This window comes from Lachnoclostridium sp. Marseille-P6806 (genome assembly GCF_964238185.1).
Classification (GTDB): domain Bacteria; phylum Bacillota; class Clostridia; order Lachnospirales; family Lachnospiraceae; genus Brotaphodocola.
Genome location: NZ_CAXSLG010000006.1, coordinates 1 through 230,686 on the forward strand (window position 1 = coordinate 1; position 230,686 = coordinate 230,686).

At 46.9% G+C, this 230,686-nt stretch carries 212 protein-coding genes, 2 tRNA genes, 5 pseudogenes and 1 riboswitch (1 of these 220 cut by a window edge); of the genes and pseudogenes, 22 read left to right on the plus strand and 197 right to left on the minus strand.

Annotated features, from left to right (window positions below; all coding sequences use genetic code 11):
* Window positions 1–1,168: hypothetical protein (locus tag ACESON_RS08830; RefSeq protein WP_373109322.1), on the minus strand; the 1,168-nt coding region annotated here is incomplete at its 3' end.
* A 721-nt stretch (window positions 1,169–1,889) separates the two neighbouring features.
* Between ACESON_RS08830 and ACESON_RS08835 the strand changes: the two genes are divergently transcribed.
* Entirely contained in the window at window positions 1,890–4,934 is a 3,045-nt protein-coding gene (locus tag ACESON_RS08835; RefSeq protein ID WP_373109324.1) for an N-acetylmuramoyl-L-alanine amidase family protein, read from the plus strand.
* 104 nt (window positions 4,935–5,038) lie between these two features.
* Here ACESON_RS08835 and ACESON_RS08840 read toward each other — a convergent pair whose 3' ends face one another.
* The 4 genes from ACESON_RS08840 to ACESON_RS08855 all read right to left on the minus strand — a co-directional run bounded on the left by ACESON_RS08840 (window position 5,039) and on the right by ACESON_RS08855 (window position 9,111).
* Window positions 5,039–6,013, minus strand: coding sequence for a tyrosine-type recombinase/integrase (locus ACESON_RS08840; RefSeq protein WP_373109326.1), 975 nt, complete (start codon window positions 6,011–6,013; stop codon window positions 5,039–5,041).
* Window positions 6,014–6,198: 185 nt separating this feature from the next.
* A complete protein-coding gene (locus ACESON_RS08845) occupies window positions 6,199–6,996 on the minus strand; it encodes an ATP-binding cassette domain-containing protein (protein WP_177958823.1) in 798 nt (265 codons plus the stop codon).
* 6 nt (window positions 6,997–7,002) lie between these two features.
* A complete protein-coding gene (locus ACESON_RS08850) occupies window positions 7,003–7,908 on the minus strand; it encodes an ABC transporter permease (RefSeq protein WP_373109328.1) in 906 nt (301 codons plus the stop codon).
* Window positions 7,909–8,052: 144 nt separating this feature from the next.
* Window positions 8,053–9,111 (minus strand): ABC transporter substrate-binding protein, encoded by a 1,059-nt coding sequence (locus ACESON_RS08855; protein WP_177958821.1) that lies wholly within the window; start codon window positions 9,109–9,111, stop codon window positions 8,053–8,055.
* A 397-nt stretch (window positions 9,112–9,508) separates the two neighbouring features.
* On the opposite strand from ACESON_RS08855, the gene citG reads away from it, so the two are divergent.
* Window positions 9,509–10,906 (plus strand): triphosphoribosyl-dephospho-CoA synthase CitG, encoded by a 1,398-nt coding sequence (gene citG, locus ACESON_RS08860; protein WP_177958820.1) that lies wholly within the window; start codon window positions 9,509–9,511, stop codon window positions 10,904–10,906.
* Between the two features lie 20 nt (window positions 10,907–10,926).
* On the opposite strand, the gene ACESON_RS08865 is transcribed toward citG, so the two are convergent.
* The 13 genes from ACESON_RS08865 to tig all read right to left on the minus strand — a co-directional run bounded on the left by ACESON_RS08865 (window position 10,927) and on the right by tig (window position 26,493).
* A complete protein-coding gene (locus tag ACESON_RS08865) occupies window positions 10,927–11,820 on the minus strand; it encodes a hypothetical protein (protein WP_177958819.1) in 894 nt (297 codons plus the stop codon).
* A gap of 76 nt (window positions 11,821–11,896) precedes the next feature.
* Window positions 11,897–12,898, minus strand: a complete 1,002-nt coding sequence (locus ACESON_RS08870) for a membrane dipeptidase (RefSeq protein ID WP_177958818.1) — start codon at window positions 12,896–12,898, stop codon at window positions 11,897–11,899.
* A gap of 141 nt (window positions 12,899–13,039) precedes the next feature.
* Entirely contained in the window at window positions 13,040–14,215 is a 1,176-nt protein-coding gene (locus ACESON_RS08875; protein WP_373109331.1) for an ABC transporter permease, read from the minus strand.
* On the minus strand, window positions 14,169–14,906 hold the full coding sequence (locus ACESON_RS08880; protein WP_177958816.1) for an ATP-binding cassette domain-containing protein: 738 nt from the start codon (window positions 14,904–14,906) through the stop codon (window positions 14,169–14,171). Before ACESON_RS08880 ends, ACESON_RS08875 begins: the two co-directional genes overlap by 47 nt.
* An 84-nt stretch (window positions 14,907–14,990) precedes the next feature.
* Window positions 14,991–16,772 carry an HlyD family efflux transporter periplasmic adaptor subunit gene (locus ACESON_RS08885; protein ID WP_373109333.1) on the minus strand — a complete coding sequence of 594 codons (1,782 nt, stop codon included), beginning with the start codon at window positions 16,770–16,772 and terminating at the stop codon, window positions 14,991–14,993.
* Window positions 16,773–16,800: 28 nt separating this feature from the next.
* Window positions 16,801–17,916: an S-layer homology domain-containing protein gene (locus tag ACESON_RS08890; RefSeq protein ID WP_373109335.1), complete on the minus strand. Its 1,116-nt coding sequence runs from the start codon at window positions 17,914–17,916 to the stop codon at window positions 16,801–16,803.
* Window positions 17,917–18,227: 311 nt separating this feature from the next.
* The gene (locus ACESON_RS08895) at window positions 18,228–19,358 is read right to left on the minus strand and encodes a M20/M25/M40 family metallo-hydrolase (RefSeq protein WP_373109337.1); all 1,131 of its coding nucleotides are present in this window, start codon (window positions 19,356–19,358) and stop codon (window positions 18,228–18,230) included.
* A 38-nt stretch (window positions 19,359–19,396) separates the two neighbouring features.
* A complete protein-coding gene (locus ACESON_RS08900) occupies window positions 19,397–19,867 on the minus strand; it encodes a methylglyoxal synthase (protein WP_177958276.1) in 471 nt (156 codons plus the stop codon).
* 117 nt (window positions 19,868–19,984) lie between these two features.
* On the minus strand, window positions 19,985–20,590 hold the full coding sequence (gene yihA / locus ACESON_RS08905) for a ribosome biogenesis GTP-binding protein YihA/YsxC (RefSeq protein ID WP_177958277.1): 606 nt from the start codon (window positions 20,588–20,590) through the stop codon (window positions 19,985–19,987).
* 16 nt (window positions 20,591–20,606) lie between these two features.
* A complete protein-coding gene (gene lon / locus ACESON_RS08910) occupies window positions 20,607–22,931 on the minus strand; it encodes an endopeptidase La (RefSeq protein ID WP_373109339.1) in 2,325 nt (774 codons plus the stop codon).
* A 197-nt stretch (window positions 22,932–23,128) separates the two neighbouring features.
* Window positions 23,129–24,424: an ATP-dependent Clp protease ATP-binding subunit ClpX gene (clpX, locus tag ACESON_RS08915; RefSeq protein ID WP_373109341.1), complete on the minus strand. Its 1,296-nt coding sequence runs from the start codon at window positions 24,422–24,424 to the stop codon at window positions 23,129–23,131.
* Window positions 24,425–24,446: 22 nt separating this feature from the next.
* Entirely contained in the window at window positions 24,447–25,061 is a 615-nt protein-coding gene (clpP, locus tag ACESON_RS08920; RefSeq protein WP_373109594.1) for an ATP-dependent Clp endopeptidase proteolytic subunit ClpP, read from the minus strand.
* Window positions 25,062–25,206: 145 nt separating this feature from the next.
* The gene (gene tig, locus ACESON_RS08925) at window positions 25,207–26,493 is read right to left on the minus strand and encodes a trigger factor (RefSeq protein WP_373109343.1); all 1,287 of its coding nucleotides are present in this window, start codon (window positions 26,491–26,493) and stop codon (window positions 25,207–25,209) included.
* A gap of 227 nt (window positions 26,494–26,720) precedes the next feature.
* Here tig and ACESON_RS08930 point away from each other — a divergent pair, with 227 nt between their 5' ends.
* Window positions 26,721–27,182, plus strand: coding sequence for a CYTH domain-containing protein (locus tag ACESON_RS08930; protein WP_373109346.1), 462 nt, complete (start codon window positions 26,721–26,723; stop codon window positions 27,180–27,182).
* Between the two features lie 16 nt (window positions 27,183–27,198).
* On the opposite strand, the gene ACESON_RS08935 is transcribed toward ACESON_RS08930, so the two are convergent.
* The 36 genes and pseudogenes from ACESON_RS08935 to ACESON_RS09110 form a co-directional block, all read right to left on the minus strand.
* Window positions 27,199–27,414, minus strand: coding sequence for a hypothetical protein (locus tag ACESON_RS08935; protein ID WP_373109348.1), 216 nt, complete (start codon window positions 27,412–27,414; stop codon window positions 27,199–27,201).
* Between the two features lie 21 nt (window positions 27,415–27,435).
* Window positions 27,436–28,422 (minus strand): galactose/methyl galactoside ABC transporter permease MglC, encoded by a 987-nt coding sequence (locus ACESON_RS08940; protein WP_373109596.1) that lies wholly within the window; start codon window positions 28,420–28,422, stop codon window positions 27,436–27,438.
* 12 nt (window positions 28,423–28,434) lie between these two features.
* Entirely contained in the window at window positions 28,435–29,943 is a 1,509-nt protein-coding gene (locus tag ACESON_RS08945; RefSeq protein WP_373109351.1) for a sugar ABC transporter ATP-binding protein, read from the minus strand.
* A 166-nt stretch (window positions 29,944–30,109) separates the two neighbouring features.
* Complete coding sequence (locus ACESON_RS08950; protein ID WP_373109353.1) at window positions 30,110–31,198, minus strand: galactose ABC transporter substrate-binding protein; 1,089 nt, start codon at window positions 31,196–31,198, stop codon at window positions 30,110–30,112.
* A gap of 151 nt (window positions 31,199–31,349) precedes the next feature.
* On the minus strand, window positions 31,350–32,372 hold the full coding sequence (locus ACESON_RS08955) for a galactose ABC transporter substrate-binding protein (RefSeq protein ID WP_373109356.1): 1,023 nt from the start codon (window positions 32,370–32,372) through the stop codon (window positions 31,350–31,352).
* A 23-nt stretch (window positions 32,373–32,395) separates the two neighbouring features.
* Complete coding sequence (locus tag ACESON_RS08960) at window positions 32,396–33,373, minus strand: substrate-binding domain-containing protein (RefSeq protein WP_373109358.1); 978 nt, start codon at window positions 33,371–33,373, stop codon at window positions 32,396–32,398.
* A complete protein-coding gene (locus ACESON_RS08965) occupies window positions 33,370–35,166 on the minus strand; it encodes a sensor histidine kinase (RefSeq protein ID WP_373109360.1) in 1,797 nt (598 codons plus the stop codon). Before ACESON_RS08965 ends, ACESON_RS08960 begins: the two co-directional genes overlap by 4 nt.
* Window positions 35,167–35,208: 42 nt before the next feature.
* Window positions 35,209–36,825: a response regulator gene (locus ACESON_RS08970; RefSeq protein WP_373109362.1), complete on the minus strand. Its 1,617-nt coding sequence runs from the start codon at window positions 36,823–36,825 to the stop codon at window positions 35,209–35,211.
* A gap of 26 nt (window positions 36,826–36,851) precedes the next feature.
* Window positions 36,852–37,991 carry a histidinol-phosphate transaminase gene (locus ACESON_RS08975; RefSeq protein WP_373109364.1) on the minus strand — a complete coding sequence of 380 codons (1,140 nt, stop codon included), beginning with the start codon at window positions 37,989–37,991 and terminating at the stop codon, window positions 36,852–36,854.
* Between the two features lie 88 nt (window positions 37,992–38,079).
* Entirely contained in the window at window positions 38,080–39,045 is a 966-nt protein-coding gene (cbiB, locus tag ACESON_RS08980; RefSeq protein ID WP_373109365.1) for an adenosylcobinamide-phosphate synthase CbiB, read from the minus strand.
* A 16-nt stretch (window positions 39,046–39,061) separates the two neighbouring features.
* Complete coding sequence (locus tag ACESON_RS08985; RefSeq protein WP_373109367.1) at window positions 39,062–39,457, minus strand: bifunctional adenosylcobinamide kinase/adenosylcobinamide-phosphate guanylyltransferase; 396 nt, start codon at window positions 39,455–39,457, stop codon at window positions 39,062–39,064.
* Window positions 39,458–39,482: 25 nt separating this feature from the next.
* Complete coding sequence (locus tag ACESON_RS08990) at window positions 39,483–40,298, minus strand: adenosylcobinamide-GDP ribazoletransferase (protein WP_373109369.1); 816 nt, start codon at window positions 40,296–40,298, stop codon at window positions 39,483–39,485.
* On the minus strand, window positions 40,282–40,842 hold the full coding sequence (locus ACESON_RS08995) for a bifunctional adenosylcobinamide kinase/adenosylcobinamide-phosphate guanylyltransferase (protein WP_373109371.1): 561 nt from the start codon (window positions 40,840–40,842) through the stop codon (window positions 40,282–40,284). Before ACESON_RS08995 ends, ACESON_RS08990 begins: the two co-directional genes overlap by 17 nt.
* Window positions 40,839–42,809 carry a cobyrinate a,c-diamide synthase gene (locus ACESON_RS09000; RefSeq protein ID WP_373109373.1) on the minus strand — a complete coding sequence of 657 codons (1,971 nt, stop codon included), beginning with the start codon at window positions 42,807–42,809 and terminating at the stop codon, window positions 40,839–40,841. Before ACESON_RS09000 ends, ACESON_RS08995 begins: the two co-directional genes overlap by 4 nt.
* A complete protein-coding gene (gene cobK, locus ACESON_RS09005) occupies window positions 42,799–44,304 on the minus strand; it encodes a precorrin-6A reductase (RefSeq protein ID WP_373109376.1) in 1,506 nt (501 codons plus the stop codon). Before cobK ends, ACESON_RS09000 begins: the two co-directional genes overlap by 11 nt.
* A complete protein-coding gene (locus tag ACESON_RS09010) occupies window positions 44,292–45,389 on the minus strand; it encodes a cobalt-precorrin 5A hydrolase (RefSeq protein ID WP_373109378.1) in 1,098 nt (365 codons plus the stop codon). The genes cobK and ACESON_RS09010 overlap by 13 nt, the downstream gene beginning before the upstream one ends.
* The gene (cbiD, locus tag ACESON_RS09015; RefSeq protein ID WP_373109379.1) at window positions 45,386–46,663 is read right to left on the minus strand and encodes a cobalt-precorrin-5B (C(1))-methyltransferase CbiD; all 1,278 of its coding nucleotides are present in this window, start codon (window positions 46,661–46,663) and stop codon (window positions 45,386–45,388) included. The genes ACESON_RS09010 and cbiD overlap by 4 nt, the downstream gene beginning before the upstream one ends.
* A gap of 118 nt (window positions 46,664–46,781) precedes the next feature.
* Window positions 46,782–47,024 (minus strand): small, acid-soluble spore protein, alpha/beta type, encoded by a 243-nt coding sequence (locus ACESON_RS09020; protein ID WP_373109380.1) that lies wholly within the window; start codon window positions 47,022–47,024, stop codon window positions 46,782–46,784.
* Window positions 47,025–47,136: 112 nt separating this feature from the next.
* Window positions 47,137–47,331, minus strand: coding sequence for a PspC domain-containing protein (locus ACESON_RS09025; RefSeq protein ID WP_373109598.1), 195 nt, complete (start codon window positions 47,329–47,331; stop codon window positions 47,137–47,139).
* A 98-nt stretch (window positions 47,332–47,429) separates the two neighbouring features.
* Window positions 47,430–48,392, minus strand: a complete 963-nt coding sequence (locus ACESON_RS09030; protein WP_373109381.1) for a DUF4097 family beta strand repeat-containing protein — start codon at window positions 48,390–48,392, stop codon at window positions 47,430–47,432.
* Between the two features lie 23 nt (window positions 48,393–48,415).
* Entirely contained in the window at window positions 48,416–49,207 is a 792-nt protein-coding gene (locus tag ACESON_RS09035) for a DUF1700 domain-containing protein (protein WP_373109382.1), read from the minus strand.
* Window positions 49,204–49,524 (minus strand): PadR family transcriptional regulator, encoded by a 321-nt coding sequence (locus ACESON_RS09040; protein ID WP_373109384.1) that lies wholly within the window; start codon window positions 49,522–49,524, stop codon window positions 49,204–49,206. Before ACESON_RS09040 ends, ACESON_RS09035 begins: the two co-directional genes overlap by 4 nt.
* Before the next feature lie 186 nt (window positions 49,525–49,710).
* Window positions 49,711–50,295, minus strand: a pseudogene (locus ACESON_RS09045) (L-serine ammonia-lyase, iron-sulfur-dependent, subunit alpha); the annotation flags it as partial.
* Between the two features lie 166 nt (window positions 50,296–50,461).
* Window positions 50,462–51,571, minus strand: a complete 1,110-nt coding sequence (gene rpsA, locus ACESON_RS09050) for a 30S ribosomal protein S1 (RefSeq protein ID WP_373109385.1) — start codon at window positions 51,569–51,571, stop codon at window positions 50,462–50,464.
* Window positions 51,552–52,403, minus strand: a complete 852-nt coding sequence (gene ispH, locus ACESON_RS09055; protein WP_373109387.1) for a 4-hydroxy-3-methylbut-2-enyl diphosphate reductase — start codon at window positions 52,401–52,403, stop codon at window positions 51,552–51,554. The genes rpsA and ispH overlap by 20 nt, the downstream gene beginning before the upstream one ends.
* On the minus strand, window positions 52,403–53,146 hold the full coding sequence (gene cmk, locus ACESON_RS09060) for a (d)CMP kinase (protein WP_373109389.1): 744 nt from the start codon (window positions 53,144–53,146) through the stop codon (window positions 52,403–52,405). Before cmk ends, ispH begins: the two co-directional genes overlap by 1 nt.
* Before the next feature lie 111 nt (window positions 53,147–53,257).
* A complete protein-coding gene (locus ACESON_RS09065; RefSeq protein WP_373109390.1) occupies window positions 53,258–54,490 on the minus strand; it encodes an NAD(P)/FAD-dependent oxidoreductase in 1,233 nt (410 codons plus the stop codon).
* Between the two features lie 86 nt (window positions 54,491–54,576).
* The gene (pap, locus tag ACESON_RS09070; RefSeq protein WP_373109391.1) at window positions 54,577–56,115 is read right to left on the minus strand and encodes a polyphosphate:AMP phosphotransferase; all 1,539 of its coding nucleotides are present in this window, start codon (window positions 56,113–56,115) and stop codon (window positions 54,577–54,579) included.
* Entirely contained in the window at window positions 56,099–58,276 is a 2,178-nt protein-coding gene (locus ACESON_RS09075) for a M28 family peptidase (RefSeq protein WP_373109392.1), read from the minus strand. The genes pap and ACESON_RS09075 overlap by 17 nt, the downstream gene beginning before the upstream one ends.
* Window positions 58,277–58,351: 75 nt before the next feature.
* On the minus strand, window positions 58,352–59,671 hold the full coding sequence (locus ACESON_RS09080) for an aspartate kinase (protein ID WP_373109395.1): 1,320 nt from the start codon (window positions 59,669–59,671) through the stop codon (window positions 58,352–58,354).
* A gap of 102 nt (window positions 59,672–59,773) precedes the next feature.
* Window positions 59,774–60,283, minus strand: coding sequence for a GNAT family N-acetyltransferase (locus tag ACESON_RS09085; protein WP_373109396.1), 510 nt, complete (start codon window positions 60,281–60,283; stop codon window positions 59,774–59,776).
* A 29-nt stretch (window positions 60,284–60,312) separates the two neighbouring features.
* The gene (locus ACESON_RS09090; protein ID WP_373109398.1) at window positions 60,313–62,070 is read right to left on the minus strand and encodes a DUF5722 domain-containing protein; all 1,758 of its coding nucleotides are present in this window, start codon (window positions 62,068–62,070) and stop codon (window positions 60,313–60,315) included.
* Window positions 62,071–62,370: 300 nt separating this feature from the next.
* On the minus strand, window positions 62,371–66,138 hold the full coding sequence (locus tag ACESON_RS09095; RefSeq protein ID WP_373109399.1) for a phosphoribosylformylglycinamidine synthase: 3,768 nt from the start codon (window positions 66,136–66,138) through the stop codon (window positions 62,371–62,373).
* Window positions 66,139–66,292: 154 nt separating this feature from the next.
* On the minus strand, window positions 66,293–66,850 hold the full coding sequence (locus ACESON_RS09100; protein WP_177959439.1) for a sigma-70 domain-containing protein: 558 nt from the start codon (window positions 66,848–66,850) through the stop codon (window positions 66,293–66,295).
* Between the two features lie 105 nt (window positions 66,851–66,955).
* Entirely contained in the window at window positions 66,956–67,696 is a 741-nt protein-coding gene (locus tag ACESON_RS09105) for a hypothetical protein (RefSeq protein ID WP_373109401.1), read from the minus strand.
* Between the two features lie 457 nt (window positions 67,697–68,153).
* Window positions 68,154–68,226: transfer RNA gene (locus tag ACESON_RS09110), tRNA-Ala, on the minus strand.
* A gap of 149 nt (window positions 68,227–68,375) precedes the next feature.
* Here ACESON_RS09110 and ACESON_RS09115 point away from each other — a divergent pair.
* The gene (locus ACESON_RS09115) at window positions 68,376–68,855 is read left to right on the plus strand and encodes an S-ribosylhomocysteine lyase (protein WP_177959437.1); all 480 of its coding nucleotides are present in this window, start codon (window positions 68,376–68,378) and stop codon (window positions 68,853–68,855) included.
* An 18-nt stretch (window positions 68,856–68,873) separates the two neighbouring features.
* Here ACESON_RS09115 and ACESON_RS09120 read toward each other — a convergent pair whose 3' ends face one another.
* Together ACESON_RS09120 and ACESON_RS09125 are read right to left on the minus strand one after the other, a co-directional pair.
* Window positions 68,874–69,353 (minus strand): MATE family efflux transporter, encoded by a 480-nt coding sequence (locus ACESON_RS09120; RefSeq protein WP_373109404.1) that lies wholly within the window; start codon window positions 69,351–69,353, stop codon window positions 68,874–68,876.
* A 161-nt stretch (window positions 69,354–69,514) separates the two neighbouring features.
* Window positions 69,515–70,381 (minus strand): annotated as a pseudogene (locus tag ACESON_RS09125) (phosphoribosylaminoimidazolesuccinocarboxamide synthase); the annotation flags it as partial.
* A gap of 179 nt (window positions 70,382–70,560) precedes the next feature.
* On the opposite strand from ACESON_RS09125, the gene ACESON_RS09130 reads away from it, so the two are divergent.
* The gene (locus tag ACESON_RS09130) at window positions 70,561–71,436 is read left to right on the plus strand and encodes a LysR substrate-binding domain-containing protein (protein ID WP_177959440.1); all 876 of its coding nucleotides are present in this window, start codon (window positions 70,561–70,563) and stop codon (window positions 71,434–71,436) included.
* Here the strand turns inward: ACESON_RS09130 and ACESON_RS09135 are convergent.
* The 58 genes and pseudogenes from ACESON_RS09135 to rlmD form a co-directional block, all read right to left on the minus strand.
* Window positions 71,420–73,795, minus strand: coding sequence for an ATP-dependent DNA helicase (locus ACESON_RS09135; RefSeq protein WP_373109599.1), 2,376 nt, complete (start codon window positions 73,793–73,795; stop codon window positions 71,420–71,422). The two genes, ACESON_RS09130 and ACESON_RS09135, sit on opposite strands and share 17 nt — an antisense overlap.
* Before the next feature lie 168 nt (window positions 73,796–73,963).
* Window positions 73,964–74,206 (minus strand): HPr family phosphocarrier protein, encoded by a 243-nt coding sequence (locus ACESON_RS09140; protein WP_177959434.1) that lies wholly within the window; start codon window positions 74,204–74,206, stop codon window positions 73,964–73,966.
* A 264-nt stretch (window positions 74,207–74,470) separates the two neighbouring features.
* On the minus strand, window positions 74,471–74,821 hold the full coding sequence (locus ACESON_RS09145; RefSeq protein ID WP_373109406.1) for a response regulator: 351 nt from the start codon (window positions 74,819–74,821) through the stop codon (window positions 74,471–74,473).
* A gap of 205 nt (window positions 74,822–75,026) precedes the next feature.
* On the minus strand, window positions 75,027–76,616 hold the full coding sequence (locus tag ACESON_RS09150; RefSeq protein WP_373109408.1) for a hypothetical protein: 1,590 nt from the start codon (window positions 76,614–76,616) through the stop codon (window positions 75,027–75,029).
* A gap of 232 nt (window positions 76,617–76,848) precedes the next feature.
* The gene (locus tag ACESON_RS09155) at window positions 76,849–77,253 is read right to left on the minus strand and encodes a hypothetical protein (protein WP_373109409.1); all 405 of its coding nucleotides are present in this window, start codon (window positions 77,251–77,253) and stop codon (window positions 76,849–76,851) included.
* Between the two features lie 25 nt (window positions 77,254–77,278).
* A complete protein-coding gene (locus ACESON_RS09160) occupies window positions 77,279–78,142 on the minus strand; it encodes a CbrC family protein (protein ID WP_373109411.1) in 864 nt (287 codons plus the stop codon).
* Window positions 78,143–78,157: 15 nt separating this feature from the next.
* Window positions 78,158–80,818, minus strand: a pseudogene (locus ACESON_RS09165) (DUF4253 domain-containing protein); the annotation flags it as partial.
* 88 nt (window positions 80,819–80,906) lie between these two features.
* Window positions 80,907–81,866 carry an NTF2 fold immunity protein gene (locus tag ACESON_RS09170; protein WP_373109412.1) on the minus strand — a complete coding sequence of 320 codons (960 nt, stop codon included), beginning with the start codon at window positions 81,864–81,866 and terminating at the stop codon, window positions 80,907–80,909.
* A gap of 10 nt (window positions 81,867–81,876) precedes the next feature.
* Window positions 81,877–82,629 (minus strand): DUF4241 domain-containing protein, encoded by a 753-nt coding sequence (locus tag ACESON_RS09175; RefSeq protein ID WP_373109415.1) that lies wholly within the window; start codon window positions 82,627–82,629, stop codon window positions 81,877–81,879.
* Between the two features lie 166 nt (window positions 82,630–82,795).
* On the minus strand, window positions 82,796–83,911 hold the full coding sequence (locus tag ACESON_RS09180; protein WP_373109417.1) for a hypothetical protein: 1,116 nt from the start codon (window positions 83,909–83,911) through the stop codon (window positions 82,796–82,798).
* 567 nt (window positions 83,912–84,478) lie between these two features.
* Window positions 84,479–84,988, minus strand: a complete 510-nt coding sequence (locus ACESON_RS09185) for a hypothetical protein (RefSeq protein ID WP_373109419.1) — start codon at window positions 84,986–84,988, stop codon at window positions 84,479–84,481.
* 248 nt (window positions 84,989–85,236) lie between these two features.
* Complete coding sequence (locus ACESON_RS09190; protein ID WP_373109420.1) at window positions 85,237–85,476, minus strand: hypothetical protein; 240 nt, start codon at window positions 85,474–85,476, stop codon at window positions 85,237–85,239.
* Complete coding sequence (locus ACESON_RS09195) at window positions 85,467–85,817, minus strand: hypothetical protein (RefSeq protein WP_177959693.1); 351 nt, start codon at window positions 85,815–85,817, stop codon at window positions 85,467–85,469. Before ACESON_RS09195 ends, ACESON_RS09190 begins: the two co-directional genes overlap by 10 nt.
* A 51-nt stretch (window positions 85,818–85,868) precedes the next feature.
* Window positions 85,869–86,228 carry a hypothetical protein gene (locus tag ACESON_RS09200; protein ID WP_177959694.1) on the minus strand — a complete coding sequence of 120 codons (360 nt, stop codon included), beginning with the start codon at window positions 86,226–86,228 and terminating at the stop codon, window positions 85,869–85,871.
* An 18-nt stretch (window positions 86,229–86,246) separates the two neighbouring features.
* A complete protein-coding gene (locus ACESON_RS09205) occupies window positions 86,247–86,762 on the minus strand; it encodes a hypothetical protein (protein WP_373109423.1) in 516 nt (171 codons plus the stop codon).
* Window positions 86,763–86,829: 67 nt separating this feature from the next.
* Entirely contained in the window at window positions 86,830–87,180 is a 351-nt protein-coding gene (locus ACESON_RS09210; RefSeq protein ID WP_177959696.1) for a hypothetical protein, read from the minus strand.
* Between the two features lie 73 nt (window positions 87,181–87,253).
* On the minus strand, window positions 87,254–88,003 hold the full coding sequence (locus tag ACESON_RS09215; RefSeq protein WP_373109424.1) for an SMI1/KNR4 family protein: 750 nt from the start codon (window positions 88,001–88,003) through the stop codon (window positions 87,254–87,256).
* A 98-nt stretch (window positions 88,004–88,101) separates the two neighbouring features.
* Window positions 88,102–88,491 carry a hypothetical protein gene (locus tag ACESON_RS09220; RefSeq protein WP_373109426.1) on the minus strand — a complete coding sequence of 130 codons (390 nt, stop codon included), beginning with the start codon at window positions 88,489–88,491 and terminating at the stop codon, window positions 88,102–88,104.
* A 34-nt stretch (window positions 88,492–88,525) separates the two neighbouring features.
* Window positions 88,526–88,960: a hypothetical protein gene (locus tag ACESON_RS09225; RefSeq protein WP_373109427.1), complete on the minus strand. Its 435-nt coding sequence runs from the start codon at window positions 88,958–88,960 to the stop codon at window positions 88,526–88,528.
* A gap of 16 nt (window positions 88,961–88,976) precedes the next feature.
* Window positions 88,977–90,089 (minus strand): hypothetical protein, encoded by a 1,113-nt coding sequence (locus tag ACESON_RS09230; protein ID WP_373109429.1) that lies wholly within the window; start codon window positions 90,087–90,089, stop codon window positions 88,977–88,979.
* On the minus strand, window positions 90,086–92,521 hold the full coding sequence (locus tag ACESON_RS09235) for a DUF2185 domain-containing protein (RefSeq protein ID WP_373109430.1): 2,436 nt from the start codon (window positions 92,519–92,521) through the stop codon (window positions 90,086–90,088). Before ACESON_RS09235 ends, ACESON_RS09230 begins: the two co-directional genes overlap by 4 nt.
* Window positions 92,522–92,536: 15 nt before the next feature.
* Complete coding sequence (locus ACESON_RS09240) at window positions 92,537–92,713, minus strand: DUF6547 family protein (protein ID WP_373109601.1); 177 nt, start codon at window positions 92,711–92,713, stop codon at window positions 92,537–92,539.
* A gap of 36 nt (window positions 92,714–92,749) precedes the next feature.
* Window positions 92,750–93,724 carry a hypothetical protein gene (locus ACESON_RS09245; RefSeq protein ID WP_373109432.1) on the minus strand — a complete coding sequence of 325 codons (975 nt, stop codon included), beginning with the start codon at window positions 93,722–93,724 and terminating at the stop codon, window positions 92,750–92,752.
* On the minus strand, window positions 93,721–94,386 hold the full coding sequence (locus ACESON_RS09250) for a hypothetical protein (protein WP_373109435.1): 666 nt from the start codon (window positions 94,384–94,386) through the stop codon (window positions 93,721–93,723). The genes ACESON_RS09245 and ACESON_RS09250 overlap by 4 nt, the downstream gene beginning before the upstream one ends.
* Window positions 94,387–94,398: 12 nt before the next feature.
* A complete protein-coding gene (locus tag ACESON_RS09255) occupies window positions 94,399–95,085 on the minus strand; it encodes a hypothetical protein (RefSeq protein WP_373109436.1) in 687 nt (228 codons plus the stop codon).
* Between the two features lie 2 nt (window positions 95,086–95,087).
* Complete coding sequence (locus tag ACESON_RS09260) at window positions 95,088–96,038, minus strand: hypothetical protein (protein ID WP_373109438.1); 951 nt, start codon at window positions 96,036–96,038, stop codon at window positions 95,088–95,090.
* Between the two features lie 15 nt (window positions 96,039–96,053).
* Window positions 96,054–96,353, minus strand: coding sequence for a hypothetical protein (locus ACESON_RS09265; RefSeq protein ID WP_373109602.1), 300 nt, complete (start codon window positions 96,351–96,353; stop codon window positions 96,054–96,056).
* A 15-nt stretch (window positions 96,354–96,368) separates the two neighbouring features.
* Window positions 96,369–96,803, minus strand: a pseudogene (locus tag ACESON_RS09270) (Imm51 family immunity protein); the annotation flags it as partial.
* Window positions 96,767–97,081 (minus strand): hypothetical protein, encoded by a 315-nt coding sequence (locus ACESON_RS09275; protein WP_373109440.1) that lies wholly within the window; start codon window positions 97,079–97,081, stop codon window positions 96,767–96,769. The gene ACESON_RS09275 and the pseudogene ACESON_RS09270, both read right to left, overlap by 37 nt.
* The gene (locus tag ACESON_RS09280) at window positions 97,069–97,938 is read right to left on the minus strand and encodes an NADAR family protein (protein WP_373109442.1); all 870 of its coding nucleotides are present in this window, start codon (window positions 97,936–97,938) and stop codon (window positions 97,069–97,071) included. The genes ACESON_RS09275 and ACESON_RS09280 overlap by 13 nt, the downstream gene beginning before the upstream one ends.
* Before the next feature lie 25 nt (window positions 97,939–97,963).
* Window positions 97,964–98,200, minus strand: a complete 237-nt coding sequence (locus ACESON_RS09285) for a hypothetical protein (protein WP_373109445.1) — start codon at window positions 98,198–98,200, stop codon at window positions 97,964–97,966.
* A 2-nt stretch (window positions 98,201–98,202) separates the two neighbouring features.
* Window positions 98,203–98,802 (minus strand): hypothetical protein, encoded by a 600-nt coding sequence (locus ACESON_RS09290; RefSeq protein ID WP_373109447.1) that lies wholly within the window; start codon window positions 98,800–98,802, stop codon window positions 98,203–98,205.
* 20 nt (window positions 98,803–98,822) lie between these two features.
* Window positions 98,823–99,434: a hypothetical protein gene (locus ACESON_RS09295; protein ID WP_373109448.1), complete on the minus strand. Its 612-nt coding sequence runs from the start codon at window positions 99,432–99,434 to the stop codon at window positions 98,823–98,825.
* Between the two features lie 13 nt (window positions 99,435–99,447).
* A complete protein-coding gene (locus tag ACESON_RS09300; protein WP_373109450.1) occupies window positions 99,448–100,929 on the minus strand; it encodes a hypothetical protein in 1,482 nt (493 codons plus the stop codon).
* Window positions 100,930–100,947: 18 nt separating this feature from the next.
* On the minus strand, window positions 100,948–101,181 hold the full coding sequence (locus ACESON_RS09305) for a hypothetical protein (protein ID WP_177959680.1): 234 nt from the start codon (window positions 101,179–101,181) through the stop codon (window positions 100,948–100,950).
* 4 nt (window positions 101,182–101,185) lie between these two features.
* A complete protein-coding gene (locus ACESON_RS09310) occupies window positions 101,186–101,392 on the minus strand; it encodes a hypothetical protein (RefSeq protein ID WP_373109452.1) in 207 nt (68 codons plus the stop codon).
* Between the two features lie 5 nt (window positions 101,393–101,397).
* Window positions 101,398–101,724, minus strand: a complete 327-nt coding sequence (locus tag ACESON_RS09315) for a DUF5713 family protein (protein ID WP_373109454.1) — start codon at window positions 101,722–101,724, stop codon at window positions 101,398–101,400.
* A gap of 16 nt (window positions 101,725–101,740) precedes the next feature.
* A complete protein-coding gene (locus ACESON_RS09320) occupies window positions 101,741–102,286 on the minus strand; it encodes a hypothetical protein (protein ID WP_177959678.1) in 546 nt (181 codons plus the stop codon).
* Window positions 102,287–102,302: 16 nt separating this feature from the next.
* On the minus strand, window positions 102,303–103,232 hold the full coding sequence (locus ACESON_RS09325) for a DKNYY domain-containing protein (RefSeq protein WP_373109457.1): 930 nt from the start codon (window positions 103,230–103,232) through the stop codon (window positions 102,303–102,305).
* Between the two features lie 79 nt (window positions 103,233–103,311).
* On the minus strand, window positions 103,312–104,151 hold the full coding sequence (locus tag ACESON_RS09330; RefSeq protein WP_177959676.1) for a DUF1963 domain-containing protein: 840 nt from the start codon (window positions 104,149–104,151) through the stop codon (window positions 103,312–103,314).
* Window positions 104,152–104,174: 23 nt separating this feature from the next.
* On the minus strand, window positions 104,175–104,729 hold the full coding sequence (locus ACESON_RS09335; protein ID WP_177959675.1) for an SUKH-3 domain-containing protein: 555 nt from the start codon (window positions 104,727–104,729) through the stop codon (window positions 104,175–104,177).
* Window positions 104,730–104,740: 11 nt separating this feature from the next.
* Entirely contained in the window at window positions 104,741–105,244 is a 504-nt protein-coding gene (locus tag ACESON_RS09340; protein WP_177959674.1) for a DUF2004 domain-containing protein, read from the minus strand.
* Between the two features lie 12 nt (window positions 105,245–105,256).
* Window positions 105,257–105,619 (minus strand): hypothetical protein, encoded by a 363-nt coding sequence (locus ACESON_RS09345; protein ID WP_373109459.1) that lies wholly within the window; start codon window positions 105,617–105,619, stop codon window positions 105,257–105,259.
* A gap of 10 nt (window positions 105,620–105,629) precedes the next feature.
* Entirely contained in the window at window positions 105,630–106,469 is an 840-nt protein-coding gene (locus ACESON_RS09350) for a DUF2262 domain-containing protein (RefSeq protein WP_177959672.1), read from the minus strand.
* A gap of 13 nt (window positions 106,470–106,482) precedes the next feature.
* Entirely contained in the window at window positions 106,483–107,073 is a 591-nt protein-coding gene (locus ACESON_RS09355; RefSeq protein ID WP_177959671.1) for a hypothetical protein, read from the minus strand.
* A 12-nt stretch (window positions 107,074–107,085) separates the two neighbouring features.
* Window positions 107,086–107,706 (minus strand): hypothetical protein, encoded by a 621-nt coding sequence (locus ACESON_RS09360; protein ID WP_373109461.1) that lies wholly within the window; start codon window positions 107,704–107,706, stop codon window positions 107,086–107,088.
* Window positions 107,707–107,717: 11 nt separating this feature from the next.
* Window positions 107,718–108,797, minus strand: coding sequence for an ankyrin repeat domain-containing protein (locus ACESON_RS09365; protein ID WP_177959669.1), 1,080 nt, complete (start codon window positions 108,795–108,797; stop codon window positions 107,718–107,720).
* Between the two features lie 7 nt (window positions 108,798–108,804).
* On the minus strand, window positions 108,805–109,146 hold the full coding sequence (locus tag ACESON_RS09370; RefSeq protein ID WP_177959668.1) for a hypothetical protein: 342 nt from the start codon (window positions 109,144–109,146) through the stop codon (window positions 108,805–108,807).
* A 12-nt stretch (window positions 109,147–109,158) separates the two neighbouring features.
* Window positions 109,159–109,782: a hypothetical protein gene (locus ACESON_RS09375; RefSeq protein ID WP_373109463.1), complete on the minus strand. Its 624-nt coding sequence runs from the start codon at window positions 109,780–109,782 to the stop codon at window positions 109,159–109,161.
* Complete coding sequence (locus tag ACESON_RS09380) at window positions 109,737–109,949, minus strand: hypothetical protein (RefSeq protein WP_373109466.1); 213 nt, start codon at window positions 109,947–109,949, stop codon at window positions 109,737–109,739. Before ACESON_RS09380 ends, ACESON_RS09375 begins: the two co-directional genes overlap by 46 nt.
* An 82-nt stretch (window positions 109,950–110,031) precedes the next feature.
* On the minus strand, window positions 110,032–110,571 hold the full coding sequence (locus tag ACESON_RS09385) for a hypothetical protein (protein WP_373109603.1): 540 nt from the start codon (window positions 110,569–110,571) through the stop codon (window positions 110,032–110,034).
* A gap of 16 nt (window positions 110,572–110,587) precedes the next feature.
* Window positions 110,588–110,821, minus strand: coding sequence for an immunity 17 family protein (locus tag ACESON_RS09390; protein WP_177959664.1), 234 nt, complete (start codon window positions 110,819–110,821; stop codon window positions 110,588–110,590).
* On the minus strand, window positions 110,818–111,327 hold the full coding sequence (locus ACESON_RS09395) for a hypothetical protein (protein ID WP_373109467.1): 510 nt from the start codon (window positions 111,325–111,327) through the stop codon (window positions 110,818–110,820). Before ACESON_RS09395 ends, ACESON_RS09390 begins: the two co-directional genes overlap by 4 nt.
* A 21-nt stretch (window positions 111,328–111,348) precedes the next feature.
* A complete protein-coding gene (locus ACESON_RS09400) occupies window positions 111,349–112,191 on the minus strand; it encodes a DUF2262 domain-containing protein (RefSeq protein WP_177959662.1) in 843 nt (280 codons plus the stop codon).
* A gap of 19 nt (window positions 112,192–112,210) precedes the next feature.
* Window positions 112,211–112,381 carry a hypothetical protein gene (locus ACESON_RS09405; RefSeq protein WP_373109469.1) on the minus strand — a complete coding sequence of 57 codons (171 nt, stop codon included), beginning with the start codon at window positions 112,379–112,381 and terminating at the stop codon, window positions 112,211–112,213.
* Window positions 112,382–112,584: 203 nt separating this feature from the next.
* Window positions 112,585–113,184, minus strand: coding sequence for an alpha/beta hydrolase (locus ACESON_RS09410; RefSeq protein WP_373109470.1), 600 nt, complete (start codon window positions 113,182–113,184; stop codon window positions 112,585–112,587).
* Between the two features lie 24 nt (window positions 113,185–113,208).
* Window positions 113,209–113,529: a TfoX/Sxy family protein gene (locus tag ACESON_RS09415; RefSeq protein WP_373109473.1), complete on the minus strand. Its 321-nt coding sequence runs from the start codon at window positions 113,527–113,529 to the stop codon at window positions 113,209–113,211.
* Between the two features lie 51 nt (window positions 113,530–113,580).
* The gene (gene rlmD, locus ACESON_RS09420) at window positions 113,581–114,942 is read right to left on the minus strand and encodes a 23S rRNA (uracil(1939)-C(5))-methyltransferase RlmD (protein ID WP_373109474.1); all 1,362 of its coding nucleotides are present in this window, start codon (window positions 114,940–114,942) and stop codon (window positions 113,581–113,583) included.
* A 190-nt stretch (window positions 114,943–115,132) separates the two neighbouring features.
* Between rlmD and ACESON_RS09425 the strand changes: the two genes are divergently transcribed.
* Window positions 115,133–115,720, plus strand: a complete 588-nt coding sequence (locus tag ACESON_RS09425) for a prolyl-tRNA synthetase associated domain-containing protein (protein WP_373109476.1) — start codon at window positions 115,133–115,135, stop codon at window positions 115,718–115,720.
* A gap of 50 nt (window positions 115,721–115,770) precedes the next feature.
* On the opposite strand, the gene ACESON_RS09430 is transcribed toward ACESON_RS09425, so the two are convergent.
* The 3 genes from ACESON_RS09430 to ACESON_RS09440 are packed head-to-tail and all read right to left on the minus strand — an operon-like array spanning window position 115,771 to window position 119,885.
* Window positions 115,771–117,567 (minus strand): aminopeptidase P family protein, encoded by a 1,797-nt coding sequence (locus ACESON_RS09430; protein WP_373109478.1) that lies wholly within the window; start codon window positions 117,565–117,567, stop codon window positions 115,771–115,773.
* Between the two features lie 56 nt (window positions 117,568–117,623).
* Window positions 117,624–119,036, minus strand: a complete 1,413-nt coding sequence (gene lpdA, locus ACESON_RS09435; protein ID WP_373109480.1) for a dihydrolipoyl dehydrogenase — start codon at window positions 119,034–119,036, stop codon at window positions 117,624–117,626.
* A 36-nt stretch (window positions 119,037–119,072) separates the two neighbouring features.
* Window positions 119,073–119,885 (minus strand): Cof-type HAD-IIB family hydrolase, encoded by an 813-nt coding sequence (locus ACESON_RS09440; RefSeq protein WP_177959328.1) that lies wholly within the window; start codon window positions 119,883–119,885, stop codon window positions 119,073–119,075.
* Between the two features lie 223 nt (window positions 119,886–120,108).
* Between ACESON_RS09440 and ACESON_RS09445 the strand changes: the two genes are divergently transcribed.
* Window positions 120,109–120,182 (plus strand) — tRNA-Pro (locus tag ACESON_RS09445).
* 894 nt (window positions 120,183–121,076) lie between these two features.
* Here ACESON_RS09445 and purB read toward each other — a convergent pair.
* The 9 genes from purB to ACESON_RS09490 form a co-directional block, all read right to left on the minus strand.
* The gene (gene purB / locus ACESON_RS09450) at window positions 121,077–122,507 is read right to left on the minus strand and encodes an adenylosuccinate lyase (RefSeq protein WP_177959327.1); all 1,431 of its coding nucleotides are present in this window, start codon (window positions 122,505–122,507) and stop codon (window positions 121,077–121,079) included.
* 222 nt (window positions 122,508–122,729) lie between these two features.
* Window positions 122,730–122,999, minus strand: a complete 270-nt coding sequence (locus ACESON_RS09455) for a hypothetical protein (RefSeq protein WP_177959326.1) — start codon at window positions 122,997–122,999, stop codon at window positions 122,730–122,732.
* A gap of 83 nt (window positions 123,000–123,082) precedes the next feature.
* A complete protein-coding gene (locus ACESON_RS09460; RefSeq protein WP_177959335.1) occupies window positions 123,083–123,763 on the minus strand; it encodes a GNAT family N-acetyltransferase in 681 nt (226 codons plus the stop codon).
* A gap of 314 nt (window positions 123,764–124,077) precedes the next feature.
* Window positions 124,078–124,452, minus strand: a complete 375-nt coding sequence (locus tag ACESON_RS09465) for a hypothetical protein (RefSeq protein ID WP_177959325.1) — start codon at window positions 124,450–124,452, stop codon at window positions 124,078–124,080.
* An 86-nt stretch (window positions 124,453–124,538) separates the two neighbouring features.
* Window positions 124,539–125,303 carry a 4-hydroxy-tetrahydrodipicolinate reductase gene (gene dapB / locus ACESON_RS09470; protein WP_177959324.1) on the minus strand — a complete coding sequence of 255 codons (765 nt, stop codon included), beginning with the start codon at window positions 125,301–125,303 and terminating at the stop codon, window positions 124,539–124,541.
* A gap of 112 nt (window positions 125,304–125,415) precedes the next feature.
* Window positions 125,416–126,303: a 4-hydroxy-tetrahydrodipicolinate synthase gene (dapA, locus tag ACESON_RS09475; protein ID WP_373109482.1), complete on the minus strand. Its 888-nt coding sequence runs from the start codon at window positions 126,301–126,303 to the stop codon at window positions 125,416–125,418.
* Window positions 126,304–126,428: 125 nt separating this feature from the next.
* Window positions 126,429–126,603, minus strand: a riboswitch (Lysine riboswitch).
* Window positions 126,604–126,704: 101 nt separating this feature from the next.
* Complete coding sequence (locus ACESON_RS09480) at window positions 126,705–128,054, minus strand: FtsX-like permease family protein (protein ID WP_177959321.1); 1,350 nt, start codon at window positions 128,052–128,054, stop codon at window positions 126,705–126,707.
* A 181-nt stretch (window positions 128,055–128,235) separates the two neighbouring features.
* Entirely contained in the window at window positions 128,236–130,038 is a 1,803-nt protein-coding gene (locus tag ACESON_RS09485) for a COG1361 S-layer family protein (RefSeq protein ID WP_373109483.1), read from the minus strand.
* Window positions 130,039–130,092: 54 nt separating this feature from the next.
* Window positions 130,093–130,929, minus strand: a complete 837-nt coding sequence (locus ACESON_RS09490; RefSeq protein WP_177959267.1) for an ATP-binding cassette domain-containing protein — start codon at window positions 130,927–130,929, stop codon at window positions 130,093–130,095.
* Between the two features lie 228 nt (window positions 130,930–131,157).
* Between ACESON_RS09490 and pyrB the strand changes: the two genes are divergently transcribed.
* A complete protein-coding gene (gene pyrB, locus ACESON_RS09495; protein WP_373109485.1) occupies window positions 131,158–132,081 on the plus strand; it encodes an aspartate carbamoyltransferase in 924 nt (307 codons plus the stop codon).
* Window positions 132,075–132,509 (plus strand): aspartate carbamoyltransferase regulatory subunit, encoded by a 435-nt coding sequence (locus tag ACESON_RS09500; RefSeq protein WP_373109487.1) that lies wholly within the window; start codon window positions 132,075–132,077, stop codon window positions 132,507–132,509. The genes pyrB and ACESON_RS09500 overlap by 7 nt, the downstream gene beginning before the upstream one ends.
* Before the next feature lie 73 nt (window positions 132,510–132,582).
* On the opposite strand, the gene ACESON_RS09505 is transcribed toward ACESON_RS09500, so the two are convergent.
* Window positions 132,583–133,251, minus strand: a complete 669-nt coding sequence (locus tag ACESON_RS09505; RefSeq protein WP_373109489.1) for an HAD family hydrolase — start codon at window positions 133,249–133,251, stop codon at window positions 132,583–132,585.
* Window positions 133,252–133,394: 143 nt separating this feature from the next.
* Window positions 133,395–135,092 (minus strand): phosphoenolpyruvate carboxykinase (ATP), encoded by a 1,698-nt coding sequence (locus ACESON_RS09510; RefSeq protein ID WP_177959263.1) that lies wholly within the window; start codon window positions 135,090–135,092, stop codon window positions 133,395–133,397.
* A 266-nt stretch (window positions 135,093–135,358) separates the two neighbouring features.
* On the opposite strand from ACESON_RS09510, the gene ACESON_RS09515 reads away from it, so the two are divergent.
* Complete coding sequence (locus ACESON_RS09515) at window positions 135,359–136,417, plus strand: pectinesterase family protein (protein ID WP_373109491.1); 1,059 nt, start codon at window positions 135,359–135,361, stop codon at window positions 136,415–136,417.
* Between the two features lie 103 nt (window positions 136,418–136,520).
* On the opposite strand, the gene ACESON_RS09520 is transcribed toward ACESON_RS09515, so the two are convergent.
* The 6 genes from ACESON_RS09520 to leuD all read right to left on the minus strand — a co-directional run bounded on the left by ACESON_RS09520 (window position 136,521) and on the right by leuD (window position 141,892).
* Window positions 136,521–137,372 (minus strand): cell wall hydrolase, encoded by an 852-nt coding sequence (locus ACESON_RS09520; RefSeq protein ID WP_373109493.1) that lies wholly within the window; start codon window positions 137,370–137,372, stop codon window positions 136,521–136,523.
* 461 nt (window positions 137,373–137,833) lie between these two features.
* Entirely contained in the window at window positions 137,834–138,331 is a 498-nt protein-coding gene (ybaK, locus tag ACESON_RS09525; protein ID WP_373109494.1) for a Cys-tRNA(Pro) deacylase, read from the minus strand.
* Window positions 138,332–138,340: 9 nt separating this feature from the next.
* A complete protein-coding gene (locus tag ACESON_RS09530) occupies window positions 138,341–139,609 on the minus strand; it encodes an aconitase/3-isopropylmalate dehydratase large subunit family protein (RefSeq protein WP_177959259.1) in 1,269 nt (422 codons plus the stop codon).
* 16 nt (window positions 139,610–139,625) lie between these two features.
* A complete protein-coding gene (locus ACESON_RS09535; RefSeq protein WP_177959258.1) occupies window positions 139,626–140,117 on the minus strand; it encodes a 3-isopropylmalate dehydratase in 492 nt (163 codons plus the stop codon).
* Window positions 140,118–140,155: 38 nt separating this feature from the next.
* On the minus strand, window positions 140,156–141,406 hold the full coding sequence (locus ACESON_RS09540; RefSeq protein WP_373109497.1) for an aconitase/3-isopropylmalate dehydratase large subunit family protein: 1,251 nt from the start codon (window positions 141,404–141,406) through the stop codon (window positions 140,156–140,158).
* Between the two features lie 3 nt (window positions 141,407–141,409).
* Window positions 141,410–141,892: a 3-isopropylmalate dehydratase small subunit gene (leuD, locus tag ACESON_RS09545; RefSeq protein WP_373109499.1), complete on the minus strand. Its 483-nt coding sequence runs from the start codon at window positions 141,890–141,892 to the stop codon at window positions 141,410–141,412.
* A gap of 142 nt (window positions 141,893–142,034) precedes the next feature.
* Here leuD and ACESON_RS09550 point away from each other — a divergent pair, with 142 nt between their 5' ends.
* The gene (locus ACESON_RS09550) at window positions 142,035–142,928 is read left to right on the plus strand and encodes a LysR substrate-binding domain-containing protein (protein WP_177959255.1); all 894 of its coding nucleotides are present in this window, start codon (window positions 142,035–142,037) and stop codon (window positions 142,926–142,928) included.
* A gap of 107 nt (window positions 142,929–143,035) precedes the next feature.
* On the opposite strand, the gene ilvC is transcribed toward ACESON_RS09550, so the two are convergent.
* The 8 genes from ilvC to ACESON_RS09590 form a co-directional block, all read right to left on the minus strand.
* Window positions 143,036–144,091 carry a ketol-acid reductoisomerase gene (ilvC, locus tag ACESON_RS09555; RefSeq protein WP_373109607.1) on the minus strand — a complete coding sequence of 352 codons (1,056 nt, stop codon included), beginning with the start codon at window positions 144,089–144,091 and terminating at the stop codon, window positions 143,036–143,038.
* A 13-nt stretch (window positions 144,092–144,104) separates the two neighbouring features.
* On the minus strand, window positions 144,105–144,605 hold the full coding sequence (gene ilvN, locus ACESON_RS09560; RefSeq protein WP_177959253.1) for an acetolactate synthase small subunit: 501 nt from the start codon (window positions 144,603–144,605) through the stop codon (window positions 144,105–144,107).
* 92 nt (window positions 144,606–144,697) lie between these two features.
* A complete protein-coding gene (locus tag ACESON_RS09565; protein ID WP_373109501.1) occupies window positions 144,698–145,717 on the minus strand; it encodes an alpha-hydroxy-acid oxidizing protein in 1,020 nt (339 codons plus the stop codon).
* A gap of 31 nt (window positions 145,718–145,748) precedes the next feature.
* Complete coding sequence (locus tag ACESON_RS09570) at window positions 145,749–146,504, minus strand: ZIP family metal transporter (protein ID WP_177959251.1); 756 nt, start codon at window positions 146,502–146,504, stop codon at window positions 145,749–145,751.
* A 125-nt stretch (window positions 146,505–146,629) separates the two neighbouring features.
* Window positions 146,630–146,899: an acylphosphatase gene (locus ACESON_RS09575; protein WP_177959250.1), complete on the minus strand. Its 270-nt coding sequence runs from the start codon at window positions 146,897–146,899 to the stop codon at window positions 146,630–146,632.
* Window positions 146,896–148,269, minus strand: coding sequence for an MATE family efflux transporter (locus tag ACESON_RS09580; RefSeq protein WP_373109504.1), 1,374 nt, complete (start codon window positions 148,267–148,269; stop codon window positions 146,896–146,898). Before ACESON_RS09580 ends, ACESON_RS09575 begins: the two co-directional genes overlap by 4 nt.
* A complete protein-coding gene (locus ACESON_RS09585) occupies window positions 148,253–149,047 on the minus strand; it encodes an EFR1 family ferrodoxin (RefSeq protein WP_373109506.1) in 795 nt (264 codons plus the stop codon). The genes ACESON_RS09580 and ACESON_RS09585 overlap by 17 nt, the downstream gene beginning before the upstream one ends.
* A gap of 27 nt (window positions 149,048–149,074) precedes the next feature.
* Window positions 149,075–149,392, minus strand: coding sequence for a hypothetical protein (locus ACESON_RS09590; RefSeq protein ID WP_177959247.1), 318 nt, complete (start codon window positions 149,390–149,392; stop codon window positions 149,075–149,077).
* Window positions 149,393–149,679: 287 nt separating this feature from the next.
* Here ACESON_RS09590 and ACESON_RS09595 point away from each other — a divergent pair.
* A pseudogene (locus ACESON_RS09595) lies at window positions 149,680–149,964 on the plus strand (FAD-dependent oxidoreductase); the annotation flags it as partial.
* A 95-nt stretch (window positions 149,965–150,059) separates the two neighbouring features.
* Here the strand turns inward: ACESON_RS09595 and ACESON_RS09600 are convergent.
* From ACESON_RS09600 to ACESON_RS09625, 6 genes are all read right to left on the minus strand, one after another.
* Entirely contained in the window at window positions 150,060–156,887 is a 6,828-nt protein-coding gene (locus tag ACESON_RS09600) for a LamG-like jellyroll fold domain-containing protein (protein ID WP_373109508.1), read from the minus strand.
* 241 nt (window positions 156,888–157,128) lie between these two features.
* Window positions 157,129–158,556, minus strand: coding sequence for a helix-turn-helix transcriptional regulator (locus ACESON_RS09605; protein WP_373109510.1), 1,428 nt, complete (start codon window positions 158,554–158,556; stop codon window positions 157,129–157,131).
* A 92-nt stretch (window positions 158,557–158,648) separates the two neighbouring features.
* Complete coding sequence (locus ACESON_RS09610; RefSeq protein ID WP_177959244.1) at window positions 158,649–159,950, minus strand: TRAP transporter large permease subunit; 1,302 nt, start codon at window positions 159,948–159,950, stop codon at window positions 158,649–158,651.
* A 3-nt stretch (window positions 159,951–159,953) separates the two neighbouring features.
* Window positions 159,954–160,472 (minus strand): TRAP transporter small permease subunit, encoded by a 519-nt coding sequence (locus ACESON_RS09615; RefSeq protein ID WP_177959243.1) that lies wholly within the window; start codon window positions 160,470–160,472, stop codon window positions 159,954–159,956.
* A gap of 9 nt (window positions 160,473–160,481) precedes the next feature.
* A complete protein-coding gene (locus ACESON_RS09620) occupies window positions 160,482–161,507 on the minus strand; it encodes a DctP family TRAP transporter solute-binding subunit (protein ID WP_177959242.1) in 1,026 nt (341 codons plus the stop codon).
* 169 nt (window positions 161,508–161,676) lie between these two features.
* Window positions 161,677–162,564: a LysR family transcriptional regulator gene (locus ACESON_RS09625; RefSeq protein WP_373109513.1), complete on the minus strand. Its 888-nt coding sequence runs from the start codon at window positions 162,562–162,564 to the stop codon at window positions 161,677–161,679.
* A gap of 236 nt (window positions 162,565–162,800) precedes the next feature.
* On the opposite strand from ACESON_RS09625, the gene ACESON_RS09630 reads away from it, so the two are divergent.
* Window positions 162,801–164,198 (plus strand): alanine/glycine:cation symporter family protein, encoded by a 1,398-nt coding sequence (locus ACESON_RS09630; protein ID WP_373109515.1) that lies wholly within the window; start codon window positions 162,801–162,803, stop codon window positions 164,196–164,198.
* A 194-nt stretch (window positions 164,199–164,392) separates the two neighbouring features.
* Here ACESON_RS09630 and ACESON_RS09635 read toward each other — a convergent pair whose 3' ends face one another.
* The 6 genes from ACESON_RS09635 to ACESON_RS09660 all read right to left on the minus strand — a co-directional run bounded on the left by ACESON_RS09635 (window position 164,393) and on the right by ACESON_RS09660 (window position 171,099).
* Window positions 164,393–165,640: a D-alanyl-D-alanine carboxypeptidase family protein gene (locus ACESON_RS09635; protein WP_373109517.1), complete on the minus strand. Its 1,248-nt coding sequence runs from the start codon at window positions 165,638–165,640 to the stop codon at window positions 164,393–164,395.
* A gap of 138 nt (window positions 165,641–165,778) precedes the next feature.
* On the minus strand, window positions 165,779–166,300 hold the full coding sequence (locus ACESON_RS09640; protein WP_177959238.1) for a nitroreductase family protein: 522 nt from the start codon (window positions 166,298–166,300) through the stop codon (window positions 165,779–165,781).
* Window positions 166,301–166,363: 63 nt separating this feature from the next.
* A complete protein-coding gene (locus ACESON_RS09645) occupies window positions 166,364–166,942 on the minus strand; it encodes an NUDIX hydrolase (RefSeq protein WP_373109520.1) in 579 nt (192 codons plus the stop codon).
* Window positions 166,932–167,426 carry a GNAT family N-acetyltransferase gene (locus ACESON_RS09650; protein WP_373109522.1) on the minus strand — a complete coding sequence of 165 codons (495 nt, stop codon included), beginning with the start codon at window positions 167,424–167,426 and terminating at the stop codon, window positions 166,932–166,934. Before ACESON_RS09650 ends, ACESON_RS09645 begins: the two co-directional genes overlap by 11 nt.
* A gap of 223 nt (window positions 167,427–167,649) precedes the next feature.
* Complete coding sequence (locus ACESON_RS09655; protein WP_177959235.1) at window positions 167,650–169,080, minus strand: amino acid permease; 1,431 nt, start codon at window positions 169,078–169,080, stop codon at window positions 167,650–167,652.
* Window positions 169,081–169,212: 132 nt separating this feature from the next.
* Entirely contained in the window at window positions 169,213–171,099 is a 1,887-nt protein-coding gene (locus ACESON_RS09660) for a heavy metal translocating P-type ATPase (protein WP_373109523.1), read from the minus strand.
* 225 nt (window positions 171,100–171,324) lie between these two features.
* Here ACESON_RS09660 and ACESON_RS09665 point away from each other — a divergent pair, with 225 nt between their 5' ends.
* Together ACESON_RS09665 and ACESON_RS09670 are read left to right on the plus strand one after the other, a co-directional pair.
* A complete protein-coding gene (locus ACESON_RS09665) occupies window positions 171,325–171,690 on the plus strand; it encodes a metalloregulator ArsR/SmtB family transcription factor (protein WP_177959233.1) in 366 nt (121 codons plus the stop codon).
* An 18-nt stretch (window positions 171,691–171,708) separates the two neighbouring features.
* Window positions 171,709–172,689 carry a helix-turn-helix domain-containing protein gene (locus tag ACESON_RS09670; RefSeq protein WP_177959232.1) on the plus strand — a complete coding sequence of 327 codons (981 nt, stop codon included), beginning with the start codon at window positions 171,709–171,711 and terminating at the stop codon, window positions 172,687–172,689.
* A 5-nt stretch (window positions 172,690–172,694) separates the two neighbouring features.
* Here the strand turns inward: ACESON_RS09670 and ACESON_RS09675 are convergent, their stop codons facing one another.
* The 8 genes from ACESON_RS09675 to ACESON_RS09710 form a co-directional block, all read right to left on the minus strand.
* The gene (locus ACESON_RS09675; protein ID WP_177959231.1) at window positions 172,695–173,513 is read right to left on the minus strand and encodes a sirohydrochlorin cobaltochelatase; all 819 of its coding nucleotides are present in this window, start codon (window positions 173,511–173,513) and stop codon (window positions 172,695–172,697) included.
* Window positions 173,514–173,556: 43 nt separating this feature from the next.
* Window positions 173,557–173,697 (minus strand): FeoB-associated Cys-rich membrane protein, encoded by a 141-nt coding sequence (locus tag ACESON_RS09680; RefSeq protein WP_373109525.1) that lies wholly within the window; start codon window positions 173,695–173,697, stop codon window positions 173,557–173,559.
* A 223-nt stretch (window positions 173,698–173,920) separates the two neighbouring features.
* Entirely contained in the window at window positions 173,921–174,472 is a 552-nt protein-coding gene (locus ACESON_RS09685; protein ID WP_177959230.1) for a DUF3793 family protein, read from the minus strand.
* A 301-nt stretch (window positions 174,473–174,773) separates the two neighbouring features.
* The gene (locus tag ACESON_RS09690) at window positions 174,774–175,970 is read right to left on the minus strand and encodes an acetyl-CoA carboxylase biotin carboxylase subunit family protein (protein ID WP_373109528.1); all 1,197 of its coding nucleotides are present in this window, start codon (window positions 175,968–175,970) and stop codon (window positions 174,774–174,776) included.
* A gap of 52 nt (window positions 175,971–176,022) precedes the next feature.
* Entirely contained in the window at window positions 176,023–176,775 is a 753-nt protein-coding gene (locus ACESON_RS09695; protein WP_373109531.1) for an esterase family protein, read from the minus strand.
* A gap of 17 nt (window positions 176,776–176,792) precedes the next feature.
* The gene (locus tag ACESON_RS09700) at window positions 176,793–177,560 is read right to left on the minus strand and encodes an alpha/beta hydrolase (RefSeq protein ID WP_373109532.1); all 768 of its coding nucleotides are present in this window, start codon (window positions 177,558–177,560) and stop codon (window positions 176,793–176,795) included.
* A gap of 87 nt (window positions 177,561–177,647) precedes the next feature.
* Entirely contained in the window at window positions 177,648–178,454 is an 807-nt protein-coding gene (locus ACESON_RS09705; RefSeq protein ID WP_373109533.1) for a DNA-3-methyladenine glycosylase, read from the minus strand.
* 50 nt (window positions 178,455–178,504) lie between these two features.
* Window positions 178,505–179,464: an N-acetylglucosamine kinase gene (locus ACESON_RS09710; protein ID WP_373109534.1), complete on the minus strand. Its 960-nt coding sequence runs from the start codon at window positions 179,462–179,464 to the stop codon at window positions 178,505–178,507.
* 136 nt (window positions 179,465–179,600) lie between these two features.
* Between ACESON_RS09710 and ACESON_RS09715 the strand changes: the two genes are divergently transcribed.
* Together ACESON_RS09715 and ACESON_RS09720 are read left to right on the plus strand one after the other, a co-directional pair.
* The gene (locus ACESON_RS09715) at window positions 179,601–181,388 is read left to right on the plus strand and encodes a sensor histidine kinase (RefSeq protein ID WP_373109536.1); all 1,788 of its coding nucleotides are present in this window, start codon (window positions 179,601–179,603) and stop codon (window positions 181,386–181,388) included.
* The gene (locus ACESON_RS09720) at window positions 181,385–182,929 is read left to right on the plus strand and encodes a response regulator (protein ID WP_373109538.1); all 1,545 of its coding nucleotides are present in this window, start codon (window positions 181,385–181,387) and stop codon (window positions 182,927–182,929) included. Before ACESON_RS09715 ends, ACESON_RS09720 begins: the two co-directional genes overlap by 4 nt.
* Here the strand turns inward: ACESON_RS09720 and ACESON_RS09725 are convergent, their stop codons facing one another.
* The 3 genes from ACESON_RS09725 to ACESON_RS09735 form a co-directional block, all read right to left on the minus strand.
* Window positions 182,930–183,760: an ABC transporter permease subunit gene (locus ACESON_RS09725; RefSeq protein ID WP_177959222.1), complete on the minus strand. Its 831-nt coding sequence runs from the start codon at window positions 183,758–183,760 to the stop codon at window positions 182,930–182,932.
* Between the two features lie 14 nt (window positions 183,761–183,774).
* Entirely contained in the window at window positions 183,775–184,656 is an 882-nt protein-coding gene (locus ACESON_RS09730; protein WP_177959221.1) for an ABC transporter permease subunit, read from the minus strand.
* 100 nt (window positions 184,657–184,756) lie between these two features.
* Window positions 184,757–186,097 carry an extracellular solute-binding protein gene (locus ACESON_RS09735; protein ID WP_177959220.1) on the minus strand — a complete coding sequence of 447 codons (1,341 nt, stop codon included), beginning with the start codon at window positions 186,095–186,097 and terminating at the stop codon, window positions 184,757–184,759.
* Window positions 186,098–186,383: 286 nt separating this feature from the next.
* Here ACESON_RS09735 and ACESON_RS09740 point away from each other — a divergent pair, with 286 nt between their 5' ends.
* Together ACESON_RS09740 and ACESON_RS09745 are read left to right on the plus strand one after the other, a co-directional pair.
* On the plus strand, window positions 186,384–187,526 hold the full coding sequence (locus ACESON_RS09740; RefSeq protein WP_373109541.1) for a glycoside hydrolase family 88 protein: 1,143 nt from the start codon (window positions 186,384–186,386) through the stop codon (window positions 187,524–187,526).
* 25 nt (window positions 187,527–187,551) lie between these two features.
* Complete coding sequence (locus ACESON_RS09745; protein ID WP_373109543.1) at window positions 187,552–189,240, plus strand: DUF2264 domain-containing protein; 1,689 nt, start codon at window positions 187,552–187,554, stop codon at window positions 189,238–189,240.
* Window positions 189,241–189,255: 15 nt separating this feature from the next.
* Here the strand turns inward: ACESON_RS09745 and ACESON_RS09750 are convergent, their stop codons facing one another.
* From ACESON_RS09750 to ACESON_RS09800, 11 genes are all read right to left on the minus strand, one after another.
* On the minus strand, window positions 189,256–190,743 hold the full coding sequence (locus tag ACESON_RS09750) for a glutamate synthase subunit beta (RefSeq protein ID WP_373109544.1): 1,488 nt from the start codon (window positions 190,741–190,743) through the stop codon (window positions 189,256–189,258).
* 10 nt (window positions 190,744–190,753) lie between these two features.
* Window positions 190,754–195,340 carry a glutamate synthase large subunit gene (gene gltB / locus ACESON_RS09755; protein ID WP_177959216.1) on the minus strand — a complete coding sequence of 1,529 codons (4,587 nt, stop codon included), beginning with the start codon at window positions 195,338–195,340 and terminating at the stop codon, window positions 190,754–190,756.
* A 320-nt stretch (window positions 195,341–195,660) separates the two neighbouring features.
* The gene (locus tag ACESON_RS09760) at window positions 195,661–196,695 is read right to left on the minus strand and encodes a Gfo/Idh/MocA family protein (protein ID WP_373109546.1); all 1,035 of its coding nucleotides are present in this window, start codon (window positions 196,693–196,695) and stop codon (window positions 195,661–195,663) included.
* 58 nt (window positions 196,696–196,753) lie between these two features.
* Entirely contained in the window at window positions 196,754–197,623 is an 870-nt protein-coding gene (locus ACESON_RS09765; protein ID WP_373109547.1) for a sugar phosphate isomerase/epimerase family protein, read from the minus strand.
* A 41-nt stretch (window positions 197,624–197,664) separates the two neighbouring features.
* Complete coding sequence (locus tag ACESON_RS09770) at window positions 197,665–198,762, minus strand: Gfo/Idh/MocA family protein (protein WP_373109549.1); 1,098 nt, start codon at window positions 198,760–198,762, stop codon at window positions 197,665–197,667.
* An 18-nt stretch (window positions 198,763–198,780) separates the two neighbouring features.
* Window positions 198,781–199,695 (minus strand): sugar phosphate isomerase/epimerase family protein, encoded by a 915-nt coding sequence (locus tag ACESON_RS09775; RefSeq protein ID WP_373109551.1) that lies wholly within the window; start codon window positions 199,693–199,695, stop codon window positions 198,781–198,783.
* A gap of 159 nt (window positions 199,696–199,854) precedes the next feature.
* Window positions 199,855–201,087: an ROK family protein gene (locus ACESON_RS09780; protein WP_373109553.1), complete on the minus strand. Its 1,233-nt coding sequence runs from the start codon at window positions 201,085–201,087 to the stop codon at window positions 199,855–199,857.
* A 60-nt stretch (window positions 201,088–201,147) separates the two neighbouring features.
* The gene (locus ACESON_RS09785; protein ID WP_373109555.1) at window positions 201,148–202,392 is read right to left on the minus strand and encodes an ROK family protein; all 1,245 of its coding nucleotides are present in this window, start codon (window positions 202,390–202,392) and stop codon (window positions 201,148–201,150) included.
* A 20-nt stretch (window positions 202,393–202,412) separates the two neighbouring features.
* Window positions 202,413–203,915: an ABC transporter substrate-binding protein gene (locus tag ACESON_RS09790; RefSeq protein ID WP_373109557.1), complete on the minus strand. Its 1,503-nt coding sequence runs from the start codon at window positions 203,913–203,915 to the stop codon at window positions 202,413–202,415.
* A 70-nt stretch (window positions 203,916–203,985) separates the two neighbouring features.
* On the minus strand, window positions 203,986–204,828 hold the full coding sequence (locus ACESON_RS09795; RefSeq protein ID WP_373109558.1) for a carbohydrate ABC transporter permease: 843 nt from the start codon (window positions 204,826–204,828) through the stop codon (window positions 203,986–203,988).
* Between the two features lie 18 nt (window positions 204,829–204,846).
* Window positions 204,847–205,803 carry a carbohydrate ABC transporter permease gene (locus ACESON_RS09800; protein WP_373109560.1) on the minus strand — a complete coding sequence of 319 codons (957 nt, stop codon included), beginning with the start codon at window positions 205,801–205,803 and terminating at the stop codon, window positions 204,847–204,849.
* Between the two features lie 245 nt (window positions 205,804–206,048).
* Here ACESON_RS09800 and ACESON_RS09805 point away from each other — a divergent pair, with 245 nt between their 5' ends.
* Window positions 206,049–207,962 carry a DUF4838 domain-containing protein gene (locus ACESON_RS09805; RefSeq protein ID WP_373109562.1) on the plus strand — a complete coding sequence of 638 codons (1,914 nt, stop codon included), beginning with the start codon at window positions 206,049–206,051 and terminating at the stop codon, window positions 207,960–207,962.
* A gap of 94 nt (window positions 207,963–208,056) precedes the next feature.
* Here the strand turns inward: ACESON_RS09805 and ACESON_RS09810 are convergent, their stop codons facing one another.
* The 13 genes from ACESON_RS09810 to ACESON_RS09870 all read right to left on the minus strand — a co-directional run bounded on the left by ACESON_RS09810 (window position 208,057) and on the right by ACESON_RS09870 (window position 220,576).
* Window positions 208,057–209,319, minus strand: coding sequence for a glucose-6-phosphate isomerase (locus ACESON_RS09810; protein WP_373109564.1), 1,263 nt, complete (start codon window positions 209,317–209,319; stop codon window positions 208,057–208,059).
* A 231-nt stretch (window positions 209,320–209,550) separates the two neighbouring features.
* Complete coding sequence (locus tag ACESON_RS09815; RefSeq protein WP_177959991.1) at window positions 209,551–209,817, minus strand: HPr family phosphocarrier protein; 267 nt, start codon at window positions 209,815–209,817, stop codon at window positions 209,551–209,553.
* A 134-nt stretch (window positions 209,818–209,951) separates the two neighbouring features.
* Entirely contained in the window at window positions 209,952–210,602 is a 651-nt protein-coding gene (locus tag ACESON_RS09820; RefSeq protein ID WP_373109565.1) for an epoxyqueuosine reductase QueH, read from the minus strand.
* Window positions 210,603–210,616: 14 nt separating this feature from the next.
* Complete coding sequence (gene rpoD, locus ACESON_RS09825) at window positions 210,617–211,747, minus strand: RNA polymerase sigma factor RpoD (protein WP_177959993.1); 1,131 nt, start codon at window positions 211,745–211,747, stop codon at window positions 210,617–210,619.
* 97 nt (window positions 211,748–211,844) lie between these two features.
* The gene (locus tag ACESON_RS09830; RefSeq protein ID WP_373109567.1) at window positions 211,845–212,747 is read right to left on the minus strand and encodes a diacylglycerol kinase family protein; all 903 of its coding nucleotides are present in this window, start codon (window positions 212,745–212,747) and stop codon (window positions 211,845–211,847) included.
* Window positions 212,748–212,777: 30 nt separating this feature from the next.
* Window positions 212,778–213,893: an A/G-specific adenine glycosylase gene (gene mutY, locus ACESON_RS09835; protein WP_177959995.1), complete on the minus strand. Its 1,116-nt coding sequence runs from the start codon at window positions 213,891–213,893 to the stop codon at window positions 212,778–212,780.
* A complete protein-coding gene (locus ACESON_RS09840) occupies window positions 213,880–214,860 on the minus strand; it encodes a biotin--[acetyl-CoA-carboxylase] ligase (protein WP_373109570.1) in 981 nt (326 codons plus the stop codon). The genes mutY and ACESON_RS09840 overlap by 14 nt, the downstream gene beginning before the upstream one ends.
* Before the next feature lie 4 nt (window positions 214,861–214,864).
* The gene (locus ACESON_RS09845) at window positions 214,865–215,170 is read right to left on the minus strand and encodes a DUF6637 family protein (RefSeq protein ID WP_373109572.1); all 306 of its coding nucleotides are present in this window, start codon (window positions 215,168–215,170) and stop codon (window positions 214,865–214,867) included.
* Between the two features lie 3 nt (window positions 215,171–215,173).
* A complete protein-coding gene (argF, locus tag ACESON_RS09850; RefSeq protein WP_373109574.1) occupies window positions 215,174–216,163 on the minus strand; it encodes an ornithine carbamoyltransferase in 990 nt (329 codons plus the stop codon).
* Window positions 216,164–216,329: 166 nt separating this feature from the next.
* Window positions 216,330–217,208, minus strand: a complete 879-nt coding sequence (locus tag ACESON_RS09855; protein WP_373109609.1) for an SPFH domain-containing protein — start codon at window positions 217,206–217,208, stop codon at window positions 216,330–216,332.
* Between the two features lie 62 nt (window positions 217,209–217,270).
* Complete coding sequence (locus ACESON_RS09860; RefSeq protein ID WP_177960000.1) at window positions 217,271–217,714, minus strand: NfeD family protein; 444 nt, start codon at window positions 217,712–217,714, stop codon at window positions 217,271–217,273.
* 117 nt (window positions 217,715–217,831) lie between these two features.
* The gene (locus ACESON_RS09865; RefSeq protein WP_373109576.1) at window positions 217,832–218,620 is read right to left on the minus strand and encodes a TrmH family RNA methyltransferase; all 789 of its coding nucleotides are present in this window, start codon (window positions 218,618–218,620) and stop codon (window positions 217,832–217,834) included.
* Window positions 218,621–218,641: 21 nt separating this feature from the next.
* Window positions 218,642–220,576, minus strand: a complete 1,935-nt coding sequence (locus ACESON_RS09870) for an NAD(+) synthase (protein WP_373109578.1) — start codon at window positions 220,574–220,576, stop codon at window positions 218,642–218,644.
* A gap of 329 nt (window positions 220,577–220,905) precedes the next feature.
* Here ACESON_RS09870 and ACESON_RS09875 point away from each other — a divergent pair, with 329 nt between their 5' ends.
* Both ACESON_RS09875 and ACESON_RS09880 read left to right on the plus strand, forming a co-directional pair.
* Window positions 220,906–221,337, plus strand: coding sequence for an Rrf2 family transcriptional regulator (locus tag ACESON_RS09875; protein WP_177959881.1), 432 nt, complete (start codon window positions 220,906–220,908; stop codon window positions 221,335–221,337).
* 13 nt (window positions 221,338–221,350) lie between these two features.
* Complete coding sequence (locus ACESON_RS09880; RefSeq protein WP_373109580.1) at window positions 221,351–222,097, plus strand: ThiF family adenylyltransferase; 747 nt, start codon at window positions 221,351–221,353, stop codon at window positions 222,095–222,097.
* Here the strand turns inward: ACESON_RS09880 and ACESON_RS09885 are convergent.
* The 8 genes from ACESON_RS09885 to glmS all read right to left on the minus strand — a co-directional run.
* Window positions 222,088–223,296: an ABC transporter permease gene (locus ACESON_RS09885; RefSeq protein WP_373109582.1), complete on the minus strand. Its 1,209-nt coding sequence runs from the start codon at window positions 223,294–223,296 to the stop codon at window positions 222,088–222,090. The genes ACESON_RS09880 and ACESON_RS09885 overlap by 10 nt on opposite strands.
* Window positions 223,290–224,075, minus strand: coding sequence for an ABC transporter ATP-binding protein (locus tag ACESON_RS09890; protein ID WP_373109584.1), 786 nt, complete (start codon window positions 224,073–224,075; stop codon window positions 223,290–223,292). Before ACESON_RS09890 ends, ACESON_RS09885 begins: the two co-directional genes overlap by 7 nt.
* Before the next feature lie 12 nt (window positions 224,076–224,087).
* On the minus strand, window positions 224,088–225,419 hold the full coding sequence (locus ACESON_RS09895) for an efflux RND transporter periplasmic adaptor subunit (RefSeq protein WP_373109586.1): 1,332 nt from the start codon (window positions 225,417–225,419) through the stop codon (window positions 224,088–224,090).
* 113 nt (window positions 225,420–225,532) lie between these two features.
* Window positions 225,533–227,674 (minus strand): DUF6449 domain-containing protein, encoded by a 2,142-nt coding sequence (locus ACESON_RS09900; RefSeq protein ID WP_373109587.1) that lies wholly within the window; start codon window positions 227,672–227,674, stop codon window positions 225,533–225,535.
* Window positions 227,649–228,548, minus strand: a complete 900-nt coding sequence (locus tag ACESON_RS09905) for an ATP-binding cassette domain-containing protein (protein ID WP_177958323.1) — start codon at window positions 228,546–228,548, stop codon at window positions 227,649–227,651. The genes ACESON_RS09900 and ACESON_RS09905 overlap by 26 nt, the downstream gene beginning before the upstream one ends.
* Complete coding sequence (locus tag ACESON_RS09910; protein WP_177958324.1) at window positions 228,545–228,940, minus strand: GntR family transcriptional regulator; 396 nt, start codon at window positions 228,938–228,940, stop codon at window positions 228,545–228,547. Before ACESON_RS09910 ends, ACESON_RS09905 begins: the two co-directional genes overlap by 4 nt.
* Window positions 228,941–229,149: 209 nt before the next feature.
* On the minus strand, window positions 229,150–229,533 hold the full coding sequence (locus ACESON_RS09915) for a VOC family protein (protein WP_177958326.1): 384 nt from the start codon (window positions 229,531–229,533) through the stop codon (window positions 229,150–229,152).
* 171 nt (window positions 229,534–229,704) lie between these two features.
* Window positions 229,705–230,686 carry the 3' portion of a glutamine--fructose-6-phosphate transaminase (isomerizing) gene (gene glmS, locus ACESON_RS09920; protein ID WP_373109589.1) on the minus strand. 857 nt of this gene lie beyond the right edge of the window, so 982 of the gene's 1,839 nt are visible here — the last part of the coding sequence; its start codon lies off the right edge, out of view — the gene reads right to left on this strand; its stop codon occupies window positions 229,705–229,707.

Here is a 230,686-nt window from a genome sequence, read left to right on the forward strand (position 1 = left end):
GGAATGTTGTATCTTTTGCACCAATCTCAATTTTCTGTGGTGCCCCTACTGCTGTCTTATCATCTGCATCAATAAGGCTTACATATACTTCTCTGGTTTCTTCTGTTGAGGCTTTCTTTCTCACCTCTACATTTACAGAAGTCCCTTCGCCAACATAAACATCCCCATCACCATATGCAAACTCATACTCTTCTGGTAATGTAAGTTTGCTTGTAGGGAATGTTGTATCTTTTGCACCAATCTCAATTTTCTGTGGTGCCCCTACTGCTGTCTTATCATCTGCATCAATAAGGCTTACATATACTTCTCTGGTTTCTTCTGTTGAGGCTTTCTTTCTCACCTCTACATTTACAGAAGTCCCTTCGCCAACATAAACATCCCCATCACCATATGCAAACTCATACTCTTCTGGTAATGTAAGTTTGCTTGTAGGGAATGTTGTATCTTTTGCACCAATCTCAATTTTCTGTGGTGCCCCTACTGCTGTCTTATCATCTGCATCAATAAGGCTTACATATACTTCTCTGGTTTCTTCTGTTGAGGCTTTCTTTCTCACCTCTACATTTACAGAAGTCCCTTCGCCAACATAAACATCTCCATCACCATATGCAAACTCATACTCTTCTGGTAATTCAAGTTTGCTTGTAGGGAATGTTGTATCTTTTATACCAATGTCAATTTTCTGTGGTGCTCCTACTGCTGTCTTATCATCTGCATCAATAAGGCTTACATATACTTCTCTGGTTTCTGCTGCAACATCAGCCAGCAATCTCTCGGAAGTCTCAGCAACCGCAGGTGTCTCTACAGCCTCTAACTCAACTTCCTCAAAATCATTTTCCAGTTCTTCTTCATCAGCTTCTGCCTCAGTAGTTTCTTCAACCACCTCTTCGGTTTCTGCCTCAGTAGTTTCCTCAACTACCTCTTCGGTCTCTGCCTCAGTAGTTTCTTCAACTACTTCTTCAGTTTCTGCCTCAGTAGTTTCTTCAACTACCTCCTCAGCTTCTGTGACTTCCTCTTCCGGAGCCTCTGTTGTTTCTTCATCTGCTGTATGCTCTTTAATAATAGAAGAAACTTCTTCTGCAGCCATAGCAACAGATGCATTGCTGCATAAGAGGGAACCAACGGTAATTGCGGTAACCACTCTCACGCCCAACTTTTTCTTGTACATAAATACGCCTCCTCGCTTTTTTCTTGTTGGTGGAATAATTTATTGAATACTACCACCTTTAAAACAGCCTTATAATCTAATAACTTATTCCGCCGTACCTCTCTTTCTTTCATTACTCAGAACTGGATAAAATAATCCCTTAAAACCAGTCCCTGTTTTATCACATAATATTCCTTATGTTATTTTCAGAAAATTCGCTTTTTATGATAGAAATTATATTGTGGAAATTATTTTAGAAATATCGGAATTAAATTAAAAAATAATAGAAAATATAAAGAATAATTCTTATTTCATAATATTCCTTATGTATATTTTAAAATAAAAAAACTTTGATTTAAATATTATTTAAAGTTCGAATTATATCAATAATTAAGAATATAACAGAAAATATCAGATTTTAAAAAACAAATTACAGAAAATTAACTTTGATTCCGCTTGCAAAAGATTGGTGCAGGTGTTATAATTTAGTAAAAATAAGGAAAATTTGTTATATTTTTTCTTATTTATTCTTTAAGTATGAACGAGCATTTTATTTCTTACTACATAAGGAATATTATGTAATATAAAGAAAATTGCTGTTTTCGATCAATAAAACAACAATTTTTCAAACAAATCTTACAGTAAACAGGGGGTGGCGGAATAAGTTATTCATGATGTAATTTTGAGTGGTGGCAAAATTTAATAAGTTATTCCATCATAATAAAAGCGAGGAGGCGTATTTATGTACAAAAAAAAATTAGGGGTAAGGGTAGTGACTGCAATTACTGTCGGTTCACTCTTATGTAGCAATGCTTCTGTTGCCATGGCGGCAGAGGAAGTTTCTTCTATTATTAAAGAACACTCTGACGAAAGCAATCAGAACAGTAATAGCACTGAGGTTACGGTTCGCATCAACTACTACGATAAAGCTTCTGGTGAAAAAATTGGCGAAGGTTATGAACATGTTACCGTAACGGAAGGTGAAGACCCTGTCGTTCTTAACGCGGCTGATCTGGAAAACCTTACTGTTGATGGGGTTGAATATCAGGTTGCTGATACAGCCGAAGATTGTACCGTTGAATATCGCGAGAATGTAAGCGAAGTTCGCTGGGCCGTTGCTATGGACAAAATCGAAGAGCCTGAGATTAACTCCAAAGATGTTACCGTTCGCATCAACTACTACGATAAAGCTTCTGGTAAGAAAATTGGCGAAGACTTCGAGCATGTTACCGTAACGGAAGGTGAAGATCCTGTTGTCCTGAAGGCTGCCGATCTGGGCACCTTTACTGTTGATGGAGTTGAATATCAGGTTGCTGATGATGCCGTTGACTGTACCGTTGAATATCGTGAGAATGTAAGCGAAGTTTACTGGGCTGTTTCTATGAACAAGATTGAAAAGCCTGAGGTTAACTCCAAAGATGTTACCGTTCGCATCAACTACTACGATAAAGCATCTGGTAAAAAAATTGGCGAAGACTTTGAACATGTTACTGTAGCGGAAGGCGAAGATCCTGTTGTCCTGAAGGCTGCTGATCTGGGCACCTTTACTGTTGATGGGGTCGAGTATCAGGTTGCTGATGATGCCGTTGACTGTACCGTTGAATATCGTGAGAATGTAAGCGAAGTTTACTGGGCTGTTTCTATGAACAAGATTGAAAAGCCTGAGGTTAACTCCAAAGATGTTACCGTTCGCATCAACTACTACGATAAAGCTTCTGGTGAAAAAATTGGTGAAGCCTTTGAACATGTTACTGTAGCGGAAGGCGAAGATCCTGTTGTCCTGAAGGCTTCCGATCTGGGCACCTTTACTGTTGATGGGGTCGAGTATCAGGTTGCTGATGATGCCGTTGACTGTACCGTTGAATATCGTGAGAATGTAAGCGAAGTTTACTGGGCTGTTTCTATGAACAAGATTGAAAAGCCTGAGGTTAACTCCAAAGATGTTACCGTTCGCATCAACTACTACGATAAAGCTTCTGGTGAAAAAATTGGTGAAGCCTTTGAACATGTTACTGTAGCGGAAGGCGAAGATCCTGTTGTCCTGAAGGCTTCCGATCTGGGCACCTTTACTGTTGATGGGGTCGAGTATCAGGTTGCTGATGATGCCGTTGACTGTACCGTTGAATATCGTGAGAATGTAAGCGAAGTTTACTGGGCTGTTTCTATGGATAAGATTGAACAGCCTGAAGCTAACACCAAGGATGTCACTGTTCGCATCTGGTATTATAACAGAGCTACCGGCCTTTCCATTGGTGAAGGATTTAAACATGTTACTGTGACTGAAGGTGCAGACCCTGTTATTCTGAAAGCAATTGATCTGGAAAACCTTACTGTTGATGGTGTTGAATACAAAGCCTCTTCTACTACTGTTGACTGTACTGTTGAATATCATGAGAATGTAGATGAAGTTCGCTGGGCTGTTGCCATGGATGAAGTAGAAACTCACAGAAACTTAATGGTTAACTACATCATTGACATGGATACTCCCGTTTTATCTGAAACCATTCGGGTTGAAAAGGATCAGGAATTCCTGAAGCTTGATTCTCTGAACATTCCGGCTGGTTATGTTCTGGGCGACAATGGCGGCGACAGCATTTACATTGCAGATCTTGATTCTGTATTTGTTTATGTAAAAGAAAAATCAGTGGTTGATCCAGAAGTCAACTCCAAGGATGTCACCATTCATATTCAGTATTACTTACATGGCACTGGTGCCACTCTGAAGAAAGAAGATAAGGTAGTGACCGTAAAAGAAGGCGAGGAGCCGACTTTACTAAAAGCTGCTGATCTTGGTACTATCACAGTTGACGGCAAGGAATATCGCGTTCACGCCAGCGCTGAGAATCTTCCTGTAGAGTATAATGAAAATATCAATGAGTACCAGTGGGCAGTCGCTATGGAGGAAACTGCTACTGAGCCAGAAGAAACCTACGCTGACGCCACCCTCACTGTTGTTTATGTTGACGGCAAGGAAACCGTTGGAACTCAGGTTCTGAAAGTCAATGGTCTGGTAGGCAAAGAGCATACCTTCACCAGCAAGGATCTGGCTGTTCCGGAAAACTATGAGTTTGTCAAGGCATTTGCAGGTCATCCTGTAGCTTATGGAGCTGAAGACACTGTTACCGTTGAGGTAAGAAAGATTGAACTCCCGACCCCGGATGAAAAGGCTGATGCTACCCTGCATGTTTCCTATATCTTTAATTATAAAGAAATTGCTTCTGAGGATATTACGGTAAGAGGTAAGAAGGGCGAGTCCTATACCTTTACCGCTGATAACCTGAATATTCCGAGCAGCTATAAGCTGAAGAAGGCTATGGAGCCGACCGAAGTTCAGTTCGGTGAGACCTATGCTATCACTCTGGAGCTTGCCAGAAGAAGCTCTGGCGGCGGCAGCGGTTCCAGCGGCGGTGGAAGCGGCTCTGGCGGCGGCAGAAGCGTATCTACTGCTAAGAAGCTGACCAATGGCCAGTGGATCCTGGATTCTACCGGCTGGTGGTATCCATTCAGCGACAACACCTATGCTAAGGGTGGCTGGTATTATCTGGAGTGGCAGAACAAGATGGATTGGTACTATTTCGACAACAACGGCTATCTGGTATCCGGATGGTTCGAGGAAAACGGCAATAAGTACTATCTGCACGATGTTCATGACGGTACCTTTGGAAGAATGTACCTTGGATGGAACAAGATTGGCAATCAGTGGTATTACTTCAATGATACCACAACTGGTACCTTCGGTGCTCTGAATCCCAATGCACAGGTTCCGGCTGAGCTGCTGAATCAGTAATTAAAATTGAACGCTGCTTCTGCAGCATTCTGTAAGGCGGAGACCGTCTGGTAACTTTTACCAGGCGGTCTCCCTTTTTAATATACCAAAGCACTTACTTTCTCCTATTCCAGAAGCCTCTCCTCTTCTGCGCTTTGCTTCTTCCTTCTTTTTAACAGTTTTCGTTTCAGCTGCTTCCATTTTTCCCTTCTTCTTTTTCTGTTTCCCTGTAAAAAGAAAAGGTCTGAATCCGTTTCCACCAATCCCAGCTGTTCCATGATTCGTTCGTGCTCCTGTCCGCTTTCCATGATATAAATTCTAGTGGTTTCGATGTGGGAATGCCCCAGAACGTCTGCCAGCTTTGCCAGATCCTTTCCTGCGCTGTAAAAGGTTTTCGCAAATAAATGACGCAGGTTATGAGGAAATACCTTTCTGCATTCTACTCCTGCAGTCTGTGAAAGCTTTTTCATTGCTCTCCAGATATTGCTGCGGTTCAAAACAGTCCCTGTTCTCGTCAGAAAAACAGCTCCTTCGGTAATGTTTTTCCTCTTCATATATTCTTTTAAAATACGCTGAAGCTTTGAAGGAATAAAGATAACTCGTTTCTTATTTTTACAATTTACAACAGCGCGTCCGGCCCGAACCGCTTCTGCAGTAATAAAAGGAAGCTCCGAAACGCGAATTCCTGTAGCGCAAATCGTTTCCATTACCAGCTTCAGGCGCTCATCTCCCTGCTTCTTTGCCTCCTCTAGAAGCTGAATATACTCTTTTCTTGACAGATCTCTTTCCGGATCTCGGTACAGCTGCTTCTGTTGACGAAAAGGCTTTACCCTCAGCTCCGGCCATCCCTGAAAACTCAGGAATCCATTCAGTGCCGCCAGCATAGAATTCGCAGAGCTGACTGCATATTCCCGGGCAAGGTGATTTTTCCATTCAAGGATCCTTGTTCTGACAATAACCTCCCCCTGATTCCACCGGCAGAAAGAGCGAACATCCCGCAGATACTTTTCTATGGTTGCCAGACTTTTTTCATTTTCCATCATATTATGCTTATATGCCTCTAAATTCTGCTCTGTGATTTCGTACTGAATATATTCCATGATTTTCTCCTCTTCATTTTCTACGCTTATCGTTTTCACGGCAGCAGCTCATCCATACCCTCAACGCCTTTTGTTCCCTGTACGAGGAAAACGGATACGTTTTCCCTAAGGAAGAAACAAAGCAAAAATCCGGGTGTTCCTGTTACAAATCATAACATGGAATCACCCGGATTCTCGGAATCTGACTATTTTGTCAGCATCATTCGGTCATTAGCAAATTCTTCACCACTGGCCTCTTCAAACTTGTGGAGCAGATCCTCCACAGTCAGATTTTTCTTTTTTTCACCTGCTACATCGTAAATTACATTTCCCTCGTGCATCATAATCAGACGGTTGCCCAGCTGGATTGCGTCCTTCATATTGTGCGTAATCATCAGCGTTGTCAAATGCTGCTCTTCCACAATCTCTGCCGTCAGATCCAGCACCTTCTTCGCGGTCTTGGGATCCAGAGCCGCTGTATGCTCATCTAAAAGCAGAAGCTTCGGACGCTGAAGAGTTGCCATCAGAAGGGTCAGAGCCTGACGCTGTCCGCCGGAAAGAAGTCCAACCTTTGATGTCAGACGATCCTCCAGCCCCAGGCCCAGACGCTTTAACCAATCCCGGTACAGCTCTCTCTCGCTGTTTCTAATTCCAATCCGCAAAGTTCTTCTGGCACCCCGGCGAAGAGCAAGGGCCAGGTTTTCCTCGATCCCCATAGTTGCTGCTGTTCCATTCATAGGATCCTGGAATACACGTCCCAAAAACGCAGCACGGCGATATTCGGGAAGCTTTGTTACGTCCTTTCCATCAATAATAATATGTCCCTCATCGACCGGCCATACTCCGGAAATTGCATTCAGAAGAGTCGATTTTCCAGCTCCGTTTCCGCCGATTACTGTCACAAAATCTCCGTCATTTAAGGTCAGGCTCAGTCCTCTTAAAGCCTTTTTTTCATTGACCGTTCCTGCATTAAAGGTCTTGGAAATACTTTTAATCTCTAACATGGCTCCTTATCCTCTCTTTCCCACTTTTGAAAAATACCGGGTCTTCCAGGTCGGAACGGCCAGGAATACTGCAACAACTGCTGCCGACAGCAGCTTCAGCAGATCCGTATCAATTCCCATCCAGATAACCACCTGCAGTACCAGATAATAAATAATGGAGCCCAGGGCCACGCCCAGAAGGCGGAAGCCGAAATTGTGGAATATTTTACCAAATACTGCCTCACCGATAATCACAGCTGCCAGACCGATAACAATGGCTCCGCGGCCCATCTGAATATCTGCAAAGCCCTGATACTGACACAGAAGAGCTCCGGATAAGGCGACCAAACCATTGGACAGCATCAGGCCGAGAACACGGCAGAAATCCGTATTAATACCCTGAGCCCGGGCCATTTTATCATTGCATCCGGTTGCCCGCATGGAGCATCCCAGCTCTGTGCCGAAAAACCAGTACAGAACCAGAATTAAAAGAATAATTCCGACTGCCACAACAAAAATCGTATTTTTGTAAAAGGCTACTTTACGGATAAAACGAAGGGATACCAGCAAATCAAATTTGTCTACATTAATCGCCTGATTTGCCTTGCCCATAATTTTCAAATTCACAGAATACAAACTCAGCTGTGTAAGGATACCGGAAAGAATTGCCGGAATTCCCATAAACGTATGTAAAATACCAGTAACCAGACCTGCCAGCATACCGGCAATCACAGCCCCTGCCAGAGATACCCATACATTATGTCCTGTCAGCATCAGCATAATGCAGACTGCACCTCCGGTTCCCAGAGATCCGTCTACTGTCAGATCTGCAATATCCAGTATCCGATAGGTCAGATAAACTCCGATTGCCATAATTCCCCAGATGAGGCCCTGTGCAACTGCTCCTGGCAGGGCATTGATTAAACTTGCCATAACTCTCTTCTCCTTAAAAACCAGTATAAGCCCATTGCAGGATTATTTTCTGCATGGGCAATGTTCACCGCCTTACCGCCAGTCAGGCATGGAAAGGTTCCTTTGTCAGGATCCTTTTCATGCCTGGCTTTGCGCTAGATTCTATTATTCTGCGATTGCCTCATAGCCCTCCGGCACGGTAATACCAAGAGCCTCGCAGGCAGCCGGATTATATTTCTTGGTAAACTGAGGTGCATATTCAATCGGCATCTCAGATACATTGGATTCTCCGGTCAAGATTTTCACTGCCATCTTACCAGTTGCAACTCCCAGATCATAGTAGCTGATAGACAGGGTCGCAACGCCGCAGCCCTTGCAGATACCTTCCTCGCCTGCGACAATGGGAACTCCTGCCGGCTGACAGATATTATTGATAATTTCTGTATTGGAAGCTGCCGTGTTGTCCGTAGGAACGTAAATAACATCGCAGGCTCCAGCTGCATTGGTTACAATAGTAGAAAGGTCGTTAGAATCAGAAAATGCATAGTACTCGCAGGTATATCCAAGCTCCTCCAGAGCTGCCTTTACGGTATCTACCTGATACTGAGAGTTGGCCTCTGCAGAGCAGTAAAGAAGTCCTACATTCTTCGCATCCGGGAAAAGCTCGTGCAGCATGGCTGCCTGCTCGTCCAGGGGAGCCAGATCAGAGGTACCGGAAATATTGCTGCCCACAGTACCGGTAAAATCATCAATTCCCAGTGCAACTCCATATTCTGTAACAGAGGTTCCCAAAACCGGAATATCGCTGGTTCCTGCCTGAGCGGCCTGCAGCGCTGCAGTTGCATTGGCCAGAATCAGATCCACATCGTTGGAAACAAAGCTGTTGATAATGGTGGAACAGGTATTGGAATCGCCCTGTGCATTCTGCTCGTCAAAGGTCACGGCATCTGCCCCCAGCGCCTCAGTAATCGCATCCTTAAAGCCTTCTGTCGCTGCATCCAGAGCGTCATGCTGTACCAGCTGACAGATTCCCACAGTATAGGCTTCTCCATCTGCTTTCTCCTCCTGGGCTGCCTGAGTATCAGTGCTGTCCTTTGCCTCTGATGCTGCTTCTGTGGTATCCTTCGCTGCTGTGGTTCCTACATCACTGCCGCCGCAGGCTGCCAGGGAAAGAACCATGATACCGCTCATTGCTGCAGACATGATTTTCATTGATTTTTTCATAATCGTCTCCCTCTCTTTTACATATATTCTGCATTCATTCTTTTCTGCATTCTGCTCAGATTTCTGAACTGTTCCTATCATACTACGAAAATTCATCGCTGTCAATTTATATCGCTTTAATTTTTAAAAATTCAACGCGGTAAAGCAATGATAAGAAAGGCTTTATAGGGGATATAACCGATTATATATTTGATTTTTTGTTACTTTCCTACTATAATAAAGGGGTAAAACACCTATGTGTACTCTATTTTCAATAAAGCTTCCCTTTTTTGGGGAATCCTTAAATCCGATTTACTGCCAATGGATCGTATGCATCAACCTTTTCTCGAAAAGGCGGCGAAGCTTTATTGGAATCTGAGGTTCTTTTTGCTCAAATAAATCCGGGAGGAATCATCCGATGAATGATAAATTAAAAGAAGTAAGTCTGACAGAGATGCTGGACGCCAGAGAAGCGCGGGCCTTTGCCCAAAAGCAGCTTTTAAACCGTTATCAAAAGCCTCTGATCTGTCTGACTCTCAATATTCCAGGGCCCGTGAAGGTTCTTCCCGGCGTTCCACAGGCATTTGAAGAGGCCTGCAGACGGATTGAAACCATATTAAAGGTTTATCAGACACCTGTTTTATACAATGTGAGTATTCGGGAAAAAACCGGATACGAGGCAATTTATTGTGTCGATGACAGTCCAGAAGCCATCAAAAGCCGCATGACCAGTCTGGAAGACGCAGACAGACTGGGACGTCTTTTTGATATTGATGTACTGCGCACAGACGGAACCAAGGTTTCCAGAGAGGAACTGGGACATGCCGCCCGCACCTGCCTGCTCTGCGGAGAACCAGCTCATGTATGCAGCCGCAGCAGAAGACATACTGTAGACGAGCTTACAGAAGAGATTACCGGCATTTTAAGTGATTTTACCAGTCATACCTCTGCTGCTCCGGTATTTTCCTACGAAAATCTCTGCCGTCAGGCCTTAATGGCCGAAGTATCTGCCACACCAAAGCCGGGGCTGGTAGATCGTCATGACAACGGCGCCCATAACGACATGAATTTTCAGACCTTTGCCGTCAGCACAGAGGCCATTGTCCCCTATCTGAATGCGATGTACCAGGCTGGAGAAGGCTGGACAGAGCCCAAAGGAAAAGGGCTGTTTCTCTCTATCCGCCCCATAGGCGTAGAGGCAGAAAAATCCATGTTCCAGGCTACCAATGAAGTAAACACCCATAAGGGTATGATTTTTTCTATGGGAATTATCTCTGCTGCCGCCGGACTTTATCAGAAATTCCGCAATCCAAAAACTCCGTTTCTTGCAGAGGATATTCTGAAGCTGGCAGGGCAGATATGCAGAGATGAAATTGAGAAAGATTTTGATCAAATCCGGAAACGGAGTCCCCGGACTCATGGAGAAATGCTTTTTAAGCGTTACAATATGAAGGGCATCCGCGGAGAAGCCCAAAAAGGTTTTCCCTCTATCGCCTCCATCAGTCTTCCCGCTTACCGGAAATACAAATCCGAAGGCATTGATGACAATGTTGCTGCTATTAATACTCTGCTGGCTCTGATGAACAAGGTGAACGACACCAATGTTCTTATCCGGACAAATCACAATCTGCTCTCCTATGAAAAAATGGAGGCAGGCCGAATCCTTGCCCTGGGCGGTGCAGGAACTGCCGAAGGTCTTGTGGAGCTTCGGAAGCTGAACCGGGAATTTATCCGCCTGAACATCAGTCCCGGTGGCTGTGCCGATTTGCTGGCTGTTACCATTCTTTTATGGAATCTGGAAAAGGCTTTTTCTTAGAAGCCTTTTCCAGATTTCTGTCAGTTTTTTCCCGTTCTCAGTCCGTCAGAAGCCAGTGTATATCCATCTATTACCGTATCATGGGCCATAGTTCCGTCCTCCTGAAGATAATAATACTCTCCCGGCTTATCCATCACCCATCCTGTAACCATTTTTCCCGTGTCATCTGCATAATACCAGTTATTTTCAAAGACAAACCACCCCGAAGCCATCCGCCCGTCCTCTCCCAGATAATAGCGGGCGCCGTCTACATTCTGCCAGCCGCAAAGGCGGTATCCGTTTTCATCCAGCAGATACCAGTCTCCCTCTATCAGCTGCCAGCCTTCCGTCAGATAGGCTCCGTCCTCTGTCTGGTAACGGCTACCCTCCAGATAATTGCGCCACCTCCCCCCGGTAGTTCCCATCACCTGTTTTTCACGGAAATCCACATCCGGAGATCCTACCCAGCCGCCAGCCTGTACATAGGCCTGTTCCTTTACCTGCGGCACAGCCCGAACTGCTGCAAAATAGGTATGAAGATCATCCAGGTACTGGGAAAAATCATAGCTGGTGCCGGAAGTGCGGATCACCGCCGCTGTCTCCAGCCCTTCATCCTCAAAATCCACTGCCTTCCAGTTTTCTTCATCCCGATCGGCATTGTCAGCAATAAAAAGCTTTACCTGATACTCCCGGGCATTTTTCACAGAAGACCATTTTACAACTGTGTCTGTCTCCCACCACACATGCTCCGGCTCTCCCAGAACAATGGTTTCTACTGCATAATCCGAGGCAAGGGAAGAAAACGAAACGGCTGACACAGCCAGAAAAACAGAAGCGGCTGTGAGCGCTGCCCATTTCATATGACGGATTTTTCCTGTTCTCCTCCTGTTTTCTCGTTTATCTGCAAATATCTGATTTCCTAATCCAAGGTTCATAGCCTCTGTCCTTTCTTTCCAGAAGAAGCAGCTCTGCCGCTCCGGGCGGGGAAGGAAACGCCCGGAGTTTTCCTGCTTAGAGGATTTCCTTATAGACTCTCAGCACGTTTTTAGAAAATACAGCTTCAATTTCACTGCCTGTAAAGCGCTGCTTTTCCATTTCCTCTGCCAGCATCTGCATTCCAGAGCAATCCTTCATCTCCACAATGCTTCCAATGCCGTCAAAATCCGTTCCCAGTCCGATGCAGCCGATTCCTCCTATCTTTTTCATATGCTTCATGTGCGCCACCATATCCCGGCAGTAACTGTGGGTAGGCTCCTGTCCTGTTTCATCCCGTTCCCGAAGGAAGGCAGCGCAGAAATTGATTCCTGCCACACCGCCCCGTTCTGCCAGAGCACGGATCATATCATCCGTCAGATTTCTCGGGTGAGAGGCCAGAGCCCGGGCATTGGAATGGCTTGCCACAAAGGGCCTTTTTGTATAACGGAATACGTCCCAGATTCCTGCATCATTCAAATGAGAAATATCGATAATCATACCCAGACGTTCCATTTCCTGAACGAATTCAATTCCCTTTTCCGTCAGACCATGCTCTGTATCCGGCAAAAAGCGGGGATAACTCTCTCCCTCATGCAGCTCCATCCGGTTGGGATATCCCAGCTGATTCTGAAAATTCCAGGTCAGAGTCATCATTCTTGCGCCCAGGCGGTAAAAATCACGCAGCAGCGCAGTTTCCCCCAGGCACATACCGCCTTCCTCCAGCGTCAGCATGGCGGACATTCTGCCTTCTGCTATATTTTTTTCCAGATCGCCCCAGGTTTTTACAATACCAATCTGATCCTTGTGCGCCTCCAGCTCCGTGTAGAACGTATCAACCAGCTTCATAGCGTATTCAAAAGGATTCGCATGGGATTCCAGATGAACAAACAGACCGAAATTCTGCAGCAGATAATCTCCTTTTTTCATTTTCTGCAAATCAATATGAAGAGAATTTTCCAGAATAGACATATTCCCTCCATTTTGATGATCCTTTAAAATTTCTCCAATGGTATCGCAATGCATATCAACTACTTTCATATCCTGCCTCCGCTTTTCCTGTCATATCATTATGCAGTACACTCAGCCGCTTCCCTTCGAAAAACTGCTGCTTCCTTCTGCATATATTTTCTGCATTATACAGCAGTTTTCAAACAGGTGTCAAGGCAAAACACCCTCTATTTAATCTCCGCGCAGGGCATCAATCGGATTCAGCCCTGCTGCCCGGTTGGCCGGCATATAGCCAAACAGCAATCCAATTCCTACCGATACTCCAAATGATACCAGTACCGCTGCCGGAGTTGGAGTAGCAGACAATTCAGCAAGCTTTCCAACTGCAGATGTTACAACGCTTCCCAGAATGATTCCAATAATTCCTCCCAGTGAACTTGTCACTGCTGCTTCTATAACAAACTGCTGCATAATCACGCTTTTTCTGGCTCCCAGAGCTTTTCTGATTCCAATTTCTCTCGTCCTCTCAGTTACGGAAACCAACATAATATTCATTACGCCAACTCCGGCTACTAACAGGGAGATCCCGGCAATTCCTCCCAGTCCTGCTGACACCATGGCAATCATGGAATTTAACTCATCCAGCATTTCGCTCATTGCAGTTACTGTATACAAATCCTCATCTTTAAATCGTTCATAGAGAAAGCTTTCTATCTGGCTTTTGGCTGCCGTTGCCTGGGATAAATCAGAAACAGTAAAAACGTAATTATTAATATTGGAGTTTCTTGCCATTTTTACAGCTCTGGTATAAGGCATCCATACAAAATCATCGGTTCCTCCCTCCTCCATCTCATCCTCCTGCTGGGCCGCCACACCTACAATGGTAAACGCATATCCATTGATTTTCAGTGTTTCTCCATAAGCATTCTCAGCACTGCCATAAAGCTCATCTGCTACATAAGTGCCGATTACACAGACCTTGTGGCGTCCTGTCATATCCCCATACTGAAGATTTCTTCCATACTGAAGCTCCCAGCCCTTGATAGACAGATAGGCTTCGCTGACGCCTGTAATAGAGGTTGATGTCATAGAATCATTTCCATGCTTAATTGCGCCGCTAATGCTTACCATCGGTGAAATTTCATCAAATACCTCTCCCTGCTCGCTATAAAACTCATACATTTCCTCGTCTGAAACAGAGCGGGAAGATAAATTTATCATATTCACTGTGATCTGGTTGGTTCCCATGCTGGAAAAGCTGTCTGTCATGTAAGACATATAGGCATTCACCAGACTGACCAGTATAATGACCGATGCCACACCGATAATGATACCCAGCATAGTCAGAAAGGAGCGCATTTTATTGCTCCAGATGCTTTTCATTGCCAGCTTGAATGATTGCAGCATAATCCTTTACATCTCCGTCAAAATTAATTTTTCCATCGTGAACCCTGACCACATGCTTTGCTTCCAACGCTATGGAATTGTCATGGGTAATCATCACAATGGTATTTCCTTCTTCGTTCAGCTCCTTTAAAAAATTCAGTACCTCGCGGCTGGTTCGTGAATCCAGTGCGCCCGTTGGCTCATCTGCCAGAATCAGGGAGGGATCGCCAGCCAGAGCGCGGGCAATCGACACCCGCTGCTGCTGGCCTCCGGAAAGCTGATTGGGAAGATTTTTCCATTTGTCCGCCAGTCCCACTCTCTCCAGGGCCTTCATAGCCCGCTCCCTTCGTTCTTCCCTGTCCTTTTTTGCATACAAAAGCGGAAGCTCTACGTTCTCCAGAAGATTCGATTTGGGAAGCAGGTTATACTGCTGAAAAATAAATCCAATCTGCCGGTTACGGATATCTGCCAGCTGATCGTCACTCATTTGATCCACATCCTCCCCCCCCAGCAGATACCTGCCGGAGGTAGGCACATCCAAAGCACCAATAATATTCATCAATGTAGATTTTCCGCTTCCTGATTTTCCAATAATCGCCACAAACTCGCCTTTATCCACATTCAGAGAAATTCCGTCGTTTGCCCTCACCTCTTCTGTACCCATATGATATATTTTATAAATATCCCGTAATTCGATTAATGGCTCTGTCATATCAATCTCCATTCCGCCGCCATTCCATTGGCGGCACGGTTTTTCTTTGTCTGTTCCAAACTGCAAGCTTCTTTCCGGATTTTATCAGCGCATTCCGCCTCCAGGGCCGCCTCCGGGATTACCTCCGGGACCGCCTCCAGGGCCACCGCCCATTCCGCCTCCAGGACCGCCCATCATAAATGCATCCGTACTTTTCGATGACTCACTCACATAGACCTCTTCTCCTTCGAAAAGTCCGCTTACAATCTCCACATAATCATCATTGGTCAGTCCGGTTTCTACCTCCACTGCTCGAAATCCTGCAGGAACACTGCCCTGAGCCTCCTTCACAGTATCGTCCTTCACATAAACACGATTGCCCCGCATCAAAGAATCAATAGGAATCATCAAGGCATCCTCTGTCTCATCGAGCAAAATAACACCATCCACATTCATTCCAGGAAGCAGATCACCGGTTTCATCCATAGTCACCGTCACCGGGTAATTGGTAACACCATTAGACTGTACGCTTTCCAGGCTTACATTGGTAACTGTTCCTGTAAAGGTCTGTCCCTCCAGGGCGTCTGCTGTAACCGAAACCTTCTGCCCCACCTGGACACTGTGCACATCCAGCTCGTCCACAGACATCTCAAAGGTCAGGGAAGACAGATCATAAATGACCGCCAGAGTCGTGTCGCTGCTGCCGGAATTCCGGCTGATGGTATCGCCCTCCTTTACGCTTTTTGTAATCACCTGTCCGGAAATCGGCGCAGTAATCGTGTAATTGTCATAGCTTTCCTTTGTGGAATCCACCTTGCTCTGAGCGCTTTCTAATGATACCTCCGCCTGGGTCATGGCATCCTGATAGGTATCTATCAAATCCTCTGCATCCTCTGCAGCGATTCGAAAAATAGGAGTTCCTTCTGTTACATAGTCTCCCTCATTCACCAGCAGCGCCTCAACCTCAACACTGGAAGGAAGGTCTGCTTTCATCACCAGATCGGTGGCTGCCTCAAAATTTCCTTCTGCAGTACAGACCACCCCGTTTATTTCCACTGTGGCGCTGTGGCTCGCCGTCAGACCTCCGGGATTTGCTGCCTCAACGGTTACATAACGGACAATTCTTCCTCCGTCCAGCACCTCATCCATATTGCTGACAGCCGTTACCACACCGCTAAGCTGCTCTTCTGTATCGGTAAGAGTCAGTACAGCCTGATTTCCAGCTCCAATCGCTGCTGCCTCTGATGCAAGGAAGGGGACGCGGATTTTCATAAGCTGATCATTATAAATCGATGCAAGCTCTGTATTCTGGCCTACCTGATCCCCTGCCTGGATATTCAATTCCCGAATAAAACCAGTCCGCGTGGATTTATAGGTATTTCCGCTGTAATCAGACAATGCCTCATTGTAATCCTCCTGGGCATTCTGATACTGCTTCTGTGCCCGTTCCAGAGAAGTATTGGCTGATTTCAGCTCTGATTCCATGGAGGATACATCAATCTGATACAGAACCTGTCCCTCTGTTACCTGATCTCCCTCTTCAAAATTAGCAGAAATCACTTCTCCTTCTACCAGTGAGGTAAGACTGTAAGTATCCTTTGGTGAAATCACGCCAGAGGAAGAAAGCTCCGAGGTAATGGTTCCTTTCGTCACAGTTGCAGTTCTCTGCCCTTCTGTCCCACTTGCAGCCGCCTGCTCACTGCGGCTTTTCAGCTGCCACAGACCAAAAACAGCTGCCAACGCTGCTGCCCCAATTATCAGGGGCAAGCGTCCTTTCTTTTTTGGGTTTTTCTTCTTCTCTCTTCTCTTTTCCAGCAGCTTCTGCAGTTTCGTCTGCTGGTCTTTATTCTGTTCTTCTGTTATCTCTTTTCCTTTTTTCCTATTCATCCACATCTGTTTTCCAACTCTCCCCCTGTTATTCTTCTACATAATCTACAACTGTATAGGAGACATCTCCATCGGCATTTTCTGTTTTTTCACAAACCAGGGTTACAGTATCTCCCACACGCAGAGAGCCATAGATAGAAAAGGCAAACTGCATATCAGAGCTGGCCAGCTTATATTCATCCGACTCTCCTTCCAGGGTAATGGAGGTTGGTGTCATCACATCACTGGAGCTGTAATAGATGTTTTCCACCGTTCCGCGAACGACGCAGCGGCCAGACTGTACATCCTCATCCGCCACATAGGCCCAGATGGTTTTCGCCTTCTGATTGTAATAAATCACCACATAATTGCTGGAAATGCAGCTTTTCAGTGATTCATAGCTAGAGGCCTCTCCATTGACATAAATACTGGCCTCCTGAACATTAAAGGGAACATAATCGCCCAGCTGCCGGCCCTTGGGAATCAGCTTTGGCCCTGTTAGATTGGTATCTGCCAGTCCCATCGGATTGATCTCACCATCTGCATTTACCGTACAGCCAAGACTGAGACCATACACCTGTCCTGTAGATTTACTTTCTGTTTTCAAAAGATTATAAAACAGATTGATGCAGTCGGTTTTATTGAGAATTTCCTCCGGCTGCCGATCCACCTCCTCATTTAACTCCAGGGTATAGTACTGTGCCATTCTGGAATTGGCTGCGTCCCCCGTAAAATCCGAGCTGGTATAGCCTAACAGAGCCAGAATTCCCCGTACCGCCTCCCTCAGGGTTATGGGCTGATCCGGTCTAAACGTGCCGCCCAAGTACCCTGTCATCCAGTTTTCCTCTGCCGCAATCCGAATACTGGATGCATAGGAATACTCCTTCGGTACATCTGCATACACAGACACCTTGCTGAAAGAAGGGAGGTAATCCCGATAACCGGATGCCTGAACCAGCATGTGGGCAAACTGCGCTCTGGTAACCGGCGCCTCAAGCTCCGTACTCACATTCTGAATAATTCCCGCAATTCCTATCACCTTCCTGCGATAGTCCTGGCTATTATCTGCTGCCTGCGCTGTCAGGCTTATCTGCGAAGCAACTGCCGTACCAGCTGTCACTGCCGAAATCCCCCATGCCCATGTCCTCCACAGCTTTTTCTTCATATATAAAAACTCCTCTCAATATTGACCTGTATCGTTCATAGATAGAAAATACCAGCGGTTTGTGTCCATTTTGTGTTCAAAATTTGAGAAAATCAGCAAAGATTTTAAAGCCTCCTCAGAAGAAAAAATACCCGGATGCCTCTTTTTTTCTAACAGATCAGAAAAAGCAGAACTGCCTCCCCGTTTTCGGGGAAACCTTCCTGCTTCCAAAAATCCATATTCTGTTGTATTCATTTAAGATAAAGTGTAACCGTTCAGCCATGCCCTCAACGCTTTTTTTGTCTGAATCTTCGCATGGACGAACTGTTACACTAAAAATAGTGAAGCACGATCTCCAGCGCTGCCTGATATCCGGGAATCAGGGAGTCTTCATAAACAAATTCCTCCCTTGTGTGAAAGCCCTTTCCCCGGCACGCTCCGAAGCATACCGCCGGAATCCCCAGAGACAGGGGAATGTTGCAGTCTGTTGAGCTGGAGCCAGTTCCCGGTTTTATTCCACAGGCGTGAAAAATCGCTTCCTCCACATAATCAAACATCTTCTGCCTGGCAGCGGCATCTACCTGGCCTTCGCAGGGGCGAATCCCTATCACCTCTGCTTCAATGGAAACTCCCTTGTTTTGATACTCCTCGATCAGGTTATAAAATCTGGTCTCCATTTCCTCCAGACTTTCCCTACAGTCTGATCGGAATTCACAGGTTATCTCTGCCTGCTGAGCAATGGTATTGACTGAGGTGCCTCCCTGAATGGTTCCCACATTGTAGGTTGTGCGTCCCTCGCGCGGCACCTGAATCTGGTACATGCTGCCGATAAACTCTGCCAGTCTGGCAATGGCATTTTCCTTTCCAAAATCAAGGTAGGAATGACCTCCCTCTGCAGTCACCTTTACCCGGTACCGGCAGGATCCCACAGAACGGGTCACATATCGATCCAGATACAGATCCAGAGTATAAAAGGCCTGAATCCGTTTTCCATAGGTATCGCAAATCTTTCGGGAGCCCTTCAGATTGCCAAGTCCCTCCTCGCAGGAATTACAGACAAAAACCACTCCTCCATGCTCCGGCAAAAGCCCCTGCTCTGTCACATAACCGGCAGCCATCAAAAGAGCTACCAGATTAGCCGTGTCATCTCCGATGCCAGGGCAGAAGAGCTTCCCATCCTTCACAGTCAGAGGCAATTCTTCTGTGTCAGGAAAAACCACATCCATGTGGGCCATAAAGACCGTCACAGGATTATCCTCTGTTACTCCAATCGGATAAACCACATTCAAAGCATCATCAATCACCACATTTTTAGCTCCGTGGGCTTCCAGCCAGTGCTTACAAAACTGTGCCCGTTTCTCTTCGTGGTGGGAAGGAGCAGGAATCCTCGCCAGAGTAAGTAAAAGCTGTCTGGCCTCCTGCGCATGTTCCTCGATATATGTCAATTCCTTCTCTGTCAGCATACGTTACCCCCCTGCTTTTTCATTTGTATTTATCCCAATTACAGGGTTTCTGCCCGTTCTTCCACCTGTCTTCGGAAATTAATTACATCATGCTGATAATCCGAATTCATTAATTCTGAGGTAATCAGAAAATCGGCTGTAGCCTTATTGACGGCCATGGGAATATCATAGACCTGAGCAATTCTCATCAAAGCCTTAACATCTGGGTCGTGCGGCTGAGCCGTCAGCGGATCCGAAAAGAACACAACAAAATCAATAACTCCTTCTACAATCTTGGCTCCAATCTGCTGATCTCCGCCCAGAGGGCCGCTGTTGTAGCCCTTTACTGTCAGGCCCGTCTGATCGGTGATCATTCTGGCCGTTGTTCCAGTTCCGTAAAGATTGTGGTGCTTCAGCTCTGCATAATGTTCTCTGCACCACGCAATCAGCTTCGGCTTCTCATTGTCATGTGCAATCAGTGCAATATCCTTCTTTGGTCCAATGGTAAATGTAATATATTCTTTCGCCATAATGATACTCCTTTCCGGTTCTTTCATACGGCTACACATTACCACAGTCTCCGCACTTGTGCAAATAAAATTTCTGTAAAATTCCAGAACAAATGCAAAAGAATCATGGAAGCTTTCTTACAGTTCCCGCGGCTCTTCTGTTCTGCACATGCCTTCAATCAGATCCCAGATCTCATCTCTTCCCTGCTTCGTTTCTGCTGAAAAGGGAATCAGAATGTCATCTTTTTCCATGCCTAGCCCCTGACGCAGCACCTTAATCTGCTTTGCCACCTGGCTTCTCTTCAGCTTATCCAGCTTTGTTGCAATAATCACCGGATGATATCCGTTAGCCACAATCCAGTCATACATCATCCGATCATTATCAGACGGCTCATGGCGAATATCAATCAAAAGAAACACGCATCTGAGAACAGGCGATTTTCTCAGATACCGCTCAATCATCTTTCCCCATTTTGCTTTTACTTCCACAGATACCTTGGCATAGCCATAGCCGGGAAGATCAACAAAATACAGTTCGTCGTTGATGTTGTAAAAATTAATGGTCTGGGTTTTTCCCGGCTGGGAAGAGGTTCTCGCCAGAGACTTCCTGTTTAAAAGCCCATTAATCAGAGAAGATTTGCCCACATTGGACTTGCCTGCAAATGCAAACTCCGGGCAGGTATTTTCCGGAAGACGGCTGGTAATACCGCAGACGGTTTCCAGTTCTGCTTTTCTGATAATCATTTCCTGTCCTTTCTGTTCATGCCGATTCTGCCTCTGCAAAAGCTTCCTTCAGCACATCCTCCATATTTTTCACATAAACAATCGTCAATCCCTTGGTAATTTCCTTTGACAGCTCCGCGATATCCGGCCTGTTCTTATCCGGTACCAGAACCGTTTTCATATGTGCCATTTTGGCTGCCAGGATCTTCTCTTTCAGGCCGCCAATGGGGAGGACACGCCCCCGCAGGGTAATCTCTCCTGTCATGGCAACCTTGGCCTTTACCTTTCTGTTAATCACTGCAGAAAGCATTGCCGTTGCCATTGTAATTCCGGCAGAGGGACCGTCCTTGGGAACAGCTCCCTCAGGAATGTGGATATGAAGATCATGTTTTTCAAAATAATCATCTGCCACCTGATACTGAGGGCAGACAGAACGCACATAGGTCAGGGCTGTCTGGGCAGACTCCTTCATCACATCTCCCATCTGACCTGTCAGCTTCAGATTGCCCTGTCCAGGCATCACATTAACTTCTATCTGAAGTGTGTCGCCGCCTACGCTGGTCCATGCCAGTCCGCGGACAATTCCTACCTCATCCTCTTCATTGGCATCCTCAAAGGTTACCCGCTCCTTGCCCAGATATTTTTCCAGACCGGATTCCGTTACGCGGATCACCTTCTTTTTGTCCTCCAGAAATTCTCTTGCAGCCTTTCTGCAGATGTCTCCAATCCGGCGCTCCAGGTTTCGAACACCGGCCTCTCTGGTGTAATTGTGAATGATCTTCTTTAAGGCGCCGTCGGTCAGAATCAGCTGCTCCTTTGTCAGTCCGTTTCTCTCCAGCTGTTTTCCTACCAGATAATTTCTGGCAATATGAAATTTCTCATTTTCTGTATAGCTGTTGATTTCAATAACCTCCATACGGTCTAGCAGCGGCCGCGGAATGGTCTGTGTTGTGTTGGCTGTTGCAATAAAGAGAACATTGGACAGATCAATAGGAACCTCTACATAATGATCCCGGAATTTTACATTCTGCTCTCCGTCCAGCACCTCCAGGAGCGCGGAAAAGGTATCTCCCTTATAGTCGCTGCTGACCTTGTCAATCTCATCCAGAAGCATCAGCGGATTAGCCACTCCGGCATGACGCAGTCCGTCTACCATGCGGCCAGGCATAGCGCCTACATAGGTTTTCCGATGGCCACGGATTTCTGCCTCATCCCGAACTCCGCCCAGGCTGATGCGGACATACTTTTTGCCCAGAGCCCGCGCTACAGACCGGGCAATGGAAGTTTTTCCCGTTCCAGGCGGTCCTACCAGACAGATGATGGGGCTGGTTCCCTTCTTCGTAAGAATCCGCACAGCCAGGTATTCCAGAACTCTTTCCTTTACCTTTTCCAGGCCATAGTGATCCTCTTCGAGAATTTCCTCTGCATGTTTTAAATTATTATTATCCCGGGACATTTTATTCCAGGGCAGTTCCAGAAGTGTCTCTATGTAGGTGCGCAGCACGTTGGCCTCCTGGCTTCCCCCCGGCATTCCCTTAAACCGTTCGATTTCCTTCTGAAGCTTTTCCTTTACTTCTTTATCTGCCTTCAGATTCTGAAGCTGCTTCTCATACTCATCCGCATCGGAAAGCGAATCCTCTCCCAGCTCTTCCCGAATAACCTTCATCTGCTCCCGCAGAATGTATTCCTTCTGATTCTGATCAATGCTCTGCTTTACCTTTTCCTGGAATTCCCGCCGAATCCGGGAAATCTCCACCTCATTTACCAGGCTGGCAACAATCACCTCATACTGTTCCTCTTCGCTGGAGGCCTCTAAATACTGCTGTCGGATCCGGTAGTCCCAAGGCATTTCACTTGCCATCTGCATCATCAGAGGAGAGAGCCTCTCACAGCGCAGAAGGTTTGGCAAAACCTCTTTTTCAAATTTCGGATGCTGTTTTCCATACTCCTCTGCCTTATCCTTCAGCACTCGAATCATGGCCTCTGAGGTTACATAGTCCTCCTCGCCTTCCAGAACCGGAGCCTCTAATATCTCACCAACCAGAGACGGCTCCTCGCTGTCCAGCTCCAGAAGCTCTGCCCTTACCAGTCCTTCTACCATGACTCTGATAATTCCTCCGGGCATTTTTACCAGCTGCTTGACCCGCACAATGGTTCCAATATGATAAAGCTGTTCCAGAGAAGGATCGGTATCTTCCGGATTCTTCTGTGCAAAAAGGCCGACCTTCTGATCACTGACCATAGCCTTTTCTACTGCCGCCACAGACTTGGCACGGCTGATATCAAAGCTGACTGTCATACCAGGCAGCACGGTAAGGCCGCGCAGGGCAATCACCGGCATCGTCACGATTATCTGCTGCATATAATTTCTGTTTTCCTTTCTATGTTATAAAAAAGAAGCTCGCTTGTGAGCTTCTCCGCCTGCGGCGGGTCGCTTCTGCGACAAAATTCTCTTCCGCCGCATGGCGATCCTCGCGGAGCGTTGTTATGTCACAGGGCGCAATTTCCTGTGACATAACACAAAATGGGAGCATTACGCCCCCATTTCTCCATTGTTTCTCAGGCAATCTCGCCTGTCTTATCCTTTTTCAGTCTCTGGGAGAGTGTCTTATGCGGCACAGCCGTATCACGGTATACCAGCTCCGGCTCTCCAGTTCCATCGACCACCTGACGGGTAATGGTACAAATACCAATATTGTTATTGGACGGAACCTCATACATCAGTTCCATCATCACAGACTCCAGAATGGAGCGAAGGCCTCTGGCTCCGGTCTTTCTGGCAACCGCCTGCTTTGCAACCTCTGCCAGGGCGTCCCGGGTAAATTCCAGCTTTACGTCGTCTAACTCAAACAGCTTCTGATACTGCTTGGTCAGAGCATTCTTCGGCTCAGACAAAATCTGCACCAAAGCATCCTCATCCAGCAGCTCCAGAGAAACCACTACCGGAACACGACCGATAAATTCCGGAATCAGACCAAATTTTACCAAATCCTGCGGTTCAGCCTGCTTTAAAAGCTCGTCAATATCTGCCTTATTTTTATCTACCACTTCTGCGTTGAAGCCAATAGAGCCTGCACTGAGCCGGCTTTCTACGATCTTTTCCAGTCCGTCAAAGGCGCCTCCGCAAATAAAGAGAATATTGGTAGTATCAATCTGCAAAAGCTCCTGATGGGGATGCTTTCTACCTCCCTGGGGCGGAACGCTGGCAACAGTTCCCTCCAGAATCTTTAAAAGAGCCTGCTGTACGCCTTCTCCGGATACGTCTCTTGTAATGGATACATTTTCGGATTTTTTCGTAATCTTATCAATCTCGTCAATATAAATAATCCCGTACTCCGCACGGTGAATATCCCCGTCCGCTGCCTGAATCAGCTTCAGAAGAATATTTTCCACGTCCTCGCCTACATATCCAGCCTCTGTCAGGGCCGTAGCATCTGCAATGGCAAAAGGAACATTGAGAACCTTTGCCAGAGTCTGTGCCAGGTAGGTTTTTCCGGAACCAGTGGGTCCTAACAGCAGGATATTGCTCTTTTGGATATCCACTTCCATGTCTCTTGCGGAAGTAATCCGCTTGTAGTGATTGTAAACAGCTACAGAAAGGGCTTTCTTCGCCGCATCCTGGCCAATTACGTATTCATCAAGAAAGGCTTTGATCTCCTTGGGCTTGAGAAGGTTGATATCCCCCAGATCCACCTCATCATTTTCATCCATTTCCTCTTCCAGAATCTCTGCACAAAGGTCAATGCACTCATCGCAGATAAATACATTGTTGTTCCCTGCAATCAGCTTTTTTACCTGTTCCTGAGATTTTCCGCAAAAAGAACATCTGACTCTGTCCTCAGGTCTGTTCGGCATATTGGCACACCTCTATCCTTTCCTAGTGTTTTTCAATCACCCGGTCAATCAAACCATACTTCATGGCCTCCTCGGCAGTCATGTAGTTGTCCCGCTCTGTGTCGCGGCAGATTACCTCGTAGGGCTGACCGGTGTTGGCAGCCAGAATCTCATTTAATTTTTTTCTGGTCTGCAGGATTTTTTCAGCTACAATCTGAATCTCTGTAGCCTGACCCTGTGCGCCGCCGGACGGCTGGTGAATCATCACCTCTGCATTGGGGAGAGCAAAACGCTTGCCCTTTGCACCGCCTGCCAGAAGGAATGCTCCCATACTGGCAGCCATGCCGATGCAGACCGTAGACACATCGCACTTAATGTAGTTCATGGTATCGTAAATCGCCATGCCGGCTGTTACAGAACCGCCGGGGCTGTTAATATATAAGTTAATATCCTTGCCTGGATCCTCAGACTCCAGGAACAGAAGCTGTGCAACTACCAGGCTGGCAGAAACATCATTGACTTCTTCTCCAAGGAAAATAATTCTCTCTTTTAATAAACGGGAATAAATATCGTAAGAACGTTCTCCTCTGCTGGTTGACTCAATCACATAAGGTACTAATGCCATGGTCAAATCCTCCTGTTCTTTCTTTCTGCAAATTCCGTGAAAAAGAATATGCTTCGGCGCATCCTCGCGGAGCGTCCCTGCTTCATAGGAACGTGCGTCCTATGATACAAAAATCCTGATACAGATACAGGTTCCCGGCTGTACCGGAAACCCGCCTCTGTCTTTTGAAATATCTTAATTAAATCAGATTAGCCTCTGCTACCAGGAAGTCTACTGCCTCCTGAACAGCCATATCCTCTTTCATCTGAGCGATACCGGCTTCGCCCATAATGCTTCTTACCTTGTCAGCTTCCATCTTGTAGGTCTCTGCCATCTTAGCGATCTCAGCGTCTACAGCCTCATCAGATACCTGAATGTTCTCAGCTGCAACAACAGCCTCCAGAACCAGACGGGTACGGATTCTCTTTTCAGCCTGCGGACGGGACTGCTCCTGCAGCTTCTCGATGGTCATGCCGGTGAACTGCATATACTGCTCCAGAGAAATACCCTGGCTCTGCATTCTGCGTGCATAGTCATTGATCATCTCGCGAACCTGCTCGTCGATCATTGCATCCGGAATCTCCATAGAAGCATTCTCAACAACCTTCTCTACTACGTTGTTCTCGTTCTCAGTAGTAGCCTGCTGCTGCTTTGTCTCTGCAAGCTTTGCCCGGATATCGGATTTATATTCATCCATGGTCTCAAACTCAGAAACCTCACCTGCGAACTCATCGTTCAGCTCCGGCAGCTCCTTAGTCTTGATCTCGTGGATCTTTACCTTAAATACAGCCGGCTTTCCTGCCAGCTCTGCTGCATGATACTCAGCCGGGAAGGTTACGTTCACTTCTACTTCATCACCGATATTCTTGCCAATCAGCTGCTCTTCAAAGGTATCAATGAAGGAGTGAGAGCCGATTACCAGCGGATAAGCCTCAGACTTGCCGCCTTCGAAAGGCTGTCCGTCTACAAAGCCCTCAAAGTCAATCACAGTATGGTCTCCGTTCTCAACTGCACGATCCTCAACGTTTACCATTCTGGAGTTCTGATCCTGAACCTTCTTTAACTCAGCCTCAACGTCAGCATCGGTTACTTCCGGTTTTGCCTTTTCCACTTCAACACCCTTGTACTCGCCCAGAGTTACTTCCGGCTTTACTGCTACCAGTGCTGTGTAAATGAAGGTCTTGCCTTTCTCAATCTGCTCAATGCCGATCTCCGGTCTGGAAACGATCTCCAGTCCGCTCTCCTTGACAGCGTCTGCGTAGGTGGAATCTAACAGTGTATCAATTGCGTCATCGTAAAGAACACCGACACCATACATCTTCTCAACCATTGCCTGGGGAGCTTTTCCCTTACGGAAGCCAGGAATGCTGAACTTGTTCTTATTCTTCTGGAAAGAAGTTTTAAGAGCTGCCTCGAACTGCTCTGCCGGTACTTCTACGGTCAATTTCGCCATGTTCTTTTCTAACTTTTCTACTTGTAAACTCATTTCAAGTTTCCTCCTTACATCTATGTATGGTCGTCACGGCAGGGCGCCACACTTCAAGATAGCATTATATCATAGTCTTTTCTTAATTACCAGTCCTATTTTTCGTATAATTCCAGTATTTTTCCTGACTTTTGACCGAAAAAATACATTTTAGCCTCCAATCCCTTTCTTTTTTGCCTTATTTCCGCTATAATCTGGTATCATCAAAGCAAATGGAGGGATTATTTTTGGAAATTGAACGGAAATACCTGGTATCTGCACCTCCAGAGGATTATCTGTCCTGGGACTGCCGCTCCATCGAGCAGGCTTATCTCTGCACGGATCCTGTGGTACGGGTGCGAAGAGACGGCGATAAATACTATATGACCTACAAATCCAAAGGACTTCTTGCCCGGGAGGAGTACAACCTTCCCCTGAATGAAGCAGCCTATCATCACCTGATTTCTAAGGCCGACGGCATCATTCTGACGAAAAAACGCTACAAAAGGCAGCTGGAAGGAAGCGCACTGCAGGTTGAACTGGATGTGTTCTCTGGCACATATGAGGGACTTATGCTGGCTGAGGTGGAATTTTCCTCTGTGGAGGAGGCCGAAGCCTTTATCCCGCCCTCATGGTTTGGCCGCGATGTCACCTTTTCCGGAGAATACCAGAACAGCAGGTTAAGCAAAGAAAACCCCCGGAAGCGCTGAACGTCCGGGGGGTTTCTTAGTTCACTGCCTGAAAAATACCAATCACCACAACCAAAATCAGAAGAACGATACATCCGGCAATAAAACTATCCAGATAGTTCAAGGGTATATGGCGAAAATTCTCATACAATTTGTTTACTTGCCGAGGTGGTTCTTCCAGGACAGCTTCTTTATCAGAGACCGTATCTGCCTGAGATATAGTCTCTATTTTTTTCTGTAAATTTTCTTCCATTCTGTCAATCACACCAGTCTATTATTTCTTTGCGAGATATTTACGCAGATCGAGTGCAACTGCAATGATGATTACAAGACCCTGCGCAATATAGGTATATGCCGGATCCACACCCAAAAACTGGAGACAGATCTTCAGGATTTCAAATACCAGTACGCCGACCAGAATACCGCCGACACTACCAACACCACCGTTTGCAGATACGCCGCCGATGGTACATGCAGCAATTGCCTCCAGCTCATAGCCCATACCTGTTGCAGTAGAAGCGCCTCCGGCCTTTGCACCTACCAGGAAGCCTGCCAGAGCATACATACATCCAGCCAGAACGTAAATACGAATCAGGGAAGCCGTTACGTTTACACCTGCTACCTGCGCAGCGCTTTCGTTGCCGCCGATTGCGTACATATATTTACCATGACGGGTCTTATTATATAAGAACCAGAAAAAAGCACCTATTACAATAGCGAAAATCAGCAGATAAGGAATCGGTCCTACTGAGCCGCTTGCAACCTTCAGGTAGCTCTTCTTGTATCCGCCCATCGGCTGGTTATCGGTAACCAGGGAGCAGAGACCGTAAATAATTGTCTGCATACCCAGAGTAGTGATAAACGGAGGAACCTTCAGCATAGCGATAACAACACCGTTGATGGCACCAAATCCACCCATGATTGCCATAACAACAATAAGGGCAACCGGCCACGGAATGTCAGGCATCCACGGGAACATACGTGCCGCATAATCCATGCTCTGCAGCATCATAGCAGAAATACATGCTGCCAGACCCACTGCACGGCCCGCTGACAGGTCGGTACCCTTGGTAATCAGACATCCGGATACGCCGCAGGCAATGATAAAACGCGGGGATACGTTTACAACCAGGTTCTTAAAGTTGTTTACCGTAAAAAAGTTTTTTGTAACTGCTCCGGTAAAAACTGCCAGAATACAGATCAGAATAATGATCGCATTATTTGACAGAAATTTTTTTATATCAAATGATTTTTGCATAATAATGTCTCCTTCTTATTCAAACTTGGTAGCCAGCGCCATGATATTTTCCTGATTTGCCTTATCACCGTCAATAAATCCGGTTACCCGACCGTCGCACATTACCATAACCCGGTCAGACATACCAATCAGTTCAGACATTTCAGAAGAAATCATAATAATGCTCTTACCCTGTTTTGCCATCTCAGCAATAATACAGTAAATCTCATACTTGGCACCTACGTCGATACCGCGCGTCGGCTCATCCATGATAAACACATCCGGATCATTTGCCAGCCAGCGGCTGATCAGCACCTTCTGCTGGTTACCGCCGGAAAGAGACTGAATCTGAGTCTTAGATGACGGTGTTTTAATGGAAAGCTTTGCCACATTATCCTGAACCAGCTTTTCAATTTTTGCATCATCCAGCATCACTCCGCCAATCAGATACTGATTCAGAGATGAAATGGAAACATTATCCGCTATCGAAAGAACTCCGAGAATACCGGTTGCCCGGCGATCCTCCGTCAGCATGGCGATACCGTTATTGATGGCATCCTTCGGCTGATTAATCACAAGCTCTTTTCCCTTATATGTAATTTTACCAGTGGTATGGCTGCGAAGACCAAAGAGTCCTTCCATCAGCTCTGTACGCTGGGCTCCTACCAGACCGGCTACACCAAGAATCTCGCCTTTACGCAGCTCAAAGCTGGCATGACGGAAACTCTTGGGATTAATGGATGTAAAGTCTTCCACCTTGAAAACAACCTCACCCGGTGTATTGGAACGGGTCGGATACAGGTCGGAAAGCTCACGTCCTACCATTTTCGTTATAATAAAATCTGTTGTTAAATCTTTCGCTTCCCAAGTTCCGATATACTGACCATCTCGCATGATAGTAACATCGTCGCTGATTCGCAGGATCTCGTCCATTTTATGGCTAATATAAACCATGCTGACGCCCTTGTCGCGAAGCTCATTGATAATTGTAAACAGCGCCTCTACCTCTGCCGCAGTCAGGGAAGAGGTCGGCTCGTCTAATATAAGTACTTTACAATCTGCAGAAACTGCCTTGGCAATTTCTACCAGCTGCATCTGAGATACAGAAAGACTTCCAAGTTTTGCTCTGGGATCAAAGTTCAGATGAACCTCCTCCAGCACCTTTGCTGCATCTGCATACATTTTTTCATGATCCACCACAGTAATCGGACCAATCTTTTTGGTAGGATACCGTCCTACGAAAATATTTTCTCCGATACTTCTTTCCGGAATCGGCTGAAGCTCCTGATGAACCATAGCGATTCCGCGGTTAAGAGCATCCAGCGGCCCTTTAATCTGTACCTTTTTTCCCTCGTAAATGACTTCCCCTTCGTCCATGTGGTAGATACCAAACATGCACTTCATCAGGGTGGACTTTCCGGCACCATTTTCTCCCATCAGAGCATGTACCGTTCCCGGACGCAGCTGAAGCTGTGCACCATCCAACGCCTTTACGCCTGGAAATGTCTTTACGACATTATGCATTTCCAAACGATAATCTGACACTTTTCTGACCCCCTTTGTTTATTCTGTTTCCTGCTGCCTCCATCCTGTCCGGCAAAGGAAACTTTACAGCAAAGTACCATTCCCAACTGCAAATTCTGCTATTTTCTTAAAAAGGGTGCGTGCGCCATACGCACACACACCCTGTATCATATCTTTTTTACATAACTTACTGGAAATCAGCTACGTTCTCCGGAGTAACCTTTACGTAGTCTACGTAAATGGACTGCTCGCCAGATGCATAGGTCTTTCCGCCCAGAAGAGCTTCCATAGCCTCTACAGCGCCCTCAGCCTGACCGTTTGCATCATTTAAAACAGTACCGGTCATGTTGCCTGCTGCAACCTCGTTCAGAGCTGCGTCCAGAGCGTCAACACCTACCAGGTAGATATCTTTGTTTACAGTTCTGCCTGCTGCCTGAATTGCCTGCAGTGCACCGATAGCCATATCGTCGTTGTTACAGAAAACAACTTCAATCTCATCTCCGAATTTAGCAAGGTCATTCTGTGCGATTTCCTGGCCCTTGTTACGATCCCAGTCACCACGCTGCAGGTCAAGCTGCTCAACTTCCATACCTGCGTCCGTCAGAGCCTTTACAGAGAATTCGGTACGATACTGAGCATCTACGTTCTCCGGGTCACCCTGAATCATAATGTAAGAAATCTTGCCGTCGCCGTTGATATCGCCCTTGGTCTCGGTCTCCAGAATCAGTTCGCCCTGCATGGTACCGGACTGACGTGCGTCACATCCAACATAAACCAGTTTCTCATAAGCAGACATCTGCTCAGCGGTCGGCTCACGATTAATCAGAACAGTCGGGATATCTGCATCCTTAACGGTAGCGATAATCTGATCTGCTGCTGAGGTCATAACCGGATTAATAATCAGAGCGTCAACACCCTGTGCAATAAAGTTATTGATCTGGTTGTTCTGCTCAGCCTGGTCATTCTTACCATCCATGAAAGTTACAGTATAACCCTTACCTTCCAGAATCTCCTGCAGAGCATTCCGGTATGTAGTCATGAAAGCGTCATCAAATTTGTAAATGCAGACACCAATGTTTCCACCGGCTGCAACACTCTCCTCTGCTGCAGCTGCAGTAGTCTCGGCTTCTTTTGCTGCCTCAGTTGCTGCTGCAGTCGTCTCAGCTGCTGCCGGTGCTGCAGTCGTCTCAGCTGCCTTGCCGCCGCCGCATGCGGTCAGGGACACTGCCATTGTAGACGCCATTGCCAATGCCATAACTTTTCTTGTTAATCTCATTGTAATTACCTCCCTTTACATTCGCGTGATTTGTTTCGCGTAATCTGTCGGCTTTCGTCATTTTGTCTCACCGACATATGTATTATAACTCTTTTTTGTAATATTTTCTATAATTTTTCTTCGCAGTATTATAAATTTTTTTCGTTTTTTTCTAATTTTCATATCTATTTTCGATAATTTTCTGGGGACATCGATAATATTTTCCCTGTTCCAGCTTTAATTCCTCCCGCACAGACTGCCCCATCGCCTTATCTGCCGCAATAGAAAACATCGCCCAGGCAAATCGTTCTTTGTCGCTGGAAACCGTTCCCAGCATTTTCCCATTTTCTACTGCCTCAATTCCTGGAACCGTACCGTCAATTCCTACCACCTGAATATTTTCAGCTCCAATCCGCTCCATGGCATCAATCGCCCCCAGAGCCATATCATCGTTATTGCTGATTACCAGTTCAATCTGCTCCGGGTAAGCCTCCAGCCACTGCTCCATCAAGGCAGAAGCCTGACTTCTCTCCCAGTTGGCAATTCCGCCGGTCAGCTTCTCCACCGGAACTCCGTTCTCCTTCAGAGTCCGGATCGCCCACTCCGTCCGAATCACCGCATCCTGGTGACTGCTTTCTCCCTCTAAAAGCACATAACTGACAACACCGTCTCCATTTTGATCGAGAAGTTCGGGATTCTTTTTATAATGATCCACCAGAATGGTTCCCTGGATCACAGCTGATTCCTTTGCCTCCACGCCAATATAATACAGCTGATCCCATCGATCCATATCCTCTTCCACCGGCTGACGGTTGAAAAATACAACGGGAACCTGAGCCGTCATCGCCTTATCAATCATTACCGTTGCATTGGTTCTGTCTACAGGATTGATACAAAGCACATCGCAGCCCAGGGAAATAAAGCGCTCTACCTGATTGTTCTGAGTATTCTGATTTCCCTTAGCATCCTCAATATCCAAGGTAACCCGGATTCCTGTCTGCTGTTCATAGCTTTTGGCCTGCTTTTCCAGTTCGCTCCGGATATTATTAATAAAGGTATCATCGCCCCGATACAGACTGACTCCGATGCGGATAGAATTCTTTTTTTCCTCCGTCTTTCCTACTTGACATCCGCTGACAAAAATCCCACAGCAAAGTGCCAGACATAATGCAAACAGCCCCTTTTTTCCTGTCATAACCCCACTTCTCCTTTTCCCTTCTACTCAATCGGGTACAGCATTTTTTCAAATTCCTCCGTCCTCAGATCCTTCCGTTCAATGTAGTAGCTCTCCTGGGGGCAAATTTTGATTCTGCACCGTCCGCTTCTTGCTGCCTCCACTGCGCTTGCCACACTTTGATAGCCGATTCCAAAATCGTCTGTTACACAAAGCCCATCAATGGTTCCCCGATCCAGCGCGTTTAAAACTGCCAGACTGGTTCCCCTTCCGTACAGGCCATCTGCATATGCCTGAAGACGGATACTGTCTTCAAAAATTCTGGCCAGACCTGTAAGGCTCTCCTGGTCCAAAGCCACAAAAACAAGACTCTGCCATTTCATCTGAAATACCCGCCCCAACAAAGCCTGGTAATTCTCCTCCTCCGACTTTTCATATAAAAGTACCTCCTGTCCAAGATCTTCCAGAACCTCTCGAATCCCCTCTTCAAATTTTACGGAGGCAATCGTTCTGCTTGCCTCTCCCACAAGACAAACCGGAATCCGCCGTTCATGGGAGGCTGCAATCTGTTCTGCCAGACGCCGTCCCATTTCCACATAATCCGGCGCTGCCACACAGGCCGCAGAGGAAGTCTCCAGCCGGGTGTTCAGAAGAACAACAGGGATATTCAGGCGGCTTCCTGAAATGTCTTTCTCCATTTTTTCTTCATTAACTGGCGATACAATCAGAGCTCCTGCACTGTCCTGCTGCTCCCGTTCCATTAAAGCCCGCTGCTGCTCCAGATCATTTTTATCATAAAGTGTAATAAAGCTCACGTCAGCATTCAGCTCCGATGCTGCCAGCTCCATGCCCTTTCTGAAGTTTACATAGTCCGCATCATCCGTATCCTCTATCACAACGGAAATTGGAAAAATTTCGTTTTTCTTTTCTTTAATAATCAGATCTGTAGAAGATGCCAGAAACAGAAAAACCAGCAGGACCACATAAAGAAACCATACTATTTTTCCTTTTTTTGTATTCATTGCCGCTCCTTTTTCAGAATCTCCTCATAAGGTACTGCCGGAAGATGAATGTGAATAGTCGTTCCCTCATCCGGCTCTGAAAAAATGGACAAACCATATTCTTTTCCAAAATACAGCCGGATTCGCTCATTAACATTTTTCACGCCGATTCCAGAACCCCTTCCTGCACTGCTGTGAACTGGCGCCCCGTGGCTTAAAAGAGACTCAGCCTGCTCCAGAGGCATTCCCAGTCCATTATCCTGGATCGTAAACCACAGTTCCCCATCTTTCAGACGGGCCTGTATCAGAATCTCACCATCTCCATCCATAAATTCCATTCCATGGTAAATGGCATTTTCCACCAGAGGCTGCAGCATTAACTTCAGACTGGCCAAATCCAGAGATTCCGGATCTGCGTCGATTTTATATTCAAACTTGTTTTTAAACCGCATCTGCTGAATCATCAGATAATTTCGAACATGCTCCAGTTCATCCCGGACTGTAATAATACTTTTTCCCTTGCTTAAGCTGATGCGGAAAAAGCGAGCCAGAGCCGTAACGATTTTGACTGCCTCAGCCTTCTGTTCATTTTCAATCATCCAGACGATAATATCCAGTGTGTTATAGAGAAAATGCGGGTTAATCTGTGACTGGAGCGTGTCAAATTCGCTCTTCCGCTTTGATTCATGTTCTGCTACAATATCATCCATGAGTTTTTGAATCCGCGCAGCCATGTCACCAATAGAGCGCCCCAGATGCTGAATCTCATAGGAACCGCCTATGTAAATTTGGGTATCCAGTTTTCCTGCCTCCAGCTCTCCCACTGATTCCTCCAGCTTTTGAATCGGAATTGTGATCCTGTTAGAAATATAGGCATTAATCAGGGCAAGAATAAACAGGAAAAAGGCGCTTACAAAAACCACAAACAGATTTGTTTTTAAATTATTTAAAGAAAACCCCCGCTCCGGCGTAACGCCAATCAGCTTCCAGCCTGTGTAGCCTACAGATTTCACTGTAATCTCACGAACCTCTCCCTGGTATTCCTCCCGGTAGCTTCCGTCCCGGTATACGGCTGCCTGCTTCAGATTTTCCTCTGCCAGTCCGGCATCAATCAGCTGCATTTTCGGATGATAAATCAACTGTCCGTTACTGCCGACCATATACAGATACCCCTCGTTTCCCAGGGTAACATTATCCAGCAGCTGCTTTAAGCTGGCATAGGTAATGTCAATCAGCAAAACCCCCTGCTCCGTGGAAGTGCCGTCTGTAATCTCCACCGCTCTTGTCAGAGAAATCACCCAACGATACTGTTTTTCATTATTGTCAAAAATATACTGGACATGAGGCTTGGTAAAATGCATGTTGTCCGGCCGATCCAGGGTTGCCGAAAACCACTGCTCCTGTGTCACATCGATATCGTTTTTCAGTCTCGCCGCCGGCACAGCCTCAATCAGTTTTCCTTCTTTTGAAAGAAGGGCAATATTGGAAATCTCATCCTTATTGTTATCGTACAAAAGAGTAAGCTCACTGCTGACTGTTCCTGAAGACAGATCTGCATTTTTAATCACCCCATAATACAGGGAATCTGACAGCTTCATAATTGTCCTCAGATATGCATCCACGGAACGATTTACCTGGCTTAAAAGCACCTGGTTTTCATTTCTGACCGTTTCCTTCAGCTGTCCGGAAAGACGGACATACAGGGACATACCGGTAAGAAGAATAATCACCAGAGCGCTGACTGTGAAATATACAAATATGGTGTACCGGATACTCCCTCTGGAGAAAAACTCTTTCTTCTGTGGCTGCTCCATAGTTCCCCCTTTTCTTCTCCCGAATCGCCGCTTTGGGCCAGTCTAATGCTGGCTTCCCCTGAACTTGGTGGGAGATATGCCAAACCTTTTTTTGAAAACATAGCTGAAATAATTCTGTTCCTGATACCCCACCTTCTGGGCGATCACATAGGTCTTATCATCTGTGGTATTTAACAGCTCCACCGCCTTATCCAGACGCACCTCTGTCAGATAGGCAATATACGTCTGACCTGTCTCCCGTTTAAATACTGTGGAAAAATAAGCCGGGCTCATGTGCAGCTGGCGGCACATAACATCTACCGAAAGCTCCGGATCCTGATAATGATCCAGAATATACTGCTTTGCTTCCAGAATCACCTTCTTGGCCGTCTTATCCCGCTCCCGGTTCATGGCCTCATTCATCCGGCATCCTACTTCCGTAATCACAGATGCAAATTCCTCTGGCTTCATGTTTCCATAAATAACCTTTCCGTACATTTCATCTGTTCCAAACATGGTGCCAAGCTCCAAATCCTGCTGCTGCATCAGACGGATCAGACAGTTAATAATCGACATCTGATATACCTGCAGCTGGCGCATATGCACCCTTGCCCCTTCCATACGGGCAGCAAAGTTTTTGGCTGCCGCTTCAATTTTTTCCCGGGTTCCAAATTTCACTACTGCAATCAAATCAGCCTCATCCCGGGTTTCCAGCTGCAGCTTTCCGCGGCTGACCGGCTCCATATCATTGATGTAAATGGTTTTCCCGGTTCCCACGATTTCCCGATACCCCAGTGCGTCAACTGCTGACTGGTAAGCAGCCGGAAGCTGTTCCAGCTCTCTGCTGAAATATCCAATTCCAATCGTAACCGTAACCTGCAGTATTCTCTTGATTTCCTTGCAGATATCCCCCAGAAGATCAATCAGAGAGGTCTGCTTTCTCTCTCCATCAACTGCTGCAATCAGCGTAACTCCCACTGCTGAGTTAAATGCCATAAACCGGCAGTAATCCTTCAGATTATCTTCCAGAAGACTCTTTACAGAAATAGGAATCAGTTCTTTTTCCTGATGAAGCGTCAGCCCCGTTTCCTCTGATGCTTCGTTCTCTACATTAATTACCGCAGTCAGCCATTTTTCTGCCCCTAAAATATCAATTTTATACTCCTCCAGCTTTTGCCTGATATTCTCTGCCGGCATATTGCCCCTTACCATATCGTTTAAAAACAGCTCTCTGAGTATGGGAAGACTGCTTAAATAACTTTCCCGCAGCCGATCTACATCTCGTCTTTGTTCAATTTCCTGATCCAGATTCTCCCTGACTCTGTTTAAAATCCGGGTCAGCTCCTCCACATTCACCGGCTTTAAAATATACTCTGTTACATTCAGCTTAATTGCCTTCTGCGCATACTCAAAATCATCAAATCCGGAAAAAATCAAAACCTTTACAGAAGGATATTTCTGCCGGATCCAGGAGGTCAGCGTTAAACCGTCCATATAAGGCATCCGAATATCTGTCATTACCACATCTGGCTCCAGCTGTTCAATTTTTTCCAGAGCATCCTGCCCGTTTTCTGCATCGCCCACTACCTGAAACCCCAGAGCTTCCCAGTCAATTTTACGGATAATACCCTTGCGTACCTCTTCCTCATCATCTACCAGGATAATTCGATATAAATTCATAGACATCCTTCTCCCTTCCGGCTTTTTCAGCCCCTGTTCCCATACTTCTCCAGCTCCCCCAAAACCCTTAAAAGACGGCTGTTTTCTTCTCTGCTGCGAATGCAGATTCTATAATATCCGGGACCAAGTCCGGAAAAATTCCGGCAGTCACGAATAAGAATTTTCTGATGTCTGCAAAGCTCCCAGAGACTGTGGGCATCCTCCTGCGGATCGTAAAACAGCAGAAAATTTGCCATGGAATCAAATACCCGATACCCCAGCTCCTCCAGCCCCTTTTTTAAAAACGGCCGTTCCTCCCTTAGAAGCCTCCTGGTTTTCTCCAGATAAGTCTCAGGAACCGAAAGGGCCGCCACACCTGCCTCCTGAGCGGGAAGAGACACACTCCAGGGCTGCCGCAGAGCTGCCATGGTTTTCAAAAGCCTCTCATCTGAACAGACGGCAAAGCCCAATCGAAGTCCGGCCATAGAATAGGTTTTCGTAAATGCCCGGAGAATTACCAGGTTTGGATAATCCTCTGTCAGCCCCATCATGGTAATCTGCCAGGGACTCTCCAGGAATTCACAGAAGCACTCATCCAGTATCAGTCTGACCTGGTGCCTCAGACAGAAGGCCGCCAGCTTTTCTACCTGTTCTCTTTTCACTGCAATACCTGACGGGTTGTTGGGGTTGCAGAAAAACACCATATCTACTTTTTTTCCGGAAACGTCCGCCACCGCCTCTGTCAGCCTGTCCATATCTGGAACAAACCCGTCCTCCGGCTTCAACGGAAATACACAAATCTGACAGTCAAATGCCCGCAAAGCCTGTTCATATTCAGAAAAGGACGGGGAAAGCACCAGGGCCCTTCTCGGCCGCTCTGCCAATACTGCCTGAAAAATCAGATCCGCCGCCCCATTTCCACAGAGGATCGTTTCCGCTCGAATCTGGTATTTCTGTGCAATGGCCTCTGTCAGCTGCTGACACAAAGGATCCGGATACCGCTCCCATCGCTCCATGCTTTTTTTCAATGCCTCTCTTACTGCATCCGGCATTCCCAGAGGATTTAAATTTATGGAAAAATCACAGTCTACGGAATTCCGGTAAATATCACCGCCGTGTCCTCCAGCCGGCGATTCCCGAAGGGCTGATTTTATGTTGTATTCTGATGTCATGATTTCCTCCAGCATATTAATCTCCTGCGGCAAAATTCTGTAACCGTTCAGCCATGCATCTTCTTGCCCGCTTACAGCGGACACACATTCTTTCCACAAGCTTCTACAGAAAGGCCAGAAAAACTGCTGCTGCCGTACCTGCTGCCAAAGCTGACGCAGATGCTGTATACATAAGACGGGAAGCCCGCCGGATATCCTCTGCCACAACCGGACGTTTTGCATCTCCAATCACAGGCTTTTTATGAAGCACCCCAAAATACCAGGCATCTCCAGCCAGCTGTACCCCCAAAGCGCCGGCGCAGGCTGCCTCCGGCTGTGCAGAATTGGGACTTTTATGACACCGCCGATCCCGTCTCCAGATCCTCCAGGCCTCTTTCCCATCCATACCAGGAAGCATCCAGGCTGCCAGGACGAAGAAAAAAGCAGTCAGTCTGGCTGGTATCCAGTTCACTGCATCATCGGTATAAGCAGCCGCTCTTCCAAAATACAGGTAACGGTCATTTTTATAGCCAACCATAGAATCCATAGTATTCACTGCCTTATAAAAAAAGCCTCCCAGCGGTCCCAATACCAGCATCCACAAAAGCGGCGCTATCACTCCGTCTGAAGCGTTTTCTGCCACAGTTTCTACTGCTGCTTTGGCAATTCCCTCTTCTGTCAGTCGTTTTGTATCACGCCCCACTATCATGGAAACAGCCTGTCTGGCCCCTTCGGTATCTCCCTGATCCAGAAAAAGCCTCACCTTTCCGCTTTCTTTTTCCAGGGAACGGGCAGCCAGAAGCTGTCCGCACATGACACACATAACCAGAAAGCGCAGCAGCGGATGAATCCGCCCTGCCGCCCACAAAATCAGGGCAGCCACGCCCGTAGAGATCCCTGCTGTAAAAAACACCAAAGCTGCTCCTGCTGCCAGCTCCCCCTGCTTCGTCCGCGGAAAAATCCGCCGAAGCTGTTTTTCCAGCGCCCCAATCAGCCACCCAATGCTTCTCACCGGATGCCACCAGTCCTGAGGATCTCCAATCAAAAAATCCAGTACGAATCCGCCCCACAGGGCCCAGATATGTTCCATTTTTCATCTCCACTTCTTATTCCTTGATTCTGACAGGAATACCACACTGAACTCTCCAGACCTCCCGGGCTGCTGCCGCCAGCTTCTGTCCTGCCCGTCCCACAGCCTCTCTGTAATCCCGTTCTTCCTTTTTCAGCGGAACAATCCCGCATCCAACCTCATCCATGGTAATCAGCAATGGTTCTGACTTCAGTACCTGACAAAGAAACTTCTCTGCCTCCTCTGTTTCCTGCAGCTGACGGATAAAACCATGAAAATTCACCAAACACGGTTTTTCCAGCGCCTTCTGCCAGGGCTCATCTCCGCGGCACACCAGCTGCTCCCAGTTTTCCTCTCCGCCCTTTTGCTGTCCGATCAGTTTTTTTGCAAATTCCTCTTTGCCCTGAAAACTGCCTCCAATAATCAAAATCATCTCTCTGCTCCTGCCTTTTCTCATGTTATCCAGCAAGTGCCGCTGCTCCTATCATAAAAAGCTCCGCCATTTGAAGAAAATATCCTGCCAGATCCCCTGTAATTCCGCCAAATTCCCAAAGAGCCATGCGGCGATACCAAAGGAATGCCGCTGCCGCCCCTGCCCCTGCTGCCAGAGCCATAACAAGTCCGCCAGTAAGCAAAATCCAGAAAAAACCACCTACAAGCCAGCACAGCAAAATTCCAGAAACAGCTGCAGGCGCCTGGCTGGCGCCCTTTGCAAAGGCAGTAACAAGCCCGTCTTTTTTTGCTTTTGGAAATGTCACAACGGAGTAACCACTTAATGCTCGTGACATTACAAAAACACCTGCTATACCGGGAAATGCCTCTGGACTCAGCTCCGAAAAAGCGGCCGCATAAAAAAGCAGGTAGACGCCGCATCCTGCAATGGCAAATGCTCCTGCATGAGGATCCTTTAAAATTTCCAGCTTTCTCTCCCTGCTCTGATGGGAGCTTCTTGCATCTACCGTATCCAGAAATCCGTCCATGTGAATTCCTCCGGTAATCAGAAGAGGCAGAGCAGTTTCCACGCAAAGGCGGGACAAATCCCCCAGTCCCAGAAGGCGGGACAACTGCCAAAATGCCGCCACTGCAGCCCCAACTGCGATCCCCACTGCAGGAAAAAAGCAGAGTGCATATTTCATTCCCTTTTCCGTCCATGCAACCATAGGCATGGGAATTCTGGAATACATGGAAAATGCAATCACAAGGCTTTCTGCCAGACCACCTATTTTCCCATTTTCTCTCTGCTCATTCATATCTGTCTCATTCCTCGTTTTCATTTTCCCTCTGTCCCGACTTCCATACAACAGGAATCCCAAACACAACTTCCGTTACCCAATCGGCTTCCCGGGCCAAAAAAGCATTGATTTCTCCCATCAGCCGAAGATAACGGACTGTCTCCGGTTCATAAGACACCCCGTCGGAAAACACTTCATTGGTTACTATGATAAGGGTTTCCGCCTGTTTTTGCAAGCTTCGGATTCCTCGCTTCATGCGGGTAAGAATTTCCTGGTCGCTGCCGCCTTCTTCAAACTGTTCATTCGCCGCCAGGTTGGACATACATTCCAGAAGAATCACTCGATTCTCAGGCTGCTCTTCTCCAAAGGACAGGGCCGCCTGTTCTATGCAAGTATAACATTCTACGGTTGTAAATCCCCTTCCCGCCCGCATATTCCGGTGTTTCTCCACCCGCTCCTGTCCTTCCTTTCCCCAGGGCTTCATGGTTGCCAGGTAATATCTTGATTTTTCTCCGGCCCCCACTGCCATTTTCTCTGCATAAGCTGACTTTCCACTGGCGCTTCCGCCGGTAATCAAATGCATCATCGGTCATCCTCCCTGTTCAGAAACTGCAGGATCCATTCCGGAGCAGAGCGGTAATACAGGTGGGGAAAGCCTGCCAGTATGGTTTCGGTCCGAATCATACAGTCCCAGCCTCTCTGGGAAGCTGGCTTTCTGGCATACATGGCCCTTCCCGTATTCGTGCTGTCCCAATAATGGAATTCATGTCCCCGGATGCTTCCTGACGTTCCGGTCACTGTTCCGTTTTCCCTGTCCTCCAGAGAAATATATCCAAATCTGGTCATACGCTCTCTCCGGAAGCCCTCTCCTTCCAGCACACCAGTCATGGGATAGAATTTTTGATCCATTCCCTCCAGCTTCTGGTGAAGATACAAAAATCCGCCGCACTCCGCCAGAATTTTCACACCAGACGCTGCCGCCTGTGCAATCTCTGTCCGCAGGGACACATTGGCACTTAACTGCCCTGCATAAACCTCCGGATATCCTCCTCCCAGCAAAATTCCGTCCAGTGCCGGGGGAAGGTGCTGATCCCGCAGCGGACTGAAGAAAACCAGCTCCCATCCATGTTCCTGAAGAAACTCTAGATTTTCCTCATAGTAAAAGCAAAAAGCTTCATCAAGGGCAACTCCCATTCGCCTCAGAGGCTTTGCCTGAATTTCCTGGACTGTACCCGGAGCCTTCTTCTCTTTCGCTGCATCCACAAGCGCCTGCGCGCCTTTGGCTATCCGCAGAATTTCCGAAATATCCAGCCACTCCTCCAGCCTGTCTCCCAGCGCCTCCAGCCGTTCCCTGAGAGCTTCCTGCTCCTGAGGAATTGTAAGTCCCAGATGACGGCTTTCCAGCTTTGCTTCCTCACAGACAGGAACCGCGCCGATACAGGAAATCCCCAAAGCCTCCAGCTGCGGCTTCAGCCGCTTCACCATTTCCGGAGAAGTTCTGTTTAAAATAACGCCCTCAATCCGGCTGTCCGGACGAAAGGTCAAAAAACCGTGAATCTGGGCTACCACAGACAGGCTGCTTCCCTTTCCATCTACAACCAGAATCACCGGAGTCTCCGTAATATCCGCAATTTCCCAGGCGCTGGCCTGAAATGTCGTTCCTCCTATTCCGTCATAATATCCCATAGCGCCCTCTGTCACTGCAAGCTCTGCCTCTTTTGTTTTTTCCAGAAACAGATTCCTGACCTGTTCTCTGTCCAGGAAAAATCTGTCCAAATTGCAGCATGGAATTCCCAAAACCTGCCGGTGAAACATGGGATCAATATAATCTGGTCCACATTTGAAAGAAGCGCAGGCGATGCCGCGCTTTTTCAGCAGCGAAAGAAGCCCTGCCGTAATCACCGTTTTTCCGCTTCCGCTGGCCGGTGAGGCAATCAGAATACGGGGAATCTGCCTTTTTTCAGCCACGTTTTCCTCTTCCTCTTTTTTCACTTCCTTCTGCAAACCTCCAAAAGAAATCACATACACGGGATTCTGACCTTCCATCATATGATACCGTCCTCTGACACAGGCTCTTGACACCTGAATACAGGATACCTCCGGCTCGACTTCTTTCGCCCTGCAATATTCCATGATCTGATGGAGACTTTCCAAAGCAATAACATTGACTACCACACGGACAGAAGGATTCAGAGCAAAGGCCCGTTCCAGAACCTCCGTCATTTTCCCGCCGCTCCCTCCGATAAAAATACAGTCCGGCGCCGGAAGCCCCTCCCAGGTATCCGGAGCCTTTCCCTGAACTACCGTTATATTTTTCACCCCATGCCGCTGTGCATTGGCCTGTATCAGACTGCAGCCCTCCTCCTTCTGCTCAAAGGCATATACTCTGCCTCTGGGAATCAAAAGGGCTGCCTCCACAGATACAGAGCCTGTTCCTGCTCCTACATCATACAGAATATTCTCCGGCTTCAGTTCCAGCCTGGAAACAGAAACTGCCCGCACCTCGCTTTTTGTCATGGGAATTGCCCCGCGGATAAATGCCTCATCCTTCATATGTAGTGTCACTCCATTCTTTTTCCAATATCACAGATACCAGCCCCTCTGCCTGTACGTGAAGCAGTCTGTCTGCACGATCTTGGAGAAGCTGCTGATTTTCATAGCCCAGACAGATTCCTGCTCTGACTCCGGCATGGCCCCAGCCAGACTCTGTAAGACGCCTGCAAAGTCCTGCCAGGGTTTCCTTTCCTCCCAGCAGCAAGAATACACGTTTATGCTTTTCCAGCAGGGCTGCCGGATCACAGTCTCTTCCATGGGCGCTGGTCAGATAAAGATCCTCCCAGGAGGTTTTCAGCTCTGCACAAAGGGCAGAGACAGAGGAAATTCCAGGATAAACCGTAACCTGCCACGCGGCTTTCTCCTTCTTCCAAAGCTCCAGAAGTTGCCTGCTTCCACTGTAAAATCCCGTGTCTCCGGAATAAACTACAGCAGCGCGAAAGCTCTCTTTCTCTCTCCTGTGGCTTTTCATCCAGTTTCTGATATCCTCTGCCAGATAAAGCGGAACCTTTTCTGCCTCTGGCGCCAGAGAAGCAACATCCCTCAGCATCCGCGGCGCTCCAAACAGAAGCTGACAGCTCTCCAGTGCCTTTTTTGCCTCCAGGGTCAACTGTCCTGCACCGCCCATTCCCATGCCGATAAGATAAAGCTCTTTCTTCCCAAAAAACTCCTGCTCTGTCAAATGAACCATTTGTTCTGAAGGTTCTCCAGCTGCGTGTGCTGTCTTTCCAGCCATAATTTGCATCTGCGCCCTGGCCTCCTCCAAAGAAATTCCATTCTCCTGAACAGGTCTGTCCAAAATAATAACGGATACTCCGCATTCTTCTGCTGCCTGCAGCTTCTCTTCAAATCCCCCCCGGCTTCCTGATTCCTTTGTTACCAGCCAGCCAGCTTTCGTGCTTCGCAGCATGGCCCGGTTCATTTCCACAGAAAAAGGCCCCTGCATGGCAATCAGAGCCGGTCCCCGAATTCCCATTTCTTCACAGCTTTTTATCACCCGGCTGTCCGGCAAAACCCGCGCAAACAGCCTTCCCTTTAAATACTCCGCCTCCGCAAATACTCCCAGCTCCTTACTCCCTGTGGTCAAAAGCACCGGGCGGGAATCCTGCTTTAAAATCTCTGCTGCCTGTTCTGCCCCCTCGGCATGAAAAATCCCTTTCCCATTCCGGTTCCGGGAAGCCCGAAGGACCCGACTGTAGGGAATTTTCATCTTCCCGCACAGCTCTGATGCCTGCTCTGTAACCTGTCGTGCATAAGGGTGCGTCGCATCCAATACCAGCTCCGGCTTCATCCATTCAAAAAAGCGTTCCATTTCTTCCCGATCAAGGGCTCCCTGATGAACCTTTACATATCTGGTTTCCTCTAAAAGCTCCTCTCCGTATCCAGATACCACGCTGACAGTTGCCGAAAGTCCGATATCATGGGCAAACCGGGACAGCTCCCGCCCCTCTGACGTTCCTCCCAGTATCAGCACTCTGCTTTTTATCTGCTCCATTTCTGCTCTGCTCCTATTGTTTTTCTTTCCTCTGCAATCGCTACTGTAACCCCATCCAGACACTGTTTTCTCATCCACAGCCTTCCTCTGCCCCCGGCCGCCAGAACAGCCGACCGTTCGCAGACATTTCCGATTCCCGCTGTTTTGCGGACAAATTCTGATTCTGTAAAGCTTCCGCTAACAGCCTCCAGCTCCTCTGCAGAAAATGTAACAAATGGAAAAGACTGCTTTTCTGCAAATTTCAGGATACCTTCCTCCCCCTTCTTCAAATCAATGCTGGCCAAAATTCCTGCTGCCCGAATATCCAGGCGCGCCCGTTCAAAGGCCTGAAAAACCGCCTTCTCCACATTTTCCTCAGATATATATTTTCTGCATCCAATTCCCACAGACAGAAAGCGTGGAATCAACCTTAAAAAGCTGCAGTTTTCCGGCAAAGCCCCCTCCTGATCTGGAATATTTTCCGCAGAGCGACAGGTTATCCATACATTTCTTCGGCATATTTTGTTAGAAAGATACCCTTCCGGCACCCCATCCTCCAAAGGATAATCGCTGAAAAAACCGACCTGTTCTCCATTGACCAGGGCTGCTGCCGTTTCCTTTGCAAGAATTCTGTCAGAAATCAAGAGTCCCCGGCTGCTGGCCCAGACATCAATCGCAGTCAGCCCTCTGATATCCGAAGCAGTTGTAATAACCGGGACCGCTCCCACAATCTGGGCAGTTATCTCTGTCAAAGCATTTGCCCCTCCCACATGTCCGGAAAGCAGGGAAATGGCATATGTAACCTGATCATCTACCACCACTACAGCTGGATCTGTCATCTTATCCTTCAGGTATGGAGCAATGGAACGCACTGCAATTCCTGCAGCGCCTATGTAGATCAGTCCGTCTGCCCAAGCAAACTGTTTTTCCGTCCAATCTCCAACTGGCTCCGTCACTGAAAAAATAAAGTCCTGGCCTGACCCCTCCTCTATATATTTTTCTGGTACATAGCCCCTGCATTCCTCTCCACGTCTGAGAAATTCCTCCGTCAAATGTCTGCATACATCGCTTCCTGCTTTTGTAAAACTGATTACTGCAAGCTTCATTGCTGTGTTCCTTCCTGCTGTCTCCACTGGTTCAGACAGTCTGCTGCGTTTTCTGTCGATTTCGTAAGCCCGCAGGCAGAAGAAAAAGCAGCCACTGCCACCTCCAAATCTCCGCCCAGCTCCCGGCTCCAGCCTTCCATAACTCTGCGCGCCTCCTGTGCCATTTCCTCCAGCACCTGAGAAGCCAACCCCTTTTCCAAAAGATATTTCAGCGCCTCATCTGTTGTATTACACTCCCGCACACGGCTGCACAGTCCTTCCCGATCAGGAATTTCCTCTCCGTACACCCTCCGTGTCAAACATTCCATCTGTTCCATCCGGCCATCGCCAAACCTGGAATGGGTATTTTCCATACCGGCAGATACCTTTACCAGCTTTCCCGCGTGACTGGCAAATAAAACCTTTTTTACGCCTTCCTCCTGAAGCATCTGTACCGCAGCCTTTACATAGTTGCTGCAAAGCACAGCTTTTCCTGGAGAAATTCCCATTTCTGTTTCAAAAAATTTTTCACCGTAATTGCCAGGAGCCATTAAAATCACCTGGTTTCCTGCTGCTGCCTGCATATGTATATCCAGACGAATGGTTTCCTTTAAAGCTTCCTCGCTCATCGGCTTAACAATTCCTGTAGTTCCAAGAATCGAAATCCCTCCCTCAATCCCCAGTCTGGGATTAAAGGTCTTTTCCGACAGCCCAATTCCTTCCGGAACCGCAATCCGAATTAAAATCGGCCCTGTCTCCCCGGCCTCAGCACATACATGGGCTGTTTCCGACAGAATCATTCTGCGAGGCCCCGGATTGATGGCATAATATCCAGGAGGACAGGAAAGCCCCGATCTTGTTGCCAATCCGACTCCCGGTCCCCCGGTTACATATATTCCCGGAAACTCATCCAGCTCATAGCAGCGTTCCGGACATTTTCTCTGCTCCAGACGTTCTGCCTGGGCGTAGATCACTGCGCCATGGGTCACATCTGGGTCATCTCCCGCATCCTTTTTTACGCCAAACCAACCGCTGACCTGCCGTTTGCTGTCCCATCCCGGAGCCAGATTTTCCGAAACGCCTGCTCCCGGAATCCCCGAAAGCTCCACACCTTCAGCCTGCAAAACACCTCCGCCTAGAACCTCCAGTCTCTGCCTGCAGAATGTACCGCCTGGAAGCTCCACCTCAACTTCCTCAGCTATTCTCCCTGTCAAAAGAAAAACGGCTGCTGCCTTTGCCGCAGCCGCCGCACAGGTTCCGGTTGTATATCCGGTTCTTAACTTCTTTTCTTCCATCGTTTTGTTTCCTATTCTGTTTTCTTTTCCCTGCTGCAGCCCTTCGTTTTTCATTCGTTTCCCATTATAAAAAATTTCAGAGCATTTGACAAGTACCAGTCATCTCCCGCAGCTTCCCTTAACCATTCTCTTTTTTCAAATGCTCCTCCGAACGTTCCTGCTCTGACAAATGCTTCCACTCCCGCTTCCTTCTGGCAATCAGTCCTCCAATTCGCCCGCTTTCCTTAGAGGTCAGACATTTCCAGCCTCCCTCTAAAACCCGATCCTTCAGGCCCAGCTCCTCTGCAATCTCAAATTTCAGTTTTTCCTCCGGTGTCATATTTTTCCAGTCAAATGGTTGTTTATTCTTATTCTTAGACATAAAACAGGGCATCCTCCTTATGATTTTCTAAGAGTATGCCCTGTATGTTCTGATTTCATACGGTTTTTACCGATTTAAAACATTTTCTGCACCAAGCTGATATCTGTTTTCTTTAATAGCTGCTTCCCGGATCCTGGGGGATAATAACTGCCGCCAGCAAATATGCCACAACGCCTGCTCCGGAGCAGGCCACAAGGGCCCAGATCAACCGAACCAGCGTAGGATCCACATTTAAGTATTCTCCAATTCCTCCGCATACACCGCAAATCATACGGTTTGTATTTGAGCGATACAGCTTTCTGTTCATATCCATGTCTTTTCCTCCTGATTTCTGTTATTTTTTGGTAACTGTCTCCGATGCTTCTTGTCCGGCTTTGCCGGACGAGAAGATGCCCTCCTGAACAGTCACTCATATTCTACCGTAATTGTTCCACTGGCGCAGCTAAGCTCCACCTCCCGGCCAGTATGATAGTTCAAATGGCTCTCCTTCCAGCTGTTCTCAAAAGCCCTCTGCTCTTCCCCATTAAAATAAATACTGCCGCCTCCAGCCTCAATTTCATAATCAAAATCATCCTCTGCTCCTGCCAGACAAATACTGGTATCTCCGGAAATATTTTCCACCGAAGCGCTGTATTCTGCAGCTGCCATGCATCGGCAGCTTCCGGATATACACTCAATCTCCAGTTCCTTCACACTGCCTCCGGCAATATCTGCTGTTCCAGAAATCATCTCCACAGAAAGCTCTCTGGCAAAAAGTCTTTCTGCATAAAGGCTTCCTGCCACATGTTCAAGCTCTATCTGATCAAATTCATAGGAAACGGGAATGGAAATCACCAGCGCTTTCATTTTGAGGTTCCCTGCGGTATTTCTGCTAATATTTCGCGGCAGGCGAATTTTTAATTCTCTTCCTTCCTGATAAACGCGATAATCTGCTCCATCTCCACTCTGAACCACCTGAATCTGCCCTTCTTCCAGGTCCTCAGTTTCCACTATCTGCACCTGTTCGCTCACAGTTTCCAGCTCCAGGCTCCTTACATTTTCATAAATCTGACCATTCGGAATCGAACTCTCTGTTTTGACACTTTCCGAATTCCCTGCGTTCTCATTTGCGCCTGCGGTTCCTGCAGTGCCTGCACCTTCTGACTTGTCCCCAGATCCGGTATCTCCTGCGGCAATTTCCATCGGACACTCAGGAATTTCCTCCAGCTCCTCCGAAACAGCTGAAAAATCCTCCTCAATCCGGACAAGCCAGGGAGGTGCCTGTCTTCCCCCGGTTCCATACATCATAACACCAGCTGCAATCATTCCCACTCCTGCCAGACAGAAAACTCCGCCAGCCGCCGCCAGTCCTATCATCCATTTTTTCAAAGGCTTCCTCTCCTTTCCATTTTTCAGCCCTTCTGTCCGCACCACTTTCCTCTATGGATCAGACTGCTGATGCCATTAACCAAACCGCGAATGCACCAGGGAAGAAATTTTCCATAAATCAGAACAGAAAGTACAATTCCAATCAGCCCCAATCCCAGAGCTCCAACACCAGCTCCGAGAACCATCATGCCTGTTCCTGGTTCTGTAAACATCAGACCGGCTCCCCATACCAGAAGAGCTGCTGCACCCAGGCAAGCTGTCACTGTAAGAACTCCAATCAGAACCACAGCTCCAGCCAGAAGAAGCGCTGCTGCCAGCAAAATCCCCAGAACGGTTCCGCCTGCTCCCAGTAAAATCGGAGCCAGCACTCCCAGAATCACCAGCAGAAGTCCTACCTTTAAAAGACGCTTCAGCCACATTCTGTCCCTAAAGTCCTGCTGCTTCCAGTTTTCAGAATATCCTCTGTTTTCCTGCCTGGAACTTCCTTCCTGCCAATGAGTTCCTTCCTGCTGCCAGGCACTCTTCTCTGGCAAATCCATCCGCTTAGCAACCTGGTAATTCGGTTCCCGGAAACGCTCGTCCTGATACCCAGATTCTGTAAACTCTCCTCCGTTTTCCAGATTGCCGTCCAGATCGCTTCGAATAATCGCTGCAACCCGTTCCGGACTTCCAAATTCCCGGATCACCTGCTCTTCATTTTCATCACCGGCTTCCTCCAGATAATCCCGATAATAAGCCAGTGCCTCTTCCTTTTCCTCATCGGGAATATCCTGCAGCAGGTATTCCAGCTCTTTCATAAATTCTGCTCTTCTCATACCTTAGCCTCCTCAAGGATTCTGGATATTTTCTCAGAATACACATGCCATTCACTCCGATAAAGATTCAGCTGCAGTCTCCCGCTTTCCGTAATCCGGTAATATCTTCTGTTTCTTCCATCAATGGCCATATCATACGTTTCCAAACACGCTTCCTTCTGCAGCCGCCTCAGCACCGGATACAGCGTTGATTCAGAAATATCAATCGCTTCCCGTACATCCTGGGTAATCTTATATCCGTATGTCCCTTCCTTCTCCCTGGACACAGCTGCCAGCACAATGGCATCCAAAAGCGCTGCTCCTGTATTAAAAATCATATCCGGCCCGCCTTTCTGTGCATTATCCTTCATCTCATATTGTTTCTCAGGCGATATTATATGTTATATAATATCCTGTTACTAATACTATACAGCATATAATATTATATGTCAATATAGAATTGCGTGATTTTTTCATAACACAAAAGGGGTATCCGTCCAAAAACGGATACCCCCTGTCAATGCTTATTCTCCAACCATTAACTTGATAATTTCTTCATTTGTTTCTTTCATACCGTCTTTTCCCAGTCGGCCAATTCCCCGGATCGTTTCCTCGATATTCTGCATCACAATTCCGTCTCCGCGGCGGAATTCCTGTCCTCGCTTATACATATTGTAGCCCAGAATCGCTGCGTCCACAGAAGAAGCAACCTTGGCCGCGCAGGATGCCTTCGCCCCGTCGCAGACAATTCCGGATACAATCGCCAGCGCATTCACTACTGTATGAACAACCTCCTCATAGGTTCCCCCACAAAGATAAGCGATTCCTGCTCCTGCCCCCGCTCCCGCGCTGACTGCTCCGCAGTAGGCAGACAAGGTGCCGATACCTGTTTTCTGATGAATTGCAGTCAGATTGGAAAGTGCCAGAGCCCGAAGGAGGTGCTCCCCATCTGTTCCCACTTCTTTTGCATACTCAATCACCGGAATAGAAACCGTAATCCCCTGATTTCCGCTTCCGGAATTGATAATTACCGGAAGCTCACAGCCGTTCATTCTTGCGTCTGAGCCTGCTGCCGCTTTCGCCTTAGCCCGGGTTCTGATATCGTTCCCGCAGGTAGTCGGAATCAGACACAGCTTTTTTCCTTTACCGCCTCTCTTTTGTGTTCATAAAGCTCCGCAATCGGAGAACAGTCCTTACAAAAGGAGGCGGGATTTTCTTACGAAAATCCCGCCTGAAAAATCCTTATTATCTTATCCTATTCAAACCTTATGGGTTTTACTCTGCATCTGCTACAGCGTCAATGTCAACGTCTGCAACATCTGCCTGCTCAGGAGCTGCCTGCAGAGCCTTCATGCTCAGGCTGATCTTGTGGTCTTCGCCGTTGAAATCAACAACCTTAGCCTCAATCTCCTGACCAATGCTCAGTACGTCTGCCGGTTTGTCAACATGCTCTCTGGAAATCTGAGATACATGAAGCAGAGCGTCTACACCCGGCTCCAGCTCTACAAATGCACCGAAGTCAGTCATACGTGCAACACGACCGGTTACTACGTTGCCCACAGCATAGTTATCTGCTGCCTTTACCCAAGGATTCTCCTCCGGGAACTTCAGGCTCAGAGCAATCTTCTCGCCGCTGATATCTTTAATCAGAGCACGTACCTGCTCGCCAGCTTTAAATACCTTTTTCGGGTTTTCTACGCGTCCCCAGGACATCTCAGAAATATGAAGCAGTCCATCTGCTCCGCCCAGATCGATAAATGCACCAAAGTCTGTTACGTTCTTTACCACGCCCTCTACGGTATCACCAACGTGGATTCTCTCGAACAGCTCTTTCTGCATCTCAGCCTTCTTAGCAACCATCAACTGCTTTCTGTCACCGATCACTCTTCTTCTCTTCGGATTGAATTCAGTAATTACGAACTCGATCTCCTGACCAGCGTATTTGGTCAGATCCTTCTCGTAAGTATCAGATACCAGACTTGCCGGAATAAATACTCTGGCCTCGTCTACCAGAACGCTTAAACCGCCGTCCAGAACCTGTGCAACCTTTGCAGTCAGAACCTCATGGTTCTCAAATGCCTCTTCCAGTCTCTTGTTGCCCTTGTCGGCAGCCAGTCTCTTATAGGACAGAGCAACCTGGCCCTCGCCGTCGTTTACCTTTACTACCTTGGCTTCCATCTCGTCGCCAACCTGTACCAGATTTCTTAAATCTGCGTTGGAATCATTGGTATATTCGCTTCTCGGAATAATACCGTCAGACTTATAACCTATATTCAGGACGATTTCATCATCTTTCACATCGATTACTTTACCAGTGACAATCTCTCCTGTACGTATGGTTTTTAATGATTCCTCCAACATTTGTTCAAAACTTAATTCTGACATTAGTATGAACCTCCTCAATAATTTGATTGGGGGTAGATGCCCCCGCTGTAATACCTACGCTGCGCACAGAATTCACACATTCAGGGTTGAAATCGCCTAGTGTCTGGATAAAGTAAGTGTTCTTACATTCCTTTCGGCATATCTCGTAGAGTTTCTGTGTGTTGGAGCTATTTCTGCCTCCTATTACAATCATAGCGTCCACTTCAGAAGCAATACGCTTAGCTTCCACTTGTCTTTCCTGTGTTGCATTGCAAATCGTATTTAAAACAAGTATATCATAACCCTTTTTCTCAAATTTTTCAACTAAATCTTGAAATTTATTGTAATTAAATGTCGTTTGGGCCACAACGCACAGCTTATCCTTTGTGGAAACCGGCAAATTCTCGATTTGATCTGCGTTTTCTACCACCAAAGTGCCCTCATCTCCCCATCCCCGGATCCCCTGTACCTCCGGATGATCAGGATTCCCCACAATGATGACCCGCCGGCCCGCCGCCTGCTGCTCCTGGACAATCCTGTGGATTTTTTTAACAAAAGGACAGGTGGCATCTACCACAGTAACGCCGTTTTGTTCCAGCAGATCGTAAATATGCTTTCCAACTCCATGAGAGCGGATAATCACAATCGCATCGCGAACCGCTTCCAGTTCCTCTTCTGTGTCAATTACCCGGACGCCCTTTTGCGCCAGATCCTCCACTACCTGCTCGTTGTGAATAATGGGTCCAAAGGTATAAACCGGGCGCTCTGCCTTTTCAATCTGCTCGTAAACCTGTTCCACAGCCCGCTTGACTCCAAAACAGAAGCCTGCTGTCTTTGCAACAATCACTTCCATCAGACTTCCTCCTTTGTCTGTCCGGCTTCGGAATCTGCATGGTCAGAGGCTTTTTGTGAGCCAGGTGCAAGTCCGCGGGAAAAGGCCGCCTCAAGAATAGCCTGCACCACCTGCTCAAGCGTCATGTCAGAGCTGTCCAGAAGCATGGCATCCTCCGCCTGCTTCAGAGGAGCCGTCTCCCTGTTCATATCCCTGGCATCCCGTTCAATAATATCCTGCTCAATTTCTTCCAGATTACACATCATTCCTTTTTCCTGCAGCTCTCTGTACCGGCGCATGGCACGAACAGAGGTGCTGGCCGTCAGGAAAATCTTTACATCCGCATCCGGAAGAATGCAGGTTCCAATGTCACGGCCGTCCATGATTACGTTGGCGCTGGCCGCCAGGTTTCTCTGAAGCTCCAGAAGATGAGCCCGCACTGCCGGAATGGCGCTGGTAGCAGAAGCCATGTTTCCAACCTCCTCTGTGCGGATTTGTCCTGACACATCCTCCCCGTTTAAAATAACCTGCTGGGTTCCGTCTACATAGCGAATCGTAATTTCCGCGCCCTGAACCAGACTGGCAATCGTCTGCACATCCTCAGGACGAATTCCCTTTCTTAAAAAATACAGGGCAATCGCCCGATACATGGCACCAGTATCCACATAGACAAATCCCAGCCGTTTTGCCGCCAGCCGGGCAATGGTGCTTTTTCCGGCGCCAGCCGGACCATCAATTGCAATATTAAATGATTTCTGCTCCATAATTCTTGATCTGCTCCTTTATGCTGTCTGTTATGTATTCTCTTTTTTCGCGTCTATGATGCATTCTGTAAGTCTCTGAAATCCCTGGCAACGGCCTCTGAGGCGCCTTTGTTATTCCACAGAGATTCCTGCCAGATGTCCTGTAGACCAGGCGATCTGAAGATTGTATCCGCCTGTCACCGCATCCAGATCCAGAACCTCACCTGCAAAATACAGACCCTTTACCAGCTTTGACTCCATGGTAGACGGATTGATTTCCCGGACGGAAATGCCTCCCTGAGTAATAATCGCTTCCTTGTAGCCTCTGAGCCCCGTCAAGGTCAGCCTGAAATCCTTAACAGCCTGCACGATCCGCCGACGCTCCTCTTTTGTAATTTCATTGATTTTTTTATCGGGATCAATACCGCTTCTTTCCACAATCACCGGAATCATTTTTGCCGGAAGAAGACGGGAGAGGGAATTTTTGTACTGTTTGTTTTTCTGCTCCTCAAAATCCCTGAGAATTCTGGCATCCAGCTGTTCCTCCGAAAGCGCTGGCTTTAAGTCTAAAGAAAGCGTCAGCGGCCCCTTTTTCAGCTGCGCTGCTCCGTAGCTGCTGGCTGACAGCAGCACCGGCCCGCTGACTCCAAAATGCGTAAACAGCATTTCCCCGAACTCCTCATAAAGAACCTTTTTTCCCTTCAGAATCTTTGCCTGTATATTCTTCAGAGCAAGTCCCTGCAAATCCCTTCCCACTGGCTCTGCAGTCTCAAAGGGAACCAGGGCCGGAGACAGATCGGTTACCGTATGTCCCGTTTTTTCCGCAAACCGGTACCCGTCTCCTGTAGAGCCTGTAGAGGGATAGGAAAGACCTCCCGTAGCCACAATCACTGCATCAGCCGAAACTATCTCTCTTGTTTTTTTCAGACGAATACCAGACACCCTTCCATCTCTGGTTTCTACAGAATCTACCTCCTCATAAAGCCTTACCTGAACTCCTGCATTCTTTAAACACACAGTCAGCGCCCGGATTACATCCGATGACTTATCTGAAACAGGAAATACCCGTCCGCCCCGTTCTGATTTCAGGGGGCAGCCGTTTCTTTCCACCAGTTCCATCATATCCTGGTTTGTAAAGCTGTAAAAGCTGCTGTAAAGAAACTTGGGATTGTGCACAACCGCTGCAAACAGCTCCTCTGTATCACAGGCGTTGGTAACATTGCACCGTCCCTTTCCTGTAATATATATTTTTTTCCCCAGCTTCTCGTTTTTCTCAAAAAGCTGCACCTGATGGCCGTGTTCTGCCGCCGCAATGGCCGCCAGCATTCCGGCTGCTCCGCCTCCTATCACTGCAACCCGACTCATAATCTGTATTTTCTCCTCCCGTTTTCATACCTGCCTTCCCCAGCGGGCACTTGCCCGTTTCTGCGGTACGGCTTCTTTCTGAACAGTTACTGTTTTTCCTGTTTTACCTGCGCAATTTTCTTTTCCAGAGCCTCTACCACTGTGCGCAAAACCTTGACTCTGGCATAATATTTGCAGTTCCCTTCTACCACAATCCACGGGGCATAGGTGGTAGAGGTTCGAACCAGCATTTCATTGACAGCCAGCTCATACTGATCCCATTTTTCCCGGTTTCTCCAGTCCTCATCTGTAATCTTCCACTGCTTTTCCGGAATCCGCATCCGTTCCTCAAACCGGCGCTTCTGCTCATCCTTGTCAATCTGCAGCCAGAATTTGAGAACTACCGCGCCTGCATTAACCAGATGAGACTCCATCTCATTGATCTCCTGATAGGCACGCCGCCACTCCTCTTCCCTGCAAAAGCCTTCAATCCGCTCCACCATAACCCGCCCATACCAGGTTCTGTCAAAAATGGCAATATGGCCGGCCTTTGGCATATGATTCCAGAAACGCCACAGATAATGATGCTTTTTTTCGATATCATTGGGCGCTGCTGTCGGACATACCTGGTAGCCTCTGGGATCGAGATGGCTGGTCAGACGCCGGATCGCACCTCCCTTGCCGCCTGCATCCCAGCCTTCAAAGCCCAGAACTACCGGAATTCTCAGCCGGTACAGCTCACTGTGAAGCAGCTCCAGCTTTTTCTGAAGCCGATCAATTTCTTTTTTGTAAGTCTCCCGGGTCATGGTCTTAGATAAATCAATACCTGAAAGAACCCCGTTCTGATACCTGCTGTTCTCTGCCGGATTTTCACCAGCCTTCAGAAGCGTTTCTGCCGCCTTCTTTTTCTCCTCCTTCAGCCGTTCCTCCTCTGCCGTCTTTGCAAGAGCATCCTCCAGAGTTTCCGTCACGGTTTTTAAAATCTTCATAGCACCATAGGACTTATCGGTTGCCTCAATAATTGTCCAGGGCGCATACTCTGTGTCTGTCCGCTCCAGCATTTCCTCGTTGATCTTCAGATATCTGTCATAGTCCTCATTCCGTTTCCAGTCTTCTTTCGTCACTCTCCATGCCGTTTCTCCAGACTCCTCCAGCTTTTTAAACCTCTTTTTCTGCTCCTCCCTGGAAATATAGAGAAACAGCTTGATAATCACAGCCTTGCTGTCCGTAAGCTGCTTTTCAAAAGAGCAAATGTCACGGAATGCCTCTGCAAGCTCTTTTTTCGCCGTTCTGCCCTCAAAACGGTCTTCACGCACCTTTCGGTACCAGCTTCGATCAAAAACCGCAATACGGCCATTTTCCGGCGTCAGTGTCCAGAATCTCCACAGAAACGGGCGCATGGCTTCATCCTCTGTCACCCGGCTGCTGGCATACACATCAAAGCCCCGAGGATCCAGAAATTGAATTAGCCGGTTAATCTGCGTTCCCTTCCCGGCGGCATCCATTCCATCAAACAGAATCAATACCGGAATCCCTGCCTCCTTCAGCCTTCTCTGAGCCAAGCCCAGCCTAGGACCATAGGTTTCCTTTGCCTGTCTGTAAACCTCTTTTTCTGCCTTTCTCGATAAATCAATCTTCTCCAGCATACGCTCCTACCTCCGAAGGCATATTCAGATTTGTCCGTACCCGGCTGCGGTAGGCCTCCAGCTCCTCAAACTGACGGAAAAAATCTATCCGGATGCTCCAGCTTTCCGGTGCCTTTTCCGACCGTTCTGCCAGCACGTACATCTGAAATGCTGTTTTGAAATCCGGCGGCGCCGCTTCCTCACCTGCTTCCCCAGGCGCAACGCCGACTCTTGTTACCGGTGCCTGAGGCTGCTTTTTTGCTTCGGGAATCGGCTCCTCTTCTGCTTCAGGAAACCTGGCCGCAAAGGCAGCTCCATAGGTTTCCTGCTCTGAGCCGTCTTCCTGCTTCAAAATCGCAGACTGCTCCAGAATTTCCCCGTACAGGCCGGTAAACATCCGTATGGTTTCCGTCCTGTTCCTCCAGTTTCCTGTCCTGTCCAGAGCATCCTCCAAATCCACAGACATCCTCCAGTAAAAACGGCTGTTTTCCTGCCCTCCTTCCCCGTCAATACCGCTCATGCTGGTTCCGTCTGCATTTTCATTCCCATATTCCACATATCCGGCGCTGCCGCCGATCCCATCTGTATAATAGCTTACAGATTCTATGATTTCGTCCCCATCTTCCGGAAGAATATCGAAAATCAGGTCAGAAAGCACATCGCAGCGGGGATCCTCTTTTTCCGAGGCCAGGATCTGTCCTTTGGGACTGCGCTGTTCATAGACCGTCTTATCTGTCCAGTATTCCCTGATTTCCAGATCATAACCCTCTGTTTCCGGAATCAGTGCAAAAAATTTGTGATAAACCGGATCTGTCCAGTCATATTCCGTTCCATTGGGACCACTGTTTTCCCCTATCGGCTCTCCATAAAGCTCCGTAATGCGCTCTTTCATATCATCAAACTCAATGCCTGCCTCTTCCCCCTCCAATGAAATAAGAGAAAGCCCTCCATCAGTAAAATAATAATCCGTCAGGATAATCTGGTCTACATCAAACCATTTCATGCGAAACTGATATTTTTCTACCTGCCGCCCAGATGCATCCGTATTGATTCCATTCAGTATTCCTGTTCTGCCGGTTTCTGTCTGAACAAATTCCGGACTTTCTCCAAACCAGGCAGGCGTATCCTTTTTCTGAACAAAAGCATAATCTCTGTCATTGTAGGAATGAGCCTTCGCCATCATAGACGGAGTATCTGTACTCATCATTTCAAGAGCCATCCCGCAAATCACATCAACAGTCTGCGCTACCTGCTCTACGTCCACAGTCTCCGGCAAATCCAGGGGAGTTCCGTTTTCATAGCCGTTCCACTTCTGAGAAATCGATACTGCCGGTATCTCGTCACGGACAAAGGCGCCGATACTTCCCTCTGTTCTGCAGACATAAGGCCAGGAATCTCCCAGAACCTTTCTGGATACTGTTCGAAGCAGATCACCTGTGTAAACAGAACCGCCGTCCACAGTTCCCAAAACCATCTCGTCATCTGACACATGTCCCATCTGATCCAATTCTACAACACCTACTATCCGTTCCCGCTCCCGCTTTCTCAGACTTTCCACATAATGGCGGGCTCCCAGCCGCTCTCTTCCGCACTGGGCGAAGCTGACAAACCGCAGCTCTGTGTCCGTAGGAATTCTGGAAAGCAGACGGGCTGTTTCCAGAAACGCTGCTGTTCCTGAACCATTGTTATTGGCTCCGGGACTTTCCTTTGCAGTATCATGGTTGCTGCAAATCACCAGAATATCTGAATCTCTCGACGAAGCCTCCCGCACAGCCTCCACATTCGTTCCTGTCCGGACACCAAACTCGGTTTCGTAACGAAATCTCTGAATTTCTACCTGATATCCGTAATCTCCCAGAAGCTGCTGAATATATTTCACCGCATCCCTCTCTCCCCTGCTGCCTCCGTACCTGGACGTTTCTGATAAAACAGTCAGAGACTCCTGAATATAATAGGGATTGACCTCTTCCAAAACAGGGATCTCTTCCGGAAGCTCATGATTGCTTCCTGTCTCGCTTCGGACAATCACACGGGTTGACGGCCCTGCACATCCGGCCAGAACCGCTCCCATAAGCAAGACACAAAGAAGCCTCCTCCCGGAAGAATGCTTTCTGCTGGCCTCTGATCCGGCAGTTTTTTGCCCCTTCGCCGCTGCCGTCCCGGCGCCATGAATCTTTTTCATGGAAAATCTCCTTTTTGTGAAAGAGACAACCGGAAGAAAGGCATTATGCCTCTCCCCTGTTGTCTCCCGGTTGTTTTAAATTTCAGCTGTAATAAAAATATCGTAAATTGCCCGAATCGCAGACTCAAAATCATCATTTCTAACGCCAATGATAATATTCAGCTCACTGGATCCCTGATCAATCATCTTTACATTGATACGGGCATGAGCCAGAGCAGAGAAAATTCTTCCGGCAGTTCCCCTGGTTGCCTTCATTCCCCGGCCAACTACTGCAATCAGCGCCAGATCTGACTCCAGTTCTACACTGTCCGGCTCTACTGCACGATGAATGCCTGCAATTACAGACTGTTCGTACTCTACAAATTCATCCTGATGAACCATAATGGTCATGGTATCAATGCCGGAAGGCATATGCTCAAAGGAAATACCGTACTTTTCAAATACCTGAAGCACTTTTCTGCCAAAGCCCACCTCAGCGTTCATCATAGCCTTTTCAATATTGATTGCGCAAAAGCCCTTTTTTCCTGCAATACCGGTAATAGTATAATGAGGCTTTCTGCAGGTGCTTTCTACAATCAGAGTTCCCTTGTCCTCCGGCTTATTGGTGTTGCGGATATTGATCGGAATTCCTTCTTTTCTAACAGGGAAAATTGCATCCTCGTGGAGAACGCTTGCACCCATGTAGGACAGCTCTCGCAGCTCCTTGTATGTAATCGTCTCAATTACCTCAGGATCCTCAACAATCCGGGGATCCGTTACCAGAAAGCCGGATACATCTGTCCAGTTTTCATACAAATCTGCATGAATGGCTCTAGCTACAATAGATCCCGTCACATCGGAACCGCCTCTGGAAAAGGTTTTAATCGAGCCGTCATGCTTTGAACCATAAAAACCGGGAATTACAGCTCTGTCTACGTGCTCCAGTCGTTCTGCCAGCTCCTGGTTGGTTAAATCTGCCTCAAAATTGCCTTTATCATCAAAGAAAATTACCTCAGCCGCATCGATAAATTCATATCCCAGATAGTTGGCCATCACAATACCGTTCAGGTATTCTCCCCGGGATGCCGCATAATCACGGCCTGCGCCGCCAAGAAAGTTTTCTTCAATTCTCTCAAACTCGTGATCCAGATTCAGATTCAAATCCAGACCGTTGATAATTTCATGGTACCGATCCTTAATCTTATTCAGAAGCTTTTTATAGCTTCCGCCGGTAGAAGCCGCATCATAGCAGGCATATAGCATGTCTGTCACTTTTTCATCCTTGCTGCTGCGTTTTCCAGGAGCAGAAGGAATCACATAGCGTCTTGCTTTATCTGAACGAATAATATCTCCTACTTTTTTGAACTGACGGGCACTCGCAAGAGAGCTGCCGCCAAACTTAACTACCTTTTTCATAATCGGTTATCTCCTCGTATGATTTTGTTACGGAAAATCATACTTGAATTAGGGGCGTATGTCAAGATCCTGAAAAAGAAAACTGTCTGAAATTTTTAAATTTCAGACAGTCCACTGATAGACATATTCCTGTGCAGCTTCTCCCCGCCCCTCATAAATCCGGGCTCTCTGCAGGATCCTTTTCATTCCCAGCTTCTCCATCATCCTTGCGGAAGCTATATTTCTGGTATCACAGCACGAGATACAGGAAGAAATCCCCAGCTCTTCTGACATAAATCGCAGAACTGCCGCCGCTGCTTCAGTTCCATAGCCGCAGCCCCAGTAGTGACGGTTTAAAATCCAGCCAATTTCTACTCCGTCAGCCTCTTCCAGCCAGAGAGAGACTGTTCCAATCATCTCTCCGTCCAGAAGCACCGCAAATTCATAGGTAATCGGCTCTTCCTCTTCCCACTGAGAAGCGGTTTCTTCCACATAGGAAACCGCTTCCTGTTCCGTTTTCGGATAATAAACCATATATTCTGCATTGCTTAAGTCACAGGCATAGGCCAGAACCGCCCTCAGATCCTTCCTGGTTATGGGACGCAGGCACAGACGCTCTGTTTTCAGTTCCATATCCCCTCCGATTTCTTTTATTTTCTCTGTTACTTTTCCTGACTTTTCCACTTAAAATCAGGAATCACATCGCTCCATTTTTCAATTCCAATGTATTTTTTATACTTCTCTGTTGTCTCCAGTGTCCGTTTTCTGTCATCAATGTTTTTATAAACGGTCCATGACTGCTTCCGCATAGTAGGAACAATATCATTGGGCTTGCTCATATCGCAGGACCAAAGTCCAAAGCTGCAGGAGGCAGCCACCTCAGAAGGAGCGTCCACCTGACGGCTCATAATAAAGGCATCAATCAAAGGATTGCTGTCTGCCAGATAATAGGCATAGGCAATGGCGGCAGCCTGAAGCTCTTCTGCTTCTCCGCGGCTGTGACTCTGTGAGGTAAAGCCCTGCTCTGATAAAATCACATGACGTGGCTTTCCGCTCCGCATCAAAAACTGCGGCTGCTGGAGATAATCCGTCAGAACATTCAGGTTAATCATGTTGACAACCGGAGAGCTGGCATTGTTTTTAATCAGTCCTGTCTCCGCATCATTCCAGAATTCCGGCTCCACCATAGGAATAGAATAGGGATGGTATGCCAGCTCCCAGTCCATAGGACCTCCCGGAACCACCATGCTGTTAAAGGTATCCAGAACATCCTTTGCATTGTATTTTAGACGGCCGTCCGCCTCATGCAGCCAGTTATAATCTGTGGAAAAGAACACCCGGCTGGTACTGCTGGTACTGCGAATCGCTGTATAAAATACACGGAATGCCCGCACATACTCCTCCATATACTGCTCCAGGCTCATAGGCCCCATGTAGTTCCAAAGCTGGTTGTTGATCTCATTTCCAATCACCCAGTTGGAAACACGGCCATAGGGGGACTGAAGACTGCTGTAGCGCTCTGTCAAAAATGCCGCTATGGCCTTTAAGGTTTCAAAGCCCTCCTCTGTCGCCACATGGAATCCATAATAATTGGCCGTACCCGCTGGCTGTCTTGTTACCCCGGGATAATAAAGCTGGGGCGTTGCATTGTTCCAGTCATTTAAAAGAACCGCTGTTACGGTCATGTTTTTCTCTGACATTCTTCGAATGGTATCATCATACACGGCCAGCACATCGCTGCTGAAGTGGTAGGTTCTTCCATCATACGTATAATCAATACCGCTGCCCAGAATATGGCTGAAGGGAATGTTGACAATCACATGGTTTACTCCCAGTTCAAAGGCATCTGCAATCATGGTCTGGGTTGTCTGAATAAGCAGTCCCTTTTTCGTCTGTCCGGTTTTATAGGGCTCTGTATACTTGGCCATAACCTCAGGGTTTGTTACATAAACCTCATTGCTGACCTGGATATACTCCTCACCATCATAAACTGCTACTACAAAGCTGGAATACAGGCGATCCGACTGAGTGCCGTGATTTAAAGGAATAGAAAAATGCAGAGCATCGCCCTTGGTGATCCAGGCCGCATAATCGGTACGTCCCTTCAAATCACGCTGGTACGGCTTCTGCTCAAATAAATATAAATAATTATCATAATAAGCAGAATCGGAAAAGCTTCCCTCCATCTGACCATCTATCACAATCTGATCGCCGGAAATGGCGCATTCATAAATATGCGCAAATTCTGTCGGCGCCGGTTTTACCGGTGCTTCCGTCGTTTCTGCTGCTGTTTCTGCCGTTGACTCTGCTGGCTGTCCATTATCAGTGCTGGCTCTTGCAGACAAAACGCCTGCGCCGGAAATACCAGCCAGAACTGCCACTGCGCAGCACAGAGATAAGAATCTCGTAATTTTATTCATATTCTGCCTCCGTTTTCTGTCCTATTACTGAATCGTAATTCAGTTAAATAATATCATTTTATTCAGATACTTCAAGAACGATTCTCTTAATTTGCCTTACATTTTTCTTTCACTTTTTAAAATAATTTCTTTTGTGCAAGCACAACGGGGGCGCCCTCTCTCTTCGCCGTGCTCCTACCTCGATTCCGCTTCGCTTCATCTCGGTCGCGGGCTTCGCCCTATGACAAAAAGTCCCCTGGCTCTCCCTTTTGTGCAAGCACAACGGGAGCGCCAGGGGACTTTTTGTCGCACGGCTCATGCTTAACGCGTATAGTATTCTACGCCGCTTTCGAAGATTTTCAGATCCTGCTCGCCGTAAATGTTGATGGCTACGGAATCGCCACGGCGTTCGGAGTGGGCCATCTTGCCCAGAATACGTCCGTCAGGGCTGGTAATTCCTTCAATGGCCATGTAGGAGCCATTGGGATTCCAGAATTCATCCATAGTCGGATTGCCCTTATCATCTACATACTGAGTGGCAACCTGTCCGTTAGCAAACAGAGTTTTCAGCCACTGCCCATTTGCTACAAAACGTCCCTCACCATGAGAAGCCGGATTGCAGTATACACCGCCCAGCTCTGCCTTCTGCAGCCACGGGGACTTGTTGGAAACAACCTTGGTATATACCATCTTGGAAATATGGCGGCCAATGGTGTTCATCGCCAGAGTCGGAGAATCTGCCCCCTGCTCTACAATCTTTCCTTCCGGAACCAGTCCCAATTTAATCAGTGCCTGGAAACCGTTACAGATACCTAACATCAGGCCGTCTCTTTCATTTAACAGCTTCTCAATCTCATCCTTGATGACTGCGTTACGGAATACGGTTGCAAAGAATTTTGCGCTTCCCTCCGGCTCATCGCCTGCGGAAAATCCTCCTGGGAACATCACAATCTGTGCCTTTGCAATTTCTTTCTTGTATTCTTCTACAGACTCCCGAATATCAGAAGCAGTCATGTTCTTAAATACCCGTGTTACAACCTTTGCACCGGCCCGCTCAAAAGCCTTGGTGCTGTCATACTCACAGTTGGTTCCCGGGAATACAGGAATAAATACCGTCGGCTGAGCCAGCTTATGGCTGCATACATATACCTTGTCTGCCTTGTAAAGCTCATTCTGAACCGGAGTCTGTTTTACACCGGATTTTGTTGGGAATACATCCTCCAGTGTCTCCGTCCAGTTCTTCAAAGCCTCATCCATGGAAATCGTAACAGGGCCGTACTCAAATCCATCGCGGTCGGTTACTTCACCAATTACAGTGTAAGTAATAGCCAGCTGTCCTACCATGCCGTCCGGAACCTCACATACAATGTTGCCCCAGCCCGGTGCAAAGAAATCTCTCGGATCCACATTATGCTCAATCTTAACGCCCATGCGGTTTCCAAATGCCATCTTGCTCACAGCCTCAGCCAGTCCGTGTCCTTCTACTGCATACGCAGAGATAATCCGTCCTGCCTTAATATCCTCATGAAGCTTTGCATATCCATCCAGAATCTGGCTGTAAACCGGCAGATCATACGGATCCTTTTCAATGCGGAATACCACCAGCTTATTTCCGGCCTTTTTCAGTTCAGGAGTAATAATATGTCTGCTGCTTGCCACATCTACAGCAAAGGAAACCAGGGTCGGCGGAACATTGATCTCACCGTGCTTTTCATCATTAAAGGTACCGGACATACTGTCCTTTCCTCCAATGGACGGAAGGCCAAAGCCCAGCTGTGCATTATATGCACCTAACAAAGCCGCAAACGGAGCGCCCCAACGGGAAGCATCCTCTGTCATGCGCTTAAAGTATTCCTGGAAGGTGAAACGGATCTTGCTGTAATCACCGCCATTTGCCACAATCTTTGCTACAGAAGAAATTACGGCATAAATGGAACCATGATAGGGGCTCCAGCTGGACAGATACGGATCAAAACCATAGCTCATCATGGTAACGGTATCTGTTTTTCCTTTCAGCACCGGAAGCTTGGCAACCATGGCCTGTGTCTCTGTCAGCTGATATTTTCCGCCGTAAGGCATAAATACGCTTCCTGCACCGATGGAACCGTCAAACATCTCTACAAGGCCTTTCTGAGAGCATACGTTCAGATCAGCCAGCACCTTCAGCCATGCTTCTTTTACATCCCCAATATCATTTCTTGCAAAAGGAGTCCCCTCCTGTGAAGGTGTTTCCAGAACTACGCTTGCTTCCTGATGAGCGCCGTTGGTATCCAGGAATGCTCGGCTGATATCAACAATGGTTTTTCCTCTCCAATGCATAACAAGACGCGGCTCCTCAGTTACTACTGCAACCGGAATTGCCTCCAGGTTTTCCTCTGCGGAAAATGCCAGGAATTTTTCTACGTCTGCCGGATCCAGAACGACAGCCATACGCTCCTGAGATTCGGAAATGGCGATCTCTGTGCCGTCCAGACCTGCGTACTTTTTCGGAACCTTGTCTAAATCAATTTGCAGTCCTGCAGCCAGCTCACCAATCGCTACAGAAACACCGCCAGCACCAAAGTCATTGCACTTTTTGATTATGCTGGAAACCTCCGGACGGCGGAACAGTCTCTGAATCTTTCTCTCTGTAGGTGCATTTCCTTTCTGAACCTCTGCGCCGCAAACTTCAATGGAAGCCTCTGTATGAACCTTAGAGGAACCGGTAGCGCCTCCGATACCGTCACGACCGGTACGTCCGCCCAGAAGAACAATCATATCGCCGGGATCAGAGTTCAGACGTTTTACATATTTTCTCGGAGCTGCGCCCATAACAGCGCCAATCTCCATACGCTTTGCCGCATAATCCGGATGATAAATCTCCTTTACATAGCCGGTTGCCAGTCCAATCTGGTTTCCGTAGGAGCTGTATCCGCTGGCAGCGCCATTTACCAGCTTTCTCTGAGGCAGCTTGCCCTTTAAGGTCTCAGAAAGGGGACGGGTCGGATCTGCCGCGCCGGTTACACGCATAGCCTGATATACATAAGTACGACCGGAAAGGGGATCACGGATTGCACCGCCCAGACAGGTTGCCGCACCACCGAAGGGTTCGATTTCTGTCGGATGGTTGTGGGTTTCATTCTTAAAGTTTACCAGCCATTCCTCTGTCACTCCATCGATTTCCACCGGCACCACAATACTGCAGGCGTTGATCTCGTCAGAAACCTCCAGATCCTCCAGTTTCCCCTCTGCCCGAAGCTTCTTCATAGCCAGAAGCGCCAGATCCATCAGGCAGACAAACTTATCATCACGGCCTTTATAAAGAACCTCTCTGTCAGCCAGATACTGGTTGTAGGTATTCTCAATAGGAGCCTTGTAAAAGCCATCTGTAATCTCTACATTCTTTAATTCTGTAGAAAAGGTGGTATGACGGCAATGGTCAGACCAATAGGTATCCAGAACACGGATCTCCGTTACTGTGGGATTGCGATGCTCCTCCTCTGCGTAATAATTCTGAATATGCTGAAAATCACGGAAGGTCATAGCCAGATTCAGAGAATCATAAAGAGCCTTTAAATCCTCCTGGCCAAACTCTGTAAAGCCGTCAAAGGAAGCAACATCCTCCGGTGTCTCAAACACAGTAACCAGAGTTTCCGGTTTTTTTGCAGATGCCTCTCTGGAATCCACCGGATTGATGCAGAAGCTCTTCACTGCCTCTCTCTGATCGTCAGTCAGTTCTCCGGTCAGGACATAGGTTGTCGCTGTACGGATCACCGGCTCCTCATTTTCATTTAACAGCTTTACACACTGCTCTGCAGAATCAGCCCTCTGGTCAAACTGTCCTGGCAGATATTCAACGGAAAATACGGTATCTCCCTCTTCCTTTGGAAAATTCTCTTCATATACAAAATCAACCGGCGGCTCGGAAAAAATAGTCACCAGTGCCTGACGGTAAGTCTCCTCGGACAAATTTTCAATATCATAACGAATCAGTACCCGGACATTGCTTACCGTGCCAATGCTCAGATAACTGCTGATTTCCTCACGCAGTTCACCAGCCTTAACGGCAAACTCCGGTTTCTTCTCTACATACACTCGTCTTACGCTCATAGATTCCTCCTGATTTCTCTGTACTTCACCTGATGGTTTCGGAAAATGATCAATCCTAATTAAATAATACCACAAGATATATTATAAATAAAATTAATATATCTTATGGTATTTATCACTATATCTAATTAATCTTTTTCATTCCTGTGCAGTACTATATCTCTGCATCAGGGCTGACGCTCATGGCATCCAGAGTCAGCTTCATAATATCCTTAATTTCGTCCTCTGTCATTTTCATTTTCCGGGCCAGCTCCTCTACTGTGGCTTCCCGTCCCAGTTCCTCTGCCATCTGCTGAGAAATATCCTTCAGCACATTTACCCGGGCTAACAGCTCCTCTCCTACCTGTTCAGAATTTTTCTGTTCTGCAAGAGCTGTCTGAAGCGCCTCTTCCACCTGTTTCTTAATATAACTGCGAAAAGCTGTCAGTCCCTCCACGTCTCCTGAATCTCCAAAATTCAGACTTTCCGGCTCTCCTAAAGCCATCATTACAGCCATATTTGCCTCCTGAACCAGATCTCCCAGAGGCAGACCCTGATTCTCATACGCTTTTACCAGCTCTACAATATAGCCAAGTGTTCCTTCCATAAGCCGGTTCTTTGCATCTGCATCTCCCAGCTTCACCCGCTCCAGAAGGACTGCCTCCTCCTCAGGGGTACAGGGTGTAAGAATCCCTATTTCTTCCAGATACATCTGATAAACATCATCATGCATAACTCTTTCTTTCCTCCTGCACATCATTTCCTGTCAGTATAACACAAAAACAGGATCAAGGAAATGAAGATTTTTCGCTGTCCCAAATCAGGCCGTTTTCCCGTCTTATTTTATCAGCTTCATCTGAAAGTCCATCCGGTAGCAGGTATGCGCTGCATCCTCCTTTGGAAAATAAACCGTCAGTCCATTGGAAAAAGCTTCCTCATGATACCCTTTGATCTCTCTTCTCCAGGAAATCTCCACATCTTCTGTGCAAAAATTCCAGTCCCGTTTTCCATTCTCTTCTATCTCATAAAGTATAGGCCGAAAGTTCTGAAGAAATCCCCCGGTTCCCTGACGTCCTGCCGCAAAGGACAGGGCTGCCAGAGCCATCTGCGTTTCATAGCCGGAAACCGGCTCCTTCTGTTCCAGAAGCTCTATGGAAAACGACACAGCAGTCACTATCCCATTCTCTGTCTGGTACTGAAACTCCGGAAGCATGCGGTTCCCAACCCCAATAGTCACAGAATCGGAAAAGGACGTCTCTTCCTCCCACATTCCATTTTTATTCAGGCACCGTTCCTTATGTTCGCTGTAAAAATATTTTGTCAGATCATTATAATTCTCCGCAAATTCCGCAACTGTCACAGCTCCCAGATTCGGAACCACCTGAGCCAGCAGCACCACGAGAACCGTGCCCCCCAGAAGCATTCCCTGCACCAGAACAAACACCAGCCACCGAAAACATTTTTCATCCTGAACCTTCACCAGACATTCTTCATCCCAGTCCAGCTCCTGCCCCTCCCTGCAGAGCTGATAATTTTTGTACATTCGGAACAGATTATAAACAGGAATATCAAACCCCATCCCAGAAGAAAACACACGCCAGGCACGAAACAGTCCCTGCTCATAAGAAAGGCGCTCTCCATTTAATTTCTCCCTTCCCGGCAGTCATTCCGTTTTTCCGTTTCTCTCAAATATATTATCCCACAAAACCTCCCCCAATGCTTTACCGGAATCTTACGTTTCTCTGACAGTTTCCAGGATGTCATGGCACACCGGACTAAATTGTAGAAATTGTTTCAACATCAAGTGAAAAAATGGGATGATAGGCTTCCTTCTTTTGTTCGATTTGGTAAAAAAATAAGACCGGGGATCTGCGAAGATTTAGAACTTATAATTGCGTAAGAAAATTTATAAAAAGGCATAGGAAGTCTCAGGAAAAAATCCGGAAAATCTTTAAATTTCCTATGTTCCTATGAAACAAAAAACTCCCACAAAAATGGAAGTTTTTCAATGCTCTCATAAAATAAAAATTTGTAAATGGAGATAGTGGGATTCGAACCCATGACCTCTTGAATGCCATTCAAGCGCTCTCCCAGCTGAGCTATACCCCCATGCAATCTGGTACATATTTTATCACAGATACAGCAGTCTGTAAAGTAAAAATTCAAATTTTATGTAAGATTCTATCACACATACAAGATTAGTCTTTCATAATATTTGAGATTATGCTATACTACTACACTATGGAGGTTTATATTCTATGGAAAAAATCACAAGCTTTACTATCGATCACCTGAAACTGCTTCCCGGAATCTATGTTTCCAGAAAAGATATGGCAGGTGAATCTGTTATTACCACCTTTGATCTTCGCATGACTCGTCCGAATTTTGAACCAGTAATGAATACTGCAGAAATTCACACAATTGAGCATCTGGGAGCTACTTTCCTGCGTAATCATGAGCTGTTCCGGGATCGTGTCATTTATTTCGGCCCCATGGGCTGCCGGACTGGCTTCTACCTGCTTTTGGCCGGAGATTACTCTTCCAGAGATATTGTTCCTCTGGTGCGTGACATGTTCCATTTCATACGCGATTTTGAAGGTGAAGTACCGGGAGCCTGTGCCAAAGACTGCGGTAACTATTTGGACATGAATCTGAATATGGCAAAATATCTGGCTGATCGCTATCTCTGTGAAGTTATTGAAGGAATTGACGATGAACGTCTGATTTATCCGGAATAACGCACCGAATACCCGCAATTAAAAATTCTGACAATACAAAAAACCGCTGTTTACTGGACGTTCATTCCAGATATACAGCGGCTTTTTGATCCTCCCAGAAATAATTGCCTGCATACTGTAGCCCAAGCCCTGCAGTGTATTTCTCATAATCATCAGCGAGCCATGAATAAAAAACAAAGCACTCATAACTGTCAGATACTCTACTGCCCCAGTTGCTGTTGCACTTGTTGTTTCACTAAAGACAAGCCCTACCAAAGGTGTTTTCATCACAAAAATAACAACCCAGATCACGGCACAGTAGCTATACTGAATCGTTAACCCACTGCGAATTCCCTGATAAATGCGGTCAATCTTTTTTGCACCATAGTTCTGCCCCACATAAGTGGCCATCGCCATACCCACACTTTCCATAGGAAGTGTAAACATCTGACGAATTTTTTCTCCTGCTGTTTGTGCGGCAACTGCTACACTGCCCAGACTGTTGATCGCTCCCTGCATCACTACCGCACCAATAGCAGATACCGAATATTCAAGCTCAATTCCTCCCCGTCTCTTTTGTTCTTGTGCCTCACTTTCCTATGACATAAAAAGCAGATACCTTTCTCACCAGACATCCGGCAAAAAAGGTATCTCCCAAAACAGCATTTCTATAACATTTTTTACAGAAGCTTCTTTCCTGTCAGCATCTCATATCCCTGAAGATACTTATCAATAGTCTTCTCTACGATCTCCTCCGGAAGAGTCCAGTCATTTCCCGGATGCTCAGTCAGCCAGTCGCGTGCAAACTGCTTGTCAAAGGACGGCTGTCCATGACCCGGCTCATAGCCATCTGCCGGCCAGAAACGGGAGCTGTCCGGTGTCAGCATTTCATCACCGATCACAATATTGCCATTCTCGTCCAGTCCAAATTCAAACTTGGTATCTGCAATAATAATACCGCGGCTCAAAGCGTAATCCGCACACTTTTTATAGAGAGCAATGGTAAAATCACGAAGCTTTACTGCATATTCCTCACCATGACCCGGATAATATTTCTCCAGATGGGCAATACTCTGCTCAAAAGAAATATTCTCATCGTGATCCCCAATCTCAGCCTTTGTAGACGGAGTGTAAATCGGCTCCGGCAGCTTATCAGACTCTTTCAGGCCTTCCGGCAGCTTGATGCCGCAGACGGTTCCTGTTTTCTGGTAGCTGGCCCAGCCGCTGCCTGTGATATATCCTCTTACAATACATTCCAGCGGAAGCATGTTCAGCTTTTTGCACATCATGCTGTTGCCGTCAAACTGCGGCTGCCGGAAAAACTCAGGCATATCATTTACATCAACAGAGATCATATGGTTGGGAAGAATATCCTCTGTCAGATCAAACCAGAACTTGGACATCTGAGTCAGTACTGTGCCCTTTTTTGTTACTACATTGTTCAGAATCACGTCAAAACAACTGATCCGGTCTGTAGCAACCATAATCAGGCTGTCACCATTATCATAGATTTCACGTACTTTTCCTTCTTTAAAGGGTTTCATGTTATGTACCTCGCTGTGTAATTATAAATTGCGGCATTTTCTGCCTGCTCCATAATAAGCATAAGCGATCTGATATGTAAAAATCAATACCTATCTTTTATTTTTGGCGGTTTTCCCATTCTCTCTTTACATTTTATTAGTTTTTATGGTAAGATAGAACATACTTATAAGGAGGACTAATGATGGATATTAATTATGAATTATACAAGGTCTTTTATCATGTAGCAAATACCCTAAGCTTCTCAGAAGCATCCAAACAGCTGTTTATTTCTCAGTCTGCAGTAAGCCAGTCAATCAAGGTTCTGGAAAAAAAATTAAACCAGCCTCTTTTTATCCGCAGCACCAAGCGAGTTCAGCTGACGCCGGAGGGGGAAATCCTTTTAAAACATATTGAACCAGCCATGAACCTGATTAAGCAGGGAGAAAACCAGCTGCTTGAGGCTAATACTCTAAATGGAGGACAGCTTCGGATTGGCGCCAGCGATACCATCTGCCGCTACTACCTGATTCCCTATTTAAAGGAATTCCACCGCAAATATCCCAACGTCCACATTAAGGTCACAAACCAGACCTCCATTGCCTGTGCAAAGCTGCTTGAATCCGGCCAGGTAGACTTTGCCATTACCAACTATCCCAATTCCGGGCTTTCCAACACTCAGAATGTGAGGATTATCCACGAGTTTCACGATGTTTTTGCTGCCAATGACGAATACGGCTCTCTCCGCGGAAAAACAGTCACTTTAAAGGAGCTGCAGACCTGCCCCATCCTTATGCTGGATCGGAAAAGCACAACCAGTGAATTTCTCCACAGTATGTTCCAGCGTCATCAGCTGGATCTGGTTCCTGAAATTGAGCTTTCCAGCAATGAACTGCTGATTGATCTGGCCCGCATCGGACTGGGCATTGCCTTTGTACCAGATTACTGTATCCCGGAAAATGACCCGGATCTGTTTATTGTTCATCTGGAAGAACAGCTTCCTGCCCGGCAGATGGTAGTTGCCTATAACGAAAACATTCCTTTGTCTCAGGCCGCCCGGCAGTTTATCGACATGCTGTAGGATCCTTCCAAAACCGTTCCAGCCAGTATCCCACCGTCTGCCTCGTGACCTGCCCATATTCTGACCACTCTCTGGGAAACATTCGCTGAACCTCCGGCCTGAGAAAACGATCGTCCAGAAGAAGAATCACGCCCCGATCCCCGGCGGTGCGGATTACCCGCCCCGCCGCCTGCATTACCTTGTTCATTCCCGGATACTGATAAGCGTAATCATATCCGTTTTCCCCCTGCTCCTCGAAATATTTCTTCAAAATCTCCTGCTCAGTACAAACCATGGGAAATCCTGTTCCTACGATAATCGCTCCTTCCAGACGTTCCTCCTTCAAATCAATTCCTTCTGAAAAAATTCCGCCCAAAACACATAGCCCTACAAAGGACTGCGTTCTTTCCCGCTCAAACTCCAAAAGAAACTCCTCTCTCTGGGCTTCTGTCATGTGGCTTTCCTGTAGCCGCCAGGAAAAGCAGCTCTCTGTTTGTTCCTCCAGCTGCTGCTTCACTGCTTCCATATACTGATAAGACGGAAAGAACACCAGGTAATTTCCTTTATGGCTCTGTGCCAGAATCTCAATATAATCCACCACCCGCTGATACTCTGCCCTGTTTCTTCTGATATACCTGCTGCTGACATCTGACGCAATCAAAAGCAGCCGATTTTTGCTGTCAAAGGGAGAATGGACATACACGGCATAATCCTCCTCATTTCCGCTTAAAAGCCTTTTATAATAGCGGACAGGAAGCAGAGTTGCAGAAAAAAGGATTGTGCCGCTGCTTTTTTCCAGGCACTGGGATAAAAGCCTGGACGGATCGATACAAAGCAGATGAAGCCCATACCTTCCATCCTCTCCCAGCTCCCCGTAAATCCGGTAATGCTCATCCAGCCCCTCGTACATATTCAGAAAATGGCGCAGTTCAAAATAGAATTCCAAAACGGACTCCCTTTCTGGAAAATCTCTTTCCACTTCCAGGAAAGACTCCAGCTCACCCAGAACCGCCATCAGCTCAGATGCCAGCAGATGAACATTTTCAAATATCTGATATCCCTCTTTGCTCCGCTTCATTTCCAGCATACTTTTGTTGCACCGTTCCAGGGCGCGCTCCAGCTTTTTGCTTCGTCCCCGAATGCTTCGCTTCACCTCCAGAATCTCTTCCTTGACTATCTGGGCACTGTACATCTCCCGCGCCCGCCCCACCAGATTGTGGGCCTCATCAATCAAAAACAGGTATTCGCCGGAAACCCCATCGGAAAAATACCGTTTCAGCCTGGCCGAGGGATCAAACACATAATTATAATCGCAGATAATTCCGTCTGCCCAGTTGCTGATATCGAGGCAGAATTCGAAAGGACAGACACAAAACTGTTCGGAATACTCCAGAATCACCTCTCTGGTTATAGCCTTCTGCTCATGGATCACAGCAAAAACCGCATCATTCACCCGATCGAAATGTCCCTTGGCAAGGGGACAGTCATCTGGATTGCACTGCGGCTTTTCCATAGGACAAAGCTTTTCTTTCGCGGTTATTGTAACTGTGGTAAAATAAAGCCCCTTTTCCCGCAGCAGTCCGAAACACTCTTCGGCCACACTTCGGGTAATGGTTTTCGCTGTCAGATAAAACAGTTTTTCTCCAAAACCTTCCCCCATCGCTTTCAGCGCCGGATAAACAGTAGAAAGTGTTTTCCCAATTCCCGTCGGCGCCTGAATAAACAGATTCGCCTTTCTCCGGACAGCCCGATAAACAGAAACAGCCAGCTCCTTCTGCCCCTTCCTGTACTCATAGGGAAAGGAAAGCTCCTTTAAGGATTCTTCTCTGCGAAGTCCATGGCGGTAGAGATATTCAGCCCACTTGACATATTCATGAATCAGTCCCTCAAACCACTCCTCCAGTTCCTCCCAGGTTCTGTCCTGGCGAAAACGCCGAATCTCCTCTGTCTCAATGCTGCAGTAAGTCAGCTGAATCCCGATTCTCTCCAGATTATGGCTGCAGCCATACATATAGGCATAGCAAAGGGCCTGGGCCAGATGAACGGGAACCGGCTCTTCTAATAATCGTAAATCCATATATACAGCCTTGATTTCATCAATAACCGTCTCTGTCGGTGACTCTATCACTCCGTCAGCCCGTCCCTCCAGCAAAATCTGGTATCCGTCCATTTCCACGGTATGGCGCAAAACCACCTCCGATCGGTAATCTTCCCCCATTCTCTTCTGCAGCTTTCTGTGAATCCTGCTGCCTGCCTGCATGGCATCCTTCTCCGCTCCTGCAGTTCTTCGGTTATCAATGTCACCGCTTCGAATCACAAACTCCACCAGATTTCGCACAGAAATCCGAATACAGGTTTTTTTTGCTGTCAACGTGTCCATCGCCTCTGCCTTTCCCAAAACTGACTTCTTCTATTTTAATACAAACCAAAGAGGCGGACAAGCACTTTTCTGCTCTGTCCGCCTCCCGGCTTACTTTTATCCTACTGAAGCAATCAGCTTCTCTCTGTTCAGGATTAGTCAACCTATTTCATTTTCCACGGTTCTGATTTATGCTGCTTTTTTTCTATCTGGTGCCAATGTATCCAACAGCTCTTCAAACTCTTTATTCTCGCCATACATCCGAACAGTCAAAACCTGTCTCAAATCCAGGCTGAATACCCCCAAAATCGACTTTGCATCAATAATCACTCGATTGTAGTACACATCCACATCAAAATCACACTGAATCGCGGCCGACACGAACTGCTTTACCTCGTCAACATTTAACAGTTTAATGTTTTTCTCTTTCATAAAATAAGAACAACTCCTTTTGACTTAAAATACTAATCAGTTTCCGTGTTGAAATATGTATATCACGTTTTAAGCCAGTTGTCAAATTTTATTTCTCATAAAAAAGCCTCCAAAAAAACCTCTATGTCGCTGTATTTTTATGTGTATTACGCAATTTATTTGTTAATTTTAACGAAAATATTTGTTAATTAATGCGCATACTCTGTATTTTTTGGATGAATCACTGTATTCCAACTAAGGTTTAGCCCTGTTTTCTGCACTATCTCACAGTTTTTTTGGAAGCAAGGAAGAAATCGTATTGTAAAGCAATGTCATATCTACCGGTTTTGCAATATGTCCGTTCATTCCTGCTGCAATGGATTCTTTTACATCTTCCGCAAAAGCATTGGCTGTCATCGCCAGAATAATCACGGACTTTACATCTGGATGATCCAGATCTCGGATCTCCCTGGTTGCCTCATATCCATTCATAACAGGCATCTGAATGTCCATAAAAACAGCATCGTATGTACCAGGCTCTGCCCGTTTAAATTCATTTACCGCCTGCAGTCCGTCTGTCACAACTGTAAAGGTAGCTCCACGCATCAGCAAAAGCTCACCGAGAATTTCTGTCATCCACAATCAGTATTTTATTAATTTTTCGTTTTTCATACATGATTCTTTTCCGTACCCTCTCAAAAGATGCCCCTAAGTATATCCCTTTTATTTTAGAAAAACTGCACGAAAAAAATAAATCTCCCCCTGCATAATTTCTGATATATTGAGTTTATCATAAACTTTTCTGATTGTACACATGGATTTCTATTCGGTTCGTCCAAATTCAGACATCCGCATCGAAACGTTCTTCTGGACTGTCCGTTTCTGTGGAAAAAACGCAAAATTCCTCTTCCAGCAGCGAAAAGCTTTCTTCCTCAAACTGTTTCGTATGGAAGACCATATGCCATTCTACATCCTCTCGAACCGGCTCGAAATGCAGTGCCGAATATGCAGTGCGCAGATAACTGCGGGAATCATCCCCCATTATAATTTCCGCAGGGCCGCCTGCGCCGCCAATAATACAGATCGCCTGTTTCGCTGCAGGATAAAAGGCATTTTCCTCTGGTTTCTTTTCCAGAGGCTGATCTCCCTCATCGCAGTCAAAAATCGTGATTCTATTCTCCGGTTCCGGTGATATCCGGTAGTTCATAACCATGCAGTTCGTCGGATAAATCCAGCGCTTTGAACCAAAGCTGTCCCGTGAAAGAATTTCCTGCTCCATGCTCTCCACTGTCAAAGTATGAGACATTTTGCTGACCGGATTGTAAAACGGAAACGATTCCCCTGGTTCGTGAATCTTAAAATGAGGTCCCGGAATCTGAACCGACTGCTGCTCCATTGTAACAGACAGTTTCTTAATTACCGGACGGCGTCTTCCAGCCCAGGGAAATGCATTCCGGCATATAACCCAGCCGCAGTCATAATCCAAACCATAATGATCCATAGCCCATTTCGTTTCCAAATCCTGCATGCACCTTTCCGGCAAACAGGGATTATAGCACACAGAACAGCCATGAGATGTCAAAAGCTCCTTTCCGTTTAAAAGGATACGCGGAGTAAAATGGAAGCAAAGGGGATTGTCCAGCTCTATCTGCAGCTGCTGCTCACGAGTAAAATTCTCCCTAAAATCATTGTCCGAACTCAAACTCCATTTTTCCATAAAACCACGAATCCGTTCTATATCTGCCTGCATACAAAAATCTATTACCAGTCCCTTGCTGCATGAGTAAACAGACGGAATGCCCCAGTGATATCCAGCCCAGTCCAACTCCTTATGGATCCTGATTTCTTTTCCTGCATGCGCTCTTCCATGATGTCCCCAAAAGTTTCCGTCAAAATAAACCTTCCATTCCGGGAAAGCGATTTCTGCGGAAGGATTCAGGTCAATATCATAGTAATCCTCCGTGTATTTAATCCTGCTGTAGTCAAAATCAGACTGAAGCTTTCTGATATATTCCCACGGCTGCTCCATCGGCGTCAGCTTCATGGCTTTTGCAAGCTCCTTCAGGGTCTTCTCTCCCTCTCCTGCTGCTGGATTTTTCAAAAGAAAGGCCTCAAATTCTTCCCTGCTCCACCTCCACGCCTGTTCCAGGGCTGCCTCATTGCCGCAGGCAAGGAGCAGGCGCAGAAAGTCCGAAAAATCCTTCGCCAGCGGATGTACATAGCTCTGAGATTCATTCATTGGATTAACAGAAAAAACCATTCCGCCAAAACCGCGAATGAAGCAAAAATGAATGCCGTCCGTTCCTGCCCAGCCAAAAACAGACGCGCCTTTTGGCGTACAGAAGTACTGTGTATTCTCCCTGCAGCATTCAATTCCCACAGCGGCTAAGTCCATGCCGCTTCGCAGGAATTTTTCATATGTTTTGTCCATTTAGTCCTCCTTGTATCATCTGCTGTTTTCACTTCACTGACACGCTCAAAGCATTCTTCCCAGAATCCATTCGCTATCTAAAAATCAAATACAGTGCAAGGAAAAAGAGAAGCAGACTCCCCCATTGCATTGTAACAAGCAGAGTGATCAACATCACAAGCAACAAAATCCCAACCAAAAGAATAATCCCATTCATTTATCCCTTACTCTCCTTCCCAATCATTTTCTGTTCTTACCTGTCGTCCGTATTTTTCCCCATCGCCTGGGCAATCTGCCTTATAGCCATATCTATATAGAGATACACCCCGTCCCGATCGCAGTGGTACAGGTTGGAATAACTCGTACTCTCATTGGGAGCGATAGGATTAGGTTCTACCACCTCAGTAGCCTCCAGCAATCCGACACCCAGCTCTACAGCGGCAGTAAGAGCCTTTTTCAGTACCGCAAGCTGCCCGTCACACCAAAGCTCTTCCAGATCTTCCAGAACCTTTTTGTTCTGTTCCAGATCTCGGAGCAGCTGCGCAGCAAAGGCTCGTACCTTTTCCTCCTGTCCCCGCTGTACCCATGCAAGAGGCGCAAAATACCATTCTTGCATTTCTTTCGGTGAAATCGGGTGAAAGCTTACATCGTATCCCATAATAAACTCCTCCTTGAAAAATTCCTCAATCGCAGTCCATCCAGACCAGATGCTTTCCACAGTGGAGGCACTGGAACAAATAACATTGCAAATGCCCGCCGTTGACAGATTCCTGAATCATTTCTTTTTGTTCCTCGTCCCACACAGGATCGTCCAGCACTTCCTCCAGTACCCCCAGCGCCCGCAGCTCTCTGGCACCTACATAGCCCAAAAAGGCGCAGTAGTCACCGCAGTGAGCCCTCCAGTATTCCTGCTGCCAGCCGGAATATCCTGGAGTGCAGTGGATGAGCTCGTCCAGCTTTTCAGGATCGTCTACACCATCATCCAGAGAGAAATCGTCCTGAAAACTGCTTTCATATTTCCGGGCCGCCTCGCCGTTTGCGATACACGATGGGCACAGATATGCAATATCCTCCACAGCGAAAAAGGGAGCTGTATAGAAAACGTGGGTCGTCTTGCCGCAGCAGTCACAGACAACACCATCTGCAGACTCCTCAAAAGCACCTGTTTCCAGTGGATTCGGATGATACCGGAAGATGGGCAGGCCCAGCTTATTCTGCCGCTCCTTCTCATTCTGCTTTTCCTTCGCCGTTTTTGGCCGGGGAATGGCGTAATGGTTGCCCCAGTTCTCCGCATAATCCTTTAAGACGCCCAGCCGCTTGAGCGTCTTTTTATCGGAGCGATTGCCAATTTGGCAGAGCAGCTCGTAGGCATCCTTTTTGAAGTCCAGCAGGTCATACACATCCACCAACACTTCCCTGGCCTGCTCATCCTCGCTCTGCTCCAGTTCCTCCTTGAAGACGTAGAGAGCGCGGACGCTGTCAGGACCTTCATTGGTCGCAGCAAACTGTTTTTTCAATTCAATGTATTGTTTCAAATATTCGTTCATTTGCATGTTCTCCGATTAATCCCACCAAAAATACCAGACGGTGGACTGCCACAGGGTATCTGCCAGATTGCCCACCGTGGGGTCATCCTGCTCCTGAACCACAATGTCCGGGCAGAAGCCATACTGCTCTGCAGCATTCTCCATGGCCTGTTCTTGGGAAACAGGGGTCGGGAGCAGAAATTCCAGCTCATCGTGGCTCATGGCAGCAGGGACTGCGCCATACTTCTCAAACCAGTATTTCGCCACTGCCATCAGCTCCGGAGTATTGGGGCACTCGTTCCAACCACCAAAGGGCAGATAGGCGAAAATCTCCCAAGAGTTCTTCACCGGAATTTTTGCCAAAATGAGGGGGTAAGTCATGTGGTTCTCCAAGCCCCAGTAGCTAGAGAAGCGGCAGTTATCATATCCGCCCTCCATCTCACCAAGAACTTCCTCTTCCCAGTCCAGCTCGTCGTCCTCAGCTTCTTCCCTCCGCTGACCGATCAATTCCTCCAGAACTGCCTTTCCGTCCTTGATGGGAGTAGTCAGCATCTTCTTGCGGTACTCCTCCACAGTTTTGAGGTCAAATTCATAGCAGTCCGCATCGTTTTCCGGATCGGCATTCATCACCAGACATTCCAACAGCGTTTCATCCGGCTTGATGAGCACGGGAATAAAGCCCTCCCTCACCCCCAGCCGCTGGGCGTAGCTGTATGCCGACATAATGGGGTCGTCGTCTGCCATGGATGGAAAATAGGTACACTCACAATCCAGATACTCCATGATGGCCTGGGCCACATCGGAAGGCTCCAGAGTATCCTCGTCAAAATCCTGTCCCTGCCAGTTGACAAAGCGTTTCTCGATCACCTTTGCCATGGCCTGATAGTATTTCTCATCAAATGGGATGAATAAATATGCCTCCTGTTGAAATTCATTGGAGTGATACCGGGACGGACCAAAATATTTCAGGGCATAGTCATCAATATCGGCAGGATAATAGGGCGCGTCATTTTCTCCATAGTAATAATGAGCAAAAGCACGGCCTTTCTGGTTGAACAGAGCCGAGAACAGACAGCCGAATAACTCCTCCCGGATGAATGTTCGCAGATCTGTGTTGCTGGAATCTGCCTTGACCTGATTCACCACCTCGCCATGCTCCTCCAGAAACTTCTCGCTCATCAGGTCATGCTCCATACACCAACGCAGATAAATTGCCATATGATTATAGGCATTAATGGAGGCAATGGGAATCTCCTTCTCCGCAATGCTCTCAATATGATAGGAGGCATCATCCATTCCTAAGCTGTCATCATCATTCTCCAGCTCTCTCTCGTCAGACTCATAGGCAATCTTCAGGGTCATCTGCTCCTCCGGCAGAGAGACGCCGGGACTGCAGGTGATGGTGTGCTTATCGTCCGCGGAAAATCCGATGGTTTCGCCGTCCTTCAGCGTAACATCACATGCCAGCACATAGGAGGCAAGGCTGGCCAAAAAGTCCCGCAGTTCCCCCGGCTCGGCGTTGGCATTCAGCACCTCCATTTCTTCCTTGCCAAACACATCCATGCCGTAGGTGTAGCCATTAAGGCCCCACTCGCTCCGGTACAGGCCGAACCAGATCCAGTTGAAGATGGGCAGCTCGTCCTCTTTCATCATATCGGCAAAGCCCTCGTAGAAGCGGGGTTCAAATACCACGCCGCTGGTATAGACGCCGGTAGCATATTTCTGCTTGCAGCACACTGCCATCGCCTTGGTAAACAGCTTGCCTCGTTCCAGCAGTTTTTCCTCCTCGCCCAACACAGCTACCATGATATGGGCCTTGTGGGCTTTGGCTGCTTCTACGGCCTCTGGCCACATATAGTTATTTTCGGCGTTGATCTCCGCTTCATTGTCAGGGATGTGACCGTGGAAGAGTGTCACGATCAACATCATGCCGCCGACCCGCATCACCACAGCATCGCCGCTGTTCTCCTCATCTTCGTCGCTCTCGTCCGGCTCCTCATTCACAATGTTCCATTCTTCCCGCAGATCCAGGAGCAGCTGCTCCTTGTCCCACTCCGCTTTAGAAAGAAGGACAGACCCGACAAATGAGCCCTTATGGTCGGTTTCCTCCTCGTCAACATCATCCTCTTCGTCAAAATTCTCTACATCTTCATCCGGATCATACAGGGATTCATGTTCCAGCCCCCGGATAAATTCCTCGAAGCTGTCTGCCAGATGCGTGATCTTGTAGTCGTTTTCCTGATCTACATGGACCACAGCTGGTTCTCCCCGGGAGCCGCAGGCCCGGTAGTCCAGAAAGATCATATCATGCCCAGCGCTGGGACAGTCACAGATAGCCACACCAATAGCCGGATACTCCCACTCATCAATCATAAACTGGCTGCCCAGTTCTCCGCAGAGGGAGCAGCTCTTTTCCCGTCCGATACCGAAAATGCCGGTGATGGCCACATGATCCTCTGCCCAGCAGGTAGGTTCATCGCATGGATAGCAGGTGTTCCTTGGTATTCCGCCGTTATGCTGCTTCATCAGCCAGATGTAGGAGGCAGGCAGCTTGTAGCCCAGTTCATTCTCCACGCTGGTAATCAGCTCATCAGAAGGCGGTTCACTGACATATTCTTTTAAAGCATACATACTGTCGTCCCAGAAGCTGGTAAGATCGAAGCCCTCAAAGGGGGTATCACCAGGCACAAATTTATCCTCCTCATGCCACTTTTGAAACTGCTGTAAAATGTCCATATCCGTTTCCTCCTCATTCTCTGGTTTCCAATTCTCGACCTGACAGGCCTCACAATCCTGTTCGCTGCCAGCCATCCAGCCGTTCCTGCACTGCGTCGATCTTCCAGCTTTCGCCCACACGCTTCATAAGAAAACGGCGGTCAAGGCCTGTGTTTTCCTCTCTGGTGTAGATGTAAAGCTTGTTCCGGGTAAGCTGCTCCGCATCAAGAAACTTCTCTTTCTTGTAAGTGCCCGGTGAACTGTAAGAGAGCCCTAAAGGCCGGTAGCCCGCACGGGGCTTTTCACTCACATACTTCTCCCAGATTGCCAGCAGGCGGGGTGTCGCCTGGGCGTCCTCAAACCCGGCCTGCTCCATATACTGTTCCCATACTGTCATTTCCTCAAAAAAGGCAGACAAGACTCTGCGGCATTCCTCCACTGCCTGTTTATCAAATACAATCAGCTTTTTCGCCTTTTCTCGCTGAATCTTGGAAAAGTCTTCCATTTGCTCCCTGGTAAATTGCTCATGGGCCACCGGCTCGATCCGGCTGTTTCCAGCAATAGCCAGTAGTCCTTCATATGTAACGGCGGTATGATCGATCTGGATGTGGGAAAGTTTTGGAATAGCAGCTGCCGCCATAATACCTGCATCGTTCAGTCCGGTGTGGTTAAGGGTCAGAAGGTCCAGCCTGCAGTTTTGGAGAGCGAACAAACCACTTCCGTTGATTCCGGCGTTGCCGTCCAGCAGCAGATAGCGCAGCTTGGGCATGGCGGAAAAAACGGGAAAACAGGCGTCCGTGAGCGCTCCTTTCTCCACACCAAAATTGACCATGCTTTTATGCCCAGCAAAGGGGATAAGCAGTTCATCCGATACCGGGCAGTCCTTCACATAAAACCCCACCAGGGTGTATCCGGCCAGCTGCTCCATGAGATCCATGGTCAGCTTCGGGATTTCGATTTTTTTCTCCCCATTCAGGATCAGAACACCGCTTTCCCATGCTGCTGTCCTCGCTCGTTTTGGCCAATTCATCGCTGCCTCCTTACTCCTGCTCTCCATAGCTGGCTTCAATATCGATAAATCGCACATACACAGCGCAGACTTCACCCTTGGCATTGTAACCAAAGTAGACGGGGTAATACCCGTCACCCCAGCCAGAAGAAAAAATAGGCAGGCTACAGTCTGTGCCCGGCACCGTCCAGTTGAGCCAGTCGCCGTGGCTTAACTGATACTTGGGGTGGGCTTTGGCATTTTCCTCCAGTAAGTCGCAGAACAGGTCATTGTAGGGGTCAATATCCGGATCTTCCTCCAACCGCCTGGCCCAGAACTCCTTGAAGTTCTTCTGGGTCTGGATGTCTGCAATGCATCCCATCCCGGCATCTACGCCAAAGCCAAAGTAATCGTCCTCGCCCACTTCCTCGTCCAAATTCTCGTTGCCCACCATCCCCAGCTCATAGCGAACGGGCTTCTCCTGGCTGACCACCACCTTGATGCAGGCGTAGCGGTCGCCGTATTTCTCGCTGGGCACCACGCAAATCTTCACTGGGTAAGTTCCGGCAGGGATTGTCTGAAGGAAAGGCGAGGTGTCCTCCAGCTCCACCAGCGGGTCGCAGGCGAAGATTGTCCCAGTGGGGAAATGGACAGAGCCGATGTCCAGCACATCCACCGCCATACTCCCAATTACTTTTTCTGTAAAATGCGCGTCCAGATCCGTTTTGCAGGCTAATTTCTCCTTCATTGATTCGTATTTGTTCAGCCATTCTGCTGCAGGCATAGTCGTTTCCTCCTTGTTCATAAGCTTCTCCTGCTCCCTTCAAGCTCTCCAGAGCTTTTCCTCCTCCAGATACGTTTCAAGCCTGATAATCCTCCGAAGCATCAAATTTTCTCCATATTTAACTATTTAAATGTCTCAGCAATACTCACACATGACAGGCTCCTTCTTATGTGAAACAGAGATTCGCTCAAGTCTGCTGGTGCTGCATAGAAACGATCTGGCAGTCTGGACAGAACTCGATATAGAGTGTTCCCTCCGTACCATCCATCAAGGTATCCCACTGAATCTGGGCCAGATATTTCATAGGCTTCCCACAGTGAGGACAGGCAGTATATTCCCAGTCCTGTACCCAGTTGGCAAAACCGCCGATAGTGTTCACATCGTCGCAGGCACCGCCATAGAACAAGGGCACAGGCGCTTTGCCCAGCACAAAAGAATTTTCAGTCAAAGCCTTATATTCCTCCGGCCGGACATAGCATTTTATCTGCTCCGCCCCATCAAAAAGTTCTGAAGGGAATACCTCTGCGCCTCCATCCAGCGTAAAGCGGTTAAAGGCGGGGCCTTGCAAAAATCCCACGCAGTTTGGACAGCAGACAGCAGTCAAAATGCCGTCCACTCCCAGGAACTTCAGCCGCTCATCCCGGCCATCCAGCACCAGCATATTCACCATCCGCCCGCCACAGTGAGGGCAGGTATTCCCTCGTACCTGACCGATACGGACAGGAGAGGACTCGCCGGACATGCCTTTGACCATGGGATAACAGGTGTCAAAGTTAAGCTGTATTCGACGTCCCTCTTTGTCAAAGGTCCAGCCGCCGCACTGGGCGTAAATGGACGGGTTTACATAGAGGTTCTTTCTCCAGGGGCGTGGATTTCTCTCCAGTTCCAACATCGTTTCCAGCACCCGATCATCTCCCTGCATGGCAAGACAGCACATCAGATTGGACGCCTCACCAGAATCCTCCGTTGACAAAAGCGCAGAGATTAAGGCATCCCGAACATCATTGGGAGCATGATAATAGATTTCGCTGGGGTAAAATATTTTTTCCATCAGTGCAGCTCTCTGGATCTTTGGAGTGATAGCATCCCGGTAGCCAAACAGCTGCCAAAAATCAGTACACTCTGGATCTTCCATATCAGCCAAACGCTGAATGTTTCGAATCAGAGCAGCCTGCTTTTCTTTGATTTGTTCTGGCGTCCAGGTCAACGCAGCCTTTCGCTCCTGTTCAGACTTGCATTTCCAGCACAAACCGTCATAGCCCAATGGAGTCCCGCATCCGGGACAAGTATATTTCAAACTCATGTGTATTAACTCCTTTCAGACAATGAAAATGAATGTGACTTGGCACATTTCTGCACCAGAGCGAGGCTGTGTCGGCAACTATTTTCTCTGGTACACAGTGCACATCCTCGCGGAGCGTTTTTGTATCATAGGACGCTCTTTCCTAGTAATATAAAAAGCCCCACGCCGCACTGTCATAACGACAGGCTGACGCAGGGCATAAAGAAGCCGCGTTGAAGGAACCGCATCTGGCAGCAGATGCAGTCTCTTCAACAATCAAACTATTTTTTTCGTACCGTAAAACAGCAAATTGCTGTCCAATATATTGATTCATCGCAGCACCCTTTTTATTCACATAACATTGTTTTTTATTGTACCATATATTGTTTTATTGGGGAATCTTTTTCTTACCCTAGGTTATTTCATGTTCACAAAAATGAATATTCATTTTGCGTATACTTCTCTTGCATCACCTCCCATATATTCCTGCAGCCCTTTCATAAGAACAGTTCCGTCATAGTCGTTTCTTTCATGACCAGTTTTCCACTAAAGTCTGGCTCCCACTTCTGCAAACTGTAAGGTTTCCGCTTAATCGATAGAAGCGTTTTCCGGAGAAGCTCCCTTCGTCACTTCGCTTACATGCATCTGCAGCTGATACACCCTTTCTTTTCCCTCCTTATTTCTTGTGACCAGCTCAAAATAGAGATTATTTTTCCAGTTGCCTGCATCGTCCAGCTTGATCCTGCTGAGCGTGCTTTCTCCCGATATTTTCCCCAGTTCTCCGGAAACCTGGACCGCATTTCCGGTCTGATCTTCCAAACCAAAAGAAAGAATAGTCTCTTTTTCTGTTCCTGAAATAATATAAAATTTTGTAAAATAGGACGTAATGTCAATGAATTCCGCACCTGTTGTCTTCAACTGACCGCCGCTGAAGGTTTCTTCTGTATCGCTTAAAATAATAACTCCGTTGGATACTGCGATCTGATCATTTTCTCCGCTGAAAGAATATACTTTAAGCGGCTTAGCTTCCTCTTTCCCGCAGCCGCTTAAAATCATCAGAAAGACAGCTATAAAAATCCATATTTTTGCTTTAATCATAGGCAGCACCTCCGCTATCTACATCAAGACTAGAATTTGTATTTTTCTATATGTTAGCATTATATCACAGGAATTTTCCTGAAACTTTTATTTCTTCTTACAATATAATAAAAAATGTGGCAGCTTTACAGTGCTATTTCCATTTTGCTAATCTACTTTCCTCTTATCAATTCGTTTCGGATGCTCCCCTAAGTTCCAGTCCTTCTCCACAGTAGGTGTCACCGGCTCATTGTATGTATAGCAGGCGGTTACCAGCAGCATAGCGCCGAAAGCATCCCAATCCGGCTTGTCGGTGTAATAGGGTTTCTCATTGTCCTCCGGCCACTGCTGAACAATAGTTTTTCAATTGTGAGAATAGTACCGGAGTAGTGTTCCTGCGTAAATATCAAGTCCAAACCAAAGGTAAACACCCGCTCCACCTCGTCATAAAAACCGGCCATGTTGGAAAAGTGACTGCCGTCAATGGTGAACGTCTCTCTCATGTCCATATAAACGGTTCCTTTAAGTCGTATTTCTCCATAATTTTCTTTTCCAAAGCTTCATGGGCATCCATATCCTCTGGCTGCGCTGGGATGCCCTTTTGCCAATAACCGTTCCCATAGTAGAGCAGCATGGCACAGTAATAGGGCAGCTCATGGCTGAATATCGCCACTTCCATGGTATCGGTCACTGGCTCTACCAGCGGTGAGCGTTCCACTATCTGGGAGGCTTCCTCATAAGAGATCCCCACCAGTTCCACCAGCAGGCGTTTCACCAGTTCACAGAAGCTATACTGATTGAATATAACCTGATCATCCTCTTCTTTGAGCACGATTCCATCTCTCACCATAGTATTTCCTTCCGTTTCTTAACCTTCATCTTTGGCATGGGCATAGTCCCGTCAAATCATCTCATACAGCAGGGCAGCTTCGTCCTGCACCAGTTCCAGATGGGAGCGCAGCGTTTCCAGCCCGCCTTGTACCGCCTCGGTGGGCAGATCCCAGTCTGGGGCAATTTTGGCGGCCAGTTGCGGGAGATTATGTTCCCGCAGAGCTGCCAGCACTTTAGACGCCAGTTCTCCCTCCAGCAGAGCGCAGTCCAGGGTATCCTCCGTCTGGGGAGCAGGAAAACGGACATCTAGATCCAGCTCGCACTCGCACCAGTCCCAGATAGCCATATAGACCGCGCCAGAGCAGTTGCCATCGGACAACTCCTGCCGCTGGTTATTTTTTATCAGATAAAAGGATGCAATCTGTGACATGGCAATTCCTCCTAAATGTTATTCTTTTTCCATTAGCCCTTCTGCCTGCATCCGGATCACATAGAAGGCCTGCACCCAGTCCTGCTCCTGCTCCATGGGTTCCTCCAAAGCCAGCAGGCGGCGCTTGCCAAGCCTGCGATCCAGAAGGGCAAAGATACGAACAAGGGGATTCTCGCTGACAAGGCTTTTCTCAATGCTTTGGTTATCAAAGATACCAAACGCCTCATAGAACACCTTTTGGTCAAAGGTACCCTGTTCCAGCGCATAGGCATGAGCCTGGTTGATGGCCTCTTTTGCGGAGTTGTGATCTTTCAGCGTTGTGGACCGCAAGTGATGAAATTTCGCCCACACATTTCCAAAATAGGTGTAGTAGTTGCTCCGCAGCACCTCCACACCGTCCACGCGAATGGCTGCCCGGCCCTCATGATCGGCGCTTTTGCTGTAACTGGTGGCAAAATACTGGATGTGGCCCCGGAGTGCCGGGCACAGATAGTCATTCTCCAGCTTGTTCCGCATTCCGCTCCAGGTTGACATAGGTACTTGCCTCCTTTCTAATGCCATTGTGGGCAAGGTAGATTCCTAACAAATTAAAATTTGAAGATTACATATAATCCTCGATATATGATCGTTCTATAAATTCTTTTACTGCAAATAGATCTGCAAACTCCGCATACCGGGGAAATCCGTCCGCATTATGTGCTGAGTAAGTCAAATGGAACAGATAGTAAATGTCTCTTCCTATTTCGTTTCTGAGAACATATAACACATCATCATTGGATTCACACTTCGCAACCGCCCAAATTTTTTTGCCGTATAAGAAGTGGTCTTGTCCTATTTCTTTGTTTAGTTCAGCAACAAATACCCCGTCCGCCTGTGTGAAGGGGACCATATACCAGTTAAAATCGTTACCATATTTATCATGGAGATCACAGAGCATTTCTTCTAATGTCATTTTCATTCTTCTCTCGCTGATTTACAGTTCAGCCATCAACCGCTGCGCTATTTTCTTTTTATAGGCGATGTTTTTATTGCTCATTGAGGTACCTCGCCAATTTCTTCTCCAGCAGTTCTGTCATATCACTACAAAGGCGCTTTATCTTGTCCTGCTCATGGGCGTAGTACCAGATAGTCTCCTCGCCAGGGCGGAGCAGGAGCTGGTCGCCGTCTGCTTCTTTCCAGAACTCGCCCAGCACACAATACCACTCGCCATGAATGGTCAGATCAAACAGGCCGGATAAATCAATGGTCACGCCTACGGATGCCTGGATGCCCGCGGTCAGCAGGAAGAACTCTCGCACCTGGGCCGGGAGTGTGAAGTCCAGCACGCTTTCTTGACTCCTTATCTGCTCCTCAGTGGCGGCAGGCTTGATCTCATCAGAGGGGTCAAGCGCCTTTGCCAGCGCCTTGGAGAACTTGGGGTATCGGCCAAATAGCTCCGGGTTGCTGGTCTTGAATTCCTTTTTCTTTTTCCGCTGTACTAGCTCCTGCTCCTTGCAGAAAGCCTCCAGCTCGGCCAGATACCGCTCCTGGTAGAGATTGCTGGCCTCAAATGCTGTGCCGCTCTTTTCCAGAATGGCGATGGCTCCCTTTTGGCTGCCAAACACCGGGATCCACTGAAAACCGTGTCGGCAGGGTTTCAATTTCAGGAATTCCCCCCGGTTCAGCAGGGTTTCCAGTTCGGACTCATGCTCGTCCCACCAGCTCCGCCAGGTTTCGGGCGTTTCCCGCCCCTCGGCCAGGTCCAGGAGTTTTGCGGTCAATGCGTCTTTGTTCATAGGTACATACTCTCTTTCTCAGCCATCACGATACTTGTGATTCCATAACTTCGCCATTATCGTTGATATAAGTGTAATGAATAAAATCCTCATCCACATTACTCGGTAGCACAAAGCTCATTCATTTTTGGAATCAGTAATTTATCCATCCACTGACAAATAATCTCAAAGGTATTGTTAATTTTTTCTTCATTTCCTATATCAAGATATATTTCATTGTCTCTTAAACTGTAAAACAGTGGTTGTGTGTTGATGTCTGGTTTGGAGTAACCATAAGGGTCGTATGGACGGGTGTTGATTATATAGCAAACCTCTATGCTTATGCTATCCTTTGTGTTCCCGCCAAATGAGGAAAACGCAATCATATATGTGAAATTTTTACTGTGCCTCGTAAGCGTTTTATCGGATTTTTTATACTTGAAGCCTAAATGTCCGTACTTTCCTTGCAACTTGGTTCCAAGCATTTGCATTGCTTCGTTAAAGTTCATTGTGCCCCCTCCATTTTTCCATCGTAAAAATTAATCACGATACTTGTGATTCGATCACTTCGCCATCATCATTGACATAAGCATAATGAATAAAATCCTCATCCACAAGCAGCAGACAGGGGCTGAAAACCTCCCATTCATCATAATCGCGCAGGATGTCATCATATTTTCCGAATATGAAGATTTGAAACAGTGCCTCTGTTCCCATCAAAAAGCACAGGTAAACATTTTCGTGTGGGTACGGGCAAACTTCTTGGATTGACAGTTGCCCCGGCTGCGCGAAATCGAGTTTTGAGATGAATTTTCCAAGTTTGACCTCTTCCGCTTCATCTACGTACCGGTATTTTTGAGAAAAATCTTCGATGCTTTTTGTGAGACGGTCCTTGTATTGCTGGATCTCTGCTCTTTGCTGCTTTGCTTTAAGCTGCGCTTTTTTCTGAGCCAAAAGCTCTTTCCTCTCATGATCCATCGTTCATTCCTCCGTTTCAGAGGGCGCAGGAATAGATGCTCATGGCCCCGTAATCGGTGTGCAGGACAAGTCCGCTCTTGGTAAAGGCAAAATTCACCTGACGCACCACAAAGGGATCATCAATGGTGGCCAGCAGCTGGCCGCTGCCGGTATCCCACACCTCTATAGGGGAGCTGCCACAATCCTGCTGAACGGCCATCAGGCTGCCCCTTGTCCTCACCGCACAGGTATCCGAAAAACTCAGCCCCTGGCGGACAGAAAACGGGAAAGGATTGTCCATCTCCTCTCCGGTCTGGGTCAGATAGAACTTGCCGCCCACCGAGAAGCACTGGTCATCCGGGGAGAAAAAGGGATGCCAGCCGTCGTTGGGGAGCGGCACTTTTTGGCCGGACCCCAGATCCACCAGCACATACTCTCCCTCGGTGACACGGTAGGCCGCTTTGCTCTGCCGGGGAGAGAGCATCCCGAAGCAGTAATAGGCAAAATTCGGGGCTTTTGACTTCTTGCATTTTACCGTTTCCCGCCACACCTCTGTGTTGCTGCCAAAGTCAAAGACGACAATCTCCTCGCCTGTGTACCACAGGGCCTGGTCGCCGCTGGCATCCAGCATGGTCTTCATGCTGTTTTTCTTGTTGGCAAAGGGCGTGATCTCATGGGTGCGGAGTGAGAACTGCTCCAAAAGATAGCTGTTGTTCAGCAGCAGGGTATCATTGGGGCAGAGGACCTGTTCATAGGTCATCCGTTTGGCGCCCAGAGAGATCGTTTCGAGGATCTCCCCATTGCCATCGAAGTGATAGAGGATCTCGTCCTCAAAATCTCCGACCACCCTCGTCAGGAAGAAGTCATCCCGTGTGAGGGCGGTAGCCAGGGGCATAAAACCGTTGCTGTCCTTTCCGACAAACCGATGGCACCGCACCTGCCCAACAGCAGCATCCGGATTCTGATAGACAAATCCTTTCCGCATCTGACCCATCATGGCGCTGGCCGCCTTGCTCTTGACCTGGTAAGCAGAGTCGCACAGGGTCTCCTTGACCTTCCCGCCATTCAGGCAAGTTCGGATGGCATGTCCGTCAATTTCAATCCTCCACTGCTTATCTGTGGCGAGGTTGATAAAAGTTCTTTCTATCATAACTGCTCCTTATAGTCCATGCCCGTCAGCGTCTCGTCCAGCTCGGCGGTCTGCGCCTCATCGTCCAGCTCCTCCTCGTCCGGTGTTTTCAGGTTCACCGTGCCCGCTTCACGGCGGAAGGTATGGAAGATGGCCCAGGAGATGTCCGTGCCTTCAAAGAATTCCTTGGCCATTTGGAGCGCCGTTTGAATGTCCCAGGCGATGAAGTCCACATAGCCGCAGAAGAGGCCGGTGGCTCCGCCAGTGAGGGTGAGCACCTCCGGGCCGTCGCCAGTGGTGAACACTTCCTCCAGCTTGTCCCGGAAGTCGAAGATCTTCTGTGTTCCTTCCTCCTCCCGCAGGGTATCCAGAGGATAGCAGAAGAAGCCCGCCACTGCGCCGTCGGCATGGAGATCATCCATGAAATCATTGTCAGCATTCAGATAGCCGTTGATGAGCGGCACACAGCAGGTAGAGCCGGCCATCACATCCAGCCGCCAGTCAGCATCCGGGTCCTTGTTGGGTTCCATTTTGTAGCCAAGGTAACTCTCCAGATAGGCTGCCGGATCGGCGGAGAGTTCCAGCCCCCGATCCTTCAGAGCGTCGGGAAGCTGGGTCATAAGAATGGACGGCTCCGCCTTGGGTTTAACCAACACATCAAAGCGGTCTATGTATCTCATGTGGGAAATCTCACCCAGCACCTGATCGGTGAGGGTGGTGAGCATCCACCAGCCCCGGCCTTCCTCCTCCCGGAGCATAGGCAGCAGCTTTTCGCAGTAGGCGGAGATGGCGAGGCTGTTTTCCCCCTGCTTCTCCAGCCAGATCTGCACATCCTCCCCAGAGATGTCCCAGCCATTCTCGGTGCGCAGGCCGATGTTCTGGAGGGGCTGACGGCCTACCAGGATGTTCCAGTGCTCCAGCACCTCCTTGGGGGCATGCTTCTGGAAATAAACCAGCTCAAACAGCTTGACCTTGTCACCCTCTGAAGTGAGGATCAACTCATGCTTTTCGCCGCCCACGCCCATCTCGAAGGAAATTTCATCAAAAACCAAATTCAGGGTTTCCTGCATTTGGGCCACGATCTCTGCTCCACGGGTGTGCTCCTTGTCCTCGTCCATCATCTGGCGCAATTCTGCTTCCATCTCGGCAAAGGTTTCCCACCAGTTCTCTGTCCGCTCCCGGAAGCACTCCGAGAACTGTGGCAGGGAAATCCCCTTCTTGCACCAGTCAATCAGTTCCTCAATGTCCTGTTGGGTGTTGAGCTTAGGAGCATCACCGGGATGCAGTTCCAAAGCTTTTTCAAAATACCGCAGAGCGCTGCCCTCCTGATCCAGATAATAATAGGCATACCCCATGCGGAAATTCCAGGAATAAGTATCTTCCAGTTCCTCCTCGTGGGACTTCATCAATTCCAGTGCCCGGTGAAGCAGCTTTCTTCCCTCCGGCTCGCTGGGGTTCGCCAGGTTGTTGTAGGCCCGCGCCAGCTCCATATCGATTTCCGGGGTACGCTCCTCGGAAGGAATAGCCTCCAACGCATCAATAATATTATGGTGTTTGCTCTCCTCATGCCATTTCTGGCACCTCTCCAAAATATCCATATCAGGCTCCTCTTCGTTTTCCGGTTTCCAGTCTTTGATCTGCCGGAACACACCATTCTCATCCCGCTCAAAGGCGCAGGGAGCGGGCGTATGCAGCAAAGGGATAATATCGGAGTCGTCGTTGCAGATCGTATTCAGCTTGTAGATCCCGGCGTTGTTGGGGGCGTCCATGTACGCCTCGCTCTCATCCCCGGCAGTAAAGCGCCAGCCACTGTCCCAGCCACCGTCCGGCTCCTCCCGGTAGCAGTAGCCAACCTTGCGGCCCTCCACCGTGATGCGGTTAGTGGCGATGCAGCCATCGGCACCTTCCCAGTCGGGAAGCAGAAGTTTCACATCTTCCGCCTTTACATGGTAGTTCCTGTTACGGCCAGAGGCTTCGTACAGCTCTTTCCGCAGCATCTCCACCTGATAAGCCATATCCGTGATCTCATCCTCTCCCATCATCTCGCTAAGGTCGTATTCCAGCGGGGCATGGACAAAGTCCGCCAGGGCCTTATTCATGGTCTCGTGTTCCTCTGGCGTGGCTGTGATACGGATACGGCGGGATGGAGTGTTGTACTCATCTAAATCTTGGAGGTTCACACTGCCGCTGACACTGCACTCCAAAAGGATGGCGGCCAGGTCGGTGACCACATCAATAGCGAAATGAAAGTCCATCTCCACGTCATTGGAATGGGGAAATTCCAGATACTCCACAGTCTGGCGGAAGTCCCAGTTTTGCTTGTCCAGTCCGATTTTGGCGAAAATCTCGCTGAGAGGGATCTCCTCCTTTTTCTGATCCTCTAAAAATGCCACAAGGTTCAGACTGTCATCCGAGCCGCCAATAAAGTTACCCCAGTATTTTTTGATATACATTTGTCACGCCTCCTTTTATTCCGGCCACTCATCGCCATCACAACGGCTAATGAAGTCATAGCATAGGCTCTCAAAATAGTCATTTGGATAGGTTTCGCCGTTTTGATGAAGCTGCAGCCCATCCAGATCCATCATTTTATTGATATAGGCAAGGGTAGTATGGATGCCCGCAAGTTCCAGTTCCTTGCTCAGGTTAAAGCCTCCATTCCCAGGTAATTTATTTCCAGATTAAACTCCCATCTTCACCCGGATGATAGGCCGATAAAAGTCATAGTCGCCATTCAGCTCCTTATTTTCCTGTACTTCCGGCTTACAGTGGGGCGAACAGGGCAAGAAACCAAGGAATGGCCCCATCCCTCCACAGATATTGCACCCGCCGTCACCGCCACAGGTGGTAAGCCCATCAGCTTGCACCACTTCCCTCATATAGGGATCGTAGGCGATGGACAGACCAAAGAAGTTGGGTTCCTCCATGTCGTAAGGTCTATTCTCATCCTCATCCACGTCCTCAAACCAGCGCAAACGCATGGAGTAGTCTAACCCATCTCCCCATGGGAACAGGGTCCGACACCCGCCGCCACACAGGTAGGCCCACTCATCCGCCGTAGGCAGCGAAAACTCCTGCTTTTCCAGCCCGGCAAGAAGCTCATCGTAGTTTGTGTGGTTATAGATCCAGGTCTGAAATCCATCTTCTGTCCGTTCTATGCGGGCCGACTGATGCAAGGTAAGACTGCTGCTGTCACTCCAGGCAAAATCGCGGAACTCCTTCAGCCAGTCAGGGTGGGCAGTCAACCTAGGATCGTCCATCTTAACTGGCTCCCAGCAGAGTTCCTCCAGTTCCCGGCCCACCAGCATGGGGCCAATGGCCGCCTGCCGGACAGGAGCCATGCTCTCTCTGATGAATTCTGCCGGGTCCTGCTCTATTTCCCATTCCCGGAACAGATACTCCAATTCCTCCCGGCTCTCCTGATGCAGTCCCACGGCAAACTGCTCCCATCCCAGGGTGACGGTATCGCCAGGGACAAAGACGAACTCCCGACCATCTTTCTCGAAGATGCCGGTGGTACAGCTCTGGCCCCAGCGGTCAAAGGTATGTAAGCCGAGAAAAGTCATAGTATAACGAGCAGCCAGACTTTCCATCAGCACCTGCTTCTCGGTGATTTTCATTTGATCAAATTGCGAGCGGTATAAATTTTTGTTCACAGTAGTTCTCCTTCAATCCTTTTTGCGTGTTCCAGCAGATAGCTCCGACCATCCTGCTTGGCTCGTTCCAAGTATTGTGGAAGCATGTCAGAATGGATGGCATCCAGTGAGACCAGAACGGCGATCCGTTGGTATTCCTGAAGTTCAGTAGAGTAACAGTTGCGTTCCCAAAACAGCGGAGCGAACTGTTCCACACAGTCAGGACGCAGAGCGGGCATCGCCAAAAGCGCCCGACGGCTCACATATTCATTGGGGTCCTTTGCGAAATCCAGAATTATATCCCTGACTTCCTGACTACATGAGCATTTCGGCAGATAGGCGGCAAACTGCCACTTGGCCTCACTCTCATTGGAGGCTGCGGCCCTGCGGCAGAGGCACTCAAACCATTTGGGATGGGAAGTGGTTTCCTGTATAAATCCTTCCGCTTCGTTGGCTCTGGCAATTAAATAGACCATCTTATCCAGCAGAAAGCTGTCTGCCATTTCTGCATCCATTTGGGTCAACACATGGCAAAAGGCATCAAATATATCATTCCACGCAGGGTAATCGACCTCCCACGCACCGCCAATCTCCTCGGTGGTTTTTCCGGGATAAGTGATTTCCTGCCACTGATGAAATTTTCCTACCTGCTCCAGCAGGCGTTCACGAATGCTCTTTGCCATGTGCTCACCTCACTATTCTCCGAAATGTTCCAGATACAATCCCCGCACAGAATAAGGACCTACAAGGGTTGTTTCCTGCCGGCCACCCCAGGAATACACATGAATTTCGCCCTCGTCCCCAATGTACTGCTGCTCCTCAAAGGGTGCGGGAAAGGGGAAGCTTTCTACCACGCTCCAGTCGATCTTAGGTTTCAGCCAATCAAACTCCTCGCGCTTGAGCCTTTTGAAGTTGAACACCAATGCTGCCCCGATCCCATCGAACAGCAAGTTTGCGTATTCTCTGGGGGTGATGCTCTCGCTTACATTGGCAGCGTCAACATTGACATCCAGCACCTTGTTGCCGCAGTTTGTCCAGATTTTATCGGGAGAGAACCAGGTGGTGCGTTCCTCGGCGTCTGCAAAATCCTCACGGGGATACCATCCGTTGGCACTGTCCGGCTTGACGCCTTCCCGAAGCGGCCCGTTGTACGGGGAAAGCGGATAATATCGGTGCTGTACCGGATCAAATCGACCAAAGGCAATTTTCAGCTGATACCTATGCTTTTCGCTGCGCATGAGCTTATGGGGCTTCACGATATGTTCTTCGATCAAATTCCAAATGTACTCATCCACACGGATGGATACACGGGGGCGGCCGAATAGTGTGATTTTGTTGGTGTCTGTATCCACATTGAGCCAGACACGATTGATCTCAACCATTGTCATTCCTCGTTTTTTCCAAATACTCCGCCATAGAGAACACCGTTTTTCCCAAGGAACAGCATCCGCCTGTCTAATAGGCTGCAACGTTCCACAGTGATTTTGCTTCCGTCACAGGTGGGAATGGCCTCCTGTTTCTGCCCAAGGCAACCGCCTTTGCAAGTAAGAAAATAAAATTTGTCGTGTTTCTGATATCCGCCTTGAAACAGGAATATTTCACCAGAAGAGACAACTGAAAAAGCCCCACTTCCTTTGATCGGCAGGTCAAACACCAAGTCCTCCTTGAAGTTCGTCCACACCAGCCGGAACTCATCGTAATAATAGAACCACAGGCTTTCTTCTTCGTCCAAACTAATGGCATAGCAGTCATAGATGGAAAACTTCTCGTTTTTCCAAAGGGGAACGCCCTCTGATGTCCATGCAATCAATCCGCAAGACCCTAAAGGCTCATCCCAACCATAATTACCAAATACCCCTTCATCAAAGTAACTTGTAATGATGGTGCCGTCTTTTTTGACCATGCAATTTTGAATACCGTCCCCCAAACAGAAGCGGGACCTCACCATTCCGTCTCTACTGACGATCCACGCGTTGGTATCGGGGCCGTTTTCCCGATAGGCACACCGTGCCCCCAGAAGCAGGAAATGTTCACCTACGGGCCGCAAGAAATGGAACTGGAATTTCAAGAGGCCAATGGGGAACAATGAGGTTTCCAATACCCGTTGCTCCGTCCAATCCACCTTGATCTCGACCACAGTGTAGATGGAGGGAACCCTGAGCCAATCCTTGCCCTGTTTTCTGGAGGGTTGTTCCATGAGAAGATAGACATTTCGATCCCAAGCTACGGAAAAGTCCGTCAGCACCGCGTTCTCCAGATGGTTTTCCAGACGCAGTTGGTCTATGTCAATGATAGAAAACAGAGGCAAATCTTTAGTTTTGATCGTCTTACTCATAGGGCTTCCTCCTGATTATTTTAACATTCCATCATAGGTCTGGTTTTCCCAGATGGCCTCAAATTCCGCTTTCTCCATCAAGCAGGCACGAAACTCCTCGCCCCAGACATGGGCATTGAATTCCTCCACGGTGGGGATAGGCATGATTTCAATAGCACCGTCATATAGGTCAGGGATGTTGCGGATGCGGCCATCTGCAAAGATATCAATGGAGCGGAGGGCCAGCCGTTCATTTCCTGTATCAACTTCATAGAGGATTACCGACGGTTCTCCTTCTGGTGCGTCCTCCCAAAAGAGCTTGAGGTACTCGATCACGCCCAGATAGGTCCGCATCGTTTTTTCATCATCACAGGCTGCCCGGATCATTTTGGCCAGCATCATCAGGTCATCGATGTATTGGGAGTACACGCAGAACACATCCTCGTCGGAGTCAAAGTGAAACAAGTCTTGCCCGCTATTGTTTTCCTCAAACTCCTGGATTACGCCCCGGACCAGCCGCTCCCAGTCCCCGCTGCTGCCAGTCAGTCCCAGTCGTCGGAATTCCTCTGTCCGGAATCCGTCGCTGATCTTCAGCAGGAGGGAGATCGCGTAGGGGTGGTGGGGAATAAGAAAGAATGGTGCAATCTGCTCTGGTTTTACCCAGATTTTGAATGGCGGGCGCGGATCAGGTATCCAGGGTAAGATTTCCCATTCGTCCTCTGGCCGGTTTCCGTATTGGCAAAGGTCTTTCATGGCTTCACCGCCTGTTCCAGTTTCTTTCTGCATTTCTCAATGTGGGCTTGCTTGGCGGCCATGATCTCCCGCACCGACTCTATCTTCATCTGCAATAGAAGCGCGATCTTCTCAACGGGCATCGCGTCCGCCTCCAGCATACAGAGAATTTCCTTCTGTGCGGAGGCTTTTCTAGCAGCAAAACCAGTATCATAATCGTGAGACAGCAGGGCAAAGAATTTCTCCGGTGTCAGAGTGGAAATCAGTTCCTGCCCCCCGTGATAGATCCTGCTGCGGAGCATTTCCAGTTCATAAAGTTTCATTGTTCCCATACCGTACTCCAATCGCAAATCATTTCATTCTGTGTCACCCGGCGCAGCTCGTCCCGCACCTCCATCAGCGCAAAGCCCAGCAGGTTTTGTCCACGCCACTGCATGGGATCCTGGGCCTCCGGGGAACTGGCCGCGAGGCAAATGCCCCAGATGTTATCGTAGGGGCTGGCCTCCACCAGCACACTGTCCCCGGTGGAGAGGAGAAACTCCCGCAGATCGCGGTTCTGGCTGAATTTGCACCAGTTGCCGCCCAGCACAATGGCATACTTGAACTTGTCCCATACCTTCTGGTCAAAGCCCCGCACCTTGCGGCCCAGGGCCTTGATCTGCCGAGGGTCACTGCATTTCAAAATCTGCTCCCGGATTTCACTATCACCAAACAGTTGGGCTTTTCCCGCCATCATATACTGCTCCATGCAGAGATAGGTGTCGGCAATGGACCAGAAGTCCTCCATCCACCACTGGCTCAGGCAGCTTTTCGTGATGCTGCCGTCCTCGGCAGGCTGATGGCCCCAGAACAGGCACAGTTCCCGCTTTCTCCCCATGGAAAACTCCTGCTGGAGCCACTGCCGGGTGTACTTAGGTCTCCCCTCCGGCTGCCACACCTCCACAAAGAAATCACCATGCTCCAACACCTCACCCCTGTCCTCGTCATCCCACCAGCCATTCCAAGTCACTGGCTCAGGAAAGAGGGTGCGGTATTCCGTTCTCTCCTCCGGTGAGAGGATATCCAGCCAATCGCCAAATCTATATATGTAATCCTCCCCATAGCCCATGCGCCAGCCAATAGAGTATCGCTCAATCTCCCGGTGGGCCAGCCAAGGGGGAGGCATTATTTTCTTATCTTGTAGTGCCATAGGGGGTCTCCTTTTCTGTTAAGTGTTATCGCACTTCTTCTCTCACATCCAGTGGAGCACCGTCCAAGGATGTGATCTGTTCCAACTCTGTTTCCGTCAGATTTTTCAGGAAAATGCAGTATTCGTCCGGGTGGCCTCCCACAAACTCCATTTTGGGAATCCCGATCTGCTGTGGGTCGGTGATCCACAGGCAAGGCTCTCCCGTTGCCCAAAACCGCGTCAGAGTAAGAACTTGGCCGTTGTAAATAACTTTCTGTTCCATCCTCACTCCTCCTGCATTTTCTTCAGCAGCTTCACGATCCGCTCCCGGTTCTTTGCGCTTTTCATAAAGGTGGGAAGGTGATCGGCCTGGGTCTTTTTCGCTCTTCCCAGCGGCTTTTCCCGCAGGTCGGCGCTGAGATAGCTGATCAGATAGGCAAGGTGTTCCCGGTTGAGCGCCCAGACCGGCTTCCCCTGGAAGGAGGTCAAAAACCACAGCTCCAGGCCAAAATAAGGTTCTCGTCCATCCTGAATATCAGCAATATAGGAGAAAGCCTCCGCTGTTTTATGAACTTCTCCCGACATGATTGTTCCGCAATAGGGGCAGGCCACATGAAGAACAGAAAAATGCTGCCGTTCCTCCTCTTCAATATCCACCCGGTAGTATCTTCCACAGTTTTTGCACTGGTTATGGACATCGTAGCGGTAGATCGTCCGGTCACGGGCCTCCTGATAGCCGCAGCTCAGACATCGGAAATAGGCATTGTCATCATCCGCTGTCACCACACCCACGCCGTGGCACTTGGGGCATTTCACCTCGATTCTGGAGGTCAGGGCATTGTATGCACTGTATGTAAAGTAGGGTTCATCGACAATTCGGCTCATACGCCCACACGCTCCTCTCTCTAAGTCTCGGCTGCCAGCCGAAACCGGAATGGTTTCAAATCCTTTGTTTTAATTGTCAGATCCGAAACGCTCTTTTGCAAAACCGTTACCTGTTCCAAATACTCCGCAGGCGCTTGGATCAGCTCCAGATAACCTGTATAGCGGATAATCTGATCCAACGCCCGTTTCCTGTATTTGGCGATTTCACCCGAATGGGAATAGCTGCGGCCTGCCACATAGCTTGGAACATCTATGTTTCGAATGGTTTTTATATCAAGCGCCCCGTGCTCCTCTTTCTCAGATTTAATGGTGGACAGCATATCTTCCACAGAAAAACGGATACCGCGCTCACAGAGAAACCGCAGTTCATCAAACAAGTGGTTGCCCACAAAATATACAGCCAAGGGCTCAAAAATCACAGAATCCTGATACCAGCCGCCGTGGGCGCAGGAGATCAGTTCACGGTAACGCTTTTCTGTGATCCACTGGTGCAGCACCTCTTTACTCCCACGCATCCATGCGTCCATCCGGGCCTTTGTTTCTTCGGGGCTATCGTAGGCTGTTCCATAGCAGGACAGGCCATTGGCTTTCAGCCACTTGGTTACTTCCTTGCTGAATTTTGTGTAGCTCAATGTGACACCTCTTTCAAAAATCACGAAGTTCCTCAAACTTTTCAATCAGGGCATCTTTCAGAAGTGTATCGCCCGGCAATGCGTCCAGGATACCCCGCAAGGCCATATAAATTTCATCCCGTTCCTCGGTTTCGATAAAGCCCATTTTGTTGAAGGTCTGGGTGTAGGCTACCACCGCCTCCAGCGCCTGTGCCTGGGTGTCCTCACCCGGCTCAGTGGCCAACTTCATCAGCAGGGAACGGATCTTGCGGTATTGATTAGCTGCCTTTTTCGCAGCGGCGGCAGGGATATGCTCCGCACCGTCCCAGCCTCGGAAGGGATTGTCCAGATTTTGCGCCAGCCACTCCGGTTTCCGGGGCTTGGTGATCCGCAGGTCTATGCCTGGCTTGCTTTTCCAGAGCTGCTTTGCTGCTTTTGCCGCCGTCTCCGGCAGGCTGGTCATCCAGAACCAGCGAAGCTCCGGCATCTGCTCCGGGGTGGGGATGTCAGCTGCGCCGAAGCCGAACAGGTCGAAGGTGGAGAGGTTCGTCAGTTCCCGGAACTCTTGCACGGCAGAGAAGTTCCCCAGGTTTCCCGGCGCGCCCCAGAGCCGCAGCTCCTTCAGATGGGGATGGACAGTAGCCAGTCCGATCAGATCAAAGTCCTTCAGCTGGATGCCATGTAGCCCCCATAGGTTCGGCAGTTCCGTGTGTGGGCGGTATTCCCCGATAAATTGGATGGTCAGACCGCCTCCATCTTCGGGGGCATGAATGGTGCAATCGTCCTGCCCCTTGTTCTGGAACAGGAGCTGCTCTGTATCCTCACCCAGCCACAGCTCCTCCAGTCCGGTCACGTCCAGCATCAGCTTTCGGATGCTGGTGCCTCGTAGATCAAGTGTCCTCTGACCGTGACTCAGCAAAGTCAGTTCATCAAGGAAAGGATTTCCCCGCAAAAACTCCAGCAGTTCCGGGTGCCACCGCTCACAGATGAGATCGGAGAGGCAGGGCAGCGCCTTTAGTTCCAGCGCCGAATCGAATGGTGCGTACTGGTCCATCACCCGATGGCTGCTGACCTTCAACGGGATACCGCCGATCTCCGTTTTCCCGTCGCTCTCCATGGCCTCTTTGAAGGCCCGCCGCCGCTTTTCCGGGATGGCCTGCCACCTCATCTGCAAATATACCTCATAGCCGTTGTCCCAGCCGCCGTAGGAGTGACAGGGCTCATCAGTGAAGGATGGCAGGATCCCCACCAGCGTGTACTGTGGCGGGATTTCCACTGGCACCCGCAGCAGGTGAAGGTCACGAGGCCAGTACATAAAGTCCTTGTAGAGTGGACGGAGATGGGGCAGTTCCTCCGCGGTCAAAGGGGCGTCACCTGCCCAGTCCAGAGAAAGGACAACCGCCCAGGGCTGCTCACTCACCGTGTCCGATGGCACAATATAGGCCACCTGGCAGGCGGTGTATCGTTTCAGATATTGATTGTAAACGGTATAGACCTCTCCGGCATTGGCTTTCATGGGTTCACACTCCCCTCATCAGTCTTTCTCTAAATAAAATCCCCACACGCAGTTGGAGAACTCTCCAGCGGCAAAGCGATGGATCTGCCCGTCAATCTCTACCTGCCAGACCTCAAAGGTATGTTCCTGGTGATAGACAGGGTCCTGGATTTTTACCCGCTTGCCAGTATTTTTCCAGTCATAGTCAAAGATATTCACACCGAACAATTTGCATTGACCGTCTGGGCCAAAGGTTTCATATTTCCAATCCATGTTTTCAATTCCTTTTCAGCGACTTGATATATGCGCTTTCCGAGCCGTCCCAGTAGCAGTTCACGCACCGGCCATCTTGGAAATGATGGTCACAATTTGGGTAACCATAAAGAATATGGGCACATTCCGGGCACAGCCCCATCATCTGTGAGGAGCCTTTGAAAAATAGGCTGCCGCACTCATCACAAAGGGCCAGTTCTTTTTCTGCCATAGGGCTCACCAGTCCCGTTCTCGGATGGCCTCTTCGGTGTCAATGGGGATGCCAAACCACTCCAGAATGTAGTCCACGGTTACACCGATGCAGTCCCGTGCCACCGTTTCGATCTCGCTGTCGTTCTCGTCAAACTCCTCCTGGAGATCATTGATGCCGCAGACTGCCTCATCCAGCGTTTCCTGTATTACTTCAGTGTCGGTTTCGCCGCTCTCAAGCAGGTCGATGACCTTCTGGAGTTCGTCCTTTACCTTGTCTACCAAAAAAGCAGGATAGTAATCGTCCTGATACATCTCGTCCAGCAGTTTGTAATTGGGGTCAAATGCTTTCATTGTGATTTCTCCTTTCTCATTCAAACATCAAACCGTATGATTCGGTCAGGCTACCGTCGTCCTCGTGGAATATACACTGATACAGAGGCTCACGCTGGGTTGCTTTGCGGAACCGCTCCAGAACAGGAGCCAATCCTGTACTTGTTTGGATACCGAGCGCCTCGGACACTCGCTGCAAACTGCCCACATCCATATCTTCCAAGTTGCAGTTGCGCTGCCTCTGCCCATATTCCTCCAGTGTTTTGGAATCCACATACTCCTTTGCGTCACAGCAGTCGTGCCAGCAGATACAGCTCACAAGCAGGGAAAAGAGGTCATCCATGCTCTCGGCCAGACGGCCTACCTCCCCTTCGCTGCTGTAATATCCAATGGAGCCATCTTCCAACAGGTGGTATTCTCCGCCGGAACCATCCCTGGCAAAGGCCATACCGGGCAGGGAAAAGGTGCATCGGCCGTCCGCCTCATCCCGCGGGGATAACTCATCCAGCAGGAAAAAGTCAAACAGCGAATCAAATTCATCCGCCAAATCAGGGTTTTCATGCAATATCTTCAAATAGTCCATAGCCGTTTTCCTCCGTTTACGGTTCTTGCATCAACTCGTGTAGCCTTTCCCGCCACAGCGTTTCATCTATCATCTCATCGTTTTGGTAAAAATGTTCCTTGTCACGGGCCAGATGTTCGGCAAGCGGAGCCGCGTCTATAGGAGTGCATACTGTAAAACTGCCCCGATCCGCCCCCTTGATCTCCCGGTTGAGGTAGTACACCCGCTTGGCATCGCGGGAATACCAGTGCCCAAGCAGTTCCCAGGAAGTCAGCTCTGCTTTGGAAAGCTGCTTGCCATAGGCATAAATCCGTTTCTCATCCCTGGCAAAATAGGTATCGCCCAACGAGCGGAAAGAGGAAACTTCCGCGCCCTTGATGATCTTCACCTTGCCGTCTCCGTTGTGGAAGTAGACCTGCCGGCTGTCCTTTGCATATCCCTGGGGCGCACCCGAATCGTTCTGGCCGTTGTCCAACACCTGGAAGGTTGCCAGATCTGCATCCAAGATTCTCCCGCTGGTGGTGTAGACGGCTGTTTTGTCCATCGCATAGGCATAGTTTAACACCCGAAACGATGCCGGGTCCGCTCCACGCAGGCGAATCCCGCCGAGAAAGCAGGTCGCAGAGGATTTGCCCCAGTAATGCCAGCAGCAGAAGTCTTTGGGTACAACACCCTTCAACAAGCCGTTTTCGTATAAGCCGGAGAAATAGACGGCTCCATCCCGAAGGAAAAATTCGTTGTCCACCGGCTGTGTGTTTGTGAGCAGCTGCAACAGTTCTTCGTGATGATCTGTTATGCTCAGCTCGATCTCGTCGTCGCTGTAAACTAAGTAGAGCCCATGAGGAGCCTTTCTATCAAAATGCAGTTCAATGTCATGATATTTGAGGATTAAAGGTTTTCCGTCATTTCTCATCGTGGAAACAGCATCGGACTTGCCGAAAATCTCTATAACCTCATCCTGTGACATTCCGAATTTCACCGGTGAAATGTCCTGGTGATTCTGCAATATTTGATTGCGCCAAATAGTAAAGTCCTGTTTCATAATTTTAATAGCACTGAAGAATCAGCCAGATCCGATCGAAGCGGCGGGCTGCCAGATCCTCTTTGGTGATGTAGAAATAGATATGACCGCAGTCTCCGAACATCAGCTCAAAGTCGCCAAGCTCCACGGTATCCAACTGGAACAGCAGCATCCAGCGGTCACGGGCCGTTTCTTCCGCCTGCTGACGAACCTCCTTTGGAATCTTAACCCAACCATTGCCCAGATAGTAGCCCTGGGTCACCAAATCACATTCGGCAAACATACTGTTCTGGATTACATCGGGCCAGCCCAGCAGCTGGGAGCGGTCATCCGGGTCCTCGCCGGTCAGTTCCTCCCATGCAACGCCAAAAGCGTCATCATCATCCTCATCTGGGATCATCTCGCTGAAATCCTGCCAGGAAGGATAGGAGGTTTTTGAGTCCATCTTGATTTTGACCATAGGAAATTTGAAGTCTTCCTCCATATCCACCGGAAAGTTCGCAGCGGACAGCGCCGAAATATCCTCAAACCAATAGACACGGGCGCTGCCCTTGTCCTTGGGGTCATAGCCCCAGCACTGGGTATCCGTTTCATAGAAGAAGGAGAGCAGGCCGTGATCGGGCAGAAGATGCTCTTTGTCAAACTGGGCCAGCTCCTCACAGTTGAACTGTGCCAGGAAAGTGAGGGGACGATCTTTTACCACATGATCATAGCTCTCGCCCTCATAAGTAGGCCAAATGAAGTCCGGCGGCACATCCGGCTTCCCGCCGAAGCGGGAGGCGCCCAGCTTATATTTTTCTTTCTTAGCAATTTTCAACACAATGCTGTTTTTGCCCAATGACTCCAGTTTTTCTTTCATATTCATAACATTTTCTCCCTATTGTTTCGTCATATCTTCCCATCCAGTGCCTCCACAGTTTTCATGGCAGCGGAATTAAAGTTACACTGCCGCAGTTCCCGTTCGATTAGGGCAAATACATCCGGAAAGCACTCAATCTCATCCTGATACTCATATTTCGCATACAGTTTCCCGTACTCCGAGATCCAGACCTCTGCCGGGTAGTAATAGCCGATGTGACCGATGGGCTGGCACTTCTGACCAGCTGCCTGCTCGATCTCCGCCAGTTCACAGCCGGACATATCCCGGAAATAGGCGTCCTCCAAATGGTTTTTGATCCCATTGACCAGGCAAGGGAACAAAGCAAACTCAAAGTCAGCCGCCCATTTCAGCTTTTTCTGCGTCAAGTACCACTCACAGCACAGGCCGAAATACTTGCGGTAAAACCGCTGGGTGGTCTTCATCATCGGGATGCCATGATCGGCGTAGTATTGCTCCGCAATGGAAATATCCACACTGCGGCCTTCGTACCATCCGGCGTACTCCATCAGCTGTTTGACCTTGCTGCCCAGATCGCCGGAGATGGGGATGCGTTCTTTCGTCATAGAGTACCACCTCAGCTTTCATGTGTGATACAGAAAATCTCCTTGTTCATGTCAAAGTAGATTACCATCAGCTCGTCGGTAATCTCCGGATTGAAGGACAGATCCAGAATGAAAACTTGCTGATTCATCTCGCTATCCACCAGACTGCCGAACCGCTTGAGTTTCAAAAAGTCCACCATCTCGGCAAAGGACAGCTTGGATGGGTCGGTTCCCGGAAAAAGTTCCGCCGCAATATCCGGGCCTACATCGTCCCGGTTGAACTCCATAAAAAATGTTACAACGCTATGGTAGCGGCTGTCCTCGTCCGCCAGCGCTGCTTTGATGGCGACTTTGGCCTTCTCCGCCAATTTTTCCGCCTCATCCAGCATTTTTCCCACCGCATCCATGGCAGCAGGATCGCCGGTCAGTTCTTCCTCTACATCGAAGATAAAGGGTAGTCCCGATTCATCGGGAAAGGCGAAGATCTCCTCGCCGGGGGTATATGTAAAATCAATGTGTTTACAGTTCAGTTTCATCTCTGCACCTCCTTATTGGTTTTCCAAATGGGGTAATGGAATTGGCGAATAGACTACGGTGTCTCCGTCATTATCCATTTTGAGAATGACAGCAAAATCCGCTACATTGCTCTCCTGTCCCTTTGGGAGAGGAAAAATCATTGGGGGGCAACGCAGGGCAGCATGGTTCGTGGTTTTATTCCAATCCTCCATGGCCGCAGATAAAATGGCGTCAATGTGTGCCAATACCGCCTCAATAGAACCCGCTGATATGTTGTAAAAAGCGGGGTTTTTATGATACTGCTCTGTGATGAAGATTTTATAGGCTTGCATTGGCATAAAGCAAAATTCCCAATCAAGGGGGTACAACCCAAGCCAATACTCATACAATTTCATAGGCGTCTCCTTACCCCTCAATATTGGCATCTTTGACGCCCTTTTTCAGGGAGCCGTAGACCGTCACCGCATGGTCGGTGAATATCTCGTCGCAGTCAAACCAGGCGGTGAAGCTGCCGCCGGAGGTGACGGACAAGCTGGTCATGCTGATCCGCCGGGCAAGTTCTTCCTCTGTGATAGGGTCTGTTTCCGGATCACGGGGGGTTTCCTCATCCTGAGAAAGCCAGTCGTTAGCAAGCCCAGTCAGGTTCTTGGCCGCAAGGTCCCGCATGGCCTTGTCCCAGGTTTCGCAGTCGGCCAGCAGCTTTTTGGCGGCGCTGCGGGCACGGGTCCAGGAGGGCTTGCTCTCCGCATTGACATCCAGAGAAAGGCTCACAGCCTTTCCGCACCACTGGATCTCGCCCTCGAAGGTATCATAGTCCTTGTTCAGTGTCAGTTCTCCCAGCACCTGGTCCTGGATCACCATCGGCTTATGGTACTCGTCCAGAACGGCCTGAAGTTCCGGGCAGCCCTCATGGACCTTGACCACCTCGGAGATACACCAGGGCCACGCCACCAGATCTTTTGCCCATTCTTCTTTCATCCGGCGAATCTTCAGGCAGCAGATCTGCTCGTTTTGAAAGCGTCCCCAGCCCTTATCGCTGTTGCGTTCCTCATCGGTGACCGGCCACTCCAGCCGTTCCTCTTTGGTGCTGACTTTGCCGGTGTCACAAAACACCATGCCCAGCGTCACAACGGTCATTTGCCAAAAGTCACCTTTATTGTTATATCCGCCCCCGATGCAGCGATTGATCAGAGCAATCACTTCCTGCTCCTCGGGCTCGTACATCTCATAGAATTCTTCAAACATAGATCATTCTCCTTTACAGCAGTTCCAGTACCGCGACAGCAGACTCAGCAAACTCCTCCGAGGCCTGCTCCAATACATTCCGGTAGGCCAGCACCGCCTGCCAGGAGAAATAATAGAAACTGTAAAACAGGTCGTCTGGAAACGCCTCGTCCTCCTCGTAGCGCATCTCATCTTCTTCCTCGTCGTATTCCTCCGACCAGAGGTTCCCTTCCTTCAGCAGATCGGAGAACAGAGGCAGCGGCTCAGCGTGTTCCATCTCATCCCCGTCGTGGAAGCACTGGAGGATACAGGCAAAGAAGTCAAGCAGTTCCCCGGCCAGAAAATAGGCCACGGGGTTCTTCCCGCTCTCTTTGAGGGCCTTCTCCAGAATCCGGCTCAGAAACACCATTCCGAAGGGGGTAGCGTGCCACAGGGTACTCTGGTGCTCCATGTTGGCGGTGAGCTCATAGAGGGACTCTTTGACGGACGCCAAGTCACCCATCTGCTCCAGCACCGCCAGGTGAGCGGGAAACTCCGTCCCCCGGCCATAGGCGGTGGTGAGCCGGTGCCACGGGACATCTGTGACCTTGAGATGGGTGATGTAGGTTTTGTTTTCTTCTCTCATGTTGCCGCCTCCTTATCCTGCTGTTTGGCTGCGGTACTCCTTCTCCAGCGCAGTGTACCACCGATTCAGCATGGTTTCCAGACTGGTTTTTCCTTTGCAATCTGTAAAAACAAGGAACTTTTGCAGCAGTCTGGGGAACAGATATTTGCCCGCTTCTGTCAGGTCCTGATTGAGATAGACCATCCGCAGGGTACGGCCATGCCGGTCCAGAGGATTCTTTTTCAGCAGTTCCTTTTCAAAGCAGAAGCGCAGGAATACCACATTCTCGTCGTAGAAGTCCTCCACCACAGCCGCGCCGATGCTGGTGTAGGTGATGTCGTACACTAAACGGCTCCAGTCAAATTTCTCAGCATAGAGCAGTTTCAGCGCCTTCGCCCAGTGTTCCTCCGGGATCACCAGCATCCTGTGCTGGGCGGTGCTGGAATAGCCGCGGTAGACGGGTTCCGGCTGCCCCAGCAGTTCACTCACACTGCCGGCGTAGACGAAGCACAACTCCTCGTCGAACAGGCCACCGATAAAGTTACCATTGCAGTACAGCATATAGTTTTTGGACTTGGCCGGAGAGTAAGAGAGGTTATATTCCTGCGAGTCCAGGATTTTATGTACTTTGTTCAAAAAATCTATTGATGTCATCGGTTTGCTCCCTATGCTTCAAACTCGCCCTCGATCATCCCATTCAGATACCGACCGGGGTCTGCAATAAAGTCATCCCATTTGGCCAGAGGATGGAATTCTTCATGCTCTATGTCCAGATACCACAGCTTTTTGTCCCTGGGGCTCCACAGCAGCAGGTAGTCGCTGTAATTGTCCATCTGCACCATCAGGGAAAGCAGTTTCTTCCGTTTCCAGGTCATCTCCTGCACATCCATGTAGGAATACAACTCTGCCCATTTTACCCACTCCTTCTCCGGGAACTCCAGCCGCAGGGGGCCTGTTTTCAGATACTCCACCATCTTGGCGGGAAGCTTATAGGGCATGAGCTGCCGGACCTTTTCCTGCTCGTTATGCCAATCCTCTGGTTCCAGAGCTTTTAAGTAGTCAGCCATCTCCTTATTTTTGTTCTGCACCGCCACGGTATAGGGCCGGTCGCCGTATTTGTCAGCAATGGTGATGTCGGCTCCTTGCTCAATAAGCCAGCGCACCATGGGGAGATTCTTATGCCGAGCCGCTTCGGTGACAGCGGTAGAGGCGTTCGGAAACACCATGTCCGGCTTGTGGTAATTGATGTCTGCCCCTTTTTCCAGAAGCAGCTGGGCAAGTTTGGTATTGCCCTCAGACACAGCGGCCCGGAATGCCTCGCCGCCAAACTTGTTCACTGTGATCCCGGCCTGTTCCAGCACCGGGATATTCTCCGGGCGCTTGCCCCAGCGCACTTCCTGGAAGGCCCGCTCTTTCTGCTTCGGGCTGAGTTTTGCGGCCTGTCCGGCAAAGAGCGCCACCACCTCCGGCCCACAACAGCGGGCGGCGGTGAGCAGCAGGGGATTTTCCTCTGCCAGGTCGGGATCGGCTCCATGCTCCAGCAGGAAGTGGATCATGGACACATCGTTTTGAAAAACTGCGATCTCCAACGGCATCAGTTTGATATACTCGCTGAGCTGGATGGGAGCACCCAAGTCCAGCCCACCTTGAAGCATTGCCTCCAGCTTGGGAATATCGTGTTCATAAATAGCGGCAGCCTTTTCCGGGAGAGTCTCCCAACGGCCAATATATGCAATTTGGTACATAAGGCACCTACTTTCGTTGTTGTTTCACTTGATATGGTATCGTCCGGCCCAGAACCCGGCCCTTACCAACGGCATTGGCTCCCTCATAGATTAAGAACTCCGCATTGTTTTCTAACGAGTTGTAATCCATAGTATCCGGATAGAGAGGCTGGGCATTTCCCAAAGCCGGTTCATCAAATGCACACTCGTCTCCGTCCAGAAAGCATACCCCCAGATATTCCGTGGTTCCTGTGACAACAAAATGGGGACAATATTTTCCGCTTACCAGGCTGGGTGGAGTCTTTCGCCTGCCGCTCCAGAAGATGACCTCCACATGGAGCACTGCCCGATTTTCATCTGTTCCGATCATGTTGCTTTCCTCCTATCCCACAATGGTGGTTTCCTGGACGGCCAGATTGTCGTAATCCATGGCGATCAGCTTCTCGGCGGCTTGTGGGGTACACATAAACCAGGTGCTCACGCCCCAGGAGTCCATCCTTGTGACCGTGAAGAAGTCGGTTTCGGCGGGAGTCGGATTTCTTGCGTCAAGATAGTGGTCGGAGTAGAGATACACCAGATCCACCTCCCGCTCCGGCAGCCACTTGGCCCGGCGCACACGAGGCTTTCCGTTTTTCAGTGTCTTTTCTCTGGGGTTCTCAAACCACTCCAGTTCCTTGATTTTCAGGCCAGTGAAAATATCTATCAGCCGCTGGGCAATCTCCCTGTGGGTAAATAACCCGCAGTTCCAGGAATCCATCAGCCATATCTGTATAAAATCGCCCACCTTGCTGCCGGGCGCAGGCGGTCCGTAGACGCTCTCATCCGCCCACATGACTTCCATCTTCTCGCACTGTTCCGGTCGGGGGCAGGGCTGGTTGCTGCCATAGCGGTACATGATATTCACATAGCCGAAGTCCTTTCCGGTCCGGTCATGACCGATAGCTTCAACTTTATAGGCATTTATGGACATTGCAGTTCCACCTCCTGAGCCAGTACAAATCCGCATAGTCCAAGGGAAGAGTCGATGACAAATACCCGGATGTGTTCCCGGTCCATGCGCTCCCGCAGTTCCTCGATGCTGCAACAGGCGGGAAAACCGTAAGAAATGGTACCGCCCAGCAGGTCGGTAAAGTGAAGGGATACTTTCTCTCCAGCCCCGGTCTGGGTATCCATGTGCAGGGAATGGCTTCAAAGTCAGCGCAGTAGCGCAGAACTCTGTTGTCGTGTAGATTGTCAAAGGATTGAATTACCATATTCATGCCAGCTCCGCGTCCAAAATCTGGACCGCTTCCCCTTCCTTATTCACATAGTAAAGAGCGATATAGTCAATGCCGTCCCGCTTGACCTGCTCCCAGGGCATCCGCTCACCGTTTATTAACTCCACGGTATCCGCCTCGTCCGGCTCGAAGTCCTCTTTTTCGTCCTTATAGTCGATACTGTAACCCAGCTCCAGCACCAGTTTGGAGGCAGGGATCTCATACCGCTTGAAGGGACGGTGCTCCAGTTCAGATGGATCGTGTTCATCGCAAAACATATTATCGTAGCCATGCCGCCCACCGTCAAAAATGACGAACTCCTCGCTGCTCTCCGGGTCACGGGCAACCACCAGTCCGGGAGCCTCATCGCCATCTATAATATAGGATTGGGGCTCTCCTTTCACTGTGAGCAGATCTCCGTAATACCAAACCTCCATCAGTTCATTGCCAGTGGTGGAACAGAGTGTCACGGTAGTCAAACGCTTCTCTGTCCACTCTTTCACATGGCCGATAAGCCAAGTTGGATATTTTTCAGTCATCACAGTCTTTCTCCTCCTATTTCAATTTCAGCACAAATTCCCAGATACTCACTACGATCAGGAGGACGCCCAGCAGGAAGAAAACCACACGCCGGTATCCTCTGCTATGGCGATGGGCATCCCGTGTTCCAGTGGGGTCGCAGATCCAGTTCCAGTTACGGATCGCTCCAATCAAAATCACGACCCCGATCATCACTGTGGCAATATACCAATGCTCCTGCAAAAAAGCTGTGATCTGTTCGCTGTTCATTTACAGATAACCCCCTTTACATCATTGGGAGTTTCCTGCCGGATGATTTCCTCCCGCTCTTTTAAATCCAGCTCCAGAGCTTTTTCCTCCTCCAGATATTCCTCACAGTTCCGGACCAGCTTTTGGGCGTCCGGATCCTCCAAAGCCAGGGCCAGCCATCGTTTTGCGTATTCATAGGCGGTGGCGGCGGAGCGGTATGCCATCAGGCAGGAATAGCCCATCCGGGAGTTCCAGTAGGGATCGTTCTCTCCCTGGGTGTGGACGGATTCCAGCAGCTCAATGGCGTGCCAGAGAAGGTCCCCATCCACTTCATCGTCGTTCCCATGCACTCCATGATCTCCCAGAACCGCCAGATTGCTGTAAGCCCGGCTCAGCTTGACGGTCAGCAAATAATCCCGCTCGTGCTCCGGGATGGCTTCGATGGCCTCAATACATCGGGAGAATTCATCCGCATCATTCCACTTCTCAATCTGCTCCAGCAGCTTTGTTTCTTCTGTCTGATTCATCGTTTCACCACCTTTCCCGTATCATCCCTGCATATCCGCACCGATGGGACCTTTTTTCAGTGTTCCATCCACAGTGACCACATGGCCCCAAAACATATCATCGTCCTCATACCAAGCAGTAAAATGCCCACCGGGAGAGACTGAAAACTCTGTGAGAAGGATACGTTGGGCGAACTCATCCTCAGTAATGGGAGCTTTCTCCGGGGCTCTGTCGATCTGGTCATTGTCCGCCAGCCACTCGTTGGCCAGAGCAGTGAGCTTTTGGGCAGCCACCGCTCGCAGGGACTTGTCCCAGACTTCCTGATCTGCCACCAGTTTCTTCATCACATTGGTGACACGGTTCCAGGACGATTTCTTTTCAATCTCCACATCCAACGAAATCCTGACTTCTTTTCCCATCCACTTGCAGGTCCCATCGAATGTGCTCATCTCACGATCCAGCGTGAGGGTTCCCAGCACTTCGTCCTCCAGAAGAATAGGCTTTGTGTACTCCGCCCAGATCTCCTCCAGTGCCGGACAGGGTACACCCTCCTCCAGTACCTCCATGACATACCACTGAGGTTCGCTGAGGGCATCACCCTTCCAGCCGCGGGCCTTGATCCGATAGATATTGCCCTTTGCAAACCGATTGGAATAGTCGCCGGTTTCCCATTCCTTATCCGTCAGCGGCCAGCTCAAGTAACATCGGCCGAAGAGCACCTGTCCGGTCTGGACATCCGCCATGGCGAGGGCATGGGTATGCGCTGTCCAGAAAGTATCCAGAAAAGTCTTGTCTGCGCTGGTGCCGCTCTGGATCAGTACCAGCTTTTCCTCATCTTCCAAGGCATACAGGGCAATAAAGTCCCTGACTTTTCTCTTTTTCATGGTGTCCTCCCTTAAACATTCAGATAACAAAAAAGCCCCACGCCGCACTGTCAAAAAGACAGGCTGACGCAGGACATGAAGAAGCCGCGTTGAAGGAGCCGCATCCACCAGCAGATGCAGTCTCTTCAACAACCAAACTATTTTTTTCGTATCTGAAAACAGCAAATTGCTGTCCAATGGATTGATTCATTGCGGCCCCCTTTTCGTTTACATAGTATTGCTTTTATTATACCATATCTTGTATTATTCGAAAATATTTTTCTTTCTATAAGTTGTCTTATAGACTCAAAAATAGATATCCTCTCTTTACCTTCTGACATTTTTGACTAACTCTTTCCCAAAAATGCCATTTACATTTTATCCTATCATCTTCATTCCATCCTTGGAACTATATCATGTATATTGTTTGATCCAGTCAGAAAGAAAATCCATCTGCTCTTTCGTATGAAACCAATGCTCCCCGTTTTCCATAACTGTAAGTGTTGCTCCGATTCTATCTGCAAACTCAGATATCGTTTCATACGATGTCAGATGATCCTTTTCTCCATATAAAATGTGAGTTGGAACGATCCAGGTAACAGGATGCTCCCTCACATAACAAAGATAATCCCAGGAAAGTGTTTCCCCAAAAGACGTCGGGATTTCTTTCTGCTTCTGCAAGTCATCCTCAGTCACATTCGCCCACTGCATCATATTCCAAATCAGCCTTTCCATGTCTACAACCGGAGAAATAAAGTATGCCTTCTCTATTTTGCTGTCTGACAAAGCACTCATAGCAAAGAAAGCACCAATGCTGTTCGCAATTACTGTTACTGACTTATATGCTCCGCATAATTTATCAAACAATTCAGGAAACTCTTTTTCCGCCTCCCAAGGTGATTGTGAAAAATAGTTAAAACCAATTACATCATATTCCTTAAAGAACGCGTTATAATACTCTGCCTCTTTCGGATTTCCGCCTTTTCCATGTATATACAAAATTGCCTTGTCCATTTATCTGTTGCCTCTTTGCAATACCTATTTTTTCTTTTTTGGTTTGGGCAGCGGCAGTTCATCATACATCGCGTGGAACAGCCCTGTCAAAAATTCTTTCTGATCAACCGCCTCTACCAGCAGCATCTCTTTTGCTCCCTCATAAGGTACTTCATATACCGGATCTGTCATATAGGCAGTTGCTGACTTTGTAGGTTTTACAAGCAGTCTGTCATCATAAATGCCTCCTACTATCTTGCCGCGATAATAAATAATAAACTCTCCCATCATAGCCCGATATGTAATTTCATCCAATTCAGATAACTGCTCTAAAATAAATTGTAAGTAATTTTTGCTTGATGCCATTGTTTTCCTCAAATGATAAATTCTCAATTGTATGTGAATAATTTCATCCTGTTAATTCACCCGCTCCAGCTTCACGATACATTCTGTATGATCCACAAAAGCAAACATATCCACCGGCCAAGCCCCCTGGGCCCGATATCCGCATTTTGCAAATATCTCCAAATCTCTTGCCAGAGTCTCCGGCCCACAGGAAATATATACGACTCGTTTCGCTTTTACTGCCGCTACAGCCCGAATAAATTCTTCGGTACTTCCGCTTCGCGGGGGATCCATAAGTACCACATCTACCGTATCTTTGGCCATCGCCATCTGCATCATAAATTTCGTGGCATCGTTACAGAAAAACCGAATATTTCTGATTCCGTTCATTTTTGCATTCTGGATCGCATCCTTTACCGCATCTGAATTCAGCTCTACTCCGATTACTGTATTTGCCTGTTTGCTTGCAATCATACCAATGGTTCCGATTCCGCAATAGGCATCCAAAACCAGTTCCTTTCCTGTCAGTCCAGCCAATTCTATGGCTTTTCCATAAAGATACTCTGTCTGCACCGGATTTACCTGATAAAAGGATCTGGGAGAAATTCGGAACCGACAGCCGCATAAAACGTCCTCGATATATCCCTTGCCGTATAAAATCTGTTCCCGATCACCCAGGACCATACTGGTTCCTCTTCCATTGATATTCTGAACAATGGTAGTAATCTCCGGATGCTTTTCACGCAGAGCCTTTACAAAATTGTTCTTTGAAGGAAAGACTGGCGAAGCAGTTACCAGAACAACCATAATTTCATTGGTCACAAATCCCCTGCGAATCAGCACATGACGAAGCAGACCATATCCAGTATCTTCATCAAAGGTTTTTATTTTGAAGGATTTCAGCATTCCCCGAATGGTTCCAATAATCTCATCTGCTTTTTCATCCTCGATCATGCAGGACTCTACAGGAACAAGATTATGGGTTCCGGCTTCATAAACGCCTGATATAATTTCACCTTTTCGGTGGCCGAAAACAGCATGTACCTTATTCCGATAATGAAAAGGATTATCCATCCCTTTTATAGGGTATACCTTGCAGAAACGGCCCAACAGCGCCTGCATCTGAGCCTGCTTTTTTTTCAGCTGTTCTTCATAAGGAATATCCAGATACTGGCAGCCTCCGCATCTGCGAGAAACTGGACAAAGACTGTTTTTTCTGACTGTTCCTATTTCCGGCTTTGCAGACTGTCTTCCAGCCCCTTTCTCGGACTTTCCTGGCGCCCAGGTTCCTTCTGGCTTCCCGGACTGTCTTCCAGTCCCCTTCTCGCACGACTTCCCGGACTTTCCTGGCACCCAGGTTTTTTCCGACTTTACCATCTGGCTTTTTCTTTTGCCATTCCCTTCAAAATCTCTGTTTTTTCGTTTGTCTGCCATATCTGACACTCTTCCTACTTTCTTTTTCACTTTGTTCCATCTTTTTTCTTGCTTTTTTTATCGCTTTCGCTATAATCTATAATCGTTAAGCAGCTGCCTGAATAGAACACAGCTGACCATACTGGTCAGGATTCTGCATCCTGAATTTTTGCAGCTTCTTATGATACTATATATAACGGAGGAATTACTTATGAATCAACCGTCTTCTGACGCATCCTTTTATCTGGATCCGACTTTATATTATGGCCGCCCTTCTGACGAAACCGGCCGGCTTGCCAAAGAAATCCGTACCTATGATCTACTGGATCAGCTTCAGATTCCCTACTGGAGGCTGGATCATGACGCTACCGCTACCATCGAGGCCTGTCATGATGTCGATCAGCACCTGAATATCGAAATATGCAAAAATCTGTTTCTGTGCAATGCTCAGAAAACAGATTTCTACCTTCTCATGATGCCCGGTCATAAAAAATTCAAGACAGCGAGGTTGTCCAAACAAATAGGCAGCGCCCGCCTTTCCTTTGCTGGTCCTGAATTCATGGAACAGTTTCTCGATATTACTCCCGGCTCTGTCAGTGTTCTGGGACTGATGAACGATCAGGAAAATCGGGTTCGCCTTCTGATTGACAAGGATGTTATCGAACATCATGAATTTATCGGATGTCATCCCTGCATCAATACATCGAGCTTAAAGATTTCCACCAGGGATATTCTGGAAAAATTCCTCCCATTTGTGAACCACCCCTTTACAGTTGTGGAGCTTCCATGGGAGGAATAAAAAATGACGTAACTGTTCGGGACTAGCCATCTTCTTGAACAGTTACAAAATTACGCCTTTTTAACCGGCTGTGTCGCCTGACGCAGCCATTCTTTTTCTTCATCATTCAGATACGGACTGATTTTTTCATAAACCTGTGCATGATATTCATTTAAGAAAACCACATCCTCATCTGTCATCAGCTTTGTATCCAGCGGCTCTACATCAATAGGAACATAGGTCAGGAATTCAAAGCAGAGGAATTGACCATACTCATTTTTTTCTGCCTTTTTACAGAACATCTGATTTTCTGTACGGATTCCATGACTTCCTTCAATGTACAGTCCCGGTTCATCAGAGCAAACCATTCCATCCATAAAAGGATAGCTGTCCTGACGTTCCGGAACCACACGGAAACGAATACCTGCAGGACGCTCATGTACATTCAGCAAATATCCGATTCCATGTCCTGTGCCATGATTATAATCCAGGCCATGCTTCCAAAATACCTCTCTCGCCACATAATCCAGGCTTAAACCGCTGCAGCCCTGAAGGAATTTTACATGTCCCAGACGCAGCATACTCATAAGAACCATCGTATAGTGCTTCTTCTCTTCCTCTGTAACCGGTCCAAGAGCAAAGGTTCTTGTAATATCTGTAGTTCCTTCCAGATACTGTCCGCCGGAATCAACCAGATAAAGTCCCTTCGGTTCCAGAACTGCACAGGTTTCCGGAACTGCATGATAGTGGCACATGGCTGCATTGGCTCCGTATGCGGAAATCGTTGTAAAGCTCTGATCCAGAGCACCATTGTCCAAACGCATCTGATCCAGACGATCAGCAACTGTACATTCTGTCATCGGAACCTTGCCGATATTTTTCTTCATCCAGTAAATGAATTTTGTCATAGTCACACCATCTTTGATGTGAGCAGCCTTCATATTTTCAATTTCCACAGAATTCTTCTGTGCCTTTGCCAGAGAAGTCGGATTCATCTTGTCGAGAATCCGGTTACTGCTGTCCAGAGAACGGAGAATGGTATAATTGACCTTTCCCTTCTCCAGAAGCACGCGGCTGCTGCGTACGGTTCCTACATAATCATAAATATCTTCATATCCCCATAAGGTAACTCCAAGCTCTTCCAGGTATGTTTTTACCTGCTGCGGAACTACTTCCGGATTCACAAAGAAACGAATTTCATCCTTTGTAACAGTCAGATAGGATAATACCACCGGGTTGCAGGGAATATCATTTCCACGAATATTCAAAAGCCACACAATATCATCCAGTGTAGTGATAATATGAAGATCCGCCCGACACTGCTCCATCTCCGCACGAAGCTGGGCAATCTTTTCTTTTGCAGATTTTCCTGCATACTTCTCTTCCAGAATCCAGATTGGTTCTGCAGAAAGAGGCGGACGATCTTCCCAGATTTCATCTACCAGGGCAGCATGGTAATCCAGTGTAATCTTCTTTTCCTCCAGACGTTCTTTCAGATCCTCGCCCATTTTTCCATTGATTACGCGGCCGTCAAAGCCCAGTGTAATCCCGTCAGGAAGCTGCTCCAGATAGTCCTCCAGAGATAAGACTCCAGGCTGTCCCATTTTCATAAGCTCTACGCCAGTGTCCTTCAATTCCGCTGCTGCCTGTACAAAATATCGTCCATCTGTCCATACCCCGGCCCAGCTTCCAGTAATCAGCGCTGTGCCGGCAGAACCGGTAAATCCTGTAATATATTTGCGGCAGGCAAAATGCTCTCCCACATATTCTGATTCATGATAATCGGAGGTCGGCACCAGCACTGCATCAATGTGGCGTTCTTCCATCAATGCCCTGAGACGGGCAATTCGCTCAGCAATTTTGTTCATGATCTTCTCTCCTGTTTCCATAATATCTATCATCATACCACATTTTCTAAAATCTGTCACCTCATGGCATCCTCAATGGCTGCTCCTATCCCTTCGCTGTAGGTGGGATGCGCTCTCATTGCCATGGAAAGCTGCTTAGCTGTCAATCCATTCGCAATCGCTGTTGTCATCTCTCCAATCATATCTGTCGCCCGGGGACATATAATCTGAGCTCCCACAATGGTATTGTTATATGCCTCAAAAATCAGCCGAATAAATCCATTTTCCTCTCTTGCAATGATAGATTTTCCATTTCCATCCATACGATAAACACCACAGCGCACCGGCATTCCAAGCTCTCTTGCTTTCTGTTCAGTAATCCCTACCGTAGCAATCTCCGGTTCCGTATAAATACAGTTTGGAACAATGGGAAGTGAAACATACATACCGCTGGGAACTGCTTTCAGCCGGATGCTGTGAGCCTGACCGGCAATATTTTCTATCACATAGGTTGCCTGCGCCATAGCAACATGAGCCAGCTGCGTTGATGCCACAACATCACCTATGGCATAAATTCCTGGTTCACTTGTCTCAAAATCTTCATTCACCCGAATCCGCCCCTCTTCCATCTTCAGAGTGACATCCTCACCAAAAAGACCATCTATATACGGAACACGGCCAATCGCTGATACCACCTGTGTCGCCTTTGTTGTATGAACTTCTTCTGTTTCCAGATTCCTGATATGACAATTCAGGCCCTCTTCCTCTGTAATCTCTTCCACAACACTGTTACAGTAAATAGTAATTCCTTTCTCCGTCAGCTGCTGCTTCAGGGCTGCCGCCACTTCTCCGTCCATAGGACTCAAAAGGTGCGGCCCTCGTTCCACAATTGTCACCTTAGAACAAAGTGCCTGAAAAATAGTTGCGAATTCTACACCGATTACACCTCCGCCCATAATCACAACCCGGTCATAATTCCAGGAAGGAGCAGATAAGAGGCGATCGCTGTTTCCCACTCCCGGCAGATCGATTCCTGGAATCTCAGGCTTAACCGGTCTTGCCCCGGTTGCAATAATAATCCTGTCCGCCTGAAAAAATTCTTTCCCGTTTTCAGAATTCACCTCTACTGTTTTTCCACGGCGAATCGTAGCAGTTCCTTTGATGTAATCAATTTTATTTTTCTCAAAAAGCTTCTCAATCTCTCCCCGATAACGTTTTACTGAACGCTTTTTATAATCCTGCATTTTTCCGAAATCAAAAGAAATAAAATCCGTAGAAACGCCAAACACATCGCTGTGCTGCATCATGGAAAAAATACTGGATGCATGAAGCAGCGCTTTTGTAGGGATACAGCCCCGGTTAATGCAGACACCTCCCAGTTTATCCCGTTCGATTACTGCTACCTTCATTCCGAAGCCGGCTGCCTTTAAGGCCGCCGTATATCCTCCCGGCCCTGCACCAATAATAATTAAATCATATTTTATTGCCATAATTTCTCCTTTTGAATATTCTTTTCTGTCATCAAATCAGCAATCCCCGTCAATCAGCTTCAGACTGCAGCAGGCATTCCAGATTCCATTCTCTCCAACAGCTGTGGTGACATAATCTGCTGCCTCCTTCAGCTGCTCAATTGCATTGCCCATAGCAACTCCGATTCCTGCCTGTTGGATAATCTCATAATCATTCATACTGTCTCCAAAAGCCACTGTATCTGCCATAGAAACTCCATAATAATCACAAAGCCGCTTCAGTCCCTCTGCCTTAGATGCCTGCTTTTCCACGATATCAGCGCCCTCCCGACTGGAAAACATAGGAAGCTTCAGCTGAGGAAATGCCTCTTCCATGCTTTTCGCTCCAGCCTCCTGCCCCAGATAAACCAGGGTTCGCACCGGCATCTGCAAAAGCAGCTTCGGATCCTTAAAATTTCTTCCAGATTCTCCAAAACGACGAATATCATTGCGCACTACAAATTCCGGATTCACATAGTAATCATCCGAAGCATCTGTCAGTCCAACAGAAAAATCCTTTCCCTCTGCAAACTCCAGAATCTGCCTCACCAGTTCTCTGTCCATCCGATGTTCATAGAGCAAGGTTTCTCCAACTGTAATCTTGGTTCCATTTAAGTGAATCACTGCGTCTGGCTGAATTTCATCTGCCAGCCCCAGGCTGTACCGGTTATCCATATCTCTTCCGGTAGCAATCACAATATAATAATTTTTTCTCAGCCTTTTCACTGCCTCAATAGCACTTTCTGGAATCTTAAAATCTTTATGATCCAAAAGTGTCATATCCATGTCAAAGCTGACAATTCCTCTCATATTTTTTGTCTCCTGTCTCATCTGCCTTTAAAAACAGCCCTTTCTATCTTTCATAATCAGGAATTTATTTTGATTTCCCTTTCTTTTTCTGGGCAGATACCATAATTTTTTTTGTTTTTAGCAGGTTTTTCCATCATTTTCTGCTAAAAATATAATATCAGATAAAAAAAATGTTGTAAACCTCTTTTCAAAATGGAATTTATCTGCTATAATAAGGAAGTTCGTTGAGGAACACAAAACAAAACGGAGTATGGCGTAGTTTGGTAGCGCGCTCGGCTGGGGGCCGAGAGGTCGCAGGTTCAAATCCTGTTACTCCGACTAAATAAGAAGCCTTGTTTTATATGGGATATAATGAAAACCCGCATAAAACAAGGCTTTTTCGTTGTTTCATTTTTCCTATACTGCTTTCATTTTTCGTAAAAAAGCGTCATTTTTCCAATCCCTTTCACTCAAAAGAGTGGCCAAAAGGCACTGAAAATTCCATCTTAAAACAGGCGGAGTTAAAATACCCCAGATATTTCACTAGGAGCATTTTCTGTTGCGACGTCACAACTTATCTTTGTTTTCATTGACTTTTCTGGCAAAATCGAATATGATATAGGTAGCTAAGAAATGTGAGAAGTTTCCATGCGGTAAACGAAAACCCCCGGAGTTGCAGCTCTGGGGGTTTTCTTGTTCGTTATGGTGAACTACTCCATTTAGGCTGTTGCTGCCTATTTATCTTTGTCCAGCCATTTGCATATGTAGCAGCTAACTACACCTGCTAAGACAGAGACAAGAAATGTGAGAAGTATCTCTTCCATGCAGTACCACCTCCTTTCTGCTGGAGGTTCGGCAACCCCTACATTATATCACATCTTTTGTCATAATTATACATAATTCCACTTACTATGCTGTAATATTGTATACCCCGCATCACCCGGCCGGACGAGGAAGATCCGGATCACCTCCTTACTGGGCCGCTGCCTCCAGGATACCTGCGATAGATGTCGCTATAGGCAGAATGCCAGACCGTATAGTTGCACTGCCCACCATCTGCCAGTTGACATCCCCCATCACGGCAGCTGTTCCATTTTAAAGCAAAAACAGCGCTTCATCCTAATAAGATAAAACGCTGTCTTCTGCTGCTGACAGGCATCAGACACAAACCTGTCATCGTTTCAATTGTTTTCTGTCATCACATTCTTCCGCCAAACAGGAAGAACAGTCCGATTACACGTTAATCTCTGCTGTCATTCCCAGGATTTCCTGATTCTCCTCCAGAATTGGACGAATCACTTCCTCCAGGAATTCCTCAACCTGCTGCGGAGCGCGTCCGACATATCTGGACGGCTCCATACATGCCTGCAGCTCTTCTATGGTCAGTCCAAAGGCCGGATCTGCAGCAATCAGCTCCAGAAGGTTATTATCCAGTCCTCTTTCCTTTACATTCTTTCCAGCTTCCATAGAAAGCTGACGAATCCGCTCATGAAGCTCCTGACGGTCTCCTCCTGCCTTGACAGCATCCATCATAATGTTTTCCGTTGCCATAAAGGGCAGTTCTGCCATGAAGTGCTTCTCAATTACCTTTGGATATACAACCAGTCCGTCAACCACATTCAGATACAGATCCAGAATGCCGTCTACAGCCAGAAAGCCCTCCGGAATGCTGAGGCGTTTATTAGCGGAATCATCCAGAGTACGCTCAAACCACTGAGTAGAAGCTACCAGCATAGGATTCATCACATCACTCATAACATAATTAGACAGAGATGCAATCCGCTCACTGCGCATCGGATTCCGCTTGTATGCCATAGCAGAAGAACCAATCTGATTTTTCTCAAAGGGCTCTTCCACTTCTTTCAGATGCTGAAGCAGGCGAATATCATTAGAGAACTTATGTGCACTCTGTGCAATGCCTGCCAGTACATTCAGTACTCTGGTATCTACTTTTCTGGAATAGGTCTGGCCAGAAACAGGATAACAGCTGGTAAAGCCCATCTTCTCTGCAATCATCTGATCAGCCTTGCGGCATTTTGCATGATCGCCCTCAAACAGTTCCAGGAAACTGGCCTGAGTACCGGTAGTTCCCTTGGAGCCCAAAAGCTTCATATTCGCCAGCACATGATCCAGATCCTCCAGATCCAGGCAAAGCTCATTCAGCCACAGCGTTGCCCGTTTTCCAACCGTTGTAGGCTGTGCCGGCTGGAAGTGGGTAAATGCCAGCGTCGGCTGATTTTTATATTTATCTGCAAATTTCGCCAGCTCTGCCATCACATTGATCAGTTTTTTGCGAACCAGCTTAAGTCCCTCTGTCATAATAATAATATCTGTGTTGTCTCCTACATAGCAGGAGGTAGCTCCCAGGTGAATAATTCCCTTTGCCTTGGGGCACTGCTGACCGTAAGCATATACATGAGACATTACATCATGACGAACAAGGCGCTCACGCTCCTTTGCCACATCGTAGTTGATATCATCTGCATGAGCCTTCAGCTCGTCAATCTGCTCCTGGCTTACCGGCAGTCCCAGCTCATGCTCGGTCTCTGCGAGAGCAATCCAGAGTCTTCTCCAGGTTCTGAATTTTTTATCCGGAGAAAAAATGTACTGCATTTCCCGACTGGCATAACGCTCAGACAGGGGGCTTTGATATCTGTCGTTCATAAGAACCTCCCGTTTATGATTAATTTGCAGCGCAATTCCAAATCCTGTCCTATATAAAAACAGGCCCTGGAATCTGCGCCGTGATAATAGGATTTCTGGCACAGTTATAAGTTAAATATATAAAAGACCATCTTTTCAGAAGAAATTATAATTCATCAAATCTGTAAATGCAAGAGCTTCTTTTATTATATTCCCTAATGACAGAGGACTTTTTCCCGCCGACTATTCCATTGGTGCTGCATTCTCCTGAATTCTTCGGTAAAACTGAACCTCCAGGGTTTCCGGAACAAAACGAATACCGTAAATCTCCCGTTCTCCATCGCCATCTGGGATATCATGATTGCCCCATTCCAGAAAACATCCCGTTTCTCTCCGGATCAGCTCTGCCCCTGTTTCCCGAATCCACTGCTGTCCAGAAAACACAAGAAGCTCCATGCACAGCGCTGCAGCCAGCCACCGGCAAAGGTTCCCACAGGCTCCTCTCCTGCCCATGCCTCTGGCAGCCGCATAAAGAGCCCGTTTCCTCCATTCCCGATCCTTTTTCCGCCACCGATATGTTTTTCGCTCTTTTTTTCTTATAAAGAGAACCTCCTTTCTTCTTTCAAAATCTCTTTCCGTTCCAGTTCCTCTCTCACGGATTCAAAAGGAATGATCGGCGGCTGATTTTTCACATGCTGTCCGATGTGCTTTTCCATCCATACCATGTGATACCACCGTTCAAATTTATATCCGCACTGAAGAAACTCTCCAACCATCCGGTACCCAAGCTTTTCGTGAAACCTCACACTGTCCAGAGTAAGGTATTCGTCCTCCTGCTCCGGATAAGCAATACAGGCATTCAAATTCAGAATATGCTGTGCAGCCAGCGCTTCCTCCAGGGCTCCGTACAGCTTTTTGCCAATTCCATTTCCCTTTTCTGTCCGGCAAACGTAAATACTCGTCTCCACAGCCCAGTCATAAGCTGCTCTCTCCTTAAAAGGAGAGGCATAGGCATAGCCAACAATTTTTCCATCTTTCCAGGCTGCAAGATAGGGATATCTCTTTTGAATTCTGCGAACCCTTTCCTGAAATTCTTCCAGAGACGGAACCTGATATTCAAAGGTAATAGCTGTTTCTTCCACATACGGCTTATAAATTTCCAGCAGTCTTTGTGTATCCTCAGCAGAGACTGTCTTAATAAAAACCCCTGCCCTTTCTGTTCGGGAAACTGCTCCTTCCAGACTTGCCTCAGCCCCGTCTTCATTGTATCTTGTCATCTTCACCTTATGTTCCTCCCCTGTGCCCTTTTTCGATTACCGAAAAGCACTTGTCTTTCGTATGCCTAATCTTACCACAAACAAATCCTGCTGTCTATTCTCACTGTATGGTTTCTGAGAAAGAAAATCGCCTGCAAGCTTCTATGCCTGTCTCAGGCCGCTTCTGCAAAAAATCTTCTTTCAACACAGGGAATCTGCACTTTTGTGGCTACCTGGCAGTTGATGTTTCACAGCAACAAAAGAACAGACAGAAGCATAGCCGCTTTCTGTCTGTTCCCTCTTATAAGCTGCTGTCGAAAACAACTTCCGTTTTTTTACTGAGCAGTTCCGGTCTCCGACATAGATGTCTCTCCCGTTATCTCATCCACGCCCTTTTCCACATCGTGAATCAGGCCGTCAATCACGCCCCCGCCGGTCGTCTCCTCCATCCGGCTTCCATCTGCATTTGAACCATCCTTTCCACCTACCATAGAGGTTCCGCCGTTTCCCCCGCTCATTCCTGCGCCTCCTGTTTCTCTTTCAGCGCCGGAGGAGCCTGCCTCAAAGGAGGTTTCCTCATAGGAAGAGGGACTTCCGGTAGACGTACCTGTTTCATTCCCGCTTCCCTTATCCTGATTTACACATCCGGTCATTCCCAGCACAGCAAAGACAAGAAGCATTGCACAGCAAGACACTCTGACTTTCTTCATAACCATATTCTCCTTTCTGCTTGTTGTGATTAGTATAAGGAGAATTTCTGTTTTTATTCGTAACTGTTCATGACGGGGAATCTACTTTAGGAAGCTGCGTTAATCACATCTGCCATAGTGTAAAGTCCCGGTTCTTTTCCTGCCAGAAATACAGCTGCCTCCAAAGCGCCTTTTCCAAAAATTGCTTTGGAATATGCAGTATGAGAAAAGGTAATCACCTCATCCTTTCCTGCAAAAATCACCTCATGCTCTCCTACAATAGAGCCCCCGCGTACTGCAGAAATTCCGATTTCTTTTTCATCTCTCTTCTCCCGTTTCTGGCTTCTGTCATAAACATAGTGGTACTGACCATCCATTGCCTCATTGATGGAATCTGCCAGAGCCAGAGCTGTTCCGCTGGGTGCATCCACCTTCTGATTGTGATGCTTTTCCACAATTTCCATATCAAAACCTGCTCCCGCCAGAACCTTTGCCGCATCCTGAAGAAGCTTTAACAGTGTATTAATTCCCAGAGACATATTGGCCGAACGAAGAATTGCCGTCTTTTCGCTGGTTTCCTTCACTTTCCGCAGCTGTTCCTCAGAAAGTCCTGTCGTGCAGAGCACCAGAGGCATTTTCTTTTCGCCGCAGTAATCCAGCAAATGATCTACTGCCTTTGCAGACGCAAAATCGACAATCACATCAGCCTCAACATTGCATGCTTCCAGAGAAGAAAATACTGGGTATCCCAAGGAATCCTCTTCTTTTAAATCCACACCTGCCACGATTTCAATTTCCTTCATATCTTTTGCCAGTCCGGTAATCGTATGTCCCATTGCTCCGCCGCAGCCATGCATAATCATTCTTATCATTGTTCTTTCCTCCGTTTTTTATACCTGCTTCTAAAAATCAGACCATTCTTCTGTTCTTTTCTTCAAATTTCAGCGAAGCCCCGGACAAAAATCCGGGGCAGACTGAATGTTCTTATTTTAAAATACCATATTCACGCATCGCTTTTGCAAGACGTTCCTGATTCTGTTCCTCCATAGTGGTCAGAGGCAGACGCATAGGGCCTACTTCCTTTCCCATCAGATTCATAGCTGCCTTTACAGGAATCGGATTCACCTCGCAGAACAGAGCATTGATTAAAGGCAGAGCCTCCAGCTGCATCCGACGGCTGGTTTCCACATCTCCACGGAAGAAGGAAGCACAGATCTCATGGGTCTGTCTGGGAGCTACATTGGACAGAACAGAAATTACACCCTTTCCACCCATAGCCAGAAGGGGAACGATCTGATCATCATTGCCGGAATAGACATCGATCTCTCCTCCAGACAGGTGCATAATTTCTGCAATTGCCGAGAAATCTCCGCTGGCCTCTTTCACTCCTACAATATTGGGAACCTCTCTGCAGAGCGTTACAATCGTCTCCGGCTTCATGGTTACGCCGGTACGTCCTGGAATGTGATACAGAATAACCGGAATAGAAACAGCGTTTGCAATTGTGGTAAAATGCTGGATCAGGCCCTTCTGTGTTGCTTTGTTGTAATAAGGAGTTACAACTAAAAGTCCGTCAGCTCCTGCCTTTTCAGCAGCGATTGACTTGGAAACTGCTTCTCTGGTACAGTTTGAACCAGTTCCTGCAATCACCGGAATTCTGTGATTTACTTTTTTACAGATGAAACGGATAACCTCGTCATCCTCCTCATGGGTCATCGTAGAAGATTCTCCGGTTGTTCCACATGCAATAATGGCATCTGTGCCTCCTGCAATCTGCTCCTCAACCAGCTCCTCCAGCTTTTCAAAATTTACCTCTCCATTTTCCTTAAAGGGAGTAATCAGCGCTACGCCTGCTCCTTCAAAAATAGCCATAATATTTTCCTCCTTCTTTCCTGTCTGTCAAAATGGGAAACCTTTTATCAGGCAAAACTTCTATCAGGCAAAAAATGAGGGCCGACAGTTCTGGTCAGCCCTTAAAGTCCAAAATCATACATCTGGCTTTAAGTAGCTCTCCATCCGCCAGGATGACAGTCATACAGTTCTTCACCATACACCCAGATTCCCAAGCCCAGCAGCTTTGAAAATCTTCGGCGCCCACCCTTTCCGGTATCTTCTTCTGTCACTGGAACATCCGACACCTTACTCATGCTTCGCGCAACCTCTACTTGCCTAATTTCTTTTTATATTATCATTATTCCCTGGAAATGTCAACGAATTCAGCAGAATTCCATTTCTGATTTCCGCCCTGTCATAAGCCTTCATCCAATCGCCCGCTACTCATTGCGGATTGCCGCAAGCGGACTTAGCTTCATGGCTCGCAGAGCTGGGAAAAATCCTGCCGCCATTCCCACCAGAACAGCAAATCCAATGGCTGCCCCGGACAGCCAGACCGGAATACGGGAAATATCCCCTGCCTGACCAGTCATCATCTGTCCAATCTGCAAAAAGCGGTTGACCAGGAAGGATACCCCGTAGCTGAAGGCTACGCCAATGATTCCTCCCATAAACCCGATAAAACCAGATTCAATCAGAAACATATTCCGAATTACTCCCATATCGCAGCCCAGAACCTTCATAATACCAATCTCCTTTGTCCGCTCATAAATAGACATCATCATCGTATTGGCAATTCCGATTGCTGCGACAAAAAGGGAGACTGCTCCGATTCCGCCCAACACAGCCTGAATCATACCCGACTGCTTTTCCGACTGTTCCATCCAGTCCGCACGGCTGGAGGCCTGAAATCCCATATCCGTCAGCTGCTTCTGCACCTCTGTCACGTACTCCATTTCATCCACATTGACAATACAGCCGCTGTAAATAAAATATGGATACGGTTTTCCTTTTTTATTGGTAGGCTGCCCGGGAATCGGTTTTTTCTTAAATACCCGTTTCAGCTGAGCCTCCAGCAAATCCAGCCTTGCATAGACAGAATACGCGTGATCGTTGTATTCGTTTACTTCTCCTTCCACCACTCCTGCAGCCGGAATCATATACTTTTTCGGCATTTTAGGAGCGTCTTCACCTCCGGACATAGACGAGTAGTAGGTTTCCACATCAAAAATCACAAACATGGGTTTTCCCATAAAATCCACGTCCGGCAGTTCCCCGGTTTCCCAGTACTGACTTCCTGATTTTCCATCAGAAAACCACTGGATAACCGAGTTTCCGTAAATCAGCTGCAGACTCTTATCTCCGGGTGAAGGTACTTGCCCCTGAGCCAGATTGATCTCCCGCATATACTCCAGCGGCACCCCTGTCAGAGTCATCCCTGCTTTGTATTTGCCCTGAATCATCATAGTCTGAATTTCCAGCTTCGGATAAACACTCTTCACATGCTCAATCTGTTTCATCTGGGCTATGGTATCTTCTGTCAAATAAAGGCTCTCGTCCTCCTCAGCTCCTCCTCCCTCCCAATAATTTTCACTGAACACCTCGATCGCTGTCAGACTTCCATAAGAACTGATCAGTTCTCTGTTCAATTCATTCAGTCCGATTCCCAGGGATACCATCACAACGATGGAAGCCGTACCGATAATAACGCCCAGAACAGTCAGAGCAGTCCGAAGTTTCCGCCGCCTCAGATTGTTCAGACTCATAGTCAGCAAATCCCCAAATTTCATGTTTTCTTCCTCACCGTCTGATATTTTATCTGTAACAGTTCAGCCTTGCGAGGCTTCAGACAGGAAAACTCGTTGAAAGTTTTCTTTCATAAGAGTTTTGATGCCTGAATCCACATAAGGCAGACACCTAAAGCTTCTTGTCCGCTGCCAAACCAGTCTTTCTGTCATACTTCTATTTTTCTTACAGTTCATCATCCTCCTGCTCTTCCTGCTCTTTCCGGCGTTTTCTGCTGCGCACAGCAATTCCTGCCAAAATCAAGGTCAAAACTGCAACTGCCCCTAAAGAAACCGGAAGCAGAACACTGCTGTACTTTTCCAAAAATCCCGGCTCCTCCATCGGAAGCTCGTCCATACCTCCCCCCATCATCTCATCCTCTGCGGGCATAGGATCAGAAACAAAAAGATTCATTTCTTTATGCTCTTCTGAAATTTCACCGTTTTCATCCTCATAGGAGATCGTCACTTTAATTTTTCCTTCGTCTGCCGTCGGAGCTGTACCTGTCACCATACAATCCACATTGCCAGTTTCTCCCGGCTTAATATTTCCTACATAGGTATCTGTAGTCTGAATAGAATCTGCCTCAAACTTTACCATTACATTATACAAAGTTACCTTGCCTGTATTATTAATGCCGAACATCACATTACTTTCTTCTCCCACCGAAATAGCTTCCGGCATAATCTCAAACGTACCTGTATTGAGACGTGGAATCTGACGAATCGGAATATCTACATTCATCGTCTCCTCTGCATTTTTAAACTCCGGGCTGTCATATTTTGCCTTAAAGGTAAGGCCATAAGAACGCTGATCCACACCTGCCCGTGAAGAAAGACGCAGGCGAACCTCCTGGCTCTGTCCTGCCCCCAGGGAACTGATTGATACAGAAGAGGAACCTGCCTCTGTAGAAAAAACGGGACTTTCTGATGCCTTCTCAGATTCTACTGTCATCAGAATATCCGATGCCGGTACACTGCTGGAAGCATTCTTCACATTTAAAATCAGCTCAAAGGCTTCTCCTGCCACAATCATCTCCGGGTTCGTAGCAAATCCATCAATAATCAAACGAGCCTTCGTTCTGTCATGCTCATTGAATTCCTCATACTCATCCTCTTTTTCTTTGTTATGTATCCGCACATAAAACTTGGTTTCATAATTGGCAAGCTCGCTGCCTGTAGAGCTGTCAGAATAATAAATCTTCATGGAAATAGGATAATATCCCGTATAGGTATCCTCCCGAATTGCAAAGCTGTAATCCAGGGACACAGTCTCGTCAACAGCAATTTTTTCAAACATTCTGTCATAGTTTGCATCGTTAATTTCAAAAGGAAATTTGGTACTGTCCGGATCCAGAATCATGCTGGCTTTTACGTTATATACGGTTGCCGGGCTGTTATTTCTCAGATTGATGGAAAAGTTCATCACATTGGGATAAACTCCATCGGGAGTGCTCTGTCCCTCTCCGAGAACAAAATCATAAGTATGATTCTCATCATCCTCATTATCTGTCCCGGTTCCCTTGCTAATCCAGATTTGGAGATCTTCGTATCCCAGCTGCTCAAAACCGCCCTCGCTGACCTTACGCAGCACTACAACCGGCACCTTGTAATATCCTTCTGTCAGATCGTTTCTTACCCTTCCGCTCAAAGACACACTTTTTTTCCCATCCAGAGTTCCTACACGTTTCGGTTTCTCTCTGTCATGAAGAGAACCTGTTACCTCAAATGGGAAGGAGTAGCCATACTGCATATCTTCCTCTGTCTCGTCCCAGATCTCTCCTCCAGTCACATCAAATCCGATATAAATTTCTTCCAGCTTCGAACTGCTTTCAATGGAAAAGGAAACGGTCATATTTTTCCCCGTCTTCCCTCGTGCAATCTTATCTGATGTAATGGATACCTGTGCTGCAAAGGTCGGAACCGGCACTGCAAGTATCATCAACATCACTGCCATACACATGGCGAGTCTGCGTTTTAACTGTTTCATGCTTTTTCTACCCTCTTCTTTCCTTGTTTTCTTCCCCTTCACGGGTCATTTTCCTCATTCTGTTTTTCCACCGGCAGGCTCTCCCTCATTCTGGCCTATCGGCTGATTCTCCGACGCATCTTTTTCTTCCGTCTCACTCGTTCTTTTTTCTGTCAAAATTCCGTCTGTCTCATCCTCTCCTTCATCAGGATGATGATTTTCTTCAATTTTGAAAATCTTTCCGTCTACAATATGAAACTGTCGATCTGCAAAGCCTGCAATATAATTGTCATGGGTAACCATAACCAACGTCTGATTTTGTTCCCGGACAATCTGCCGCATCAGCTTCAGCACCTCCCTGGTTGTTTTAGAATCCAGATTTCCCGTAGGCTCGTCCGCAAAAATAATCTTCGGATTCACCACAAGAGCTCTGGCTATACCTACGCGCTGCTGCTGGCCTCCTGACATGGCATTTGCCATATGCTTCGCCTGCTTTTCCAGGCCAACCAGCTTCAGATATTTCATAGCCTTTTTATTCCTCACATGCTTTGGAACCCCACGAAACGACAAGGGAAATGCCACATTCTCTACTGCATTCATCGTCTGCAGCAGATTGTAGGACTGAAAAATAAATCCCACATGATCTCTTCGAAAAGCCACCAGCTGATTCTCATTCATTCGCTCCATATGCTTTCCTGCAATCACAATCTCGCCCTTTGACGGCTTTTCCAATCCGGCCAGCATATTCAGCAGCGTCGATTTTCCGGAACCAGAAGGACCTACAATTGCACAGAACTCGCCTTTATACATGGTAAAATCCACTCCATTTAAGGCATAGACCTTATTCGTTCCGACTTTATATATTTTATACAAATCTTTTACCTGAATAATCGGTATTCTCTCTGCCCCCATATAACCTCCGCTCAGACAGCTCTCCCTCTATTGGTTCTGTCTAAAAACAGTATACACGATCTTGACCATTCATGCATAACATTTTTCTTAATCTTCTTTAAATAGTCATTACATCTATTTTAGACTTTCTGAAGACGAAAAAAGTTTCACTTTTTTCAAAAAAAGACTGGAAATCCTTCTCAGAATCATATATAATATTGTCCAAACGAATAAAAAAGGAGATACGCCATGAGACACATGTTAAACCCATTGGATTTTTCAGTAGAAGAAATCGATCAGCTTTTATCATTGGCTTCTGATATTGAACATCACCTTTCCCAATATGCTCACGTTTGTGACGGCAAGATATTAGCTACTTTATTTTATGAACCAAGTACAAGAACCCGCCTCAGTTTTGAATCTGCTATGTTGCATCTGGGTGGCAGCGTACTTGGTTTTTCTTCGGCCAATTCCAGTTCTGCTGCAAAAGGAGAAAGCGTAGCGGATACCATCCGAACCGTATCCTGCTATGCAGATATTGCTGCTATGCGCCATCCCAAAGAGGGATCTGCCCTGGTCGCTTCTATGGCTTCTAACATTCCGGTAATCAATGCCGGTGACGGCGGACATCAGCATCCCACCCAGACTCTGACCGATTTGATGACTATCCGCTCTCTCACCGGACGCCTGGACAATATGACTATCGGTCTCTGCGGTGACTTAAAATTCGGCCGTACCGTCCACTCTCTGATTGAAGCAATGGTGCGCTACCCCAATGTAAAATTTGTCCTGATTGCTCCAGATGAGCTGAAGGTTCCCAGCTACATCCGCGATGATGTATTAAAAGCACATAATATAGAATTCAAAGAAGTAAACAGTCTGGATGCAGCCATGCCGGAGCTGGACATCCTTTACATGACCCGTGTTCAGAAGGAACGTTTCTTTAACGAAGAGGACTATATTCGCTTGAAGGACAGCTATATTCTGAATAAAGAAAAAATGAAACTGGCCAAGGACAATATGTTTGTACTTCATCCCCTGCCTCGTGTCAATGAGATTTCCACAGAAGTGGACTCTGACCCAAGAGCAGCCTACTTTAAACAGGTACAGTACGGCATGTATGTGCGCATGGCTTTGATTATGACTTTACTGGAGGTGCAGAAACCATGTTAAATATCAGTGGATTGCAGGAAGGCGTTGTTTTAGACCACATTCAGGCAGGAAAAAGCCTGGACATCTACTATAACCTGGGATTGGATAAGCTGGACTGCCAGGTTGCAATTATCAAAAATGCCCGCAGCAACAAGATGGGACGCAAGGATATCATCAAGGTAGACGGCAATATTGAAACTCTGGATCTGAATGTTCTGGGTTATATTGACCATAACATTACCGTAAATATTATCCATGACAACAAGATTGTGGAGAAAAAATCCTTAAAGCTTCCACAGAAAATCACCAATGTCATCCGGTGCAAGAACCCGCGCTGCATTACCTCCATTGAGCAGGAGCTGCCACATATTTTCTATCTGGCTGATGAAGCTACAGAAACCTATCGCTGCATGTACTGCGAAGAAAAATACGGTAAGAAAAAACACTAAGATCAAAAAATCCGACAGAGAACCGGGGAATGGTTTTCTGCCGGATTTTTTTTGAAAATAAACAGCTCTTCCTTTACTCCTCTTCCAGCCACCGGATCAGAAGCTTTTCCAGATCCTCCACGGTTTCTGCCAGCGTGTCTGCTCCTGCTTCCTCTATCTCCCGACGGTCTCCGTATCCATAAAGAACACCGACAGACTGTATGTTGTTCTCTCTTGCGCCAAGAATATCATACTCTCTGTCTCCTACCATTCGCATCCTTGAAAGGCAGTCTTCAAGACCACAGGTTTCCAGTACATGGCGGATCACGTCTGCCTTTGCCGTCCGTTTTTCCTCCATAGTAGCGCCGCCCAGGAAATCAAAATACTTCATCAGATCGAAATGCTCTAAAATCTGTCTGGAAAACAGCTCCGGCTTGGATGTAGCTACCATCAAAACAGCTCCACTTTGTTTCAGATTCCCCAGCATTTCCCGAATTCCCGGATACACCTGGTTTTCAAACAGGCCCTTTTCACGGAAATATTCCCGGTAACGTTCTACCGCTTCCAGTGACTTTCTTTCATCAAATCCATAATATTTTGAAAAAGATCCGGCCAGGGGCGGTCCAACAAAAGCCCTCAGCGCATCTCTGTCATCAGCTTCTATGCCATAGCTTTTCAATGCATAAATCACCGAATTGATAATTCCATCTGCTGAGTCAGTCAGTGTTCCATCCAGATCAAACAAAATATATTTTTTCTCCATTTTTCTCCACCCCGCATTTGAGTACGAAAAGGGCCGGAGGACGTTTCCCTTTTAAAAAGAAACATTCTCCGGTCCTTTCTATTTTTCAGAACACATTCTATCTTTCTGAATCAGATTGAATCTGTTCTAAGCTTTTCTATATTTTAGTTCAGCTCATCAACTACCTTCTGGATTGCTGCCAGCGCATCATCCGGAAGCTTGTCGTAGCCGTCCTTCAGCTCAGCAAATGCCTTAATCTCATTGACACGGTCATTCATACGAGCTCTCAGCTGATCTACATACTCCTTGTCGTTCATATCCGGCACAAAGCCTTCCCAATCCATGATCTCGATATCAGAGAACGGACCCCACTGATGGAAATCTGCCTTCTTCTCAACAATTGCTTCCAGAATACCCAGAGTATCAGCCGGTTTTACCTTCTTGCCCATGAAATCGCCGGTGTTGACAATGTAGCAGTCTACGTTCTTCACTTCAACCAGCTTTTTGAACTTCTCGTAGTCGTTGGACAGCGGGTAGGTACGGAACGGGTTTGCATAAGGAACTACAACCAGCTTGTTGGGATCTGCACCAGGAGCCAGACGCTCTGCGGAAGAACGCTTGGTAGCCAGGGTTGCGCCCATAACAGATGCCAGAGAAGCACCTTTCAGTTTTACTACCGGCGGAATGGTCGGGTCTTTCATAATCCAGAAAATAGCATTAACCGGAGACTCGATCTTGTCCACACGGTTCGGGGACCACAGTTTGGACTTGATAGCACGTCCGTTACCGTTACGGATATCCTCAGTTACCAGCTGAAGCTTGCCGTCCTCATCCAGAGTTGCGGAGCAGTTCTGTGCAGTCAGCAGATACTGGTTGTCCGGGCAGCCGGTGGGGTAGTCTGCAGTCTTATCGAAATAAGTCGGCTCCAGTGCGATAGATGCGCAGGTATCGGTATTGATGATAAATGCATCATCATGCAGAACCTTGATATCGTACTTGCCGCCATGCTTTGCATGAGTCAGAGTGGATTTTCCGGAGCCGGACAGTCCGTATACAGATGCAACGAACTTGCTGCCGTCAGCCAGGGTGTACTCTTTCTGTCCACCGTGGCAGGAAGCGTAGCCGTTGCGGTTTGCAATAGCCCATGCCATGGTCAGGGTACCCTTCTTGTGCTCACCAAAATATCTCATACCCAGAATGCAGGCGCAGTTGGTCTCGGTGTTAAAGTAGCACAGAGTCTTCTTCTGCGGGTCAGACAGGCAGTCCAGAGATACATTCGGACGATCGGAACCGTTCCACTGCGGATCGGAGAAAATGTAGATATCAGCTTCCTTGCCGTCGCCTACCGGCTTGGAATTCTTGTACATCTTTACATACTCATCAGACATATACTGGAAGTTCAGCATCCAGTTATACATAATATTCTCTTCGCCTTCCGGAATCAGCAGATGTGCCTTTACCATGAATTCCGGATCCAGGCCTACAAATACCTCTGCATGATACATGGTTTTCCAGCGGCTCTCATAAACAGCGTCCATAGCCACCAGATCCAGAGCAGCACAGTCTACTCCTGGCTCGCCGGAAATACGGCGTGCGGTAGCATAACGTCCAGTAATGGCGCCATCGTTAAATAACAGAACCTTTGCATCCTTGTCAAGACCGAACTCTTCACCTCTGTATACAGGCATATCGGTTACAATGGTTCCTGGAGAATTTTTTGCTAACTCATATGCTTCTTTTAAAGTATTTACTTTAATAACATTGTTGCCGTAGAAAGCAGCTTCGATAATGGATCTGGTTTTAGAAAAACCAGGCTTGCCTTTTCCGATTTCACTGATTGGATAGTACGCTTTTGTTGACATTCTACATCCTCCTTAATCTAAAAACTTCTTAAATCGAAATTTGTCTTCATTATCTCACTTTGTGAATTAAAAGTCAATATTTTCGGCAATAAAATATAAGAAAATTAATATAGGGGCAATAAGCTGTGCATTATGTATACAATATCTATTCTTTTGACAGAAAATATGATATACTCTCTTTGGAAGGCATCACAAATTTCGTTCTCTTTCACAGGCAGCTGCTTTCCCTGCCTGTCAGATTATTTTACAGAAAGCAGGAACCATTTATGAATCAGAATATCCAGAAAGAATATCACATTTCCCAAGACGGAAGCGGAGACTTTCGCAGTCTTTTTGAGGCGCTGTCAGCCCTGCAAAGCTCAGAATTTCCAGAAGAAGCCAATCAGGCAGAAAACCTGCCTGCAGCCCCGGATTTTCGAAGCTCAGGCGGAGATACAGAGCCGGTTGTACTTTTTCTTCATGCCGGAATTTACCGGGAGCGAATTGTCATTTTAAGACCGGGAATCACCATTATCGGAGACGATCCCCAAACTACTGTCATTACCGGCGGTCTCTATGCCCGAATGCCTATGGAAGATATTGGAAAACGCGGAACCTTCCGCACCTACTCCTGCCTCATTGCAGCTCACGACATCACCTTTAAAAATGTTACCTTTGAAAACAGCTCCGGAATAGGCCCTGACGTGGGACAGGCTCTGGCTCTGTACGCCGACGGAGATCGGCTTGTTTTTGAAAACTGCCGTTTTCTCGGCAATCAGGATACACTTTTTACAGCTCCTCTCCCGCCAAAAGAGATCGAGGCAAACGGCTTTGTAGGGCCGGGCCAAAAGCTTCCCAGAGTTTTCGGACGCCACTATTATAAAAACTGCTACCTGGAGGGAGACATTGATTTCATATTCGGCGGAGCAACCGCATATTTTGAAAACTGTGAACTGTTTTCAAAATATATTAACCGTCCGGTAAACAGCTATGTAACTGCCGCCTCTACTCCTCAGGGACAGCCCTACGGCTATGTTATGAAGGACTGCCGTTTTACAGGAAACTGCCCGCCTCACTCCGCCTATCTGGGACGCCCCTGGAGAGAATATGCCAAAACAGTTCTTTTAAATTGTTATATCGGAGAACATATCTGTGAGGAGGGATGGCATGACTGGAATAAAGAAGCTGCTCATGAAAACGCCCTGTATGCAGAATACGAAAGCACAGGCCCGTCCTCCGATATGAAAAAGCGCCCCGGCTGGGTGAAATCGCTCACGCCTGCCGAGGCTGCTTTCTATGTAAAATCTCTTGTTTTAAAGGGAAATGACGGGTGGAATCCAGCTTAAGCCACACACTTTTTGTACGGCACCTGAGTGCTGATTTTCGTCAAGCCCCTTCGTTTCCGGATGCCGGAGTAATTCCTTCAGGAGTGCTCCGGTTCTGCCGGCTTTATTTAAAAAATTCATGCTTTTCATGCTGAAACAGAAATGTGAGACTTCCATCAAACCAGCTTACATTTCTGGACCGGGAATGCTTCCGGTTCATAAAATACAAAGCCCCCTGAGAATAATCCTCTCCTTCCAGAGCCCGATTTACCGCCTCTACTGTTTTTTCTGAAACTCTGCATGTGCGCAGTCTTCCGTCAAACACTGGTGAAAACTGAGATTTCTGATAAACAACATCCGTAATGGTATTGGGAAATTCCTTGCTTTTTACCCGGTTTAACACCACATTTGCTACCAGAATCCTTCCTTTGGTATCACAGCCTCCTGCTTCTGCCTCTACAATCCGTGTCAGAACCTCATAATCCTGATCCGAATAATAAACCACAGCCGCCTGTCTTGCCGCTTCTTTTTCTGCCTGCCGTTTTTTCTCCTCTTCCACCTGACGGATTTCTTCTCTTGTTCGTTCTGTCACAGCAAGCCGTTCTTTTCTTGCTGCCTCTTTCTGCTGCAGTCCCTTCTCCAGCGTATCCCCCGCCAGCAGCTGACCGCTTCTCAGACTTTCTGCATTTGTCAGATGTAATTGTATCCTTGCTTCTGTAAGCACTGCGATTTCTTCCTCTTCCTTCACATCCTCCGTTTCCGGCTCCCCGCCGGAGGTTTCTGCGTATGCAGCCAGGGCATTGTGTCCTCCGCCGGAAAATCCTGCGGATGTAAATGTCATAACAGCCACAATCACTGTCCCTGATAAAATCACTGCTGAAGAACGGTATATCTGCTTGGTTACTGTAATGGCCGGAGCCATCAGAACCTTTACCAGCTGACAAACCGAATGAAGAAATGAGCATAATGAAGACATACAATACCCCTTTCTTTTCATCAAAATAAGCAATTCCCAAAATTCGCCATTTTTTTTGGCAAATTTAAAATCTGATTCCTAAAATTGCCCGTTTTGTAGTAACATCTGATATTATAGTGGGGGTATTACAAGAATGTCAAGAACCCGTTCATATTTTTGTGATAAATAACTTTTCGACTGAAAGCGACAATTGCAATTTTTGTATATAGTGCTTTATTTTTGTCTTTATTTCTTCTTGTTTTCATTCAATACTCTCATTTTAATATTACATAAATATTAAATTTTTGTTACATTTTCTTTTTCCTCTTTTTACAATGTCTCACATTTCACAGATATCGGACATTTCTTCTCCTTTTTTCCTCCTCTCCCCGTCCAGAACAGTTACTTTTGGAAAAAGGATCAAAATAAGAAAGAAGCCCGCACGAGCTTCTTTCTTATTTTCGATTTCTTTATACCCCTTCTCAATCCTGTACAAGACTGACAAAAGAGGCTCCCACATAATCCTTCAGCTTCTCCGGATTTATAATAATCTGGGCGCCTCGGACTCCGGCGCTGACTGCAATTTCATCAAACAGCACTGCCGTCTCTTCTATATAAGTAGGAAATTTCTTTTTCATTCCTATCGGAGAACAGCCGCCCCGAATATATCCGGTCACTGCAAGCAGATCCTTCATGGGAATCATCTCCACCTTCTTGTCTCCTGCTGCTCTTGCAGCCTTTTTTAAATCCAGCTCCTCTGCAACTGGAATACAGCAAACCAGATATCCTGTTTTTTCCCCTTTTAAAACCAAAGTTTTAAAGACTGTGTCCACATCCTGACCGAGAACTGCCGCCACATGAACTCCTGATAAATCATTCTCATCTACCGGATACTCCATGGAACGGTAGGGAATCCCTGCTGCATCCAAAAGGCGCATCACATTTGTTTTTTCTGTTTTTTCTGTTTTTCCTGTTTTCATGACGCTTCCTTATCTGACTGATTTTTCCACTGTCTGTGCAGAAACAATTTTTCCTGCCACAGCACAGGCTGCTGCCGTTGCGGGAGATGCCAGATAAATTTCCACCTTTGAGGTTCCCATACGCCCCAGGAAATTTCTGTTGTTTGTAGCTACAACCCGCTCTCCGTCACTTAAAATACCGCCGGTACGTCCACAGCATAGCCCACAGCCTGGATGGGTAATCACAGCTCCTGCTTCTGCAAGAACTTTCAGTATGCCCTGCTTTGCCGCTTCCTCATATACCTTCCGACTGGCCGGGGTCACAATCAGCTTTACAAAATCTGCTGTTTTCCTGCCCTTCAGAACCTGCGCTGCCGCTGCCAGATCCTCCAGACGTCCGTTGGTACAGGATCCGATAAAGACCTGATCAATGGCAATGCCCTCCAGTTCACTGACATCCCTGATTTTGTCCACCTGAGAAGGACATGCCATAACCGGAACAAAATCCTCTGCCCGGTAGGTCATTGTCTTAAAATAAGACGCATCCTCATCACTCTTTAACTGCTTCTGGAATTCATCCAGCCGGATATCACAGTATTCTGCCGTTTTTTCATCCGGTGAAAAGACCGCACACTTTGCTCCTGCTTCAATTGCCATATTAGCCATTGTCATCCTGCTAGAAACCGTCATGGCCTCCACTGCGCTGCCGGTAAATTCCAGACAACGGTAGGTCGCGCCGTCTGCCCCCAGATCTCCGATAATCCGAAGAATCACATCCTTTGACATGACACCCTCCGGCAGATTTCCTTCAATGCAGATCCGAATAGTCTCCGGCACCTTTACCCACAAAGTCCCCGTTCCCAGAATCGCCGCCATTTCCGTATAGCCAATTCCAGTAGAAAAAGCGCCCACGCAGCCGTAGGTTGTTGTATGGCTGTCGGTACCGAATACCACGTCTCCCGGCTTCACATAGCCAGCCTCTGTCATCAGCTGATGGCAGATTCCATCGCTTCTGTGGAGATTTTTAATTCCGTATTCTGCAGCAAAGGCATCGCCCACCCGGTAATGGCGGACATCATCCTGCTGACTGGCCGGAACCAGGTGATCATAAATCAGCACCACCTTATCCGGATCCCAGATTTTCGGAAATCCCATCTCTTTAAACTTTTCCACAATAAAGGGAATCATAATATCATCCAGCATCACCCGGTCTGCATGAACCGTTACAATGTCTCCCGGCTTCACAAAAGAAGCACCGATATTCCGGGCAATGATTTTTTCAATGATTGTCTGTCCCATAGAGCTTCTCTCCTTCTCAGTTCCGTCCGTTTCTTTTCTGCATGGCCTTCACAAGACCGCCTGCCTGAATAATTTCCACCAGATTGTCCGGCAGCGCTGCAATCGGGTAACGAGCTCCCTTATGCTCAATATCCTGATTTACCGTTACTGTAATCGTGTCTCCCTCTTCCACCGCATCCCGCAAATCCGGCTGTTCGATCAAAAGAAGCCCGTTATTAATAGAATTACGGAAAAAGATCCGGGCAAAGGATCTGGCAATAATACACCGGATTCCCAAGGCCTTAATCACCTCCGGCGCCTGCTCTCTTGAGGAGCCGCAGCCAAAATTTTTCCCTGCCACAATCATGTCTCCCGGCTGAATCTGTCCGGCCAGCTCCGGACGCAGGGGAGAAAAGCCGTACTGCTTCATATCCTCTATGGTTTTTAACGCAAGGTATTCGGTTGGAATAATAATATCTGTATCAATATCATCTCCCAGCACCCATACTCTTCCTGTAAACTGTTCCATATATTGTAGTCCTTCCTGTTTTGATTTCCGGTTTTCTTCTACAGCATATCTGCTGTGCAGATCTCACCCTTCACCGCAGACGCAGTCACTGTAGCCGCTGATCCCAGATATACCTTCGAGCTGGGATGTCCTGCCCGTCCTTTGAAATTCCTTGTTCCTGTGCTGATCAAAACCTCATTTTCTCCAATGACACCCTGACAGCTGCCCCAGCAGACACTGCAGTTGGGATTCATGACAATAGCTCCGCTTTCCATGAAAACAGAAATCAGGCCTTCCTCCAGTGCCTGCAGATATACCTCCTGGCTGGCCGGAACCACCAGAAAACGTACATGATCCGCTACTCTTCTTCCCTTTAAGAGAGAAGCGCCTACCCGGAGATCATCAATTCTTCCGTTATTGCAGGAGCCTAAAAATGCCTCATCAATCCGGATCCCGCATACCTCTTTTGCCGGTACCACATCATCCACAAAATCAGGTCGTGCAGCCACAGGCTCAATCTGAGACAAATCAAAGGTATATTCCCGTACATAAACTGCATCTTCATCACTGTGAAAAACAGCCTTCGGCTCCCGTCCTCTTTCTCGAAGATATTCCATAGCAATCTCATCTGCCTCAAAAATGGCAGTCTTTGCGCCTGCCTCTACCGCCAAATTGCAGAGCACCATTCTGTCATTGACGCTTAATGTCTTTGCCCCGTCTCCCGTAAACTCCATTACCTGATAATTCACCCCATTGGCTCCAATCTTACCGATAATGGTCAGCATCAAATCTCTGGGATACACGCCCTCTGGAAGCTTTCCGATCAGATTAAATTTCACTGTTTCCGGAACCAGAACCCAGGAGGTCCCTGTTACCATACCGTAAAGAAGATCTGTACATCCCACTCCCGTTCCAAAAGCGCCCAGAGCACCGTAGGTGCAGGTGTGGCTGTCCGCTCCGAAAATCAGCTCTCCAGGACAGACATAATTCTCCATCATAATCTGATGGCAAACGCCCTTTCCCTCCCAGAAATCAATTCCATGCTCTCTTGCAAAATCCCGCATTTTCTTCTGGGATGCTGCTGTTTTGGGACTGTCAGAGGGTACGTTGTGATCCACAATAAATACCATTTTGCCAGGATCCGCAATCCGGGGATTTTTTAATTTACTGTGGTACATGTCCACAGTCAGATGCGTCGTTCCATCATTGCTCATCATCCGATCCAGCCTTACTGTATGAATGTCCCCTGCCCGAACCTGATCTACTCCGGCTGCCCGGGCTATTATCTTCTCTGCAATTGTCATTCCCATGGCCTATGCCTCCTCCTTATTCAGTGATGCAATCAGTCCGCCCTGATTTAAAATCTGCTGCATATAAGGCGGCAGCTTGGTACAGGCATAGCTGACGCCATTTGCCTTTGCTGTGCCGTCAGTCATAGAAAGTTCCATTTCATCTCCTGTTTTTACCGCGTCCGGGAGCTCCTTGCACACAATTACAGGAAGTCCAATATTAATGGCATTCCGGTAAAAAATCCGGGCAAAGGACTTGGCCACAACGGCCTTTACCCCAAGAGCCTTTAACACACTGGGAGCCTGCTCTCTGGAAGAGCCGCAGCCAAAATTTTCTCCGCCCACTACGTAATCGCCGGGTTTCACCTTTTTGGGAAAATCCGGATCCAGAGATTCAAATGTATGCTCCTTCATCTCATCAATGCTGGGAAGCAAAAGGTACTGAGATGCAATAATCTGATCGGTATCCAGGTCGTTGTGAAACTTAAAAATTTTACCTGATGACATAGTTCCCTCCTGTTTTCTGCCCTGATCAAGAAACCGGCAGACAAATTTTTTCACGAATTGATTGTATTATATCATTTCCATTGTTATAATGACAATAGATAATACTCATATATATTATAACAGGAGGTTATACAGACATTTTATGGACCAGAATCTATCCCAGTACCGTATTTTTTATGCCGTAGCCATAGCCGGAAATATTTCCAGGGCTGCCAAGGAGCTTTACATCAGCCAGCCGGCTATCAGCAAATCTATCAGCAAACTGGAAGACAGCCTGCATACCTCTCTTTTCACCCGCAATTCCCGGGGCGTGCAGCTGACAGAAGAAGGGCAGGTGCTGTTTGAGCATACCAGAGCTGCCTTCGAGCAGCTTTCCATCGGCGAGCAGGAGCTCAAGCGCATTCGGGAATTTAACCTCGGCCATATCCATATTGGTGTCAGCAATACCCTGTGCCGATTTATTATGGTCAATTACCTCAAGGGCTTTATCGAACAATATCCCCATATCAAAATCACCATCGAAAACCAGTCCTCCGCCCATACTCTTTCCAAGCTGGAGCAGCAGAGAATTGATCTGGGGCTGGTGGCGGAACCAAAGCCTCAGAAAAACATTGTATTTATCCCGATTACTCAGATTGAAGATATTTTCGCCGCAACTCCTTCCTATCTGGAAAATCTACGCCTCAGGGAAGGCGGAGATTCCAACATATTCCAATCCGGAAATATTATGCTGCTGGATAAAAATAATGTTACCAGGAATTATATTGACGAATATATGTCCCTCCACCAGATTACAGTCAATAACTATCTGGAAGTAACAACTATGGATCTGCTGATTGAGTTTGCAAGAATTGGTCTTGGAATCGGATGCGTTATCAAAGAATTTGTTAAAGAAGATCTGGAGCAGGGAAAGCTCATTCAGCTTCCCCTGGAGCCTCCCATCCGCAAACGAACGGTTGGCTTTGTATACCACAGCGGCCGCACCACACGGGCTCTGGAAACCTTTCTGGATTACTGCAGGGAAACGCATCTGTAACTCTTTGTAACAGTTCAGTTGCAATTTTTATCTGCGGATTCACAAAATCGCTGTACAGCTTCACACTGCACAGCGATTTTCCATTTTTTATAAGCGTTTTTACAGTTTTAGTTGTTGATCAGCTTTCCGCTCTCGTCGTTCCAGCTGTACAGCTTTCTGATCTCCTCGCCCACCTTCTCAGACGGATGCTCGGAAGCCAGCTTTCTCATAGCCTTGAAGTGAACCTGACGTCCAGCCGGGCTCATATCCAGCAGGAATTCCTTTGCAAAGGTACCGTCCTGAATATCAGTCAGAATCTTCTTCATAGCCTTCTTGGTATCTTCCGTAATGATCTTCGGTCCGGTAATATAATCGCCGTACTCTGCAGTATTGGAAATGGAATACCGCATACCTGCAAATCCAGACTGATAAATCAGATCTACAATCAGCTTCATCTCATGGATACACTCAAAATAAGCATTTCTCGGATCATAACCTGCCTCAACCAGAGTCTCGAAGCCTGCCTGCATCAGAGCACATACGCCGCCGCACAGAACAGCCTGCTCACCAAACAGATCCGTCTCGGTCTCAGTACGGAAAGTAGTCTCCAGAAGACCAGCTCTTGCACCGCCGATAGCCAGACCATAAGCCAGAGCCTTCTCCAGAGCCTTTCCTGTGTAATCCTGCTCTACTGCTACCAGACAGGGAGTTCCCTTGCCTTCCTGGTACTCGCTGCGAACTGTATGACCCGGAGCCTTCGGAGCAATCATAGTAACATCCACATATGCCGGCGGCTTAATGCAGCCGAAATGGATATTGAAACCATGAGCGAACATCAGCATATTGCCCTCTTCCAGATTCGGTTCAATGTCGTTCTTATACATATCAGCCTGCAGCTCATCGTTAATCAGGATCATAATAATATCTGCCTTTTTTGCAGCCTCTGCCGCAGTGTAAACCTGGAAGCCCTGATTTTCTGCTTTTGCCCAGGATTTGCTTCCTTCATAAAGACCGATAATGACATTGCATCCGGATTCCTTTAAGTTCAGGGCATGAGCATGTCCCTGGCTGCCGTATCCGATAATCGCAATTGTCTTGCCATCCAGTAAGGATAAGTTACAGTCTTCCTGATAATAAATTTTTGCCATTGTCATTTTCCTCCTCTGAGTTCCTGTTTTGTAGATTTTTCGAAGCTGCCTACGGCAGATACCTGATATCGTCAGAGCCGCGGGAAAGGCCGGTCAGGCCGGTTCTTGCAAGCTCCAGAATCTCGTAATCCTCCAGCAGGTTAATAAGGGCATCCAATTTTGACTGGTCCCCGGTCAGCATGACGGTCAGGGAATCCTTGCCCACATCCACAATCGTGGCGCGGAAAATATCGGAAATAGCGCTGACAGCCTGCCTCTGGCTGGCATTTGCGCGAACCTTTACCATAATCAGTTCCCGATATACGGAATGTCCCGGCTTCAGCTCCTTGATATCCCGAACGTCCTCCAGTTTGCGAAGCTGCTTCTCAATCTGCTCCAGAATATTCTGATCTCCGTAGGAAACCACCGTCATTCTGGAATACCGCTCATCTGCAGTCACACCAACTGTAAGGCTGTCGATGTTATAGCCGCGCCGGCTGAACAGCCCCGCAACACGGCTCAATACGCCGGATGTGTTGTCTACCAGCAGTGATAATACAATTCTATCCATGGCTTTCACCCTTTCTATCAAGTACAATCAATCATAACAATGAGAATATTATTTGTCAACTATATATAGGTAATGTTTACTATTACTTCAGGTTATGGTTTCCAGATCATATCCCGGCTGATTTCCTCCAGCGAAGAGGCCCCGCACATAGCCATCGTATCCTTCAGCTCTGCACCCAAACGATCAATCAGCTCTCTGGCTCCTTCCTCTGCACCGCCGTACACTGCTGTCACAAAGGGGCGGCAGATCAGTACTCCGTCTGCTCCCAGAGCAAGCGCCTTGAAAATATCCACTCCACTGCGGATTCCTCCGTCTACAAGAACCGTCATGGAATCTCCTACTGCCTCTGCAATATCCTCCAGCACCTCTGCTGTAGCCGGACACTGATCCAGAACACGTCCGCCGTGGTTTGATACTACAATCGCAGAAGCCCCTGCCTCTTTTGCCTTCAAAGCTCCCTTCACGGTCATAACTCCTTTTACAATAAAAGGAACTCCTGCATCCTGGATAATTTCAGCCAGCTCTGCCACAGTCTTGCTTCCTGCCGGCGGTGTCATATTCTTCAAAAACGGCAGTCCTGCAGCGTCAATGTCCATCGCTGCCGCAAAGGCTCCTGACTGGCGAACCAGCTCCATCTTCTCCCTTATGGTTTCCCGGTTCCAGGGCTTGATAACAGGAACTCCCATCCCGTCTGCCGCTCCCACCGCCGCTGCCGCTGCCTCCATCACCTTCGGATCCGTTCCATCGCCGGTAAACGCCGCGATGCCGGCTGATGCGCAGGCTCTCACCAGCACATCATTGTATGTGGCATCGTTATACTTTTCTCCATAATGAAGATTGACAGCGCCCACGGGCCCTGCAAAAAATGGATAGGCAAAGGTACGGCCAAACATCTGAAACCGGGTATCAGCCGGACGGTTTTCACAGATGGTATCCATCTGCACCCGGATTTCCTTCCATTTATCGTAATTCCGGATAGCCGTATCACCTGCACCCTTTGCCCCCGGTCCCGGTATCTGGTTTCTGCAGGCTCTTCCGTCACAGACTGCGCACCCCTTACAGTATTTTCCCAGGCAGGCTCTCGCCTGCTCCAGCACTTCTTTTTGTGTCATAAGCTCCTCCTTTGTCTTTTTTCTATCTATTTTATCCAAGCGCTACATCCAGCGTCATCATAATCATAAATCCCAAAGCAAATCCCAGGGTTCCTTTATCCGAATGATCTCCCTCTGAGGATTCTGGAATCAGCTCCTCTACCACCACATACAGCATAGCACCTGCTGCAAATGCCAGGGTGTAGGGAAGAATGGGAGACATAATTTTAGCCAGAGCAATCGTAATAACTGCGCCAATAGGCTCTACAATACCAGATAAGGCTCCCATAAGAAAGGCTCTTTTTCTCCCCATTCCGCCGCTTCGCAGGGGAAGAGAAATAATCGCGCCCTCAGGAAAATTCTGAATGGCAATTCCCACAGCCAAAGCAAAAGCTCCTGCTGCAGAAATAGAAGCATCTCCTGCCACCAATCCTGCAAATACCACACCAACTGCCATACCCTCAGGAATATTGTGGAGAGTGACTGCCAACACCAGCATGGTTGTTCTTGCCAGGCCGCTTTTCGGTCCCTCTGGATCCTGGCTTCCATAGTGAAGATGGGGAATCATTTTATCCATCAGAAGTAAAAATATCATTCCCACCGCCAGACCGGCTACAGCTGGAATAAAGGCAAAATGCCCCAGATGAGCAGACATATCTATAGCCGGAATCAAAAGCGACCAGACCGAGGCTGCCACCATCACTCCGGAAGCAAATCCAAGAAGAATCTTGTGTACCGACAGCTTTATGGAATTCTTTACAAAAAACACACACGCCGCTCCCAGGGCCGTACCCAGAAACGGAATCATCACACCTGAAACTATAATTTGAAACAGCTCCTTATTAATTGATTATCGCCCTCCTTCGTCTGGCAGGATTCACTCCTGCACTGTTATTCTATGCTGTTAATTTATAACAGTTCAGCCATATTGCGTTAATTTGCCATCTGGAATCCTCGCTCCTCTTTTAAAGGCCGCTCCTCTGTTTCCATATCTTCAATCTGAATATACGGCTGCTTGTGAAGAGCTGTCACCAAATCCCAGATCAGAGCCTCTTCTCCCTGGGCTTCCAGCTCCACCCGTCCATCCCATAGGTTCATTACCCAGCCTGTAAGCCCCAGACCTCTGGCCAGACGGGTTGCCTGATAGCGAAATCCCACACCCTGAACCCGGCCTGAAAAATAAAAATGCTTTCTTACTTTCAAGCAACCGTCTCCTTTCTTTCATGAGGATTGCCAACTACCCGCTTAAATACCAGACAAAACATCAGAACCGATACGACAGTTCCCAGAAAATCAGAGAGAGGTTCTGTATAAAAAACATTGGTAATTCCAGCAAAACGAGGAATCAGAAATACGCCCACAAGAAATACCGTTTTTCTCCACATGGAAAGCCCCATAGCCACACTGGAAATTCCCATACCCGTAAATCCGTCTACAATGGTATACTGGACTGCCAGGGGAATCACCCCAAGGGTATACACCCGGATTGCCCAGACGCTGAGACGGATGTATTCTTCATTCTGCGTAAACAGGCGGACAAAAATCTCCGGAACCAGCTGGGCAATAAGGAACATGATCGTTGTAAAGCACAGCGCCATTCCTCCAATCCATTTTTCTGCCCGCCAGATCCGATCCGGTCTTTTTGCCCCATAATTGTACCCGAGAATCGTCTGAGTTCCGCTGGTAATTCCTCCCAGAGGCATCGTTACAACCAGCATAAAGCTCTGCACAATCGTGGTACAGGTCAAAAGGGTATCTCCCTGCCCCGGGCCGCCCAGGCGCTGGATCACCGTATTCAGCGCAATAATCAGAACATTATCCATGGCAATGATAATAAAGGGCGTCATTCCAATCTGAATTACCCGCTTCATTACATTCCAGTCATAGCCCCGAAAGGTAATTTTAATCGGGATTCTGTCACTGAACAGAAAACGCAGGGCATAGGTGCAGGACGCCACCTGGGAAATCACAGTGGCAATGGCTGCCCCCTTTACCCCCATATCCAGGGCAAAAATAAATACCGGATCCAGGACAATATTGGTTACCGCTCCCAGAATCACTGACTTCATGCCGATTTTTGCAAATCCCTGACAGATAATAAACTGGTTCATGCCTGTCGTCATCAAAGCAAATACCGTACCCATCAGATAAATGGTAATATACTCCTTTGCATAGTCAAAGGTTCCCTCTCCTGCTCCAAATTTCCACAGAAGAGTTTCCCTCAGCGCCAGAGACGCCACGGTAAGCACTGCCGACAATACCGCCAGCATCAAAAAACAGTTGGCCAGAATCTGACTGGCTGCCCGTTCATTTTTCTCGCCAAGCCGGATACTCATAAGAGGAGCACCTCCAACGCCTACGAGAAAAGCAAAGGAAGAAACCAGGGTTACAATCGGACCGCAGACCCCGACTCCCGCCAGCGCCGCTTCCCCGATCTCCGGAATATTTCCAATATACATCCGGTCTACAATACTATAAAGAACACTGACAAACTGGGCAAGCATAGACGGAAATGCCAGCCGCCATACTAACCCCTTAATATCATCTGTGTCCAGATTATTTTCCAGCTTCATAGAAAAATTCCGGCTCCTTTCTTCCAGAGCATGCCTTTTTCAATTTCTGACGAATTGCCAGCTTCATCAGCGCCGATACCTTCCGGCTTCCAGACGGACACACATGGATACAGCGCATACAGGCAATACAGCCTGAGGTATCCACTACCCTGGGATCAGTCCTTGAAATCACCTGAACGGGACATTTTTTTACGCAAAGCCCGCAGTCTGTACAGGAGGATTCCACCTTAATCGGAATGGGCAAAGTTCCATAGGCCTTGTAGGGACGTTTTCCCGGAAGCTTCAAATCCTCTGTCTCATAGCTGGATTTTATGTCTGCCAGCTGCTTTGCCGCTCTGGCTCCAAACTGCCGGATCAGCTTCTGATCCTTCTCATCCGGTCTTCCCTCTGCATATACGCCTACAATATTGTGCTCTGCTACTGCTGCCGCTGCTGCAAACGGGCGGAAGCCCTGCTCCTTTAAAATATCAGAAAGCTCCAGAAGAGCATCCTCATAAGCTCTGTTTCCATATGTCACAACCAGCACTGCCGCTGTTCCGTGTCCATGGAGATTCCGAAAACGCTTCTGGGCCACATCCGGAACCCTTCCTCCATATACCGGAACACCTACAATAACGGCTTCGTCCTCCCGGAACCAGTAATCCGGCCTGTTTTTTACCGAATCTGTCAAATCCAGAGACTGACGACTCACTGGAAACTGCTCTGCAATCTCCTCTACCACGCCTTTCGTCCGCTCCGTAGGACTAAAATAAATACTGGTCATCTGTCTGTAATTCATATACCTCATCCTCCTAGTAAATCTCACTTAAAAATGCCCGGCCTCATGCTCCTCATTCAGCCAGTCTACTGCCGCCCAGAGTCCATTTACATCAAAGGAAAAATCCCTGCTGTGCTTTTTTTCCTCCGGCGTCACTTCAAAATTAAAAGGCTCCGGCCAGATAACAGCGCGGATAACCGTTTCCATCTCTGTCTCCTCTCCGCAGGCTTCTTCTCCGTTTTCTGGAGGCATCTGGTTTTTTGGGCGTTCTGCCTTCATCAACTGATAACGCATCCCCAGATAACTGCCTGTAAACCGGCTTTTTTTCAGAAACGGTATAGAAATATCACCGTGCAGATCAATCATACCCACCATCTTCTTTCCATCAGATTCTTCCTTTACTATAAGATTTTTAACTGACTTTGTCTATCTTATTTTTCCCTTTTTCCCCTTTTTGACTGTTTTTTCATAATATGTGTGTATTTTTCCTGTACTTTCTATAGTCTGAAAAAATCAGATATGATAGACTGTATTTATAAAAACTAGAGAGGAGTATTCATATGGCATTGCATGTTATGGACGAAGCAGGACGGATTCTTTTTGAAAATAACCCGCTGACTACTGTCTGCAGCCTTGTCTGCAACCATGAGAACCAATTTGAATACAATAAAGCCCCTGTGGAGATTACCGATGAGGGAGTGATTATTTCTATCAGCCAGGGACCCCAGAACCGGATCGTATCTACTACCACAGGTCTTGAAGCCAACAACCGTGGTCTTCTGGTTGCAGACGAAACAGGACACACTACCCGTCCTGGTATTTTTGCCTCCGGCGATGTGGTAAACGGCGCAAGAACCGTAGTCGAAGCCGTTGCCCACAGTAAGGTTGTGGCAGAATCCATGCATCAGTATATGCAGAGCCTGGTATCTGGTATCTGATTTCCTATGACATAAAGCAGGAACGCTGTTCCACAGATAGTAACTCATCTGTCTTACAGCGCTCCTGTTTTTTGAAAGGCAAGGCCTTCTATTTCTTATTTATTACTGTTCAGGCTTCCATCAGCTGCCATGCTGTACCATACCCCATTTACTGAAATTCTTCCAGTAAGCATATGGCCGTTTGCCGGATCCAGATAATACCATTTTCCGCCAATCATCTGCCAGCCGGTTGTCATAGCTGCAGTTGCATTATCAAAATAATACCACTTGCCATTTATCAGCTGCCAGCCAAGCTTCGCATCGCCGTTTACAGCATCCAGATAATACCAGATCTGATTCACATAAGCCCATCCCTGAACCATTTTTCCATTCTGATCAAAGAGATACCATTTTCCGTTTAACAGCGCCCACTCCTGCTTTGCCTGTGAACCGTCTGCTTTTATCAGTCTCCAGCTGCCGTCCGCTGCCTTCTGCCAGCTGCCTGCCCGCAGAACAGACGGAACACTTCCGTTTAACTGAGTAATTCCTGACGCAACTGCAGTCTGGCTGCCTGTGCCGCTATGTGAAGAGCCACCATCCGAATCATGGGACTGTCCCGGTTTATTCGGCTCAACCGGGTTCTCCGGCTCGTCCGGGTTCTCCGGTTTGTCTGGGTTCTCTGGCTCGACCGGCTTCTCCGGCTTCTTCAAGCCTTCCATAGCTGCTTTTAAGACCTCTGCAGCTTTGTCAGCTGCTTCATTGGATGCAGCCTCATCTGCCATAACAGCCTTTGCCTCTTTCAGAGCTTTTTCAAACACGATCCAGCTCTCTGCCGTATAATCCTCTTCTCTCAGTCTTTCTGCCTCTTCAATCTGAACAGCCAGACGATCTTTTCCAGTCTGTGCCTTCAAAGCCTCCCTTGCCTCTGTCAAAGCTGTCTTCGCCTCTTCAAAAGCTTCTTCTGCAGAAGCTGTGCCCAAAATCTCCTTCGCTGCATCAAGTGCCGCTTCAAATACTGCCCAGCTCTCCGCCGTATAATCGGCGCGGTTTAATTTTTCCAGCTCTGTTACCATGTAGGAAAGCTCCAGCTCTGCAGCGCTGCGGGTTCTGTTGTAAATTTCGATATTATCGAACGCGCCTGCAAAATATTTATCATTGCTGTAGAAGGACTTACCCAGATATACAACAGGATTCCTTCCCAAATCAGTGACAAGAATATCCTTATCAATGGTGCTTACCGGTACGCCGTCCATGTAAGTAATCAGCTGCTCCGGACTGAAAGCCAAATCCACATGTACCCATTTATTCAAGGTGTCCACCTGGGCAGTGGCTTTTTGTTCGCTTCCATAGCTTCCCTTGGTAATGGCTGTATATGTGTCATGCTCTCTGGTTCTCAGGAACATATAGCGATTGCTGTCCTGACCAATAGCGACCGTAAAGAAATTTCCATCTGCTGTTTCTGACTTCAAATCAAAACTCATAGTCATATTCTCACGGCCAGTTAAATTAACTGCATTGGGATCCAGCTGAATATAGGTGGTTCCGGCTGCATTCATGTGAAGCACCTCGCCCTGCTCCGGATCCTGCTGGTTTACAACAGTTCCCTTGGTAATCAGACCATTCCACTGATTGCTCTCATCGGAGACGAAAATCGGTTCCCACTCAGCCTGCTCATTTTCACCTACCGCTGCCACTGCCAGCCAGCTGATAACCGGAGACTGACTCTTCGTTTTAGCCACTGTATAGGTAACGGTTGCATCCTCTGGAAGAATAAAGGATACAGTTCCTGTTGCTCTTCCCCGCTCTCCGAAGCTGACTGCATCTCCCTGGATAGTCTTTTCTGTTCCGTCTGCCAGCGTGTAGGAAATGGTCTGGCTCATATCGCGTCCATATCCCCACCACTCAGTAAATCCGGCTGTCAGAGTGTAAATACCTGCATCCAGCGGAAGCTGATAGCGAATTGCTTCTTTATCATTATAAAGTCCCGTATCGGTCTTATCCATAGAATCCGTACCGTTCTTTACTGCGCAGGTATCGTTCCGCCCCCAGCTGCCTTCTTCATAAACCTTGTCGTTGGTTTCATTTTTCAGCTCCGGGAAGATTTCCTTGTATGCAGAATAAATGGTTTGATCTTCTGTTCCTGCATCAATGAAATATACCACATTCTCCGGCACAGCCTCCACAGGCACTGTTACCGTCAGATTTTTACCGCCCGTTACTGTTCCTACTGCTGCAATACTCTTATAATCGGTATCTGCCGCGCCGCTCAGCTTCCAGGTAATCTCAGCTGCCGGATTTTCTGTACCGTCCAGATTCTTTACCGGAACCGTAGCCGGAAGCTTACTTCCTGCCCCGTCAGACAAATCAGTTCCTGTCGGTATCGCCAGAATCTTCGGAATTCCTGCCGTAGAAGTAATCTCTACCGGAGCATCCTTTCTCAGAAGAGTATTCATCAGATCCTCATAATAATCAGTAATCTCCTGAACCGTCTCCTGATCTGCGCCATAGGAAAGAGGATCTGCCAGAAGCTTCTGAACAATTTCTGTAGTCCAGCGGCTTCCTGAATTCAGCGCTTCCTGATATGCATTCCAGGAATCTGTGTCATAATCCTCCTGCTTCAGTCCCTGATTTTTCTCCAGCACTGCCTGAAGTCCTGTCATGTCAACTGCTTCGCTTACCTGCTCACGGGCTGTCATGTAAGCCACAGAGTCCACATTCAGTGTTCCCTCTTCCAACTCTACAGTAACCATATGCTCGCCATTTTCTAATCCCCGAACCATGAGATAAGGCTGATGAGAGCTGGTTTTTACTGTAGCTGCATTCTCAGAAACAGCATTGCCGTCCACATAAACATTCACTTTAGCAGAACCATTATTTTCTCCAATCAGGGCAAAGCCTGTTCCTTCAAAGCTATAGCTTACGCTTGAGCCCTTTTGGCTGGAGGTGGAAAGACTTCTCTGGGAATACTGAGACCCTTTCTGGTTTACATGCTCCCAGCTTCCTTCATATGACAAAGCCTCTTCTCCTGCCTGTTCGCCATCCCACTGCTTCATATGCAGGTTGTCATGCACCATATCAAAATAAGGAATATATCCGGGTACGGTTTCCACCTTCAGGTTATCAAAACGTCCCTGTCCCCAGGACGCCCCGGGAAGTCCTACTCCCAGCATAATACGTCCCTCCAGCTGCGGCTGCGGATCCTTATAATTATGTACCTCCTGTCCGTCTACAAAAACAGTAATCGTATCTCCTGCAGCCTGAATTGCCACGTTGCAGGCGCTTACATCCTTTATCTGTACCTGTCCTCTTGCAATCTCGCTGCTGTATCTGCGCAGAATCCACTCACCAGTCTGATTAACCGCCACATTATAGGCAGACATGGAAACCTTGTTGTCTCCGCCGCCGGCAGAGCCTCTCTGACGCACACCCAGAAGCAGATACTCGCTGGTAGAGGTCAGATCAAAGTCCACACTGGCTTTGTAATTGGTCCACCGGTAATCGCCGATCGTCGTTGCCGGCTCGCCGCCATTCCAGGAGCCGCCGCCAGTCTGTCCCGCCATCTGCAAAACACCGTTTCCATTTTCATCCAGAACTGCCTCAAAGGTTCCGTTGGTATCCTGAGTGTAAAGCGGGTAGAATCCGTCTTCACCGCCGCGGCTTTCAATAAAGCTTTTATCGGATTCTACAATTTCACCATCCTCATAGGTCGTTACATTTCCCATGTCCTCGTAATCAAAATCATCCGCATACAGATAGGTATCCTCCAGATTCTGTGTCTTACCGGTTTCATCCGTATCCAGAACATATCTTCCCTTTTCAGAAGCAGCCGGGAGCTCCAGCTCCTCCTCCATATCTGCCATATCCAGAGTTGTCACTGTCACAATCGACCATGGCTTAACGGTTACATAGTAGCTTCCGCCCTCATTGGCTGTCAGAGTTTCCACCGGCTTTACATAATTTTCATTGTAAAGCTTTCCGTCCTCAGCCGCACGAGTCTCCCATACTGTCAGCTTGGCGTCTGCAGGCAGATTTTCAAGATTCTTCGGACTGATGGTAAATTCCTTTGTTTTAGCGCTGTCATTACAGATAATAACAGAAAAATCCTTTCCGTCCGGCGATGCCAGAGTCATATAATTATCTCCGCCGTTTCGTCCATTGACAGGGTTTGTTCCGCTGGCCTCACTCTTGCTGGCGCCGGGAATCGCTCTCCATACTACGTTTTCATCCGGGGTATCATACTCCCAGCCAGTCACGGCAAACTTACTGAAATGCTGCATAATACTTAAAGCGCCGTCATAGTTTACATAGCCGGACCAGGGGTCTCTGGCTGCCATAACGTCCTTATAGTTATACTGCATTCCCTCGTAGAAGGCTCCAAAGGTCGGCTGGTAAACAAAATGGGTTCTCCGGGAATTTGCAAAGCCCTTGATCATGGTATTTGCCATTTCCAGAGGACTTCCGTTTCCACCAATGCCGCTTCCTCCGCCCTCCATGTTATTGTTGGGACGATCTGCTGTAGAACCAAAGGTAGCCTGTGCCTCGCTGTTCCAGATCTCTTTGTCAAATTCCTCTGCCAGACGCTTAAAGCTGCCTGCGCTGTCATCATCTGTATTATAGTGGTATCCTACAATATCCACTGCGTCACGCAATTCTTCATCGGAAGTGAGCTGAGGACCGCAGGAGGCAATTCCTACCTCATCAGACATGATAATCTGAATCTCATGGAACAGCTCTTCCTCTCCATCACGGAAGCCGCTGACAGAAGCATCATCGCTTATCATTCCCTCTGTGTCATTCTCCACCCACTGATTAAACTGCTTGATCCATTTCGGATCATCCTTCTGTTCGTTAATTCCAGGGCTGATAATGTCAATCATGTATCCGTACTCACGGTAAGCTGCAATCGTGGTATTCTTCAGCCATTTATAAATATTGTTCCAGTCGCTTCCCACCCATCCCGGAGCGCACCAGTACAGCAGGCTGACCTTCACATTCGGGTTGATCTTCTTTGCATCTGCTGCCAGCTGAAAACCAGTTACACGGTTTACATTCGGATATTCGTCCTCATAACGCATAGTACAAGACTGAGAGCCGGTAGAAGTATTTTTGTCATTTCCCATCTCAATTTTAATGTGTTGCATAATGGGATGCTCTCCACCAAAAAGCACCTCCAGCATTTCCCAGTACTTTTCTGGATGCTGAGCCTTGTAGTCCAAAAGAAGCGCATTGGTGCTGTTGCAGTCTAAAACGCCAAAACCTTTAAAGGTCAGGCCATTCATATTTTCTGCTGCCTTTGCTATTTCTTCTCCATCAATCACAATGCGGGAGCCCTGAACCTTTAAGGCATTTTTTTCCTCTGCCCGCCTCTCGGTTTCCTCTTGTGCATCTGACGTATCAGCCAAGGTCTTGAACACGGTAATATTGTCATACTTTCCGGTTCTCATATAACCGGTTCCATAAGTAATCCCGTATCCTGCTTCCATAGATGCTGTGCTGCTAAGCTGAAAGCCTAATGCAAGCTCTTCCTCCAAAGCAGTCTCTCCGTCCACAACCAGCTGTACATATCCTTCACTGTCCTCTTCGTGGTAAAGCACTGCCACAGAATGCCATACATCTTCATCCAGCTCCATATTCAAAGGGTAATCTGTTTCCCCGCCGTTTGCCTTTACCCTTAAAACTGCCGTTCCATCATTCTTTTTCGGAATCAGCCGGATATGCGTTTCCTTGTTTCCAAGCAGAAATGCAGAGGTATTATCGTTAGCGGAAACATCCTTTGTGTTATTCTGAAATAGAAAATCCGTATACCAGGTAAATGTGCTTCTCTTCAGATACTGTGCCGGATTGGCAAGAACCACACCGCCATTAGAGGCGCTGTCGCCTCCGCTGATCCAGCCTTCCGTAACATTTGCCATTTTTCCGTCTTCATAATCAGCTCCCAGGGAAGCGCCGGTTCTGGCCCGAACTTTCCCAATATCCTCCAGCGCCAGACCTTCCCACTCCTCTTCCTCAGATTCCTCTACAGCAATCCAGCTGACTACAGAGCCCTGATTGGCAGTATTATTCAGTTCATAAGTAACATCCTGATCACTTTCCAGCGTAAATACGAATTCATTGACGCCGTTTCCGTTTAAGGTTCCGGCATCCAGAACCGTATCCCCATATTTGATGCTGATGCTCATGGGGCGGTTCATATTCCACCAGTCCTTATGACTAGATGTAATTTTATACGTTCCAGCCTCAAGAGGAAGAACGTAGGATACCGGGCTGTTAGCAGGATTAAATCCGTAAAATCCTGTATCGTTTTTATCGGATATCTCTGTGTCTGGCTTATCTCCGTCTTTCCCGGTATATCCCCAGTCCTTTCCATCCTCATACGCCTGGTCAGCTGCATCATTTTTCAAATCCGGAATCAAATCACGCACAGCCTCAAATGCTGGTGTGGATTCCCCGGCGCCACTGTCAATAAAATACACCAGATTATCCGGAACAACCTCTACCTTATATTCTTCTCCTTCTGCAGAGCTGATGGTCACAGTATCATAGGGATCCTTAAAATCCTTCCCTGTTACACCGTCCTCCCATTCTACGCCGTCCACCTCCGGTACCTGTCCGGGATACACAGCCAGATGCCTGTTCTCTTCTGCATTAGACCCTGTTGCCAGAGGCACTTCCTCCAGATTCAACTCCTCCTCCAGCTCTGCATCAGAGGGAGTCGCTTTTTCCAAATCATTCTCCAGCGGCTCATCATCTGTCCAGATATCCTCCTCCAGCTCCGCATCAGACGGAGTCGATACCTTCCCGGCTTTTTCATGACTGCTCTGTCCAGTCAGGGTTTTTCCGGCGGCTCCCGCATCCACAGCATACGCTGGCATTGCCGGCAATACGCTGGTAATCGTAACGCTGACGCCTAAGACAACACTAGTGATACGTTTTTTCTTCCACATACTTCCTCCTTCTCACACTTTAGTACAGCTGTTTTTCTTCAGCTTTTTATTTCTGTACTATTTGCTTCATTTTATCATGAGATTCTGCGTCTTATTTGCACATATTTACGAGGATTTTTTCACTAGTTTGTCTTTTATGAAAAATTTACACTGAAAAACCTATATTTTTTACTTATTTCATATATTTTTTTACACATTACAACAACTCTTCATATCGCATTTCATTTTCAATAGAAATTTTTTAATTTTCCTGTCTTTTTGTTTGTTTCTTCTTTTCAGAAACTTTTCTTCGATACTCAGATGGTGAACACTTCTGATACTTTTTAAATGTCCTGGAAAAATACCCTGGGCTGGAATAGCCCGTCATATCAGCTGCCATGGAAATTGGAATTGCAGTATTTTCCAGCAGGTTGCATGCTTCCTGAATCCGAACCTGATTCAAATATTCCGTAAACGTAACTCCGGCCTGCTTAAAAAAAGCGGATGAAAGATAATAATAATTATAGTTAAACAGCTCTGCTATACCAGTCAACGTCAGATCTTCGTAGTAATTCGTGTGGATATAATGAAGAATTTCCTCGATTCCTCCTTCCTCCTTTTTATGCAAAAGGCTGTCTGTCCAGCTTCTCCAAAGTTCCTGAAGCTCTGTAAATTTTGAAGCCTCTAAAATTTTCTTTTTTATGGTACCTGCCTCCCCAGCAGTTAATTCCGGTTTCTGAAACTGTAATAGCCGTAACGCCGCTTCCAATATATTTAACTTCAATAATTCACAATCCCATTGGCACTCGCCGGCCTGTTCCAAATACAGCTTCATCATCGCTGCAGCCTGTCTGAGAGAACCCTTTTCCAAAATTTTTGAAAATTGATCAACCGGAAAAGGAACGGGCTGCATAGAAAAAAATGATTTTCTCTGCTCTTCTTTCAGATCGATAACAGCAAAAGGCTCTGATTGATAGAATACTCGCCGTTCTGCTTCTTTCTCAAATAAATATGGAAAAACCTCCGCTTCCTCTTCTTCTGAAAAGGGAAGGGAATAAAATAAAAGCCGGGACATTTCTCTCCCAACAGCATGATTTAACCATTTTTGAAATTCTTGTGCCAACATCCACCGATATTTTCCTTCTGCCAGATAGAAGGAGATTTCTTTTTTCGATCCCAAATATTTCAGACTTCCGCCCTTGCCGTTCCAAGGCTGTTCCTCCTGTGAAGGCTTCTTTAAAGTCTGATGAGCCGTATCCTCCCCCAATGTTTCCACTGCAAGCAAAACCTGACAAAGCTTTTCCTCCTTCTCTCCCCTGCTTCGCTTCTGGAGACAGGTCTTTAAAGCTTCCGTCAGCTTCTCCCGGGTAAAATCTTCCCTTAATATCTGAACTGCCGGATTCCCTGACAGATTCCAGCTGCAGGAAGCTGACTGCAGGCAGATAAAAATAAGACCTGAATTCTCCTCTGTCAGTTTCTGGCAAAAATATGTATTTTGAACCGCACACATCTCCTGGTCTGCCAGCACCAGCTCCGGCTTCAACCGCCTGATATCCTCTATGCACGTCTTCAGATCTGTTCCTGCGCCAACCACCTCACCTCTGACAGCAGTCAAGGAGGACAGCATCGCCTCTATGGCACAGACAGTAATCCTGCTTTGAACTGCCAGATAAATACTTACTTTTTTCATGATACATTGATACTTCCTTTTTCTTTTTCCTGAATAAAGGCCGCTTTCACTGCCTCTAAAAGTTCTCAGTGAAAGCGGCCTTGCAATTACGCTTATACCAGCCCGGCAGCTGCAGGCAATGCCAGGCTTACTGCAGGTACATAAGTCACCAGCAGCAGACCTATCAAAATTGCAACGTAGTACATCAGCATATACGGCATTACTCTCGCCAACGTGGTATTTCCTATCTTAATTGATACAAACAGGGTATTGCCCACAGGAGGAGTAATGTTTCCAATACACAGGTTGTAAACCAGAATCAGACCAAACTGAATGGGATCCATGCCAAAGGTCTTTACGATAGGAAGGAACAAGGGCGTAAAAATCAGAATCGCCGGAGTTACATCCATAAAAGTACCTGCAATCAGCAGAATCACATTCATAATCAGGAGAATGATGATCGGGTTGTTGGTCAGGCCAAGCAGCGCTGCGGAAATCGCCTGAGGAATCTGGGTAAATGCCATAACCCATCCCATAATATTGGATACACCAATCAGGAACACGATCATACCGCTCATTTTTGCACTGTCAACTACAATTTTCCAGAAGGATTTCCAGGTAATATTCCGGTAAAAAATACCAAGAATCAGAGCATATACCACTGCAATAGCGGAGCCCTCTGTAGCTGTAAACACACCGGCAATGATTCCGCCGATTACCACTACAATCAGAGACAGAGCCGGTATCGCCCGCATGGTTGCTGTAAACAGATTCTTCCAGTCAAATTTTCCTGGTGTTCCCTGATAGCCCTTTTTCTTTGCTATAATGACTGCAACCACAATACAGCATACCGTCCAGAGAAGTCCCGGTATGTAACCGGCCAGGAACAGGGCTGCTACCGAGGTTCCTCCGGAAACCAGAGAATAGGTAATCAGCGCATTAGAGGGAGGAATCAAAAGTCCCGACGGCGCTGACGCTCCGTTGGTTGCGGCACATACCGCCTTGTCATACCCCTGCTCATCCTCACCTTCGCGAACCATGCTTCCTACTGCTGCCGCTGCTGCAGAGGCAGAACCGGAAATGGCTCCGAACAGAGCATTGGCACCTACGTTGGTTACTAACAGGGCGCCGGGAAGCTTTCCCAGAAGCGCAAGGACAAAATCAACCAGACGCTTGGCAATACCGCCTTGATTCATAAGATTTCCTGCCAGAATGAAAAACGGAATTGCCGTAAGGCTGAACTTGCTCATTCCCACAAAGGTTCTCTGTGCACCTGTCAGGACAGACACATCCATCGGAACAATCTGGAGAATCGCTGCCAGGGATGAAATACCGATTGCATAGGAAATCGGAACTCCGATGACCAACAGCGCAATCAAAACAGTCAGAATAATTACCAAAGATTGTATTGCCACAGACTACGCCTCCTTTCCCTTCTTCTCGCCGCTTTCCTCCTGATGATGGAGATCAATGGTGCCGTTTACAATTTCCACAATATTGATCACCGTGTAAATAATATTCAGTACGCCGCTCAGGGGAAGTACAATATAAAACACGCCGACAGGAACACCCAGAGAAGAAGTCATCTGTCCCATAGCAAGGCTGGTAATCTGAACACCGCCGAAAACCAGAATGACCATGGCAAACAGACAGCCGATTACCTCTGCAAAGATAGCAAAAAACTTTCGTCCGCCCTCTCCCATCCGATCCACTAAAATAGGAATATTCATGTGCCCCCGTTCTCCCACTACGATAGATGCGCCCAGAAGAGCCATCCATCCAAACAGGTAAGAAACCATCTCCTCAGACCAGGAGGATGGATTTTTCAGAATATAGCGGGTAAATACCTGCCAGCAGGTCAGGGCTACCATTGCCAGGAAGCTGACTCCTGCCAGCACATTTAAAATACGATCTAATATTTTTCTCAGTTGACTCATGGCTCCCTCCTATTCTGCCTCAGACGGATATTTTTCATTATAAACCTGAATTGCGTCATAGATTGGCTGCAGAGACGGGTTTTTCTGAAGCACAGACTGGTGAAGCGGAGAGCAGGCTTCCACAAAAGGTGCCTGATCCGGATAAATAAACTCCACATGCTGCTCATTTGCCGCCTTGTTCTTTGCCGCGTCTACAGCCTTTACCCATTCTTCCCGCTCCACCTGATTTACCAGAAGATAGCCTTCCTCAAATACTGCCCGCTCTTCTTCTGTCAGGCCTTCAATAAAGGCGTTATTGCCAATCAGAATATCCGGCACCATCTGATGCATATCATACGAATAATACTTACATACATCTCCGTGTCCGTTGTCAGTCAGCGCCATTTCATTATTCTCTGCGCCGTCAATGATATTGGACTGAAGGGCCGTGTATACGTCTCCAAATCCCATAGGCGTAGCAGAGCCTCCTAAAAGACGCATCATCTCAATATTGGTTGGAGACTGCTGTACTCTGATTTTCAACCCTTTTAAATCAGCCGGACTGTGGATAGGCTTGTTCACAGTATAAAAGTTTCTGGTTCCGGCATCCAGCCAAGTCACTGCCGTAAATCCAGCCTTCTGGGTGGATTTAAAAATCGGATCCGTAACCTGAGGATCATCCATAACATGGTGATAGGCCTCCGCACTGGCAAACAGATAGGGAAGATTAAAAATTTCATAGTTTTTACTGAAGGTTTCCAAAATGGCATTGCTGGCAACGCAGAAGTCAATGGCGCCGGTCTGAGTCAGCTGCACCATATCGGTCTGAGAGCCTAAAAGCTCACTGGGATACACCTCTACTACATATTTGTCTCCCAGCTTTTCATTCACAAAGGTCTGAAAAGCAGTCAGGGCAATATGAGTCGGGTGATTGGTGGACTGGTTGTGTCCGATTCTGACAATCCGTTTCTGCTCATCTCCGGCACAGCCTGTCAGCAGGCTTCCCGCAAGCGCCGCTGCGCAGAAAACAGCCGTCACTTTTTTAAACCCTTTCATAAATAGAAATCCCTCCTTTTCCTGAAAGTAACTGCATCCCATCTGTTAAAATGAGATAGCTTAATCATATCCGCTGACTCGGTTATTGTCAATTATTTTGTTGTGATCCCATAATATTTTTGATTAATTGTGTTACAAAATTGTTAATTTTAGATAGAAATTTACTTTTTCACCTTTTTTCCGTCCTATGCAAATATTCCATAACCGCCTGCATTTCCGGTGAAACCCATTTTTCCCGGTGATAAAGCATCTGCTTCCAAATACACACAGAAATCTCCGGTACCGAAAAACGAATCATCCGTCCAGCCCTGACAGACGCCTCTGTTACAAAATCCGGCAGAAAGGAAATTCCCATTCCAGCCTCTACCATACTGCAAATCAGGCTGGTATCCCCGATTTCCAGGTAAGGCAGCAGCTCCAGAGAATGGCTTGCCAGATATTCATCCAAAAGCTTCCGGTAGCTGACATTCTTTTCTGTCAGAATCGCCGGACAGGAAATCAGCTTTTCTGCTGAAACTTGTTTTCTGGCAGCCAGAGGACTCTCTGATGATGCTACAAAGTGAACCGACACCTCTTCTTCCGATGCAGTTATATAGTTTCTGTCATAAATATGAGTGTCCAGAGTATACACCAGATCCACTTCGTTCTGATTCAGCATCCGAAACATTTCCTCCGTTGTTCCTGTCGTCACTGTCAGAGAAATGTCCGGATACCGCCGGCGAAAGCTTGTAAAATCGCGACAGAACAGCTGCGTGCATAGGGAAGCCGCCATGGCAGCCCTTATTGTTCCCTTCAGACATCTGCTCTCCCCCGCAGCCCGTTTCATATCTTCCGCTGCCTGCAGCATCTCATGAGCCAGCCTCTGAACGCTGCGGCCCTTTGCCGTCAGCTTGACTGTATGGTGAATCCGCTCAAACAAAGGCACCCCCAATTCCTCCTCCAACTGCCTGATTTGAAAGGATACGGTGGACTGCGTGTACCCCAGCCGTTTTGCGGCTTTCGTAAAGCTTCCCAATTCTGCCACCTGAATAAAGCTTTCCAGATTTTTCAGTTCCATATTCATTCCCACCTTTTTTATTAATCGAAATTTTCAATAGCAACCAGTCATATAATCAATTTTACAAATATCCCTGTTTATTATATACTATTTACTGTGCTTCTTCAATGCGGTAAATCGATTAAGCGTTCCATTGCCGCAGTGCATGAAAGAAGCTCTTTTTGTACCGGAACAGATGCTTCCGCTACAAAAGAAGCCGAACAGGCCGGCATATTACACAGGAGGTTTACACTACTATGATTATCAAACTAATTGAGGCAGTCTATGGTTTTCTCTGGGGCGATCTGATTACCATTCCTCTGCCCGGAGGCGGGGGCCTTGGGCTCTCCCTTTTGGTGCTGCTTCTGATACCCACAGGAATTTACTTTACCCTGCGTACACGTTTTCTTCCTATCCGCATGTTCCCGGATATGATTCACGCTATGACCGAGAAAAAAGAACGGGATGGCAGTGCAATTTCTACCTTCCAGGCCCTTGTCGTTTCTACCGCTACCCGAGTAGGCATGGGAAACCTGGTAGGCGTAGTTGCCGCTATTTCAGCCGGAGGTGCAGGCGCTGTGTTCTGGATGTGGCTTACTGCCATTATCGGTTCCTCTACCGCTTTTATTGAAGCTACGCTGGCCCAGCTTTACAAAGAGAAGGATCCTCTCTACGGAGGATATCGGGGCGGCCCTGCTTACTACATCCACCATTACATTGAGAGAAAGCGGGGCGGCGCTCCCCGCCGTTACAGTATACTGGCTGTATTGTTTGCCCTGTCTGGCCTCATCTGCTGGTGCGGTATCAGCCAGGTAATCAGCAACTCTGTAGCATCCTCTTTCCAGAATGCATTTCACATTCCGCCGATTTACAGCACTTTGATTCTGGTGGTTCTGGCAGCTGTGATTGTGCTTCGGAAAAATGCCACTGTCAAGGTGCTTGATGTGCTGGTTCCCATTATGGCAGCCTGCTACTTTATCATGACTGTATTTTTAATTCTCCTGAACCTGGATCAGATTCCCGCTGTCTTCTCACGCATCTTTTCTGAGGCTTTTGGTCTTCGTCAGATTGCTGCCGGCGGCTTTGGAGCCGTTGTGATGAACGGTGTCAAGAGAGGATTGTTTTCCAATGAAGCCGGTTCCGGCTCTGCTCCCTGCGCCGCTGCCGCAGCCAATACCAATCATCCGGCTGCTGTAGGTCTTGTACAGGCCCTGGGTGTATTTATTGATACCATTGTTATCTGCAGCTGCACTGCCTTTATTATTTTACTGGTTCCGGAAGAGATTACTGCCGGACTGGCCGGTATGGACCTGATGCAGGCAGCTATGAACTACCATGTAGGCGGATTCGGAGTTGTATTTATTGCCGTCATTCTGTGGCTGTTCAGCTTTTCCACCTTTATTGGAATTCTGTTTTATGCCCGCAGCAATGTAGCCTACCTGTTCGGAGACAACTGGGCTTCCCAGACTGCTTATAAAGTGCTCGCACTGATCATGCTGTTCATCGGCGGACTGGCCGCCTATACCTTTGTATGGGATCTGGGTGATGTCGGCGTTGGACTGATGACCGTCTTCAACCTGGCCATTCTGTTCCCGCTTTCCGGTGAAGCGCTGGCCTCTCTGCGGGATTATGAAAATACCTATAAAAAGAAATAAAAACGAATCTCGCCTGCGGCAAAATGATTTTCATCTGCTGCAGGCGAATTTCTTTTTCCGGATTTATTCTTTTATACGCTCTATAAGCTCCAGGTAGAATTTTCCAATTTCTCCATTCAAAACCCTCCACATATGCTCCTGACTCTCATATAAAAATAACATATCTGACACAGCAAGCTGTTAATTGTAACCAGTCAATCTGTCTTGGGCTCCTGCTCTTCCAAAATATCTGCCTCGTCTGCTGTTTCCCGCATCTGCAATTCTTTCTCTCCAAACTGCTGATACAATGCCACATGATCATAGATACAGCGCCAGCTGCTGGAAGCATCTGCTGTTACACAGATATATTCCTTCCCACTGTGAGATTTGCCGTAGCTGGCTGCACAGCTTCCCGACTGAGCCACATATCCTGTTTTGGCGCTGAGCACCTCTCCACCTGTATCCTTATCCTCAATCCGCCGCAGAAACCAGTTGGAAAGAAGAAGTCCCTCCGGATGCTCCGTAGTCGGTGAGGTTGTATAGGTACGGGCAGAAAGCACCTCTTTACAGAACGGATTGTCCAGAGCCGCTTCCAGAATCATAGCCATATCGTAAACCGTACAATGATGGTTTTCATCATAAAGACCTGCACAGTTGGTAAAATGAGCAGTCTCTGAAAGTCCCAGTTCCTCGGCCTTCTGGTTCATCTGGCTGACAAATGCCTCCACATTTCCTGAAATATAGGAAGCCAACGCGAAAGCAGCTTCCCCTCCGGATGGAAGAATCGTTCCATAAAACAAATCTCTGACTGTTACGATTTCCCCTGCCTCAAAGCCTGCATTACTGCATTCGTTGATATAGCTGTATTCGGTTGCCTCTTTAGAAACCGTCACTGGTTCATCCAGCCGTTCTTCTCCCAGCTCCTCAGCCGCCACCAAAATAGTCAGAATTTTTGTCATAGAAGCAGGATTGATCACTGTGTCAGCATTACGCTCAGCCAGAATCGTATCTGTTTCCAAATCAATAAAAATGCCGTAATTACTGAACACATCTCCGTTCATAGGCTTTGTCGCCGCTGTGGTTTTTGCAAAATAAGTTTTCTCCTCTATCGCCGGTTCTGCCACTGGTTCTGTTTCCGGTTCTGTTTCCGGTTCTGTTATCGGCTCTGCCGCCGATTCTGTGAGCGGATACTTCCCCTCCTCATTCTTCTGACCGGAGACTGAGGCTGTTTCCTCAAAGTTCCTTTCCTTCCCTCTTCCAATCAGACCTGCAATCCCCACACAGGCAGCCAGTATCGCGACCGTCCCAGCCCCCAGAAGCGTGTATACTCGAATCCTTCTTTTTCTTCTTTTTTCCTGTCTCATCCGCATCATCTGTCTTCGTCGGCGGGCCAGATCCTCCTCCTGAGCTTCTCTTTCCACTGGTAATTTTCTCTCCCTGTGTCCCTCATTATGCCTGTTCATTCTGTTGCTTTGCTTCCCTTCTGATTTTCCCGTTTTTATTTTTCATGCAGGATACCATTTTCTATGATATAAAAATACTGCACAGGTCTTCTTCCCATGCAGTATTTTTCCGGATTTTTTATACAAAACAATCCCTTATCACTTCACACGGTATACATAGTGATCCTTGCGCGGCGCAGCCTCTTTCAGAGGAACTGCCCTGTATCCAAGAACACAGTTTCCGATTCCCTCGTAATCTCCCTCAATTCCCTGTTCCTTCAGAAATTCCTTCCATTCTGGACGATCAAAAGTTTCTTTCGCCCGGTGAATCCAACAGCTGTCTACGCCCAGCGCATGAGCTGCCAGCATAAGATTTCCCATAACAAGACTTCCATCGTACACATAAGTCGGGCGTTTTTTATCTGCCAGCACTACCAGCACTACCGGTGCACCATAAAAGGGATCGGAATCCACTCCCATGATTTCCGCATTCACCTCAGACAGCCTCTGCCGTACTTCTGGGTTCGTAACTGCCAGTATAACCGGAGACTGCTTTCCCATACCTGTTGCAGCGTAGGTTCCTGCCTTTAATATCTCTTCCAGTACATCCTCTGGAATCATGTCTGGCTTATAGCCGCGGCAGCTTCTTCTGGTGATCATATTTTCTATGACAGTATGCATAAAATATCTCTCCTCTCTACCTGCATTTTTGATTCTATCCACTTTATCTTAATCGTTTTTCTCTTAAAAATCAATCTTTTCTTGCATTTTATCCAATGCCCGGTACAATGCCGCCACATGAACTGCCTGAATAAATTCTCCCTCTCTCAGACCATCAATTACCTGCTGTCTGGTCATTTCAAACACCTCCAGAGCCTCCGTTTCATCCAGACTCTGTTTTCCCACAGGTCTTGCATTTCTTGCCAGATAACACCAGGCATAATTGCTGGCTGTAGCTGCATTCGGCGCTATTTTACAGAGAAATTCCATGGACTCTGCCTCGTATCCTGTCTCCTCCCGAAGCTCCCTTCTGGCTGCCTCCATCGGTTCTTCTCCCGGCTCAATAGCCCCTGCCGGAGGCTCTGTCATAATCATCTCCGCTCCAGGCCGATACAAGCGTTCCATCAAAAAGCTGCCGTTTTCCGTCACAGCCACAATCACAGTAAAATCATTGGGACAGGTTACATAATAGGGCTCAATGACGGTTCCGTCCGCCAGCTGATAAGACCGGGACTCCAGATGAAGCCACCTTTCATCATAAAGTATCTGCTTTTCCTTCAGTCTCCATGCAAGCCGTTCTTCCTGCTGGGAATCATTCTTCATTTCCTTCTCCTTCCCCGGAAACAAGTTCCATCTTCTTCTGAAAATAGACCATATCTGTCAGCAGCTTTCCACATTCATAAATAGGATGATCATAATTCTTCGTAAAAAAATCCGGAATTCTGTGAGATCTGTGAAATCCGCAGGCTTCATAAAAAAGCACGGTTGCAGGCACATCACCTGTTCCTGCCTGGAGAATTCGAAAGGATGAACTATAGGTATTTTCCAGAAAGGCTATCATTCTTCGCCCCCAGCCCTGATGCTGGTATTCCGGCGCTACAGTAATGTTTTTCAGCTCCAGGATCTCATCAGATTCAGCAGTCACCACACAGACTCCAGCCGCTCTGTTCTCCTCTGCACCTTCCTCCTGCAGAATATACATATCCCCCTTTTCCAAATACCTGTCAATCATGCTTTCCTGTTCATCCCCCAAAAGAAGCAGCTCCAGATATTGCTTTTTATCTTTGTCTATTTTTCTGATTTTCATTTTTTCACCTTTTCCATGTCTTTTTTCTTTCTCCCTGCTCTGTTCAAAACACAGCCTCCATACCTCTTTTTCTCAGAACAAGCGTTCCTTTGAAAGAAAAATCGCGCATCCTGCAGCCCCAGATACCAGGCCACAGAACACGCGAAATGTTTTCTCAATTTAACTGTTCAGAACGCAAGCTTTTTCCACCAGTTTTCCCGCCGTTCTGAATAATCACTCTCGGTTAAGCCGTTGTTTTTTCTCTCTTTTTGATAACCGGGAGAATCAGTCCCAGGGCAGTCAGCACAAAAGGAGTGATTACGTTCAGTGCAGTTGAGAACATATCTCCCTTTACATACATACCCATGATACAGCAGGCTGCAGTAACAAAGAAGCACCAGATACCAGCTGTTAAAGCAAGGCCCTGATTCTTAACAAAACGATATTCCGGATGGAAACGTTCTGCTGCCTTTCTCAGAGCAATATATGCTGCAAATACCCACAGATAACGCAGAGGCATGGTTACAGAGTTCAGCTTGTTCAGCTGCGCCAGAACAGATGCTGCGCCCGGAACAACAGACTGAATCAGAATAATACTTCCGGACAGTACAGCTACCATACGAATGCCGTTGCTGTAAGCACCGTATTTATTTTTCTTCAGCAGCTTGGAGGGAATAAACTGTTCTGCATCCTCATTGTCAAGCAGCATCCGAAGCGGTGCATCAATACTCAGAACCAGAGTAGAGAACTGACCAATTGCATTACATGCAGCGTAGATAATCATCAGCAGATTTCCTACATGGTAGTACTCGCCAAGCTTCTGGAATGCCAGATAAGAACCGTTGGAAACATAATGGTTAAAGCTTTCTGTACTCTCATTGATCGCAACCGGATCAAACATCATACCCATAGCAACAGTTCCGAGAATTGCACAGACCATAACCATAACAGCCAGTGCAATCATGCCCTTGGGGAAGCCCTTGGACGGATCCTTTACTTTATTTACATAAGGAGAAATCTTCTCACATCCGCCTACTGCAAATACCAGAATAGACAGAGAAGTAAAGTATCCCAGATTAAACTGAGGAATCAGATTTTTCATAGAAAAATCCATGGAAACATAACCGCCGTTAGGATTAATAACCGGAGCTGCAAACATCATTAAAATGTACAGAATTGACATTACAAACATACTGGTTCCAGCAATGGTTGCCAGCTTCTTTAACGGATTTAAACCGCGGCTTGCAACCCAGCAGAAAAAGAGCAAAACGGCCAGAGTAGCCAGCTGAACCCAAATAGTCGGGAACTTGTCGTAGGTGGTTCCGTTCTGGAAAATCATCCAGCTAAGAGCCTTTAATCCGCCGCTTCCCTTACTTGCAATATAGGTTACATGGCATGCCCAATAGGTCCAGCCTGCATAATATGCAAATTTGGGACTAATGGTTTCATGAATCCAGGAGCTGACACCGCCGCCAGAATGCTTAAATGCAGACCCGAGCTCACCTACCATAAGCGCATAGGGAACAAAGTAGAGGGCAAACATCAGAATCCAGCTGAATATAACCTGGATGCCATTAAAATACACAAAGCCGTTCAGTACATTACCAAAGCCCCATACGGTAGAAAACGCCATAAAGGCCAGGGTGTACCAAGTCATTTTTTTTGAATTGTCCATTCATTTACCTTCCTTTTCTTTTGATCATTCAGCAACTTGTCCATTATATCATATATTTTATTTTTTTGAAGAGACTATTCAAAAATAATTTTTTCCAGCTCTGGAACCTAAAAAACAGTTCTGATTTCATGATTACAGCCTGTGTACATACAAGGCGCGGATTGCATTGAGAACAGCCAGAATCATAACTCCTACATCGGCAAAAATAGCAAACCACATATTGGCAATTCCCACTGCTCCCAGCGCAAGACAGCCAAATTTAATTACAAGAGCAAAGACAATATTCTGATACACAATGCCCAGACATTTACGGGAAATCCGAATTGCCTTTGCAATCTGCATGGGATCATCATCCATCAAAACCACATCTGCTGCCTCAATAGCAGCATCGGAACCCATAGCTCCCATGGCAATTCCAATATCTGCTCTGGAAAGAACTGGGGCATCGTTGATTCCATCGCCTACAAAGGCCAGTCTTGCCCGATCCGGCTTTTCCTGCAAAAGCTTTTCCACCTTAGAAACCTTGTCATCCGGCAAAAGCTCACTGTAAACCTCATCAATTCCCAGTTTAGATGCAACCTGTTCTGCCACCTGTTTCCGGTCTCCAGTCAGCATAACCGTTCTGGAAACACCAAAAGCTTTCAAGCGAGAAACCGCTTCCTTTGCATGAGGCTTCACCACATCAGAAATTACAATATGACCTGCATATTCCCCATCCAGAGCCATGTGAATAATGGTTCCAGTACAGTGGCATTCCCGGTATTCCACCTGCATATTTTTCATCAACCGATCATTTCCTGCCGCAACACGAATCCCGTCCACTGTTGCCAGAATTCCCTGTCCGCTGATTTCCTGAATATCCGTCACCCGGCTTCGATCCAGAGGGGTTTTGCAGGCCCGCTGCAGACTCTTGCTGATTGGGTGAGAGGAGGCACATTCTGCCAGAGCTGCATACTGAAGCAAATGCTCTTCCTCCAGCTTGTTGTGATGGACGCCTGTTACCTGAAAAGCGCCTTCTGTCAGTGTTCCCGTCTTATCGAAAACTACATATTTCGTTTTGGATAAGGTTTCCAGATAGTTGGATCCTTTTATTAAAATTCCCTCTCTGCTGGCCCCTCCGATTCCGGCAAAAAAGCTTAAAGGAATGCTGATGACAAGGGCGCAGGGACAGCTGATAACCAGGAAGGTAAGCGCGCGGTATACCCATACGTTCCACTGAGGCGATGCAGAAAAAAACATTAGATTTATAATCGGCGGAACCACCGCCAAAGCCACGGCTCCATAGCAGACTGCCGGTGTATATACTCTTGCAAACCGGGAAATAAATGCCTCAGATTTTGACTTTCTGGAACTGGAATCTTCTACCAGTTCCAAAATTTTGGACACAGTAGATTCTCCGAATTCCTTTGTTGTCTGAATCTTCAAAACCCCGGTCATATTGATGCAGCCGCTGATAACCTCATCTCCCTCCTTTGCATCTCTGGGAAGGCTCTCACCTGTCAGAGCACTGGTATTTAAAGAAGAGAAACCCTCCAGTACAATGCCGTCAATGGGAATTTTCTCACCTGGCTGAACAATAATTACAGACCCCTTCTCCACCTCATCCGGATCCACCTGAACCAAAGCTCCGTCCTGCTCAATATTGGCATAATCCGGCCGGATATCCATCAACGCACTGATATTTTTTCTGCTTTTACCTACTGCGTAGCTCTGAAACAGCTCGCCAACCTGGTAAAAAAGCATTACTGCAATTGCTTCATTATAGTCGCCGCTTCTGTCATAAATTGCCAGGGCAAAGGCACCTACTGTGGCAACTGCCATAAGAAAATTTTCGTCAAATACGCGGCGGTTTTTTATTCCCTTTCCGGCCTTTTTCAGTATGTCATAGCCTATTACCAAATAGGCTGCAAGAAAAAGTAAAAGCCGGAGAATTCCCGTAACTGGAATCACATTCCATAAAAGAACCATTCCTGCTGAAGCCAGAATACGGTACAGCATTTTTTTCTGCTTTTTCGTCATAATTTCTCCCTCTTTTTCTCCATTTTTTTCATAAAAATAACCCCTTTCTTCGGCCTGCTTATTTAGCTTCTGTTTTTTTAATCAACAATTAAGCACTTGTTTAATTTATGTATTTGCAGTATAATATGTACCAAACAGGAAGTCAAGGCTTCCTGGGAATACTCTCCCAAACGGGAGAAAACCATTTCCAAATGGGTGAATATTAAAACGAAAGGAGATGTGGCCATGCCTGCATCAGCACTGCCTCATCAGCATGAAACTTCAACAGAACTGAATTATCTGGAAAGCCAGCTTTCCAGGATCGACGATTTTCAGATTGTTGCAGAGGTTTTCAAGCAGCTGGGTGACACCAGCCGGATTCGTATTTTCTGGCTGCTGTGCCACTGTGAAGAATGTGTTATCAATATTTCTGCTATGATGAATATGTCAAGCCCTGCCGTATCCCACCATCTGCGCCCCTTAAGAAACCGGGGGCTGATTGTCAGCCGGAGAGTCGGAAAGGAAGTCTATTATAAGGCCGCCGACACACAGCAGAGCCAGCTGCTCCACCATATGATTGAACAGGTTATGGAAATCACCTGTCCGCAATAAAAGGAGATCAATTACATCATGAATCATAGATTTCTGCAGCTTGAAGAAACACTGACCTGCCTCCAAAATGGCAGCCATCTGGAGTCCCATGCCCTCTATCCAGGAATTGAACTGTTTTTCCTGACTCTTCGAGGTGATACTCTATCTCTCTGCCACGAAGCTCTGGATCATGTTCTGGAAATCAGCTACTGTCGTCAGGGGCGCCTTGGCTGGGAAATGGGAAACGGGAACCATGTCTATCTTGGTCAGGGAGACTATGCCATCCAGACTATGAAAACCTGTGCCAACTCATTGCTCACATTGCCTAACGGATATTATGAAGGACTGATTCTCTGTGTGGATCTGGATATTATTACTGCCTGTCCGCCCCATCCTCTGGACGAATCCGGGATTACCGGAAACCTGCTTTATGAAAAATTCTGCCGGGAAAACGGCGCTGTTTCTCTGGCCGGAAACAGCAAAACGGATGCTGTATTTTCTTCCTTTTACGGTCTTCCAAAGGAGCTGGAAACTGCTTTCTGGAAGCTGAAGGTACAGGAGCTTCTTCTCCAGCTTTCCCAGCTACAGTGTTCCTCAAAGGAACAGCTTTCCCAGTACCAGTCCCGTCAGGTAGAACTGATTCGAACTATCCACGATCAGCTGATCAGCCATCTGGATCAAAGAATCACCATCGAGGATCTGGCCCGTCGGTACCTAATGAATCCAACCACCTTAAAGACACTCTTTAAAGCTGTTTACGGCAATTCCATTGCTTCCCATATTAAAGAACACCGAATGGAGGCAGCCGCATCCATGCTGCTTCAGACTGATCGAAGCATAGCACAGATTGCCCATTCCGTAGGTTATGAAAATCAAAGCAAGTTTGCCACTGCATTTAAAGAATTTTATCAGGTTCTTCCTACAGAATACCGTAAATTTACAGGAATCAGCCAACAGCCTCCCTGCCATTCCTGTGTCCTGAACAAAAGCCATAAAAAAATTCATGAAAAGAAGCCATGATAAGTCTATTTCAGACTATTCATGGCTTCCCGTGCATGTTCGGCAAATAAAAAGCGGATTTTTTCCAGCTCTCCCAGCCCCTTGAGCAGGCAGATCACCTGGTATCCTTCTCTGGAAAACACACTCCTCCAGCTATCCTCTTCATCACCGGCCATATCGTTATTTGCATGATCACCTGCAACCAGCATAAAAGGGGCCAGAACTACCCTGCTGTAATTTCCAGCTTTTACTGCTTCTGCCACCTCCTCCACTCCGGGATTCGCCTCCACAGTCCCAATGTAATAGTGTTGGTGTCCAGCTTCTCTCATCTTTTCCTGTATTTTTTCATAAACCTGATTCGCTTTATCCTCTGTACCGTGTCCCATCAGACAGACAGCTGTTTTTCCATCATCATAAGGCGCCAATTCCTCTGTAACTGCTTCTATGACAATCTGAAAATCCCGCTCAGATGCCAAAAGAGGTTCTCCCAAAACTATTTCATCAAAAGCTGCCCTGTGAGCTGCCGCCTGTTTGGCCAGCTTCTGGTATTCCAGTCCGTGCATCAGATGAGTGGGCTGAATCACCAGCCTTTTGACCCCGTTTTCCTCCGCTCTTTTCAGCGCCTGCTCGGTATCATCAATCAAGAGTCCGTCGCGTTTTTTCAACCGTTCAATAATTCTTCTGCTGGTAAAGCCACGGCGCACTGCGTAATCAGGAAATTCTCTTTCCAGAACCTCCTCTACTGCGCCTATAGTGAGGCGCCGGCTGTCATAATAGCTGGTGCCAAAGCTCACAACAAGAAGCTCTTTTTCGCCAATTCCGTTTTGATTTCTGGAAGATTCCATTTTTTATCTCCTGTATTTTTATCTCTTAATTCTGCTTCCATTTTTAGCTGCAGTGTCCCTTGCAGCGGCTGCAGTCACCGCCGCAGGAAAGGGATTTTCCATTTCTTTTATCTCGCGCCAGCTTTCTCACAGCCACAACCACCAGTCCTGCTACTGCTGCGCCAACAATCAAAGTCGCCATCATATCCTCCTCCTTTTCTTTCTGTTTTTTCAGATTATGGCAATTATATGTGATTTTACCTGTATTTGCAAGTCCCTTCTCTGTTCTGCCAAGCTTCTGTCAACGCACTGCCGTTCCAAACTTCTGCCAAGCCTCTGTCAACGTGTTCTGTCATTTAAGGCCTCTGCCAGCCCCCTGTCAACACGTTCTTCCAAAACCTTGCTGTTAATCCTCTGCCTCCTCGCTGTCAGGCCGCCACCGTAAGCTGCCCCACCGTTCTTCCCTCTTTCCAAAGACGCCCATAGGTATCCTTGCATTTTCTGTATTTTTCAAATGTCCGTACAGCCGTTCCTGCATCCGTATATACCTTCCACAGTCCTCTGCACTTATAATTCTTTCCTCCATTTACCATAAACCCAATCACATCTCCCAGGGGATATCCAAGAAACAGACCAATTTCATGCGGAAATTCTTCCTGGCTTTCCAGCCTGTTTCGCAGCTGACCAAGAGCATGAACCGGATCTGTCTCTTGGTATCCGCACTGCCTGAGAAATTCTGCCGCTCCCGGCTGCTTCATATCCCTTGCCAAACTGGAAAATCGGCAGACATAAATCAAAGCCATAGTGCCTCGGATTCGCATCACCGAAAGAAAAATACCTTTTTCTGCCAGCTGACGATTCCAGTCATCCACGCTTTCCCAAAGAATCTCCTCCTTTTCAAAGGAACATGTAAACATATTTGCAGTCTTGATTGAAGCCAGTGTTGGTGAGCAATACTCAATTAGTTGTCTTTCCAGCATTCTGTTTTATCCCCCTCTGTCCATTTTAATTTTGCGCAAAAGTTAGTTTCTACTAATCTCTCTTTGTTAGTATAAACTAACCACCAGGTATCTGTCAAGATGGAATATAAGAAAGATGCTCGCTCGCGAGCTTCTTCGCCTGCGGCGGGTCGTCTCATCAGCCCAATTCTCTTCCAACCCATGGCGATCCTCGCAGAGCGTTTTTATGTCATAGGCTCTAATTTCCTATGACATAAAAAAACGCTGTCCAGACAGTCTCTGCTCAACTGGCAGCTTCTGTCTGGACAGCCCTGTTCTTCCTTTATTCTCTGCAGCTTAGAACATCCTTGTAAAACAAATCCATCTCTTCCTTTGTATCAAATAACGCCACAAACATCTGATTTCCCATAGCTCCGGCTAACACCTCCGGAATCCTCTGGTTCATCTTCAGCCGGTTCCCATATTTCTCTGCCACCTGGCTGTCATTAAGAAGGAATTTCTTTCCATCCCTCCGCCCTGCATAAGCACAATAAGCATGAGGCCCTGACTCAATCTCCGTTTTATCAAAAGCAACCATATCAGCCCAGATTTTATAAACATTGGTGCTGTGGGCAAAATCAATCATATCCGGAGTAAATCCGCCGCAGGGACGCATATTAACCTCCAGCGCAATAATACTGCCCTTTGTGCCCAGTCCCTTCTGATCCTTAAGAAGACGGAAAAACTCGAAATGGACAAAACGGCTTTTCACCCCAAAGCTTTTCACTGTGGCCCGTCCTGCCTGACGGGTATCGCTGGGAAGCTCCTTCAAAATATAGTAAATAGAATTGTCCTGATTATTAACAATATCCATAATCGACATCGGTGTTACATTCCCGGTCTCAAACAGCGGTTCTCCATGAGAATCAATAATCGCATCATAGGAATTTACCTCTGCATATACAAACTCTTCCATAATGTAAGAAACTCCCGGCGTCTTCTTTTGCAGGAAATCATCCAGTTCTGCGTCTGACGACAGCTTATAAGTCTGAGAAGCGCCTACTCCATTGTCCGGCTTTACTACAACCGGATATCCTACCTTATCGATAAATTCCAGGCAGCCCTCTCGATCCTCTACCAAATAATAACGTGCTGTGGAAATTCCCACATTCCGATAATATTCCTTCATTTTAGATTTGTATTTGATCCGGGGAATATCCTCCTCCTGAAAGCCACTGGTAATGTGAAAGGCTGTCCGCAGTCTGGCATCCCGCTCCAGCCAGTATTCATTGTTTGACTCCAGCCAGTCGATGGGGCCGTACTTGAAAATCAAAAATGCCACCCCGCGATAGACCTCATCATAATTTTCCAGATTACTTACCTTATAGTATTCATGAAGATTTTCCTTTAATTCCGGATTCAGCTCCTCATAAGGCTGATCTCCTATTCCAAGCACATTCATACCGTTCTTTTTCAGTTCCCGGCAGAATTGCCAGTAATTGGTCGGAAAATTGGGGGAAATAAACACCACATTTTTCATAATCTTTCTCCTCCTCACCTTTTATCCATACTCCCTAAAATGCTCCTCGCCCCTAACCCAAAAGCCAGGGAACAAAGTACGCAGTCTGTTTATGCCACCAGGGCCAGTCATGGGAACAGTCATAGCCCCAGTAGTCCACCCAGGCGTCAATGTGCTTCCATTTTAAAATGGCATCCAGCTTTCTGGTAGAATCCGGCAGTTCCCATGGTCCCTGCCCCACACAGATAACGGCCTTTTTCCTGTTGTAAAGGTCAATAAATGGATGATTTTCCGGCATATTGGACAGATAATGGATGGGAGAATTCCGATAAACCACCTCATCCATATAGGAACCAAATCCAAATTCTGCCGAGTATACACCGCTGAGAGCCATCAGCCGGTCAAACAGATCCGGCCTTCTAAAATAAAGATTCGCTGCATGGGTGGCTCCCAGGCTGCAGCCTGCTGCCATAATTCCAGGATAACCGCTCCAGCCATTTCTCTCATTCACCATGCTTCTCATAAAAGGAACCATTTCATCTGTAATATAATCAAGCCACTGTTCATATCGGCGTATCCGCCAGTAAGGATCTCCGCTTTGATTAGACCAGGTTTCCTGATCCAGAGTATCAATGGAAAAAATCATTACCTGTCCAGAGTCAATCCAGGGTGCCCATGTTTTCGTCATATGAAAGTTCTCAAAATCATAGAACCTGCCGTCCTGACAGGGAATAAAAAGCACCGGCCGCCCCTTATGGCCATATACCTTGCACTCCATATCCCGTCCCAGAACAGGACTGTACATTTTGTAATAATTCATTTCCATAGATATCCTCCCTTCTGCTACTCCAGTCCGTACATCAGCGTCGGAATCAAAAAGGGCAGCTGTCGTTCCCAGCATGCCTCACAGTGGGTTCCTCCCGGCACAATCCTCCTTGTCACCATCACATCTCTGCTCTCCAAAATATTTGCCAGCTTAGAAAGCTGTCCGGCAACCTTCGGACGCTGCCTTCCCTCCTCAGAGCCATAATCTGTATAAATCACAGTATCCCTTCCCAGCTCTGCTTCTCTTGCCAGCTTAGAAAGCTTTCCAGGCGCCACCCATACAGAGGGCGACAAGGCTCCTGCCCTGGAAAATACATGATTAAACTCCATGACTCCGTAAAGGCTCATCAGACCGCCCATAGAGCTGCCTGCCAGAAAAGTATGCTCCCTATCCGGCAAAGTACGGTACTGTCTGTCAATCTCCGACTTAAAATCATGAATCAGCCACTCCATCGTTTCTCTTCCCAGCCCTCGGAACCGTCCAAGCTGGGGATCTGCAAAATCATAAGGCGAATACTCCGAAAGCCGTCCGTTGTCCGGGCTGTGGCTGCACTCCACTGCCGCCACAATCAGCTGGGTCTGGGTTTGATCCAGATATTCCTTCATCCCCCAGCTTTTTCCATAGGTGGCATCCTGATCAAAAAACACGTTGTGTCCATCAAACATATACAGTACCGGATATCTCCGGAGCTCATCCCACGTATAGGATTCCGGAAGGTAGAGATACGCGCTGCGCAGCTCTTCCCCTGCAAGCTTTGGAAGCCTGATCTGCCATTTTATAACCATGATGTTCTTCCCTTTTTCCTCTTAATCGTTTCCAGTTTTCTTACTTTATCGTTTCTTTAGTTTATCACATCACCGTGTAAAGCACAATTATTTTCCCAGCTCGTAATAAAAAATATACTGCTGCATGACTCCCTGAATTCCGCGGTATCGGCGGTTGGGGAATCCCCGCTTATAATGGGCATCCAGAGCCTGGCGAATATGAGTATCCACCGGGAAGGACTGAAGCTGATGAAGTGAAAACAAACAGATACAGTCCGCTACCTTTTCCCCTACACCAAACAGAGTCATCAGGCAGGGCTTCGCTTTAGAATACGACATATGTTTCACTGCCTCCAGATCAAATTCTCCTGAAGCAATCATTTTCGCAGTCCGCACCACATATTTGCTCCGATATCCCAGATTGCATTCCATCAGCGCATTCTCATCCAGCTCTGCCAGGGCCTGAGGCTCTGGAAATCCATAATACACAATGCCATCTTCATCCTCACACCGCTGTCCATATTTTTCACAGATGTTTTCCACACATCGGCGGATTCTTGTAATATTGTTCTGCTGGGAAATAAGAAATGTCACAATCATTTCCCACAAATCCTGATGCAGAATCCGAATGCCCCATCCAACCTCCGCAGCCTGAACCAGATAAATATCCCTGGGATTGATCCGTTCCAGGTACTGGCTGTAATCCGTGTCCAGATCAAAATAATCCCTCCAGAAATTATCAAATTCCTCCTGTTCACAGTCAAACCTGCACCATTCTCCATCTTGACTTACCTCCAGACGCCGATTCCCTGCAATCACCTCAAAAACGCCTTTCCGATATTCTCTCATGCGAAAGCACTGACCGGAACGGCAAATCTGGGCAAAGGACAGGTTGGCCACCTGTTGTTCTACCATATTTTATTTTCTCCTTTCTGGGCCTTTCCAGAAAATTCGTATCAGATTTCTTACATATTTTCTGTCATATATCTGGACAATGCGAGTTCTACTGCGCCATCAATAGCCTCCTTTTCCGGCAGACAGATTCTGGCATCCGGAAAATCTCTTGAAATTTCGTTTTTTAGTTCTTCAAAAATCTGCGGAGATTTTAAAATGCAGCTTCCCCAAAGGCCCAGCTTAAAATCTGGTTCTGTCTCTTTTAAATCCAATGCATATCCAATATCGCGAATCAGTGCCGCCAGATGATGTGCTGCCTCAGCCAGGATTTCCTTTGCATACGGATCCCCTTCCTCTGCCGCCTCATTCACAAGTTTCCCCAGCTGCGGAAGATTAGCCGGATTGATTCCGCTCTCAAGAGCCATGGCGATCAAATCCTCTCTCTCCCGGATTCCCAGAAGATCACAGATTCGCTCTGTCATCACTGTTTTTTCTACCGCCTCGTCCAGCCACCTTCCCACATGACGCAGAGCCATTTTTGTCACCCAGGTGCCAGAACCCTCATCTCCCAGAATGGCCAGCGGCCATCCTCCTGCACGTGCGGTTTTCCCGTTCTTATTTTTTCCCGTCACAATCGAACCGGTTCCCGAAATCAGAAGAACTCCTTCTCCTCCTGTCACCGTATAGTGGGCCAGTTCTGCATCATTCATTAAAATTACAGGACAGCTGCTGCCTCCAATTCCGGTATAGAGTTCCATCAGCCGTCTGTAGTCTTCCTTGCTGTCAATTCCCGTAGTTCCACAGACCAGCATGCATAAATTCTCTATTCTGCCTCCAAACTGTCCCAGACAATCTGCAAGGCTACCCTCAATTCTCAGTTTCATTTCCTCCGGATTCAGATAATGATGATTTGCAGGAGCTCCTTCTGTATATCCAAGGCATTTTCCGGATAAATCACAAGCCTTGATGCGATAATGAGTACCTCCGCTGTCTACTCCTATAACAAATTTCATATCTTTAAATTCTGTCATTTTTTTCTCCTTTTATATACTTATTTTTCAATCGATTTACAGGTATCCATGCTTTTTTGACACTCTTTATAAATTATGTTAAAATTGTGTTATGCAACTATACTGTTGTAGTTTATCATAAATTATGGAGATCGTCATGAAACATTTACCCTTTTCTCTACATAGCTTCAAAATAAAACTTTTAGTATCCCTGCTTGCTGTCGGACTTCTTCCGCTGGCCACCATTTCCGTATTTTACCAGTATATTCTGGATGTCCGTATCACCAAAGATATCGAATCCGCCAGCATCGACCGGCTTCGCTATACCAGCTTTAATATTCAGAGGCAGAAAGAAATTGCAGATCAGCTCTTAGGGTGGATTACCTATAACCGCCAGCTTCAGAATATTCTGACCTCCGATTATTCCAAGATCTACGAAAAACAGCTGGATATAATCCAGTTCAGCTCCTACGCTATGGAATACGCTGTCAATGCCAATATCGAAAGCAATATTTTTAAAATCTTGATCCTGGAAGACAACGGATCCTCCTTCCAGATTGGAAACGGTATGTCCCTTTTAGACGAAAAGGCTATCCGCGATGCCAAATGGGCAGAAACCTATGAACACAGCAGTCCGGAACGCCTCACACTCAGTAAGGATGTCTATATCAAAGATACTTATATTTTTCCAGTCAGCAGCCGAATTTATAACGATCTGACCGGAACTCCTGTTGGATGGTGCCTGATTGCATTTCGAAATGATATGTATTCGCAAAGCCTGGTAAACGGATCCAACAATCAGAATATCTACCTGATTAATCAGGAGGGGCAGTGCATCGGACATACTGATCCTGCATGGCTCGGAACAGATATGGCAAGCAATCCCATCATTCAGAAAATTTTAAATACCTCCGAGTCTCTTGGGCACTTTATGAATTTCCGTTCTGAAACACCAACCATAGTCCACTACTATCGTGTTCCAGACAGCCATCTCATCGAAATACAGGAAACCCCTCTGAATTCATTTTTAAAAGAAAAAGAGGAGAGCTTCCGGCTTTCTGCTGCGCTGATCCTTTTTTCCGTCATACTGGTTTTCTGCATTACTATATACCTGCGCAATGTATTAACACGCCCGATTAACACGATCAACAACTATATCAAAAATGTTTCCAAGGGTGACTTCAAAGGCTCTTTGACACTATCATGCGATGATGAATTTCAGAGCATCGCAGAGTCCATTAACAACATGGAACGAGAAATTCATGAGCTGATGGAAAAACAAAAAGAAGAGGCAGAGATTAAAAAAGAACTGGAATTCCGTGTTCTTCAGAATCAAATTAATCCTCATTTTCTTTATAATACCCTGAATACCATCAAATGGATGGCCTCGCTTCAGCATGCAGATACTATCCGTGATATGACCGCTGCTCTGGGGCGTCTTCTCCAGAATATTTCCAAGGGCTCTGACAAAATATCCATTTACGAAGAAATGTCTCTTCTGGATGATTATGTGCTGATCCAGGATATCAAGTACAATGGTCAGTTAAAAGTCAACTATCACATTGGAGATCCAACCATCACCCAGGCCTCGATCCTGAAATTTCTTCTGCAGCCCATTGTAGAAAACGCCATTTTCCACGGAATCGAACCAAAAGGTGAGGATGGCGGGACGATTGATATTTATCTGAACCGGACAGACAAAGATATCCATATTCACATTGTCGATCATGGTATCGGTATGACACCAGATCAGATTTATATACTTTTGCATCCCCATGAGAATCCAAGGAATAAACGAGGATTGAACGGAATTGGTGTTCACAACATTAACCAGAGAATCAAAATAACCTATGGTAAGAACTACGGAATCACCATTACCAGTGAACCTGGACTCTATACCGATGTTTTAATCTGTATTCCCTATGAAAGGAGCTCCTCCCTATGACCAGTATCCTAATTGTAGATGATGAGGCACTGATCCGCCGCGGCCTGGAAAGCATGATCCCGTGGGAGCGTTTGGACTGCTTCCTGGTGGATCATGCATCAAATGGCGAAGACGGACTTGAAAAAATCAGACTTCATCGCCCCGATATTGTTTTTACCGATATTAAAATGCCAAAAATGGATGGACTTCAAATGATAGAAGAAGCTGTTCGAGAGCCCGATCATCCTATTTTCATTATACTGAGCGGCTATAATGATTTTGATCTGGTTCGCTCTGCCATGCGGCTTGGCGCCATTGACTATCTCATTAAGCTGAATCTTGAGGAAAATGAACTGATTTCTCTGATTCAGTCAGCCCAGTCCATGATTCGAAAACGTCCAGAATACCAGACTCCATCCTCTCCCGCCAAAGACTTCAAAAAAGGCTTTATCCGGGAGCTTATCCGAAAAAAGCCTGATAAAAGTATTTACACACAGCAGCTTCCGGAAAATTTTGCACTCAGTGATAACTGTTTTTATCGTATTTTATATTTCAGCATATCCGGTCAGGAAACCTCTCTGTCCTCTGACAATGATTTTCCTCAGAATTTTCTGGATAACCTCTGTATGGAACAGTTCCCGGAAAGCACTGATATTTCCGTTCACCACCTAAATCAAGATACCATGGCACTCTATATAGAATACCGGGATTCTATGAGTACAGAGGAGCTGCAAAATAAATGCTGCAATATCCTCAGCAACGCGAAACGCTATCTGAACCGTCAGTTTTTGATCGGGATCAGCCCGCCCCACCGCAATCTGATTCACCTGCCTGCAGCCCGTGAAGAAGCAATGGAAAGCCTTACCTTTCAGGTCAATGGCATTGACACACCGATTCATTTCTATACGAATCTTTTAAATGCTGATTCCCTGAAAAAACAGCTGAATCTGCTGAATACGGAAAGTGTTTTTTTTGAAGCTGCTGAAAACCTGATGCTTCAGGTACAAAAATTCATGACTCAGAGCAATGTCAATTTGGAAGATGCCCGCCAGATCTGTTTTTTACTGATCTCCCGTCTTTACAGCTTTGATCCGAAAAGCAGAGAGTTTTTCGTTTCCTGGTTTGGTAAAGAATATTCCTCCCCCTCTCAATTTGATCCTGTGGGAAAGGAAGATATGATTTCCTGGCTTCTTCATCTGTCTCAGGGCATTGAACACTACAGCCATCAATATATGACTGAAATCTATCGCTACAAGGTAAAAAAAGCCCGGGAATATATTTATCAGAACCGTTTTCAGAAAATCACACTGAATGAAGTAGCCTCTGTCCTGGAAATTACTCCAAGCTATCTGAGCCGGATTTTTAAGAAAGTGACCCAACAATCTTTTTCTGATTATGTTGCCGAAGTGAAAATAGAAGAAGCGAAATCGCTTCTTCTAAAAGATAATAATCGGATTTATGAAGTTTCCAGCATGCTGGGATACGACGATCCCTACTATTTCAGCAAAGTTTTTAAAAAAATTGCTCAGATGACTCCCAGCGAATTTATCGCTCGCAATTGATCAACCCTTCAGACCACTGGTTGCCACGCCCTCGATAAAGAATCGCTGCATACTTAAAAACAGAACCCCTACTGGGATTAATGAAATCAGTGCTGCTGCCATAATCAGGTTGTAATCTGCAGAATACTGGGTAATAAACATACGAAGTCCAAGCTGAATGGTTTTCAATTCTGTGGAGTTCAGGTAAATCATTGGTCCCATGTAGTCGTTCCAGACATTGACAAAGCTGAAGATAATCAAAGTTGCAATGGCCGATTTTGAAAGCGGAAGCATCACCTTCCGGTAGATTCCAAATTCGCTCAGTCCATCAATACGTGCTGCCTCCGAAAGCTCATTCGGTACCGACAGGTAGGACTGTCTCATTAAGAATACTCCAAACGCCGTAAATGCCTGCATCAGAATCAGGGACAAATGCGTATCTGCCAGCTGCATTTTCCGGATCAGGATAAATTGAGGAACCATATAAACCTGCCAAGGAACAGCAATGGTTGCAATGTAACACAGAAAAATCAGGTCTTTGCCAGGAAATTTCATTTTTGCAAAGGGATATGCTGCAAAGCTGCTGGTGAGAACCTGCAGAGCAGTAATAATAATTGCCAGCTTAAAGCTGTTCTTAAAAAACAGCAGCAGCGGAATTTTTGTCCAAATCTCCTGAAAGTTCTTCCATACAGGATTTTCCGGCAGCCATTTCATTGGCACAGAAAACACCTCCTGACTTGTTTTCAGAGAGGATGACACCATCCATAAAAACGGAAGAAGAATGGTGATGCTTAAAAGCAAAAGAAGGCCATAGAGGCATATCGACTTTATGCTTATCTTCGATTCTTTCATTTTTTGTCCCCTTTCTACATGTAGCTGACCCATTTTTTCTCTGTCTTAAACTGAATTACAGTAATCGTCAGAACGATAGCAAACAGTACCATAGAAATCGCACTGGCATATCCAAATTCGTAGTTAATAAATGCTGTATTATAGATATGATATACCAATACGTTCGTAGCACGGCCTGGACCGCCATTGGTCATAACAGAAATCAAATCAAATACCTTAAAGCAGGCAATGGTCAGCATAATACTTACAAAAAACGTGGTCGGTGTCAGCATTGGTAATGTGATACTTTTAAATCTCTGGAATGCATTGGCTCCGTCTACCTTTGCCGCCTCATAAAGTTCTCTTGGAATCGCCTGAAGACCAGATAAATATAAGATCATATAGTATCCCATGCTCTTCCAGATACTTACGATAATGATAACCGGCATTGCCCAGTCAATTGTAGAAGTCCATCCCGGAGGATTTGCAATACCAATGGCTCTTAAAATATTATTAATCGGTCCTAAAGTCGGATGGAACAGCAGGTTCCATACCACTGCAACGGCTACCAGGGATGCTACATGAGGAAAGAAAAAGACTGTTCGGAAAATATTAATTCCCTTCAGCTTCTGATTCAAAATCATAGCCAGTCCGAGGGCTGCAGCCATCGTAAGCGGTACTGTAAACACGGAATAATACACCGTATTTTTCAAGGAAATGATAAAGGTTTCATCCTTAAAAAGCCTTGCAAAATTCTCCAGCCCAACAAATTTCATTGGATTTGCCGAATCCCATTCCATTACGCTCAGTCCCATAGAGCAGACAATCGGAATCAGAGTAAACAGCAAAAATCCTACGAAGTTCGGCAAAAGAAATGTATATGCAGTCACAAGATTTTTTACTTTTCTTTTTGACATATCTCTGCGCTGTAAAACAGCCCCTCCTTCTTTTTACTTTAGGAAAGTCCCCTGAACCGGAATTCAGAGGACTTTATCAGCTCGCGAGCGAGCTTCTTTTTTATTTCTTCAGCAATTCTTTCACACGCTCAGCCATTTTTGCAAGTCCGTCATCAACAGAATTTGCACCCAGCATAATCAAATCATGCTCTTCAGAAATAATCTGCTCCAGTGCACCTGCCTCAGGAATCATCTGACACTCTAATACGAATTTATCAGCAGCGATTGCATCGCGGAATCCTTCCGGCATTCCCTCTACACTTACCAGGGTATCAATGGTTTTTTCGTTCTGATATGCAGGCAATGTTCCAAGGCTTGCCAGAATGTCTGCACCCGGCTCGGTACACATAAACTGAACAAATCTCCATGCCTCTTCCGGATGTGCGGCATTCTTGTTGATTGCAATCGGAGTCGGGTTGCTGACAGCTGTACCAGGCTCCTGACCTTCGAAATGCGGAGCTCTTACAGCACCCCACTCAACAGCAGTTTCGCCTTTGTTCTTGGTATTGATGATCATGTTAGCAAACCAGGTTCCCATTAATTCCATAGCCACCTGTTCTTTATAGAAAGGACCGCTGTAATGTACATTTCCTGTTTTCAGAGTGCCGTAATCCATAGCAGATTTGTCCTCGTTCTGCATACCCAGGAACATCTCATAAACCGGCTTCAGGAATGCGTAGTCTCCGTCTGCCATGCTGTGCTCTTCGCTCAGACCCCAGCGATATAAGGAACCCGGCCATGTATGGCAGTAGCCGCCGTAAATCTTGTCATTTCCCTCTCCGCTGGTCATCTTTTTAGCCAATTCTCTATACTCATCCCATGTCATATCATGCTTTGGATATTCGACACCAGCTTTGTCAAACAGGGTTTTGTTATAATACAGAACATAGTAGTCATTTCTGAACGGAAGACCGTACAGCTGATCTCCGATTCTGATTCCTTCATCAGAACCCTGATACGGAGCCATATCAATTCCGCTTTCTTTTACCATATCGTCCAGAGGCATCAGCTGGTTCTTTTCCACCAGGCTGGTATAAATATTCATACTCTTAATGGTAATTACATCAGAGGTATCACCAGAAGAGAGCAATACCGGAATTTTCGTATCGTAATCGGTTGCTCCGATATCCATTACTTTTACCTTGATGTCCGGATTTTCTGCTTCAAACGCCTCTACCAGCTTTTTCCAATAGTCTGTTGTCTCATAATCCCATACAGTAAAAGTAATTTCAGTCTGTCCTTCAGCTGCGCCGCTCTCCCCCTGAGCTTCGCTCTGTGCTGCAGAATTTTCTGCCGGCTTCTGAGCAGATTCCTTAGAACCACAGCCTGCCAGGGTTGTCGCCGCACATGCTGCTGCACAAGTCAGAGCCATTGCTTTTTTCCATAATCTTGTTTTTTTCATGATATCCTCCTTATTTTGTTTCGTTGTTTTTATGGCTTAATTATAGTTAATAATGTGTTTTTTCTGAATGGAATATCTGTCATTTTATCGTTTTTATATAAACTCCCTCCTCTTTTTTGTGCATTTAACCAGTAAAATTATATACTATCCTGTATTTTTTTGCACTGTCCAGCATTTCTCTGTATAAAATGTTACGTGATACAAGATTTTTCTCCATTTCCTTTATGTATTTTATCTTATATAATTTAACTGAAAATCAAATCGCCAATTGGAGGAGGTCTTTTTTATGATTATGAAAGAATCAGAAATCAACAACATCTATGAAAACCTGGAAAAAAAGATAGAAGCTGAATGTAAGCGAATGGAAAACAAAATTCCTTACTGGACCGAAGACGGAATCTATCAGCAGGATTACGCAGAAAAAGATATCTACTGGTGGACAAATGGTTTCTGGAGCGGAATTCTCTGGCAGCTCTATCACGCAACACAAAAGGAGCTGTATCTGAATACAGCCAGAAAAAATGAGGAGCTGTTAGACAAGGCACTTCACGGCTTTACCGGACTTCACCATGACACAGGCTTTATGTGGCTCCACAGCGCTGTGGCTGACTACCGCCTTACTGGTTCACAGGAAGCTCTGGTGCGCGGACTCACTGCTGCCAGCGTTCTCGCAGGAAGATATAATCCTGTTGGAAAATTTATTCGTGCCTGGAATCCTGACTGCGTCGAAGAGGGGGAAGATTGCACCGGCTGGATTATCGTAGATTCTATGATGAATATCCCGCTTTTATACTGGGCCAGCCAGATAACCGGAGATCCCAGATTCAGTCAGATTGCAGTCAACCACGCTGACACCGTAGCTTCCTGTCTGGTACGTGACGATGGTTCCTGCGGACACATTGCCTGCATCAATCCAGAAACAGGAGAGCTTGAGCAAATTCTTGCCGGCCAGGGATATTCCGAAACCTCTTCCTGGTCTCGCGGCCAGTCCTGGATCCTTTATGGATTTGCGCTTTCCTATCGCTATACAAAAAACAATGCTTACCTGGACATCGCTAAAAAAACTGCCCATTACTTTATTGCAAATATTGGATTAACCGGATATGTTCCGCTCTGCGATTTCCGCCAACCCGCTTCTTCTTCCTATCTTGATGCTTCTGCCGGACTGTGTGCAGCCTGCGGACTTCTGGAAATTGCTGAACATGTAGACGAACCTGATAAAAACCTGTACCGCTTCTATGCCGAACTGATTATTCAAAATACTGCAGAAACCTGCTGCAACTGGGATCCGGAAACAGACAGCATTGTGCAGAACTGCAAGGTTGCCTTCCACAATGACAGAAGAGAACAGACTGATTTGATCTATGCTGATTATTTCCTTACGGAAGCCATTCTCCGGCTGAAAGGAAAGGATTTTCTCATCTGGTAAATCTAGAAGATAGGAGACTGATATTATGAGAGAACATGCTACAGAACTTCTCGTAAAGCTTTTAAAACCTACAATTCCTCATTTTTCTCCAAACCAGGCACGCTTCTGCCCCGGAAGTTCTGCTGCTGTCTATGATCAGGCAGCAGCAGGGGTCGAAGGGTTTTCCCGACCTTTGTGGGCATTGGTTCCATTTTGGGCGGGAGGCGGAAACTGGCCAGAAATGGAGAATCTCTACCTGAATGGACTTACCGCCGGAACGAATCCAGAAAATCCGGAATATTGGGGTGGATTCCAGGATATCGATCAGCGATTTGTAGAAATGGCCGCCATTGCCTATGGAATTTTGATGGTTCCAGAAAAGCTCTGGCATCCCCTTTCTCCTGAAGCCAAAAAAAATCTGACAGTATGGCTTGATGGAATTAACCACTATGCCTGCCCGCCCTGTAATTGGATGTTTTTCGGAATTCTGGTAAATATCGCCTTGAAATCTATCGGCGCCCCATACTCTTCCGACATTTTATCCCAGTATCTGGATTATATCGAAAGCTGCTATGAGGGAGACGGCTGGTATCTTGACGGACAGAATGGAGAAAAGGATTATTATATCTCCTTTGCCTTTCATTACTATAGCCTGATTTACTGTCGCTTTATGAAAACAGAGGATCCTAAACGCTGTATCAACTATGAAAACAGAGCCAGACTTTTTGCAAAAGATTTTATCAGCTGGTTTGCCGAAGACGGCTCCTCTCTGGCTTATGGACGTTCCCTGACCTACCGTTTTGCCCAGGTTTCCTTCTTTTCCATGTGTGTGGCCTGCGAACTGGAGGTCGTTCCTTACGCTGTTATGAAGGGGCTGATTGCACGTCATCTGGATTTCTGGATGAAGTATCCGATTTTTGATACCAGCGGACTTTTAACAATCGGCTATGGATATTCCAACCTTCTGATGTCAGAGCAGTACAATGCTCCCGGCTCTCCTTACTGGGCTATGAAAGCATTTGCCTTCCTCTCTCTTCCAAAGGATCATCCCTTCTGGCAGGAGGAACCTGCTCCTCTTCCTGCATTGCCTAGTCTAAGCTCTCAAAAATATGGCGGACTTCTGATTCAGCGAATTCACGGAGATGTTACCGCCTACTGCGGAGGACGGACACTGCCTCACCATCATGTTCACACCGAGGAAAAATATTCCAAATTCGCTTATTCAAGCCGATTTGCTTTCAGCGTTCCCCGGTCTATGAGAAGCCTTGCAGAGGCCGCCCCTGACAGTATGCTGGCATTTGAAATCAATCACCTGTTCTTTGTCCGCGGAATGGCAGATAGCAAAGAGCTTTCTGAAGATAGGATTTCTTCTAAATGGTCACCCTATGAAGGAATTCAGGTAAAAACCACTCTTATTCCTGATTCTAACGGACACCGGCGGATTCATACCATTCACAGCAATCGAAGCTGTACTGTCTATGACTGTGGCTTTGCATTCCCTGACACATTCACAGCTTCTATAGAATCCGAGTGTATCCGTATTCAGGCGCCTGACGGAAGAACCTATTTTGCATCTGCTTCCGGAGATTTTGAACAGGCAAAAAAAGGAAAGGCCATGTATATTCAGGCCTCTCCCAATACAAATTTATTACATCCTAAAACAGGAATTCCCTGCATCTGCTATCCAATCCACGAGGGAACCCAGGTAATCGAAACAAGATTCTGGGAAGAGTAGCTAAGCTTACTATATCTATGCCAGATTCGTGTATCCCATCAGATGACAGTCAATCTGTCTGGCAGCCTCACGGCCTTCGCGGATCGCCCATACCACCAGGGACTGCCCCCGGTGCATGTCACCTGCAGTAAAAATATTCTCTGCCGTTGTAGCATAGCTTCCCGTTTCCGTTTCCACATTGGTGCGGGCATTTAAGTCCACACCAAAGGCTTCTGCCACATAGTTCTGGGCTCCCAGAAATCCGGCGGCAATCAGTACCAGATCAGCGGCGACCTCTCTTTCGCTGCCCTCAACCGGCACCATAGAGGTCCGCCCTGTCTCCGGATCCTTCTGAGATGCAAGAGAAATCAGGACTGCACGACAGATCTTTCCGCTCTCATCCTTGATAAATTCTTTTACTGTAGTCTCATATACCCGCGGATCCTTTCCAAAAACTGCCGCAGCCTCCTCCTGACCGTAATCGGTTTTGCATACTCTGGGCCACTCTGGCCAGGTGTTGTTTTCTGCCCGTTTATCCGGCAGCTTCGGCATCATTTCCAACTGAATCACTGACGCACAGCCATGGCGGACAGCTGTTCCCACACAGTCATTTCCCGTGTCTCCGCCACCGATTACAAGGACATTTTTATCCTTTGCCGAAATATAATTACCATCCTCCAGACCAGAATTCAGGAGGCTTTTTGTCGTAGCTTTTAAAAAGTCCACAGCAAAATAAATTCCCTGCGCATCCCTTCCCGGAACCTGAATATCCCTCGGGTTAGATGCTCCGCAGGCCAGAACCACACAGTCAAAATCCTTCTTCAGGCGGCTGGCCTTATAGCCATTCCCTACATCTGCTCCAGTTACAAAGGAGATCCCCTCCTCCCTCATCACCTGGATTTTCCGGTCAATAATATGCTTTTCCAGCTTCATATTGGGAATTCCATACATGAGAAGACCGCCGATGCGATCCTCCCTCTCAAATACTGTTACATTGTGTCCTCTCTTATTCAGCTGATCTGCTGCTGCCAGTCCGGCCGGACCAGAGCCTACTACGGCAATCTTTTTTCCAGTTCGGATTCTCGGCGGACGGGGGCCTGCCTTTCCTGTTTCATAAGCCTTCTCAATGATAGCCCTCTCATTCTCCTTAATGGCAACCGGATCCCCATTCAGGCCGCAGGTGCAGGCAGCCTCACAGGGTGCAGGACACACACGGCTGGTAAATTCCGGAAAGCTGTTTGTCTTTTTTAGGCGGTTATAGGCCTGAGACCAGTTTCCTGTATATACCAGATCATTCCATTCTGGAATCAGATTGTTCAAAGGACATCCCGAAACCATTCCTCCAATCATCATGCCGGACTGGCAGAAGGGAACGCCGCACTCCATGCAGCGTGCTCCCTGCTTTTTCTGCTGTTCCTCTGTTAAAGGAGTATGAAACTCATTAAAATGACCGATCCGGCTCAGAGGCTCCTGCGCTTTGCCAGTCTTTCTTTCATATTCTAAAAATCCCGTTGGCTTTCCCATGGCTTCCTCCTCACCCTTTCTTATTGGCATAAAATGCTTCAATCTGTGCCTGCTCGCTGCTGAGTCCCTTTTCCTCCATCTGTACAATGGTGTTCATCATACGCCGGTAATCATGGGGCATAATCTTTTTAAACTTGGGCAGATACTCTCCAAAATGCTCCAGAATCTCTTTTCCGCGGGCAGAATTGGTGTATGCCACATGCTCCTGAATCATCTCCTTGAGCTCCTGCACATCGTATTTTCCCGTTACCTCTTCCAAAGAGACAAGAGCCTTATTGACACGCTTGTACAGATCCCGCTTTTCATCCAGAACATAGGCAATTCCGCCGCTCATTCCCGCTGCAAAATTCTTTCCTGTAGGGCCAAGCACCGCTACGCGGCCGCCAGTCATATATTCACAGCCATGATCTCCCACGCCTTCTACCACTGCCATAGCTCCGGAGTTGCGGACGCAGAACCGTTCTCCTGCTACGCCATTAATAAATGCCTTTCCCGAGGTTGCCCCATACAGAGCTACGTTTCCAATAATAATATTATCCTCTGCTTTGAATCTGGCAGACTTTGGCGGATATACAACAAGCTTTCCACCTGACAAACCTTTTCCAAAATAATCGTTGCTGTCACCTATAAGCTCCAGTGTCAAGCCTCTGGGAATAAAAGCACCAAAGCTCTGTCCACCACTTCCGCTGCACTGAATGGTAAAGGTATCCTCTGAGAGTCCCTCCGGATACTGGCGTGTAATCTCAGATCCCAGGATCGTTCCCAGTGCCCGATCCACATTGGATACATCAATCTGCAGGCTCTTCTTCTGTCCGTTTGCCAAGGCCGATTTCAGCTTCTTTAACAGTACACGTTCATCCTGTGTCTCCTCCAGTTTAAAGTCATATTCCTGCTTATTTTCATATCCCCGGAAGTGCTCTCCTGCATATTGGTTTTCCAAAATATTGGATAAATCAACCTTTCTGGCTCTGGGATTTTCAATATCATCCTTCTTTTTCAAAAGGTCTGTTCTTCCCACCAGCTCATCTACAGTACGGATTCCCAGCTTTGCCATATACTCCCGCAGTTCCTGGGCAACAAAATACATAAAATTCACTACATATTCTGGTTTTCCTTTAAAGCGCTTCCTCAGCTGAGGATTCTGAGTTGCAATTCCCACCGGGCAGGTATCCAGATTGCAGACACGCATCATAACACATCCCATAGTTACCAGCGGCGCGGTTGCAAAACCAAACTCCTCTGCCCCCAGCATACAGGCAATCGCCACATCACGACCGGTCATCAGCTTTCCATCTGTCTCCAGAATTACCTTATCTCTAAGTCCGTTCATAATCAAGGTCTGATGAGCTTCGGCTACTCCCAGCTCCCAGGGAAGTCCTGCATTATAAATAGAATTCCGGGGCGCTGCTCCTGTACCTCCGTCAAAAGAAGAGACCAAAATCACCTGAGCACCGGCTTTTGCCACACCTGCAGCTACTGTTCCTACCCCTGCCTCAGATACCAGCTTGACAGAAATCCGCGCCCTGGTATTGGAATTTTTCAAATCGTAAATCAGCTGAGCCAGATCCTCAATGGAATAAATATCATGATGAGGAGGCGGAGAAATGAGTCCTACCCCTGTGGTAGAATGACGCGTCTTTGCCACCCACGGATACACCTTTCCTCCCGGCAGCTGACCGCCTTCTCCCGGTTTTGCCCCCTGAGCCATTTTGATCTGAATTTCCTGGGCACTGACAAGATATCTGGATGTAACGCCGAATCTTCCTGATGCCACCTGCTTAATTGCAGAACAGCGATTGTTGTTTTTCGGCCCCGGAGTCAAACGATCCAGGCTCTCGCCTCCCTCACCTGTATTGGACTTACCGCCCAGACGGTTCATCGCAATCGCCAGTGTCTCGTGCGCTTCCTGAGAAATAGAACCATAGGACATGGCGCCCGTCTTAAACCGCTTTACAATAGACTCTGCACTTTCCACCTCTTCAATGGGAATGCCTCCATTTTCATCATACTTAAAATCCATAAGGCTGCGGAGATTTACGGTCTGCCCCTCTTCATTCAAAGCATGACTGTACTCTTTGAAAACATTGTAGTCTCCTGTTCTCGATGCCTCCTGAAGCAGATGAATGGTGCGGGGATTGTACAGATGCTCCTCCTGCCCTGCCCGTTCCTTATGGCTTCCTACACTTTCCAGAGTCAGATCCACATCCAGTCCCAGGGGATCAAAAGCAGAGGAATGAAGTGCGTCCACATCACTGGCAATATCCTCCAGCGTAATACCTCCTACCCGGCTGACCGTATTAGTAAAATACTGGTCAATCACCTCTTTTGAAACACCGATTGCCTCAAAAATCTGCGCGCCCTGATAAGACTGAATCGTAGAAATTCCCATTTTTGACGCAATTTTTACAATTCCATGGAGAACTGCTGAATTATAGTCATTCACAGCCGCATAGTAATCCTTATCCAGCATTCCCGAATCAATCAAATAGCGAATGGATTCCTGTGCCAGATAGGGATTGATGGCGCATGCGCCGTAACCAAGGAGAGCTGCAAAGTGGTGTACCTCTCTGGGCTCTCCGCTTTCCAGAATCAGCGCCATAGCGGTCCGCTTCTTTGTCTTTACCAGATGCTGCTGCAGCGCAGAAACAGCAAGGAGAGACGGAATCGGCACATGATTTTCATCAATATCTCTGTCAGACAGAATGATAATATTCGCACCCTCTCTGTGAGCCCGGTCAACCTCAAGAAAAAGACGATCAATTGCCTTTTCCAGAGAAGTATTCTTATAATAAGTAATCGGAACAACCTCTACACGAAAACCAGGCTTTTTCATGTGTTTGATCTTCAGCAGGTCTGTACAGGTAAGAATCGGATTATCCACCTTAAGAATCTTACAGTTGTCTGGATGTTCCTCCAGAACATTTCCCTCCTCGCCTACATAAACCGTAGTAGACGTTACAATTTCTTCCCGAATAGAATCAATCGGAGGATTTGTTACCTGAGCAAAAAGCTGTTTAAAATAATTAAACAGTGGCTGATGCTTCTTCGACAGAACTGCCAGCGGACTGTCTGCTCCCATAGCAGAAACCGGTTCAATTCCATTTAAGGCCATAGGCAGAATCATGGTTTTATACTGCTCATACGTATAACCGTAGGTTTTCTGCAGCCTTGCCCGCTCAGCCTTTGTCATAGACAGAACCCCTTTATTCGGAATCGGAAGCTTGTCCAGCTCTACCAGGTTGGAATCCAGCCACTCTCCATAAGGACGACGGGAGGCGTAACGCATTTTCAAAGCCTCATCGCTGACCAGTTCCCCTTTTACCGTATCAATCAAAAGCATCCGTCCCGGACGGAGACGTTCCTTTTTCACAACATGGGAAGGATCCACCTCAATCGCACCTACCTCGGACGCCAAAATCACCTGATCATCATCTGTAATGTAATAACGGGAGGGGCGAAGTCCGTTTCTGTCCAACACTGCCCCCATCACATCACCGTCACTGAATACGATCGAGGCAGGGCCATCCCATGGCTCCATCATAGTTGCATAATACTGGTAAAAATCCTTTACCTCCTGAGGCATAGACTTGTCATGAGCCCAGGGAGCCGGAATGGTAATCATCACTGCTAACGGAAGCTCCATACCGCTCATCATCATAAACTCCAGAGCATTATCCAGCATGGCAGAATCCGAGCCCTCCTGATTAATAATCGGAAGAACCTTGTGCATCTCTGACTTGAAAAACTCCGATTCCATCGTTTCCTCACGGGCCATCATCTTATCGACATTTCCACGGATGGTATTGATCTCTCCATTGTGAACAATCAGGCGGTTTGGATGCGCTCTCATCCAGCTCGGATTCGTATTGGTGCTGAATCGGGAGTGAACTACAGCAATCGCAGATTCATAATCCGGATCCTGCAAATCCTCAAAAAACTTTCTCAGTTCTTTTACCAGAAACATTCCTTTGTATACAATAGTTCTGCTGCTCAGCGACACCACATACGTATTGTCATTGCTCTGTTCAAACACACGACGAGCCACATACAGTCTGCGATCAAACTCCAGCCCCTTTTCCACTCCTGACGGCTTGCCGATAAAGCCCTGAACAATATGAGGCATCTTTTCTACTGCCCTGTCTCCAATCTGCTCCGGATGGATGGGCAGATCTCTCCATCCCAGGAACTCAAGCCCTTCCTTTTTTACAATAATCTCAAACATCTTTTTGGCTTGATTTCTTGCAAGCTCATCCTGAGGAAAGAAAAACATACCAACACCATAGGTTCTCTCCTCTCCCAGCTCGATACCAAGAAGCTGTGTCACCTTCTTAAAAAAACGGTGAGAAATCTGAAGCATAATTCCTACGCCGTCTCCTGTCTTGCCCTCTGCATCCTTTCCTGCCCGGTGCTCCAGATTCTCTACAATGTGCAAAGCCTGGTCCACGGTTTTATGACTTTTTATGCCTTTAATATTAGCAACCGCACCAATTCCGCAGTTATCATGCTCAAATCTGGGATCGTACAGTCCGAAACGTTCATCATTTCTTTCAGCCTGCTGGGCAGCAGCGGCCCCTGTAATTCTCTGAACATCTTCCATATCTGTTTCCTTTCCAAAATACTGTTTTGGGGTTTCCCTTTCCATCATTTGTTCCTTGGTTGCTTTCGCACAGCAATTCATTAAAGTTAAGTGTTTAAAAAGAAATTGCGCGCAGAGCGCCTTGCTCTGCATCACGCAATTCCTATCCATAACTTTTTGATTAGCTGTCTGCCAGTAACATGATAATGATAATACTACATTTTACCCAGTTTGTAAACAGGTTTTTTGAGGAAATTTTCAGATTATTTGTTATTATGTTGTTTTCATCATTATTGTCAGACTATTTTTATTTTATTAAATTTTTTCAAATTTTCTGGTAATTATAATTCTACTGGACCATTAATTCTGGATGATTCATATATTCCCTGCACAATCTCCAGTGTTTTTTTTGCATCTTCTGCTGCCCATGGCATCTTCTTTCCCTCTCTCAATGCCTGATAGCATTTTTCTATCTGATAAAAGTGATAACTTCCCCAATAGCTTTCCCCCTTACTATTCGGACAAGCTGATGGTAAGATCTCTTCTTTTTCTCCAGATGCAAATGTGATTTCCATTTTATTATAAGTTAAAAGTGCCGTCGCTTTCTCACAGCTTATTTCTACTCGTATCGGACTATTTGTTGTATAATAGTTGCACGCATAAAAGGAATAGACTGCTCCGTTCTCCAGCCAAATCGCTGCATCTGCTTCATCCTCTACTTCAATCCCCGTCAAAACGCGCCTTGCCGTATGCCCCAAAATCCTTTTTGCTTCCAGCCCCGTCATATAACGTACTAAGTCAATGGAATGAATTGCCTGATCAATGATTACACCGCCGCCCTCTGTATCCCAATGCCCTTTCCAGTCACATTTATAATAACTTTCCGGACGATACCAGTTCAGTGTAGAAAAGGCTCCTTTCACTTTGCCAAACTCTCCAGACGCAATTCTTCTTTTAACTTCCTGAACACCTTCAATAAAACGATTTTGATAAATTACCCCAAGCTGCATTCCTGTTCGCTCTCGCACTTCAATCAGCTGATCTGCCTCTGCAAGGCTTATGGTAACTGGTTTTTCTGTAAGAACATGAACACCACATTCCATGGATACAACCGAATATCTGCCATGCAGGTGATGCGGAAGCAAAATATGAACTAAATCGGGCTTCACCTGCAATAAAATCTGACGAAACGAATCAAACTCTACTTGATCAGATGCATAGCATCCCGGAAATTTCTCTGCAAATTTCTCTGCCCGCTCAAGTACTTTATCCATAGCCAGAACAATCTCTGCTTCTTCCTTTAACTTATAAAATGCCTCTTCATATACCGATGCAATTCTTCCACAGCCAAGCACCGCAATTCGCAGTTTTTTCATTTTAATCTCCATTCTGCCATCTTTCTGCTAATAACACAAACTTTTTCTTGTCTTCAGACTAACGTCCTCTGTGCATCATATCATTCAGTCCTCGCAGATAGCTAAGAGCACTGGCATAACTAGTCTCATCAAAATTTCCAATTTCGTACTCTACGATCGCCCATCCATTCTTACCCAATACTCGATCTAAAATTGGAAAAAGATTCACATAATTCATGTCTCCGGTTCCAAGATTTACATAACCGGAGTGTACTTCAGAGAATTTCTTCTTCTGCCCCTCTTCCGATTTTTTATAATCCCTTAAATGAACATAATCAATTCGTTCTGCACAAGTTTCTAAAAGGTTTACCGGTTCAAATCCAGATACCGCAGCCCACCCTATATCTAATGCAAACTTAAGATCTGGAGCCTCACGAACCAGTGTATTCCAAATCAACCCGTTATCTGCAAATTCCCAGCTGTGATTATGATAATGCACCTGAACTCCAAGTTCATCTTTTATTTTTTTTACCATTTCATTTAGCCTGACAGCTGCCATTTTTACTAATTCCGGATCGTGAAGTTCTAGTTCTATTGCTCCTGCTCCAACCGGAAGATCCTGTATCTCTTCAAATGCAGCTCCACCTGTAGCAATTACATTTTTATTTTTCATGGGTGCCACAAATCTCGCTGTGCTGTATAATGCCGCCTCTGCTTTCTCCGGTTCCCGAATTAAATCGATCAACTTTAATCCACCACAATGCATTCCACTCATTTCTACATGATTGTTTTCCAATGCAGTCAAAAGTCCATCTCTGTTTTCTGTTCCAAAAAAACGTTGTCCTATCTCACATCCTTCTGCACCGGCTCTTGCTAATCTTCCAAGAACTCCATCAGGATTTGATGCGATTTCTGTTCCATATAATACACAATGTGCTCCAAATCTCATTCTCTGTATTCTCCTCTATTATTCCTATATTCACATAGTCTTTAAAATAATTTTACTGTCATACCGGTTTCTGCAGATTCCTGTGCTGCCTGAATCAATTCCTGAAGATATAATCCACGTTCAAACGTCAAAAGACTTTCTTTTCCTTCCTGAATCGCATCAAGGAACTGACGTATCTCGTAATAAAAATTAATCTCAAATGGAATTCTCGGAGCACGTTCATCCGTACCGTAGCAACTTTCTGGTACCGAAACTACTTCTGGAGCCTTTGTATAACCACCATCTTTATCCTTAAGCTGAAGTGTAAGTTCAAACGGCTTTGAGCCATTAAATATCATCTTCCCCCCAGCGCCTACAATTTCCAATACAAAGGTAGCTCCTACACGGCTTGCTGTAAAGCTATAAAGCGTTCCATTTTCCGTACGGCAATTCCAGCATGCCACATCATCATTGGTAACTGTACCAAAAACACCCGGCCTATGAATCAGTTCACGCTTCTTGATCCCTGTGTGCTCCATGCAGTGAATCTCCTGAATTTTTCCACATGTATCACGCAATAAATAATCACATATATCCATCATATGACTTCCAAAATCAGCCAATGCCCCTGGTCCAGACAAATCTTTCTGCATTCTCCATTCTAGTTTTACATTTGGATTCGCAATCCGATCTCCTCCCTGCTCCTCTCTTACAAAATATACATCACCAATAACTCCTTCATCCAGAAGCTGTTTCATATAAGCAAAGCCTGGAATATCTCGATAACACAGCCCTATCATTGCAACTTTATGTGTCAATTTTGCGTATTTAATCGCTTCTGCACAATCTTCCGGCTTAGGCGCAAACGGTTTTTCGCATAACACATGACATCCTGCCTTAAGCGCAGAAACTGCCAATTCGACGTGAGTAGCATTTGGAGTACAGATACTAACTGCATCGCAGGATTCTAACAATTCATCCAAACATTTGCAGGCTTTTGCCTCTTTCAATCCATATTTTTCAATATAATCTTCTGCACGGCCTTCAAGCAAATCATACACCGCTGTAATTTGTGCATCAGAGCAGCACTGGTAAGCTTTAATGTGATTTCCTGCAATACCAATTGTATATCCTGTTCCTATAATACCAATTCGAATCATTCTCTTATCCTCCATATTCTATTTAAGATGCTGTTCAAGAAATGTACGACTCTTTAAAATTCCTTCTGATACTGCTTCCAAACTACCTTCATACTCCTGATCTTCATGCTCAATACTAATCGTACCATCATAACCAATCTTCTTTAGTTCGCCAAGCATTCGCCCCCAGTCTATTTCTCCTCTTCCTGGAATTCGATATGTCCACCAGCTAAAATCTGTCAGAATTCCCGTGCGGGAAAGCTGCTCTCGATCGATTTTTGTATCCTTCGCATGAAAATGAAAAATTTTATCTTTAAATTCTGATATCGGTGCATAGGGATCCATCATTTCCCAGACCAAATGACTCGGATCATAGGCAAGTCCAAGGCACTCACTTTCTAACCGCTCAAAAATCTTGTGCCACATAACTGGTGAAATTGCGATATTCCCCATTAAAGGACAATTTTCAAAGCATAGGCGTACATGATTTTTTTCTGCTAATTCTACTAATGGTCCAAAAGTATCCACAAAAGCATCAAGACTGCGAACCGGAATTCTGCGAATCATGTTTCCTCTATCCTTCACCTCTGGATCTCGATCATAAATTCCCTCTTCTATTGATTTATTAATTCCAGTGGATGTTATAACCTTCTGTATCCCAAGCCGGCCAGCAAATTCAATTCTCTTCTTCAATTGAATAATGTGCTCTCTCGCCTCATCCGCATCGGTACTGAGATAATTTCGACAATAAATCAATGCCGTAATATGAATCCGTCCTTCTCCCAAAACCCTTTCATATTCTTCCAAAGAAAGCGGCAATGACGGCCCACACTCCAAATCTGTAAATCCATGATCTGCCGCCCAGTCAGCTACTTGTCTCAATGACTGAAACTCGCTGCTCTTTTGCCTTTTTGCTTCTTCTACCAAGCTATTAGTTAAAAACCCAATCTTCACAAGCTCCTCCTTTCCTAGTCAATGCTCTCGCGCTATTATATTAATTAATTTATTTAATTATATATTATCATTTTGTATATTTAATGTCAATGAGTTTCTTATTTTATTGTTATTAATGCTGTAATTTTAAAAAAATAGTGCTGAAACTATACTTCAGCACTACTCTCTGCTAATATTTTTAATTACAAATTTTTCTATTGCCATTGCGCAGGCACCTCTTGCCCCTGTATATCGATTTGCCTGAATAAATTCAATTTTCAAATCTAATTCTTCCTGAAACAAATTATTCTCAAGAACAATTTCGCTCAGATATTTTCTCAAAACCTGACTGTTCATCAGTGCACAGTCAACTACAACTAATTCTGAATTTAATAAATTCACTATGTTAGCAATGGAAATTCCCATATATCTAACTGCCGGAAACACAATATCCTTCAGTTCTTCATCACCACAATCAATTGCCATCGCTACTTCAACAATTTTCGGTTTCTTCGGATCCTCACAAAGTTTATGAAGCGTTTCTGCCTTTCCCATTTCCAAAAGATTTCGAATCTGCCGAAGCAAAGGATCCTCACCTACAAAAGCTTGAAGACATCCCTTTTTTCCACAATCGCAAACAGGCCCATCCCATTCCATAATGGTATGACCAATATCACCAGTTCCAAACCGTCCTTTTCCAAACGGCTCTCCATCTGCCATCACACAACAGGAAATTCCCATTTGAGCAAAATAATACAAATAAACATCTGGCCGCTCTTTTCTTTCAAACATATCCTGGCCTATAGCTCGCGCTCGCACATGGTTTTCAATACATACTGGCATTTCTAAAAGCGATGATAAATTTTTCTGAATTGGTTCATCATGCCAAGATACATAATTTACAGAACTGCATACCAAGATTCCATTTTCTGATTCTACCATTCCTGGCGTTGCCCATCCTGCTCCTATAATTTTTTCATGGTCAACCCCCGTCTCTTTAATAAGTTCATCTACGCAATGCTTTGTGCGCAAAAGCATTTCTCTATAAGATATGTTTTTAATATCAAATGCTATCTTTTTCTTACCTGCAATCTTTCCTCGTAAATTAGTTATGCAACATATAATCCCCACTGGACTCCATTCGATCCCTACTGCATACCCGGAATCTTCTGCAAAATCCACTAATGATGCCTTTCTTCCTAAGGAGGGAAAGTTTTCTCGAAGAGGTTCTTCCTGCAAAATTCCATCTTCTAAAAGCTGCTTAATTGTAGTTGTTACTGTTGGAAGTGTAATTCCCAGCTGGTTTGCAATCTCATTCCTCATAATTGGCCCCTGCTGATAAATTGTCCCAAGGATTGAAGCATAATTATTTTTTCTTACCTTAGATAAATTCGAACCAGATTTAATTTTCATATTGTATTTTCACCCTTACACCTATGTTATTACTCTATTATACTAGAATAATGAAAAAGTTTAAAGGCTATCATTCGAAAGTTTCCCTTTCCCACTAATCAAAAAATGCTTAATTGCCAGGGCCGCAGCCCCTCTTGCACCTGTAAATGGACTATATGGAACAAACTCAATTTTTATCTCTTCTTCATATAAACCAAAAATATGCTTCCGCGTCTGAGACAAAAGATATTCCTGATTTTTTTTATTCTGCATAATGAATGCATCTACCAAAACCAACGGAGGATATACTAAATTAATAATATTCGCCAGCATAACGCCTAAATACGTAATAGCTCTTTTTATCACCTGATCTGCCAGCTCATCTCCCTCCATCTGTGCCTGTAATATTTCCTGCATTGTAATCTGTTCTATATCTTTGCAAAGTTCAGTAATCAAAGTACTGCTCCCGCTTTTTATATAATCTTTAACATATTTTATAATAGCTCTTTCACTCGCAATTTCTTCTAAACATCCATAATTACCACAGGTTTCACATTTGGGGCCATCAAGAACCGCTACCATATGCCCTGCCTCCCCAGCTCCCCTTCGATTTCCTTCCATAATCTGATTTCCAACGTAAAGGGGGCATGCAATTCCATAAGAAATTAAATAATAAGCAAAAGTGTCCGGGCGCACTTCGCGCCCGAACAATTCTTCTCCTACAGTTCGCACTCTAGTATTGTTTTCAATCAAAACCGGCAATCCTGTTTGTTCGGAAATATCTTTTGCGATTGGTTTTCCATTCCAGCACCGCAGAGTGCTTTGTCTTACAATACCTCTTTTTGTTTCCACAAATCCAGGGATTCCAATTCCAATTCCAAGAATCTTCGCCCTCTCCACACGACCTTTTTGAATTACCGTTTTAATTATTTCTGACAAACATTCCACTTCATCAGAATAACTCTTTCGTTCTGACTGATAACAATATTCTGCTATCCTTACACCCCGCAAATTCAAAAGTACCACAACAGTCTTATAAGGGCCAATCTCTACTCCAATTACATAAAATGCATTCGGAACAATATCCAGCTTCACAGGACGTCTTCCAATTCCATGTACTTCATCAGACTCATCATTGGTTCGCTCCTTGATTAACCCCTTTTCTATCAACTCGGTAATATTGGTTGTGATTGTTGGTGGTGTAAGTGAAAGCATGTCTGCAATTTCGCTACGGGATATAGGTGCATATTTATATACAACTTCTTTAATCAATATTTCATTATGCTTTTTCACATTTGTCAAGTTGTTTCCGTGCAGTCTTCCCATAGCAATTCCTCCTGCATTTTTTATTTCAAAGCCTTATAGTCTTCCTCTGTATAATCCTTTGTTACATCCCAGTTAGGGAATTCAAACGTAGACACATCAAGTCCGATTGCCTCTGATGCCCGTTTCCACTCCTCTGTTGAAGCATCTGATAACTTCTTTAACTCGCCTGCATAATCTGTAATACTCTGTGCTAAAACACCCTGTACAATTGAACCCAGACTCGGCTGTACATCCTTAACCTCTGCATAGAAGTCATATGCCTTTTCATCACGTGTTGTTGCATACGGAATCACTCTCGCTGTCTCAGAAGCAATTTCATAATACTGTTTCATAACCTCATTATTCAGATGTTTCTCATTTACAGCCGGAACGATAGATACATAGTTTCCATCTTCTACACAGTCGGCCTGATAATTGTAATCTTCGCTAAATAACGCCATCAAATACTCAGCTGCTTCCTTTGGATGTTTTGACTGCTTATAAATTCCCATCCAGGGTGCAGATTCTACCTGTTGTACACCGCCCATTGCAGTTCCATCTGGAGTAGGAACTGCCATAACACCATAATTCAAATCCGGATAAGTCTGATCCCACGGCGGAATACACCACATACCCTGGCAAAGGAATCCAGCCTGCCCCTGTGCAAACATTTCTCTTGCTTCCGGTGCTGCAATATTTACGGTATCCGGATGAATACTTCCATCTTTTACTAATGTATCCAGCAATTCCATAACACCAATCATTGCCTCGCTGTCATATGGTGCTCTTCCATCTACAGTCAGAACCTTCGCATTCTGAGCAATCTTTCCACCCGCAGCACCTGCCATACCTCGAACCATAATATCCAAACGATTCAGCTGCTTTCCACCTTCAATAAGACCATATACCTGTCCATTGCCGGACTCTGTAATTTTCTTACATGCATCAATAAATTCTGCATAACTCTTTGGAATTTCTGTCACACCTGCTGCATCTAAAACATCCTTATTATAATAAAACAGGCTGTTTACAATCGGCATATTCTCTGGAATTGTATACCAATCCTCCCCTTGATGAGTAACACCTTCCTGAAGAATCGACGGATCAAGGGTTGCCTTAAATTCCTCAGTCACATAAGGATTCAAAGGCTGATACCATTCCTCATTCAATGCAGTACTCAGACTCATTCCTGTTGGAATTGGGAAAAGATCCGGACCTTCACCAGACTTGATCATTGTAACAATTGTATTTTTAAACTGATCAATTGTAAGCATCGTATACTCAATCTTGATATTTGGATGATCCTTCATGTACTGTTCATTAAACTCTTCTCTTCGTTTCATAGAGCTATCACTCCAGTCTACAATTCGAAGCGTAATCTGCTCTTCTCCCGATGCCTGTGTAGTTTCCCCTGATGCCTCACTCTTTGACTCTGCTGGAGTCTCCTTTGGTTCATCAGAAGTACTCGGCATTGCACAACCTGCGAGAGTTCCTACTGTCATCGCTATGGCCAATGACAAAGCTCCTGTTTTTTTCAATTTCATAAAATATCCTCCTTTATTAACTTCAGGGGACTCACTCCTCCTGTTTTTTACTTTCCATGAAATTTCTCTATCAGCTCTTCACCGCTCCTGCAATTCCTTCTACAAAATACTTCTGCAAAGCAATGAACAAAATAATGATAGGAATTACGGCGATGGTACCTCCTGCTGCAATTCCAGTCCAATCCACAGTGTTTTCTCCCTTAAACGCATACAATCCAACTGCAAGGGTACGGGATGCCGGATTATTCAGTGTCAGCACCAATGGAAGCATAAATGCATTCCATGCCCAAATCGTTTCCATAATCACAACTGTTGTTGCAATTGGTTTGGATAATGGCATCATTATATTGAAAAAAGTTCTGAAAAAATTACATCCATCTACTCTTGCTGCATCTTCCAATTCACCTGGAACAGATTGGAAAAAACTAGAAAATAACAGAAGAAAAATAACATGGGCACCGCCCGCTTGAGCAAGGATAAGACCTAGTTTTGTTCCTACCAGGTTCATACTTTTTACGACTTCATACGTGGGAATAATTGTACTTACAAGTGGAATGGCGATACTACTCAAAAAAACACCCATAATTAGCTTTTTCCCCATAAAATTATAACGCCCCAATGCATATCCCGCCAGCATTGTCATTACCAACACCAGAAATACTGCAAAAAATGTTACAATCACTGTGTTTACAAAATAAGTGCTAAAATGAGCCTTTTCCCATATACGATATACATTATCCAACGTTGGGTTCTGAGGAATCAGACCTAAGCGATTTTTAAAAAATTCTCCCTGATCTTTGAAAGATGCAGAAATCATCCATAAAAACGGATAAATCCAGAGCATACCGATAACAATCAAAAAGAAATGGCTACAGCATACTTTTATTTTTCTTCTTGCTTTATCCTTGTTCATATCTCACTCCTCCTAACATCATCCAACACGTTTGCGGTTCAAATTTGCTTTTACAATATTCAACACCGCACCGATTACAATAACAGTTACTCCAAACAACAGCGCCGCTGCACTAGCATATCCAAGTCTTGGCATTCCGATCTCACTAGAGAACGCAGAACGATATACATAAGTTGCAATTACATCTGTTGCATAGAAGGGTCCACCCTCTGTCATAGTTTTTACGATATCAAATACCTTCAAAGAGTTAATAGCACATAAAATAGCAATAATTCCGCCAACCGGTGCAATCAGTGGAAGAACAATATGGAAAAAAGTCTGTGCCCTAGTCGCTCCATCAACCGTTGCTGCCTCATAAACATCCTTAGAAACTCCCTGCAAACCAGCTAACCAATAAATCATATAGGTTCCACAATCTTTCCATAAAGAAATCAGTACCAATGTCGGCATTGCATACTTTGCATTACCCAAAAAATTAATCGGGCTTTTCACAAGATGAAATGCCATCAGCAAATGGTTGAGTGGCCCCTGTACACCAAGCAAAAAAATCATAATAATACCAACCACAGATGCAGTTGTTACAACTGGAATAAAAAACATGGTACGATAGATGCTTCTTCCCTTTAATAATTCATTGTTCAACATATAAGCAAGAAAAAGTGAAACAGCAAGCTCCAAAGGAACAATCATTGCCGTATACTTAAAGCTATTGAAAAAGGCATTCCAGAATAATTCATCATGTATTAATTCTACATAATTCTGAATACCAACAAAGGTTGCATTAGAGGTCAATCCCGACCAATCCAGTAAGGAGTACTGAATACTGCAAATAATCGGATACCCTTGAAACAATATATAAAATATAACCGACATGGAAAGGAACAGCCAGCACCAACCATTCAGAATCCACTTTTCCCGACGCTTGTTCCTTTTCGTGACAGCAATTGCAGAAGACTCTCTCTGTTTCACGTCCATGTTACTTCCTCCTTTTTATTTGGTTTTTAATTTATTATTCATTTTAATTAATTATATTTATATCATATTATCCTATATATGTCAATAATATCATTTGTATTTCAATCTTTTGCACAACTATTGCAGCCTTTATTTTTTTATTCATTTTTATTTTTTACTATTTTTTGTCATTTTTGTCTATTCGTTTTTTCTTTCTTCTGGTATAATTTTTATAGCAATCTATTAATTCTTCATGGAGGTATCTTATGAATATTTATCTGAATCACACAGCTTCATCCGACCAAACGCTTTTATTTTCTTCACAAGAATTATCATCCTATTTAAAAAAAATGTTGCCCCAATCTCATATACAGGCCTCCTCTACCCCTGTTCCCTGTAACCCCCCTGATATTTGTATCTCTTTACTCACCTATGACGAAAGCTTAGACACTATCACAAACGACTCTTTCCAAATCAATATCACCCAAGATGGTGGATATATTAAGGGTTCAAATAGCCGAAGTGTCCTAATTGGCGTTTACCACTACCTATATCTGTTAGGATGCCGTTTTCTAGGACCAACACCAGATTGTGAAATCATTCCCATCTTAAGAGATCCACATTTACTTTTTCAGCAAGTATCCCATACTGCCAGTTTTAAACACCGTGGAATCTGTCTGGAAGGCGCCAATTCTTTGGAAAATATTATAGACACCATTAACTGGCTTCCCAAACTTGGATACAACAGCTTTTTCCTTCAATTTCAAATTCCCTATACATTTCTTGCACGCTGGTACCAGCATGAAGGAAACCCATACAAGCAAGCTGTTCCCTTTTCCCATAAAGATGCTGCTGTAATAACAAAAGAAATCGTCTCGGAAATAAAAAAACGTGGGCTCATTCTGCACCAGGTTGGACATGGATGGACTGGTGCCTGCCTCGGTGTGCCTTCTTCCGACTGGAAAGAGGCTGATCTTCCTTTGTCAGATTCTCAGCGTTCCATGTTAGCCGAATTAAACGGGAAACGTCAATTATTTCATGGTATACCCATGAACAGCAACCTGTGCTATTCCAGTCCAAAGGTCATTGACTCTTTTGCAAAAGAAGTAGTTAAATACGCATATACACATCCTGAAATTGATTATCTTCATGTCTGGCTTGCCGATGAATATAATAACCTCTGCGAATGTCACAACTGTCAAGAAAAGCTGCTCTCCGATCAATATATTGATATTTTAAATGAAATAGACAGACTTTTAACTCAGAAGGGACTTCAAACGAAACTGGTATTTCTTCTTTATCAGGAACTTTTATGGCCACCAAAAACATCTCGATTCCATAATCCAGATCGTTTTGTCTTGATGTTTGCCCCCATCAGCAGGACATTCGAAGCTTCCTACCAAATCGGAGATGTCCTGCCACAAATACCGGAATTTCACAGAAACTATATTACGCTTCCTGTAAATTTAAATGAGAATCTTACATTTTTGCGTGCATGGCAAGAGCTTTTCTCTGGTGACAGCTTTGTATATGATTATCCTCTCGGACGCGCTCATTATGGAGATTTTGGCTATCAGCACATTTCCAAAATTATTTTTGACGATATCGAACAATTAAATAATCTCAAGCTCAACGGATACATAAGCTGCCAAGAACTTCGCAGCGGTTTACCTAACTTCCTTCCAAACTATGTGATGGGACGAAAGCTTTGGGACATCTCTCTGTCCTTTGAAACTCTGCAGAAAGAATACATGGAAGCTGCCTACGGAATCCGTGCACAGGACGTCATTAATTATCTGGTGCAATTATCTGACTTATGCAACTGTGATTACTTTAATGGAAAAGGAGAACGAATTCATTCAGAAACAGCTCTTCGGATGGCAAAAGCTGCCCATCTTACCCGAAGCTTCACTTCTACTCACTTTGATAATACGGAAGATGACTCCAAATCTCCTGTGTTCCAAAAATTACTTGCCTATCATTGCCAGACTTATCCACTTTTGGAAGATGCACTTTATCTGCTTGCCAAAGGCGACAAAAAAAACGCCTTCCAAAAATGGAACGAGTTTCGTGAGGAAATTTGTAAAGGTGAAGATGAGTTTCAGCCCTATCTAGATGTATATCGAATTACAGAAGTATCCCAAAAATACACAGGCTTTTCATTTCCAGAAAACGTTTAAATTATTATTTCCAATACACAAGAACAGCCAGACTTCTAAAGTCTGGCTATCTGCATAAATATCAGTATAAATCAACATATGTTTTTCACAAAAGTTATTTATCTTTACCAAGTGCAGCAAACATACTGCGTTTATATTCTTCCACCCCTTCCTGGTCAAAGGGATTTACGCCCATTAAGGTTCCTGATACAGCACAGGCCATCATAAAATAGTAATACAACTCTCCAAAGCTTTCTTCCGTTATCTCGTCTGCCTGAAATCGGATACAGGGAACTCCTCCCCTGGCATGAGCATCCCAGGTTGCCTTCTCTGCCGCTTTATTAATCTGGTCAAAATCCATTCCATCCAGGTAGTCAAACCTGTCACCAAACTCCGGATCCGGTTCAATCACAACCGTTGCCTTTGGATTTTGCACTGACACAAAGGTTTCTATCAGATTTCTTCTTCCATCCTGCATGTACTGTCCGATCGAATGAAGATCCTCTGAATAAATCGCCGCTGCAGGGAAGATTCCTTTCTTTTCCTTCCCTTCACTTTCTCCAAATAGCTGAACCCACCATTTTGTAAAATATTCATATTGTGGTTCAAACGATACCAGCATTTCAATATCATAGCCTTTTTCATAAAGTAAATGACGTGCTGCTCCATACCTCACTGCCGGGTTGTTTTCTGGATTCTTACGGCAATCATCCATGGCCAACTGAACGCCCTTCAAAAATCCATCTGCATCCAGCCCCGCTGCCAAAGCAGGAAATAACCCTACCGGTGTAAATGCTGAATACCTTCCTCCAACTGATTCTGGAAAAGAAAGAAACAGGAATCCATTCTCTTTAGCAATCTCCTCTAATCTGGATCCATATGTTCCTGTCACGATGACCCTCTTTGCCATCTCTTCTTTTGTATAATGCTTCCTCATCCACTGACGCAATATGCGGAAATGGCTTCCTGGCTCTAGCGTTTCAAAATTTTTTGCAATTACGTCAATATAAATACTTTTTCCTTCTATCTGTTCCAGAACATGTCTGATATAATAAGGAGACAGCGTATTGCCAAGATAAAGAACTTCTGGCCCTTTCCGATCCTTCAGAGCTTCTATCATTGCCCGTGCCGCCTGATTCGACCCGCCCACACCTACAATAACAAATACATCCGCATTTTCTCGAATTTCCCGAGCCTTTTCTCTCATGACATCCAGCTGAACCGCTGATTGCTCCAAAGTTCTCCACCCAAGCACATTCTCAGTATCTTCTTTCTCCAGAATCTCCCTGCAAATTTCTCCTGCTATCTTTTGATGCAGCTGCAGCTCCTCTTCATTTAAAAATAAATTTAATTTGCTTAAATCAAGACTGACACTCACAACATCTTCCTCCTTATTCATTTTTTAATTAAGTATTACAGATCTCATCTGTTTTCCTTTGTTCTTTAATTAATTTTTTATTTTAATTATCTATATTGCTATTATTGCATATTTAATAAAATATGTCTAGTTTTTTGTATATAAGATCCAAAATACTTCAAACAAAAAAATGCCGGAGTGCACGATCATTCAATCATACACTCCGGCATATATAATAGAGCCAAAATAAAATTACATCTCGCCCAGTCCGCTTTCAATTGCCTTGCTGATGGTCTCCATAGCTGCTGCCTCGTCCTCTCCATCGCAGATCAGAGTAATCTGGGTACCGGACTTGATGCCCGCTGCCATTACATTCAGAACACTCTTAGCAACGATTCTCTTCTCACCGCACTCGATCAGAACATCACATTTAAACTTCATAGCGGTCTGAGACAGAACTCCTGCGGGTCTTAAATGTAATCCAGACGGATTTACTACTGTTAAGGTTTTACTAAGCATATCTCATTCTCCTTTTTTTAAATTATAATTCCCCAAATCCGTGTCCCATTCACACGAATCATTCATTAAAATTTTATTACAAATTAAGATATGTGTCAAGTTAAAGTCTCAAATTCCCGTCATTATTCACATTTTTATTCTGTGTTTTTTCGTGAGTTTTCACAAGCGGCTTCCCGTTCCCGCTTCGAAAAAATACAGCCGCAGTAATCCTGACGGTATAATCCATACTCTGCTGAAAGCTCCACGGAACGCTTATAACCGTTTTTCTTCTTAAAATCGGAGGGTAGATGCTTGATTGCATAGATTTCTTCCAATTCCTCTCCAATTTCATTCAGCTTCTCTGCATTTTTCAAAGGGCTGATCGTAAGAGTTGTGGTAAAATAATCATACTCGCCCCTTTGCGCTATTCTGGCAGCTTCCTCCAGGCGGAGCCGGTAACAGGAAAAGCAGCGCTCTCCGCCTTCCGGATCCTGCTCGTGCCCCCGGCTTGCCTGATAAAAGCGTTCTGGCTCATAAGGGCCTGCCTCCAGACGAATCGGATGAACAGACGGCAGCGCCTCAATCAGACGCCTTTGCTCCTCCACCCGCTTTTCATATTCTTCTTTGGGAGAAATATTAGGATTATAATAAAATACCGTTATTTCAAAATACTGAGACAGATATTCCAGCACATAACTGCTGCAGGGAGCGCAGCAGCTATGCAGCAAGAGCCGGGGTACCCGGCTCTCATCTGTCTGTCGCTCTATGATTTTTTCCAGTTCCTTCTGGTAATTTCTGCGATTCATATAAAATCCTTCCTTTACAGGAAATCACGAATTCTCTTACTGCGGACCGGATTGCGAAGCTTTCTCAGAGCCTTGGCCTCAATCTGGCGGATACGCTCTCTGGTAACATTAAACTCCTTGCCAACCTCTTCCAGAGTTCTGGGATGACCATCCTCCAAGCCAAAACGAAGCACAATAACCTGACGCTCCCTCTCCTTCAGATCTCCTAAAAGTGCATCAATATGCTCTCTCAACATTACAGATTCCACATTGCCCTCAGGGGTCAATACGTTATTGTCTGCCACGAAATCACCCAGGTTGGAATCATCCTCCTCACCAATTGGTGTTTCCAGGGAAGCGGGCTCTCTGGCAATCTGCATAATCTCCATAACCTTGTCCTCTGACATCTCCAGTGCCTCAGCTAACTCCGTCACAGACGGCTCATACCCCAGCTCCAAAGTCAGCTTACGCTGCATCTTGGACATCTTATTAATCGTCTCAACCATATGCACCGGTACACGAATCGTCCGCGCCTGATCCGCCAGCGCTCTGGTTACAGACTGTCTGATCCACCAAGTAGCATATGTACTCAGCTTATATCCTTTTGTATAGTCAAACTTTTCTACACCTTTAATCAGGCCCAGATTTCCCTCCTGAACCAGATCCAGAAAGCTCATTCCCCGTCCTGTATAACGCTTTGCAATGCTGACAACCAGCCTTAAGTTAGCCTCAATCAGTCTTTCCTTGGCGGACTCATCGCCTTCTGCTTTGCGCTTGGCCAGAACCAGCTCCTCATCTGCACTTAAAAGCGGTACCGTTCCAATCTCCTTTAAGTACATACGCACCGGATCCTCAGTTCCGATACCTTCAAGAAGATCTACAGCGTCCAGCTCGATATCTTCCGCATCCTTCAAAAAACTGTCATCTACATCCAGATCATCATCATCCAGAAGCAGGGGGTCCTCTGCCAGAATGTTGTCATCAATAACGGGAACCACATCAATATGCTTTTCTTCCAGGAAATTATAAATCTGCTCCATCTGATCCGGACCCAGATTATCTCCTATGAAAAAGTCATTGATCTCCGTTACATCCAATGCATTATGCTTTGACTTGGCAACTTCTAACAGCTTATTCAGCTTTACTAAAAAATTGTCTTTTTCCACAGTAACGTCCTTTCAACCAAAGGTATCTAAAAATACTTACACATCTATTCATTATATAACAGCAAGCGCTATATTTCAACACATTTCTTCTAAAGTTTTATTTATTTCTTTTGATTTCCAGGCATTTGTTCAGATTCTCTACAAAAACCTCTGTTTTCGTTCCGCCAAATTCTCCATCCAGCACCCAGTCCACCGGCTCTGAAGAACGGAAGCGAATGGATCTTGTTTTAAATTTGTACACCTGATCGTTTTCCTTTTCTTCCTTCTGTAGAAGACCTGCGACAAGATTGCTGATATCCGCCGGATTCTTGGGCTTACGAATCAGCAGTACCTCAAAATAACCGTCATTCAGCTCCACATCCTGTCCCACCAGCCCCTTAAAGCCACCAACACTGATGGTATTTGTCACCACTCCAAAAACAAATTCCCCTTCCAGGAAATTGCCGTCCCATTCCACCTCCATAAAATAAGATCTCAGAGAAGCCAGGCTTCGAAAACTCTCCAGCATATACGCCTGATGTCCCAGAATGTTTTTCTTATCCTGAGGAGTCAGGTAGGAAACCTCTGTAAAAGCACCAAAGCCTGCCACATAGACAAAATACCTCTCCTGACAGAACAGCCCCACATCCACTGCATAAGGTTCCCCCAAAGCTGCCGCCCGGGCTGCTGCCAGCATCTGCCTGGGGATTTTCAGGCTGGCAGCAAAATCATTGGTAGATCCGGCCGGAATATATCCCAGAGTAACCTTTTTGGGAAGCTCCAAAACTCCGCATATGGTTTCATTTAAGGTTCCGTCTCCGCCGGTACAGACAATCAGATCCTTTCTGCCTCCGCAGCGAAGAACCGCCTCCTTTGCATCCATTGCCTTCTGAGTTACGTGAACCTGCACCCGATACCCTGCCTTTATAAAAATATCCAGTATATCCAGCAGCTTTGTCCTGATCTGCCCTTTGCCGGATCTAGGATTAATAATCAGAAGCATTTGTTTCTTCTTTGCCATATATCAGCACCTGCCTCACTTTCATTATCCTCATTTTATCAGCTTTGTATACCTTCCAAATGCACCAGGTAGCGCATAGACGGATTTCAGTTCTTCTTTTCCAGCTGAAATATAGGACTCCGGTATCCCGCCCGACAGACGTATCCGATATCCCTTCATATGCCATTCCACATGGGAAAAAATATGCTTTGCCTGCGGAAGCGGCTCAATCTGTACCATCAGCTCCGGCATAATTCCAAAGGCCTCTCCAAGTTCCTCCTCAGAAAGAAACCCCTCTGCATTGGGAAGCTCATAAAGAGATGCCAAAAGCCCCTCATCCTCCCTTTTTTTCAGCGCCACCTGATGTCCGCACTCTAAAATACAGACAGTTTTCTCTTCTATTCTGCGCTTTTTCGGAGGTGTTTTTACAGGAATTTCCTGCCAAAGCTCCTGCTGTCTGGAAAGGCACACCGATGCAAGGGGACACTGACCGCATTTAGGCTGACCGTTGGGGACACAGACAATGGCTCCAATTTCAATCAAACCCTGATTAAAATCACTGGCTTCTGACTGAGGCATAGTTTCCCTCAGCCTGTCCTCCATCCACTTTTTAGTTGAAGCCTTTAAAATATCCCGGCGGCTGGCTGTTACCCTTGAAATCACACGAAGCACATTTCCATCTACTGCCGGAACCGGTTTTCCAAATGCAATCGAGGCAATCGCACCTGCTGTATAGCTTCCTATCCCCGGAAGCTTTAACAGCTCCTGATACTCTGACGGCATCCTGCCTTCATACTCATGAACAATCACCTGCGCCGCCTTCTTTAAATTTCTGGCTCTGTTATAATATCCCAGCCCTTCCCACAGCTTCATCAGGCGGTCGTCCTCCACTGCCGCCAAAGCCGAAATATCGGGCAGCGCTTCCAAAAACCGTTCAAAATACGGCTTTACTGCCTCAACCCGTGTCTGCTGCAGCATAATCTCTGAAATCCACACATGGTAGGGCTTTGGATCTTCTCGCCAGGGAAGAATCCTGGCATGATTTCGGTACCAGTCAAGAAGCGGTCTGTTTATGGCTCTCAGACGCGCTTCCAGACTTAATTCACCTGGTTTTTCCTCTGCTACCTGCAGACTGTCATAGGCATGACGAATCTCATACATAGCCATAAACCCCTCTCACAGAAACTTCTCCTGATACAACCGGCTCAATGCTTCCGTCCGGTTTTTCTACAAGGAGCTGTCCCTCCCGGTCAATTCCAAGAGACACGCCTGTCCACACCCCCTGGGGCGCAAGGATCTGTACCTGACGGCCATTGTTAACCAGGCAGGCATTATACTCCTTCTTCAGATTCTGAAAATCCAGGGTTTTTAAAAACTCTGTATAATATTCTTCCCAGGCTCTCAGCACCTGATCCACCAGGACTGCCCTCCTGACCGGATGTCCTGATTCCAAAAGCAGAGAGGTTGCCGTGCTGCTGATCTCCTCCGGAAACTCTCTGATATTCACATTGATTCCAATTCCTACTACTACGTAGCGGATCTGATTGTCCTCCGTGCTCATCTCTGTGAGAATCCCGCAGAGCTTTTTTCCGTTTATTACAATATCATTGGGCCATTTAATCTGGCAATCCAGTCCTGTCGTCCTTCGAACGCCCTGAGCTACAGCCATAGCGGCTGTCAGCGTCAGCATCGATGCATGAGACGGCTCAAATTCCGGACGAAGCAGAAAACTCATCCAGATTCCTGTTCCCCGGGGAGACTCCCAATTTCGCCCCCGGCGCCCTTTTCCCGCAGTCTGACGGGCAGCCAGAATCACGGTGCCCTCCAAAGCGCCTTTTTCTGCCATTCGCCTGGCCTCATTATTGGTGGAATCTACCTCGTCAAATACCACCAGGTTCTTTCCCAGCCATCTGGTGGAAAGGAGCCTGCCCAGCTCCTGTTCAGACAGCACATCTCCGGAATCTGCCAGACGATAACCTCTGTTTCTGACTGCTTCAATCACATATCCCTCGTCCTCCAGCTGTCGGATACACTTCCATACAGCCGTCCGGGAAACCCCCAGGCTTTCACATAATTCCTGACCGGAAATATACCCATCCGTCTCCCTGAGACGCTTTAAAATCTCTGCTTTCAATGTTCTACCTCCAGATACTGACGGCGCTGAGAAGGCCAATTACAAATAGCAATGCAGCTGCTGCCCACAAAACGGCTGCACCGGCTTTTTTCCGTTTATCTCTTCCTCCGTTTTGAAAACGGCTCCAGCCGTTCACCCCGTTTAGCAGGGCTGCAAGCCAGAAAATCACCGGAAAAAGAAAACTGTTTCTTTCCGGATTAACAAATGCCAGTACCGTACAGGCCACTACAAGAACCCCCACCACGATGTGGAGCATATCCAGCATCATGGCAGTATTGCGGGGATTCTTTTTTTTCTCCTGACTGTGCATTCCCTATTCTCCTAACGTAGCCACCATAACTGCCTTAATGGTATGCATCCGGTTCTCTGCCTCATCAAATACCTTAGAGCATGGCGCCTCAAATACTTCGTCTGTTACTTCCATATCAGTAATTCCAAAACGTTCTCCCATTTCCTTGCCAATCTTGGTCTTCAGGTCATGGAAGGATGGCAGACAGTGAAGGAAAATGGCCTCATTTCCTGCATTTCTCATAACATCCATCGTTACCTTATAGGGAGTCAGATCATGAATTCTCTCCTCCCATACTTCATCGGGCTCACCCATAGAAACCCACACATCCGTGCAGATAACGTCAGCCCCCTTTGTTCCAGCTTTCACATCTTCTGTAAGAGTAATATCTCCGCCAGACTCCTTTGCATACTCCCGGCACTGTTCAACCAGCTCCTGATTGGGGAAATATTTCTTAGGGGCGCAGGCCACAAAATGAAGCCCCAGCTTTGCACAGACAATCATCAGAGAATTGCCCATGTTATAGCGGGCATCTCCCATGTAAACCAGCTTTACCCCTTTCAGACGGCCCAGGTGTTCCCGGACTGTCAGCATATCTGCCAGCATCTGTGTAGGATGGTACTCATTGGTCAGACCATTCCAGACAGGAACTCCTGCATGCTTTGCCAGCTCCTCCACAATCTCCTGACCAAAGCCCCGGTACTCAATTCCGTCGTAAATTCTTCCCAGCACCCGCGCCGTATCGGCAATACTCTCTTTCTTTCCAATCTGAGAGCTGGAAGGCTCCAGATATGTGGTTCCCATTCCCATATCATGGGCAGCCACTTCAAAGGAGCATCTTGTTCTGGTACTGGTTTTCTCAAAAATCAGAGCCACATTTTTGCCTCTGTAATAATCCACCGGAATTCCTTCTTTTTTCTTTCTCTTTAACTCTGCCGCCAAATCCAGAAGATAGAGAATTTCCTCTGGTGTATAATCCTTTAATGTAAGAAAACTTCTGCCTTTTAAATTCATAATTGTCTCTCCTCCTCTTCCGTCAAAACGGATTTTTATTATCTATAACTTACTATAAGGCGAATTTCATGTCAAGTTTCTTATGCAGGAAAGAGAGCGATCGCTCGCTCTCTCTACATCTCTGTAATCTTTTGTATATCCTCTCTTCTTTTAACAGCAGTTCCACTTAGCTGTCCTTGGCCACTTCCGTAATCGACTTAACCAGTCCTGCCATATTCTGAATATCAGACGGAATAATAATCTTGGTAGCCTTTCCGTCTGCCGCTGCCATAAAGGCTTCCAGACTTTTCAGCTGAAGAACTGCCGCATCTGCACCGGCCTCCTTCAGGAAACGAATACCGTCTGCGTTAGCCTGCTGCACCTTCAGAATCGCTGCAGCTTCACCCTCCGCCTCCTTAATCCGCTTCTCCTTCTCTGCCTCTGCATGGAGAATCGCTGCCTGCTTATCTGCCTCTGCATCAAGAATTGCAGATTCCTTCTTTCCTTCTGCCACAAGAATCGTAGACTTTTTCTCACCCTCTGCCCGGAGAATGGCCTCACGGCGTTCTCGTTCTGCCTTCATCTGCTTCTCCATGGCATCCTGAATCGCTGCCGGAGGGATAATATTCTTCAGTTCCACCCGGTTGACCTTAATGCCCCAGGGATCCGTTGCTATATCCAGGGAGGCTCGCATTTTCGTGTTGATCGTTTCTCTGGAGGTCAGAGTCTGATCCAGCTCCAGATCACCGATAATATTACGAAGCGTGGTTGCCGTCAGGTTTTCAATCGCCATAATGGGATTCTCCACACCGTATGCAAACAGCTTGGGATCCGTAATCTGGAAGAAAACCACAGTATCAATCCGCATGGTTACGTTATCTTTTGTAATCACCGGCTGGGGCGCAAAATCCACAACCTGCTCTTTTAAAATCACCCGCTTAGCTACCCGATCCACAAAAGGAACCAGGAAATGAACGCCTACAGACCAGGTACCCAGATAGGCTCCCAGACGCTCTACCACCAGAGCCTGAGCCTGGGGAACAATCTTCACACAGGATACCAGCATCAGCGCAATCACAATCAGAAACAGAAGAAAAATAATAATTCCTGTTAAACCGGCAAATGTATTCATTCTTCGCCCTCCTTACATGTACCTACAATTAGTTTCACTCCCTGAATATCCAGAATCCGGACTACCGTACCGGCAGGATAAATCTCATGGCTGTCCCTGGCTCTGGCCGTCCACTCCTGTCCGCCTACCACCGCAGAGCCTGTTCCCTGTTCATTGTCAATCTCTGAAGTAACCCGCGCCTCCCGGCCAATAAGCCCCTCTGCATTGGTCTTTACCGTACCGCTGTTGATGAATCTGGAAGCAAACGGTCTGGTAAAAAACAGCAGGAGAAAGGATACTGCCACAAAAGCTATCAGTTGAACCTCCACAGACAGTCCAAACAGGGAAAGCAAAAATGCCACAAGAGCACCGCCTGCAAACCATATGGTAGTCAGCGCCATAGTTGCCACCTCGATACCAACTAAAATCACAAATGCAATCAGCCAATAGATGGAACTCATCTGCAACCTCCTTTTTTCTTAGATACATCATACTATATTTTCAGACATTTCACAAGAAAAAACGCATATTGTGCCACTTAAGTTTTTCTGAATATCTTGTAAAAAAACCGTAAACTTTTACTGGCGCCGCTGTCTCGCTGCCTCGAACATCAGCACCGAAGCCGCTACTGCCGCATTCAGGGATTCTACACGTCCGGCCATAGGAATCCGGATATAAGTATCCGCCAAAGAAGCCGCTTCATCGCTGAGTCCATTGGCCTCATTTCCAATCAAAAATCCTGTACTCTGGCAGTAATTTTCCTGTTCATAGGAATTCTTTCCCTTCAAATGAGCTGCAAACAGACGAACATCCTGCTTTTTCAGCCACTGAAGTGTCCCGCACAGATCTTCTGTATATACAAAGGGAACCCGCAGCACAGAGCCCATAGTAGATCGGATCACCTTGGGGTTGTAAATATCTGCTGTTGAAGCGTCCATAATCACCCCTGTCACTCCTGCTCCCTCTCCAGCCCTGATAATCGTTCCCAGATTTCCCGGATCCTGAAGATGCTCCAGAATCATCAAAAGTGCCGGTTTGCCGTCCTTTGTTCCTGCTGCCTGCTCTAAAGTGTAATGATACTGTCTGACCAGAGCCAGTACCCCCTGAGGAGTCTGAGTATCTGATAAAGCCTTAAAAACCTCGTCTGCCACCACCTCAACACGACGGACCCGCTCCGACAGAATACGGCCCTCCTTCTGCTTGAGAAAGCTCTCCGAAACATAAAGCGTATGGATCCGCTCCTCTGGAATCTCCTGACAGATGCGAAGCCCCTCTGCCACAAACAGATCCTCCTCCCGGCGTGCCTTTGGCTTTTTAATCAGGCTGCTGACGTATTTTACCTGTTTATTGGTTGTACTCGTTATCACAGTTTTTTCCTCTCATTATCACTATTTCTGAAGCTGCTCCAAATCCTCCATCCAGATCTGTCTGGACGCATCGCTGGGCATTCTCAAATCTCCGCGGGGAGATACTGCAACGCTTCCTACCTTGGGACCGTCCGGCAGACAGGAGCGTTTAAACTGCTGGGCAAAAAAGCGGCGGTAAAAGACATTCAGCCATTTCCAGATGGTTTCCCCGTCATATTCTCCCTGGAAAGCCCGAAGAGCCAGCCGGTAAATCTTAGATGGCATAAAGCCAAATCGAAGCACATAATACAGGAAGAAATCGTGAAGCTCATAGGGGCCTACCAGATCCTCTGTCTTCTGGGAAATCACTCCGTCCTCCGGCGGCAAAAGTTCCGGGCTCACCGGCGTATCCAGCACATCAAGAAGAACTTCTGCAAGGCTTTCCTCTCCGCAGGTATCTGCATAATACTGAACCAGATGACGCACCAGAGTCTTGGGAACCGATGCATTTACCCCATACATGGACATATGATCTCCATTGTAGGTCGCCCACCCAAGAGCCAGCTCTGACATATCTCCAGTGCCCACTACCAGACCGCCTGTCTGATTTGCAATATCCATGAGAACCTGAGTTCTCTCTCTGGCCTGACCGTTTTCGTAGGTCACATCGTGGCAGCCCATATCCTGTCCAATGTCCTCAAAATGCTGGGTCACAGACTTTTTGATATCTACCTCCTGCAAAGAAGCCCCCAGCTTCTCTGTCATCCGACAGGCATTCTGATAAGTTCTGTCTGTGGTTCCAAAGCAGGGCATGGTCACCGCATGAATCTGCCCCCTTGATATTTCCAGCATATCAAAGGCCCGCGCCGTCACCAGTAAAGCCAGCGTAGAATCAAGACCTCCGGAAATTCCCAAAACCACATGACGCACGCCCGTATGCTCCAGACGCTTTTTCAGTCCCATCGCCTGAATCGTAAAAATTTCCTCGCACCGTCTGTTTCTCTCCCGGTTATCTCCCGGAACAAAGGGACGGCTGTCAATTCGCCGCAGAAGCTTCTCCTCCTGCTTTTTCTCCATAGCGTCTGTATTCAGAGAAAACTCCACAGTCCGGTAACCCTCCCGACACGCTGCCGGATGAGTCGTTGTCCTGCGCCGCTCTGCAGCCAGACGATCCAGATCCAGATCTGCATAAATGACCTCCGGAGCAAATCTACGGGACTCTGCCAACAGGGTTCCGTTTTCCCCAATCAGATTATGTCCGCCAAATACCAGATCCTGAGTAGACTCTCCCTCTCCGGCATTGGCATACACATATCCGCAGATAAGACGGGCTGACTGTCCGCCAATCAGGGATCTCCGATAGGAATCCTTTCCAACCACTTCATCGCTGGCAGAACAGTTTGCAATCACCGTAGCTCCTGCCAGCACATGACCAATACTGGGAGGGCAGGGAACCCACAGATCCTCACAGATTTCCGCAGCAATGACCAGAGAGGGAATCTCTCTGCAGGCAAACAAAAGCCTGGTTCCCATAGGAATCTTCTCTCCCTCCCAGGAAACCTCCACCGGCTCTTCCATTCCTACAGCAAAATACCGCTGTTCATAAAACTCTCCGTAGTTTGGCAGATTGAGCTTGGGAACAAGGCCCAGAAGTCTTCCGCCACAGACAAAAGCGGCCACATTAAAAATCCGTCCGCCATACTCCCAGGGAAGACCTACCACAGCCACCATCTGCTTTCCCTCTGTAAAATCCACAATCTCCTTCAGGCCTGCTCTCGCCTGACGAAGCAGCGCTTCCTGCAAAAACAGATCATTGCAGGTATATGAAGTAATGCAGAGCTCCGGAAATACCATAAGCCCTGCGCCTTCCCGCTCTCCTTCTTCTATTATTCTGCAGATTTCCCGGCAGTTATACCTGGTATCTGCAACACGCCCTTTCAGGGTTGCTGCTGCTGTACGGAAAAAACCATCCTTCATTCCTTCCTGTCCTCCTTGCCTCTATCACATTAAATAAGAAGTATTGCCAATGACAATTACAACAGTTCAGCCTTGCATCTTCTTGCCCGCTTACAGCGTACAAGAAGCTTTAGGCGTCCGCCTTATGTGGATTCGGTCAGAAAAATCCTTATGAAAGCAAGCTTTCAACGAGTTTTTCTGACCGGATCCCCGCAAGGCTGAACTGTTACTCAAAATTATACCTGTTCCCCTGTCATAAGTCAATTCAGGATATCACTTTACATTTTCTGTTTCATTTTGTACAATAACTGTAAATCCTATTATTTTACTAAGGTATAAGGAGGAACTTTATGAAAATTTCTACAAAAGGACGATATGCCCTGCGTATGATGATAGAATTCGGGATGAACCCGGATACATGTACAAAAATCAGTCAGGTAGCCGCCAACCAGGGCATCTCCGACAAATATCTGGAGCAGATTGTTACTCTGCTTCACAGAGCCGGATATGTCCGCAGCATCCGCGGCGCTCAGGGCGGCTATATGCTGACTATGCCGCCCGAAAACTATACGGTCGGCATGATTCTGCGGCAGACAGAGGGCAGCCTGTCACCGGTTTCCTGTCTGGATAAGGATGCCCCGCCCTGTGAACGGGCCGGACAGTGTGTAACCTTAAGCGTCTGGCAAAAAATCAAGGACGCGGTAGATCAGGTAGTCGATCATGTGACTCTAGCTGATCTGATTGAGGAGCAGCGGTGCCATCCCAATGACAACCTGCTGTAGAGAGGAGCGATTCATGAACGAATTTTCCAGAACCGGCCTTCTGATTGGTGAAGAAGGCCAAAACCAGCTGTCCGCCTCTACCATAGCCGTCTTTGGCGTTGGGGGCGTTGGCTCCCATTGTATTGAAGCCCTGGCCAGATGCGGCGTAGGAAGACTGATTCTGATTGATAATGACACCGTTTCTTTAACCAACATAAACCGTCAGAGTATTGCCTACCACAGTACTGTCGGACAATACAAAACACAGGTTATGAAGAAACGGATCCTGGACATCAATCCCCAGGCTCAGATTCTCACCTATGAAACCTTTGTGCTCCCGGATAATCTGTCTCCCCTTTTAGACTCCATTCCCTGTCTTCCTGGGGCAGACAGGCCTATTGATTATATCATAGATGCCATTGATACTGTCACAGCCAAGCTGGCCATCGTCCAGTATGCAAAAGACCATGAGATTCCTCTGATCTCCTCCATGGGCACTGGAAACAAGCTGCACGGAGAACTGTTTGAAATCACAGATATTACAAAAACCTCTGTCTGCCCCCTGTGCCGGGTTATGCGCAGAGAGCTGAAAAAAAGAGGCATTGCTCATCTAAAGGTACTCTATTCTAAGGAGGAACCCCTTACTCCGGTTATGGAATCAGAAGAAGCCGGAAACAGACGCTCTGTTCCCGGCAGTATTTCCTTCGTTCCACCTGTAGCTGGACTGTTGATTGCCGGAGAAGCCATCCGGGAGCTTCTGAAGGAGCATCTCTATTCATAGCGCAAAGCATCAATGGGATCCTTTTTTGCTGCCTTGGAGGCAGGATAAATTCCAAAAAATACGCCTACCAGGGCAGAAAAGCCCACTGCCATCACCACTACAGACGGACGGATCACCGCTGTTACGCCGAGAGCCATTCCTCCTGCCGATACAAGTCCCACGCCCAGAAGAATTCCAATAATTCCGCCGCAGGCTGACAATATAGCAGATTCGGTAAGGAACTGAATCAGAATATCCCGGGTTCTGGCTCCCAGACTTTTTCGGATTCCGATTTCCCTCGTCCGCTCTGTTACAGAAACCAGCATAATATTCATAATTCCAATTCCTCCTACCAGCAGGGAAATGGCTGCAATGCCTCCCACAGCTGCAGAAAGACCTCCCATCATGCTGTCCATCATTCCCATTTCCTCCACCGCCGTCTGCATATAATAATCCTCCGGATTTCTTCCCTTCAGCCGTCCAATATAAGACTTCAGCTGTCCGAAAAACACATCCAGATTTACATCATCCTTTGCAAACACACGAATGGAATAAAAATAGTCATTGGGCCAGGCCAGAAGCGTGTAGGGAATCAAGGCCGTCCCTCCCTCACTGGTTCCCATCATCATGGCCTGAAAGGGACTGATTTCCTTCCGGTATACGCCTGCCACCGTATATTCATCCGTGGTTCCGTAAATTGTTGTGCGAAAGGTCTTTCCCACAGCATTTTCCACGCCAAAGAGAAGCATGGCGCTGTCTGTATCCATTACCACATTTTTTTTGCGGCCCTTTACGTCTGCTTCATTCAAATACCTTCCGTATACAATATTCACCGGCTGTACGTCCTGATAATTCCAGTCAATCCCCTCATAATTAAACTTTACCTGGGTTCTCCCGTTCTGGGCATTGGCAGAAACGCCGGAGGAGCAGTCCATATAGGCAATTTCCTCCCCAAAAACGTCCCGAATCCGCTCCATATCGTCCAATGTAAAATAATCACTCTGACGAACCTCCTCCAGCCAATATCCAATGGATATATAAGCCTGGGTCAGCCCGACCTCCTTATACAGATCCGCAAACATACTCCGCATGGTATCTCCAATAGATACAATAGAAATCACCGAACCGATTCCGATGATGATTCCCAGCATGGTCAGAAAAGAGCGCATCTTGTTTATCCGAATAGCAGAAAATGCCATTTTCATATTTTCAATCAGCATGGAAACTCCTTTCCGCCGGAAACCTCCTCCGGTTCAAAATCCGTATTCCGCTCTACATGGCGGCTAAACTCCGGCTCATGGGGTATATTCGTCTCATCACTGATGATTTCCCCGTCCCGAAACCGGATAATCCGCTCTGTAAAGGCTGCAATTTCTTCCTCATGAGTAACCAGCACCACCGTGGTTCCCTCCTTGTGGAGACGGCTGAACAGCTCCATAATCTCTACAGAAGCCGCCGTATCCAGATTTCCCGTAGGCTCATCAGCCAAAAGCAGAGGCGGGTTGTTGGCAAGCGCCCGGGCAATCGCCACCCGCTGTCTCTGACCGCCAGAGAGCTCATTGGGCTGGTGATGCATTCGTTTTCCCAGGCCCACCCGCTTTAAAAGCTCCTCTGCCCGCTCTGTCCGCTGCCGCTTTCCCAGGTGGGCATAGATCATGGGAAGCTCCACATTTTTCAGCGCCGACATCCGGGAAATCAGATTAAAGGACTGAAAAACAAAACCGATTTTTTTATTGCGAATAGAAGAAAGCTCATCCGAGGTCATTCCTGCCACATCTGCTCCGTCCAGATAATAATGTCCCAGAGAAGGCCGATCCAAACAGCCCAGAATATTCATCAATGTTGATTTTCCTGAACCAGACTGTCCCATAATCGCCACAAACTCTCCCTGGCGAATAGTCAGATTGATCCGTTTCAGTCCCAGAACCTTTAAAGCTCCTGTATCATACACCTTAGCCATATTCTCAATCCGAATCAGCTCCTCGCCGTATTCCTTCATTTCCAGCCCCCCTTATTCCTGGGAAACCGCAGTCACTGCAGTCCCATCCTGTAAGGCCGGATCCGGAGTAACCAGATAGTTCAGCCCCTCTGAAAGACCATCACCGGAAATCTCTGCAGACACATCGCCTTCTACGCCTTTCTCCACAGGAATCAATCTTGCCTTTCCTGCCTCCGCAGCCGCCAGCCATGTACCGTCCTCTCTCTCTATAATCGCAGATACAGGAACAACCCAGACATTCTCTGCCCGGTTTAGGACAATTCTGGCCCGGGCCGTAATTCCTGCAATCAGGGCCGTATCTGTATTCTGAATCCGGATTGTTGTTGGAATTACCCGCTCTGTAGAGCCTCCGCCTTTTTCCTCTCCTGTGGGAGAAATGGCCGTAATTACTCCCCGTTCCGTCTGTCCATTTAAAATATCTGCGGTAATCTCTGCCTCCTGGCCCAGCTTCACCTTACCAATGGAATATTCGCTGACACTGATTTTCATTTCCAGATTGTCCAGGTTATCTATAGCAAAAAGCGGCTTGTCATCATCCACCATATCAGCAAAACGGCCAACCCGGGAATTCACTCGAACCACAGTTCCGTCAATAGGGCTTGTGACCTCTGTCTCCTCCAGGCGCTCCTTCTTCTGCTCCAGCTCAAATTCTGCATTTTTCACCTGCAGGCGGAAAGAGGGCTCTGCCGCCGGCTCTCCGTTTTCCATATAGAAAGAGGCTGTTTTTCGTTTCGCGCTGTTTAAAGAATCCGCAGCTGCCTCCATCTCTGCCTGAGAAATATCTCCTCCTGCAAACAGCACTGCCTTTCTGTCATAATCCCTTTGTGCAGCCTGCTGCTCCTGCAGTGCCTCTGCATAGCCCTTTTTCGCCTCTCTCTGAGCCTCATCCAGATTGGCTGATGCCAGATCATAGGCATTCTGAGCGATTTCCACCTCCTTTTGAACATCATCGGGATCCAGTCTGGCCAACACCTGACCAGCCTTCACCCGGTCGCCTTCCTTCACCAGAATTTCCAGAATCTCTGCATGAAGGCTGGACACCACCTCTGCACTGTCCGTTCCGGATACAGGCCCGCTGACCGATAATATCTCCTCTACAGTTCCCCGTGTAAGAGCCTGTGTCATCACCGGGACTCCCGTCTGTCCTCCAGAGCCGGATATTTTGAAACATACAAGCAAAGCGACGGCTGCTGCCACCGCCCCGGTTATCAGTTTACGCCTCCTGCTCCAGGAACCAATAGCCTTAAATGCTCTGCGAATTCTTCCTTTCTTATGCTTTTTCTCATCAGACGGAGCAGAATTCATCAGCTCCGCCAGCTCCTTCTCATATTCCTGATCTGTCATAGAACCCTTTCCCTCTTCTATGTTTTCCTGTACTGCCAAATTCTTTCCGCAATACAGAATTACCTTCTATGCGTCAAAAAATGTCTTTTATCCTGTTGCTGTACCTGATTTTCTCAGGGAAGCGGCTGCATCCGCTCCAGTACAAAGTCCGGAATCTGATCCTTTGGAAATACTGCATAATGACTATATTGCTCACCGTTCCTGTCATAGAAAACAACATCCAGATCCGACTGGAGATACATACTGTTATAATACTGTACCCCCGGCACTGATATCACCTTCTTCAACCTTTCAATCTCCTCCGGCTTATCAAATACTGCCTGCTCCTGAACCTGTTTCTTGTCATTCCACCGGCTTACGGTCACTGCATAGAGATCCAGGCTGTCGTAATACTCTCCTGGCATAATTCCGTACTTTCTCAGAAGCGCACAGGTTTCTTTGAAGGAAAGATAGACCGGATAATAATCCTTTTCTGCAAAATTATAGGAATGATAGGAATAGTAATCCTCTGAATCCCTTACTTTCTGAAAATGCTCCCAGCTCAGAGCAGCTACATCCTGCTCTGAGGTAAAGCGAATCAGACCTGCAGGAAGCTCATATTTCATCTGCTCAATGGTCATTTCAGAAAATTCCTTCTGATAGGTTTCCAGAAGCTCCTTTTTTTCTGCTTTTCCCAGGGTGTCAAGCCGCACCTCCGATGATTCGCCGCCGCAGCGCCAGCGGATATCCGCCACCTCGTCTGCCGTCTTTTTCATTAGAGGAAAACTGGCTTTCTGGTATGCCTCACTAGCGTACAGCTTTTCAAACAGAGGCAGATTTCTGTCCATATCCATGTAATAGCTTCTGTATACCTTCCGTCCACTGTTCATAGTGTAACAGATTTTTACCCGGCTGAAAGTGCCCTCCTCCTCACGTACAAAGGTATCCTGCGTTCTCTCCCCAAGCTGCTCCACTCCGGCTGCCGCAATATTACAGATCGTTTCCACATCCTCTGATTCCATCATATCCAGAAGCCAGTCATCCTCCAGATATTTCCACTGGTAGGAGCCGTCCTCCTTTTTCAGCACATATCCCCGGGAAACCCAGGAATCCAGCCGATCTACGGAAACAGCTGCACATTTCACTTTCCCTGCATCCGGAATATAGGTATCATAGCCAAACCAGTCATAGCGGAAGGCAAACAGCACTGCCACTGATACCAGGATGCAGCCCACCAGCTGAACCGGATGGGCAAACAGCTTTTTAAAATCAAAATGATAAATGATTTCAATGGTGCAGTGACAAATCACAGCGCCGCAGATAAGTCCAAACACCGCCCAGCCGGTAGAGGAACGCAGTCCCCAGAAAAAGACGCCCAGACCAAAAGCTGACAAAAGCACCAGAATAATCCGTATCACCGGCATGGTTACAGGAAACGCCATAGCCTTTCCTGCCGCCTCCGAGGGACGCTTCTTATACAGAAAGCAACCCACCACGGTAAAGAGAACAGATGCCGCAAGAGCAATCATCACATAAGAAGCCATGCTTTCTCCGTTTATATAGGCATCATAGCTGCTGATGTACTCGCAGACCGGAGAAAAACGGATTCCCGTTTCCATAAAATTCTGCCAGCTCTCCCACATTCCAGTGCGGAAAAACACCATAAAATATCCCTGAATCAAACTGACTGCCAGAGGAACTGCAGAAGAAAATACCACGCAGCCCAGAAAGGCCACAACCATGTTGCCAGTCAGCATCACTGCCACAACCACCATGGTATACATCAAAATAAAGTAAGTCAGGTGCAGTCCGCAGGCCGCAAAAACCACCGGCCACAGCTTCGTGCCGTCCACTCCGTAGCCCACTGCAATACAGGCAGCCGCAATCATAGAAATCACATACGGAACTGCCATAATCAGAATTCCATTGACAAAATCAACGGCAAAAAGCACCTCTCTGCGTACAGGAATACTATGATAAAAATCTACCTTGCTTCTTGCATTCAGCCACGCAAAGCCGCTGATTCCGCATACCAGAGCAGCTGCCATCATCACAAATGCTGTCATGCCATTTTCAAAGGACAGCCATTCCATAATCTGATCACTGTAACGGAGCAGCCCCAGCTTCAGATCCTCATAACGCTCGATCTCTCCTGCACTCACCGCCGCCGTCACAGGGTAGGCAAAAAAGCAGCCCATTCCTATCAGCGCCACGGCCCAGAGTCTCTGCCCCAAATCCTTTCTCATCAGCTTAAAAAATAAGTTTTTTGATGTCATAGCCGACTACCTCCGTTTCACTGATAAAGATTTCCTCCAGAGAAAGAGGAATCGTCTCGTAAAAGACCGGATCCGCTTTCTGCATTACAAACTCTACCCGGCTCAGATCCCCGCGAACCGTCAGAGTCATCAGTTTTCCTCTCCTCTCGATTTTCAGGATTTCCAGGCCCTCCAGACTCTCCGGCTCCACTCCGGGCTTCAATACACACTGAACCTTGTGAATCTTCATTTTCATCTCATCCAGATCCCGGCTCAGAAGAATCCCGCCCTTATGCAGAAGTCCCACATGATCGCAGATATCCTCCAGCTCTCTTAAATTGTGAGAAGCAATAATCGGAGTCAGCTGCCGCTGGGCCATATCGCTGGCAAAAATACTCTTTACAGCCTGACGCATCACCGGATCCAGTCCGTCAAAGGTCTCGTCACAGAACAGGTACTCTGTACCAGAACAGATTCCGCAAATAACAGAAAGCTGCTTTTTCATACCCTTGGAAAATGTATTGATCTTGCGCTTCTCATCCAATCCAAAATTCTTCATCAGACTATGGAACCGGCTTTCATCATATCCAGGATAAACAATCCGGTAATATTCCATCATCTCTACAGGAGTGGCATTGCTGAAAAAATACTGCTCATCAGAAATATAGAAAAATTTCCTTTTTGCCTCCTCATTTTCAAAAACCGCCATTCCGTCTACCGTAACCGTTCCCTCATCCGGCTTGAGAACACCTGCCGCCATCCTCAAAAAGGTACTCTTTCCCGCTCCATTCGTTCCAATCAGGCCAAACACACTTCCTGTGCGGATCGTTGCGCTGATATGATCCACAGCAAGAATGCTGTCAAACCTCTTTGTCAAATTTACTGCCTCTATCATACCGACTGCTCCTCCCTGCTCTCTTCCGCCGTCCGGCCATACTCCTCTCTGGCCAGGTTTACAAATGTCTCACAGTCCATATCAAGACTTACGGCCTCCCTGGCCAGCTCTCTCATGCTTCCTGCCAGCTTTTGTCTTCTGGCCTCTTTGAGACGCCTGATGCTTCCCACAAAGCTTCCCCGTCCCTTTACCATATAAATGTATCCCTGACGTTCCAGCTCTCCGTAGGCACGCTGTATCGTATTGGGATTGATAGAAAGCTCCATAGCCAGACTCCGCACAGAGGGCATCTGGTCATCCTCTTCCAGAACCCCCAGAAGCATCAGCTCCTGCAGCTTTTCCACTACCTGCTCATATATAGGGCGGCTGTCTTTATAATCCAGCAGAATCATCGATCGTCTGTCTCCTTTCCCCTACGTACCCTGTGTGTACTAGGACTATTAATACACTTATATCATAAAAATCCCAGCAGCACAACTGGAAAAATCTTACATTTTTCTGAATTCAGCAGGTGGATTTTGTCCTCCTGTCTACAAACATTTCACCGCCATGAATCCGGTAAGTAAATTCCAGACACTCAAGGGCCTCTGTTCCTTCCGGCCTACTCATGAAGCTCCAGCGGAAGTCCATCCGGATCTGCAAAAAAGGTCATCCGCTTTCCGGTAAATTCATCCACACGGACCGGTTCCACCTCAATTCCCATTTCTGTCAGCTCTGCAATCATTCCGTCCAGATCCTCTGCATAAAAAGCCAGGTGGCGAAGCCCTGCCGCCTCCGGTCCAGTCACACGCTTCGGCGGGTTCTTTACCCCAAAGATCTCCAGTTCCGTTGTTTCATTGATTCTAAGATCCAGCTTCCAGTCATCTCTGACTGGACGGTAATTTTCCCGAATCACAGAAAATCCAAGCTTATTCACATAAAAATCTCTGGATTTCTCATAATCCGAAACAATAATTGCAATATGATGAATGGTATTCAGTTTCATAACTTACTTTCCTCCTGATCAAATAAATGTAAAAACCCCGAAAAAGCCTATGCAGTTTCACATACTCTGCGTCCATCTGCAGTCTGTGTCCACACTTCTTCCGGGGTTTTCTTAATCAACTCTATTCTGCTGTCTCTTCTATTCCCTTTGCTTCCTGTACAGAATCATTCATTATTCTACAGTCACCGACTTGGCCAGATTTCTCGGCTTATCCACATCCAGTCCTCTGGCTACGCTCACATAATACCCCAGAAGCTGCAGAGGAATCACCGCAAGACTGGCTGCAAAATGCTCATCTATTCTCGGTACATAGACTGCAAAATTCACAGCATCCTCAATATCATACCTTCCATAAGAAGTCAGCCCCATCAGATAAGCGCCGCGGCTTCTGCATTCCGCCATATTAGAAAGCGTCTTTTCATACAACTGCTCCTGAGTCAAAACGCCAATCACAAGAGTGCCGTTTTCAATCAGACTAATCGTTCCGTGCTTCAGTTCACCGGCTGCATAAGCCTCTGAGTGAATATAGGAAATCTCCTTCAGCTTCAGGCTTCCCTCCAGAGAAACGGCATAGTCAACGCCTCTTCCAATAAAGAACACATCCTTTGCCATGGAATTCTTTGCAGCAAACCACTGGATTCGCTCCTTATCCTCCAGAATCTTCCCAATCTTTTCCGGAATGGTCTGAAGCTCCTCCAACAGAGTGGAATACCGCTTCTCATCCATCTTTCCTCTTACCAGCGCAAACTGCAGCGCCAGACAGTACACTGCAATCAGCTGAGTGCTGTAGGCCTTCGTTGTTGCCACTGCAATCTCAGGACCTGCCATAGTATAAAAGACATTGTCTGCCTCTCTTGCAATAGAAGAACCAACCACATTGACAATAGCCAATGTCTTCACTCCGCACTGCTTTGCCTCCCGAAGGGCTGCAAGACTGTCTGCCGTCTCCCCGGACTGACTGATCACAATCACCAGGCTTTTTGGATCCAACAGCGTCTTTCTGTAACGAAACTCCGAAGCCACATCAATCCGAACCGGAATCTCAGCCAGATCCTCCATCACATACTGAGCTACAGCCCCCACATGATAAGCAGATCCGCAGGCCACAATATGAATCTGGGAAATGCCCTGAATCTCCTCCTCTGTCAACCCT

Excerpts from the sequence above, each read along its gene's own strand:
- ACESON_RS09440 (WP_177959328.1), bottom strand. The coding sequence starts at position 119,885 with ATGAGACAGGAGACAAAAAATATGAGAGGAATTGTCAGCTTTGACATG.
- cbiD (WP_373109379.1), bottom strand. The coding sequence starts at position 46,663 with ATGGAAGAAAAGAAGTTAAGAACCGGATATACAACCGGAACCTGTGCG.
- ACESON_RS08890 (WP_373109335.1), bottom strand. The coding sequence starts at position 17,916 with ATGAAGAAAAAGCTGTGGAGGACATGGGCATGGGGGATTTCGGCAGTG.
- ACESON_RS09795 (WP_373109558.1), bottom strand. The coding sequence starts at position 204,828 with ATGAACAAGGATAAAGCAAGAAGAAAAATAAAAGTATGCTGTAGCCAT.
- ACESON_RS09515 (WP_373109491.1), top strand. The coding sequence starts at position 135,359 with ATGAATCAGAATATCCAGAAAGAATATCACATTTCCCAAGACGGAAGC.
- ACESON_RS09185 (WP_373109419.1), bottom strand. The coding sequence starts at position 84,988 with ATGATTAAAGCAAAAATATGGATTTTTATAGCTGTCTTTCTGATGATT.
- ACESON_RS09340 (WP_177959674.1), bottom strand. The coding sequence starts at position 105,244 with ATGAAACTGAACTGTAAACACATTGATTTTACATATACCCCCGGCGAG.
- ACESON_RS09310 (WP_373109452.1), bottom strand. The coding sequence starts at position 101,392 with ATGGCAGAAAAAGAACTGGCCCTTTGTGATGAGTGCGGCAGCCTATTT.
- ACESON_RS09695 (WP_373109531.1), bottom strand. The coding sequence starts at position 176,775 with ATGGAAATGAATTATTACAAAATGTACAGTCCTGTTCTGGGACGGGAT.
- ACESON_RS09590 (WP_177959247.1), bottom strand. The coding sequence starts at position 149,392 with ATGATTGATCTGCACGGTGATATTTCTATACCGTTTCTGAAAAAAAGC.
- ACESON_RS09880 (WP_373109580.1), top strand. The coding sequence starts at position 221,351 with ATGAACGAATTTTCCAGAACCGGCCTTCTGATTGGTGAAGAAGGCCAA.
- ACESON_RS09860 (WP_177960000.1), bottom strand. The coding sequence starts at position 217,714 with ATGAGTTCCATCTATTGGCTGATTGCATTTGTGATTTTAGTTGGTATC.
- ACESON_RS09640 (WP_177959238.1), bottom strand. The coding sequence starts at position 166,300 with ATGCATACTGTCATAGAAAATATGATCACCAGAAGAAGCTGCCGCGGC.
- ACESON_RS09455 (WP_177959326.1), bottom strand. The coding sequence starts at position 122,999 with ATGGGCAGGAGAGGAGCCTGTGGGAACCTTTGCCGGTGGCTGGCTGCA.
- ACESON_RS09095 (WP_373109399.1), bottom strand. The coding sequence starts at position 66,138 with ATGAGCGTAAGACGAGTGTATGTAGAGAAGAAACCGGAGTTTGCCGTT.
- ACESON_RS09400 (WP_177959662.1), bottom strand. The coding sequence starts at position 112,191 with ATGAAAAAGAGAAAAGTCAGGGACTTTATTGCCCTGTATGCCTTGGAA.
- ACESON_RS08985 (WP_373109367.1), bottom strand. The coding sequence starts at position 39,457 with ATGATTTTGATTATTGGAGGCAGTTTTCAGGGCAAAGAGGAATTTGCA.
- ACESON_RS09870 (WP_373109578.1), bottom strand. The coding sequence starts at position 220,576 with ATGAAGGATGGTTTTTTCCGTACAGCAGCAGCAACCCTGAAAGGGCGT.
- ACESON_RS09510 (WP_177959263.1), bottom strand. The coding sequence starts at position 135,092 with ATGTCAACAAAAGCGTACTATCCAATCAGTGAAATCGGAAAAGGCAAG.
- ACESON_RS09180 (WP_373109417.1), bottom strand. The coding sequence starts at position 83,911 with ATGAGTTTGAAATATACTTGTCCCGGATGCGGGACTCCATTGGGCTAT.
- ACESON_RS08845 (WP_177958823.1), bottom strand. The coding sequence starts at position 6,996 with ATGTTAGAGATTAAAAGTATTTCCAAGACCTTTAATGCAGGAACGGTC.
- cbiB (WP_373109365.1), bottom strand. The coding sequence starts at position 39,045 with ATGGAACATATCTGGGCCCTGTGGGGCGGATTCGTACTGGATTTTTTG.
- ACESON_RS09255 (WP_373109436.1), bottom strand. The coding sequence starts at position 95,085 with ATGGTTGAGATCAATCGTGTCTGGCTCAATGTGGATACAGACACCAAC.
- ACESON_RS09170 (WP_373109412.1), bottom strand. The coding sequence starts at position 81,866 with ATGAATTGGCCAAAACGAGCGAGGACAGCAGCATGGGAAAGCGGTGTT.
- ACESON_RS08935 (WP_373109348.1), bottom strand. The coding sequence starts at position 27,414 with ATGGAAGAAAATTTACAGAAAAAAATAGAGACTATATCTCAGGCAGAT.
- ACESON_RS09830 (WP_373109567.1), bottom strand. The coding sequence starts at position 212,747 with ATGGCAAAGAAGAAACAAATGCTTCTGATTATTAATCCTAGATCCGGC.
- ACESON_RS09520 (WP_373109493.1), bottom strand. The coding sequence starts at position 137,372 with ATGTCTTCATTATGCTCATTTCTTCATTCGGTTTGTCAGCTGGTAAAG.
- ACESON_RS09485 (WP_373109483.1), bottom strand. The coding sequence starts at position 130,038 with ATGAAACAGTTAAAACGCAGACTCGCCATGTGTATGGCAGTGATGTTG.
- ACESON_RS09915 (WP_177958326.1), bottom strand. The coding sequence starts at position 229,533 with ATGAAACTGAATACCATTCATCATATTGCAATTATTGTTTCGGATTAT.
- ACESON_RS09490 (WP_177959267.1), bottom strand. The coding sequence starts at position 130,929 with ATGGGGGCAGAGAGAATACCGATTATTCAGGTAAAAGATTTGTATAAA.
- ACESON_RS09615 (WP_177959243.1), bottom strand. The coding sequence starts at position 160,472 with ATGAGTCAACTGAGAAAAATATTAGATCGTATTTTAAATGTGCTGGCA.
- ACESON_RS09605 (WP_373109510.1), bottom strand. The coding sequence starts at position 158,556 with ATGAAAAAAGTAAGTATTTATCTGGCAGTTCAAAGCAGGATTACTGTC.
- ACESON_RS09370 (WP_177959668.1), bottom strand. The coding sequence starts at position 109,146 with ATGATCGGAACAGATGAAAATCGGGCAGTGCTCCATGTGGAGGTCATC.
- ACESON_RS09380 (WP_373109466.1), bottom strand. The coding sequence starts at position 109,949 with ATGGATACCCAGACCGGGGCTGGAGAGAAAGTATCCCTTCACTTTACC.
- ACESON_RS09355 (WP_177959671.1), bottom strand. The coding sequence starts at position 107,073 with ATGAGAGAAGAAAACAAAACCTACATCACCCATCTCAAGGTCACAGAT.
- ACESON_RS09700 (WP_373109532.1), bottom strand. The coding sequence starts at position 177,560 with ATGGTTATAAAATGGCAGATCAGGCTTCCAAAGCTTGCAGGGGAAGAG.
- ACESON_RS09760 (WP_373109546.1), bottom strand. The coding sequence starts at position 196,695 with ATGAAAAAACTGCGAATTGCGGTGCTTGGCTGTGGAAGAATTGCATCG.
- ACESON_RS09890 (WP_373109584.1), bottom strand. The coding sequence starts at position 224,075 with ATGAAGGAATACGGCGAGGAGCTGATTCGGATTGAGAATATGGCTAAG.
- ACESON_RS09660 (WP_373109523.1), bottom strand. The coding sequence starts at position 171,099 with ATGACGAAAAAGCAGAAAAAAATGCTGTACCGTATTCTGGCTTCAGCA.
- ACESON_RS08885 (WP_373109333.1), bottom strand. The coding sequence starts at position 16,772 with ATGAATAGGAAAAAAGGAAAAGAGATAACAGAAGAACAGAATAAAGAC.
- ACESON_RS09630 (WP_373109515.1), top strand. The coding sequence starts at position 162,801 with ATGATTATCAAACTAATTGAGGCAGTCTATGGTTTTCTCTGGGGCGAT.
- ACESON_RS09720 (WP_373109538.1), top strand. The coding sequence starts at position 181,385 with ATGACCAGTATCCTAATTGTAGATGATGAGGCACTGATCCGCCGCGGC.
- ACESON_RS09140 (WP_177959434.1), bottom strand. The coding sequence starts at position 74,206 with ATGAAAGAGAAAAACATTAAACTGTTAAATGTTGACGAGGTAAAGCAG.
- ACESON_RS09215 (WP_373109424.1), bottom strand. The coding sequence starts at position 88,003 with ATGAACAAAGACGCATTGACCGCAAAACTCCTGGACCTGGCCGAGGGG.
- ACESON_RS09345 (WP_373109459.1), bottom strand. The coding sequence starts at position 105,619 with ATGAAATTGTATGAGTATTGGCTTGGGTTGTACCCCCTTGATTGGGAA.
- ACESON_RS08855 (WP_177958821.1), bottom strand. The coding sequence starts at position 9,111 with ATGAAAAAATCAATGAAAATCATGTCTGCAGCAATGAGCGGTATCATG.
- ACESON_RS09135 (WP_373109599.1), bottom strand. The coding sequence starts at position 73,795 with ATGGACACGTTGACAGCAAAAAAAACCTGTATTCGGATTTCTGTGCGA.
- dapB (WP_177959324.1), bottom strand. The coding sequence starts at position 125,303 with ATGATAAGAATGATTATGCATGGCTGCGGCGGAGCAATGGGACATACG.
- rpsA (WP_373109385.1), bottom strand. The coding sequence starts at position 51,571 with ATGTCAGAATTAAGTTTTGAACAAATGTTGGAGGAATCATTAAAAACC.
- ispH (WP_373109387.1), bottom strand. The coding sequence starts at position 52,403 with ATGGAAGTGATTGTTGCAAAGACAGCAGGCTTCTGTTTTGGAGTCAAG.
- ACESON_RS09815 (WP_177959991.1), bottom strand. The coding sequence starts at position 209,817 with ATGCTTAGTAAAACCTTAACAGTAGTAAATCCGTCTGGATTACATTTA.
- ACESON_RS09480 (WP_177959321.1), bottom strand. The coding sequence starts at position 128,054 with ATGAAATTTGGGGATTTGCTGACTATGAGTCTGAACAATCTGAGGCGG.
- ACESON_RS09790 (WP_373109557.1), bottom strand. The coding sequence starts at position 203,915 with ATGAAATTGAAAAAAACAGGAGCTTTGTCATTGGCCATAGCGATGACA.
- ACESON_RS09375 (WP_373109463.1), bottom strand. The coding sequence starts at position 109,782 with ATGCGGATTTGTACTGGCTCAGGAGGTGGAACTGCAATGTCCATAAAT.
- ACESON_RS09285 (WP_373109445.1), bottom strand. The coding sequence starts at position 98,200 with ATGGAACAGAAAGTTATTTACAACGGCCAAGTTCTTACTCTGACGCGG.
- ACESON_RS09430 (WP_373109478.1), bottom strand. The coding sequence starts at position 117,567 with ATGAACAAAATTGCTGAGCGAATTGCCCGTCTCAGGGCATTGATGGAA.
- ACESON_RS09540 (WP_373109497.1), bottom strand. The coding sequence starts at position 141,406 with ATGGGAATGACAATTGCAGAGAAGATAATAGCCCGGGCAGCCGGAGTA.
- ACESON_RS09390 (WP_177959664.1), bottom strand. The coding sequence starts at position 110,821 with ATGAACAGCGAACAGATCACAGCTTTTTTGCAGGAGCATTGGTATATT.
- ACESON_RS08895 (WP_373109337.1), bottom strand. The coding sequence starts at position 19,358 with ATGCTGACAGAGAAGGAATTGACATATATCGAGGAACATGCGCAGGAG.
- ACESON_RS09010 (WP_373109378.1), bottom strand. The coding sequence starts at position 45,389 with ATGAAGCTTGCAGTAATCAGTTTTACAAAAGCAGGAAGCGATGTATGC.
- ACESON_RS08990 (WP_373109369.1), bottom strand. The coding sequence starts at position 40,298 with ATGAAAACGAGGAATGAGACAGATATGAATGAGCAGAGAGAAAATGGG.
- tig (WP_373109343.1), bottom strand. The coding sequence starts at position 26,493 with ATGAGTTTACAAGTAGAAAAGTTAGAAAAGAACATGGCGAAATTGACC.
- ACESON_RS09315 (WP_373109454.1), bottom strand. The coding sequence starts at position 101,724 with ATGAAAGCATTTGACCCCAATTACAAACTGCTGGACGAGATGTATCAG.
- ilvN (WP_177959253.1), bottom strand. The coding sequence starts at position 144,605 with ATGGATAGAATTGTATTATCACTGCTGGTAGACAACACATCCGGCGTA.
- ACESON_RS09750 (WP_373109544.1), bottom strand. The coding sequence starts at position 190,743 with ATGGGAAAGCCAACGGGATTTTTAGAATATGAAAGAAAGACTGGCAAA.
- ACESON_RS09200 (WP_177959694.1), bottom strand. The coding sequence starts at position 86,228 with ATGTCACAGATTGCATCCTTTTATCTGATAAAAAATAACCAGCGGCAG.
- ACESON_RS09465 (WP_177959325.1), bottom strand. The coding sequence starts at position 124,452 with ATGAAGAAAGTCAGAGTGTCTTGCTGTGCAATGCTTCTTGTCTTTGCT.
- lpdA (WP_373109480.1), bottom strand. The coding sequence starts at position 119,036 with ATGGCAATAAAATATGATTTAATTATTATTGGTGCAGGGCCGGGAGGA.
- ACESON_RS08900 (WP_177958276.1), bottom strand. The coding sequence starts at position 19,867 with ATGGCGAAAGAATATATTACATTTACCATTGGACCAAAGAAGGATATT.
- ACESON_RS09895 (WP_373109586.1), bottom strand. The coding sequence starts at position 225,419 with ATGACAGATCAGGAATATGAGAAGGAGCTGGCGGAGCTGATGAATTCT.
- ACESON_RS09600 (WP_373109508.1), bottom strand. The coding sequence starts at position 156,887 with ATGTGGAAGAAAAAACGTATCACTAGTGTTGTCTTAGGCGTCAGCGTT.
- ACESON_RS09105 (WP_373109401.1), bottom strand. The coding sequence starts at position 67,696 with ATGGGGTTTGATATTCCTGTTTATAATCTGTTCCGAATGTACAAAAAT.
- ACESON_RS08970 (WP_373109362.1), bottom strand. The coding sequence starts at position 36,825 with ATGAATTTATATCGAATTATCCTGGTAGATGATGAGGAAGAGGTACGC.
- ACESON_RS09325 (WP_373109457.1), bottom strand. The coding sequence starts at position 103,232 with ATGTCACAGGATGAGGTTATAGAGATTTTCGGCAAGTCCGATGCTGTT.
- ACESON_RS09115 (WP_177959437.1), top strand. The coding sequence starts at position 68,376 with ATGGAAAAAATCACAAGCTTTACTATCGATCACCTGAAACTGCTTCCC.
- ACESON_RS09335 (WP_177959675.1), bottom strand. The coding sequence starts at position 104,729 with ATGACGAAAGAACGCATCCCCATCTCCGGCGATCTGGGCAGCAAGGTC.
- ACESON_RS09705 (WP_373109533.1), bottom strand. The coding sequence starts at position 178,454 with ATGGTAGAACAACAGGTGGCCAACCTGTCCTTTGCCCAGATTTGCCGT.
- ACESON_RS08965 (WP_373109360.1), bottom strand. The coding sequence starts at position 35,166 with ATGGAGCAGCCACAGAAGAAAGAGTTTTTCTCCAGAGGGAGTATCCGG.
- ACESON_RS09150 (WP_373109408.1), bottom strand. The coding sequence starts at position 76,616 with ATGGACAAAACATATGAAAAATTCCTGCGAAGCGGCATGGACTTAGCC.
- ACESON_RS09040 (WP_373109384.1), bottom strand. The coding sequence starts at position 49,524 with ATGATTTTTAATACAGGAGCAGCGCTTTTGGATGCCATTGTGCTGGCA.
- ACESON_RS09195 (WP_177959693.1), bottom strand. The coding sequence starts at position 85,817 with ATGGTGAGAGATGGAATCGTGCTCAAAGAAGAGGATGATCAGGTTATA.
- ACESON_RS09385 (WP_373109603.1), bottom strand. The coding sequence starts at position 110,571 with ATGACTGAAAAATATCCAACTTGGCTTATCGGCCATGTGAAAGAGTGG.
- ACESON_RS09565 (WP_373109501.1), bottom strand. The coding sequence starts at position 145,717 with ATGACACAAAAAGAAGTGCTGGAGCAGGCGAGAGCCTGCCTGGGAAAA.
- ACESON_RS09330 (WP_177959676.1), bottom strand. The coding sequence starts at position 104,151 with ATGAATATGAAAGAAAAACTGGAGTCATTGGGCAAAAACAGCATTGTG.
- ACESON_RS09360 (WP_373109461.1), bottom strand. The coding sequence starts at position 107,706 with ATGACATCAATAGATTTTTTGAACAAAGTACATAAAATCCTGGACTCG.
- ACESON_RS09000 (WP_373109373.1), bottom strand. The coding sequence starts at position 42,809 with ATGAAGGATGAGGCATTTATCCGCGGGGCAATTCCCATGACAAAAAGC.
- ACESON_RS09745 (WP_373109543.1), top strand. The coding sequence starts at position 187,552 with ATGAGAGAACATGCTACAGAACTTCTCGTAAAGCTTTTAAAACCTACA.
- gltB (WP_177959216.1), bottom strand. The coding sequence starts at position 195,340 with ATGGAAGATGTTCAGAGAATTACAGGGGCCGCTGCTGCCCAGCAGGCT.
- ACESON_RS08950 (WP_373109353.1), bottom strand. The coding sequence starts at position 31,198 with ATGAGATTAACAAGAAAAGTTATGGCATTGGCAATGGCGTCTACAATG.
- ACESON_RS09305 (WP_177959680.1), bottom strand. The coding sequence starts at position 101,181 with ATGGATTGGAAATATGAAACCTTTGGCCCAGACGGTCAATGCAAATTG.
- ACESON_RS09635 (WP_373109517.1), bottom strand. The coding sequence starts at position 165,640 with ATGAACAGGCATAATGAGGGACACAGGGAGAGAAAATTACCAGTGGAA.
- ACESON_RS09500 (WP_373109487.1), top strand. The coding sequence starts at position 132,075 with ATGTTAAATATCAGTGGATTGCAGGAAGGCGTTGTTTTAGACCACATT.
- ACESON_RS08880 (WP_177958816.1), bottom strand. The coding sequence starts at position 14,906 with ATGACAGAGCCATTAATCGAATTACGGGATATTTATAAAATATATCAT.
- rlmD (WP_373109474.1), bottom strand. The coding sequence starts at position 114,942 with ATGGCAGACAAACGAAAAAACAGAGATTTTGAAGGGAATGGCAAAAGA.
- ACESON_RS09685 (WP_177959230.1), bottom strand. The coding sequence starts at position 174,472 with ATGCTGGAAAGACAACTAATTGAGTATTGCTCACCAACACTGGCTTCA.
- ybaK (WP_373109494.1), bottom strand. The coding sequence starts at position 138,331 with ATGAAAACAGGAAAAACAGAAAAAACAGAAAAAACAAATGTGATGCGC.
- ACESON_RS09680 (WP_373109525.1), bottom strand. The coding sequence starts at position 173,697 with ATGATGGCGACTTTGATTGTTGGCGCAGCAGTAGCAGGACTGGTGGTT.
- ACESON_RS08875 (WP_373109331.1), bottom strand. The coding sequence starts at position 14,215 with ATGCTGCAATCATTCAAGCTGGCAATGAAAAGCATCTGGAGCAATAAA.
- ACESON_RS09190 (WP_373109420.1), bottom strand. The coding sequence starts at position 85,476 with ATGGACATGAGAGAGACGTTCACCATTGACGGCAGTCACTTTTCCAAC.
- lon (WP_373109339.1), bottom strand. The coding sequence starts at position 22,931 with ATGCAGCAGATAATCGTGACGATGCCGGTGATTGCCCTGCGCGGCCTT.
- ACESON_RS09415 (WP_373109473.1), bottom strand. The coding sequence starts at position 113,529 with ATGGCATCAAGCAAAAATTACTTACAATTTATTTTAGAGCAGTTATCT.
- ACESON_RS08975 (WP_373109364.1), bottom strand. The coding sequence starts at position 37,991 with ATGCTGGAGGAAATCATGACATCAGAATACAACATAAAATCAGCCCTT.
- ACESON_RS09905 (WP_177958323.1), bottom strand. The coding sequence starts at position 228,548 with ATGATAGAGGCAGTAAATTTGACAAAGAGGTTTGACAGCATTCTTGCT.
- ACESON_RS09350 (WP_177959672.1), bottom strand. The coding sequence starts at position 106,469 with ATGTTTGAAGAATTCTATGAGATGTACGAGCCCGAGGAGCAGGAAGTG.
- ACESON_RS08995 (WP_373109371.1), bottom strand. The coding sequence starts at position 40,842 with ATGATGCATTTGATTACCGGCGGAAGCGCCAGTGGAAAGTCAGCTTAT.
- ACESON_RS09235 (WP_373109430.1), bottom strand. The coding sequence starts at position 92,521 with ATGTATATCAAAAAATACTGGGGTAACTTTATTGGCGGCTCGGATGAC.
- ACESON_RS09425 (WP_373109476.1), top strand. The coding sequence starts at position 115,133 with ATGAATCAACCGTCTTCTGACGCATCCTTTTATCTGGATCCGACTTTA.
- ACESON_RS09690 (WP_373109528.1), bottom strand. The coding sequence starts at position 175,970 with ATGAAAAATGTGGTGTTTATTTCCCCCAATTTTCCGACCAATTACTGG.
- pap (WP_373109391.1), bottom strand. The coding sequence starts at position 56,115 with ATGCTGGAGAAGATTGATTTATCGAGAAAGGCAGAAAAAGAGGTTTAC.
- clpX (WP_373109341.1), bottom strand. The coding sequence starts at position 24,424 with ATGCCGAACAGACCTGAGGACAGAGTCAGATGTTCTTTTTGCGGAAAA.
- ACESON_RS08870 (WP_177958818.1), bottom strand. The coding sequence starts at position 12,898 with ATGAAAGTAGTTGATATGCATTGCGATACCATTGGAGAAATTTTAAAG.
- ACESON_RS09655 (WP_177959235.1), bottom strand. The coding sequence starts at position 169,080 with ATGGACAATTCAAAAAAAATGACTTGGTACACCCTGGCCTTTATGGCG.
- ACESON_RS09765 (WP_373109547.1), bottom strand. The coding sequence starts at position 197,623 with ATGAGATTTGGAGCACATTGTGTATTATATGGAACAGAAATCGCATCA.
- ACESON_RS09175 (WP_373109415.1), bottom strand. The coding sequence starts at position 82,629 with ATGAACAAGGAGGAAACGACTATGCCTGCAGCAGAATGGCTGAACAAA.
- ACESON_RS09220 (WP_373109426.1), bottom strand. The coding sequence starts at position 88,491 with ATGAACTTTAACGAAGCAATGCAAATGCTTGGAACCAAGTTGCAAGGA.
- ACESON_RS09460 (WP_177959335.1), bottom strand. The coding sequence starts at position 123,763 with ATGACAAGATACAATGAAGACGGGGCTGAGGCAAGTCTGGAAGGAGCA.
- mutY (WP_177959995.1), bottom strand. The coding sequence starts at position 213,893 with ATGGCTATGTATGAGATTCGTCATGCCTATGACAGTCTGCAGGTAGCA.
- ACESON_RS09530 (WP_177959259.1), bottom strand. The coding sequence starts at position 139,609 with ATGGGACAGACAATCATTGAAAAAATCATTGCCCGGAATATCGGTGCT.
- ACESON_RS09080 (WP_373109395.1), bottom strand. The coding sequence starts at position 59,671 with ATGAAAAAGGTAGTTAAGTTTGGCGGCAGCTCTCTTGCGAGTGCCCGT.
- ACESON_RS08960 (WP_373109358.1), bottom strand. The coding sequence starts at position 33,373 with ATGAATACAAAAAAAGGAAAAATAGTATGGTTTCTTTATGTGGTCCTG.
- ACESON_RS09650 (WP_373109522.1), bottom strand. The coding sequence starts at position 167,426 with ATGAAAATCAGAAAAATAGACAAAGATAAAAAGCAATATCTGGAGCTG.
- ACESON_RS09280 (WP_373109442.1), bottom strand. The coding sequence starts at position 97,938 with ATGGCACTACAAGATAAGAAAATAATGCCTCCCCCTTGGCTGGCCCAC.
- ACESON_RS09620 (WP_177959242.1), bottom strand. The coding sequence starts at position 161,507 with ATGAAAGGGTTTAAAAAAGTGACGGCTGTTTTCTGCGCAGCGGCGCTT.
- ACESON_RS08840 (WP_373109326.1), bottom strand. The coding sequence starts at position 6,013 with ATGGAATATATTCAGTACGAAATCACAGAGCAGAATTTAGAGGCATAT.
- ACESON_RS09085 (WP_373109396.1), bottom strand. The coding sequence starts at position 60,283 with ATGGAACTGAAAACAGAGCGTCTGTGCCTGCGTCCCATAACCAGGAAG.
- ACESON_RS09130 (WP_177959440.1), top strand. The coding sequence starts at position 70,561 with ATGGATATTAATTATGAATTATACAAGGTCTTTTATCATGTAGCAAAT.
- ACESON_RS09885 (WP_373109582.1), bottom strand. The coding sequence starts at position 223,296 with ATGCTGATTGAAAATATGAAAATGGCATTTTCTGCTATTCGGATAAAC.
- ACESON_RS09805 (WP_373109562.1), top strand. The coding sequence starts at position 206,049 with ATGAATATTTATCTGAATCACACAGCTTCATCCGACCAAACGCTTTTA.
- ACESON_RS08835 (WP_373109324.1), top strand. The coding sequence starts at position 1,890 with ATGTACAAAAAAAAATTAGGGGTAAGGGTAGTGACTGCAATTACTGTC.
- leuD (WP_373109499.1), bottom strand. The coding sequence starts at position 141,892 with ATGTCATCAGGTAAAATTTTTAAGTTTCACAACGACCTGGATACCGAT.
- ACESON_RS09580 (WP_373109504.1), bottom strand. The coding sequence starts at position 148,269 with ATGAAGCTGGAAAATAATCTGGACACAGATGATATTAAGGGGTTAGTA.
- ACESON_RS09710 (WP_373109534.1), bottom strand. The coding sequence starts at position 179,464 with ATGACAGAATTTAAAGATATGAAATTTGTTATAGGAGTAGACAGCGGA.
- ACESON_RS09670 (WP_177959232.1), top strand. The coding sequence starts at position 171,709 with ATGAATCATAGATTTCTGCAGCTTGAAGAAACACTGACCTGCCTCCAA.
- ACESON_RS09665 (WP_177959233.1), top strand. The coding sequence starts at position 171,325 with ATGCCTGCATCAGCACTGCCTCATCAGCATGAAACTTCAACAGAACTG.
- ACESON_RS08865 (WP_177958819.1), bottom strand. The coding sequence starts at position 11,820 with ATGAACCTTGGATTAGGAAATCAGATATTTGCAGATAAACGAGAAAAC.
- ACESON_RS09160 (WP_373109411.1), bottom strand. The coding sequence starts at position 78,142 with ATGAACGAATATTTGAAACAATACATTGAATTGAAAAAACAGTTTGCT.
- ACESON_RS09845 (WP_373109572.1), bottom strand. The coding sequence starts at position 215,170 with ATGCACAGTCAGGAGAAAAAAAAGAATCCCCGCAATACTGCCATGATG.
- ACESON_RS09210 (WP_177959696.1), bottom strand. The coding sequence starts at position 87,180 with ATGACATTAGAAGAAATGCTCTGTGATCTCCATGATAAATATGGTAAC.
- ACESON_RS09675 (WP_177959231.1), bottom strand. The coding sequence starts at position 173,513 with ATGGAATCTTCCAGAAATCAAAACGGAATTGGCGAAAAAGAGCTTCTT.
- ACESON_RS09770 (WP_373109549.1), bottom strand. The coding sequence starts at position 198,762 with ATGATTCGAATTGGTATTATAGGAACAGGATATACAATTGGTATTGCA.
- ACESON_RS09645 (WP_373109520.1), bottom strand. The coding sequence starts at position 166,942 with ATGAAGAATGATTCCCAGCAGGAAGAACGGCTTGCATGGAGACTGAAG.
- ACESON_RS09250 (WP_373109435.1), bottom strand. The coding sequence starts at position 94,386 with ATGGCAAAGAGCATTCGTGAACGCCTGCTGGAGCAGGTAGGAAAATTT.
- ACESON_RS09145 (WP_373109406.1), bottom strand. The coding sequence starts at position 74,821 with ATGACAGAAATTCTCGGTGAGCTTTTGCTGATGCGTGGAGCTACCTTT.
- ACESON_RS09740 (WP_373109541.1), top strand. The coding sequence starts at position 186,384 with ATGATTATGAAAGAATCAGAAATCAACAACATCTATGAAAACCTGGAA.
- purB (WP_177959327.1), bottom strand. The coding sequence starts at position 122,507 with ATGAACGACAGATATCAAAGCCCCCTGTCTGAGCGTTATGCCAGTCGG.
- ACESON_RS09855 (WP_373109609.1), bottom strand. The coding sequence starts at position 217,208 with ATGCTGGTATCCTGTGTGAAGATTGTTCCCCAGGCTCAGGCTCTGGTG.
- citG (WP_177958820.1), top strand. The coding sequence starts at position 9,509 with ATGAATGATAAATTAAAAGAAGTAAGTCTGACAGAGATGCTGGACGCC.
- ACESON_RS09155 (WP_373109409.1), bottom strand. The coding sequence starts at position 77,253 with ATGGGATACGATGTAAGCTTTCACCCGATTTCACCGAAAGAAATGCAA.
- ACESON_RS09225 (WP_373109427.1), bottom strand. The coding sequence starts at position 88,960 with ATGGATCATGAGAGGAAAGAGCTTTTGGCTCAGAAAAAAGCGCAGCTT.
- cobK (WP_373109376.1), bottom strand. The coding sequence starts at position 44,304 with ATGGAGCAGATAAAAAGCAGAGTGCTGATACTGGGAGGAACGTCAGAG.
- argF (WP_373109574.1), bottom strand. The coding sequence starts at position 216,163 with ATGAATTTAAAAGGCAGAAGTTTTCTTACATTAAAGGATTATACACCA.
- ACESON_RS09035 (WP_373109382.1), bottom strand. The coding sequence starts at position 49,207 with ATGAGAAGAGCAGAATTTATGAAAGAGCTGGAATACCTGCTGCAGGAT.
- ACESON_RS09820 (WP_373109565.1), bottom strand. The coding sequence starts at position 210,602 with ATGAATCGCAGAAATTACCAGAAGGAACTGGAAAAAATCATAGAGCGA.
- ACESON_RS09785 (WP_373109555.1), bottom strand. The coding sequence starts at position 202,392 with ATGGGAAGACTGCACGGAAACAACTTGACAAATGTGAAAAAGCATAAT.
- ACESON_RS09020 (WP_373109380.1), bottom strand. The coding sequence starts at position 47,024 with ATGTCTAAGAATAAGAATAAACAACCATTTGACTGGAAAAATATGACA.
- ACESON_RS09725 (WP_177959222.1), bottom strand. The coding sequence starts at position 183,760 with ATGAAAGAATCGAAGATAAGCATAAAGTCGATATGCCTCTATGGCCTT.
- ACESON_RS09065 (WP_373109390.1), bottom strand. The coding sequence starts at position 54,490 with ATGAGTCGGGTTGCAGTGATAGGAGGCGGAGCAGCCGGAATGCTGGCG.
- ACESON_RS09730 (WP_177959221.1), bottom strand. The coding sequence starts at position 184,656 with ATGTCAAAAAGAAAAGTAAAAAATCTTGTGACTGCATATACATTTCTT.
- ACESON_RS09800 (WP_373109560.1), bottom strand. The coding sequence starts at position 205,803 with ATGGACGTGAAACAGAGAGAGTCTTCTGCAATTGCTGTCACGAAAAGG.
- ACESON_RS09715 (WP_373109536.1), top strand. The coding sequence starts at position 179,601 with ATGAAACATTTACCCTTTTCTCTACATAGCTTCAAAATAAAACTTTTA.
- ACESON_RS09410 (WP_373109470.1), bottom strand. The coding sequence starts at position 113,184 with ATGGACAAGGCAATTTTGTATATACATGGAAAAGGCGGAAATCCGAAA.
- ACESON_RS09300 (WP_373109450.1), bottom strand. The coding sequence starts at position 100,929 with ATGAAAGCCAATGCCGGAGAGGTCTATACCGTTTACAATCAATATCTG.
- cmk (WP_373109389.1), bottom strand. The coding sequence starts at position 53,146 with ATGGAGCAGAAATCATTTAATATTGCAATTGATGGTCCGGCTGGCGCC.
- ACESON_RS09910 (WP_177958324.1), bottom strand. The coding sequence starts at position 228,940 with ATGATTCTGCTGGATTATAAAGACAGCCGCCCTATATATGAGCAGGTA.
- ACESON_RS09075 (WP_373109392.1), bottom strand. The coding sequence starts at position 58,276 with ATGAAAAAGATTCATGGCGCCGGGACGGCAGCGGCGAAGGGGCAAAAA.
- ACESON_RS09395 (WP_373109467.1), bottom strand. The coding sequence starts at position 111,327 with ATGAATCAGACAGAAGAAACAAAGCTGCTGGAGCAGATTGAGAAGTGG.
- ACESON_RS09570 (WP_177959251.1), bottom strand. The coding sequence starts at position 146,504 with ATGATTCCGTTTCTGGGTACGGCCCTGGGAGCGGCGTGTGTGTTTTTT.
- ACESON_RS09260 (WP_373109438.1), bottom strand. The coding sequence starts at position 96,038 with ATGAGTAAGACGATCAAAACTAAAGATTTGCCTCTGTTTTCTATCATT.
- ACESON_RS09585 (WP_373109506.1), bottom strand. The coding sequence starts at position 149,047 with ATGAATTACAGACAGATGACCAGTATTTATTTTAGTCCTACGGAGCGG.
- ACESON_RS09205 (WP_373109423.1), bottom strand. The coding sequence starts at position 86,762 with ATGTCAACCTGGAGCGGAATGCGGAACAAGCTGGAGAATGACTATCTG.
- ACESON_RS09535 (WP_177959258.1), bottom strand. The coding sequence starts at position 140,117 with ATGGAACAGTTTACAGGAAGAGTATGGGTGCTGGGAGATGATATTGAT.
- ACESON_RS09405 (WP_373109469.1), bottom strand. The coding sequence starts at position 112,381 with ATGAATCAATCCATTGGACAGCAATTTGCTGTTTTCAGATACGAAAAA.
- ACESON_RS09505 (WP_373109489.1), bottom strand. The coding sequence starts at position 133,251 with ATGGAGAAAAAATATATTTTGTTTGATCTGGATGGAACACTGACTGAC.
- ACESON_RS09365 (WP_177959669.1), bottom strand. The coding sequence starts at position 108,797 with ATGTACCAAATTGCATATATTGGCCGTTGGGAGACTCTCCCGGAAAAG.
- ACESON_RS08850 (WP_373109328.1), bottom strand. The coding sequence starts at position 7,908 with ATGGCAAGTTTAATCAATGCCCTGCCAGGAGCAGTTGCACAGGGCCTC.
- ACESON_RS09780 (WP_373109553.1), bottom strand. The coding sequence starts at position 201,087 with ATGAAAATTAAATCTGGTTCGAATTTATCTAAGGTAAGAAAAAATAAT.
- dapA (WP_373109482.1), bottom strand. The coding sequence starts at position 126,303 with ATGGCTATTTTTGAAGGAGCAGGCGTAGCGCTGATTACTCCCTTTAAG.
- ACESON_RS09735 (WP_177959220.1), bottom strand. The coding sequence starts at position 186,097 with ATGAAAAAAACAAGATTATGGAAAAAAGCAATGGCTCTGACTTGTGCA.
- ACESON_RS09090 (WP_373109398.1), bottom strand. The coding sequence starts at position 62,070 with ATGAATAAAATTACGAGATTCTTATCTCTGTGCTGCGCAGTGGCAGTT.
- ACESON_RS09120 (WP_373109404.1), bottom strand. The coding sequence starts at position 69,353 with ATGCAGGGAGCGATCAACAGTCTGGGCAGTGTAGCAGTTGCCGCACAA.
- ACESON_RS09290 (WP_373109447.1), bottom strand. The coding sequence starts at position 98,802 with ATGAGCCGAATTGTCGATGAACCCTACTTTACATACAGTGCATACAAT.
- ACESON_RS09320 (WP_177959678.1), bottom strand. The coding sequence starts at position 102,286 with ATGGACTATTTGAAGATATTGCATGAAAACCCTGATTTGGCGGATGAA.
- yihA (WP_177958277.1), bottom strand. The coding sequence starts at position 20,590 with ATGATTATCAGAAAAGCAGAACTGGAAACCGTCTGCGGTATTACCAGC.
- ACESON_RS09875 (WP_177959881.1), top strand. The coding sequence starts at position 220,906 with ATGAAAATTTCTACAAAAGGACGATATGCCCTGCGTATGATGATAGAA.
- ACESON_RS09625 (WP_373109513.1), bottom strand. The coding sequence starts at position 162,564 with ATGGAACTGAAAAATCTGGAAAGCTTTATTCAGGTGGCAGAATTGGGA.
- pyrB (WP_373109485.1), top strand. The coding sequence starts at position 131,158 with ATGAGACACATGTTAAACCCATTGGATTTTTCAGTAGAAGAAATCGAT.
- ACESON_RS09275 (WP_373109440.1), bottom strand. The coding sequence starts at position 97,081 with ATGGGAACAATGAAACTTTATGAACTGGAAATGCTCCGCAGCAGGATC.
- ACESON_RS09025 (WP_373109598.1), bottom strand. The coding sequence starts at position 47,331 with ATGAACAGAAAGCTGTATCGCTCAAATACAAACCGTATGATTTGCGGT.
- ACESON_RS09100 (WP_177959439.1), bottom strand. The coding sequence starts at position 66,850 with ATGCATGATGATGTTTATCAGATGTATCTGGAAGAAATAGGGATTCTT.
- ACESON_RS09900 (WP_373109587.1), bottom strand. The coding sequence starts at position 227,674 with ATGACATCAAAAAACTTATTTTTTAAGCTGATGAGAAAGGATTTGGGG.
- ACESON_RS09550 (WP_177959255.1), top strand. The coding sequence starts at position 142,035 with ATGGACCAGAATCTATCCCAGTACCGTATTTTTTATGCCGTAGCCATA.
- ACESON_RS08955 (WP_373109356.1), bottom strand. The coding sequence starts at position 32,372 with ATGACAGGAAAAAAGGGGCTGTTTGCATTATGTCTGGCACTTTGCTGT.
- ACESON_RS09230 (WP_373109429.1), bottom strand. The coding sequence starts at position 90,089 with ATGATAGAAAGAACTTTTATCAACCTCGCCACAGATAAGCAGTGGAGG.